Annotated in this window: 183 protein-coding genes, 5 tRNA genes, 3 rRNA genes and 1 riboswitch (1 of these 192 only partly in view); of the genes, 102 read left to right on the forward strand and 89 right to left on the reverse strand. The window is 61.0% G+C overall.

The genetic code is table 11. The features are described 5' to 3' along the window. The 4 genes from mutM to radC form a co-directional block, all read right to left on the reverse strand. Nucleotides 1-360 carry the beginning of a bifunctional DNA-formamidopyrimidine glycosylase/DNA-(apurinic or apyrimidinic site) lyase gene (mutM, locus tag B6S08_RS11185; RefSeq protein ID WP_094200901.1) on the reverse strand. The gene continues 453 nt to the left of window position 1, outside the view, so only the first 360 of its 813 coding nucleotides appear in the window; its start codon is at nucleotides 358-360; the stop codon falls past the left edge of the window. Between the two features lie 96 nt (nucleotides 361-456). Next, nucleotides 457-627, reverse strand: a complete 171-nt coding sequence (gene rpmG / locus B6S08_RS11190) for a 50S ribosomal protein L33 (protein ID WP_094200902.1) — start codon at nucleotides 625-627, stop codon at nucleotides 457-459. Nucleotides 628-638: 11 nt separating this feature from the next. Further along, nucleotides 639-875: a 50S ribosomal protein L28 gene (rpmB, locus tag B6S08_RS11195; RefSeq protein WP_014291125.1), complete on the reverse strand. Its 237-nt coding sequence runs from the start codon at nucleotides 873-875 to the stop codon at nucleotides 639-641. Between the two features lie 130 nt (nucleotides 876-1005). Beyond that, on the reverse strand, nucleotides 1006-1680 hold the full coding sequence (gene radC, locus B6S08_RS11200; protein WP_094200903.1) for a RadC family protein: 675 nt from the start codon (nucleotides 1678-1680) through the stop codon (nucleotides 1006-1008). A 108-nt stretch (nucleotides 1681-1788) separates the two neighbouring features. Here radC and coaBC point away from each other — a divergent pair, with 108 nt between their 5' ends. The 4 genes from coaBC to mscS are packed head-to-tail and all read left to right on the forward strand — an operon-like array spanning nucleotide 1789 to nucleotide 4953. Further along, nucleotides 1789-2997, forward strand: a complete 1209-nt coding sequence (coaBC, locus tag B6S08_RS11205; RefSeq protein WP_094200904.1) for a bifunctional phosphopantothenoylcysteine decarboxylase/phosphopantothenate--cysteine ligase CoaBC — start codon at nucleotides 1789-1791, stop codon at nucleotides 2995-2997. Beyond that, nucleotides 2981-3439 (forward strand): dUTP diphosphatase, encoded by a 459-nt coding sequence (gene dut / locus B6S08_RS11210; RefSeq protein WP_094201072.1) that lies wholly within the window; start codon nucleotides 2981-2983, stop codon nucleotides 3437-3439. The genes coaBC and dut overlap by 17 nt, the downstream gene beginning before the upstream one ends. A 16-nt stretch (nucleotides 3440-3455) precedes the next feature. Beyond that, nucleotides 3456-4055 carry a nucleoid occlusion factor SlmA gene (slmA, locus tag B6S08_RS11215; protein WP_094200905.1) on the forward strand — a complete coding sequence of 200 codons (600 nt, stop codon included), beginning with the start codon at nucleotides 3456-3458 and terminating at the stop codon, nucleotides 4053-4055. A 43-nt stretch (nucleotides 4056-4098) separates the two neighbouring features. After that, nucleotides 4099-4953, forward strand: a complete 855-nt coding sequence (gene mscS / locus B6S08_RS11220) for a small-conductance mechanosensitive channel MscS (protein ID WP_094200906.1) — start codon at nucleotides 4099-4101, stop codon at nucleotides 4951-4953. 64 nt (nucleotides 4954-5017) lie between these two features. Here mscS and pyrE read toward each other — a convergent pair whose 3' ends face one another. Both pyrE and rph read right to left on the reverse strand, forming a co-directional pair. Next, a complete protein-coding gene (pyrE, locus tag B6S08_RS11225; protein ID WP_094200907.1) occupies nucleotides 5018-5659 on the reverse strand; it encodes an orotate phosphoribosyltransferase in 642 nt (213 codons plus the stop codon). A gap of 47 nt (nucleotides 5660-5706) precedes the next feature. Next, nucleotides 5707-6429: a ribonuclease PH gene (rph, locus tag B6S08_RS11230; protein WP_094200908.1), complete on the reverse strand. Its 723-nt coding sequence runs from the start codon at nucleotides 6427-6429 to the stop codon at nucleotides 5707-5709. Between the two features lie 154 nt (nucleotides 6430-6583). Between rph and B6S08_RS11235 the strand changes: the two genes are divergently transcribed. After that, on the forward strand, nucleotides 6584-7447 hold the full coding sequence (locus B6S08_RS11235; protein ID WP_094200909.1) for a YicC/YloC family endoribonuclease: 864 nt from the start codon (nucleotides 6584-6586) through the stop codon (nucleotides 7445-7447). A gap of 60 nt (nucleotides 7448-7507) precedes the next feature. On the opposite strand, the gene B6S08_RS11240 is transcribed toward B6S08_RS11235, so the two are convergent. Continuing rightward, on the reverse strand, nucleotides 7508-8113 hold the full coding sequence (locus B6S08_RS11240) for a TetR/AcrR family transcriptional regulator (RefSeq protein ID WP_094200910.1): 606 nt from the start codon (nucleotides 8111-8113) through the stop codon (nucleotides 7508-7510). A 190-nt stretch (nucleotides 8114-8303) separates the two neighbouring features. Here B6S08_RS11240 and B6S08_RS11245 point away from each other — a divergent pair, with 190 nt between their 5' ends. Beyond that, nucleotides 8304-9002, forward strand: a complete 699-nt coding sequence (locus tag B6S08_RS11245) for a glutathione S-transferase family protein (protein ID WP_094200911.1) — start codon at nucleotides 8304-8306, stop codon at nucleotides 9000-9002. Nucleotides 9003-9128: 126 nt separating this feature from the next. Beyond that, nucleotides 9129-9917 carry a glycosyltransferase family 32 protein gene (locus B6S08_RS11250; RefSeq protein WP_094200912.1) on the forward strand — a complete coding sequence of 263 codons (789 nt, stop codon included), beginning with the start codon at nucleotides 9129-9131 and terminating at the stop codon, nucleotides 9915-9917. Between the two features lie 3 nt (nucleotides 9918-9920). On the opposite strand, the gene B6S08_RS11255 is transcribed toward B6S08_RS11250, so the two are convergent. After that, nucleotides 9921-10226: a DUF6482 family protein gene (locus B6S08_RS11255; RefSeq protein WP_094200913.1), complete on the reverse strand. Its 306-nt coding sequence runs from the start codon at nucleotides 10224-10226 to the stop codon at nucleotides 9921-9923. 320 nt (nucleotides 10227-10546) lie between these two features. Here B6S08_RS11255 and gmk point away from each other — a divergent pair, with 320 nt between their 5' ends. From gmk to B6S08_RS11285, 5 genes are all read left to right on the forward strand, one after another. Continuing rightward, nucleotides 10547-11176: a guanylate kinase gene (gene gmk / locus B6S08_RS11265; protein WP_094200915.1), complete on the forward strand. Its 630-nt coding sequence runs from the start codon at nucleotides 10547-10549 to the stop codon at nucleotides 11174-11176. Between the two features lie 49 nt (nucleotides 11177-11225). Next, a complete protein-coding gene (rpoZ, locus tag B6S08_RS11270) occupies nucleotides 11226-11501 on the forward strand; it encodes a DNA-directed RNA polymerase subunit omega (RefSeq protein ID WP_094200916.1) in 276 nt (91 codons plus the stop codon). 88 nt (nucleotides 11502-11589) lie between these two features. Then, complete coding sequence (spoT, locus tag B6S08_RS11275) at nucleotides 11590-13698, forward strand: bifunctional GTP diphosphokinase/guanosine-3',5'-bis pyrophosphate 3'-pyrophosphohydrolase (protein WP_094200917.1); 2109 nt, start codon at nucleotides 11590-11592, stop codon at nucleotides 13696-13698. Between the two features lie 122 nt (nucleotides 13699-13820). Next, nucleotides 13821-14861 (forward strand): alpha/beta fold hydrolase, encoded by a 1041-nt coding sequence (locus tag B6S08_RS11280; RefSeq protein ID WP_094200918.1) that lies wholly within the window; start codon nucleotides 13821-13823, stop codon nucleotides 14859-14861. 17 nt (nucleotides 14862-14878) lie between these two features. After that, on the forward strand, nucleotides 14879-15673 hold the full coding sequence (locus B6S08_RS11285; RefSeq protein WP_094200919.1) for a Cof-type HAD-IIB family hydrolase: 795 nt from the start codon (nucleotides 14879-14881) through the stop codon (nucleotides 15671-15673). A 155-nt stretch (nucleotides 15674-15828) separates the two neighbouring features. Here the strand turns inward: B6S08_RS11285 and B6S08_RS11290 are convergent, their stop codons facing one another. Next, a complete protein-coding gene (locus B6S08_RS11290; RefSeq protein WP_094200920.1) occupies nucleotides 15829-16281 on the reverse strand; it encodes an EVE domain-containing protein in 453 nt (150 codons plus the stop codon). A gap of 101 nt (nucleotides 16282-16382) precedes the next feature. Between B6S08_RS11290 and B6S08_RS18475 the strand changes: the two genes are divergently transcribed. The 3 genes from B6S08_RS18475 to murQ are packed head-to-tail and all read left to right on the forward strand — an operon-like array spanning nucleotide 16383 to nucleotide 18584. Beyond that, nucleotides 16383-16571, forward strand: a complete 189-nt coding sequence (locus B6S08_RS18475; RefSeq protein ID WP_094200921.1) for a hypothetical protein — start codon at nucleotides 16383-16385, stop codon at nucleotides 16569-16571. After that, a complete protein-coding gene (locus B6S08_RS11300; protein ID WP_094200922.1) occupies nucleotides 16565-17662 on the forward strand; it encodes an anhydro-N-acetylmuramic acid kinase in 1098 nt (365 codons plus the stop codon). The genes B6S08_RS18475 and B6S08_RS11300 overlap by 7 nt, the downstream gene beginning before the upstream one ends. A 10-nt stretch (nucleotides 17663-17672) precedes the next feature. Next, nucleotides 17673-18584 carry an N-acetylmuramic acid 6-phosphate etherase gene (gene murQ / locus B6S08_RS11305; RefSeq protein WP_094200923.1) on the forward strand — a complete coding sequence of 304 codons (912 nt, stop codon included), beginning with the start codon at nucleotides 17673-17675 and terminating at the stop codon, nucleotides 18582-18584. A gap of 9 nt (nucleotides 18585-18593) precedes the next feature. Here murQ and B6S08_RS11310 read toward each other — a convergent pair whose 3' ends face one another. Further along, complete coding sequence (locus B6S08_RS11310; RefSeq protein ID WP_094200924.1) at nucleotides 18594-18920, reverse strand: hypothetical protein; 327 nt, start codon at nucleotides 18918-18920, stop codon at nucleotides 18594-18596. Nucleotides 18921-19062: 142 nt separating this feature from the next. Between B6S08_RS11310 and B6S08_RS11315 the strand changes: the two genes are divergently transcribed. Together B6S08_RS11315 and trpB are read left to right on the forward strand one after the other, a co-directional pair. Further along, nucleotides 19063-19941 (forward strand): aldo/keto reductase, encoded by an 879-nt coding sequence (locus B6S08_RS11315; protein ID WP_094200925.1) that lies wholly within the window; start codon nucleotides 19063-19065, stop codon nucleotides 19939-19941. 128 nt (nucleotides 19942-20069) lie between these two features. Further along, nucleotides 20070-21269, forward strand: a complete 1200-nt coding sequence (gene trpB / locus B6S08_RS11320) for a tryptophan synthase subunit beta (RefSeq protein WP_211284222.1) — start codon at nucleotides 20070-20072, stop codon at nucleotides 21267-21269. Between the two features lie 45 nt (nucleotides 21270-21314). Here trpB and B6S08_RS11325 read toward each other — a convergent pair whose 3' ends face one another. Together B6S08_RS11325 and B6S08_RS11330 are read right to left on the reverse strand one after the other, a co-directional pair. After that, entirely contained in the window at nucleotides 21315-22616 is a 1302-nt protein-coding gene (locus B6S08_RS11325; RefSeq protein ID WP_094200926.1) for an MFS transporter, read from the reverse strand. A gap of 104 nt (nucleotides 22617-22720) precedes the next feature. Next, nucleotides 22721-23893: a BaiN/RdsA family NAD(P)/FAD-dependent oxidoreductase gene (locus B6S08_RS11330; RefSeq protein WP_094200927.1), complete on the reverse strand. Its 1173-nt coding sequence runs from the start codon at nucleotides 23891-23893 to the stop codon at nucleotides 22721-22723. Nucleotides 23894-23990: 97 nt separating this feature from the next. Here B6S08_RS11330 and B6S08_RS11335 point away from each other — a divergent pair, with 97 nt between their 5' ends. The 3 genes from B6S08_RS11335 to B6S08_RS11345 all read left to right on the forward strand — a co-directional run bounded on the left by B6S08_RS11335 (nucleotide 23991) and on the right by B6S08_RS11345 (nucleotide 26565). Then, nucleotides 23991-25175, forward strand: coding sequence for a methyltransferase (locus B6S08_RS11335; protein WP_094201074.1), 1185 nt, complete (start codon nucleotides 23991-23993; stop codon nucleotides 25173-25175). A gap of 30 nt (nucleotides 25176-25205) precedes the next feature. Then, complete coding sequence (locus tag B6S08_RS11340; RefSeq protein ID WP_094200928.1) at nucleotides 25206-25982, forward strand: ion transporter; 777 nt, start codon at nucleotides 25206-25208, stop codon at nucleotides 25980-25982. Between the two features lie 142 nt (nucleotides 25983-26124). Then, a complete protein-coding gene (locus B6S08_RS11345; protein WP_094200929.1) occupies nucleotides 26125-26565 on the forward strand; it encodes a universal stress protein in 441 nt (146 codons plus the stop codon). A 17-nt stretch (nucleotides 26566-26582) separates the two neighbouring features. On the opposite strand, the gene B6S08_RS11350 is transcribed toward B6S08_RS11345, so the two are convergent. Continuing rightward, nucleotides 26583-27491 carry a LysR family transcriptional regulator gene (locus B6S08_RS11350; protein WP_094200930.1) on the reverse strand — a complete coding sequence of 303 codons (909 nt, stop codon included), beginning with the start codon at nucleotides 27489-27491 and terminating at the stop codon, nucleotides 26583-26585. 466 nt (nucleotides 27492-27957) lie between these two features. On the opposite strand from B6S08_RS11350, the gene B6S08_RS11355 reads away from it, so the two are divergent. The 3 genes from B6S08_RS11355 (at nucleotide 27958) to acuI (ending at nucleotide 31201) form a co-directional block, all read left to right on the forward strand. Further along, nucleotides 27958-28824, forward strand: coding sequence for a carboxylate/amino acid/amine transporter (locus B6S08_RS11355; RefSeq protein WP_094200931.1), 867 nt, complete (start codon nucleotides 27958-27960; stop codon nucleotides 28822-28824). Between the two features lie 172 nt (nucleotides 28825-28996). Continuing rightward, nucleotides 28997-30073, forward strand: coding sequence for a heparan-alpha-glucosaminide N-acetyltransferase domain-containing protein (locus B6S08_RS11360; RefSeq protein ID WP_169716401.1), 1077 nt, complete (start codon nucleotides 28997-28999; stop codon nucleotides 30071-30073). 153 nt (nucleotides 30074-30226) lie between these two features. Continuing rightward, nucleotides 30227-31201: an acrylyl-CoA reductase (NADPH) gene (acuI, locus tag B6S08_RS11365; protein ID WP_094200933.1), complete on the forward strand. Its 975-nt coding sequence runs from the start codon at nucleotides 30227-30229 to the stop codon at nucleotides 31199-31201. 55 nt (nucleotides 31202-31256) lie between these two features. Here acuI and B6S08_RS11370 read toward each other — a convergent pair whose 3' ends face one another. After that, entirely contained in the window at nucleotides 31257-32672 is a 1416-nt protein-coding gene (locus B6S08_RS11370) for a sigma-54 interaction domain-containing protein (RefSeq protein WP_094200934.1), read from the reverse strand. A 206-nt stretch (nucleotides 32673-32878) separates the two neighbouring features. Here B6S08_RS11370 and speB point away from each other — a divergent pair, with 206 nt between their 5' ends. The 6 genes from speB to B6S08_RS11400 all read left to right on the forward strand — a co-directional run bounded on the left by speB (nucleotide 32879) and on the right by B6S08_RS11400 (nucleotide 41521). After that, complete coding sequence (gene speB / locus B6S08_RS11375; RefSeq protein ID WP_094200935.1) at nucleotides 32879-33838, forward strand: agmatinase; 960 nt, start codon at nucleotides 32879-32881, stop codon at nucleotides 33836-33838. Nucleotides 33839-33895: 57 nt separating this feature from the next. Then, nucleotides 33896-35281 (forward strand): YjiH family protein, encoded by a 1386-nt coding sequence (locus B6S08_RS11380; protein WP_094200936.1) that lies wholly within the window; start codon nucleotides 33896-33898, stop codon nucleotides 35279-35281. 11 nt (nucleotides 35282-35292) lie between these two features. Next, nucleotides 35293-36927, forward strand: a complete 1635-nt coding sequence (locus B6S08_RS11385) for a 5-guanidino-2-oxopentanoate decarboxylase (protein WP_094200937.1) — start codon at nucleotides 35293-35295, stop codon at nucleotides 36925-36927. Between the two features lie 27 nt (nucleotides 36928-36954). Continuing rightward, on the forward strand, nucleotides 36955-38403 hold the full coding sequence (locus tag B6S08_RS11390; protein ID WP_094200938.1) for an aldehyde dehydrogenase family protein: 1449 nt from the start codon (nucleotides 36955-36957) through the stop codon (nucleotides 38401-38403). A gap of 141 nt (nucleotides 38404-38544) precedes the next feature. Beyond that, nucleotides 38545-39543: a CobW family GTP-binding protein gene (locus B6S08_RS11395; RefSeq protein ID WP_094200939.1), complete on the forward strand. Its 999-nt coding sequence runs from the start codon at nucleotides 38545-38547 to the stop codon at nucleotides 39541-39543. Between the two features lie 58 nt (nucleotides 39544-39601). After that, nucleotides 39602-41521 carry a methyl-accepting chemotaxis protein gene (locus B6S08_RS11400; protein ID WP_094200940.1) on the forward strand — a complete coding sequence of 640 codons (1920 nt, stop codon included), beginning with the start codon at nucleotides 39602-39604 and terminating at the stop codon, nucleotides 41519-41521. Here the strand turns inward: B6S08_RS11400 and B6S08_RS11405 are convergent, their stop codons facing one another. The 3 genes from B6S08_RS11405 to prlC form a co-directional block, all read right to left on the reverse strand. Next, nucleotides 41522-42280, reverse strand: a complete 759-nt coding sequence (locus B6S08_RS11405) for a class I SAM-dependent methyltransferase (RefSeq protein WP_245849853.1) — start codon at nucleotides 42278-42280, stop codon at nucleotides 41522-41524. Then, a complete protein-coding gene (locus tag B6S08_RS11410) occupies nucleotides 42249-44648 on the reverse strand; it encodes a putative bifunctional diguanylate cyclase/phosphodiesterase (RefSeq protein ID WP_094200941.1) in 2400 nt (799 codons plus the stop codon). The genes B6S08_RS11405 and B6S08_RS11410 overlap by 32 nt, the downstream gene beginning before the upstream one ends. Before the next feature lie 113 nt (nucleotides 44649-44761). Further along, nucleotides 44762-46804 carry an oligopeptidase A gene (prlC, locus tag B6S08_RS11415; RefSeq protein ID WP_094200942.1) on the reverse strand — a complete coding sequence of 681 codons (2043 nt, stop codon included), beginning with the start codon at nucleotides 46802-46804 and terminating at the stop codon, nucleotides 44762-44764. Nucleotides 46805-47020: 216 nt separating this feature from the next. On the opposite strand from prlC, the gene gorA reads away from it, so the two are divergent. The 10 genes from gorA (at nucleotide 47021) to phaR (ending at nucleotide 57257) form a co-directional block, all read left to right on the forward strand. Beyond that, entirely contained in the window at nucleotides 47021-48373 is a 1353-nt protein-coding gene (gorA, locus tag B6S08_RS11420) for a glutathione-disulfide reductase (protein ID WP_094200943.1), read from the forward strand. Between the two features lie 126 nt (nucleotides 48374-48499). Further along, a complete protein-coding gene (locus B6S08_RS11425) occupies nucleotides 48500-48955 on the forward strand; it encodes an aminoacyl-tRNA deacylase (RefSeq protein ID WP_094200944.1) in 456 nt (151 codons plus the stop codon). 232 nt (nucleotides 48956-49187) lie between these two features. Continuing rightward, nucleotides 49188-49880 (forward strand): response regulator transcription factor, encoded by a 693-nt coding sequence (locus tag B6S08_RS11430; protein WP_094200945.1) that lies wholly within the window; start codon nucleotides 49188-49190, stop codon nucleotides 49878-49880. Then, the gene (locus tag B6S08_RS11435; protein WP_094200946.1) at nucleotides 49877-51226 is read left to right on the forward strand and encodes a sensor histidine kinase; all 1350 of its coding nucleotides are present in this window, start codon (nucleotides 49877-49879) and stop codon (nucleotides 51224-51226) included. Before B6S08_RS11430 ends, B6S08_RS11435 begins: the two co-directional genes overlap by 4 nt. Nucleotides 51227-51345: 119 nt before the next feature. Continuing rightward, a complete protein-coding gene (locus B6S08_RS11440; RefSeq protein ID WP_245849854.1) occupies nucleotides 51346-53298 on the forward strand; it encodes a TonB-dependent receptor domain-containing protein in 1953 nt (650 codons plus the stop codon). 52 nt (nucleotides 53299-53350) lie between these two features. Further along, nucleotides 53351-54493: a TroA family protein gene (locus tag B6S08_RS11445; RefSeq protein WP_094200947.1), complete on the forward strand. Its 1143-nt coding sequence runs from the start codon at nucleotides 53351-53353 to the stop codon at nucleotides 54491-54493. A 1-nt stretch (nucleotide 54494) separates the two neighbouring features. Next, nucleotides 54495-55571: a FecCD family ABC transporter permease gene (locus B6S08_RS11450; protein ID WP_094200948.1), complete on the forward strand. Its 1077-nt coding sequence runs from the start codon at nucleotides 54495-54497 to the stop codon at nucleotides 55569-55571. Further along, complete coding sequence (locus tag B6S08_RS11455) at nucleotides 55572-56366, forward strand: ABC transporter ATP-binding protein (protein ID WP_094200949.1); 795 nt, start codon at nucleotides 55572-55574, stop codon at nucleotides 56364-56366. It begins immediately after the preceding gene. Then, the gene (locus tag B6S08_RS11460; RefSeq protein WP_094200950.1) at nucleotides 56359-56637 is read left to right on the forward strand and encodes a DUF2218 domain-containing protein; all 279 of its coding nucleotides are present in this window, start codon (nucleotides 56359-56361) and stop codon (nucleotides 56635-56637) included. Before B6S08_RS11455 ends, B6S08_RS11460 begins: the two co-directional genes overlap by 8 nt. Before the next feature lie 95 nt (nucleotides 56638-56732). Beyond that, nucleotides 56733-57257: a polyhydroxyalkanoate synthesis repressor PhaR gene (gene phaR, locus B6S08_RS11465; RefSeq protein WP_094200951.1), complete on the forward strand. Its 525-nt coding sequence runs from the start codon at nucleotides 56733-56735 to the stop codon at nucleotides 57255-57257. A 170-nt stretch (nucleotides 57258-57427) separates the two neighbouring features. On the opposite strand, the gene B6S08_RS11470 is transcribed toward phaR, so the two are convergent. Both B6S08_RS11470 and phaP read right to left on the reverse strand, forming a co-directional pair. Continuing rightward, nucleotides 57428-57910 (reverse strand): FKBP-type peptidyl-prolyl cis-trans isomerase, encoded by a 483-nt coding sequence (locus B6S08_RS11470; protein ID WP_094200952.1) that lies wholly within the window; start codon nucleotides 57908-57910, stop codon nucleotides 57428-57430. 136 nt (nucleotides 57911-58046) lie between these two features. Next, nucleotides 58047-58688 (reverse strand): TIGR01841 family phasin, encoded by a 642-nt coding sequence (gene phaP / locus B6S08_RS11475; protein WP_094200953.1) that lies wholly within the window; start codon nucleotides 58686-58688, stop codon nucleotides 58047-58049. 688 nt (nucleotides 58689-59376) lie between these two features. On the opposite strand from phaP, the gene gcl reads away from it, so the two are divergent. The 4 genes from gcl to B6S08_RS11500 all read left to right on the forward strand — a co-directional run bounded on the left by gcl (nucleotide 59377) and on the right by B6S08_RS11500 (nucleotide 64415). Then, nucleotides 59377-61152, forward strand: coding sequence for a glyoxylate carboligase (gcl, locus tag B6S08_RS11485; protein WP_094200955.1), 1776 nt, complete (start codon nucleotides 59377-59379; stop codon nucleotides 61150-61152). A 68-nt stretch (nucleotides 61153-61220) separates the two neighbouring features. Continuing rightward, entirely contained in the window at nucleotides 61221-62003 is a 783-nt protein-coding gene (gene hyi, locus B6S08_RS11490; RefSeq protein WP_094200956.1) for a hydroxypyruvate isomerase, read from the forward strand. A 60-nt stretch (nucleotides 62004-62063) separates the two neighbouring features. Continuing rightward, nucleotides 62064-62960 (forward strand): 2-hydroxy-3-oxopropionate reductase, encoded by an 897-nt coding sequence (gene glxR / locus B6S08_RS11495; protein ID WP_281254934.1) that lies wholly within the window; start codon nucleotides 62064-62066, stop codon nucleotides 62958-62960. Between the two features lie 186 nt (nucleotides 62961-63146). Continuing rightward, nucleotides 63147-64415: a glycerate kinase type-2 family protein gene (locus tag B6S08_RS11500; protein WP_094200958.1), complete on the forward strand. Its 1269-nt coding sequence runs from the start codon at nucleotides 63147-63149 to the stop codon at nucleotides 64413-64415. 70 nt (nucleotides 64416-64485) lie between these two features. Here the strand turns inward: B6S08_RS11500 and B6S08_RS11505 are convergent, their stop codons facing one another. Both B6S08_RS11505 and B6S08_RS11510 read right to left on the reverse strand, forming a co-directional pair. Then, nucleotides 64486-65982, reverse strand: a complete 1497-nt coding sequence (locus B6S08_RS11505) for an aldehyde dehydrogenase (RefSeq protein ID WP_094200959.1) — start codon at nucleotides 65980-65982, stop codon at nucleotides 64486-64488. Next, nucleotides 65979-66737 (reverse strand): type 1 glutamine amidotransferase, encoded by a 759-nt coding sequence (locus tag B6S08_RS11510; protein WP_094200960.1) that lies wholly within the window; start codon nucleotides 66735-66737, stop codon nucleotides 65979-65981. The genes B6S08_RS11505 and B6S08_RS11510 overlap by 4 nt, the downstream gene beginning before the upstream one ends. 307 nt (nucleotides 66738-67044) lie before the next feature. Here B6S08_RS11510 and B6S08_RS11515 point away from each other — a divergent pair, with 307 nt between their 5' ends. The 11 genes from B6S08_RS11515 to B6S08_RS11565 all read left to right on the forward strand — a co-directional run bounded on the left by B6S08_RS11515 (nucleotide 67045) and on the right by B6S08_RS11565 (nucleotide 78992). Then, on the forward strand, nucleotides 67045-68265 hold the full coding sequence (locus B6S08_RS11515; protein WP_094200961.1) for a cytochrome P450: 1221 nt from the start codon (nucleotides 67045-67047) through the stop codon (nucleotides 68263-68265). Next, nucleotides 68262-69542, forward strand: coding sequence for an FAD-dependent oxidoreductase (locus B6S08_RS11520; protein ID WP_094200962.1), 1281 nt, complete (start codon nucleotides 68262-68264; stop codon nucleotides 69540-69542). Before B6S08_RS11515 ends, B6S08_RS11520 begins: the two co-directional genes overlap by 4 nt. Beyond that, nucleotides 69539-69979, forward strand: coding sequence for a flavodoxin domain-containing protein (locus B6S08_RS11525; protein ID WP_094200963.1), 441 nt, complete (start codon nucleotides 69539-69541; stop codon nucleotides 69977-69979). Before B6S08_RS11520 ends, B6S08_RS11525 begins: the two co-directional genes overlap by 4 nt. Nucleotides 69980-70029: 50 nt before the next feature. After that, nucleotides 70030-70788, forward strand: a complete 759-nt coding sequence (locus B6S08_RS11530) for a type 1 glutamine amidotransferase (RefSeq protein WP_211284223.1) — start codon at nucleotides 70030-70032, stop codon at nucleotides 70786-70788. A gap of 123 nt (nucleotides 70789-70911) precedes the next feature. Then, the gene (locus B6S08_RS11535) at nucleotides 70912-72288 is read left to right on the forward strand and encodes a glutamine synthetase family protein (RefSeq protein ID WP_094200964.1); all 1377 of its coding nucleotides are present in this window, start codon (nucleotides 70912-70914) and stop codon (nucleotides 72286-72288) included. Beyond that, the gene (locus B6S08_RS11540; protein WP_094200965.1) at nucleotides 72285-72995 is read left to right on the forward strand and encodes a substrate-binding periplasmic protein; all 711 of its coding nucleotides are present in this window, start codon (nucleotides 72285-72287) and stop codon (nucleotides 72993-72995) included. Before B6S08_RS11535 ends, B6S08_RS11540 begins: the two co-directional genes overlap by 4 nt. Nucleotides 72996-73172: 177 nt before the next feature. Continuing rightward, nucleotides 73173-73916, forward strand: coding sequence for a FadR/GntR family transcriptional regulator (locus B6S08_RS11545; RefSeq protein WP_094200966.1), 744 nt, complete (start codon nucleotides 73173-73175; stop codon nucleotides 73914-73916). A 212-nt stretch (nucleotides 73917-74128) separates the two neighbouring features. After that, nucleotides 74129-74881, forward strand: coding sequence for a cache domain-containing protein (locus B6S08_RS11550; RefSeq protein ID WP_094200967.1), 753 nt, complete (start codon nucleotides 74129-74131; stop codon nucleotides 74879-74881). 351 nt (nucleotides 74882-75232) lie between these two features. Then, nucleotides 75233-76426 carry an MFS transporter gene (locus tag B6S08_RS11555; protein ID WP_094200968.1) on the forward strand — a complete coding sequence of 398 codons (1194 nt, stop codon included), beginning with the start codon at nucleotides 75233-75235 and terminating at the stop codon, nucleotides 76424-76426. A gap of 162 nt (nucleotides 76427-76588) precedes the next feature. Then, entirely contained in the window at nucleotides 76589-77701 is a 1113-nt protein-coding gene (locus tag B6S08_RS11560) for a carboxynorspermidine decarboxylase (protein WP_245849855.1), read from the forward strand. A 52-nt stretch (nucleotides 77702-77753) separates the two neighbouring features. Continuing rightward, a complete protein-coding gene (locus B6S08_RS11565) occupies nucleotides 77754-78992 on the forward strand; it encodes a saccharopine dehydrogenase family protein (protein ID WP_094200969.1) in 1239 nt (412 codons plus the stop codon). Nucleotides 78993-79183: 191 nt separating this feature from the next. Here B6S08_RS11565 and B6S08_RS11570 read toward each other — a convergent pair whose 3' ends face one another. From B6S08_RS11570 to B6S08_RS11595, 6 genes are all read right to left on the reverse strand, one after another. Next, nucleotides 79184-80014, reverse strand: a complete 831-nt coding sequence (locus B6S08_RS11570; RefSeq protein WP_094200970.1) for an IclR family transcriptional regulator — start codon at nucleotides 80012-80014, stop codon at nucleotides 79184-79186. Nucleotides 80015-80369: 355 nt separating this feature from the next. After that, nucleotides 80370-81812, reverse strand: a complete 1443-nt coding sequence (locus B6S08_RS11575; protein ID WP_094201079.1) for a YfcC family protein — start codon at nucleotides 81810-81812, stop codon at nucleotides 80370-80372. Nucleotides 81813-82599: 787 nt separating this feature from the next. Then, a tRNA-Pro gene (locus B6S08_RS11580) sits at nucleotides 82600-82676 on the reverse strand. 33 nt (nucleotides 82677-82709) lie between these two features. Further along, nucleotides 82710-82795 (reverse strand) — tRNA-Leu (locus B6S08_RS11585). Between the two features lie 32 nt (nucleotides 82796-82827). Beyond that, nucleotides 82828-82903: transfer RNA gene (locus B6S08_RS11590), tRNA-His, on the reverse strand. 29 nt (nucleotides 82904-82932) lie between these two features. After that, a tRNA-Arg gene (locus B6S08_RS11595) sits at nucleotides 82933-83009 on the reverse strand. Nucleotides 83010-83233: 224 nt separating this feature from the next. On the opposite strand from B6S08_RS11595, the gene B6S08_RS11600 reads away from it, so the two are divergent. From B6S08_RS11600 to B6S08_RS11640, 9 genes are all read left to right on the forward strand, one after another. Beyond that, nucleotides 83234-83800 carry a TetR/AcrR family transcriptional regulator gene (locus B6S08_RS11600; RefSeq protein ID WP_094200971.1) on the forward strand — a complete coding sequence of 189 codons (567 nt, stop codon included), beginning with the start codon at nucleotides 83234-83236 and terminating at the stop codon, nucleotides 83798-83800. 25 nt (nucleotides 83801-83825) lie between these two features. Beyond that, nucleotides 83826-84947 carry an efflux RND transporter periplasmic adaptor subunit gene (locus tag B6S08_RS11605; protein ID WP_094200972.1) on the forward strand — a complete coding sequence of 374 codons (1122 nt, stop codon included), beginning with the start codon at nucleotides 83826-83828 and terminating at the stop codon, nucleotides 84945-84947. A 12-nt stretch (nucleotides 84948-84959) separates the two neighbouring features. After that, nucleotides 84960-88037, forward strand: coding sequence for a multidrug efflux RND transporter permease subunit (locus B6S08_RS11610; RefSeq protein WP_094200973.1), 3078 nt, complete (start codon nucleotides 84960-84962; stop codon nucleotides 88035-88037). A 92-nt stretch (nucleotides 88038-88129) separates the two neighbouring features. Further along, a complete protein-coding gene (locus B6S08_RS11615) occupies nucleotides 88130-88321 on the forward strand; it encodes a hypothetical protein (RefSeq protein WP_094200974.1) in 192 nt (63 codons plus the stop codon). 104 nt (nucleotides 88322-88425) lie between these two features. Then, entirely contained in the window at nucleotides 88426-89334 is a 909-nt protein-coding gene (locus B6S08_RS11620; protein WP_094200975.1) for a DMT family transporter, read from the forward strand. 79 nt (nucleotides 89335-89413) lie between these two features. After that, nucleotides 89414-91204 (forward strand): aminopeptidase P family protein, encoded by a 1791-nt coding sequence (locus B6S08_RS11625; protein WP_094200976.1) that lies wholly within the window; start codon nucleotides 89414-89416, stop codon nucleotides 91202-91204. A gap of 217 nt (nucleotides 91205-91421) precedes the next feature. Beyond that, nucleotides 91422-92771 carry a CDP-diacylglycerol--serine O-phosphatidyltransferase gene (gene pssA, locus B6S08_RS11630; protein WP_094200977.1) on the forward strand — a complete coding sequence of 450 codons (1350 nt, stop codon included), beginning with the start codon at nucleotides 91422-91424 and terminating at the stop codon, nucleotides 92769-92771. 129 nt (nucleotides 92772-92900) lie between these two features. Further along, a complete protein-coding gene (recG, locus tag B6S08_RS11635) occupies nucleotides 92901-94973 on the forward strand; it encodes an ATP-dependent DNA helicase RecG (protein ID WP_094200978.1) in 2073 nt (690 codons plus the stop codon). Nucleotides 94974-95058: 85 nt separating this feature from the next. Next, the gene (locus B6S08_RS11640; protein WP_094200979.1) at nucleotides 95059-97098 is read left to right on the forward strand and encodes an AsmA family protein; all 2040 of its coding nucleotides are present in this window, start codon (nucleotides 95059-95061) and stop codon (nucleotides 97096-97098) included. Between the two features lie 3 nt (nucleotides 97099-97101). Here the strand turns inward: B6S08_RS11640 and B6S08_RS11645 are convergent, their stop codons facing one another. Beyond that, nucleotides 97102-98040, reverse strand: coding sequence for a LysR family transcriptional regulator (locus B6S08_RS11645; protein ID WP_094200980.1), 939 nt, complete (start codon nucleotides 98038-98040; stop codon nucleotides 97102-97104). Between the two features lie 153 nt (nucleotides 98041-98193). Between B6S08_RS11645 and cuyA the strand changes: the two genes are divergently transcribed. From cuyA to B6S08_RS11685, 8 genes are all read left to right on the forward strand, one after another. After that, nucleotides 98194-99204: a D-cysteate sulfo-lyase gene (cuyA, locus tag B6S08_RS11650; protein ID WP_094200981.1), complete on the forward strand. Its 1011-nt coding sequence runs from the start codon at nucleotides 98194-98196 to the stop codon at nucleotides 99202-99204. 87 nt (nucleotides 99205-99291) lie between these two features. Continuing rightward, entirely contained in the window at nucleotides 99292-100605 is a 1314-nt protein-coding gene (gene hisD, locus B6S08_RS11655; protein WP_094200982.1) for a histidinol dehydrogenase, read from the forward strand. 41 nt (nucleotides 100606-100646) lie between these two features. Next, entirely contained in the window at nucleotides 100647-101867 is a 1221-nt protein-coding gene (locus tag B6S08_RS11660) for a DegT/DnrJ/EryC1/StrS family aminotransferase (RefSeq protein ID WP_094200983.1), read from the forward strand. 63 nt (nucleotides 101868-101930) lie between these two features. Further along, a complete protein-coding gene (locus tag B6S08_RS11665) occupies nucleotides 101931-102920 on the forward strand; it encodes a TRAP transporter substrate-binding protein (protein WP_094201080.1) in 990 nt (329 codons plus the stop codon). Nucleotides 102921-103024: 104 nt separating this feature from the next. Then, the gene (locus B6S08_RS11670) at nucleotides 103025-103612 is read left to right on the forward strand and encodes a TRAP transporter small permease (RefSeq protein WP_094200984.1); all 588 of its coding nucleotides are present in this window, start codon (nucleotides 103025-103027) and stop codon (nucleotides 103610-103612) included. A 25-nt stretch (nucleotides 103613-103637) separates the two neighbouring features. After that, nucleotides 103638-104918 carry a TRAP transporter large permease gene (locus B6S08_RS11675; RefSeq protein WP_094200985.1) on the forward strand — a complete coding sequence of 427 codons (1281 nt, stop codon included), beginning with the start codon at nucleotides 103638-103640 and terminating at the stop codon, nucleotides 104916-104918. A 32-nt stretch (nucleotides 104919-104950) separates the two neighbouring features. After that, nucleotides 104951-105652, forward strand: coding sequence for a cysteate racemase (gene cuyB / locus B6S08_RS11680; protein ID WP_094200986.1), 702 nt, complete (start codon nucleotides 104951-104953; stop codon nucleotides 105650-105652). 310 nt (nucleotides 105653-105962) lie between these two features. Beyond that, a complete protein-coding gene (locus B6S08_RS11685; protein ID WP_094200987.1) occupies nucleotides 105963-107225 on the forward strand; it encodes a dicarboxylate/amino acid:cation symporter in 1263 nt (420 codons plus the stop codon). Between the two features lie 124 nt (nucleotides 107226-107349). On the opposite strand, the gene B6S08_RS11690 is transcribed toward B6S08_RS11685, so the two are convergent. The 7 genes from B6S08_RS11690 to typA all read right to left on the reverse strand — a co-directional run bounded on the left by B6S08_RS11690 (nucleotide 107350) and on the right by typA (nucleotide 114021). Further along, nucleotides 107350-108240: a bifunctional GNAT family N-acetyltransferase/hotdog fold thioesterase gene (locus tag B6S08_RS11690; RefSeq protein WP_094200988.1), complete on the reverse strand. Its 891-nt coding sequence runs from the start codon at nucleotides 108238-108240 to the stop codon at nucleotides 107350-107352. 131 nt (nucleotides 108241-108371) lie between these two features. Continuing rightward, nucleotides 108372-108809 carry a D-aminoacyl-tRNA deacylase gene (gene dtd / locus B6S08_RS11695; RefSeq protein WP_094200989.1) on the reverse strand — a complete coding sequence of 146 codons (438 nt, stop codon included), beginning with the start codon at nucleotides 108807-108809 and terminating at the stop codon, nucleotides 108372-108374. Next, nucleotides 108806-109765 (reverse strand): prolyl aminopeptidase, encoded by a 960-nt coding sequence (gene pip / locus B6S08_RS11700; RefSeq protein ID WP_094200990.1) that lies wholly within the window; start codon nucleotides 109763-109765, stop codon nucleotides 108806-108808. The genes dtd and pip overlap by 4 nt, the downstream gene beginning before the upstream one ends. Then, nucleotides 109765-110661 carry a virulence factor BrkB family protein gene (locus B6S08_RS11705; RefSeq protein ID WP_094200991.1) on the reverse strand — a complete coding sequence of 299 codons (897 nt, stop codon included), beginning with the start codon at nucleotides 110659-110661 and terminating at the stop codon, nucleotides 109765-109767. Before B6S08_RS11705 ends, pip begins: the two co-directional genes overlap by 1 nt. Before the next feature lie 149 nt (nucleotides 110662-110810). Then, entirely contained in the window at nucleotides 110811-111389 is a 579-nt protein-coding gene (locus B6S08_RS11710) for a YceI family protein (protein WP_094200992.1), read from the reverse strand. A 24-nt stretch (nucleotides 111390-111413) separates the two neighbouring features. Beyond that, on the reverse strand, nucleotides 111414-111935 hold the full coding sequence (locus tag B6S08_RS11715) for a cytochrome b (protein WP_245849856.1): 522 nt from the start codon (nucleotides 111933-111935) through the stop codon (nucleotides 111414-111416). A gap of 250 nt (nucleotides 111936-112185) precedes the next feature. Beyond that, the gene (gene typA / locus B6S08_RS11720) at nucleotides 112186-114021 is read right to left on the reverse strand and encodes a translational GTPase TypA (RefSeq protein WP_094200993.1); all 1836 of its coding nucleotides are present in this window, start codon (nucleotides 114019-114021) and stop codon (nucleotides 112186-112188) included. A gap of 527 nt (nucleotides 114022-114548) precedes the next feature. On the opposite strand from typA, the gene glnA reads away from it, so the two are divergent. After that, the gene (gene glnA / locus B6S08_RS11725) at nucleotides 114549-115958 is read left to right on the forward strand and encodes a glutamate--ammonia ligase (RefSeq protein WP_094200994.1); all 1410 of its coding nucleotides are present in this window, start codon (nucleotides 114549-114551) and stop codon (nucleotides 115956-115958) included. A 168-nt stretch (nucleotides 115959-116126) separates the two neighbouring features. On the opposite strand, the gene B6S08_RS11730 is transcribed toward glnA, so the two are convergent. The 3 genes from B6S08_RS11730 to slyA are packed head-to-tail and all read right to left on the reverse strand — an operon-like array spanning nucleotide 116127 to nucleotide 118649. Continuing rightward, nucleotides 116127-117140, reverse strand: coding sequence for a DUF2955 domain-containing protein (locus B6S08_RS11730; protein ID WP_094200995.1), 1014 nt, complete (start codon nucleotides 117138-117140; stop codon nucleotides 116127-116129). A 13-nt stretch (nucleotides 117141-117153) separates the two neighbouring features. Further along, nucleotides 117154-118206 (reverse strand): HlyD family secretion protein, encoded by a 1053-nt coding sequence (locus tag B6S08_RS11735; protein ID WP_245849857.1) that lies wholly within the window; start codon nucleotides 118204-118206, stop codon nucleotides 117154-117156. Then, on the reverse strand, nucleotides 118203-118649 hold the full coding sequence (gene slyA / locus B6S08_RS11740) for a transcriptional regulator SlyA (RefSeq protein WP_094200996.1): 447 nt from the start codon (nucleotides 118647-118649) through the stop codon (nucleotides 118203-118205). Before slyA ends, B6S08_RS11735 begins: the two co-directional genes overlap by 4 nt. Nucleotides 118650-118868: 219 nt before the next feature. On the opposite strand from slyA, the gene glnL reads away from it, so the two are divergent. The 3 genes from glnL to add are packed head-to-tail and all read left to right on the forward strand — an operon-like array spanning nucleotide 118869 to nucleotide 122402. Beyond that, the gene (gene glnL, locus B6S08_RS11745) at nucleotides 118869-119918 is read left to right on the forward strand and encodes a nitrogen regulation protein NR(II) (RefSeq protein ID WP_094200997.1); all 1050 of its coding nucleotides are present in this window, start codon (nucleotides 118869-118871) and stop codon (nucleotides 119916-119918) included. Nucleotides 119919-119927: 9 nt separating this feature from the next. Next, on the forward strand, nucleotides 119928-121364 hold the full coding sequence (glnG, locus tag B6S08_RS11750) for a nitrogen regulation protein NR(I) (protein ID WP_094200998.1): 1437 nt from the start codon (nucleotides 119928-119930) through the stop codon (nucleotides 121362-121364). A 33-nt stretch (nucleotides 121365-121397) separates the two neighbouring features. Further along, nucleotides 121398-122402, forward strand: a complete 1005-nt coding sequence (add, locus tag B6S08_RS11755) for an adenosine deaminase (protein WP_094200999.1) — start codon at nucleotides 121398-121400, stop codon at nucleotides 122400-122402. A gap of 54 nt (nucleotides 122403-122456) precedes the next feature. Here the strand turns inward: add and B6S08_RS11760 are convergent, their stop codons facing one another. The 3 genes from B6S08_RS11760 to B6S08_RS11770 are packed head-to-tail and all read right to left on the reverse strand — an operon-like array spanning nucleotide 122457 to nucleotide 125979. Then, on the reverse strand, nucleotides 122457-123164 hold the full coding sequence (locus tag B6S08_RS11760) for a sulfite exporter TauE/SafE family protein (RefSeq protein ID WP_094201000.1): 708 nt from the start codon (nucleotides 123162-123164) through the stop codon (nucleotides 122457-122459). Then, nucleotides 123161-124570 (reverse strand): amidohydrolase family protein, encoded by a 1410-nt coding sequence (locus tag B6S08_RS11765; RefSeq protein ID WP_094201001.1) that lies wholly within the window; start codon nucleotides 124568-124570, stop codon nucleotides 123161-123163. The genes B6S08_RS11760 and B6S08_RS11765 overlap by 4 nt, the downstream gene beginning before the upstream one ends. Nucleotides 124571-124620: 50 nt before the next feature. Further along, complete coding sequence (locus tag B6S08_RS11770; RefSeq protein WP_094201002.1) at nucleotides 124621-125979, reverse strand: uracil-xanthine permease family protein; 1359 nt, start codon at nucleotides 125977-125979, stop codon at nucleotides 124621-124623. Nucleotides 125980-126275: 296 nt separating this feature from the next. Between B6S08_RS11770 and B6S08_RS11775 the strand changes: the two genes are divergently transcribed. Next, nucleotides 126276-127307 (forward strand): LacI family DNA-binding transcriptional regulator, encoded by a 1032-nt coding sequence (locus B6S08_RS11775; RefSeq protein WP_094201003.1) that lies wholly within the window; start codon nucleotides 126276-126278, stop codon nucleotides 127305-127307. A gap of 24 nt (nucleotides 127308-127331) precedes the next feature. On the opposite strand, the gene hemN is transcribed toward B6S08_RS11775, so the two are convergent. The 5 genes from hemN to B6S08_RS11800 are packed head-to-tail and all read right to left on the reverse strand — an operon-like array spanning nucleotide 127332 to nucleotide 131042. Continuing rightward, nucleotides 127332-128699: an oxygen-independent coproporphyrinogen III oxidase gene (gene hemN, locus B6S08_RS11780; RefSeq protein WP_094201004.1), complete on the reverse strand. Its 1368-nt coding sequence runs from the start codon at nucleotides 128697-128699 to the stop codon at nucleotides 127332-127334. 14 nt (nucleotides 128700-128713) lie between these two features. Next, on the reverse strand, nucleotides 128714-129172 hold the full coding sequence (locus tag B6S08_RS11785; protein WP_094201005.1) for a DUF2489 domain-containing protein: 459 nt from the start codon (nucleotides 129170-129172) through the stop codon (nucleotides 128714-128716). Continuing rightward, a complete protein-coding gene (yihI, locus tag B6S08_RS11790) occupies nucleotides 129169-129723 on the reverse strand; it encodes a Der GTPase-activating protein YihI (RefSeq protein ID WP_094201006.1) in 555 nt (184 codons plus the stop codon). Before yihI ends, B6S08_RS11785 begins: the two co-directional genes overlap by 4 nt. Beyond that, on the reverse strand, nucleotides 129720-130379 hold the full coding sequence (locus B6S08_RS11795) for a class I SAM-dependent methyltransferase (protein ID WP_094201007.1): 660 nt from the start codon (nucleotides 130377-130379) through the stop codon (nucleotides 129720-129722). Before B6S08_RS11795 ends, yihI begins: the two co-directional genes overlap by 4 nt. A 45-nt stretch (nucleotides 130380-130424) precedes the next feature. Then, complete coding sequence (locus tag B6S08_RS11800) at nucleotides 130425-131042, reverse strand: c-type cytochrome (RefSeq protein WP_094201008.1); 618 nt, start codon at nucleotides 131040-131042, stop codon at nucleotides 130425-130427. Nucleotides 131043-131184: 142 nt separating this feature from the next. On the opposite strand from B6S08_RS11800, the gene yihA reads away from it, so the two are divergent. Both yihA and rsuA read left to right on the forward strand, forming a co-directional pair. Then, entirely contained in the window at nucleotides 131185-131823 is a 639-nt protein-coding gene (yihA, locus tag B6S08_RS11805; protein WP_094201009.1) for a ribosome biogenesis GTP-binding protein YihA/YsxC, read from the forward strand. Further along, nucleotides 131823-132512, forward strand: coding sequence for a 16S rRNA pseudouridine(516) synthase RsuA (rsuA, locus tag B6S08_RS11810; RefSeq protein WP_094201010.1), 690 nt, complete (start codon nucleotides 131823-131825; stop codon nucleotides 132510-132512). Before yihA ends, rsuA begins: the two co-directional genes overlap by 1 nt. A gap of 88 nt (nucleotides 132513-132600) precedes the next feature. On the opposite strand, the gene B6S08_RS11815 is transcribed toward rsuA, so the two are convergent. Together B6S08_RS11815 and B6S08_RS11820 are read right to left on the reverse strand one after the other, a co-directional pair. Continuing rightward, nucleotides 132601-135432, reverse strand: coding sequence for a PAS domain-containing protein (locus B6S08_RS11815; RefSeq protein WP_094201011.1), 2832 nt, complete (start codon nucleotides 135430-135432; stop codon nucleotides 132601-132603). Next, nucleotides 135429-137222, reverse strand: a complete 1794-nt coding sequence (locus tag B6S08_RS11820; RefSeq protein WP_206063501.1) for a sensor histidine kinase — start codon at nucleotides 137220-137222, stop codon at nucleotides 135429-135431. Before B6S08_RS11820 ends, B6S08_RS11815 begins: the two co-directional genes overlap by 4 nt. A gap of 131 nt (nucleotides 137223-137353) precedes the next feature. Between B6S08_RS11820 and B6S08_RS11825 the strand changes: the two genes are divergently transcribed. Genes B6S08_RS11825 through B6S08_RS11835 form a run of 3 tightly spaced genes read left to right on the forward strand, consistent with a single transcriptional unit; the run spans nucleotide 137354 to nucleotide 140612 of the window. Continuing rightward, a complete protein-coding gene (locus tag B6S08_RS11825) occupies nucleotides 137354-139000 on the forward strand; it encodes a diguanylate cyclase (protein ID WP_094201012.1) in 1647 nt (548 codons plus the stop codon). A gap of 9 nt (nucleotides 139001-139009) precedes the next feature. After that, nucleotides 139010-140191: a response regulator gene (locus B6S08_RS11830; RefSeq protein ID WP_094201013.1), complete on the forward strand. Its 1182-nt coding sequence runs from the start codon at nucleotides 139010-139012 to the stop codon at nucleotides 140189-140191. Between the two features lie 25 nt (nucleotides 140192-140216). After that, nucleotides 140217-140612 (forward strand): response regulator, encoded by a 396-nt coding sequence (locus B6S08_RS11835; protein ID WP_094201014.1) that lies wholly within the window; start codon nucleotides 140217-140219, stop codon nucleotides 140610-140612. 44 nt (nucleotides 140613-140656) lie between these two features. Here B6S08_RS11835 and mnhG read toward each other — a convergent pair whose 3' ends face one another. The 9 genes from mnhG to polA all read right to left on the reverse strand — a co-directional run bounded on the left by mnhG (nucleotide 140657) and on the right by polA (nucleotide 150525). Further along, nucleotides 140657-141031, reverse strand: a complete 375-nt coding sequence (gene mnhG, locus B6S08_RS11840; RefSeq protein WP_206063502.1) for a monovalent cation/H(+) antiporter subunit G — start codon at nucleotides 141029-141031, stop codon at nucleotides 140657-140659. Continuing rightward, entirely contained in the window at nucleotides 141021-141296 is a 276-nt protein-coding gene (locus tag B6S08_RS11845; RefSeq protein WP_094201015.1) for an MrpF/PhaF family protein, read from the reverse strand. Before B6S08_RS11845 ends, mnhG begins: the two co-directional genes overlap by 11 nt. Nucleotides 141297-141300: 4 nt before the next feature. Beyond that, nucleotides 141301-141774, reverse strand: a complete 474-nt coding sequence (locus tag B6S08_RS11850) for a Na+/H+ antiporter subunit E (RefSeq protein WP_094201016.1) — start codon at nucleotides 141772-141774, stop codon at nucleotides 141301-141303. Further along, nucleotides 141771-143273, reverse strand: coding sequence for a Na+/H+ antiporter subunit D (locus B6S08_RS11855; RefSeq protein WP_094201017.1), 1503 nt, complete (start codon nucleotides 143271-143273; stop codon nucleotides 141771-141773). The genes B6S08_RS11850 and B6S08_RS11855 overlap by 4 nt, the downstream gene beginning before the upstream one ends. Beyond that, nucleotides 143270-143617, reverse strand: a complete 348-nt coding sequence (locus tag B6S08_RS11860; RefSeq protein WP_094201018.1) for a Na+/H+ antiporter subunit C — start codon at nucleotides 143615-143617, stop codon at nucleotides 143270-143272. Before B6S08_RS11860 ends, B6S08_RS11855 begins: the two co-directional genes overlap by 4 nt. Then, entirely contained in the window at nucleotides 143618-144049 is a 432-nt protein-coding gene (locus tag B6S08_RS11865; RefSeq protein WP_094201019.1) for a Na+/H+ antiporter subunit B, read from the reverse strand. It lies immediately after the preceding gene. After that, entirely contained in the window at nucleotides 144046-146343 is a 2298-nt protein-coding gene (locus tag B6S08_RS11870; protein WP_094201020.1) for a putative monovalent cation/H+ antiporter subunit A, read from the reverse strand. Before B6S08_RS11870 ends, B6S08_RS11865 begins: the two co-directional genes overlap by 4 nt. A gap of 200 nt (nucleotides 146344-146543) precedes the next feature. Then, nucleotides 146544-147350 carry a bifunctional hydroxymethylpyrimidine kinase/phosphomethylpyrimidine kinase gene (gene thiD, locus B6S08_RS11875; protein ID WP_094201021.1) on the reverse strand — a complete coding sequence of 269 codons (807 nt, stop codon included), beginning with the start codon at nucleotides 147348-147350 and terminating at the stop codon, nucleotides 146544-146546. A 35-nt stretch (nucleotides 147351-147385) separates the two neighbouring features. Further along, a riboswitch (TPP riboswitch) is annotated at nucleotides 147386-147485 on the reverse strand. A gap of 304 nt (nucleotides 147486-147789) precedes the next feature. Continuing rightward, on the reverse strand, nucleotides 147790-150525 hold the full coding sequence (polA, locus tag B6S08_RS11880; protein WP_094201085.1) for a DNA polymerase I: 2736 nt from the start codon (nucleotides 150523-150525) through the stop codon (nucleotides 147790-147792). Between the two features lie 314 nt (nucleotides 150526-150839). Here polA and elbB point away from each other — a divergent pair, with 314 nt between their 5' ends. Then, nucleotides 150840-151487 carry an isoprenoid biosynthesis glyoxalase ElbB gene (elbB, locus tag B6S08_RS11885; protein ID WP_094201022.1) on the forward strand — a complete coding sequence of 216 codons (648 nt, stop codon included), beginning with the start codon at nucleotides 150840-150842 and terminating at the stop codon, nucleotides 151485-151487. 277 nt (nucleotides 151488-151764) lie between these two features. Beyond that, a complete protein-coding gene (locus tag B6S08_RS18480) occupies nucleotides 151765-152346 on the forward strand; it encodes a hypothetical protein (RefSeq protein ID WP_094201024.1) in 582 nt (193 codons plus the stop codon). Between the two features lie 76 nt (nucleotides 152347-152422). Here the strand turns inward: B6S08_RS18480 and B6S08_RS11900 are convergent, their stop codons facing one another. The 3 genes from B6S08_RS11900 to B6S08_RS11910 all read right to left on the reverse strand — a co-directional run bounded on the left by B6S08_RS11900 (nucleotide 152423) and on the right by B6S08_RS11910 (nucleotide 154923). Then, the gene (locus B6S08_RS11900) at nucleotides 152423-153082 is read right to left on the reverse strand and encodes a 7-cyano-7-deazaguanine/7-aminomethyl-7-deazaguanine transporter (RefSeq protein WP_094201025.1); all 660 of its coding nucleotides are present in this window, start codon (nucleotides 153080-153082) and stop codon (nucleotides 152423-152425) included. A 111-nt stretch (nucleotides 153083-153193) separates the two neighbouring features. Next, the gene (locus B6S08_RS11905; RefSeq protein ID WP_245849858.1) at nucleotides 153194-153487 is read right to left on the reverse strand and encodes a DUF3630 family protein; all 294 of its coding nucleotides are present in this window, start codon (nucleotides 153485-153487) and stop codon (nucleotides 153194-153196) included. A 2-nt stretch (nucleotides 153488-153489) separates the two neighbouring features. Then, the gene (locus B6S08_RS11910) at nucleotides 153490-154923 is read right to left on the reverse strand and encodes a protein adenylyltransferase SelO (protein ID WP_094201027.1); all 1434 of its coding nucleotides are present in this window, start codon (nucleotides 154921-154923) and stop codon (nucleotides 153490-153492) included. Between the two features lie 119 nt (nucleotides 154924-155042). Between B6S08_RS11910 and B6S08_RS11915 the strand changes: the two genes are divergently transcribed. After that, a complete protein-coding gene (locus B6S08_RS11915) occupies nucleotides 155043-155342 on the forward strand; it encodes a c-type cytochrome (protein WP_094201028.1) in 300 nt (99 codons plus the stop codon). A 43-nt stretch (nucleotides 155343-155385) separates the two neighbouring features. On the opposite strand, the gene recQ is transcribed toward B6S08_RS11915, so the two are convergent. Next, nucleotides 155386-157212: a DNA helicase RecQ gene (gene recQ, locus B6S08_RS11920; protein WP_094201029.1), complete on the reverse strand. Its 1827-nt coding sequence runs from the start codon at nucleotides 157210-157212 to the stop codon at nucleotides 155386-155388. 150 nt (nucleotides 157213-157362) lie between these two features. Here recQ and rarD point away from each other — a divergent pair, with 150 nt between their 5' ends. The 3 genes from rarD (at nucleotide 157363) to B6S08_RS11935 (ending at nucleotide 159800) form a co-directional block, all read left to right on the forward strand. Then, on the forward strand, nucleotides 157363-158265 hold the full coding sequence (rarD, locus tag B6S08_RS11925) for an EamA family transporter RarD (RefSeq protein WP_094201030.1): 903 nt from the start codon (nucleotides 157363-157365) through the stop codon (nucleotides 158263-158265). 58 nt (nucleotides 158266-158323) lie between these two features. Then, nucleotides 158324-159112, forward strand: a complete 789-nt coding sequence (locus B6S08_RS11930) for an AraC family transcriptional regulator (protein WP_094201031.1) — start codon at nucleotides 158324-158326, stop codon at nucleotides 159110-159112. Nucleotides 159113-159173: 61 nt separating this feature from the next. Then, the gene (locus B6S08_RS11935; RefSeq protein ID WP_094201032.1) at nucleotides 159174-159800 is read left to right on the forward strand and encodes a LysE family translocator; all 627 of its coding nucleotides are present in this window, start codon (nucleotides 159174-159176) and stop codon (nucleotides 159798-159800) included. 19 nt (nucleotides 159801-159819) lie between these two features. Here B6S08_RS11935 and uvrD read toward each other — a convergent pair whose 3' ends face one another. The 3 genes from uvrD to B6S08_RS11950 all read right to left on the reverse strand — a co-directional run bounded on the left by uvrD (nucleotide 159820) and on the right by B6S08_RS11950 (nucleotide 163691). Further along, nucleotides 159820-161988 (reverse strand): DNA helicase II, encoded by a 2169-nt coding sequence (gene uvrD, locus B6S08_RS11940; protein WP_094201033.1) that lies wholly within the window; start codon nucleotides 161986-161988, stop codon nucleotides 159820-159822. Nucleotides 161989-162023: 35 nt separating this feature from the next. Continuing rightward, complete coding sequence (locus B6S08_RS11945) at nucleotides 162024-162731, reverse strand: HAD-IA family hydrolase (protein WP_094201034.1); 708 nt, start codon at nucleotides 162729-162731, stop codon at nucleotides 162024-162026. A 75-nt stretch (nucleotides 162732-162806) separates the two neighbouring features. Continuing rightward, nucleotides 162807-163691 (reverse strand): LysR family transcriptional regulator, encoded by an 885-nt coding sequence (locus B6S08_RS11950; protein WP_094201035.1) that lies wholly within the window; start codon nucleotides 163689-163691, stop codon nucleotides 162807-162809. 171 nt (nucleotides 163692-163862) lie between these two features. Here B6S08_RS11950 and B6S08_RS11955 point away from each other — a divergent pair, with 171 nt between their 5' ends. The 8 genes from B6S08_RS11955 to B6S08_RS11990 all read left to right on the forward strand — a co-directional run bounded on the left by B6S08_RS11955 (nucleotide 163863) and on the right by B6S08_RS11990 (nucleotide 170702). After that, nucleotides 163863-164588, forward strand: a complete 726-nt coding sequence (locus B6S08_RS11955) for a succinate dehydrogenase/fumarate reductase iron-sulfur subunit (protein ID WP_094201036.1) — start codon at nucleotides 163863-163865, stop codon at nucleotides 164586-164588. Continuing rightward, entirely contained in the window at nucleotides 164585-164923 is a 339-nt protein-coding gene (locus B6S08_RS11960) for a hypothetical protein (RefSeq protein ID WP_094201037.1), read from the forward strand. The genes B6S08_RS11955 and B6S08_RS11960 overlap by 4 nt, the downstream gene beginning before the upstream one ends. Next, nucleotides 164920-165258, forward strand: a complete 339-nt coding sequence (locus B6S08_RS11965; protein ID WP_094201038.1) for a succinate dehydrogenase/fumarate reductase transmembrane subunit — start codon at nucleotides 164920-164922, stop codon at nucleotides 165256-165258. Before B6S08_RS11960 ends, B6S08_RS11965 begins: the two co-directional genes overlap by 4 nt. Nucleotides 165259-165313: 55 nt before the next feature. Then, nucleotides 165314-167059, forward strand: coding sequence for an L-aspartate oxidase (locus B6S08_RS11970; protein WP_094201039.1), 1746 nt, complete (start codon nucleotides 165314-165316; stop codon nucleotides 167057-167059). Continuing rightward, the gene (locus B6S08_RS11975) at nucleotides 167059-167997 is read left to right on the forward strand and encodes a fumarate hydratase (protein WP_094201086.1); all 939 of its coding nucleotides are present in this window, start codon (nucleotides 167059-167061) and stop codon (nucleotides 167995-167997) included. The genes B6S08_RS11970 and B6S08_RS11975 overlap by 1 nt, the downstream gene beginning before the upstream one ends. Beyond that, nucleotides 167997-168731 (forward strand): fumarate hydratase C-terminal domain-containing protein, encoded by a 735-nt coding sequence (locus tag B6S08_RS11980; protein WP_094201040.1) that lies wholly within the window; start codon nucleotides 167997-167999, stop codon nucleotides 168729-168731. Before B6S08_RS11975 ends, B6S08_RS11980 begins: the two co-directional genes overlap by 1 nt. Next, nucleotides 168728-170218 (forward strand): CoA-acylating methylmalonate-semialdehyde dehydrogenase, encoded by a 1491-nt coding sequence (locus B6S08_RS11985; RefSeq protein WP_094201041.1) that lies wholly within the window; start codon nucleotides 168728-168730, stop codon nucleotides 170216-170218. Before B6S08_RS11980 ends, B6S08_RS11985 begins: the two co-directional genes overlap by 4 nt. Nucleotides 170219-170375: 157 nt before the next feature. Then, nucleotides 170376-170702 carry an NIPSNAP family protein gene (locus B6S08_RS11990; protein WP_094201042.1) on the forward strand — a complete coding sequence of 109 codons (327 nt, stop codon included), beginning with the start codon at nucleotides 170376-170378 and terminating at the stop codon, nucleotides 170700-170702. 224 nt (nucleotides 170703-170926) lie between these two features. On the opposite strand, the gene B6S08_RS11995 is transcribed toward B6S08_RS11990, so the two are convergent. From B6S08_RS11995 to lptM, 9 genes are all read right to left on the reverse strand, one after another. Further along, nucleotides 170927-171700, reverse strand: coding sequence for a TSUP family transporter (locus B6S08_RS11995; protein ID WP_169716402.1), 774 nt, complete (start codon nucleotides 171698-171700; stop codon nucleotides 170927-170929). A gap of 85 nt (nucleotides 171701-171785) precedes the next feature. Beyond that, complete coding sequence (locus B6S08_RS12000; protein WP_094201044.1) at nucleotides 171786-173306, reverse strand: tripartite tricarboxylate transporter permease; 1521 nt, start codon at nucleotides 173304-173306, stop codon at nucleotides 171786-171788. Continuing rightward, on the reverse strand, nucleotides 173303-173797 hold the full coding sequence (locus B6S08_RS12005; protein WP_094201045.1) for a tripartite tricarboxylate transporter TctB family protein: 495 nt from the start codon (nucleotides 173795-173797) through the stop codon (nucleotides 173303-173305). The genes B6S08_RS12000 and B6S08_RS12005 overlap by 4 nt, the downstream gene beginning before the upstream one ends. Before the next feature lie 63 nt (nucleotides 173798-173860). Next, complete coding sequence (locus tag B6S08_RS12010) at nucleotides 173861-174847, reverse strand: Bug family tripartite tricarboxylate transporter substrate binding protein (RefSeq protein ID WP_094201046.1); 987 nt, start codon at nucleotides 174845-174847, stop codon at nucleotides 173861-173863. A 195-nt stretch (nucleotides 174848-175042) separates the two neighbouring features. Continuing rightward, complete coding sequence (gene xerC / locus B6S08_RS12015; protein WP_094201047.1) at nucleotides 175043-175960, reverse strand: tyrosine recombinase XerC; 918 nt, start codon at nucleotides 175958-175960, stop codon at nucleotides 175043-175045. After that, nucleotides 175947-176630 (reverse strand): DUF484 family protein, encoded by a 684-nt coding sequence (locus tag B6S08_RS12020; RefSeq protein ID WP_094201048.1) that lies wholly within the window; start codon nucleotides 176628-176630, stop codon nucleotides 175947-175949. Before B6S08_RS12020 ends, xerC begins: the two co-directional genes overlap by 14 nt. Continuing rightward, a complete protein-coding gene (dapF, locus tag B6S08_RS12025) occupies nucleotides 176627-177460 on the reverse strand; it encodes a diaminopimelate epimerase (RefSeq protein ID WP_094201049.1) in 834 nt (277 codons plus the stop codon). The genes B6S08_RS12020 and dapF overlap by 4 nt, the downstream gene beginning before the upstream one ends. A 3-nt stretch (nucleotides 177461-177463) precedes the next feature. Beyond that, complete coding sequence (gene lysA / locus B6S08_RS12030) at nucleotides 177464-178720, reverse strand: diaminopimelate decarboxylase (protein WP_094201050.1); 1257 nt, start codon at nucleotides 178718-178720, stop codon at nucleotides 177464-177466. A gap of 11 nt (nucleotides 178721-178731) precedes the next feature. Then, nucleotides 178732-178854: an LPS translocon maturation chaperone LptM gene (gene lptM, locus B6S08_RS18265; RefSeq protein WP_141202192.1), complete on the reverse strand. Its 123-nt coding sequence runs from the start codon at nucleotides 178852-178854 to the stop codon at nucleotides 178732-178734. 72 nt (nucleotides 178855-178926) lie between these two features. Here lptM and cyaY point away from each other — a divergent pair, with 72 nt between their 5' ends. Beyond that, nucleotides 178927-179238 carry an iron donor protein CyaY gene (gene cyaY / locus B6S08_RS12035; RefSeq protein WP_094201051.1) on the forward strand — a complete coding sequence of 104 codons (312 nt, stop codon included), beginning with the start codon at nucleotides 178927-178929 and terminating at the stop codon, nucleotides 179236-179238. 4 nt (nucleotides 179239-179242) lie between these two features. On the opposite strand, the gene B6S08_RS12040 is transcribed toward cyaY, so the two are convergent. Beyond that, nucleotides 179243-181786 (reverse strand): class I adenylate cyclase, encoded by a 2544-nt coding sequence (locus B6S08_RS12040; RefSeq protein ID WP_094201052.1) that lies wholly within the window; start codon nucleotides 181784-181786, stop codon nucleotides 179243-179245. A 197-nt stretch (nucleotides 181787-181983) separates the two neighbouring features. Here B6S08_RS12040 and hemC point away from each other — a divergent pair, with 197 nt between their 5' ends. Genes hemC through B6S08_RS12060 form a run of 4 tightly spaced genes read left to right on the forward strand, consistent with a single transcriptional unit; the run spans nucleotide 181984 to nucleotide 185952 of the window. Beyond that, nucleotides 181984-182913, forward strand: a complete 930-nt coding sequence (gene hemC, locus B6S08_RS12045) for a hydroxymethylbilane synthase (RefSeq protein ID WP_094201053.1) — start codon at nucleotides 181984-181986, stop codon at nucleotides 182911-182913. Continuing rightward, entirely contained in the window at nucleotides 182910-183659 is a 750-nt protein-coding gene (locus B6S08_RS12050; RefSeq protein ID WP_094201054.1) for a uroporphyrinogen-III synthase, read from the forward strand. Before hemC ends, B6S08_RS12050 begins: the two co-directional genes overlap by 4 nt. Next, complete coding sequence (locus B6S08_RS12055; RefSeq protein ID WP_094201055.1) at nucleotides 183652-184764, forward strand: uroporphyrinogen-III C-methyltransferase; 1113 nt, start codon at nucleotides 183652-183654, stop codon at nucleotides 184762-184764. Before B6S08_RS12050 ends, B6S08_RS12055 begins: the two co-directional genes overlap by 8 nt. Nucleotides 184765-184773: 9 nt before the next feature. Beyond that, entirely contained in the window at nucleotides 184774-185952 is a 1179-nt protein-coding gene (locus B6S08_RS12060) for a heme biosynthesis HemY N-terminal domain-containing protein (protein ID WP_094201056.1), read from the forward strand. Nucleotides 185953-186031: 79 nt separating this feature from the next. On the opposite strand, the gene B6S08_RS12065 is transcribed toward B6S08_RS12060, so the two are convergent. The 7 genes from B6S08_RS12065 to ilvG all read right to left on the reverse strand — a co-directional run bounded on the left by B6S08_RS12065 (nucleotide 186032) and on the right by ilvG (nucleotide 194244). Beyond that, on the reverse strand, nucleotides 186032-186901 hold the full coding sequence (locus tag B6S08_RS12065; protein WP_094201057.1) for an NAD(P)-dependent oxidoreductase: 870 nt from the start codon (nucleotides 186899-186901) through the stop codon (nucleotides 186032-186034). Between the two features lie 2 nt (nucleotides 186902-186903). Continuing rightward, nucleotides 186904-187740: an urea transporter gene (locus tag B6S08_RS12070; RefSeq protein ID WP_094201058.1), complete on the reverse strand. Its 837-nt coding sequence runs from the start codon at nucleotides 187738-187740 to the stop codon at nucleotides 186904-186906. 187 nt (nucleotides 187741-187927) lie between these two features. Beyond that, nucleotides 187928-189484, reverse strand: coding sequence for a threonine ammonia-lyase, biosynthetic (gene ilvA, locus B6S08_RS12075; RefSeq protein WP_094201059.1), 1557 nt, complete (start codon nucleotides 189482-189484; stop codon nucleotides 187928-187930). Nucleotides 189485-189487: 3 nt separating this feature from the next. Then, entirely contained in the window at nucleotides 189488-191338 is a 1851-nt protein-coding gene (gene ilvD, locus B6S08_RS12080) for a dihydroxy-acid dehydratase (RefSeq protein ID WP_094201060.1), read from the reverse strand. Nucleotides 191339-191402: 64 nt separating this feature from the next. Continuing rightward, on the reverse strand, nucleotides 191403-192326 hold the full coding sequence (locus B6S08_RS12085) for a branched-chain amino acid transaminase (protein WP_094201061.1): 924 nt from the start codon (nucleotides 192324-192326) through the stop codon (nucleotides 191403-191405). Between the two features lie 11 nt (nucleotides 192327-192337). After that, complete coding sequence (ilvM, locus tag B6S08_RS12090) at nucleotides 192338-192598, reverse strand: acetolactate synthase 2 small subunit (RefSeq protein WP_094201062.1); 261 nt, start codon at nucleotides 192596-192598, stop codon at nucleotides 192338-192340. Next, a complete protein-coding gene (ilvG, locus tag B6S08_RS12095) occupies nucleotides 192595-194244 on the reverse strand; it encodes an acetolactate synthase 2 catalytic subunit (protein ID WP_094201063.1) in 1650 nt (549 codons plus the stop codon). Before ilvG ends, ilvM begins: the two co-directional genes overlap by 4 nt. A gap of 377 nt (nucleotides 194245-194621) precedes the next feature. On the opposite strand from ilvG, the gene B6S08_RS12100 reads away from it, so the two are divergent. Both B6S08_RS12100 and B6S08_RS12105 read left to right on the forward strand, forming a co-directional pair. Continuing rightward, on the forward strand, nucleotides 194622-196133 hold the full coding sequence (locus tag B6S08_RS12100) for a YifB family Mg chelatase-like AAA ATPase (protein ID WP_094201064.1): 1512 nt from the start codon (nucleotides 194622-194624) through the stop codon (nucleotides 196131-196133). 29 nt (nucleotides 196134-196162) lie between these two features. Further along, nucleotides 196163-196465: a hypothetical protein gene (locus B6S08_RS12105; protein ID WP_094201065.1), complete on the forward strand. Its 303-nt coding sequence runs from the start codon at nucleotides 196163-196165 to the stop codon at nucleotides 196463-196465. Between the two features lie 20 nt (nucleotides 196466-196485). On the opposite strand, the gene B6S08_RS12110 is transcribed toward B6S08_RS12105, so the two are convergent. The 8 genes from B6S08_RS12110 to B6S08_RS12145 form a co-directional block, all read right to left on the reverse strand. Continuing rightward, nucleotides 196486-197088: a thiol:disulfide interchange protein DsbA/DsbL gene (locus B6S08_RS12110; RefSeq protein WP_094201066.1), complete on the reverse strand. Its 603-nt coding sequence runs from the start codon at nucleotides 197086-197088 to the stop codon at nucleotides 196486-196488. Between the two features lie 43 nt (nucleotides 197089-197131). Continuing rightward, complete coding sequence (locus B6S08_RS12115) at nucleotides 197132-198100, reverse strand: serine/threonine protein kinase (protein WP_094201067.1); 969 nt, start codon at nucleotides 198098-198100, stop codon at nucleotides 197132-197134. Nucleotides 198101-198161: 61 nt separating this feature from the next. Further along, nucleotides 198162-199583 carry a cytochrome c oxidase accessory protein CcoG gene (gene ccoG / locus B6S08_RS12120; protein WP_094201068.1) on the reverse strand — a complete coding sequence of 474 codons (1422 nt, stop codon included), beginning with the start codon at nucleotides 199581-199583 and terminating at the stop codon, nucleotides 198162-198164. A 130-nt stretch (nucleotides 199584-199713) separates the two neighbouring features. Then, complete coding sequence (gene cueR / locus B6S08_RS12125) at nucleotides 199714-200127, reverse strand: Cu(I)-responsive transcriptional regulator (RefSeq protein ID WP_094201069.1); 414 nt, start codon at nucleotides 200125-200127, stop codon at nucleotides 199714-199716. A gap of 123 nt (nucleotides 200128-200250) precedes the next feature. After that, nucleotides 200251-200365 (reverse strand): 5S ribosomal RNA (rrf, locus tag B6S08_RS12130). Nucleotides 200366-200372: 7 nt separating this feature from the next. Then, nucleotides 200373-200448, reverse strand: a tRNA-Thr gene (locus tag B6S08_RS12135). Nucleotides 200449-200458: 10 nt separating this feature from the next. Next, nucleotides 200459-200573: ribosomal RNA gene (gene rrf / locus B6S08_RS12140) — 5S ribosomal RNA — on the reverse strand. An 83-nt stretch (nucleotides 200574-200656) separates the two neighbouring features. Next, nucleotides 200657-200761, reverse strand: a 23S ribosomal RNA gene (locus B6S08_RS12145); the annotation flags it as partial.

Here is a 200761-nt window from a genome sequence, read left to right on the forward strand (position 1 = left end):
GGGCTCGCGGGTCCACAGCAGACAGCCAAAGCGGCGCGGGTCATTCAGCCGCAGCAGCTTGCCGTTGGCAAATTCTATGTCCACATGATCGTGCTTGCCGGCCGGGGTGCCGTGAGGCAACACCCGCAGGTTGCCGGACATGCCCAGATGCAAAATGGCGGTGCCCCAGTCGGTTTCCAGCAACAGATATTTGGCCCGACGGCGTATGCCGGTCACGGTCAGCCCGGTAAGCTCCTGAATGTCTGCCGGCACCGGCCAGCGCAAGCTGGCATTGCGTACCACTACCCGCATCACCGACTCCCCAAGCAGGTGCGGGGTAATGCCCAGACGACTGACTTCCACTTCCGGCAATTCCGGCATTCGCACTCTCCTTCACTCCACGGCGGCGGCAGTATAGCCCGGACACCAGGCATAAAAAAACCCGGCCAAAGCCGGGTTTTTTGAGAGGGCAAAACCTTACTTGATTTTGCCTTCTTTGTAGATCACATGCTGACGAACAACGGGATCAAACTTTTTGATTTCCATTTTTTCAGGCATGTTGCGCTTGTTCTTGGTAGTGGTGTAGAAGTGACCAGTACCGGCGCTGGAGTTCAGGCGGATCTTCTCGCGAATACCTTTAGAAGCCATGTGTTATCTCCTTAGACCTTTTCGCCACGGGCACGCAGGTCAGCCAGGACACTGTCGATACCTTTCTTGTCGATAATACGCATACCTTTGGTGGTAATGCGCAGTTTTACAAAACGCTTTTCGCTCTCAACCCAGAAACGGTGAGTTTGCAGGTTGGGCAGGAAGCGACGCTTGGTGGCGTTGTTCGCGTGAGAGCGGTTGTTACCAACAGCTGGCCGCTTACCAGTTACTTGGCATACTTTAGACATGTCAGTCTTCTCCAAAACTTACTTTTGCTCGAGCAATGATACCCCGTTGGCCGTCAGTCGGGGCAAAATAAGGCGGCAATTTATACAGCAAATTCAGCTCGAGATCAACAATAAGCCAAACGCCCGGCGTTCAAAGCCAGCCACGCTCGGCAAAAGATACGGTTTCGCCGTCGCCGATGACCAGATGGTCCAGCACGCGAATATCCAGCAACCCCAGGGCGGCCTGTATACGCTCGGTGATCATGCGATCCGCCCGGCTGGGCTCGGCCACTCCGGATGGATGATTATGCACCAAAATCACCGCGGCGGCACCCTGCTTGAGCGCCAGGGCGACGATTTCTCGCGGATACACCGCCGCCGCATCCAGGGTGCCAAAAAACAGCTCGTGAAATTCAATGACCCTGTGCTGGTTATCGAGCAGCAGCAAGGCAAAGACTTCCCGAGGCTGGTCCCGCAATCGCAACTGCAGAAACTCCCGTGTCAGATCCGGGCTGGTGAGGGCATGCTCCCGCTTTAACCGCTCATCCAGAAAGCGACGCATCAGTTCCATGCTGGCCTTTAATTGCACGTATTTGGCCAGACCCAGGCCGGGCCCTTCACAAAACTGACGCGCCTCCGCCTGCATCAGGCCGCGCAATGAGCCAAACTGCGCAAGCAGGGTGCGAGCCAGGGTGACCGCGTCCATGCCCTTGGCACCGGTGCGCAGAAAAATGGCCAGCAGCTCCGCGTCCGTCAGGCTGCCCGCGCCCCGACTCAGCAATTTCTCCCGCGGGCGCTCGTCTGCGGGCCAGTCCTTGATGCTCATTCCCATGCCTCCTTGCTCCAGCACAATTGAGTCTGGAAGGTTAAGCCTAGCCCACAGCGGGAAACGATTGTGATAATCTTGCCGGCTCTTAACCAGGAGACCACCGCCATGTCTGTTGCAGGAAAACGCATTGTCATCGGCATCACCGGCGGCATTGCCGCCTACAAGGTGCCCGAGCTGGTACGCCGGCTCAAGGAGCGCGGCGCCGAGGTACGCGTGATCATGACCGCCTCCGCCCAGGAATTCATTACCCCGCTGACCCTGCAAGCGGTATCGGGCGAGCCGGTGTCCAACGCCCTGCTCGATCCAGCGGCCGAGGCCGGCATGGGCCATATTGAACTGGCCAAATGGGCCGATCTGCTGCTGATCGCCCCCGCCAGCGCCAACACCCTGGCTCGGCTTACGGCGGGCATGGCCGACGATCTGCTCACCACGGTGGCGCTGGCCACGGCGGCACCGCTGGCGGTGGCCCCGGCCATGAACCAGCAGATGTATCGCCACCCGGCCACGCAGACCAACCTGGCCACCCTCAAAGCCCGTGGCGCTCATGTCTGGGGCCCGGCCCAGGGAGAGCAGGCCTGTGGCGACGTGGGCCCGGGCCGCATGCTGGAAGCCATGGCGCTGGTGGCCGAGGTGGAACGGCACTTTGCCCCGAAGGCGCGGCCCCTGACCGGGCTGAAACTGATGCTCACCGCCGGCCCCACCCGGGAAGCCCTGGATCCGGTGCGTTATATCTCCAACCACAGCTCGGGCAAGATGGGCTTTGCCCTGGCCACCGCGGCACGAGCGTTGGGAGCCGAAGTGACCCTGGTGAGCGGTCCGGTCACGCTCGCCACTCCCACCGGGGTGCGGCGGGTAAATGTGGAAAGTGCGCAAGACATGCATGACGCCGTCATGGCCGGCATTGGCGAACAGCACATCTTTATCGCCTGCGCCGCCGTGGCCGACTATGCACCAAAAGTGGTGGCATCGCACAAGATCAAGAAGACTCAAGCCGATAATATGGTGGTGGAGCTGACCAAAAATCCGGATATCGTGGCCTCGGTCGCCTCACTGCAACACAAACCCTTTACCGTGGGGTTTGCCGCCGAAACACGGGATGTGGAAAAATACGCCCTCGACAAACTCAAGCGTAAAAACCTCGACATGATCGCCGCCAACGACGTTTCCGGCAGTGATCGTGGCTTTAACAGCGACCAAAATGCCCTGAGCGTGTTCTGGCCCGGCGGCCAACACCATTTACCCCTGGCCGGCAAAGCCGAGCTGGCCGAACAGTTACTGACATTGATTGCGAAGCGATATCATGACCTCCATTGAGCTGAAAATTCTCGACCCCAGGGTCGGCACCGACTTTCCCCTGCCCGCCTACGCCACCCCCGGCTCCGCCGGCCTGGATTTGCGCGCCTGCCTGGATGAGCCCTTGACCCTGGCCCCGGGTGAAACGCAATTGCTGCCCACCGGCCTGGCCATTCACATTAAGGACCCCGGGCTGTGCGCCACCATACTGCCCCGCTCCGGTCTGGGTCATAAGCACGGCATTGTGCTGGGTAACCTGGTGGGGTTGATCGACTCTGACTATCAGGGCCAGCTGATGGTATCCTGCTGGAACCGTAGCAACGACAGCTTCACCATTGCGCCGGGCGAACGCATTGCCCAGCTGGTGATTCTGCCGGTGGTACAAGCCCAGTTCACACTGGTTGACGATTTTGATCAAAGCGAGCGGGGAGAAGGCGGATTCGGCTCTTCCGGTCGCCACTAACCAACCGGACACCTTCATGGCCAACAATAACCAGAACAGGAAAAACCGCAGGGAGCAGATCCTGCAGGCGCTGGCCCACATGCTGGAAACCAGCCCGGGGCAGCGCATTACCACCGCCAAGCTGGCCGCGGCGGTGGGCGTGTCGGAAGCCGCCCTTTACCGGCACTTTCCCAGCAAGGCACGCATGTTTGAGGGATTGATCGACTTTATTGAGGAAACCCTGTTTTCCCGCATCAATCTCATACTGCAGGACGAAAAGGACAGCAGCCTGCGGCTGCGCTACATACTGCAGCTGGTGCTGGGGTTTTGCGAGCGCAATCCTGGCATTACCCGCTTGCTCAACGGCGACGCCCTGCAGGGCGAGCACGAGCGGTTGCTGGCCCGCATCAACCAGCTGTTTGACCGACTGGAAACCCAGCTCAAGCAGATTATGCGCGAACGCCGCCTGTACGAAGGCGACGGTTATGCCGAAAACGAAACCGTGCTGGCCAACCTGTTGCTGGCCTATGTGGAAGGCCGTATCAATCAGTATGTGCGCAGTCAGTTCAAGCTCAGGCCCACACACAATTTCGACAGCCACTGGCAGTTGCTGCACCGGCAGCTGGCGGCGGTGTAAGCCCGCCCCGCTTTTACTTCAATAACGACAGAGGCACGAGAAAATGGAAACAGAATTGCTCAACACCCAGTTTCTGCAGGAAGCCCAGAGCTGGATAGCCAACAACCAGGAGCTGATCATTCGCTACACGGTGAACATGGCCGCCGCCCTGCTCACCCTGGTGATCGGTTTTGTCGCCGTGGGCATGCTCACCGGTGGCCTGAACCGAGTGCTCAAGGCGCGCAAGGTCGACAGCACCATTTCCGACTTTGTTACCAGCCTGCTCAAATACGGCCTGCTGGCCTTTGTGATCATCGCCTCGCTCAGCCGGGTAGGGGTGCAGACCGCGTCCTTCGTGGCCGTGGTGGGTGCCGCCGGTCTGGCCATCGGCCTGGCACTGCAGGGGTCGCTGTCCAACTTTGCCGCCGGCGTGCTGCTGATTGGCTTTCGCTTCTTCAAGGCCGGTGACTACATCGAGGCGGGCGGCACCGCCGGCACCGTGCAATCGGTGCAGATTTTCACCACCATTTTGATGACCCCCGATAACCGCATGATAGTGGTGCCCAATTCCAAGATCCTCAACGACAGCATCGTCAACTATTCCAAGGAGAGCACCCGCCGCCTCGACCTGGTGATTGGCGTGGCCTATAACGCCGATCTCAAACTCACCCGCGACGTACTGACCCGCATTCTCGATGAAGAGCCCCGGGTACTGAAAGACCCCGCCTACCGCATTGCGGTCAGCAATCTGGGCGCCTCCTCCGTCGACTTTATCGTGCGCCCCTGGGTAAAGGCGGAAGACTACTGGAACCTGAAGTTCGATCTGCTGGAAAAAATCAAGAACGAACTGGACGCCAACAACATCGGCATTCCCTTTCCGCAGATGGATGTGCACCTGTTCCGGCAAGAAAAGGCCTGAACGCCGCATTTACCTACAAAAAAGCCGCTTTTCAGCGGCTTTTTTATTAATTTAGATGACTTCGTCAGATACCGTATTGCTCACGGTAGGCCCGCACCCGTTCCAGATGCTCGGCCATCTCCGGCTGCTCGCTCAGGTACTCGATCAGATCGCCAAGGGTAATGATGGCGGTCACCTCGGCGTTGTAATCCCGCTCCACTTCCTGAATGGCGGACAGCTCGCCCTTGCCCTTTTCCTGCCGGTCCAGTGCAATCAGCACGCCGGCGAGCTCGGCGCCGTTGGCCTGAATGATGTCCATGGACTCACGAATGGCGGTACCGGCGGTGATCACGTCGTCCACCAGCATGATGCGGCCGGCCAGCGGGCTGCCCACCAGGTTGCCGCCTTCGCCGTGCTCCTTGGCTTCCTTACGGTTAAAGCAGTAGGGTACGTCCTGATCGTGTACTTCCGCCAGCTGTACCGCGGTGGCGCTGGCAATGGGAATGCCCTTGTAGGCCGGGCCAAACAACACGTCGTACTGCACACCCGCATCCACCAGGGCGGCGGCGTAAAAACGGCCCAGACGGGCCAGGTCGCGGCCACTGTTAAACAGGCCGGCGTTAAAGAAATAGGGGCTTTTGCGCCCGGATTTCAGGGTGAATTCGCCAAACTTCAACACCTGTTTGGCCATGGCAAATTCAATAAACTCACGCTGGTAGGCTTTCATGCTGCTCTCCGCAATGTCATTCAATAAGTTAAGGGCATTTGCCGCGATCAGCCGGCAATCACTCGGCGCTGATGCTCAACCAGCTCGTTGACCGCCTTGCGCGCCAGCGCCAGCATGGCCAGCAGCTCGTCGTGGCTGAAGGGCGCGGCTTCCGCGGTACCCTGTACTTCAATCATGTTGCCTTCGGCGGTCATTACCACGTTCATGTCGGTTTCCGCCTTTGAGTCTTCGGTGTACTCCAGATCGGCCACCGCCTGACCATCCACCATGCCCACGGAAATGGCCGCCACCAGGGTCTTGAGCGGATTGTGCACTATCATGCCCTCGGCCTGCATCCAGTTCAGGGCATGAGCCAGGGCCACGCAGGCGCCGGTAATGGCGGCGGTACGGGTGCCGCCGTCGGCCTGAATGACATCACAGTCCACGGTAATGGTGTATTCACCCAGCTTTTCCAGATCCATGGCGGCACGCAGCGAGCGCCCGATCAGCCGCTGAATTTCCATGGTGCGACCGCCCTGCTTGCCTCGGGCCGCTTCCCGGGCCATGCGGCTGTGGGTGGAACGCGGCAGCATGCCGTATTCCGCGGTAACCCAACCCTGGCCCTGACCACGCAGAAAACGCGGTACGCCTTTTTCCACCGAGGCGGTGCACAGCACCTTGGTATGGCCAAACTCCACCAGCACGGAGCCTTCCGCATGACGGGTATAGTTCGGGGTAATGGTCACGGGGCGAATTTCGTCCGCCGCCCGGCCTGAAGCTCGTTCGGTCATGGTGTTCTCCTGTAGGTCAAAGTGGCGCTGCCCGGCGGGCAAACCGGGGCATTATAAAGAAAGCGCCGGCCCAATGCATGCCGCCCAACATTGGCGACCGGGCCCGGCTGTGTCACACTTTGTGATTACCTTTATGACACAAAATGGAAACCGCATGATCCACAGCATGACCGCCTTTGCCCGGCAGGAATTCAAACAGGACTGGGGCACCGCCGTATGGGAACTGCGCTCGGTCAACCAGCGCTACCTGGAAACCTATACTCGGCTGCCCGAGCAGTTCCGCGGTCTGGAGCCCATGGTGCGGGAAAAACTGCGCGCCCGGTTGCAGCGAGGCAAGGTGGAATGTGCCCTGCGCTTTGAAAGCAATCAGGCCAGTCAGGGCGAGCTGCACATCAACAAGGCGCTGGCCGAGCAGCTGATTGAAGGCGCCACCTGGGTGATGGAAAAGGCCGGTCAGGGCACCCTGAACCCGGTGGACATTCTGCGCTGGCCCGGGGTGATGGAAGCCCAGGCCCAGGACATGGACGCCATCGGCCAGGCGCTGCTGAAAGGCCTGGACGACGTCATCAACGATTTCCTCGCCGCCCGCGCCAGTGAAGGCGACAAGCTCAAGGCCCTGATCGAGCAGCGCCTCACCGGCATTGAACAGGAAGTGGCGAAGGTCAGCGCCAACATGCCCGCCATCATGGAATGGCAGCGCCAGCGCCTGCGGGACCGCTTTGAAGAAGCCAAAATTGAACTGGACGCCCAGCGGCTGGAGCAGGAAATGGTACTGCTGGCCCAAAAGGTAGACGTGGCCGAAGAACTGGACCGGCTCACCGCTCACATTGCCGAAACCCGCAAGATCCTGAAAAAGGGCGGCCCCTGCGGTCGGCGCCTGGACTTTATGATGCAGGAGTTCAACCGCGAGTCGAACACGCTGGGATCAAAGTCCATCAACGCCGACATCACCGCCAGCGCAGTAGAGCTGAAGGTGCTGATTGAGCAGATGCGCGAGCAGATTCAGAATATTGAGTAATACGAACCGGCCTCGAATAACTCTCAAGCCTCTGTAAACAGGGGCTTTTTTGTTTTTTACTCAGCCCTTGCTGCCGCTTGGCGCTGGCTTCAGGTTGGCAAACACATCGTCTATCAGCGCCCGTATGAGCTCATCCCCTTCGTTGGCCCTGGCATAGGCGCGCAGCCCCATCAGCTGCACCTGCAGGTAACACGCCATGCGCTCCGGGCTTTTTGCGGCGTCAACCTCACCTTCTTCCTGGGCCTGTCTCAGCACGCCGGCAAAGGCCGCTTCCACCTCTTTAAGCAACCGTCTGGCCAGTGCCAGCAAATCTGCATGATCCGAGGTCAGTTCGGCGATGGTCTTGACCAGCATACACATGCCGTTGGGCGCCGTTTCTCGACATTCAATCACCACCTCGGTGACAAAGCTTCGTAACCCTTCAAGGGGGGATGAGGCCCTTTCAACACAGGCCGCCAGACGGGAGCGGCTGGACCGGGCGTAATGGGTCAGCGCTTCCTGAAACAGGCCTTCCTTGCTGCCAAAGCTCGCATAAATGCTGCCCGGGCGCATGTCGATGGCCGCCTGGATGGTACGCATGGAGGTGGCATGAAACCCCCTGGCCCAGAACAGCTCGGTTGCCTGCCGAATGGCCTGCGCACGGTCGTATTTTGCTTGACTTACCATGACTCCCCCTTTTGAACACATGTTCAATGTTATCCCGTTACCACGCCCTAATCCAACCGCCATCACGCAAGTTCGCCCCAACGCTAAAACAAGGCGCCTGAACATCCGTTCAGATTTCACTTGAACGATTGTTCATATCGCGCTTGAATGAGTGTTCAAGCAGTCATCCTCCAACCATAAGGACGAAATCATGATCACCTTTTATTTTCATCACACTCCCAATCCGATGAAGGTTGCCCTGTTTCTGGAAGAGACCGGCCTACCCTACCAACTGGCTCCGGTAGATACCCTCAAGGGCGAGCAACACACACCCGCCTACCGCGCCATCAATCCCAACGGCAAGACACCGGCGATCGTGGATGACGGGCAGCGGGTGTTTGATTCCAATGCCATTCTGCTTTATCTGTCGGAAAAAAGCGGCCAGCTGGGCGCCGCCCCGGCATTGCGGGGGGAGTTACTCTCCTGGCTGATGTTCATCGCCACCGGACTGGGACCCTATTCAGGACAGTCGGTGCATTTTCGTCACGCCGCCCCGGAAAAACTGCCCTATGCCATTAATCGTTACCTGCGCGAGGCACAGCGCCACTACGAAGTGCTGAATACTCACCTGGAAGGGCGCGACTACATAGTGGGTGACGACTTCACCATCGCCGACATCGCCGCCTGGGGCTGGATCGACAAGGCCAGTGTGGTATTGGGTGAAGATGGCCTGGCTCCCTACACCAATCTGCAACGCTGGTTCAGCGCCATCGATGCCCGCCCGGCGGTGGCCAGGGCTCGTCAGCTGGCCAAACAGGCCAACTTCAAGACCGAGTTGGACGAGACCGCCCGCCGAGCCCTGTATCCACAGAATTACGCGCAGGCCGAACACGAGCAACAAGCGAAGTGACGAACGAACGGTAACCCCTTTCGATCAATGAATCTGGTCGTGAGCCGACATTGGAGGTCGGCTCACGATTCAGGCATGCTAAAATGACCGGATTGTTTACGCCACTAACAATCACATGAGGTTTCCGTGAAGGCGCATATAGTCCTTGCCAACCGGTTGATCAGGCTTGTCGCCAACCTTACCAAGGTGCTGAGCTATGGTTTTCACTACGTTTTTCCCAACAAGCGCTTTACCCTGCCGGCGCGTTCCGCGCCATTGATAAAGGGGCCAGGCAGGCCCATTCCGCGCATCATCTGGCAGACCAATTACACCGACAAGGCCACCCTGCCGGTATACCTGAACTACCTGTTTAACCGCATCATGTCACCCACCTTTGAGTATCGCTTCATGATCACCGAAGCCCGGGCCGAGTTTATTCAGGCCCACTACTCGCCGGAGATTTTTGCGGCCTATTCTCGGCTGCAGATCGGCGCCGCCCAGGCGGACTTCTGGCGATTGCTGGTGTTGCACAAATACGGTGGCGTTTACCTGGATATCGACGCCCACGCGGTGTGGCCGCTGGGGTATACCATTCGCTCGCATCACGACGAGCTCTATATCATTCGCAAGAACAACGAGCTGACCAACTACTTTATCGCCAGCAAGCCCGACAACCCCAACCTGGCGGCCCTGATCGATCGCGTGCTCACCAATATTCGGGAAAACACCATCACTGGCGTATACGACATGACCGGGCCAGGGGTATTCAACCAGGTGCTGGACTACCGGCAAGTGCCCACCACCTGGTATCGCCACACCTGCAGCCAGGGCAGCTTTACCAACGAGTACTTTCAGTACATCGACAAGCCCCAGGGGAAGTGGACCAAGGAACAGCACAAGGTTGACGTGGTACGCCGGGACACACCCGATGGCTGAAGTTCAGCCCTCGGCCTGCCAGCCAGGCCAGCTCAGCTCCAGCTCCATGGGCGGGGCCGCCGGCGCCTGCCCCACCATTTCCTGATAGGCCGACACCTGCACCAACACGCAGCGCACCACCATCAGCGATGCCAGCCGCTGCCGAACCTGTTCAATACAGCGAAAGGACAACACTCGCCCCGCGTCACCCAGCGGGTGTCGTTCACCATCTATCTCCGCTTCCACCGTGTACAGGCTCATGTCGTGGGAGTGAATAAAAAGGGTATCAACGGGTACCGACTGCCGCAGCAGGGTCTCGACTTGCCACATGGTTCCGCTCCTTTATTTCAACTTTTTTAAGGCCGAACATGCAGACCGGTACCGACCAGAAATGCTTGCGTCACCGCACAATCACCAAAAATAACTCGGAAATTACGAAGTTTCCGGCAGGAAAAAACTGATAGAGCCGAAGCGAGCTGCTGATCATAATGAAATCTGCGTGGAGGGCACTTCCGCAGCAAGCTATAGTTACTTTTTGACTGGCCGTCGCATTTGCAACGGCCATTTTTTTATTTCCGGCTTTCTGGTAGGATTGGCCGCCCCTGATCCCGGCTGGCGGCTCGGGACGTATCACGAACGGGCAGAACACTATGGCGCACATCGGTACCCTATTCATTATTTCCTCTCCCAGTGGCGCGGGCAAATCCAGCCTGATCCAGGCCCTGCTTGACCGCCCCAGCACCGATGGCCGGTTGCAGGTTTCCGTGTCGCATACCACCCGCAGCGCCCGTCCGGGCGAAGAGCACGGCGTGCATTATCACTTCGTCGACAAACCCGAGTTCAAGGCCCTGATTAACCGGGGGGCCTTTTACGAATGGGCCGAAGTGTTCGGCAACTATTACGGCACCTCCCGAGAGTGGATTGATCAACAGCTGGCCCAGGGGATCGACATTCTGCTCGATATCGACTGGCAGGGTGCCCGCCAGATTCGGGAGCAATCTCCCAGCGCCAAGTCCATCTTTATTCTGCCGCCCAGCCGGGAAGAGCTGGAACGCCGGCTCAATGCCCGCCAGCAGGACAGCGCCGAAGTCATACAGGGACGCATGGCCAAGGCGGTGTCGGAAATGTCCCACTACGACGAGTACGATTATCTGCTGGTCAACGACACCTTTGAGCATGCGCTCAACCAGCTCAGCGCCATTATCGAGGCCGAGCGCGCCAATACCGCCAAACAGGCGGTCCGCTACCAGGACTTGCTTTCCCGGCTACTGGCGGAATAAGCTAATATCCATTAGAATTTTGCACCTTTTTTAGTCATTGGAGTCTGTTATGGCCCGCGTTACCGTTGAAGATGCCGTAGAACAGGTTGGCAACCGTTTTGATCTGGTGCTGGTTGCAGCCCGCCGCGCCCGCCAGCTGGCTACCCAGGGCAAAGATGCCCTGGTAGAAGAAGAGAACGACAAGCCCACCGTTATCGCCCTGCGCGAAATCGAAGAAGGCCTGGTCAACCATGCCGTAATGGATGCCCAGGATCGTCAGGAACAGCAGGAGCTGGAAGCCGCCGAACTGGCCGCCGTGGCCGCCATTACCGAAGGTCGCGGCTGATCCTTCTCGGCCCTGGCCGACGGGGCCCGCCTGGCGGGCCCACTGCTTTTTATCGCGTGTTAACGGCATTCTCTGTCGGGGTATTTCCTTGTATCTGTTCGAACCGCTGAAAGAACTCGCTGTCACCTATCTGCCCCCGGAGCAGATGGCGCAACTCAAGGCCGCCTACATCGTCGCCCGCGATGCCCATCAGGGGCAAACCCGCTCCAGCGGCGAACCCTACATTACCCACCCCGTTGCCGTTGCCCGCATTCTGTGCGAGATGCGCCTGGATCAGGAAACCCTGATGGCGGCGCTGCTGCACGACACCATTGAAGACACCCCGGTGACCCGGGAGATGCTCGACGAGCAGTTTGGCAGTGCCGTGGCCGAGCTGGTGGAAGGGGTCTCCAAACTCGACAAGCTCAAGTTCCGCAACCGCAAGGAAGCCCAGACCGAAAACTTCCGCAAGATGGTGCTGGCCATGACCCAGGATATTCGGGTCATTCTGATCAAGCTGGCCGACCGCACCCACAACATGCGCACCCTGGGGGCGCTGCGCCCGGACAAGCGCCGGCGCATCGCCCGGGAAACCCTGGAAATCTACGCCCCCATCGCCAATCGCCTGGGCATTCACAGCATCAAGAACGAGCTGGAAGAGCTGGGATTGGAAGCCCTCTATCCCATGCGTACCCGGGTACTGCGGGAGTCGGTGCGCCGGGCCCGAGGCAATCGCCGCGAGATCATCGAGTCGATTCTGGCCGAGATTCAGGGACGACTGGACGACGCCCACATCGAGGCCCAGGTCAAGGGCCGGGAAAAGAACCTGTTCTCCATCTACAACAAGATGGTGAAAAAAGAGCTGCAGTTCCACGAGGTAATGGACATCTATGCCTTTCGCGTGATCGTGAAGGACATCGACACCTGCTACCGCGTGCTGGGGCAGATGCATACCCTGTTCAAGCCCCGCCCGGGCCGGTTCAAGGACTATATCGCCATTCCCAAGACCAACGGCTATCAGTCGCTGCACACCTCCCTGGTGGGCCCCCACGGGGTGCCGGTGGAGGTGCAGATCCGCACCGAATACATGGATCAGATGGCCGACAAGGGTGTGGCCGCGCACTGGGCCTACAAACAGGACGGCGAAGCCTCAGGCACCACCGCCCAGGTGCGGGCCCAGCGCTGGATGCAGAGCCTGCTGGAGCTGCAGCAGAGTGCCGGCTCGTCCTTTGAGTTTATCGAAGGGGTCAAAACCGACCTGTTCCCCGACGAAATCTACGTGTTCACTCCGGAAGGCCGCATACTGGAGCTGCCCACCGGCGCCACCGCCGTCGATTTCGCCTATGCCGTGCACACCGACATCGGCCACGCCTGCGTCGGCGCCCGGGTGGATCGCCAGCCCTATCCGCTGAGCCAGCCGCTGCACTCGGGCCAGACCGTGGAAATCATTACCGCCCCCAGCGCCCGCCCCAACGCCGCCTGGCTCAACTTTGTGGTTACCTCGCGAGCACGCACCAAGATTCGGCAGTTCCTCAAGAACCTGCGCACCGAGGAGTCGGTCATGCTGGGCCGGCGCCTGCTCAATCACGCCCTGGGAGCCAAGAACCTGGAAGACATTCCAGTAGAACGGGTCGAACAGGTGCTGAAAGACACCAAACACGGCTCCATTCATAACCTCCTGGCCGACATTGGCCTGGGCAACGCCATGAGCGTGGTGGTGGCCCGCCGGCTGCTGGACGACACTCCGAGAGAGCGTCAGAAGACGGTGAAGAAAATGCCCATTCGCGGCGCCGACGACATGTTGCTCAACTTTGCCAACTGCTGCCGGCCCATTCCCGGAGATCCCATCGTGGCCCACATCAGCCCGGGCCGGGGCCTGGTGGTACACCTGGAGTCGTGCAAGAACATTCGCGGCTATGGCAAGGAGCCCGACAAGTACCTGGCGGTACAGTGGGACATGGAGCAGGACTTCGACTACGAATTCAAAACCGAAATCGCCATCGAAATCGTCAACCACCAGGGCGCCCTGGCGGAGCTGGCCAATGTGATTGCCGCGACCGGTGCCAACATTCACAGCATTGCCACCGAAGAAAAAGACGGCCGGGTGTATGTGGTCGACCTGCTGATCACCACTCGCAGCCGCATTCACCTGGCCAACATCATGCGCAAGATTCGTGTCACCCCCAATGTGCTCAAGGTGTATCGCCAGCGTAAATGATCTGATGAAGGGTAAGGAGTGAGGGGTGAGGAGAAACGGCCCCCTCACACCTCACTCCTCACACGAAGTCTTTCACGCTACACTGGGGCTATGCCGTCATTCATAACCGATCGGAGCCCTCCATGCTCTCCCGCCTGCTGCTGCTGGGGATCTGCCTTGCCATGAACACCGCCATTGCCCAAACGCCGCGCCTGACCACCGAAGCCGAGCTGAGCATGCTGGGTCTGAGTGGCCTGCAGCAATACTGGCAGACCCACGCCACCGAAGGCCGCTTCACCGGCCATCATGACCTCTCCCTGCCCTGGGCCGCCCTGCGCGATTCGGAACACGGCAGCACCCTGGTGCTGATCAACGGCCGCACCGAGTCCTACCTCAAATACCAGGAACTGGCACGGGATCTGTTTGAAAACGGCTATAACGTCTACCTCTATGATCACCGGGGTCAGGGCCTGGCACCTCGGCTCACCGACGATCCACTGATGGGTCATGTGGCCGACTTTGACGATTATGTGCAGGATCTGGAGCTGTTCATGCGGCAGGTGGTGTTGCCCGCGGGCCCACAGCCGGTGTATCTGCTGGCCCACTCCATGGGGGGTACCATAGCGGCGCTGTGGCTGAGCAAAACCAGTGTGCAGGTGCAGGCGGCGGCGCTGTCTTCTCCCATGATGGGCATTTATCTCGGTCCCCTGCCCCGCTGGCTGGCCGACGGCTTGGTCTCGGTGCTGGGTACCGGCTGCCGCTGGCTCGGCCGCGATGTCTGCTATGCCCCCGGTCAGGGTGGCTATGAGGAAACGCCCTTTGCCGACAATGAGCTTACCCACAGCGAAGTACGCTACCAACTGTTTCGCGAGCTGTACCGGGACCGCCCTGAGCTGCAACTGGGCGGGGTCAGTCTGCAATGGCTGGAGGAGAGCCTGGCCGCCGGTGACCGCACCATCGCCCGCGCCCGCCAGATAACCACCCCGCTGCTGGTGCTGCAATCCAGCCAAGACGTGGTGGTGAGCAACGAGGCCCAGGACGCCTTTTGCCAAGCCCTGCGCCACTGTGACGGCGGTGGTCCCAAACGCATCAAGGGTGCCGCCCACGAGCTCTTTCTTGAGCAGGACAAATACCGCAACCGCGCACTAAAGGCGGTGCTGGCTTTTTTTGAACAACACCCCTGAACCACGGAAAACCAGCCATGTATGACGTGATCGTCTCCGATTTGGACGGCACCTTGCTCAACAGCCAGCACCGCATTTCCGACTACACTCGCGAGGTGCTGCACGAACTGACCCGTCGGGGCGTGGAGTTTATTGTGGCCACCGGCCGCCATCATGTGGACGTGCGCGCCATTCGCGATCAACTGGGGCTGAACGTGAGCCTGATCACCAGCAATGGTGCCCGCATTCACGACGCCCAGGACCGGCTGCTTCACAGCCGTGCCATTCCGCCGCACATGGTCGAGGATCTGTTGTTTCGCTTTCGCCTGCCGGGGGTGCACCTCAACCTGTATCAGGGCGATCACTGGCTGGTGGAAGAGCCCCTGCCCGCCCTGCTCGACTTCTGCCCCGACAGCCCCTTTCGCTATCGTGTGACCGACCTCGGGCAACTGTCCATTGAGGGCGTGGACAAGGTGTTTTACGCCGGCAGCCACGACCAGCTGATCGAGGTGGAAGACATGCTGCTGGCTCACTTCGGCGACAAACTCAATATCACCTTTTCATTGCCCATCTGCCTGGAAGTCATGCATGGCGCGGTCAACAAGGGATCGGCCATGGCGTCACTGGCCGAACGAAGCAAGACGCCGATGGAGCGGGTGATCGCCTTTGGCGATGGTATGAACGACTATGAAATGCTGCGCCGGGCCGGCACCGGCGTGGTGATGGCCAACGCCCACACTCGGTTGCAGGATGCCCTGCCTCACCATGCTCGCACCCACAGCGCCGACGAAGACGGCGTGGCCCGCTACCTGGCCCGGGTGTTTGAGCTGTAGTCCGATTAACTCGCCGGCTGGGAAGCCATGCAAGGATGCAGCAGCAGGGTTACCTGTAGGTTGCGAATTAGCGTAGCGAATTCCAACACACAGCCAGCTGCGGAATGTTGTGAATTCGCATCGCTCATCGCCAACCTACGTCACTGCTGCCGGGCTCACACCCCCGTCATGCCCAGAATGGCCTGCCGCTCGGCATCGGTAACCGGCATCACCGACAGCCGGTTGCCCTTTTTCACCAGCGGCATGTTGGCCAGGGCCGGATTGGCCTTGAGCGCGGCCAGGGGCAGCAACGGCAGCCTGCGCTCAAAGGTGAGTTCCACCGCATACCAGCGCGGCTTTGCCGGGTCGGACTTGGGATCGAAATAGGGGCTGTCCGGGTCAAAGGCAAAGGGGTCGGGAACGCCGGCGCGCACCACCCGCGCCAGCCCGGCGATACCGACCCGGCTGCAGCTGGAATGATAGATAAACACCTCGTCCTCTTCCTTGACCTCATCCCGCAGGAAATTACGCGCCTGATAGTTGCGAACCCCTTCCCACAGGGTGTTGGCGCGGGCCAGATCGTCGATGGAAAAGGTATCGGGTTCGGTTTTGAACAGCCAGCAGGCCATGATGCTTCCTCATCTTTTGTTGCGCCGCCCGCTGGCGGCCGGGATTGCCCTGTGGCAACCTTGAATGGTCGCCATACTGACCCTACCCGGAGAAATTCGCAATGCGTAACCCCCTGTGGCTACTTCCCGTTCTGCTGTTGGCTGGCTGCGGCGGCACACCGCCACCGCCGGCGGCGCCAGAACCCGAGCCCGAAGTACAGGCCGAGCCGGAACCCGCGCCCCAGCCCTATGAAAACGGTGTTATCAGCGTACCGATAAGTCCGCTGCAGGAGCTGCCGCCGGAATGGTAATGGAGCATTATATCGGCATCATGTCCGGCACCAGCCTGGACGGCATCGACGCCGTTCTGGTGGCCACCGACGGTCGCCGCATTGAACTCAAAGGCGCCGTCAGCGCACCCATTGATGCGTTGCTGCGGGAGCGGCTGCTGGCGCTGGCGGTTGGCGGTACCGTGACCGCCCGGGAGTGGGGCGAGCTCGACGTGGCCCTGGGCCAGGCCTATGCCGAGGTGACGCTGCAACTGCTGGCCGACACCGGCCTGCGGGCCGCCGAGGTAAGCGCCATTGGCTGCCACGGCCAGACGGTGTGGCACCAGCCCGACGCCGAGCTGCCGTTTTCACTGCAACTGGGGGACGGCAACCGCATCGCCGGCCTGACCGGCATCACCACGATCACCGATTTTCGCCGCAAGGACATGGCCCTGGGCGGCCAGGGTGCGCCCCTGGTGCCCGCCTTTCATCAGCGGGTGCTGGGCCATGCCGAGCGGCTGCGCATCGTGGTCAATATCGGCGGCATCGCCAATATCAGCGTGCTGGCCCCGGGCCGGCCGGTGCAGGGCTACGACGTGGGCCCGGGCAACATGCTGATGGATGCCTGGTGCCGGCGCCATACCGGCGCTCCTTATGACAAGAATGCGGCCCTGGCCCGCCAGGGTATGGTGCTGCCGGCACTGCTGGCGCGCCTGATGGCCGAACCCTGGCTGGCGCTGCCGCCACCCAAGAGCACCGGCCGGGAGCTGTTTAACGACGCCTGGCTCGATGCACGGCTTGATGGCGACGAAGCCGTGGCCGATGTACAGGCGACGCTAACCGAGTTTACCGCCGCCGCCATTGCGCAGCAGGTGCGCCACTTTTCCGACGGCGAGCTGCTGGTGTGTGGTGGTGGCGGCCATAACCCGCTACTGATGGAACGGCTGGCCGCGCTGCTGCCCGGCTGGCGGGTCGCCACCACAACAATAGCCGGGGTCGACATGGACGCCATGGAGGCCATGGCCTTTGCCTGGCTTGCGCACCAGACCCTGCACCGGCTGCCCGGCAACCTGCCTGAGGCCACCGGCGCAAGCCGCCCGGCGGTGCTGGGCGCCCTTCATTTTCCCGACTGACGAGACATTCATGAACAACCCGCTGATCCAGGATCTGGCACGGCTGGCCTCGGAAGGCCGCAACCCGGATACCCTCAACATAGACACCCTGAGCGCACTGGACATCGTTACGCTTATCAACCGGCAGGACAAGGGCGTGCCCGAGGCGGTAGCCAGGGTGCTGCCCGCCATTGCCGCCGCCGTGGACATGATAGAAACCGCCCTGCGCGCGGGGGGCCGGCTGATCTATACCGGTGCCGGCACCAGCGGCCGGCTGGGGGTGCTGGATGCATCGGAATGCCCGCCCACCTTCAGCGTGCCCCACGGCCTGGTGCTGGGGCTGATCGCCGGGGGTGAAGCAGCCATGTTCCGGGCGCAGGAAGGCGCGGAAGACAACGAGCGGCAGGGCGAGCAGGATCTGCGCGATATTCAACTCACCGACAAGGATGTGGTGGTGGGTATTGCCGCCTCCGGCCGCACCCCTTATGTCATTGGCGGTCTGCGCTACGCCCGCCGCCTGGGGGCCGGCACCGCGGCGCTGGCCTGCAATGCCGGCTCTGCCATCGGCCGGGAGGCGGCCATTGCCATCGAGCCCGAGGTAGGCCCCGAGGTGATCACCGGCTCTACCCGGCTCAAGGCCGGCACCGCCCAGAAGCTAGTGCTCAATATGCTCAGCACCGCCGCCATGATTCGCCTGGGCAAGGTATATCAGAACCTAATGGTGGATTTGCACGCCAGCAATCAAAAGCTGGAAGCGCGTGCCATTCGCATTGTGATGCAAGCCACCGGCGAGAATGAAAACACCGCCGCCGAGGCCCTGGCGGCGGCAGATAATGAAGTGAAACTGGCGATCCTGATGCTGCTGACCGGTCTGGGCAAGACCGAAGCCAAGGAGCGGCTGACCCGAGGCCAGGGTGTGCTGCGCCGGGCCCTGGCGGACTAACGACGCGACTCAGCGCTCGTCCTGCTCGTCTTCCCGGGCCAGGCGGGCGCGCAGTTTTTCTTCCCGCTTGCGGTACCAGTGGGCCTTGAACGCCGTCCACCAGTCGGCCGACAGCTCACCGCCATAGGCCTCGAGCAGGGCGATGACCCTGTCCAGGGTAAGCACGGCGGCATCGTAGTCAATGTCCAGCCAGTGCTTGCGCACCACCACCTTGGCTACCCCCGGCTCGGCATCGAACACTTCCGCCAGCTTTTCAATCTGCAGCTGGTTCATGTGATCCAGCCGAAGATGACGCCGCACCAGGGTTCTGTCATCGACTTTTGAATCTGCGGTCATGAAGCGGCTCCTTTTGCCCGAAAAAGTAGGTCAGTCCGAGTTAAGAGCAAAGCGGGCCCAAAGGCAAGCCGCCCGGTTGCAAAGCGGGCCCGGCTGTTTCACCATATCGTGGAAACCGTTTTCAAATTCCCAAGAGGCAAGCATGGATACTACCGTCACCCTCAAGGCCACCGCCGGCCTGCCCGCCGTTACCCTGCCAACCATCGGTCAGGGCACCTGGTATATGGGCGAAGGACTCAATCCCCGCCAGGCGGAGGTAAAAGCCCTGCAACAGGGACTGGATTTGGGACTCACACTAATCGACACCGCCGAAATGTACGGTGACGGTGGTGCCGAAGAAGTCGTGGGAGAAGCGCTGAAGGGCCGCCGCGACCAGGCCTTTCTGGTATCCAAGGTGTATCCCTGGAATGCCGGTCGCCGCAGCGCCATTGCCGCCTGCGAGGCCAGCCTTCGGCGCCTGGGCACCGATCACCTCGACCTTTACCTGTTGCACTGGCCCGGCAGCATTCCGCTGGAAGAAACCCTGGAAGCCTTTGAAAGGCTGCAGGCCGACGGCAAGATCAAGCGTTTTGGCGTGTCCAACTGCGATCTGGGCGAAATGCAGGAGCTGGCGTATACCGACGGCGGTGATCAATGCACGGTCAACCAGGTGCTCTACCACCTGGGCTCCCGGGGCATTGAGCATTCCCTGCTGCCCTGGCAGCGGGAGCGAGGCCTGCCCACCATGGCCTACTGCCCCCTGGCTCAGGGCGGCCGGCTGCGGCGGGAGCTGTTCGGCCACCCCGAGCTGCGTGCCATTGCCGCGGATCTGAACGTCACCGTGGCTCAGTTGCTGTTGGCCTGGGCTACTCGCCCGGTGAACGGAAAGCGCGATGTCATTGCCATCCCCAAGGCGGTGCAGCCCGAGCATGTGCGGCAAAACGCCGAGGCCCTCACGCTTGATCTCGGTGACGACGTGCTGGCCCGCCTCGATGCCGCCTTTCCGGCCCCTCAGCGCAAGACTCCACTGGATATCGTCTGATTTACCTCGCCCCGGCCAGCACCGGGGCGTTTTTTTCATGTCTTCTCACCAACTTGTGGCTAATGGCTTCCCCTCTTAACCGCTGTTATGCTGCCTTTCTTTTCCCCTTGACCGCATAAGGAAGCAGTGTGGACTACCAGCAAAACATGCCCGACGCCGAGGGCTATTTCGGCGACTTTGGCGGCTCCGAAATTCCGCCCGCACTCAAGCAGGCCATGGACGACATCACGCGGGCCTATCAGGAAATTTGCCAGCGCGAGGACTTTCGGCAGGAGCTGCAGCGGCTGCTGACCCATTTCGTGGGCCGACCCAGCCCGGTATATCACTGTGAACGCCTGAGCCAGCAACTGGGCGGCGCGCAAATCTACCTGAAACGGGAAGACCTCAACCATACCGGCGCCCACAAGATCAATCACTGCCTGGGCGAGGCCCTGCTGGCCCGCTTTATGGGCAAGAAGAAGGTGATCGCCGAAACCGGCGCCGGCCAGCACGGTGTGGCCCTGGCCACCGCCTGCGCCCTGGTGGGCATTCCCTGTGAAATTCATATGGGGCAGGTCGACATTGAAAAAGAGCATCCCAATGTGATGCGCATGAAGATCCTCGGCTGCACCCTGGTACCCGTGACCCGGGGCACCGCTACCCTGAAGGACGCCGTCGACAGCGCCTTTGAGGAATACCTGAAAAACCCCACCGACTACATTTACGCCATCGGCTCTGTGGTAGGTCCCCATCCCTTCCCCATGATGGTGCGGGATTTTCAGAAGGTGATCGGCCAGGAAGCCCGGGAGCAAATGCAGGACATGACCGGCGAACTGCCGGATGTGATCCTGGCCTGTGTGGGCGGCGGCTCCAATGCCATGGGACTGTTTGACGCCTTTCTTAACGACGAGTCGGTACGCATCATGGGGGTGGAGCCCGGCGGCAAGGGGCTCGATACCCCGGATCACGCCGCCACCATGACCCTGGGCACGCCCGGCGTCATTCACGGCTTTCGCTGCCATGTACTGCAGGACGCCAGCGGCGAGCCGCTGCCGGTGCACTCCATCGCTTCGGGCCTGGATTACCCTGGGGTGGGTCCCCAGCACAGCTACCTGAAGGAAATGGGCCGGGTGGAATACACCAGCATCACCGATCAGGAATGCCTGGACGCCTTTATGACCCTGTCCCGCACCGAGGGCATTATTCCGGCACTGGAAAGCGCCCACGCCGTGGCCCAGGCCATCAAGCTGGCACCCACGCTCAGCCAGGACAAGGTCATTCTGGTCAACCTGAGCGGCCGGGGCGACAAGGATCTGGACTTCGTCTGCCGCAAGCTGGGACTGAATTAAGCCTGCCGGGCCGGTCGGTCCACCCTTCGCTGGCCTGGCCCGTGTTCACCCCGGCCAACGCGTGTGCAAATCGTCGATAACATAGGGATGCACATGGCATGGGGGACCACCGGCCAGGTGGGGGTGCCCGGCGGCGAGATCATCATGGCAGTGATAGAGTCCGCCGGCATCCACCGCCGGCCACAGGCGAGCGGCCGCCAATACCGCCGCCAGGGCAATCGCGGCCAGCAATACCAGGGTGGGCAAAAGCCCCAGCGCACTGCCCAGCCAGCCGGCCAAGGGGTAGGCCAGCAGCCAGCAGGCATGCGACAGGGAAAACTGGGCGGCAAACACCGCCGGCCTGTCTTCGGCGTGGGCCGAACGCGCCAGCAACCGTCCCGACGGGGTCTGCACCAGGGCATAACCGATACCCAGCAGCCACCACGGTAACAGCAGCCACATCAGACTTTGCATACCGGTGGCCGCCAACAGCCCCGCCACCAGACACAGTCCACCAGACAGCATCAGGGTCCGTTCCTGCCATCGTTTCAGCAACAACGGCAATGCCAGCGCCGCCATCATGGAGCCCGCCCCAAAGCAGGCCAGGGCCAGCGCGGTATGCCGCTCCGACAAGCCCAGCCGGGCCTGAACCATCACCACCGTATTCACGATAACCATGGCCCCGGCACAGGCTACCGCCAGGTTCAAGGCCAGCAGTCCCCTGAGCCGGGGAGTGGCCAGATACACACGCAGGCCGCGTGTCACTTGCTGGTAAAAGCTTCCCTGGCCGTTGGCTCGCGGCACCGGCAGTGTGGTCGCCAGCAACAGCAAGGCCGAGGCCACAAAACCGGCCATGGTACCAATAAACAGGCCATGCCAGCTCATCAGGGACAGCAGCGCCACCGCCAGTGCCGGACTGAGCAGGGTCTCCAGATCATAAGCCAGGCGCGACAGGGACAAGGCCTTGGTGTATTGCTCCTCATCCTTGAGCACTTCGGGAATGGTGGCCTGATACAGCGGGGTAAAACAGGCCGAGGCCGACTGCAGCAGAAAAACCAGCACATAGACCTGCCATACCTGGGTGACGAAGGGCAGGCCCAGTGCCGTGGCTGCCCTGAGCAGATCCAGGGTCACCAGCAGGGGGCGGCGGGGCAACCGTGCCGTAATGACGGCAGCGACCGGAGAAATCAACACGTAGGCCACCATCTTGATGCCAAAGATGGAGCCCAGCACGGCGCCCGCCTGGTTACCCGCCAGCTCAAATGCCAGCAGGCTCAGGGCCACGGTGGCCAGCCCGGTGCCCAGCAGGGCAATCACCTGGGCGGTGAACAGTTTTCGGTAGGTTCGGTTGGCCAGTATGCCGAGCATGACGCCCTCCTGCCGTTAAAGGCACTTGCTGGTGGTCCCGTTCACCGCCCGTCATGCCTGCCCGATGCCGGCAGGCATCATGCCCGAATAATGATGGTGACCGCTTACACCACCTGACCGGCGACCCAACCGGAGCTCCAGGCCCACTGAAAATTGTAGCCTCCCAGCCAGCCGGTCACGTCCATCACCTCGCCAATAAAATAGAGGTGAGGCACCTTTTTCGCCGCCATGGTCTTGGACGACAACTCGTCGGTGTCGACCCCGCCCAGGGTCACCTCGGCGGTGCGGTAACCCTCGGTGCCGCCCGGCTGCAGCGGCCAGGCGGCCAGGGTGTGCTCCACCGCCGCCAGCTCTTTGGGAGTGTATTGCTTAAGCGGCTTGCTGTTGAGATCTCCCCGGGTCAGCAGGGCCTCGATCAGCCGTCTGGGCAGGTGCCGCGCCAGCCAGGTTTTCAGCTCCTGATTCGGGCTCTCTGCCACCGCCCCGGCCAAACTGCCGGCGGGCAGCAGCTCAAAGCACACCCGCTCACCGGGCTGCCAATAAGAAGAAATTTGCAGCACCGCCGGGCCGGATACGCCCCTGTGGGTAAACAGCAGGTTCTCGGCAAAGCGAGTGCCGTCTTCACTTTCCACCACCACCGGCAGGCTGACGCCGGACAGGCTTTCCAGGGTCTGTTTGTCTTCCGGTTGCAGGGTAAAGGGCACCAGGCCGGCCCGAGTGGGCAACACCTTGAGACCAAACTGTTCCGCCAACCGGTACCCCAGGGGCGAGGCGCCTATTTTGGGCATGGACAGGCCGCCGGTGGCCACCACCAGCGACTGACAGCTGTACTGTTCGCCGGCAGTAGCCACGCCAAAGCCCTCACCAAGGCGCTCCACATTCAGCACCTCGGACCGCAGCCGTATGGTCACGCCGGCAGACTCACACTCCGCCACCAGCAGATCGACGATGTTCTGCGCCGAATCGTCGCAGAACAGTTGTCCCAGGGTCTTTTCGTGGTAAGCAATGCGATGCTTGTCGACCAGGGCGATAAAGTCCCACTGGGTGTAGCGGGCCAGGGCCGACTTCACAAAATGCGGGTTGGCGCACAGGTAGGCGCCGGGCTCCACATGGTAGTTGGTGAAATTGCAGCGTCCCCCCCCCGACATCAGGATTTTGCGGCCGATGCGCTTGCCGTGATCCAGCACCAGCACGCGGCGCCCTCGCTTGCCGGCCTCGGCGGCACACATCAGACCGGCGGCGCCGGCACCGATCACTATCACATCCCAGGCCTGCATGGCATTTCCTCGAACAAAGCAAAAAAGAAGGGCATTCTACTCGTCGCACCGCCGCCCGGCTATGCCGGCCCCCTTGGCTGTGAGTATAATTGCCACCATGAGCGAACTCGCCGACCAGTTTCATTCCCTGAGCACCCTGCTGCAACGCCATCACGGCGACTGGCAGCGGCTGCCCTTTGCCTGCCGCACCCTGCCCTGGCCGGAACTGGCGCCGGTGCTGAGCACGCTGTCGGAAGACGATCTCGACGCCCTGGAAGCCGAACCGGCCGCGGCTCATGGCCTGCTGGCTCCCTATCGTTCGGAGGTGGCGGCGGTGCACGACTGGCCCATCCCCACCCTGAAAAGGGCCAGTGATTACGCCACGCCCCGCTGGAGCAGCGGCATTCCCGGCCGAAAATGGGCGCAGATCAGCGACTTTGCCGCCAATATTCACGGCCATCACCCCATTCTCGAATGGTGTGCCGGCAAGGGCCACCTGGGCCGGCTGCTGGCCCTACAGCAGCAACAGGCGGTGACCAGCCTGGAGTGGAGCGCGGATCTGTGCCGACAGGGGAAAGCCCTGGCCGAGCGGTTGCAGATCGAGCATCACTTTTACTGCGCCGACGCCCTGGCTCCCGAGGCCGCCGGGCTGTTTCGCCGGGAGCAACAGGCGGTGGCACTGCATGCCTGCGGCGAATTGCACCTGCGCTTTCTGCAGCACGGCGTGAGGGCTGGCACGCGGTCACTGACGTTGTCGCCCTGCTGCTATCACCTGATCACCGGGCAGCACTACCAGCCATTGTCGACGGCGGGCCGTCGGGCCGGGCTGAGCTTAAGCCGCCACGATCTGCGCCTGCCCCTGCAGCAGCAAGTGACCGGTGGCGAACGGGTTCGTCGGCTGCGCCAGATCGAACTGACCTGGCGACTGGCCTTTGACGAGCTGCAACGGACTCTCACCGGCAACGATGCCTACCTGCCCCTGCCCACCTTTCCCAAGCAGTTACTGAGTGGTGACTTTGCCGCGTTCGCCCGCTGGGCCTGTGAGCGCAAGGGGCTGGCCGTGCCCGCACAGATTGACGACGCGCACTGGCTCGCCCTGGCCGACGAGCGCCGCCTGCTGGTCAAGCGCATCGAGCTGGTGCGCCACCTCTACCGTCATCCGCTGGAGCTGTGGCTGCTGCTGGATCGGGCCCTGTTTCTTGAAGAGCAGGGCTACCGGGTCACCCTGGGCACCTTTACCGACATGGCCAACACGCCCCGTCGTTACCTGCTGCAGGCCCACAAACCCACAGCCGCGCCCTGAAACGAACGTCAACCACGGACAGGAGACTTCATGAAAACACCGGTACGCTTTGTTCCCCCTACCGCCTTTGAATTGTTGATGATGGTGCTGTCCATCGTGTCACTGGTGGCCGTGGTACTGCACCAGTTCGGCCCTTTTAATGCCAACGAAAAGGAGCTGCTGCTCTACCTCGACACCGGTATCTGCGTGATCCTGCTCAGCCACTTTTTTTATGGGCTGGCCAGGGCACCCAGCAAGAAACGCTTCCTCAAGGTGCACTGGATTGACTTTATCGCCTCCATTCCGGCCATTGACGTGTTGCGCTACGGCCGAATTTTTCAGGTGCTGCGGGTGCTGCGCATGCTGCGGGTCGCCAATCAGGTTATTCGCCACCTGCTGAAACACAGTGGCAGCACCATGATGGCCTCCATGCTGCTGGTGCTGGTGGTGGTGATCAGCGGCAGTGCCATCGCCATTCTGATGACCGAAGCCGGCCACCCCGACTCCAACATCGAAACCGCCGAAGACGCCATCTGGTGGGCCCTGGTGACCATTTCCACCGTGGGTTATGGCGATCACTATCCGGTGACCACCGCCGGCCGCATTATCTCCTCGGTGGTCATCTTTGCCGGGGTAACCCTGTTTGCCGGTGTGTCGGGCCTGGTGGCCTCGGCGGTGCTCAGCCCCAAAACCGAGGAGCAACAGGAGGCGGTGGAAACCGAAGGGCAGGAGCTGAACCAACAGCTGGGCGCCCTGCGCACCGAAATCGCGTCATTGCGGGAAGAAATACACACCCTCAGGGATGCCATCGGCCAGCGGCGCTCCTGAATCCCTCGGCCACGGATATAGACTTTATGGTACTTGTGCCGGGGCGGCGGTCTGGCCTATGCTGGCGGTGTTGCAAAACTTTCGTGCAGCTCACGGTTTGTTTACTAACGGATTGATAGGGTTGAAAAAAAGGAGATTTGTAATGACAGAGCCGTATCAGTACAAACACATTTTGGCGGCGGTCGACATGACCGAGAAAAACCGCAAGGTGATCGCCAAGGCGGTAGACAGGGCCCGGGCCAACAACGCCAAACTGTCAGTCATTCATGTGGACGTGGATCTCAAGGATCTCTATACCGAGATGATCGACATCGACATCGACAACATTCAGGACCAGGTGGTGGCCGACGCCAAGCAACGGCTGGAAGACTACCTGGCCGATATTGACTATCCCATCGAGAAAAAACTGGTGATCTGCGGCGATTTGACGCTCAAGGTCAACGAGGCGGTTGAGCAACATGGCGTCGACCTGCTGATCTGCGGCCATGAGCAAAGCTTCTGGAGCCTGCTTACCTCTTCTGCCCGCCAGCTGATGAATACCGTGCCCTGCGATCTGCTGGTGGTACCCCTGCCCAAGGGTTGATGTTGCCGGGTGGCCGGTTACTGGCCACCCGCGTCCCGCAGCAGTTGCCTGAACCATACCAGTGCCGGGTCAAATTCGGTCAGCGGATGCTGGGCCAGCACATAGGTGCTGTGCAGCGGTTCGCTCAGGGTATGCGACTGCAACGGATAATGAATACAGAGGTCACGGCCGATCATTTCCGGCACCACCGCCAGGTAACGGCCGGTGGCCAGCAATCTGGGCAGGGCTTCAAAGCTCGGCACCCAGACGCCAATGTGCCGCACCAGCCCCTTTTCACTCAGCCAGCCATCCACCAGGGTCTGATTATGGCCCCAGTTGGAGGTGGACACATGGCTCCACTCCACCAGCTGCGACGGCTCGATCACTTCGGGCAGCCGGCTGTCTTTAGCCGACAGGCACACCATGGGGTTGTGAAACCAGGTGTCGGTAAGCAGCCGCTCCGACAAGTGATCGGCCCCTGCAAAACTCACCACCAGATCCAGCTCGGCCCGGGCCAGGGCATCTTCATAGTCGGAGTTGACCAGCTCACTGACCGCCAACCGACAGCCCGGTGCCCGAGTGTGCAGCAGCTCAACCAGTTGTGGCACCACGCCGTGTTCGATGGAGGACGGCACCGCCAGCCGAAAGGTACGCTGCGAGCGGGATGGCTCAAACCCCGCCGACTGGCGCACACCCTGCTCCAGCAGGGCCAGGGCCTGGCGCACCGGTGTGGCCAGGGCCTGGGCCCGCTGGGTGGGCCGCATTTCCTTGCGGGTCATGACAAACAGCGGATCGTCCAGGGTCTGGCGCAACCGCCCCAGCGCATGGCTGACCGTGGACTGGGACAGGTTCAGCCGTTCCGCCGCGCGAGTGACGTTGCGGCACTGCATCAGCACGTCAAACACCCTGAGCAGATTCAGATCCAGCCGTTGAAACAGATTATCCATCGATATTCACCATGCACCCATGACCACAATTCATTTTTAGCATAAGCGATTCAACCATAGAATGCCGGCCATCGAGTTTAACGTCGGCGTGGTGATGAAACGTCTCTGACGGTCCGGTCAAACACGGTTTCGGGCATGGTGGCATCATGGGGGGTACTGCCTGTCTCGGGTCGCGCAAGCGGCACGACAAACGAACCGTTGACGATCGGGCAATCCAGTTTGCCACGCTGACAACCTTTTCGGGTTTTATTGCATCGACAATATGCCCAACCCGTTCTGCGTGTGGTGTTGAACCACTTTTGTTTGGGGACGTCATTCTCTCCTTTATGACAAACCTGCTATTGGTCCCGGGCCGGCGCATTGCGCCGGCTTTTTTTATGGCCGGCTTTTTCCGGCAGCGGCTGGATCGCCCCGTGGGTTTACGCCATTATGGCGCTCTTTCGCGACCCATGAACATGATTCCACCATGCCTTATCTGGTTTTTGTCACCCTGCTCTGGGCCTTTTCCTTCAGCCTTATCGGCGTTTACCTGGCCGGTGCCGTCGACAGCTACTTTTCGGTGTTGAGCCGAGTGGCCCTGGCCGCCCTGCTGTTTGCCCCCTTTTTACGCTGGCACCAGCCACCCCGGCTGGCACTGGGGCTGATGGCCTGCGGCGCCCTGCAGCTGGGGGTGATGTACCTGTTTTATTATCAGTCGTTCCTGCTGCTGACGGTGCCGGAAGTGCTGATCTTCACCGTGCTCACCCCCGTGTATGTCACCCTGATCTACGATCTGCTGCACCGGCGTTTTCGCCCCGGCTACCTGTTTACCGCCGCCCTGGCGGTGTTGGGTGCCCTGGTGATTCGCTTTGACGGCCTCACCGATGACTACCTGCTTGGCTTTGCGGTGGTGCAGGGCGCCAACCTCTGCTTTGCCCTTGGTCAGGTCGGCTATAAGGTGCTGCTGGAACGCTACCCCGCCGACGAGCCCCAGCACAAACGCTTTGGCTACTTCTATCTGGGCGCGCTGCTGGTGGTGGTGCCGGCCTGGCTGCTGCTTGGCGGCGGCCGGTATCCGGCCACCACGCTGCAATGGAGCGTACTGCTGTGGCTGGGGTTGGGAGCGTCCGGGCTGGGCTATTTTCTGTGGAACAAGGGCGCAACCCGGGTCAACGCCGGCGCCCTGGCGATCATGAACAACGCACTGGTACCCGCCGGCCTGCTGGTCAATTTGCTGATCTGGAACCGGGACGCCGATCTGCCCCGGCTGGCGCTGGGCGGCGCCATCATACTGGCCTCATTGTGGCTCAACGAGGGCTGGTTCAGCACCTCAAAAGTCTCACGCAAAGGATAATAATTCTCTTTTTCAATTGAAACCTTTCCCGCCATTGTTCAATATGGCTCCATTCAGAGCCACCACTGCAAACGGCAGGCCGCCAAAGTGAGTGGATTCGTGACTCAATGGATCAGCGGGGAAGGCGAACATGAACTTCGAGCGAACATCATTACCAACGCAGGCAGCGAGAATGGCAAGCCTGGACCTGGCCCGTGGGCTGGCGGTGCTTTTTATGATCCTGATTCATGTGCTGGACTTCTACGGTCGGCCCGAGGTAAGAGACACACCGTTGGGCAGGGTCGTCCAGTTTCTCGGCAGCCCGCCGGCCGCACCCATTTTTGTTTTTATCATGGGTATTTTTATTGTCTGGTCAGGGCGCCAAAGCCTGGCGTCCGGGCTGGCTCGGGCGGCCTGGCTGTTTGCCCTTGGCTACCTGCTGAACCTGGCGCGGGGCGCGCTTCCCATGTGGCTGTCATTACAAATGGGACTGGTGACCGATGAGCAGCTGGGTGGCTACACGCCGCTGAGTGAATTACTGATTGTCGATATTCTGCAGTTCGCAGGCCTGGCACTGGCTATTTGTGTGGTACTGAAACATTACCTTGCGGATCCCAGGTGCTGGATGGCCGCCGGCGTACTGGTCATCTGCGCCTCTCCCGCGCTCTGGGACATTTCCAGCGACTGGCCGGTGCTGAACGAAGGGCTGCAACTACTCTGGGGAAACAAGGAGCAGGGAGCCATGTTCCCGCTGTTCCCCTGGCTGGCGTTTCCCCTTTTTGGCATGGCATTTGGCCACTGGCTCAGGCAGAGCGATAACCATCACCGCTTCTTTCGTCGCACACTGTGGGCCGGCCTGCTGTGTATGGCTGCGGGAACGGCCCTGCTCCTCGTCGACAGGGACCTCCATTACGGCTACTACCTGAGAAGCGGCCCGGGCGGCATGCTCTGGCTAACCGGCTTTGTAATGGCCTGGCTCTGGCTGTGCCATTGGCTCGCCGAAAAAGTCGGTTCGCGCCCGGGTCTCGGGCTGCTGCTGTTCTGGAGCAGGAACGTAACATCCATCTATGTACTGCAGTGGCTGGTGATCGGCTGGGGACTCATGCTGGTCGGCTCCCGGCAACTCGATTTCACCGATACCCTGGTGGCGATGGTCGTCGTGCTGCTGCTGTCGGATTCGGCAACCCGGGCCTGGCTGAGGCTGCGCAGACGCCCACGCCATGCTCGGGTTATGAAGCCCGCGGCCGATGCCTCAGCCGAACAAAACTGACGGCGGGATCATGCCCCGTGCCGGCATCACGATTTGGCGCGGCACGACGGCGCCGGGTCACAAAATCAACATTTCCCCGGCGCCGGGCCATGGCTTTTGCCCATAGTCTCCATACACTGAAAAACATAATAAAAAACGTGCAAGGAGAGCGATATGTTCAAGGCCATCTTACTGGAAGAATCCGGCAAGCAGACTCATGCCAGCCTGCAACGCCTCAACGAACAACAGCTGACCACCGGCGATGTCAAGGTGAAGGTGGACTACTCCACCCTCAACTACAAGGACGCCCTGGCCATTACCGGCAAGGGCAAAATCGTGCGCAGCTGGCCCATGGTGCCCGGCATCGATTTCGCCGGCACCGTGCTGTCATCGGATCATCCGGACTACCGCATTGGCGACGACGTGCTGCTCACCGGCTGGGGGGTTGGCGAGCAAACCTGGGGCGGCCTGGCGGAAAAGGCCAGCGTCAAGGGTGACTGGCTGATTCCGCTGCCGGCGGAAATGAGCGCCAAGCGGGCCATGGCCATCGGCACCGCCGGCTTCACCGCCATGCTGGCGGTAATGGCACTGGAACAGGCCGGCGTAAAGCCGGGCCAGGGACCGGTGCTGGTCACCGGCGCCACCGGTGGCGTGGGCTCCATCGCGGTACGGTTGCTGGCCAAGGCCGGTTACGAGGTACACGCCTCCACCGGCCGGCCCGAGCACAGCGACTGGCTGAAAAGCCTGGGCGCCCACGAGATCATCGATCGTATCAAGCTGGATCAGGAGCCGGCGGCACTCGAGTCTCAACACTGGGCCGGCGCCATCGACGCCGTGGGCGGCCGTACCCTGGCCCGCATTCTGAGCCAGACTCGCATGTACGGTGCCGTGGCTGCCTGCGGCCTGACCGGTGGGGTGGCCCTTCACACCACCGTCATGCCCTTTATTTTGCGTGGGGTGCAGCTGCTCGGCATCAATTCGGTGCATATTCCCAAAGAGCGGCGCATTGAGGCCTGGCAACGGCTGCACCAGAGCCTGCCGATGAACTACGAGAATGAGGTCAGGGAGCTGACCCTGGAGCAGACCATAGAGGCCGCCCACGACATGGTCGCCGGCAAACCGGTGGGCCGAGTGGTGATTCAACCCTGACCGGCCATCGCCGGCTCCCCGATGGCGCCGGCGAAGTCATCTTTATGTTTATCGGCTATTCGGCCCCTCGGCTACGAATACGCAAACCGTGCTTGCGCAATTTACGGACCACACTGGGCTGGCTGATCCTCAACCGCTCGGCCAGCGCGTAGGTGCTGGGCAACTGCTCACACAATGCGGCCAGAATGCACCGTTCATGGTGTTCCATAGCCTCTTTCAGGCTCTGGCCCGGCACCAGACACTCGCTTTCCTGATCAGTTGACCGTTCGGGCGACGGCGCATCCGGGCTGATATGGGCCTCGGCCTCATTGGCACCAATCTGATCACCACTGGCGGACAGCCAGGACCGCTCCACCCAGTTTTCCAGCTCACGCACGTTGCCGGGCCAGTCACCGCTCATCAGCTTTGGCCAGACACCGGGGTGCAGCACCTTTCGACTGCCGTAGCGTCGGTTTAGCCGCGCCAGCTGCAGCTCGACCAGGCCCGGAATATCTTCCCGCCGCTCGCGCAGCGGCGGTATGGTCACGGGTATCACATTGAGCCGGTAATAAAGATCCAGGCGAAATGAGCCTTCCTCCACCTGTCGGGCCAGGTCCCGGTTGGTGGCCACGACCAGGCGAAAATCCACCCTCTTGGGACGGGTATCACCCAGGCGGGTGATACTGCCATCCTGAATCACCTTGAGCAGCTTGGTCTGCATGGCCAGGGGCAATTCACCTATTTCATCAAGGAACAGGGTGCCTCCCTGGGCCTGTTCCAGAATGCCGGCCTTGCCCTGTCGAGCCGCACCGCTGAAGGCTCCGGGCTGATAACCGAACATTTCCGACTCGAACAGCGACTCGGGAATGGCGGCACAGTTGACGTCGATAAAGGGGCCATGGCTGCGCTGACTCCAGCGATGCAACTGGCGGGCAAAGGCGGTCTTGCCCACTCCGGATTCGCCCAGCATCAGCACGGTGGCATCGGTCGAGGCCACTCGCTTGAGCAACATCACCACTTCCCGCAGCAGGCTGCTGCGGACTTCCAGCTCATCCAGCTCCAGATCCTCCCCCAGCGAGGGGCCGTTCCCTCTTTTCAGGTGGTCGCTGAAGCGCTGTTGCAGCAGGGCATATTCATCCTGCAGCAGTTGCAGATCGGTAAGATCCCGGGAGCGGCTGACGATACGGGTCAGCCTGCCGTTCAGAAAAACCGGGTAGGCCTCGGCGATCACTCGGCGCCCGGTCGCGGTATGTTGCATCATCTGGGCCGGCCGGCCGGTGCGAATCACTTCCAGACTGACCGACGGCGACAAGACGCCTCGTCGTTCCAGCTCCTGTACCGTGCTGGCGCACAATTCGTCCGGACTCAGGCCATAGACGGCGGCGCTGCCCGGACTGACCTGAAGGATGCGACCGTCCGCATCAACCAGAAACAGGTGATCGTAAGCGGTGGCGAGAATGGTGTCGATCACCAGGGTGTCTATGTCCGACATGGCTTTCCTTGCTCAACCATTGATACATAAATGAATCATCAATTCTTTTATGTATCACACACGCTTCACGATCGATACATATTTGCATCACAAAAACAAAAAGAGCTTATAAATCATATAAATAAAAACTGGCATAATTACTGCCTTGTAATGGCAAGGACCATTATCCCCACCAGCCAGCCTGGTGGGAGCAGCAGGAGATAGCCATGAGCAAGACCCCGTCAACCTTTAACCAGCCCCTGGGTGGCAATGAAATGCCCCGTTTTGGCGGCCCCGCCACCATGATGCGCCTGCCCGCCCAGGACTCGGCGGCCGGCCTGGATGCCGCCTTTATCGGCGTGCCCTTTGATATTGGCACCTCGAACCGCCCGGGGGCCCGGCTGGCGCCCAGACAGATTCGCGACGAGTCACGCATGCTGCGCCCCTATAACATGGCAACCCGCGCCGCTCCCTTTGACAGCCTGCAAGTGGCGGACATCGGTGATGTGCCGATCAACACCTTCAACCTGCACAAGAGCATGGCCATTATCGAATCCTTCTATGACCAGGTGCTTGAACAGGGATGCCGGCCGCTGACGCTGGGCGGGGATCACACCATAGCCCTGCCCATTTTGCGGGCCATGCGCAAAAAGCACGGCCCGGTTGGCCTGATCCATGTGGATGCCCACGCCGATATCAATGAACACATGTTCGGTGAGGAGATCGCCCACGGCACCCCCTTTCGGCGGGCGGTGGAGGAAGGCCTGCTCGATTGCAACCGCGTGGTGCAAATTGGCCTGCGGGGAACCGGCTATGCGGCAGATGACTTTGACTGGAGCCGGGAGCAGGGCTTTCGGGTCGTTCCCGCCGAGGAATGCTGGAACACCTCCCTGGTGTCACTGATGGAAGAAGTGCGCGCCAAGATTGGCGGCGGGCCCGTTTATATCAGCTTTGATATCGACGGCATCGACCCTGCCTATGCCCCGGGCACCGGCACGGTGGAAATCGCCGGCCTGACCGTGCCTCAGGCGTTGGAGATCATTCGTGGTGCCTGGGGGCTGGACATCGTCGGCGGCGATCTGGTGGAGGTGTCTCCTCCCTATGATCCCAGCGGCAATACCGCCCTGCTGGCGGCCAACCTGCTGTATGAAATGCTGTGCGTGTTGCCGGGTGTGCAACGGCGGTAAATGAATATTGCCGCCGGCCCGGGCGGCAATCACGAATGAACAAAGGAGTGTTACCCTATGTCTTCTCTGGATACCGCAACCGAGCGCACCGCTGCCAAAGGCGATCAATTGAGTCGAGATGGACTACTAAAGTTCCTGCTGCCTTCACTGCTGGGAATGAGCATGTTTCTGGTGCCCATTTACCTGGAGGACCAGGTCACCATCGGCCTGGGGCTGATGGCCGACTGGCTCAAGGGCCTGGCCGGTGATGCCCTACCGGCCATGGCGGTGACCATACTGTGCCTGTCGGTGGTGCTGACCACCCTGGTCAAGGTCACCAAACCCGGCTGGGCGCAAAAAGGGGTCTGGCGCGAGATTTTCAACGTGGGCCATGCCTGGTTTGCCATGCGCGTGCTGGGTGCCCTGTTTGGCCTGATGACCCTGTTCCAGTTCGGCCCGGAATTTATCTGGAACCGCAATACCGGTGGCGTGGTGCTGCTGGATCTGGTGCCCGTGCTGCTGACCTTTTTCTTCTGTGCCGCCGTGCTGCTGCCCTTTCTGGTGGATTTTGGCCTGATGGAATTTATCGGGGCCCTGGTGAGCAAACCGTTCCGCTTTATCTTTCGCCTGCCGGGACGCAGCGCCATCGATGCCACCGCCTCCTGGCTGGGGTCGGGCACGGTGGGCGTGCTGATCACGGCACAGCAGTATGAACAGGGCTTTTATAACCGGCGGGAAGCGGCGGTGATCGCCACCAACTTCTCGGTGGCCTCCATTGCCTTCAGCCTGCTGATCACCACCTTTGTGGGGCTGAATCACATGTTTATTCAGTTCTACCTGACGGTAGTGGTCGCCGGGCTGATCGCCGCCATCATAGTGCCCCGCCTGCCGCCCCTTTCCCGCAAACCCGACACCTATTATGAGCCGGTGGGCTGCCGCATTGCCGAGGCCGCGCCCAGCGACAAGGGTGTGCTGCGCTATAGCCTGGAGCTGGCGGTGGCACGGGCCGCCCAGGCACCCGGTGCCGGCAAGCTGGCCATGAGTGCCCTGATCAACGTGGTGGATATCTTCCTGGCGCTGCTGCCCCTGGTGGTGGCCATCGGCACCATCTCCCTGGTACTGGCCGAATATACCCAGCTGTTCGTCTGGCTGTCCTACCCCATGATCCCCTTGCTTGAGTTGCTGCGCCTGCCCGAGGCCGCCGCCGCCGCCCCGGCAACCCTGGTCGGTTTTGCCGACATGTTCCTGCCGGCGGTGCTGGCCAAGGGCATTGAAAGCGAACTGACCCGGTTTGTGGTCGCCTGTCTGTCGCTGACCCAGCTGGTATACATGTCGGAAGTGGGCGCCCTGCTGCTGAAGTCCAGAATACCGCTCAACCTGTGGGAGCTGTTGGTGATTTTCCTGCTGCGCACCCTGATCACCCTGCCCATCATCGCCCTGATGGCCCATGTCTTTTTCTTTTGAGGTGACCCCCTATGACCGTAACCAGTACAACGACTGAAACAAGCTGTGCCGAGCTGCTGGTACGCCTGCTGCGCGATACTTATGGCGTGGATACCCTTTTCGGCATTCCCGGGGTGCATACCATAGAGCTGTATCGTGGCCTTGAAGGCAGCGGACTGCGCCATGTCACGCCCCGGCACGAGCAGGGGGCGGGATTTATGGCCGATGGCTATGCCCGCAGCACCGGCCAGCCCGGTGTGTGCTTTATCATCACCGGCCCGGGCATGACCAACATCGCCACCGCCATGGGTCAGGCCCTGGCCGATTCAATTCCCATGCTGGTGATCTCCAGCGTCAGCCGGCTGGACACCCTGGGCATGGGCCAGGGCCGGCTGCACGAGCTGCCGTCCCAGCAACAGCTGATGGCCGGCGTCGCGCGCTTCAGCCACACCCTGCTTGATGCCAGTACGCTGCCGGAGGTACTGGCCCGGGCCTTTGCCCTGTTTCGGGGGGCCCGCCCCGGACCGGTGCACATCGAAATTCCCATCGATTTGCTGGCCGCCCGAGTCAAGGTGCCCACCCCCTCGGCGCCCCCGGTCCTGTACCGGCCCGCCCCGGATCCGCAAGGCCTGGCCACGGCGGCAGCCTGGCTGAAAGAAGCCCAACGACCGCTGTTGTTGCTGGGTGGCGGCTGCATCGATGCGCCGGAAGCGGCCCGTGAGCTGGTGGAACGACTCGATGCCCCCACCGTAACCACCATTAATGCCAAGGGCCTGCTGGGCCGGGATCATCCCCTTGATCTCGGTGCCAATGCCGCCTTGCCGGCGGTGCGGGCCCTGGCCCGGGACGCCGATGTGATCCTGGCAGTGGGCACCGAGCTGGGTGAAACCGACTACGACGTGGTGTTTGATGACGGCTTTCAACTGGACGGAAAACTGATCCGCATCGATATCGATCCCGAGCAACTGGTGCGTAACCAGCGCCTGGCCCTGGGGCTGGTGGCCGATGCCGGCCGTAGCCTGGAACTGTTGCTTGAACTGGTTCCCGAGCCCCTGAGCCGAAATGGTGCCGAACGGACTCAAACTACCCGCCAGGCTCTGGCACTGCCCGAGGATGCCGCCTTTGCTCCCTTCGTGCCCCTGTTCAATACCCTGCGCGAGGCCGTGCCCGACGCCATCCTGGTGGGGGATTCCACCGCCACCGTTTATGCCGGCAACCACCTGGTCTCCCAACCGGCCACCCGGCGCTTCTTCAATGCCTCAACCGGCTATGGCACCCTGGGATATGGCCTGCCGGCTGCCCTGGGCGCGGCCCTGGCCAGGCCCGAGCTGCCGGTAGTGGCCCTGGTGGGTGATGGCGGCATCATGTTTACCCTGAGCGAGCTGGCCACGGCGGTGGAAGAAAAGCTGCCGGTGGTGATCCTGCTGTGGCACAACCATGGTTATGAAGAAATCCGCCGCTATATGGACAACCACGGCGTCAGCCGGGTCGGAGTGGACATTCAGCCGCCGGACTTTCAACAGCTGGCGAACGGCTTCGGCTGCCGGGCCTGCCGAGTGACCGACCCGGCCGAGCTTGCTCAGGCCCTGGCGGACAGGCCCACCGATGGCCCGCAGTTGATCGAAGTGGATGCCGCCGCCTGGCACCGCAACATTATTGCCCGCTGAGCCAGCGGCGCGTTTAAGGAGCCGGTAATGCAACGATTGGTGCAACAGTTTATCGATAATCAGTGGCGACCGAGCCGAGGGGGCCGTTACCTGCCCGTGGTCAACCCCTGCACGGAAGAGGTGATCGCCGAAGTCACCTGTGGTCATCCGGACGACGTTGATGCGGCAGTGGCGGCAGCCCGCCGCGCCCTGCCCGGCTGGCAACAGACCACAGGCGCAGAGCGGGCAGTTTATCTGGATGGCATGGCCGAGGGCCTGAGCCGACGGCGTGAAGATCTGGCCAGGCTGTCTGCCGTCAACAACGGTAAAATCCTGGCGGAAGCCCAGCTGGATCTGGACGATGCCATTGCCTGTTACCGTTATTATGCGGACCAGGCGCGCGCCCTGGACGAGCGTCAGGGCCAGCCGGTGTCCCTCGATATGGAAGGGGTGCAGGCGCACAGCTACCTGGATCCGGTGGGCGTGGTGGGGCTGATTACGCCCTGGAACTTTCCGCTGGTCACCAGTGCCTGGAAGCTGGCACCGGCGTTGGCAGCAGGCTGCACCCTGGTGTTCAAGCCGTCCGAAGTGACCCCGCTGCCCGAGCGGGAACTGGCCGACATCGTCCTGGAGGTGGGCCTGCCCGCCGGCGTGTTCAATCTGGTATTTGGCGACGGCGAAGGGGTGGGCTCGTCCATGTCGTCCCACCGGAGCATCGACAAGATCTCCTTTACCGGCAGCAACCGGGTGGGAGAGGCCATCATGGCCGCCGCCGCCCCGGGTAGCCGAGGCGTGTCCCTGGAGCTGGGTGGCAAATCGCCGATACTGGTGCTGGAAGATGCGGATGTGAATGAGGCCGCCGACTATGTCATGGCCGGCATCTACTTCAATGCCGGACAGATCTGCTCGGCCACCTCCCGGCTACTGGTGCACGAACCCCTCGCCGATGACCTGTATCAAGCATTGGGGCAGCGCATCGACGCCCTGCGCCTGGGCAACCCCCTGGCCGAGGACACCGACATGGGTCCCCTGACCAGTGCCCGCCAGCGCGACACCGTCCTCGGCTATCTAACCCAGGCCGATCAGGAAGGGCTGCAGGCCGTACGGGACGGGCGCCAGCGGGCCCTGCCGCAGCAGGGTTATTTCCTGGCTCCCAGCCTGTACCGGGACGTTCCCGTCACCAGCCGGCTGTGGCGAGAAGAAATCTTTGGCCCCGTGCTCTGCGGTCGCAGCTTTGCCACCGAGGAACAGGCCGTCGCCCTGGCAAACGACAGCGAGTTCGGCCTGGCCGCGACCCTGGTCGGCAAGGACGCAGCGCGGGTCCGGCGGCTCGGCAGGCGACTGCAGGCCGGCACCATCTGGTACAACAGCCCTCAGCTGGTGCTGCCCGAGACCAGTTGGGGCGGCTTTAAACGCAGCGGTATCGGCCGGGAGCTGGGTCCCTGGGGCCTGAATGCCTACCTTGAGGTCAAGCATCTCATCGGCCCTGCCGCATAGGGCCAAGACCATCCAGCGCACTCACCACATCAGAGAGCCCGCCAGGGCTCTTTTTTGTAACAGTGAGACGCAAAGGGCAAGGTACCCGACCTCGGCAAAAAGTGTTATAAAATAACAAATGTCCTTACCTTCCTGCGCCTGATGAACACCGCCATTCCCACTCACCTTGTTATGGGTTTTCTCGGCACCGGCAAAACCACCCTGCTGCGCCACCTGCTGGCCCACAAGCCGGAACACGAACGCTGGGCCATTCTGGTCAACGAGTTTGGCGAAGTGGGCATAGACGGCGCGCTGCTGAGTGAGCAGGGCGCCCTGGTCAAGGAAATTCCCGGTGGTTGCCTGTGCTGTGTGGCCGGGTTGCCGTTTCAGATTGGCCTGAACGCCCTGCTGCACAAGGCCCAACCGGACCGGCTGCTGATTGAGCCCACCGGCCTGGGTCATCCCAGCCGAGTCATGGACATTCTCACCAATGAGCATTACCGCAACGTGCTCAGCCTGGGCGCCGCCTTTTGCCTGATAGATCCACGCCAGTGGCAAGATTCCCGATACCGCGAGCACGAAACCTATCGGGATCAGCTGGCCCTGGCCGACGTGGTGGTAGCCAACAAGACCGATATGTGCAGCGAGGCCGAGCTGAGCCGACTGCGTCACGATATCGCTCAAGGGCCCGAGCCGAAACAGGTCCTGGTGGAAACCGAGCAGGGACGGCTGGATCTCAACTGGCTGACTCACCCCCACGCCCCCGAGCGCCGTGCCGCCCATCCCCAGGCCCATGCCGGCAAGGCCGAGCGTCCCATGTTGGCGGCCCACGAACCGCCCCTCAGCCCGGCGCGGCCCTGGCGCCGCTACGGCAATCACGGTGACGATCATTTCTCCGTGGGCTGGCGCTTTCTCGACGAAGTGGTGTTCGATCTCGATGCCCTGCGTGCCTTCTGCGAGGCGCAAAACCTGGCCCGGCTCAAGGCGGTGGTGCGCACGGCGGACGGCTGGTGGGCCTTCAACCAGACCGACAGACTCAGTGTGTACCGCCTGGCGCCCCAAAAAGAGAGTCGTATAGAACTCATTGATGCCAGCCCGCTGGCGGCGGCGCCCCTGCATGAACAACTGATGAAAACGGTGATTTCGCTGCCATCTTCATAAAACTGTCACCGCAGTGTCTTAATCTGCCCACCTTTGAAATTGGCCAGGGTTGGGCTTCATGCGAATATCTCGGTTTTCCTTATTGTCATCACTGGGGCTGATGCTGCTGGCGATAGCGCTGGCGTTTGCCTTTCTCGCCGGGGATCGCCAGCTCAGGCAGGGAGAACAGGCCCGGGCCGAGCTGGAGCAGCTGCGCCGGAATGCCAATATCGAACTCTATCGCACCGTGTTCGCCTACCTTGCCGACGGCGACGCCAGCAAACTGACCCTGGCCGAGCAGCGGCTGGACGCCATGGCCGGCACCCTGGCCGATGAACCGGGTGGCGAGCCGGCCCTGCAGGCGGTGCAACGCCTGCAGCAACAGCTGCTCCACGATTTTCGCGAGGCCGGCAAGCTCTCGGGCAACAGCCAGCAGCTGCTGCAACACGCCGAGCAGGAAATGACCGACCAACTGCGCGCCCTGGCCCGCTACGCCGATACCGAGCACAGCCTGGCGGCCCGTTACCAGGCCCTGGTGGCGGAAATGCTGGCCTCGCTGCCGCGCCTTATCCACCTGCGCAGCGGCTACATGGCCGGCGGGGACGACAACCTCAGGCAAAGCCTCGACTTTCAGCTGTCGGAGCTGAACAAGCTCGCCGGCCAACTGCAGGCCCTGCCCCTGCTTGGCATCTATCACACTCCCGAAGTGGACGAATTCGCCCTGCGCAAACCCAAGCCGGTTGAAGTGGGCGACGCGCCCAGGCGGGAGCTGCAAAGCCTGCTGCGCCGTTATCCCAAGGAGCTCGACAACACCCAGCAGGGACTGGCGCAACGTGCCCATGCCGTCACCACCCTGAGCGCCAGCCTGGCCGGCATTGAGCAGCAGCTCGACGCCCTGGTGGCGGCCCGCGAGGCCGAACGCCAACAGGCCTATCATCACTCCACCCTGGTGTTGCTGGCCCTGTGTGCGGCCCTGCTGTTGTTTGCCCTGCTCGGTTACCTGTTCCAGCGCCGGCTGGTGGTGGGTCGGCTCGATCAGTTGCGCAACGCCTTTCGCCAGCTGCTGCAGGACGGCCAGCTGGCCGCCTTGCCGGTGACCCACCCCCACAGTGAGCTGGGCCAGATCGCCACCAGTTTCAACGGCCTGCTGGCGCGACTGCAACGTCAGCAGCAGGAGCGGGCCGAGCAATTGCAGCAGGTGTCGGCGGCACTGGAAGGCATGATTGAGGAAGTGCAGGACATTCAGCAGCACACCCAGAGCAACGACGGCGCCCTGCAGGGCAGCCTGGCCATGGCGGAAGACCTGAACCGGCTGACCGAGCGAATGCGCCAGGCCAGCGACGACATTGCCCACACCGCCCGTGACAACCTTGAGGCCATGGACGTCAGCCGCAGGCAGGTCGAGCAGCTGGCCCACAGCGCCGGTGACAGCCGCCAGGCGGCGCTGTCCGGCCGCGAGGCGCTGGCCAGCCTGGGCCGGTCGGTGGACGATGCCGCCGCCATTATCGGCGTGATCCGCCAGATTGCCGAACAGACCAACCTGCTGGCCCTCAATGCCGCCATTGAAGCGGCCCGGGCCGGCGAGCACGGTCGGGGCTTTGCGGTGGTGGCCGACGAGGTGCGCAAGCTGTCGGGCAATACGCAAGGGTCACTGGAAGAAATCGCCAACATCATGGATCGGCTGCGACTGTCAAACGACGAGCTGGGCGGCATCATGGATCGCATGCTGCAGGCGGCGGAAGATCAGCACAGCCAGGCCCAGACCCTGCTGGAAGTGACCGAGCAGGTCAGCGAAACCTCCCGGGCCACCACCTCGGTGGCCGAGCAGGGTGCCGGCCACGCCGACAGCCAGGCCGCCGAGCTGGGCCGCTTCATGACACTGATGGACGAACTCAAGACGCGCTCGGCCCGAGTGTCTGATCGGGCCGGCCAGGTCACCGGCCACATTCGTCACCAGGCCGGCACCATTACTCGCTTGCTGGGACCGGAAGCGGGCTGATTACAGCGCCTGCTTCACATAAAGATCAAAGCGGTTGTTTTTGCTGGCGATCTGCGCCGAGGGGGGAGTGTCGTTGAGAAACCCGGCGTAGTCGGGCCGCTTCACCACGACCCGGGCCCGGGCCAGCGCCAGTGCCGGGGCCAGCAGGGCATCGGCGTCTTCGTCCGCCCCCACCAGGGAATGAAACACCCGCATCTCCTTTTTCACCAGCGCCGCCTTTTTCTTGTGGGGAAACATGGGGTCGAGGTAGACCACGTCCGGCTGCCCGGCGATATCGCCCAGGCTGTGGCCAAAGGGCAACAGCCGCAGCCGTTCACTCACCCAGGGGCCAATTTCACCATCGGCGGCAGCCCGGCGCAGGCCGTCGGCCAGCAAGGCGTGCACCACAGGGTGGCGTTCGCACAGGGTCACGGTGCAGCCCAGCGAGGCCAGCACAAAGGCGTCCCGGCCGAGGCCGGCGGTACCGTCCACCACGCTGGGGTTATGGCCGTGCTTGAGCCCCACCGCCTTGGCGATGGTCTGGCCCCGGCCGCCGCCAAACTTGCGCCGGTGCGCCGCCGCCCCGGCCACAAAGTCAACATACACCGCCCCCAGCCTGGGCTCGTCCCGCTTGTGCAGCTCCAGCCGGCCCTCGGTGAACACCAGGGCAAAGGGGGCGGGGGCGGTCACGCCGTGCAGGCGATGGCGCAGGCCGTCGGCCTCGGCGGCCAGGGAGTGGTCCTGCAGCTCAATCTGCAGTGGATACAGTGTGTCCGGCATAGGACTCCAGAAATACCAGCAGTTCACGAAGGGGCATGGGTTTGGCGATCAGATAGCCCTGCAGAAAATGGCAGGGCTGAGTCGACAGGTAGGTGGCCTGGGCCGGTGTTTCCATGCCTTCGATCACCACCTTCATGCCAAGGTCGCCGATAATGCGCAAAATGCCTTCCAGCAGCAAGCCATCTTTTTGATTGCCGGGCAGGTGATCGATAAAGCTTTTGTCGATTTTCACCAGATCGATGGGAAAGGCACGCAAATAGTTGAGCGCCGAAAAGCCGGTGCCAAAGTCGTCGATGGCAATACGACAGCCGGCCCGCCGCAGGGCCGAGATACGCTCCAGGTGGTGTTCGTTACCCTGCATAAACAGCGACTCGGTGATTTCGAAAATCAGGTGGCGGGGCGAGAGCTGATGCCGTTCGATGATCGCCAGCCATTCCTCCCCCGCCAGCCCCAGGCTCTGGAACTCCAGGCTGGAGCGGTTGATGGCCATCTGCAACGGATACCCGGCCTGGTGCAGGCGCCGCAGATCGGTGCAGGCCCGGTTCAGCACCCAGTCTCCCAGGGCCTGCACCAGGCCGCTTTCCTCGGCCACCGGCACAAACTCCACCGGCGAAATGGCGCCCAGCTCCTCGTGTTGCCAGCGCACCAGCGCCTCCAGCTTGGTAACCCGCCCCGACTGGGTGTCCACTATGGGCTGGTAATGCAGCCGCAGGCCGCCCTGGTGAATGGCATCCATCAAATCGTGCTGCAACCGCATGCGCCGGCTCTGGGCCCGGTTGAGCTGGTCGTCATACAGCGCCAGGGCTTCCTTCTTCTGCTTGGCACCAAACAGCGCCTGTTCGGCGTGTTGCAACAGGCTTTCGGCGTCTTCCTCCCCTACCCCGGGCCAGAGCGCCCCCCCCAGCGTGGCATCCACATAAAGCTGCTGCTCCGCCAGGGGCAACGGTCGGGCCAGGGCGCTCAGCAGGTGGCGGCCAAAAATGCGCGCCTGGCGGTGGTGCACTATACCCGGCACCAGCAGGGCGAACTCGTCACTGCCGATACGGGCCAGAAAGTCGCCGCTGCGCAGCCGACCCCGCAGCCGCGAGGCCACCTCCTGCAACACCTGATCCCCCACCTTGTGGTTCATGGCATTGTTGAACAGGCGAAAGTTGTTGATGTCGAGGATCAACAACGCAAAGGACTCGCTCAGCCGGCAGTGCCGGGCCAGCCGCTGCTGAAAGCTGGCACGGTTGGCCAGGCCGGTGAGGCTGTCCTTGACCTCCGGCGGCGCTCCCTGTTCGGTGGCATCGGGCTGGCCCATGTCGCTGAACACCGCCACGTAACGCAGTGCACCGCCGGGGCCGCGCAACGAGCCGATACGCAACCGCTCCGGATATACCTGACCGCTCTTGCGCCGGTTCCACACCTCACCGCGCCAAAAACCGCGATCGTTCAGGGCCTGGTTCATGCGCCGGTAGAACTCCCGGCTGTGCAGCCCGGAACGCAGCAACGAGGGGTAGCTGCCCCGCACCTCTTCTTCTCGAAAACCGGTGACCCGCTCAAAGGCCGGGCTGACATCCAGAATACGGCTGTTGCCGTCGCAGATCATCACCCCCTCGGGCTGCTCCGGGGCGGGAATAAAACGCACGTTCAGCCCTTCACGAAAGGGCGCCCGCGGGCGCAGGCTGGCCAGCGCCGCCATCAGGCACATCGGCTCACCACGCTGGTTGCGCACCAGGGTCAGCTGCACTTCGCCCAGCAGCAGGCGACCGTCGGGATGGCGGTAATGCTTCTCCACCACCGCCATGCCCAGGGCCGGCTCGTCGGCCAGCCGCCGATACAGGCGCAGGGTCTCGGGCCAGTCGCCGCCCAGGCTGAACTCGCGCAGGGAGCGACCCGCCATCTGGCCGTCAAGGCCGGCAATGCGCCGCACCGCCGCATTGCTCCATTCCACCACGCCATCCAGGGTCAGCCGTACCAGCGGCAACGGCAGCCGTTCAAACAGTGCCAACCGGGAAATCGCCTGCTGGGCCCTGTCGTGATGGGTGAAAACGGTGGCAAAAAAACCGAGCAAGGCACTGCGCGACAAGCGCACCCGGCGCTGACGCCGAAACAGCAACAAGGCGTGACCCGGGTAAAGATCGGCCAGCGACAACAACTGACCGGAAGCCATGCCCAGGGCGGCACATTGACGGCGGGTAAGGCGACGTTGGGGGCGAGCATCCAGTCCCGACAGGGGGCTGTCCGGCACCGGCATGCCGGCGGCCAGCAGCGGCTGCCAGCGAGTGCCCCGGCGCCGGCAGAGCATGGCGCCATCCGCCAGGCGCTGCTCCACCAGCTGACTCAGGCACCAGAGGTTGAACCAGGATAGAACCCCGTTTTCCATTAAGCGTGTCTCATTAACCAATACCCGCCCATTGTGCCTGCAACCGGGCCCGGCCTCTACCCTGACTCATGGATCAAAAAAGGTGGCCTGGGCCACCTTGTTTTGGAGTGGACTCAAGCGGAAATGCCCGAGTGACGCAGCAGGGCGTCGATGTTTGGCTCCCGGCCTCGAAACTGCCTGAACAGCTCCATCGGCTCTTTTGAGCCCCCCTGTTCCAGAATGGCATGCAGAAAGTCGCGCCCGGTTTTTGCCGAGAACACCCCTTCTTCCTCAAACCGGGAGAAGGCATCGCTCGACAGCACCTCGGCCCACTTGTAACTGTAGTAGCCCGCCGCATAGCCACCGGCGAAAATATGGGAGAAACCGTGCTGAAAGCGGTTGAAGGCCGGCGGCGTCAGCACCGCCACCTGGCTGCGCACCTCATCCAGCACCTGCTGTACCCGGCCCGGCTCGGCGCATTTGTCATCCATATGCAGACGGAAGTCGAACAGGGCGAACTCCAGCTGGCGCAGCATCATCAGCGCCGAATGGTAGTTGCGCGCCGCCAGCATGCGCTCCAGCAGATCCGCCGGCAGTGGCTCATGGGTTTCATAATGGCCGGAAATAAACGCCAGCGCCTCGGGCTGCCAGCACCAGTTTTCCAGGAACTGGCTGGGCAACTCCACCGCGTCCCAGGCCACGCCATTGATGCCGGCCACCCCGGCCACGTCCACCTTGGTCAGCATATGGTGAATGCCATGGCCAAATTCGTGGAACAGGGTCAGCACCTCGTTGTGGGTAAAGAGTGCGGGCTTGTCGCCCACCGGGCCGTTGAAGTTGCAGGTGAGGTAGGCCACCGGCTTTTGCAGGCTGCCGTCTTCCCGGTAGCGACGGCCAATGCAGTCGTCCATCCAGGCACCGCCACGCTTGTTGGCGCGGGCATAGAGATCCAGGTAAAAGCTGCCGCGCAGCTCGCCGGTTTCATCAAAGATGTCGAAGAAGCGCACGTCCGGATGCCAGACTTCCACACCGAAACGCTCCACCACCTTGATGCCGAACAGCCGCTTGACGGTCTCGAACAGTCCGTGAATGACCCGGTTCTCGGGAAAATAGGGCCGCAGCTCCTCGTCGGAGATGGTGTATTTATGCTGCTTGAGTTTTTCGCCGTAGTAGCTCAGATCCCAGGCATTGAGCTCGCTCACGCCAAACTGCGCCTCGGCGAAGTCCTTGAGCTCGGCCAGCTCGGTCTGTCCCTGTGGGTGGCTGCGGCTGGCCAGTTGCTCGAGAAATTCCAGCACCTGCTGCTCGCTTTCCGCCATCTTGGTGGCCAGCGACACCTGGGCGTAATTGTCAAAGCCCAGCAGGGTGGCCAGCTCCTGTTTCAGGGCCAGGGTTTCCTCGATCACTCTGGTGTTATCAAACTCGCCGGCATTGGGACCCTGATCGGAAGCCCGGGTGGTAAAGGCGTAATACATTTCCTCGCGCAGCTCGGCGTCGTCGGCATACATCATCACCGGTAGGTAGGACGGAATGTCGAGGGTGAACACCCAGCCGTCCAGCTCGCGGGCTTTGGCCTGGGCCTCGGCGGCGGCCAGGGCCGATTCCGGCAGGCCGGCCAGCCGGGCCTGGTCGGTGATGTGCTTGTGCCAGGCCTGGGTGGCGTCGAGCACCCGGTTGGCAAAGGTGGAAGACAGCTCCGACAGCCGCGCCTGAATTTCACCAAAGCGGCGCTTCTGCTCGGTTTCAAGGGCGATGCCCGACAGCCGAAAATCACGCAGGGTGTTGGCCACTTCCTTTTGCTGGGCCAGGCTCAGCTTCTTGAAACTGTCCCGGTCGGCCAGGCTTTGATAGGCCTCGAACAGTCCCTGATGCTGACCCATCCAGGTGTGGTATTCCGACAGCAGCGGCAGGCAGGACTCATAGGCCTGGCGCAGCTCCTCGCTGTTGAGCACGCTGTTGAGATGACTGACCGGCGACCAGATGCGGCTGAGGTGATCGTTCACTTCTTCCAGCGGCGCCACCAGGTTGTCCCAGGTGAACTGCTCGTGACGGGCCAGCACGGTTTCCACCCGCTTTTTGCAATCCGCAATGGCATGCTCCACGGCCGGTCTTACGTGCTCCGGCTTGATTTGGCTGAACGGCGGCAGGCCGTCCATGATGAGAAGCGGATTCGTCATGGTCCTTTACCTCTTGTTGTTTGGCCGTCGCGCTGCATTCGGCAGCCGAGGGAATACTCCCTAACATGGTGATAATGGCAAGAATGTTCAAGCCTTTAGTGCCCTCACTCGGCTCACGGCCGGCGAACTGGCGATTTGTTGAGCACCCCAGCCGGCACGACTTGAGGTACAATCGGCCGACGGCTTTGAATGAACCTTCATCCACGGAGCAAACTTATGGCACAGCATTTCGACTATATCGCCATCGGCGGCGGCAGCGGCGGCATCGCCTCCGCCAACCGGGCGGCCATGTACGGAAAGAAAGTGGCCCTGATCGAGGCCAAAGATCTGGGTGGCACCTGCGTCAACGTGGGCTGTGTGCCCAAGAAGGTAATGTGGCACGGCGCCCAGGTGGCCGAAGCCATCAAGCTTTATGCCGCCGACTACGGTTTCGATGTGGAGCTAAAAGGTCATGACTGGAGCACCCTGGTGGAGAGCCGCCAGGCCTACATTGGCCGTATTCACCAGTCTTACGACCGAGTGCTGGGCAATAACAAGGTCACGGTAATCAAAGGCTTTGCCCGCTTCCAGGACGCGCATACCGTGGAAGTGAATGGAGAACAATATACCGCCGACCATATTCTGATCGCCACCGGCGGCGAGCCCATTATTCCGAACATTCCCGGCGCCGAGCACGGTATCGACTCCAATGGCTTCTTTGAGCTGACCGCGCAACCGAAGCGGGTGGCCGTGGTGGGCGCCGGCTACATTGCCGTGGAGCTGGCCGGGGTACTGCATTCACTTGGCAGCGAAACCCACCTGCTGGTGCGCAAGCACGCGCCGCTGCGCAACTTCGATCCGCTGCTGACCGATACCCTGGTGGAAGTGATGGCCGCCGATGGCCCCACCCTGCACACCCATTCCGTGCCCCAGAGCGTGGAAAAGCACGCCGACGGCAGCCTGACCCTGACCCTGGAAAACGGCGAATCACTCACCGTGGACTGCCTGATCTGGGCCATCGGCCGCCGCCCGCTGACCGACAAGCTCAACCTGGACAGCGCCGGTGTCGAGCTGGATGCCAAGGGCCACATCAAGGTCGATGAATATCAGAACACCTCGGCCAAGGGCGTGTATGCCGTGGGCGACAATATCGGATACGTGGAGCTGACCCCGGTCGCGGTCAAGGCCGGCCGCCAGTTGTCCGAGCGGCTGTTCAACAACAAGCCCGAGGCGAAGATGGACTACGATCTGGTGCCCACCGTGGTGTTCAGCCATCCGCCCATCGGCACCATGGGCCTGACCGAGCCGGAAGCCCGCGAGCGCTTCGGCGACGATCAGGTCAAGGTCTACACCTCTTCCTTTACCGCCATGTACACCGCCGTGACTCAACACCGCCAGCCCTGCAAAATGAAGCTGGTGTGTGCCGGCGACAACGAAAAGGTGGTGGGTATTCACGGCATCGGCTTTGGCATGGACGAGATCCTGCAAGGCTTTGCGGTGGCGGTGAAGATGGGCGCCACCAAGGCCGACTTCGACGCCTGCGTGGCCATACACCCCACCGGGGCGGAAGAATTCGTCACAATGAGATAAGCAACTGATATAAATAACAAAAGGCCGGATTAACACTCGGCCTTTTTCGTTTCTGGCCGCCGTGCGCCTTCCGCTCATGGCCTATACTTCAAACGACGTTCGGTAGCTGTCGAGGAGGACCAAACCATGCCGGCTCAACGATTGCAGCAATACCTTGACCAGCAGGAAGTCAAATACCGGGTCATTAGTCACTCGCCGGCGTTTACCGCTCAGGAAGTGGCGGAAACCGCCCATATACCGGGCAGGATGATGGCCAAGGTCGTGATCATGACGCTGGATGGCCGAATGGCAATGGTGGTGGTGCCCGCCCCCAAGATAATCCATCCCGACAGCCTGGCCCGTTCCCTGTCGGTGCAGGAAGCAACCTTGCTGCATGAAAACCACTTTCGGGAACAGTTTCCCGACTGTGAAGTGGGTGCCCTGCCTCCCTTCGGTAACCTGTATGACATGCCGGTGTATCTAGACACCGAGCTCGCCCGGCAGGAAGAGATCGTCTTCAGTGCCGGCAGTTACCGTGAGCTGTTTAGCCTGCCGATGAAAGACTACCTGAGACTGGTTCAGCCTCAGGAAATAACCCACTAGTCGGGGCCAGTAATGCCACTGCCTCTTATTGTCCTGGCCTGAATGACCGGCTGGGCGACCCCGACGGCGGCCGAGAATGTGCCACCCGGCTGCGGCAACCATACTGCATTGTTCGGCCGGGGCCTGCCCCGGCTTTTTTATGCCCGGCCTTAGGCGGCGGTTTATTTCCTGACAACAAGTAAATATCATATTGAAACTCATTCTCACCCAATGGATTCAACGAGAACACGTCATGGAACACGCCGCCCGCATTCTTGTGATTGAAGACGACCGCGCCCTTAACGATCAACTGGCCGAGCTGTTGCAGGGTCATGGCTATCAGGTCAGCCAGTGTTTTGATGGCGAGCAGGGACTACTGGCCGCCCTGGATCCGTCCGTTGAGCTGATCCTGCTCGACGTGCTGCTGCCGGTGAGGGACGGGTTTTCCCTGCTCAAGCTGCTGCGCCAGAGCCTGCACACTCCGGTGATCATGCTCACCGCCTGCGGCGCGGAAGAAGAACGTATTCAGGGCTTCAGCCAGGGTGCCGACGACTACCTGGCCAAGCCCTTCAGCTTTACCGAACTGGTGCTGCGCATTGAGGCCCTGCTGCGCCGCGCCCGCGGCCGCATGACTCCTTCGGCCGATCTGACGCAACTGACCCACGACGAGCTGTGGCTGGATCGTCGCCGGCAGCAGGCCGGATTTCGCCAGGTCTCGCTGGATCTGACTCCCATACAGTTCAAACTGCTCTGGACCCTGGTGCAAAACCGGGGGGAGGTGCTGAGCAAACCGTTTCTGTATCAGCAGGTGTTGGAGCGGGAATTCAGCCGCTATGACCGCAGCCTGGACATGCACCTGAGTCGAGTACGGCGCAAGCTGGACGAGGCCGGCATGGGTGGCGCCTGCCTGCAAACGGTGCACGGCACCGGATATCTGTTTAAATGAACCGCCGGCTATTGTGGAAACTGTGCGCCACCATCGCCGTGGGCACGGTGGCGCTGTTCTCGCTGCTCAACTATCTGATGGAACACACCGAGACCAGCATGAGCCACATCGATCGGAAGCACCGCCAGACCTTGCTGGACTACGGCGCCGAGGCAGAGCGACTGTACAATGCCGGCGACGAAGCGGCCCTGGCGCGCTGGCTGGCGGAACTGCAACGCCGGGAGCAAACCTGGGCGGCGGTGCTCCATTCCCACCTGGAGCCGGTAGCCAACAGCGTGATCAACCAGCGCTTTCAGGACGGTTTTCGCCTGGGCCGCAGCGTGGACTGGATGATCCATCTCTACTTTACCGAAAACCCCATCATGGAAGTCACCTTTGCCAGTGGTCATACCCATTTCCTGATCCAGCTGCCTCAACGCATGCGCCCGGGAGGGTATCAGCCCCACACTCGCGTGCTGCTGCAACTGGCGCTGCCGCTGCTGCTGCTGGTGCTGCTGAGCCTGGTGCTTTATCGCCATCTGATGCAGCCCCTGCGCCAGCTGGAAAAGGCCACCCGCCGCTTCAGCGAAGGCGAGCACAGGGTGCGAGTGCGGGCTTCGCTGGGCAAACGCAATGACGAGCTGGCGCGGCTGGCCGAGACCTTTGATCATATGGCCGCACGTACCGAGGGGCTGATCCAGTCCCAACGCCACCTGATTGCCGATCTGTCCCACGAGTTGCGCACGCCCCTCACCCGCATTGAAATGGCGGTAGACCGCGCCGAGCAGACCGCCGACGTCACCACGGTGCTGACCCGGATTCGCCGCGACGGCGCCCTGATGCGGCAGTTGGCGGAAGACACCCTGACCCTGGCCTGGCTTGAAAACGAGCGACCCAGGCTGAACGGCGACGACTTTGACCTGACCGACCTGCTCGACAGCCTGCTGGACGATGCCCGTTTTGAGTTTCCACACCATCGCATTCGAGCGAGCCTGCCCGATGACGCTCCCCTGGCCAACAGCAGCCAACGTGCCCTGGGCCAGGCCATTGAAAACGTGCTGCGCAACGCCCTTGACCACACCCCGCCGGGTCGCGAGGTGGCCATCACCCTGACCAACCTGGACTCGGGCTATTGCCTGACCATTGACGACCAGGGGCCGGGCGTACCTGACGAGCACCTCGATCGTATTTTTCAGCCTTTCTTTCGCCTGGACGCCGCCCGCCGCAGCGAAACCAGCAGCTTTGGCCTGGGGCTGGCGCTGGCCCGGCGGCAGCTGGAGGCGGCCGGCGGCCGAATCACCGCGAGCAACCGCCTTGAGGGCGGCCTGCGAATGTGCATTCTGCTGCCGCAGCAGGGACCCGAATAAGGCGACCACCTTCAACAAAATGTAACGGTTGTAAAATCGGTTCACTTTGCCGACTTATCGAACAAGAATACGCCTGCTAGTTTATATGATAATAATTCTTGTTTAATGAGGTAGACACAGTGCGTAGCAGCCACCCCATACCCGGCCGGCCCAGCCTGCTGGCTCTTGCCATTGCGAGCATTATTTCCGCTCCCCTGGCCGCTGAAGAAATAACCCAGCTCGACTCCGTGGTCGTAACCGACTCCCGCCTTGATCACAACGTCAGCGTGGTGGAGGCAAAGGAACTGGAGCGTCGTCAGGCCAATGATCTGGAAGACGTGTTTCGCCAGCAACCCGAGGTGACCGTGGGTGGCTCGGTCGGCTTTGCGCAGAAGCTGTATACCCGTGGCATTGAAGACACCAAGCAAAACGTCAGCATCGACGGTGCGGTGCAGGGTGGTCAGGCATTCCACCATAACGGCCGTATCTCCATCGAGCCCGAGCTGCTCAAGCGGGTGGAGGTGGAAGCCGGTGCCGGCAAGGCCACCTCCGGCGCCGGCGCCCTGGGCGGTGCATTGCGCTTTGAGACCAAGGATCCCATCGATCTGCTGCGCGAGGGTCAGGACTTTGGTGCCCTGGTCAAGGCCGGCTACTTCAGCAATGGCGACGGCTACAAGACATCCACCACCCTCTATGGCCGAATGACCGATGACTGGAGCGCCATGGCGTCCTTTATTCACAAGGATCACGACGTTCTGGAGAACGGTAACGGCGACGACATTGCCGGCTCCAATAGCCGTCAGCAGGTGGGCTTTGCCAAGGTCGTGGGCCACCTCACCGACACCCAGACCCTGCGCCTGAGTTATGAGCGCCGCACCGAGGAGGGCACGCCGGCAATGCGCCCGCAATGGGTTCAGCGCGCACCCAGAAACGACTTCCGCCCCATGGAACTGGAAAGACAGACCATTACCCTGAACCATGAGTGGAACCCCGCCGATGAACTGGTGGATATTGAAACCACCCTTTACCACACCCAGTCCGATCTGAAGGTGGAGGAAGGCACCGGTCACTTCTTCGGGGATACCCAAAGTACCGGCCTGGATCTGCGTAATACCAGCCGCTTCGCCCGCAACGAGCTGACCTACGGCGTCGACTATCGCCGGGATACGTCCAGTTCCGGCCCTGATGACAACAAAACGGAGAACGAAGATAAAGGCGATGTGCTGGGCCTCTATGTGCAGGACGAGTTCAAGATTACCAATGCCCTCACCCTGAGCGCCGGCCTGCGCTATGACCGCTATGAAGTCACCGATGATGCCCAGCAGGAATTCAAGGATGACGGCTTCAGCCCCAACGTGGGCCTGAACTACGAGGTGATTGAGGATCTGGATCTGTTTGCCGGCTATGCCGAGGCATTCCGTGGCGTGCAGGTGCGAGAGAGCTTTCGGCTGCACCCCAGCTGGGGCGCAGACAACGATCCCAACCTGAAACCGGAGAAGGCCAGCAATACCGAAGTGGGCTTTGATTACCACCCCGGCCCCTTCTACTTTACCGGCAAGGTATATCGCTCACGTATCAAGGACGTGATCGATGATGTCGCCAAAACCTATACCAACGCAGGCGTGCTTGAATCCGAAGGCTATTTGCTGAGCGCAGGTACTCAATGGAACAGGCTGCATGCCGGCCTGAGCTTCCATCACAACGACGCCCATCTGGGTGACCTTGACCTCAATGGTTATGATCACAATAGCCTGGGCAACTCCATTGGCGATACCTGGGTGGCCAGCCTGGATTACGCCGTTAACGACGCCATCACCATTGGGTGGAGCGGCCAGTTTGTAGAGGGCCTTGACGATCTGAAAACCAGCGCGGGCAACGTTAGCAAACCCGGCTATGCGGTGCATGACGTCTATGTCGAATGGCTGCCGCTGGGCCAGGACACCCTGACCCTGAACCTGACCGTGCAGAACCTGTTCGACAAGCAATACCGGGATCACGCCAGTGTGGCTGACTTCACCTCTTTTGGTTGGATGGTCGTCGGCCCTTATGAGGCCGGACGTGATATTCGCGTCAGTGCCAGCTACAAGTTCTGATGATTCAGGGGGCTTCGGCCCCCTTTTGCGTTTACAAGAACGAGAAAGAGCAATGATTACACTTCTTATTCAAAATAACACTTTCCTGCGCCGCACCGTCGGCGCCTTATTGTTTCTGCTGTTCGCCCTACCGGCCTCGGCCGAGACCGTGACCGATATGGCCGGGCGCGAGGTCGAGCTACCCGAGCAAGTGACCGGCATCATTTTGGGGGAAGGCCGCTTTCTGCCGGCCCTGGCCATTCTCGAAGGGCAACGGCTTACCGACAGACTGGCGGGTATCATGCCCGACTTTGAACTGGCGGATCCGGCCGGTTATCGCCAGTATGCCGAGGCCTTTCCCAAGCTGAAAACCGTGCCCCGCCTTGGGCGCAGTACCGCTGACAGTTTCAGCATTGAACAAGCCCTGGGCCTGGGTGCCAACCTGGCGGTGTTCGGCATCGAAGGCCACGGCCCTTCTGCCCGAGACGAATCGCTGGTCGGCCGGCTGGAACGGGCCGGTGTGACCGTGTTGTTTATCGACTTTCGCCAGGATCCCCTGAGCCACACCCTGCAAAGCATGACGCTGCTGGGCCGAGCCCTCGACCGTGACGCCGAAGCCAACGCCTTTATCGACTTTTACCGGCAGGAACTGGATCGCGTGCAGGCCGGACTGAACACCCTGAACCCCGAGGATGTGCCCAGCGTATTTCTGCACAGCCGGGTGGGCCTGCAGGACGCCTGCTGCGAAACCATGACCAACGGCATGCTGGGCCGCTTTCTGACCCTGCTGAACGCCGACAACATCGCCACCGAGCGGGTGCCCGGAGTATCCGGCATCTACAACCTGGAATACCTGCTGCTGGAGCAGCCGGATATCTACATTGCCACCGCCGTGGGATCGACCGATACCCTTGAAAGCCACCCGGGCATTATCGCCCTGGGGGCCGGCGTGGCGCCGGCGCAGGCCGAGGCCAGCCTGCGCCATGCCCTGAGCCATGCCGGGCTGGCCCAGTTGCAGGCGGTGCAGCAACACCGCGCCTTTGCCATCTGGCATCACTTTTACAATTCGCCCCTCAATGTGGTGGCGGTGCAGGCCTTTGCCCGCTGGCTTTATCCGGATACCTTTGCCGAGCTGGATCCGCAACACACCCTGACCACGTTGTATCAGCGTTTTCAGCCGGTGCCCCTGAACGGCACCTACTGGATCGGAGGCTGATATGAACGACACCGTACTGGACGCCGGCAAGGCAACCGCCGCATCGGGACTGGCCCAGGCCTACCGCCGCTTTATCTGGCGCCGGCTGACCCTGCTGCTGGGGCTGGCCGTGGCACTGGCGATGTCGTTTGTCTGGGACATCGCCACCGGTCCGGCGCCCCTGGGGCCCATGGCGGTACTGAACGGCCTGCTGCACCCCGACAGCCTGGACGCCGGCACCCGGGTCATTATTCACGAGGTGCGCCTGCCCTACGCCCTGATGGCGCTGGTGGTGGGGGCCAGCCTGGGGCTGGCCGGCGCCGAGATGCAGACCGCACTGAACAACCCCCTGGCCAGCCCTTACACCCTGGGAGTAGGCGCCGCCGCCACCCTGGGTGCCGCCGTGGCCATCGTGTTCAAGCTCAGCCTGCCCGGACTGGGCGCGGCCCTGACCCTGCCGCTGATGGCCTTTGTGTTTGCCGCCGGCGCCGCCCTGCTGATTTTGCTGCTGTCGCGCCGCTTTGGTGCCGGCGTGCATACCGTGGTGCTGTTTGGCATTGCGCTGCTGTTTGGCTTTAACGCCCTGGTGGGGCTGCTGCAGTTTGTGGCCGACTTTGATGCCCTGCAGCAAATCGTGTTCTGGACCATGGGCAGCCTGGCCCGGGCCGAGCTGCAGCAGGTGGCCGTGGTGGCCCTGGTGCTGACCTTTTGCCTGCCGTTTTCCCTGCGTCAGGCCTGGGCCATGACCACGCTGCGCAGCGGCGAGGAGCAGGCCCGCAGCCTGGGCATTCGCGTGGAGCGGCTGCGGTTGCTGGTGCTGCTGCGGGTCAGCCTGCTCACCGCCACCGCCATGGCCTTTGTCGGCGAAATCGGCTTTATCGGCCTGGTCGGCCCCCATATCGCCCGCCTGCTGCTGGGAGAAGATCATCGCCTGCTGCTGCCCGGCAGCGCCCTGGCCGGCGCCCTGCTGCTGTCATTGGCCTCCATTGCCAGCAAGACCCTGGTGCCGGGCATTCTGCTGCCGGTGGGCATGGTGACCGCCCTGGTGGGTATTCCGTTGTTTATCGCCCTTATCATTGGCCGCGGACGGGAGCAATAAATGACACTGCACATTGAGAACCTCAGGGTCGGCTACGCCCGCCGCCCGGTGCTGAACGGCCTGAGTCCACGGCCGGTCGCCCCGGGCACCCTGGTGGGGGTGATCGGCCGTAATGGCGCCGGCAAGTCAACCCTGCTGAAGACCATTGCCGGACTGCTGCCGAGCGATGGCCGAGTGCTGTTCAACGGGGCGCCGCTGGACTTCCGCCGCCGTGCCCGCACGCTGGGCTATCTGCCCCAGAGCCTGCCTCAAGCCAGCTCGTTGCTCGCCTACGAGACCGTGTTCAGCGCCTGCCGGGCGGTGCACGGTGGTCTGGACAAGGCGCAGCTGGAGCAGAACATGGAGCGAGTATTTGACCGGCTGGGGATTCGCGAGCTGGCCCTGCGCCGGCTGGATCAACTCTCCGGCGGCCAGCGCCAGATGATTGGCCTGGCCCAGGTGCTGGTTCGCCAACCCGAGATGCTGCTGCTGGACGAGCCCACCAGCGCCCTGGATCTGCACTGGCAGCTGAACGTGCTGCAATGCGTGCAGCAGTTCAGCCGCGAGCGGGGCACGCTGTCGCTGGTGGCCATTCACGACATCAACCTGGCGCTGCGTTTTTGCGACCAGCTCTGGGTACTGGGCGACGGCCGGCTGCTGGCGGAGGGGCCGGCCCGGGAAGTGCTGACCCCGGCGGTGCTGCGCGCCGCCTACGGCGTGGAAGGCCGAGTGGAAACCTGCTCCCGCGGCCTGCCCATCGTGCTGTGCGACCAGGCGCTACCTCATTCAACTCATCAAGGAGAACACCATGGCTGATTGTTCAGCAGTTATCGACACCCCCAACGGGCTGGGTTACCTCAAGAAACTCTGCATTCACTTCGCACAAAAGGTGGAGGCCGAGTGGCAGGGGCAGCAGGGTCATGTGCAGTTTGCCATGGGCCGCTGCGAGCTGAACGCCACCGACACCCAACTGGCGGTGTGCTGCACGGCGGACAATGAGGCCGATCTGGCAGCCGTGGCCGAGACGGTCAGGTCCCACTTCGATCGTTTTGCGGTGCGGGATGGGCTGACGCTGACCTGGCTGTAATCGTCCCGGCGGGGCCGCCCGGCCCCGCCGTTAAATTGAGCGACCTGCACGATTGGGATACACTGGCGGTTAATCTTTTTCAGGGCCAGTGTCGCATGTCAAAATCCCAGGACAGTCTTCGCACCATCAAAAAATACCCCAACCGCCGCCTGTACGACAGCCACACCAGCAGTCACGTGACCCTGGCTGACATTCGCCGGCTGGTGCAGGAAGAAGAGCCCTTTCAGGTGGTGGACGCCAAAACCGGCGAGGACATTACCCGCAGCATTCTGCTGCAGATCATTCAGGAAGCGGAAAGCGGTGGCGACCCCATTTTCTCCAGTGACATGCTGAAAAACATCATTCGCTTTTACGGCCCCTTTCAGGGGGTGCTGGGCAGCTATCTGGATGAAAGCATTCAGTCGATGATAGAGGTACAGACCCAGGCCGGCATGCAGTCCACCAAGGCATGGACCGATTTCATGCAGGGTCAGGTACCCATGATGCAGGAAATGATGCGCCAGTATGTGGAACAGTCCCGCCAGCTCTACCTCAACACCCAGAACATGTTTGGCCTGTTCGGTGGCCTCGGTGGCGGCCCGGAGCAAAACGACAAGGACAAAAAAGACGGCGAGGAGTAACTCCCCGCCGTCCTGGAAAGCACGCCGATCAGGTAGGTTGGAATTAGCCCCGCGAATTCCAACATTCCACAGCCGCCTTCGTGTTGCGATTCGCTTCGCTCATCAGCAACCGACAAACTTGCATGGCGTTAGTGGAGCACGGGCGAGCCGCCCGCGCTCCATAAACCAGCTCAGTGCTGATGACCGCCTTCGCCGTGGGCGTGGCCGTGCTCCAGCTCTTCCTCGGTGGCGGCACGTACCGATACCACGTCCAGATCAAAAGTCAGGGTGCGGCCGGCCAGCAGGTGGTTGAGATCCACGTCGGCCATAAAACGACCCACCTTGACCACCACCACCTGGCGCGGGCCATTCTCGGTATGCACCATGGCCACCATGCCCGGCTCCCAGCGCTTGGCACCCTGCAGATGGCGCACGGAAATACGCTGGATCAGGCTTTCGTCCCGCTCACCATAGGCATCGGCCGGCGCCAGGGTCACGCTGAAGCTGTCGCCTTCGCTCTTGCCGTCCAGCGCCTTTTCCAGCCCTTCCAGCATGTTGTTGTGACCGTGCAGGTAGGCCAGGGGGGCCTTGCCTTCGTTGGTGTCCATCACCTCGCCCTGCTCGTCTTTCAGGGTGTAGTTGAACTGCACCACGGTATCGTTTGCGATTTGCATTGGTTGTCCTGTTCGTCGTGTCTAGAAACCCAGTCATCATACCAGATGCGATACGCAGGCTCACAAACACAAAAAGACGGCGGGGTTTCCCCCTGCCGTCCAAGCGAGATAACAGCTCTGTTTATTGGTATTAGTCTCAGTTTGCCTTGGCAGCGGCAGCACGGCTGTTTTTAGCGGTGGAGCCGTTGTTGGCGGCAGCGGCGGTCACGGCGCTGATGCCCTTTTCGGTAGCTTCGGCTACCTGACGGGCGGCCTTTTCGGACTGCTCGGCGGCCTGCTTGATCACCTTGTCGGCGATCTCGGCGGCGTCTTTGGCGGCCTTCTGGGCGCCTTCACGGGCCTCATTGGCCTGGCTCACCGCCTGCTTGATGGCGCTCACGGCAGATTCGGAGCCGGCCGGGGCGTGGGCGGCGAACTGCTCAACCCACTCGTCAACCTGCTTGCTGCCGGCGGCCCACTGCTGCTCGCCGTAGTTACCGAGCTGCTGCTGGGCGTCGGCCAGCAGGGAGAAGACTTCGCGGTTGAAGTCCAGCTGGCGCTCCAGCAGGGCGCTGGGACCGAATACGGTGTGGTTCAGCTCGGCCAGGCTCTTGGCATCGCGCACGGCCAGCAGCTTGCCGGCGTAGTCGAACTGGGCGGTGCTGAGCTCGGTCAGCGCCTTCAGCTGCAGCTGACCCAGCTTTTCCGCACCGGCCAGCAGGCTGGTACCGAGGCCCTGGACCAGGGCCAGGTTGTCCTGTTGTGCTTTCTGCAGTTTGGCAATATCAAACCATGACATAGTTGGCGTCTCCTGATGAATGGGTATGGGGCCCGTGGCCCGGCACGCCAGCAAACCCCTTTACCTCTGAACCGGATTTGGCGCGCAGGATTATTATTGCACCGCACAAAAAACTTTTTCAAGGAATATTTTGTGCGCCGCAAAAAATTCATATCACCTTCATCATTCCCCTCTTCAAGCCCATGAGTTCTGACCTTGTGACCATTCGGGTCCGCCGACGGCACCTGGTCATTGCGGTGCAATATGCCGGCCGCTTTGTTTTGATTAAATGAACACAATATCACTACTAGTTTGTACTATACTTGCCACACAGTAAGCCTTGTTAAGCATTTGTAGGTTTCAAGCGATGCCGGATCGTCTTCCTTATAAAGAAGGAAAGCGATTCCAAAAAAAGAAACAAAAACCGACATGTCGACATCCGCCTCATAAAAATCGATCTGATACCATTAAAAACAACATCTTGTGATCTTTCCTGACCAATGCATCACGATTACCCCACCAGCCATCATTTCCACATTATAAAAATCATTTCCAAAACTTGTTGATCGTCACATTTTTTTTCGTATCATCAGAGTATGGGTTGCGTAGATGTTAAGGGTCCTCACCAGGCCGGTCTGCGCACCACTGCATTACTTATGACGTACAACAACACGGTGCCGAGAGCACCTCAGATGAATGGATACACATCATGGCTAAAATGAAAGCAATCGAAGCGGCCGCTAAAATCCTGGAGCTGGAAGGTGTCACCAAAGCCTTTGGCGTTCCCGGCGCCGCCATCAACCCCTTCTACGCCGCGCTCAAGGGTCTCGGCTCCATCAGCCACGTACTGGCCCGCCACGTTGAAGGCGCGTCTCACATGGCCGAAGGCTACACCCGTGCCAACCCGGGCAACATTGGTGTGTGTATCGGTACTTCCGGCCCTGCCGGCACCGACATGATCACCGGCCTGTATTCCGCTTCCGCCGACTCCATTCCGATTCTGTGCATCACCGGCCAGGCGCCGCGTGCCCGTATGCACAAGGAAGACTTCCAGGCCGTAGACATCGAGTCCATCGCCAAGCCGGTTGCCAAGTGGGCCACCACCGTACTGGAGCCGGGCCAGGTTCCCGGTGTGTTCCAACAGGCCTTCCACATCATGCGCTCCGGTCGTCCCGGCCCCGTGCTGATCGACCTGCCGTTCGACGTGCAAATGGCCGAGATCGAGTTCGATCCGGAAGCCTACCAGCCGATGACTCCCTACAAGCCGGCCGCGACCCGCATTCAGGTTGAAAAGGCCCTGACCATGCTGAACGCCGCCGACAAGCCGCTGCTGGTTTCCGGTGGTGGTGTTATCAACGCCGACGCTGCTGCCCTGCTGACCGAGTTCGCCGAAGTGCTGAACGTGCCGGTTATCCCGACCCTGATGGGCTGGGGCACCATTCCCGACGACCACGGCCTGATGGCGGGTATGTGCGGTCTGCAGACCTCTCACCGCTACGGTAACGCCAACCTGCTGGCTTCCGACTTCGTACTGGGTGTAGGTAACCGTTGGGCCAACCGTCACACCGGTTCCGTAGAGGTTTACACCAAGGGTCGTAAGTTCGTTCACGTTGACATCGAACCCACTCAGATCGGTCGTGTATTCGGTCCGGACCTGGGCATCGTGTCCGACGCCAAAGCCGCTCTGGAACTGTTCGTTGAAGTCGCCAAAGAGTGGAAAGCGGCCGGTAAACTGAAAGACCGTGGCGCCTGGGTTGCCGAGTGTCAGGAGCGCAAGCGCACCCTGCAGCGCAAGACCCACTTCGACAACACTCCGGTTAAGCCGCAGCGTGTATACGAAGAAATGAACAAGGCCTTCGGCCGCGACACCACCTACGTGTCCACTATCGGTCTGTCCCAGATCGCTGCCGCCCAGTTCCTGCACGTGTACAAAGAGCGTAACTGGATCAACTGTGGTCAGGCTGGCCCTCTGGGTTGGACCATTCCGGCCGCCCTGGGCGTATGTGCCGCCGAGCCGGGCCGCAACGTGGTTGCCCTGTCCGGTGACTACGACTTCCAGTTCATGATCGAGGAGCTGGCCGTAGGTGCCCAGTTCAAACTGCCCTACATTCACGTGCTGGTGAACAACTCCTACCTGGGCCTGATCCGTCAGTCTCAGCGCGGCTTCGACATGGACTACTGCGTACAGCTGTCCTTTGAAAACATCAACGCGCCGGAGCTGGGCGAGTACGGTGTTGACCACAAGGCCGTGGTTGAAGGCCTGGGCTGTAAAGCTATCCGCGTATTCAAGCCGGAAGACATTGCTCCCGCCTTTGAAGAAGCCAAGAAGCTGATGGCCGAGCACTCCGTACCGGTAGTGGTTGAAGTGATTCTGGAGCGCGTCACCAACATCTCCATGGGTGTTGAAATCGACGCCGTCAACGAGTTCGAAGAGCTGGCCGAAAAGGGTGAAGACGCCCCCACCGCCATCTCTCTGCTGGACTGATTGATGACAGCGATGGGGCTCACGGGCCCCATCCTGACTTTGCCCCCAACTGAACAAAGGACATCGCAATGCCGAAATTAGCTGCCAACCTGTCGATGCTGTTTACCGAAGTCGACTTCCTGGATCGTTTCGACGCCGCCGCCAAGGCCGGCTTCAAGGGTGTTGAATACCTGTTTCCCTATGATTTCGCCGCCGGCGACATCAAGGCAAGGCTTGAGGCCAACGGCCTGACCCAGGTACTGTTCAACCTGCCCGCCGGTGACTGGAACGGTGGCGAGCGCGGTATCGCCTGTCACCCGGATCGGGTTGAAGAATTCAAGGCCGGCGTCGACAAGGCCATCGAATACGCCAAGGTACTGGGCAACACCCAGGTGAACTGTCTGGCCGGTATTCAGCCTGCCGGTGTGGCTTACGAAGAAGCGGAAGCGACCTTCGTGGCCAACCTCAAGTACGCCGCCGACAAACTGAAGGATGCCGGCATCAAGCTGATCGCCGAGGCCATCAACACCCGCGACATTCCCGGCTTCTTCCTGAACAACACTCAGCAGGCGCTGGATATCATCGAGAAGGTGGGCTCCGACAATCTGGCCTTCCAGTATGACATCTACCACATGCAGATCATGGAAGGGGACATCATCCCGACCATGGAGAAGAACCTGAGCATTATCAACCACATTCAGCTGGCTGATAACCCGGGTCGTCACGAGCCGGGCACCGGCGAACTGAACTACCACAACATCTTCGCCTTCCTGGACAAGGTGGGCTACGACGGCTGGATCGGTGCCGAGTACAAGCCGGCCACCACCACCGAAGCCGGCCTGGGCTGGCTCAAGACCCACGGCGTGGTCTGAGGTTTTTCACTCAATTCGGTTTTCCACGAGGCCGGTACGCCGGCGTCTTCAGACAAAAGGATAACGAACATGAAAATTGGTTTTATTGGCACCGGTATCATGGGCAAGCCCATGGCTCAGAACCTGCAAAAAGCCGGTCACACCCTGTACTTCTCCGAGCACTACAACAAAGCCCCGGAAGAACTGCTGGGTGACAACGGTATCGCCCTGGCCAACCCCAAGGCCGTGGCCGAAGCCGCCGACGTGATCATCACCATGGTACCCAACACCCCGCAGGTTGAGGCCGTACTGTTCGGTGAAAACGGCGCGGCCCTGGGCCTGTCTGCCGGCAAGGTAGTGGTGGACATGTCTTCCATCTCTCCCATCGCCACCAAGGAAATCGCCAAGCGTGTTAACGAAACCGGTGCCGACTTCCTGGATGCCCCGGTCTCCGGCGGTGAAGTAGGCGCCATCAATGCCACCCTGACCATCATGGTAGGCGGTGAACAGGCCGTGTTTGACAAGATCAAGCCGCTGTTCGACATCATGGGCAAGAACATCACCCTGGTAGGCGGTAACGGTGACGGCCAGACCACCAAGGTGGCCAACCAGATCATCGTGGCCCTGAACATTGAAGCCGTTGCCGAAGCCCTGGTGTTTGCCTCCAAGGCAGGCGCCGATCCGGCCAAGGTACGTGAAGCCCTGATGGGTGGCTTCGCCTCTTCCAAGATCCTGGAAGTGCACGGTGAGCGCATGGTAAAAGGCACCTTCGATCCGGGCTTCCGTATCGCCCTGCACCAGAAGGATCTGAACCTGGCCCTGAGCGGTGCCCGCGAGCTGGGCGTTTCCCTGCCCAACACCGCCGGCGCACAGGAGCTGTTCAACACCTGTAACGCCCTGGGCGGTGCCGGCTGGGATCACTCCGGCATGGTCAAGGCGCTGGAGCACCTGGCCAACCACAACATTCGGGGCGAGTAAGTCCTGAACCGAACGGCGGCGTTGAGGCTTCAGCCGCCGTTCGGGACACCTCGGGGCGAACGTCGGTGAAAAGATGACTTTCACTCAGGGGGCTTTGTGTTAGACACTGGTCGCCGGTCGTTCTGCCCCACCCCGTTTTGAATCAACAACAGCACCAAGACAGCCGTTTTTTCAGGAGTATTTGCAATGGATATCCAACCCAAGGAGTTGTTACAGCAGTTATTCGACAGCGCCGTGGCCGCCGCCCTGCCCAAGGGTAACTTGGCCGAATACCTGCCCAAGGATACTCGTCAAAAAGCCGTTGTTATCGGTGCCGGCAAGGCCGCCGCCTCCATGGCCGCCGAGCTGGACGCCATCTGGGAAGGGGAACTGTCCGGCGTGGTGGTCACCCGCTACGACCACGGCGCCCCCTGTGAGCGCATTGAGGTGATTGAAGCCGCCCACCCGGTGCCGGATGATGCCGGTGAGCGCGTGGGCCGCCGCATTCTCGAGCTGGTGCAAGGCCTGGGTGAAGACGATCTGGTGATCTGCCTGTTGTCCGGCGGTGGTTCTTCCCTCCTGAGCCTGCCGGCCCCGGGCCTGACCCTGTCCGACAAGCAGGCCATCAACAAGGCCCTGCTCAAGTCCGGCGCCGCCATTGATGAAATGAACTGCGTGCGCAAGCACCTGTCCGGCATCAAGGGTGGCCGCCTGGCCGCCGCCGCCTATCCGGCCCGCCTGATTGCCCTGGGTATCTCCGACGTGCCCGGCGACGAAGCCACCGTGATCGCGTCCGGTCCGACCGTGGCGGATCCAACCACCTCCGCCCAGGCCCTGGCCATTCTCGACAGCTACGGCATCGAAGTGGGTGCCCACGTGCGTGCCTGGCTGGAAAGCCCCGAGTCCGAAACCGTCAAGCCCGGTGACGAGCGCCTGAGCAAGGCCGAGTTCCACATGATCGCCACCCCTCAGGATGCCCTGGACGCCGCCGCCCACCTGGCCCGCTCCAAGGGCCTGGCGCCGCTGGTGCTGGGTGACTGCATTGAGGGTGAGTCCCGGGAAGTGGCCAAGGTACACGCCGCCATCGCCAAGCAGATCCTCAAGTGCGGCCAGCCCGTACAGGCGCCCTGCGTGATCCTGTCCGGCGGTGAAACCACGGTCACCATCAAGGGCAACGGCCGGGGCGGCCGCAACAGCGAATTCATGCTCAGCCTGTTCAACGAGCTCAAGGGTCAGGCCGGCGTGTATGCCCTGGCCGCCGACACCGACGGCATTGACGGCGTGGAAGACAACGCCGGCGCCCTGATCACTCCCGAGCTGTTCGCACGAGCGGAAGCCGCCGGCCTGAAAGCCGAAGACTACCTGGCCAACAACGACAGCTACGGTTTCTTCTCCCAGCTGGAAGCCCTGGTGGAAACCGGTCCGACCCGCACCAACGTCAATGACTTCCGTGCCATTCTGGTGCTGCCGAAATAACCGAAAGCGACCGCCATTATAATAAAAGCACCCAAGGGTGCTTTTATTATGCTCATTGAACTGCCGGTGTTTACAGCTTGATCCAGGTAGCCTTCAGCTCGGTGTACTTGTCAAAGGCGTGCAGGGATTTGTCTCGGCCATTACCCGACTGCTTGAAGCCCCCAAAAGGTGCCGTCATGTCGCCGCCATCGTACTGGTTGATCCAGACGCTACCGGCCCGCAAGGCCTTGCCGGCCAGGTGCGCTTTGGACAAGTCCCGGGTCCATACCGCGGCCGCCAGGCCATAAATGGTGTCATTGGCGATGGCAATGGCGTCCTCAAAACTTTCAAAGGTCATCACCGACAACACAGGGCCAAATATTTCCTCCCGGGCAATACGCATGTCACTGGTGACCTGATCAAACAGGGTGGGTTCAACAAAGAAACCGCCGCTTTCCTGTCGCACCTGCCGGCCCCCCACCACCAGCCTGGCGCCTTCTTCCTGGGCAGAGCGAATGTAACCCAGCACCGTCTCGGTTTGTGCCTGATCCACCAGGGCGCCGACCCGGGTTTCCAGTTCCAGAGGATGTCCGGGCTGCCAGTATTCCCGCAGGGCGCTCGCCACTTTCTCAACAAACACATCCTTGATGGGGGCCTCCACCAGCAGACGGGAGCCGGCGGTGCAGACTTCTCCCTGGTTGAACGCGATGGCCGCCGCCGCCGAGCGGGCCGCTTCATCCAGATCCGGCGCATCGGCAAAGACGATGTTCGGGCTCTTGCCTCCCGCCTCCAGCCAGACCCGTTTCATGTTCGACTCGCCCGCATAGATCATCAGCTGTTTGGCAATCCGGCTGGAGCCGGTAAAGACCAGGGTATCCACGTCCATATGCAGGGCCAGAGCCTTGCCCACTGTGTGGCCGTAACCGGGCAGCACATTCAGCACCCCGGCGGGCAAGCCCGCTTCCAGGGCCAGGGCCGCCAGGCGAATGGCTGTGAGCGGGGATTTTTCCGATGGTTTGAGGATCACCGAGTTGCCGGTCGCCAGGGCCGGGCCCAGCTTCCAGCAGGCCATCATCATCGGGAAGTTCCAGGGCACAATGGCCGCCACCACGCCCACTGGCTCACGGGTGACCAGTCCCAGTTCGTCATGCGCGGTGGCAGCCACTTCATCGTAGATTTTGTCGATAGCCTCGGCAGACCAGCGAATGGCCCGCTCGGTGGCCGGCACATCCACCGCAAGGGAATCCCTGATGGGCTTGCCCATATCCAGGGTTTCCAGCAGCGCCAGCTCCTCGGCATGTTCGGCGATCAAATCGGCAAAGCGCAGCATCACCGCTTTGCGCCGGGTCGGCGCCAGCCGCGACCATATGCCCGACTCAAAGGTCTGCCGGGCACTGCTGGCTGCCAGCTCGGCATCCTCCTGCTCACAGCTCGCCACCCGCGCCAGCAAGCGCTGATCGATGGGGCTGATACAGTCAAAGGTCTGACCCTGCAGCGCCTCCCGGTACTCGCCATTGATAAAGCAGCGACCCTCTATGCATAGCTGCCGGGCTCGTGTTTCCCAATCCGTTATGGTGTTCTGGCTCATTTTGCTTCCCTTGTATCTGCCTGTTGCTTCACTGATAGCTGCGCATTACCCCGCTCTGTCACGACACAGGGCTCGCCCAGCGAGTGTAAAAAGTCCTGCAGCATCCGTTTTAAATTGGCCCGGTTTTCCGGCTGCCGCAGCTCGATTTCCCGGCGCAGTCGTTCGGGCAGATCCCCCACCTCTTGCAGGAAGCTGCGCCCTTCCTCAGTCTGGCGCCAGCTTGCCGTCCAGGTATCGAACATGGCTGGCGTAATTTCCGGATGGAACTGGACGCCCATGACCCGCTCCTGGCGAAACACCTGCTGGGCCAGCTCGGTACGCCCCAGCAGCGCGGCCGTGGGCGGCGCCGTGAAGGCATCGAAATGGAAATTTAGCCAAGGCCCCGCATGAACCCAATCATCGGTCGGCGTCTCGATATGGCACCAGCCAATTTCCGGTGTGTGGTTGCGCGCCACCCCGCCCCCCAGCACCCGGGCCAGCAACTGGCTGCCAAAGCAGATCCCCAGTACGGGGACGCCCCTGTCGATCACCTGCCGCAGCCAGGTGATTTCTTTTTGCAACCAGGGCAGGCTGTCGTCATAAGCCGCATCAATACTGCCCATCACAAACAGCAGCTCCAGGGTCTCCGGATCCGGCAATGCTCCCTCGATACAGACCACATCCAGGGTGATGCCCAGCTCCAGCAAGGCGTCCGGCAGGCTGCCGACAAGATCCGTCTTCGCATGAATCAGCGCAACGGCACGGCGAATAGTCATGGCAATCATCCTTATCAACCAAAATCATTCTAAACCATATCTTAAGTCGTCGAGTTTTCCAATCATCCCGATCAATGCACGTCTTTATTCCGTTATCACCCCGGTAATAAATACCCGGATAAACCACAAAAACGATCGTTATCACTAAAATCGCGCTTGAAAAATATAAAACCATATTTTAACTTTATTGTCACTTGGGCCGCGCCATGCACCGCCCTGTCATACCCATGATTTGTGACGATGGGTCACAAACGAACACGGCACGCCTGAACGGAAGATCAAGGCCGCATATATACGGAGGTAGTCCATGCTTTCCTGTCCCCAGAGCACCCTCGAGAATATCCCTTACCTGGATGTCGCCGATCCCGCCTTTTCCATGCGCTCGCCCGAAGTGATCGCGGCCAGGGAAAAAAGCTGGTGCGCCCGCACCCCCTACGGCATTGCCGTGTTGCGCTACGATGAGGTTAACCACCTGCTGCGCGACCAGCGCCTGCGTCAGGGCAGCTACGCCTGGCCGGCCCACAACAAGGCCACCGGCAGTTTTTCCGACTGGTGGATGCGTATGCTGTTGAGCCGTGAAGGCGCCGACCATTCCCGTCTGCGCCGTCTCGCCAATCCGGCGTTTGCGCCCAAGCTGGTTAAAAAACTGACGCCGGTTTTTCAGGAAATCGCCAGCGAGCTGATCGATGAGTTTATCGAGAATGAGCAGTGCGACTTTGTCAGCCAGTTTGCCGAGCCCTATGCGACCCAGGTGATCTGCACCCTGCTGGGCCTGCCCCGCTCCGAGTGGAAGGCGCTCGCCACCCTGGCCAGCGACATGGGCCTGGCCCTGGGAGTGACCTTCAAGCAGGATGAAGCCGTGATCAATGCGGCCACCGACAAGCTGTTCCAGTATGCCGAGCAGGCCGTCGCCAATCTGAAGCAGCAGGGACTGGGCGACGACTTCCTCAGCAACCTGATCCGGGCCAACCAGGAAAATGAAGAAGCCCTGAGCAATACCGAGCTGTACGACATGATAGTGCTGGCCATTTTCGGCGGCATCGATACCACCCGTAACCAGCTCTCCCTGGCCATGGACCTGTTTATCCAACACCCGGAGCAATGGAAATTGCTGGGCAAGCAGCCGGAGCTGGCTCGGGCCGCGGTGGAAGAAGTCATGCGGGTTCGCCCCACCGTCACCTGGGTCACCCGTGAAGCACTGGAAGACTTCACCTTTCAGGGGCTGGACATCAAAAAAGGCACCACGGTTCATCTGTTCAGCCAGTCGGCCGGCACGGATCCCAGGGCCATGTCCAACCCGGAATTCGATATTACCGCCAAGCGGTGCCCGCACTTTGGCTTTGGCGCCGGGGCCCACCACTGTATCGGCCACTTTATTGCCCGCGGTGATATGACCGAGGCCCTGGCCCTGCTGGCCCAGCGACTGCACCAGCCCCATTACAACGGGGAGGCGGCCTGGCTGCCCGACAGCGGCAACACAGGCGCCATCTCCATGCCCATTGCCTTTGCGCCCATGGAGCTCCCATGAAGACGCCGACCATCGCCATTGTAGGCAGCGGTCCGTCCGGCTGCTACCTCGCCCAGGCCCTGCGCAAGGCGTGGCCGCTGGCGGAGATCACCCTGCTGGACCGCATGCCGGTTCCCTATGGCCTGGTGCGCTACGGAGTGGCGCCCGACCATCCTGGAACCAAGAACGTCATTCGCCAGTTCGAGCGGCTGTTCGAACGGGACAACATAGGCTTTGCCGGCAATATCGAGATCGGCCGGGATATCTCCCTGGATACCCTGCGTGACACCTTTGACATAGTGGCGCTGGCCACCGGCCTGCACGGCGATCGCCCGCTGGATATTCCGGGCGCCGAGCAGGCCCGAATTTACGGAGCAGGCCGCCTGACCCGGCTGCTGAACGATCACCCTGATGAGCAGGATTTCCACCCGCAACTGGGTAAATCCACGGTGATCGTCGGCAATGGCAACGTGGCCATCGATGTGCTGCGCCTGCTGGCCAAGTCTGCCGAGGAGTTCGACAATTCGGAAATTACCGACGAGGTGCTGAGCCGCCTGCAGGCTACCCCGCTCAGACAAATACATATCGTCGGCCGCTCACCGGCCCCACAGGCCAAGTTCGATACCGTGATGCTGCGCGAGCTGGCCGGTTTGTGCCGGGTCAGCTACAGGGTTCACGATTTACCACCTGCCGATAACGATGACGACAAGGCCGTGGCCGCCAAGCTGGACGCCCTGCGCGACCTGCAGGCCAGGGAGCAGGCCGAGCTCGAGATCCATTTTCACTTTGGCTGGCAGCCCGAGTCTCTGACCGCCACCGAGGGACAACAGTGTTTCCACTTCACCCGAGCCGGGCGTGAAACGCAGAAACTGGAGCTCACCACCGACAGTGTGATCACCGCCATCGGCTTCACCCAGCGACCGGACAGCGCCTTTTGCAAACAGGGCCTGAGCCATGCCGGGGCAGATCCCGAGGCCGGCCATCTGGCCCCGGGGCTCTATTGCACCGGCTGGTTCAAGCGGGGCCCCAGGGGCACCATTCCGGAAAACCGGGCCGATGCCAAGACGGTGGCCGGTCTGATACTGGCCCAGACCGACCTCATGACCACAGGCAAGCCCGGCTTTGCCGCCATGCCTGAGTCCGTGATAGCCCAGTCTGTTGATTATGCCGGCTGGAAACGCATCGACGCGGCGGAAGTGACCACGGCACCCGCCGGAAGAATACGCAAAAAAATTAGGGACACCGCCGAAATGCTGCGGATTGTGAATGATATCCATCAGGGAGAGCCTCAATCATGAAAATCATAACCTTGTTTGGTACCGAAACCGGTAATGCGGAGATGGTAGCCGACGATATTGTCGAGGCGCTGTCTTCCGACTTTGACGCCAGCGCCCAGGACATGGCCGACTTCGATATCGGCGAGACCCGGGAGGGCGATATCCTGCTGCTGGTCTGTTCGACCTATGGCGACGGCGAGCTGCCCAACTCCGCACAGCCTCTGTACGAGCAACTGACCAACAACCAGCCGAATCTGAGCCATCTGCGCTTTGCCACCTTTGGCCTGGGTGACAGCTTCTATGCCACCTTCAACCAGGGCAGTCAGATCATGGCGGATCAGTTCCTTGCCTTGGGCGCCCGGGAAATGGCCGAGCGGGGCCGGCACGATGCCTCCAGCGGCGAGCTGCCCGGTGATGTAGCCCTGGCTTGGCTCAAGACGGTGGTCAGCGCCTTTTAAGCGCTGCGCTTTGAGTGACCTTGATGTCAAATGAGTGAACAGGAATGTCCATGGAAAACATCACTCCCCGCACCCTGCGTTTGTGCGTGATTGAAAATGGCCTGGTACCGGCAGAGCTGCGAAACCGCTTTGCCAGTTATCCGGCCATGATTAAACACTGGCTGTCTCCTTCCCTGCCGGAAGCCGTATTCAGCCAGGTGTCCCCGGTGAGTGGAGAGCCTCTGCCGGATCCCGCCACCTTTGACGGCTACATACTGACCGGCTCCAAACACAGCTGCTATGAGGGCACCCTCTGGATGGAAGACCTGAAACGCTTCCTGCAGCAACTACGCGAGCAGCGCCGCCCGGTGTTTGGAATCTGCTTTGGTCACCAGATCATGGCGGATGCCTACGGGGGCCGCACCCGCCGGGCCGAGCAGGGATGGGGCGTGGGCGCCCAGCCCTACCAGTATGCCGACTCGGTACCTGCCGCCGGTGCCGCCTTTGTATTTCACCAAGATCAGGTGGTGGATCTGCCGCCAGGGGCCGAGGTGCTGGGGGGCTCATCCCACTGCCGTCAAGGTGTGCTGGGCTATCCGTTTCCGGCACTCTCGGTGCAGTATCACCCCGAGTTCCCCCCCAGCTATGTGGAAGCGCTTGCCCGCCGCTACTCGGGCAATCTGCTACCCCGGAAGGTGGCCGATACCGCCCTGAGCAGCCTGGAGCGAATAGGGGTCGACAACACCCAGATCGCCGCCTGGGTCGCGAGCTTTTTTCGAGAACACGGGGCGCCTGCCGTGATTGAGTCGCAGCAAGAAAACCGGGCTTAACCTTATTTTTACATTGAAAACTATAAAACCATATTTTATATTTAATTTTATCCTGAAACGGCGACCACCGGATCAGAGACTGCACCCATTGCATAGCGCCACAGCGCGACAAGGAGAGTTAAAATGACCGCATTAGATCTGCACAAAGAGCACAACACCTGCTCCGCCCAGGCCCAGGAGCTGGCGGTCCGGGTAAAGGATTCCGGCGTTGAATACCTCTACTATCAGGTAGTAACCCTGTCGGGCCGGATTATCGCCAAGGTGGTGCCGGCCAAGCACCTGCTGCGCAACCTGGAAAAAGGCATTCAGTTCCACCGCACCGCCATCGTGGATCTGCAGACCACCCGGGAAGGGGTGCTGCTCGGCGGTGGCGCTCAGGCGGCCGAGTTTACCGCCATGCCGGACATGGACACCTTCAATGTGCTGCCCTGGGACACCTCCGTCGGCGCCTTCTTCTGCCGCCTCTACGAGCCGGAGCACATTCCCGAAATTGGCGGTCAGGTACTGGCCACAGACGCCCGCAGCCTGCTGATTGACACCCACAAGGCTTTCCTGGATGAAACCGGTCTGCAACTGAAAACCGGCTGCGAGCCCGAAATGTCCTGGCTGGGCGACAAGCTGGAAGTGCATGTTCGCCCCGGCGCCAGCCCCGCCTATCACATGGGCAACCTGGAGCTGATGCGCCCCATCTACAAAAAGGTCATGGAATATGCCACCGCCATGGGCCTGGACATGATTGAAGGCGATTACGAGGACCCGGGCCAGCTGGAGCTGAACTGGATGTTTGATCGCTGTGATCTGACCGCCGACCGACTGATGACCTACCGCATGATCTGCCGTCAGGTGGCCAGCGAGTTTGGCGTTCGTGCCAGCTTTATGCCCAAACCCACCACCGGCAGCATGGGCAACGGTTGCCATCACAACTTCAGCCTGTGGCGAGGTGATCACAACGTGCTGGCCGAGACTGGCCGCCGGGATCTGCACCTGACCGACATCGGCAAGCATGCCCTGGGCGGCATTCTGGCCCACGCTCCCGGTTCCATGATCATGATGGCCTCTACCGTCAACTCCTACAAACGCTACTGGGATGCGGGCCTGTTTGCGCCCAACTGTGTCAACTGGGGCATGGACAACAAAACCTGTACCGTGCGCCTGTCTGCCAATGGGCGGCTGGAATACAAAATTCCCGACGCCAGCGTTAACCCCTATCTCTCTCATACCCTGCTGCTGGTCGCCATGCAGGACGGGTTGCGCAACCATACCGATCCGGGGGCGCCGGACAACAGCGACAGCATTCCCGCCAAGCCAGATCGGTCCCGTGTTCTGCCCAAAACCCTGGGCGATGCCATTCACTGCTTTGACCAGGATGAAGTCATTCGAAGTGCGCTGCCGAACGAAATGGCCAGCCTGTACCGGGATCTCAAGGCCGATGAATGGGCCCGCTTCTGCGCCGTGGTCACCGACTGGGAGAAAAAAATGTATATGGAGTACCTGCCATGAGCCTTGCCGTACAGCGAGACACCACCCTCAGAGTCATCTGTGCCGACCTGCCCGCTCCGCCCCTGTTCTGGAAGGACGAAAACGGCTACCGACACGGCTATGAAACCGACGTGGCCCGGCTGCTGGCCAGCAAACTGGGACTGGAGACCGAGCTGGTGTATCAGAACTGGGCCGAATTCTACCCGGCGCTGGACGCCAATCAGGGCGACATTCTGCTATGCGGTCAGGGGATCTCCGACTACCGCAAGTCCCTGGCGGACTTTACCCAGCCCTATGCGGTGTTTGACGAGGCGGTGATGATACTGCGCGGCGATCAGGTCAGAACCCCGGCCGATCTGGTGGGCAAACGGGTGGGCGCCATCGCCAACAGCCTGAACATGGCGCTGGCCGAAAGCTTTACCGATTGCATCACTGTGCCCTTCGCCGGTGACTCGGACGATGTGATGGGAGACATGGTCAAGGCCCTGCGCGCCGGGAAGATTGACGCCTTTGTGGATGATGACGTCGCCCTGGTGCCGCTGGCAGAAGAAGCCGATCTGGCCATTGCCTTTACCGCTCCCACCCAGAATGAATGGGGCATTGCCATCAAAAAAGGCCAGCCGGCCTGGCTGGCGCGGGTGAACCAGGCACTGTCGGAGGTCAAGGCCAGCGGCGAGCTGAAGCAACTCTGGCAAAAGTGGATGCCCACGCTGCGCTATCCATTCTAACTCTCCCTCCCCAGGCGGCATGCCAAATCCGGCATGCCGCTCCCTCTACAGAATGCCCTGCTAAACCACTAATACTCTGATAATATACTCCCTGGCACGACCCACGCATTGTCTCCACACTGGCCGTATGACGGCTCTGCTGTACCGTTAATGAGTCTACACAAGGTTGAAACCAACATGAACGATACACTCGCCCTACACTCGGGTTCCTTTATTCGGATTCGCCAGGAAGGCCGGACCGAAGAAGTGGTCCGCCGTTTGATGGAAGCGATTGATCTCGGTCTGTTTGCAGAAGGCCAACAACTGCCCAGTGAAACCGAGCTGGCCACCCAGTTTGGGGTGGCCACCGTGACCCTACGTGAAGCCCTGGCCCACCTGCGCCAGCAGGGCGCGATAGAAACCCGCCGGGGCCGGAATGGCGGCAGCTTTGTGCGGTATGCGGAAGAACAGCCTGCAGCAGCATTATTGAAACGCCTGCAGGAGCTCAGCACCCTGGAGCTCAGGGATCTGAGCGATGAGCACACCGCCATCTCCGGCATGGCCGCCAGACTGGCCGCCAAGCGGGCGGCACCGGAGCACCATCAGCAGCTGGCGCATTATATTCAGGCACTCAGCAAGGCCAGTTCACGGCGCGAGCGCCGCCGGGCAGATGCCCGCTTCCACATCGAGGTCGCCGTCGCCTCCCAGTCGGTCCGGCTCACTCATGCCGAGATACGATTGCAGGCCGAGCTGGGTGAGCTGCTCTGGTTACCGCAAGCCCTCACTCCCGACATCATCCGCAGTGAACATGAAGCCATTCATGAAGCCATTGTCAGCGGCGACAGCAACCTGGCCGGCGCCCTGGCCGAGGCCCATGTTTCCCGTGGCATCAAAAAACTGATCAACCTCAAGCTGGAGCTGGTGTCCAAGCAGGGTGAGTAACCGAAAACGACACAACTGACACAGTCCATGCGCCAGTGAGGGAGGGCGGCAGAATAGGTTTAAAAACCGAAATCAAACTACCAACACAATTAACACCATGTTAACTTTCTATCTATTGCAGGAATTACCCATTCCTACTGAAGAGGCAAATTTGAGCCCTCGCTCAATTTGCCTGAGGGTTAGTCAGCGAATAATGACAAAAAGGCAATATCATGGATGAAGCCAGACTCGACCAGTGTGTCACCCGGATCAACACCGCCATTGCTAGTATTTTCAGACAAATAGACACGATTCACCAGGCAGTAACCCACCTGCTGCAGCCACTCAGCCATCAGGGCATTCAGCCCAAATCCTCCGATCTATCCACACTAAAGTCTCTGGTATCAAGTCAACTGACTCAGGGGCAGGCCTGTATTCAGGGTAATGGCGTGGTGTTTGCGCCCAACGTCTTCGCCGACAGGGAAATGTGCTGCGAGTGGTGGCACAAGAGTACCGGCGACCGGTTGGCACCCTTGCCGCTCAACTTTAACCAAAACAGCGAAAACTATTATAATTACTTGAAGATGCAATGGTTTTCAAAACCAAGAGAAACAGCAGAAAGTGCCGTGGTCGGCCCCTATGTGGACCTGTACGGCCAGGACATGTACATACTGACTTTTTCCAGGCCCATTCATATAGACGGTGAATTTGTCGGTATTGCCGGCGCGGACATTGCTCTGCACAAACTGGAGAATATTCTGATAGCCGGATTGATGCAGATGACAGGCGAAGCCCTGATCATCACCCGAGAGGGAAGAGTGGTGGCCGCCAATACCGCCAACTGGTGCGCCGGTGACATGGCCAAGCCATTGCTTGCCCGTGATAATCCCCGCCACCAGATCATCGAACTGAAAGAAACACTCTCCCACTGGTCCTTGATCACCGCCCATAACCACAGCCGGACTGCAGCAGCGGTCCACGCCTGAAACGAGCGGGCAATACCATACAACCGGACAGTGTGAGCGCCTATCAAACCACCGTTCGGTTGCTGCCCAGTTCAAGGCAAGCCTCACTTTCTTGAGTACCCAACTGGCATACAGCCAAGAAAAGTAATTCTCCCTCAATAAAAACATATAAGATCATATGAAATACTAATGTTGCTGTGCTAGCCTTTTAACGGCTGCTCCACCGTGCCTCCGCAAGACTGTTATCAGCAGGCTCGCTGTATGCTCAGGAGGAGTAGGCCGCTAATACCTGAAATTTTATGCAGTTTTTAATCATGGATAACGATTAAGCGGTTATTACCATGCCGCAATCCATCGGAGGGATTTAATAATATGAAGCAGATACGTGATTTCATGCCGGAAAGCTGGATTTTGGTGCTTTCCTCCTTTGCCGCCGCCTACGGCGTGGGCCTGCTGGCCTTGCTCGCCCTGCCCTTTTTGATCAGCGCCGTGATCAATGACCTTGGCCTTAACGAAGCCCAAGCCGGATTACTCCTTTCGGCTGAATTTGTCTTTACCATGCTGGCCTCGCTGATCGTCGCACCCCTGATGGGACGCGCCCCTCGCCGGACCCTGACGCTGATCGGCGCCCTGATTGCCATCAGTGCCAATGTGGCATCGGCTTCCGTTCCGCAAGTAGAGCTGCTGGCGATACTTCGTTGCGTCACCGGCATAGGCACCGGCCTGGCGTTTGCCTGTGGCAATGCCTGTGTGTCCAGCGCCAGGGATCCCGACAAGGTGGCTGGTTATATGAACGTCTTCTTTGTCGGCCTGATGATCATTGTCATGCTGGCCTTCGCCAGCGCCATGGCCAGTTACGGCTTGGCCGGTCTGTATTATGCGATGGCCATAACCATGGCAATCATGCTCCTGCCAATATTCCTTATGAAGCAACAGGCCGACACATCCCATCACGTACACCACCAGGCCGCTCCCGACAGCAAGCTGCTCTCAGGCGTGGCCATTAGCATGATGTTGGCCATGTTTCTATTCGCCGCCCGCGATACCATGGGCTGGGCCTTTGTTGAGCAGGTTGGCATTCGGGTTGGCTATGATGGCGAAACCCTGGGCATGTTGTTCTCGTTCCAGTCTTTTATCGGCCTCATCGGCCCCCTGATGGCTGCCATCATCGGCAAAAGGTTTGGCATGAGTACGCCTGTGATTATCGGCGTGCTGGCCTGCGGAGGGGTAAGCCTGGGCTATGTACTGGGGGAACACTCCAAAACCATGTATACCGTTGCGGTCATGATGATCTCCTTTACCTACTTTTATGCACTTGCCTACCTGACCGCCCTCGCCGCCTCCCTCGACAAGCAAGGACGAGTCGTTGCCGCTTGCGGTAGTTTCCTGACTTTGGGCATCGCCTTGGGCCCGGCTATATCGGGAGCCTTGATCTCTATGGGCGGTTACTCGCTTGCAGGCTGGGGCATTGCAGCCGTATCTCTGGCGACCCTGATTGCGCTGATGATCCCCCTGTCCATCGCCAAGGAGCGAAACCGGGCCATGGCGGCCGCTTCGATGGCTTAACGCGCCGATAAAAACACGACTAAGACCGGCCATTCGCGCCGGTCTTTTTTTCATGCCGGCTTGACTGGCTCGTCACACTTTTTGCTCGAAGCATGACCACCTTTCCTCTATAATCACGCGCTTTAAAATTCCCTAAGCGGGTGGTGTTCACAGCCTGGAGGTATGACCCTAGTGATCAAGACGCCTTACTATCTCATCGACAAGAGCAAGCTGCTGCGCAACATGGAGAGAATCGCCTATGTTCGCGAGCACTCCGGCGCCAAGGCGCTGCTGGCCCTGAAATGCTTTGCCACCTGGTCGGTATTTGACCTGATGAGCCAGTACATGGACGGCACCACCTCTTCCTCCCTCAACGAAGTGAAGCTCGGCAAACAGAAATTCGGCGGCGAAACCCATGCCTACAGCGTGGCCTATGGCGACGACGAAATTGAAGAAGTGCTGGCTCACTCCGACAAGGTAATCTTCAACACCATCGGCCAGCTTGAGCGTTTTGAACAAGCCTCCGCCAGCCACGTGCGCGGTCTGCGCCTGAACCCGGGGGTGTCCAGCTCCGAGTTTCTGATCGCCGACCCGTCCCGTCCCTTCAGCCGTCTGGGTGAGTGGGACGCCGCCAAGGTGGAAGCGGTGATGGACAAAATCTCCGGCTTCATGATTCACAACAACTGCGAAAACAGCGACTTTGACCTGTTTGATCGCATGCTGGGTGAGATTGAAGACAAATTCGGCGGCCTGCTGAGCCGGCCGCAAATCACCTGGGTAAGCCTGGGCGGCGGCATTCACTTCACCGGTGAAGACTACCCGGTAGACCGCTTCTGTGCCCGGCTCAAGGCCTTTTCAGAGCGCTTTGGCGTGCAGGTGTATCTGGAGCCCGGCGAGGCCTCCATCACCATGAGTACCTCGCTGGAAGTGACCGTGCTCGACACCCTGTTCAACGGCAAGCAACTGGCCATAGTGGACAGCTCCATTGAAGCCCATATGCTCGACCTGCTGATCTACCGGGAGACCGCCAAGATGGCGCCCAACGACGGCGAACATCGGTACATGGTGTGCGGCAAGTCCTGTCTGGCCGGCGACATATTCGGCGAATTCAACTTCGACCGGCCGCTGCAGGTAGGGGATCGGCTATCCTTTATCGATGCCGCCGGCTACACCATGGTGAAGAAGAACTGGTTCAACGGCGTGCAGATGCCCGCCATCGCCGTGCGTGAACTCGACGGCAGCGTAAACCTGGTCAGGGGATTTACCTTTGACGACTTTGTAGACAGCCTCTCCTGAGGCATGGAGTAAACCACAACGCAGCCTTTCAAGGAGGCTCCAGAGGAAAAAAATGAAGAAAAACGTTCTGATTATTGGTGCCGGTGGTGTCGCCCAGGTTGTTGCCCACAAATGTGCGCAACATAACGATGTTCTGGGTAACATTCACATCGCCTCGCGCACTGTCGAGAAATGTCAGCAAATCGTCGACAGCGTACGGGAAAAGGGCAGCCTCAAGGTTGCCGGTGAATTGCAAGCCCATGCCCTGGATGCGCTCGATATAGAAGCCACCAAGGCGTTGATTGACAAAACACAGTCGCAACTGGTGATCAATGTCGGATCGGCTTTCATCAATATGTCGGTGCTGCAGGCCTGTATCGAGACCGGCGCCGCCTACCTCGACACCGCCATTCACGAAGATCCCACCAAGATCTGCGAAAATCCGCCCTGGTATGCCAACTATGAGTGGAAGCGCAAGGCCATCTGCGAAGAGAAAGGCATTACCGCCATTCTGGGTGCCGGCTTTGACCCAGGTGTGGTCAACGCCTACGCCGCGGTGGCGGTGAACGAATACTTCGACAGCGTCGACTCCATCGACATCATCGACATCAACGCCGGCAGCCACGGTCGTTACTTTGCCACCAACTTCGATCCGGAAATCAACTTCCGCGAGTTCACCGGCCGCGTCTGGTCCTGGCAGAACAACGAGTGGGTGCAGAACCAAATGTTCGAGCACAAGCGCACCGACGACCTGCCGGTAGTGGGCATGCAGACCAGCTACATGACCGGCCACGACGAAGTGCACTCCCTGTCCCAGAACCTGGGCGTGCCCAATGTGCGCTTCTGGATGGGCTTTGGCGAGCATTACATCAATGTGTTCACCGTGCTCAAGAATCTGGGCCTGCTGTCCGAGCAGCCGGTGAAAACCGCCGAAGGCCTGGAAGTGGTACCGCTCAAGGTGGTCAAGGCCGTGCTGCCCGATCCGTCTTCCCTGGCCCCGGACTACACCGGCAAGACCTGCATCGGTGACCAGGTGAAGGGCAAGAAGGACGGCAAGGACAAGGAAGTGTTCATCTATAACGTGGCCGACCACGCCGACGCCTATGCCGAAGTGGGCAGCCAGGGCATTTCCTACACCGCCGGGGTGCCGCCGGTGGCCGCCGCCCTGCTGATCGCCAGCGGTGAATGGGACGTGAAGAAAATGGCCAACATCGAAGAGCTGGATCCCAAGCCATTCATCAACCTGCTCAATGAAATGGGTCTGCCGACCCGCATCAAGGACGAGCAGGGCGACCGCCCGCTGAGCTTCTGAGCTTAGTTCGCGAATGCAAAAGGCCAGTCGCAAGACTGGCCTTTTTTGTGTGCAGCGCGAAGCAACAGCGGGATTGACTGTATTCAGTCAATCAGTAGTAGGTTGCGAATGAACACAGCGAATTCCAACACGAAGCCGGCTGCGAAATGTTGTAAATTCGCTGCGCCCATCGCCAATCTACAGGCTTCAGCTTATGGCTTGCGACTGGTGCTGGGCGCCTTGCCGCCGATGGCCTGAGTCACTTTTCGGGCGGCGTCCATTACCAAGGCGCTGAGCTGGGGAATGCGTTCCCATTTCACTCGTACCGCCGGGCCGGAAATGGAAATGGCGGCCACCGCTTCACCGTGTTCGTTATAGATGTTGGCGGCAATGCAGCGCAGGCCTTCAAACTGCTCTTCGTCATCGAGGGAATAGCCCTGCTGGGCGATTTTGTGCAGCTCCAGCTCGAACTGGCTGGGATGAATAATGGTGTGCTCGGTATAGGCCTTCATGCCGTTCTTGCGCACCAGCTCCAACGCTTCTTTCATCGGCAGCGCCGACAACAGCGCCTTGCCCACGCCGGCGGCATGCACCGGCGAACGGCTGCCCAAAGACACCACCATGCGCATGGTCTGGGGCGACTCCACCTGGCCCACATACACCACACTGCCCTGCTCCAGGATCGCCAGGTTGGAAGTTTCGCCGGTTTCCGCCACCAGCCGTTTCATGTGCGGCCGCGCCTGAGCGATAAAGTCGCGCTTTTTGAGGTAGGCATTGCCAATGGAGAAGGCGTGCACGCCGATGCTCCACAACCCCTGGCTTTCATCCAGATCCACAAAGTCATGGCTGCGCAGGCTGTTGAGCAGGCGGTGGGCGGTGGACGGCGCCAGTCCCAGGCTGCCGGCCACGTCGGTGAGCGACATGCCCATGTCGGAGGCGGCCAGCCGCTCCAGCAGTAGCAGTGCCCGGGACAGGGACTGCACCTGGGTGGCGCCGGCCGGCTTGGTGGTTTTTGCTTTTGGCTGTTTTATTGGCTCGACCATGGAAAACCTGAGCAACACGAAAATCAAAGAATGTTATTGTATTGTTTATCGCCGATTAAGTCCCGCCCAATCCGGCGAGCCTGGCAATTACCTTCACCTGGGTGCAACGGCTGACACCTCACCGAACGAGCACCGGTTATATCGCTTAAAGGCGTTGATGCACCATGCTACGTGGCGCTATCCCGGCTTGGTTCCCTCTCCCTGACAGCGGGAACCAAGCCGGGCGAATGGCGCCGCGCTCGCATACCGGCAACCTGCTTATTTAAGATGCCTTTCGGGCAGAGTTGCCCTATCGCATAGAAAAGGGGCCTTCCAAAGGAGGCCCCACATGATACTTGAACACCCCGTCAGGGGATCAGCCTGTCCACTGAGTGAACTGGGCGAAGATCAGGAAGCCCATGGAGATGGCCACCCAGGTACCGAACAAAGGCAGGAAAAACTTGACCCATTTGTTCCAGCTGACACCCGCCAGTGCCAGCGTAGCCATAAAGTAACCCGAGGTCGGATACAGAATGTTACCGATGCCATCGCCCAGCTGGTATGCCAGCACGGCGGTTTGACGGGTCACGCCAACCAGATCAGCCAGCGGCGCCATGATCGGCATGGTTACCAGCGCCTGGCCACTGCCCGACGGTACCACAAAGTTGAAGCCCAACTGAGAAAGGTACATACCGATGGCAGAAAAGATCGGCGGGAACTCGCCAACCAGGTTGCCAAGACCGAATACCAGGGTATCCATGATCTGGCCTTCTTCCAGCACCACGGCAACGGCACGGGCAATACCGCAGATCATGGCACCCACCAGGACGTCGCGGAAACCTTCGTTAAAGCCATCGCAAATGTCCGAAGTCTTCAGGCCCGCAATCATGCCAACCACTACGCCCATGATGATAAACAGCCCCGCCATTTCCATCATGAACCAGCCCTGGGTCATCACGCCCCATACCAGGGTGGCAAAGAAACCAAAGGCCGCAAGCGACGCCCACTTCTGACGGGAAGTGGCGGTCAGGGCACCTTCATCGTCGGCATGCTGATAGTGCTTGCGCTTCTCCAGCTCCTTGGCATCGCCTTCCATCAGGCTCAGGGCAGGATTGTTTTTTACCTTCAGGGCGTAACGGGTGACATAGAAAATGCCGGGCACCAGGATGGCGGCAAATACCAGCGCACGCAGTCCCATGCCTGAATACACAGGCAAATCAGCCAGCTGCTGGCCCAGGCCGGTGTTGATGGGATTGAGCACACCAGAGGTAAAACCGGCAGTGGTGGCGCACAGCGCCACGGCGGCGGCGGTGACGGAGTCAAAGCGCAACGCCAGCATCAGGGGCAGAATAACGGGCACATACACCAACGCCAGCTCCTGAGTACCTATCAGGGTCGCGATCACGGCAAAGGTGGTCATCAGGACGGGAATGATCACTATGGTGTTATGAGCGAACCGACGGGTCAGCTTGTCTACCCCAATCTCGATAATGCCGGTACGGCGCAGCACCATGAACATGCCACCGATGATAAAGGTGAAGAACACCACAGTACCCGCATCCATCAGTCCTTTGGGAATGGCGAGCATAAAATCCACGGGGCCGACCGGGGTGGACTCAACCACCTGGTAGGAGTTGGGGTCAATGGTGGTTCGGCCATTGGGACCGGGTACCCGGTCGTATTGCCCGGCGGGAACAATATAGGTCAGCACCGCGGCAATGGCGCTGAATATAAACAAGATGACATAAATATGAGGCATCTCGAAAGACTTTTTCTTTTTACCTGCGTCGGTAGAAGAAAGTTCATTGGCTTTAGACATGAGACTCATGACCTCTCCCTTTTTACAACAACTGATTAAATCCATTTACGCTGGCTAGCGTGTTTCCAAGGTCGCGGTGTCATTTCAACATCAAGAGTCGTATGGCTAATCCTTGCGAACCTCCCAACCATTATTAACCATTCATTAACCGGCAAGCAACTAGTTTTAAAAACCAATTCCACATTGCGGAAATCTTTATTTAAAGAAAAAAGCAGAATCACTAACAAATGAACGCAAGTTACTGTAATCATCTGTTTTATATTGGTTTTTTATCGAAAATAACAAGGAATAAATTGTGAGCATTATTGTTTTTATTTTGGCGCACTAACTAACTCAATTAATTAGACAATATAGATAAAACCTGACCTCAAAAATAAACAGCAAAAAAAACATAATATAAACAACTTGTACAATTCGCCCGCACCATAAAGCTTCATATAAAAACAAAAAGAATTCGAATGAATACATCTTATTGATTCCCCTGCGCCGGTCCTTTCCATTTCATTAAACGGATGGACCGTAAAGGTGCGTGCGATTGCCGGCACGCGTCAGGTAATAAAGGCAATGACACAGGGTAAAAACACAGACTGGTGAACACCTCAAAAAGGCACGGTAACCCCATGATGAATCGCCGGGCACAAAAAAACCGACGCTGTGGTCGGTTTACTTGGGATCGCCCTTGCGGTGTTGCAGTATTCGAGTCGACGCCCCAAACGGACGGCACGAGTGCGGACCGGGCGGCGCTGAATTGCAGGCATAAAAAAACCGACACTAGGTCGGTTAATTCTGGTCGGCGTTGCAGGATTCGAACCTGCGACCCTCTGGTCCCAAACCAGATGCGCTACCAGGCTGCGCTAAACGCCGAAACTGTTCTCTTGCGAAACTGTTTGAAAGCAGTGGTGCGAAGGGGGGGACTTGAACCCCCACGTCCGAAGGACACTAACACCTGAAGCTAGCGCGTCTACCAATTCCGCCACCCTCGCATGTTTACTGCTTTCAGGCCTTGGCCTGAAACTGGGGTGACCGACGGGGCTCGAACCCGCGACAACCGGAATCACAATCCGGGACTCTACCAACTGAGCTACGGTCACCATAATCAAATTGTTGTCCAACTACCGAATGGCGCGCCCGACAGGATTCGAACCTGTGACCTCTGCCTCCGGAGGGCAGCGCTCTATCCAGCTGAGCTACGGGCGCTCTATATTTGGACGCTGCGAATACTAAGGTCAGCCCCCGCCCTTGTCCAGCACTTTTTTGTCTTTACCGGCCATCTGCCGGTTTTGTCGGCAGAATGGCGTTTTTTTTAACTAAAGTGAAGAAAGGGCCACACTGCGGCGATTGACTTGAAGTGACGATGGCCTAGAATCAGCAGTCGAATGAACGTTCATTCATTTATGGTTCAGACTTCAGACAGAGAACAGATGACAAACAAGCGCGAGCGCATTCTCAATGCGGCGGAACACCTGATCGCCAACCTCGGCTTTCAGGGCATGTCGATGCAGCTGGTCGCCCGGGAAGCCGGTGTGGCCACCGGCACCATTTATCGCTATTTCAGGGACAAGGAAAGCCTGCTGCGCTGTGTGCATGAAGAGCGAATGCAGGAGGTGTCTGTGGCCCTGCTGCAGGGCGTCAACACGCAGGACCCCAGCCTGGCGCAGTTTCGCCTGCTGTGGCAGAACTGCCTGCATTACCTGCTGAGCAACCCCGACTGTCTGTTGTACCGCGTGCAGTACGAAGCCTCTCCCCTGTTCAGCAGAGAAGAGGAAGAACGCATGGATGAACGCTATTTCAAACCGGTGTTCGAGTTTTTCGAACGCGGCCGGGACATCGGCCTGTTTCGGGATCTGCCATCAGACCTGCTGGGATTCCTGGCGCTGGAAAATCTGATGCTGTTAACCCAGAGGCACGCCCGGGGCTGTATTCAGATGAACGAGGCCGTCTTTGACGAGCTGATGGATGCAGCCTGGAACGCCATTTTAAAACGCTAACAACCACGTCGCGGGAGTGACTTCGATGAAAAAATGGACCCTGTCCATGCTGCTGCTGGTGATCCTGATCTTCGGCAGCGTCATTGGTTTTAACCTGTTCAAGCAAAAAATGATGGCCCAGTATTTCGCCAATCAGCCGGTGCCCAGCTTTCCGGTCACCGTGACCGAGATCACTCCGGTAGACTGGACACCACGCATCGCCGCCATCGGTTTTATCGAGCCGATTCAGGGCATCAATGTCAGCAACGAGTCTGCTGGCATCGTGCGTGCCATTCACTTTGAGTCGGGCCAGCAGGTCAAGGCCGGTGAGGTGCTGGTGGAGCTCGACGCCGACGTGGAAAAAGCCAACCTGCGCAGCTCCGAAGGCCGGCTGCCGGCGGTTCGTGCCAACCTCACGCGCATGCGTCAGCTATTCCAGCGCGGCTCCGTCTCCCAGGGTCAGCTCGATGACGCCGAAGCCAGCTACCGGGAACTGCAAGGCCAAATCGACTCCCTTCAGGCCACCATTGAACGGCGCACCATTCGCGCGCCCTTTGACGGTGTCATGGGTATTCGCAACGCCTTTCTCGGCCAGTATCTGAACGCCGGCACCGACATTGCCCGGCTGGAAGACATCAGCCAGTTCCGCATTCGCTTTACCATTCCCCAGACCCGCATCGCCGACATTCGCGTGGGCCAGGCTCTGAACATTCTGGTAGACGCCTATCCGGACACGCCGTTTGAAGGCGAGATCACCGCCATTGAGCCGCAGATCAACCCGGAATCGGGCGTGGTGCAGGTGCAGGCCAGCATTCCCAATCAGGGCGGCAAACTGCGCTCGGGCATGTTCGCCAAGCTGGACGTGCAGCTGCCGGTGAAAGCCGACCAGATCCTGGTGCCCCAGCAGGCCATCAATTTCACCCTTTACGGCCAGACCGTGTATGTGGTGAAAGAAGAACAGGCCGACGACGGCGAGACCGTGCGGGTAGCGCAACAGCGGGTAATTGAAGTGGCCGAGCGGGAAGCCGATTTCGCCCGGGTGGTGAAGGGCCTGGAAGCAGGTGAAACCATCGTCACGTCCGGCCAGGTACGCCTGTCCAACGGCAGCCGGGTCAACCCGGTGGAAAGCGACGCCCTCGACACTCCAGAATCGGCCCCCCTGCTGTAAGCGGAGACTTTCATGCGTTTTACCGATATCTTCATAAAACGGCCGGTGCTGGCCGTTTCGATCAGCCTGCTGATCGTGCTGCTGGGGCTGCAGGCCCTGCAGAAAATGCAGGTACGCGAATACCCGGAAATGACCAATACCGTGGTCACCGTCAGTACCAGCTATTACGGCGCCAGCGCCGACCTGATTCAGGGCTTTATTACCCAGCCGCTGGAGCAGGCCATTGCCCAAGCCGACAATATCGACTTTATGACCTCGTCGAGCAGCAACGGCAGCTCCAGCATCACGGTGCAGATGAAGCTGAACACCGACCCCAACGCGGCCCTGTCGGACATTCTGGCCCGGGTCAACTCGGTGCGCTCCCAGCTGCCCCGGGAGGCGGAGGATCCCAGCCTGGAGATGACCACGGGGGCCTCTACCTCCATCATGTATATCGCCTTCAGCAGTGAGCAACTGAACTCGCCCCAGATCAACGACTACCTGGAGCGGGTAGTGCGGCCCCAGTTCTACTCGGTGGACGGGGTAGCCAAGCTCAACCTGTTTGGCGGCGCCAAGTTTGCCCTGCGCATCTGGCTGGATCCGCTGCGGCTGGCGGCCCAGCAACTGACCGCCGCCGAGGTGCTGTCGGTGCTGCAGTCCAACAACTACCAGGCCGCCGCCGGCCAGTCCACCGGCTATTACATGCTCTACAACAGCGATATCAATACCCAGATTGAAACCGCCGAAGAGCTGGAGTCCCTGGTGGTGGCCACCCGCAATGACGCCGTGGTGCGCCTGCGCGACGTGGCCAAGGTGTCGCTGGAAAAGAGCCACGATGTGGTACGTGCCCTGGCCGACGGCCAGTCGGCGGTGATCATCGGGGTTGACCCCACGCCGTCCGCCAACCCGCTGAATGTGGCCGAGAACGTGCGCAACATGCTGCCGGATCTCGAGCGCAACATGCCCGACACCATCAAGATGGAACTGTTGTATGACGCCACCGACGCCATCAACGAGTCCATTCACGAGGTGGTGAAAACCATTCTGGAAGCGTCCCTTATCGTGGTGGTGGTGATCACCCTGTTCCTGGGCTCGCTGCGCGCCGTGCTGATCCCCATTATCACCATTCCGCTGTCGTTGATCGGGGTGGCGATCCTGATGAGCATGTTCGGCTTCAGCATCAACCTGATGACGCTGCTGGCCATGGTGCTGGCCATCGGCCTGGTGGTGGACGACGCCATCGTGGTGGTGGAAAACGTCGACCGGCACATCAAGGCCGGCGAATCGCCCTACCGGGCCGCCATTCTCGGCACCCGGGAAATCGCGGTACCGGTGATCACCATGACCATCACCCTGGCGGCGGTATACGCTCCCATCGCCCTGATGGGCGGCATTACCGGCTCCCTGTTCAAGGAATTCGCCCTGACCCTGGCCGGCGCCGTGTTTATTTCCGGCGTGGTGGCGCTGACCCTGTCACCCATGATGTGCTCCAAGCTGCTCAAGCCCCATGTCAATCCCAACCGCTTTGAGCAGGGCGTGGAGAACACCCTGGAGCGACTGACCGACGGCTACAGCCGCATGCTGGACGCGGTGCTAGCCAAGCGCCCCGTGGTGATCGCTTTTGCCCTGCTGGTGTTCGGCTCCATGCCGGTGCTGTTCAGCTTCATTCCCAGCGAGCTGGCGCCGAGTGAAGACAAAGGGGCCTTCCTGATGATGGCCAAGGCCCCCAACACCGCCAACCTCGATTACATCGAGAACAACATGCGCAAGGCGGTGGAAGTGCTCAACAAGGACGACGCCCTGTCCACCTCGCTGACCATTGCCGGCGTACCCAGCGCCAACCAGGGTCTGGCGGTAGCGGTGCTCAAACCCTGGAGTCAGCGGGATGCGCAAAAAGCGGTGATCGAGCGGCTGACGCCGCCGTTGCAGGGCATTCCGGCGGTGGCCATCAGCGCCTTTGAATTTCCCGAACTGCCCGGCGCGTCCAGTGGCCTGCCGGTGCAATATGTGCTGACCACCCCCAACAACTTTGAAAGCCTGTATGAAGTGGCCGCCGAGGTGCTTCAAACGGTCAGCCAGAGCCCGCTGTTTGTGTACAGCGAGCTGGATCTGGCCTTTGACTCCGGCACCATGAAAATTCAGGTCAACCGGGACAAGGCCGGCGCCTATGGCGTGACCATGCAGGACATCGCCATCACCCTGTCCACCATGATGAGCGACGCCTACGTCAACCGGGTGGATCTGGACGGCCGCAGCTACGAGGTTATTCCTCAGGTGGCCCGGGCCGACCGGCTCAACCCGGATTCCATTCGCGACTACTATGTGCGCGCCCACAATGGCGACATGGTGCCCCTGGCCAACCTGGTGTCGATCACCATGGAGGCCCAGCCCCGCTCCCTGCCCCATTACAACCAGCTGAACTCGGCCACCATAGGTGCCGTGCTTACGCCGGGCGTGTCCATGGGCGATGCCATCGGGTTTCTGGAGCAAAGCGTCACCGCCGAGCTGCCCAACGGCTATAACCACGACTACCTGGGTGCCGCCCGCCAGTTCGTGACCGAGGGTAACGCCCTGTACATGACCTTCCTGCTGGCGCTGTTCATCATTTTCCTGGTACTGGCGTCCCAGTTTGAAAGTGTGCGCGATCCGCTGGTGATCATGGTATCGGTGCCCCTGGCCATTTCCGGCGCCCTGGTGGCCCTGGCCTGGGGCCTGGCAACCATGAACATCTACACCCAGGTGGGCCTGATCACCCTGGTGGGCATCATCACCAAGCACGGCATTCTGATGTGTGAAGTGGCCAAGGAAGAGCAGCTGCACCGAGGCCGGGATCGCACCGAAGCCATTCGCGTGGCGGCCCGCATTCGTCTGCGCGCCATTCTGATGACCACCGCCGCCATGGTGGCCGGCCTGATTCCGCTGCTGTTTGCGGCGGGTGCCGGAGCCTTCTCGCGCTTTGGCATGGGCATCGTAATCGTGTCCGGCCTGAGCATAGGTACCCTGTTTACCCTGTTCGTACTGCCGGTGATCTACACCTTCCTGGCCTCACGCCACCGTCCGCTGCCGGAGTTTGACGAAACCCAGGCACCCAAGGCGCTGGCCGGCCACTAAGCCAACTGTAATCCGCAAAAGGGCTGCATCACGCAGCCCTTTTTGTTTATGGGCCATGCTGTAAGGGCAATGCCGCCAACAGGGAGAAAAGAATGACGCTTTGGATATTGCTGGCGCTGGGTATTGGCCTGGTGCTGGTGCTCGGCCAGAACCGGGCCCAAAACGAACTGGAAAACCGGGTGGAACAACTGCAGGCCGAACAGCGCCGGCTGCTGGAACGCATTACCACCCTGGAGAAGCTGGTGCTGGAAAAGGAAAAACGCCGCCCCTTTGAAGAGCTGTGACCGTCTCCCTTGCACCGTTCCAGTCATGAGAAGCTGTGATCAGGCCCCTTGCTCCGCTCAAACCGGCTGCCTACACTGCCTGTCTCATTGCGCGGGACGATCCTATGAAGAATCAGAAAAAAGCCTACCTGTTCGGGCTGGGAGCGGTGGCCTGCTGGTCTACCGTGGCCAGTGCCTTTAAACTTTCGCTCGATTATTTTGATCCGGCCCAGCTGTTGCTGGTGGCGACGAGCAGCTCCTTGCTGCTACTGCTCGGCCTGCTGGCACGCCAGGGCAAGCTGCACCTGCTGGGGCGCACCCTGAAACAGCGCCCCGGCTACTACGCCCTGCTGGGGCTGATTAACCCGGCGCTCTACTACCTGGTGCTGTTTCAGGCCTACGACCTGCTGCCGGCCCAGCAGGCCCAGACCCTCAATTATACCTGGGCCATCACCCTCACCCTGCTGGCGGTGCCCTTTCTGGGCCAGACCATTCGCCGCCAGGACTGGGTAGCCATCGTGCTCGGCTACCTGGGCGCCATGGTGATCGCCACCAAGGGCAATTTGCTCAGCCTGAATTTCGAAAGCCCGCTGGGTGTAGCCCTGGCGCTGGGCTCCACCCTGCTGTGGGCCGGCTACTGGATCCTCAACACCCGCAACCAGGCCGATCCCCTGGTGACCCTTACCTTAAGCTTTTTGCTGGGGCTGCCGGTGATCGTGCTGGCCACCGCCTGGCTGTCGGACTTCGCCCTCACCGCCTGGCAGGGCTGGGTAGGCGCCATCTATGTGGGTCTGTTTGAGATGGGCTTTGCCTTTGTGATGTGGCTGCTGGCCCTGCGCCACGCCGAAAACACCGCCCGCATTTCCAACCTGATTTTTATCTCGCCCTTTGCCTCTCTGGTGCTGCTGCGGCTGCTGGTGGGCGAGCAAATCTACCCCGCCACTCTGGTGGGCCTGGTGATGATAGTGACCGCCCTGCTGATCCAGCAATGGCGCCCCCGGGGGCGGTTTGCCAAGCCCTCAAGCGCGGAGTAGAGTGAGCGAAACGCGGCGAAAGCACGCTCACGCCGGCCGGTGCCATTCCACATTTAAAAGACCTTGTTAAGGAATCAACATGACCCACGCCCAACGCCTTGCGAATGTTCGTGACGACATGCGGCTGCAGCAACTGGACGCCTTTATCGTGCCCCACGACGACGAGCATCTGGGTGAATACATTCCTCCCTATGCCGAACGCCTGGCCTGGCTCACCGGCTTTACCGGCTCTGCCGGCGCCGCCGTGGTGCTGACCGGCAAGGCGGCGGTATTTGTGGATGGCCGCTATACCGTGCAGGTACGCCACCAGTGCGACGCCGGCCTGTTCGAATACCGCCATTTAATCCAGGAGCCGGTGCTCGACTATGTGCTGAGCGAGCTGGCCGCCGGTTCCCGGGTGGGCTTTGATCCGCGCCTGCACAGCCGGGGCTGGTTTGATGCCGCCAACAAGAAACTGGCCGCCCGCGACCTGAAGCTGGTGCCGGTCGGCGTCAACCCCATCGACAAGCACTGGCACGACAGGCCCGAACCCGATATTCAGCCCGCCCTGCTGCTGAGCCAGGACTATAGCGGCCAGCACAGCGAGGCCAAGCGCAACCGTATTGCCGAACGGCTGGCCGCCAACAACATAGATGCCCAGTTACTGACCCAGGCCGAGCCCATCAACTGGCTGCTCAATATTCGCGGTCGCGATATTCCCTGCCTGCCGGCGGTGCTGAGCTTTGCCCTGCTGCACAACGACGGCGCCGTGCAGCTGTTTGCCGAGCCCGCCAAGTTCAACGGCCTGGATCTCGCCGGCCACAGTGGCCATAACGTCACCCTGGCCCCCATCTGCGAGCTGGAAAGCGCCCTGTGTGCACTGGGCCAGCAGGGCGCCCGGGTACAACTCGACCCCGCCACCGCCAACGCCTGGAGCAGCCTGGTGCTGGAGCAGGCCGGCGCCGAGCTGGTGTTTGCCGACGACCCCTGCATGCTGCCCAAGGCCTGCAAAAACCCGGTGGAAGTGCAGGGCAGCCGTGCCGCCCACCTGCGTGACGGCGCCGCCGTGTGCCGCTTTCTGGCATGGCTCGATCGCCGCCTCGCCGAGCCTCACCCGGAGCGGGAAGACGAAGGCACCCTGGCCGACCGGCTGCAGGCGCTGCGGGCGCAAGCCCCCGAGTTTGTAGAAGCCAGCTTCAGCACCATCTCGGCGCTGGGCCCCAACGCCGCCATGTGCCACTACCATCATGGCAACGGCACCCCACGCACACTGGGGCAGGACGCCATCTACCTGGTGGACTCCGGCGGCCAGTATCTGGACGGCACCACCGACATTACCCGCACCGTGGCGGTGGGCGAACCCAATGATGAAATGCGCAAACTGTTCACCCTGGTGCTGCGCGGCCATATCGATCTGGCCTGTGCCCGTTTTCCCGCCGGCACCGGCGGCCTGCAGCTGGACGCCCTGGCGCGCATGCCGCTGTGGCAACAAGGCTACAACTTCGATCACGGCACCGGCCACGGCGTGGGCCACTACCTCAGCGTACACGAAGGCCCCCAGCGCATTTCCCCCAAGGGCAGCACGGTGCCCCTGACCACCGGCATGATCGTCTCCAACGAGCCCGGCTATTACCGGGAAAACGCCTTTGGCATTCGTTGTGAGAACCTGGAAGTGGTGCAACCCGCCGAGACCGACGGTGATATTCCGGTATTTGAATTTGAGCACCTCACCCAGGTGCCCTTTGATCGCCGCCTGATCGACACCGCCTGGCTGGAAGCCCGACACATTGACTGGCTCAACGACTATCACGCCGGGGTATGGGAAAAGATCAGCCCGCAGCTGACCGGCGGCGACCTCACCTGGCTGGAGCGGGCGACCCGGCCGCTCTGAGAAACAGGGGAGCAGGGATGGTAGGTTGGAATGAGCGCAGCGAATTCCAACAATTCACAGCCGGCTGCGTGTTGTGGTTCGCTTCGCTCATCACAACCTACTCCTAATTCCCGGTTCCTGCTCTAATTTGCTGCCCTTTGCCCTAATTCGGTAAACTGCACCGAATCTTGCCGTTTAAGTATGGTCTTACGCGGCAACGCCATTAATCAGGTTCATTATGCAACTAGCCAATTATTACCGAAGCCTGCTGCAGCGCCTGCCGGCCCTGTCGGTGGATGCCGACAAGGTGCGCGCGCTGCACTCCGCCGCCGCCTTTCGAGAGCGGCTGCTGACGCTTATCGCCACAGCACAAACCCGCATCTGCCTGGTGGCACTCTATCTGCAGGACGACGACGCCGGCCGGGAAATTCTCACCGCCCTGCACCAGGCCAAGCAGGCCAATCCGACGCTGGACGTACGCCTTTACGTCGACTTTCACCGGGCCCAGCGCGGGCTTATCGGTCATGCCGGGCAGGGCGGCAACCACCTGATGTATCAGGAATTCGCCGAACGCTACGAACATCCCATCGCCATTCACGGGGTGCCGGTCAAGGGCCGGGAGCTGCTCGGCGTGCTGCACCTCAAGGGCTTTGTGTTTGACGACACCCTGCTCTATTCCGGCGCCAGCATCAACGACATTTACCTGCATCAGAACGGCCGCTACCGCTTTGATCGCTACCACGAAATCACCGACGCCGGCCTCGCCGACGCCATGCTGGATTATGTTGACCGGCTGTTTGCCCACAACCCGGCGGTGCCGGCCCTGAACCAGCCCGAGATCCCCACCGCGCGCCGGCTGCGCCAGCCCATTCGCCAGTTTCGTCATCGGCTGCGCCGGGGCCAGTATCAGTTCGAGCACCAGCCCCGCCAGCCCGGCGAGGTGGCGGTCACCCCGCTGGCCGGACTGGGCAAGCGCGGCAACAAGCTCAACCGGGCCATTCGCACCATGGTGCGGGGCACCAAAGAGAAGTTGTTTGTCTGCACCCCCTACTTCAACCTGCCCAAGTCCCTGGCCCGGGACATTCGCAGCCAGCTCAAAAAGGGCCGGGAAGTCACCCTGGTGATTGGTGACAAGACCGCCAACGACTTTTATATTCCGCCCGACGAGCCCTTTCGCACCATAGGCGGGTTACCCTACCTGTATGAAGCCAACCTGCGCCGCTTTGCCCGATCCAACCAAACTTTTATCTACCAGGGCAAACTCCACATCATGCTCTGGCGGCACGACCACAACTCCTATCACCTCAAGGGACTGTTTGTGGATGACGACCTGGCCATGATCACCGGCAACAACCTCAACCCCCGCGCCTGGGGGCTGGATCTGGAAAACGGCCTGCTGCTGCAGGATCCGGAGCACCGTCTGCGGGCCACCTTTGAGCAAGAAAAGGCCAACATTCTGCAACACTGCCGGCGGCTGACCCATTTCACCGAAATCGAGCAGCTCGGCGACTATCCTGAGCCGGTGCAGCGGCTGCTCAAGCGGGTGCAGCGCACCCAGGCCAATGTGCTGCTGAAACGCCTGCTCTGAATGACAGTGAGGGGTAAGCAGAAGGCAAGGAAACTGCCGCCACTGCGCTAACCCTGCTTTCGGCTTCGCGCTTCCAGCTTTCGGCGCTTGTTGCTATTCTTCTGTACATATTTACAGTGCAGGGCCGCCATGAATCTGGACAAAATGCCCCTCAGCCTGCTCAAGGGCGTGGGTGACAAAATGCAGGAAAAACTGCACCGGCTGGGGCTGGAAACGGTGCAGGATCTGCTGTTTCACCTGCCGTTGCGCTACGAAGACCGCACCCAAATCTGCCCGGTAGCCGAGCTGCGGCCGGGCATGCATGTGTCCGTGGTGGGCGAGGTGGTCGACAGCCACATCAGTTACGGCCGCAAGCGCATGCTGCTGTGCCGGCTGCGGGACGACAGCGGCACCCTCACTCTGCGCTTTTTCAACTTCGCCGCCGCCCAGAAAAACAGCCTCACCGCCGGCACCCGGCTGCGCGCCTTTGGGGAAATTCGCCCCGGTCATCACGGCCTGGAGATCATTCACCCCGAATACACCCTGCTGCAGGGCGACAACCCGATCAGCGTGGAAACCAGCCTGACGCCGGTTTACGGCACCACGGAAGGGCTGCGCCAGATAAGCCTGCGTCAGCTCACCGATCAGGCCCTTGCTTGGCTTGAGCAACAGCCGCTGACCGAGCTGCTGCCCGCCGGCCTTTATCGCCAGCAAATGCCCCTCAACGACGCCGTGCGCCTGCTGCACCGGCCGCCTCCGGACGTGGCGCAGGATCAACTCGAGCACGGGCAGCATCCGGCCCAGCAGCGACTGGTGATGGAAGAGCTGCTGGCCCACAACCTGTCGGTACTGCAGGTGCGCGAGCAGGGTCAGGCCCACCGGGCCCGGACCCTGCCTGCCGCCGAAGCCCTGGTGCACGACTTTCTGGCCCGGCTGCCGTTTTCCCCCACCGGTGCCCAGCAGCGGGTAGTGGCGGAAATCGGCGCCGACCTGCACAAACACGTGCCCATGATGCGGCTGGTGCAGGGCGACGTGGGCTCGGGCAAAACCCTGGTGGCGGCGCTAGCGGCCCTGCAGGTGATCGGAAATCAGGGCCAGGTGGCGCTGATGGCCCCCACCGAGCTGCTGGCGGAGCAGCACGCCGCCAACTTTGCCGCCTGGCTGGAGCCGTTGGGCATTAACGTGGGCTGGCTGGCGGGCAAGGTCAAGGGCAAGGCCCGCACCGAACAGCTGGAGCGGCTGGCCAGTGGCGAACTGGCGATGATAGTGGGTACCCACGCGCTGTTTCAGGAGCAGGTGCAGTTCAATGCCCTGGAGCTGGTGATCATCGACGAACAGCACCGCTTTGGCGTGCACCAGCGCCTGGCCCTGCGGGAAAAAGGCAGCCAGGGTGAGTACTATCCGCACCAGCTGATCATGACCGCCACCCCCATTCCCCGCACCCTGGCCATGACCGCCTATGCCGATCTCGACACCTCGGTCATCGACGAACTGCCCCCGGGGCGCACCCCGGTCACCACGGTCGCCATTCCCGATACTCGGCGCGACGAAGTGATCGAGCGGGTGCGGCAAGTGTGCCGTGAAGAGGGCCGCCAGGCCTACTGGGTGTGCACCCTGATTGACGAGTCGGACGTGCTGGAGTGCCAGGCGGCGGAAGACACCGCCGCCGCCCTTTCAGAACGGCTGAAAGAGCTTAAGGTGGGGCTGGTGCACGGCCGCATGAAGGCGACGGAAAAGCAGGCGGTAATGGCCGACTTCAAGGACGGCAGGCTGGACCTGCTGGTGGCCACCACCGTGATTGAGGTGGGGGTGGATGTACCCAACGCCTCGCTGATGATCATCGAAAACCCCGAACGCCTGGGCCTGGCCCAGTTGCACCAGCTGCGCGGCCGGGTGGGCCGGGGTGCCACCGCTTCTCACTGCGTGCTGCTCTATCACGCCCCCCTGTCGAAAACCGCCACCCAGCGGCTGGGGGTGCTGCGCGACACCAACGACGGCTTTATCATCGCCCAGAAGGATCTGGAAATTCGTGGCCCGGGCGAGCTGCTGGGCACCCGCCAGACCGGCCTGGCGGATCTGAAAATCGCCGATCTGGTGCGGGATCAGGCCCTGTTGCCGGAAGTGCAGCGGCTGGCCCGCTATCTCGCCGACCGCTACCCCGACTGTGTCGACCCGCTGATCCGCCGCTGGCTCGGTACCCGGGATCACTACGGCAAGGTGTAATTCTCCTCACACCTCCTCCTCACCGGTTTCCGGCGAAGTCCTGCCTATGTATGATACAAACAGCGGATTTTAAAGGGTTAAATTCATGAAAAAACTGGCCAGAAGAGGTTTGACGGGGCTGCTGGTGCTGTTGCTCGGCGGCTGGTTGCTGCTGAATTTGCTGGACGTGAACCGGCTGAAAAAACCGGTACTGACCTGGCTGAATGAAAATACCGAGCTGGGACTCAGCGTGGGCAGGCTGGAGTTCAACCCTCTCTCCCCCTACAAGCTGCTGGCGGAAGACGTACGCCTGGGTGACTGGTTCAGCGCCCGGCAAATCTATCTCGAGCTGGCGCAGCTGGCCCCCCTGGCGGGGCGTACCGAGGTGGCCATTCTCGATATCATCGACGGCAGGATCAACCTGCTCCAGGCCCAGGCTCCTGCCCTACCCGCCAACCTGGCCGATATTCATATTGCCGAGCTCAATACCCGCAACCTCGCCCTGACCGGCCAGGACTGGGAGGCCGGCGGCATCGAGCTTCATATCAACGACTGGCAGCCCCGGCGGCAAGGCCAGTGGCAATGGTGGGCCGACGCCGGCCTGAGCGCTCGCGTACGCCAGCTGTCTCATTCGGCCCTAGAGCTGTCGCGACTGGATATCAGCGGTCATTTGCGCCAGGGTCGGCTGGAGCTGGACGATGTGCGCGGCCGGCTGGCCGGTGGCCTGGTCAGCGGCAGTCTGATTCTGGATCCCGCCGAGCGCGAGCTGCGCCTGGAACGCCCGCAATTCAGCCAGGTCAAACTGCAACTGCATGACGCCCTCACTCTGCCCGAGGGCTGGCGCCTGCTGCTGAGCCGGGCCCGGCTCGACGACGTCAGCCTGACCACGGCTTCGCTCACCGTTAACGGCATGCGCGGCGAGCTGCGGGATCTGGAGTGGAGCGGCCGGGGCCTGCCCGAAGGCCGGGGCGACTGGCAGGCGGATGAAGCTACCCTCGACTGGCTGCGCCTGGACAACCACCGGCTGTATTGGTTGGGTGACGCCGACCGCCAGGGCGTCACCCTGAGCGGCCGGGCCTGGGAGGGCAGCATTGAGGCCGAGCTGGGCTGGTACCCGAAACAGGGCCGGCTGGATATCGACGAACTGCAACTGGCCGGCAACAAGCTGGTATGGCAGCCGGACATGGCCTGGCCCCTGCCCGACGTGCGTATTCACAAGCTCAACCTGAGCCGCACCGAGTTGCTGTCGCTGGACGATGAACTGCCGCTGTCGCTGTTTGATGGGGAGCTGTTTGTCACCGATCTGGCCTGGTCGGCAGGACTGTGGCGTCCGCTCAGCCAGCAGGCCCGGCTGGAAGGCCGCGTGGGCGAACTGGCCTGGAACAGCCTGATCGCGCACGCTGCCCACTTCAGTGCCCGCCTCACCGACGAACAGTGGCTGCTCGACCAGCTCAGCGGCGACTGGCTGGACGGCAACATCACCCTCAACGGCAGCCTGGGGCTCTATCCGCCTCACCGCACTCAGGTTACGCTTGCCGGTAAAGACTGGCAGCTGCGTCACCTCAGCAACTGGCTGCAGGCCGACCGGGGCTTTGCCGGCGATCTCGACGTCGGCGCCAGCCTCAGTGGCGAACCCGGTAATCCCGCCAGCTGGCAAGGTGAACTGGCGCTTGCTGGAGAGGATGTGTTTGTGGAGCAACTGGGGCTGGATCCCTGGCTGCGCAACCGCCTGGGTGAAGACTACGCCCGGCCCAAACAGGTAGACAGCGCCCTGGCGGCGCTGGACCTGGCCCAGCACGACGGTTTCCTCTACCGGCTGGATCTGCACGGCCCCGTCACCGACGGCCGCTGGCAGCTCAATGGCAGTGCGCTGCAGAGCGTGCGCCACCTGCTGGCCCTGAGGGGCAACGTGAGCGCCGCCGGCGAGTTCAATCTCGACCTGGGCGCCATTAACGACGCCGGGTGCCGGGAGCTGGCCATTGCCCTTGGTGGCGACTGGCACTCACCCCGGCTGCGGCTGCACCAGCCGGCAATGGACACCCCCTGCCGCCCCTGGTATTCGGGACCGGTGCCCTACCCCGCCGCCGGCCTGCCCGGCAGCCTGATCGAGGCGGTACGGGCACTGCCGGTGGAATCACGGGAATAACCCTCAGGACACGGACCGCACAACCGTATACTGCTCGGTGTAACTCAGGTTGTAGAGCTCCAGCAAATACTGCCAGAACATATCGACCTCGGGTTTGACCGTATGCCGAAAGCGATACAGCAGGATTTTCAAATCCACGGTGTTGAAGCCGTCGTTCAGCACGGTGAGCTGGCCCTGGGCCAGCTCATTCTGGATCAACCCCGATGGCAACCAGGCCACCCCATACCCCTGCAATGCCATGGCCTTCAGCCCTTCCGCCAGGGCATTTTCACACACGATGGCATACTGAAAATCCGGCGGCAGCTTGCTCAGGCAGCACTCCTTTACCAGGCCCCCCAGATAGGAATCGTCCGGATAGGCCAGCAATTTGAGCGGGGTTTTGCCGTTGGCCGAAAAGAGCGGAGTGCCTTCCGGCGTCAGCGCAGACACCGGCACCAGGCGATCCGTCCCGACCTGCATACAGGTGGTGTCATTGCGGGACAGCTGCCCCAGATCGCCGGCCGAGGAGAAGCTGAGCAGAAAGTCCCCCATGCCGGCCATAAAGGATTCGGTGAGATCGTGCAGGTTGCCGGTGCTGAGCTTGACCAGGGTATTGCCCACCAGCGGCTCCAGGGTACGAATCCAGTGCGGGAAAAAGGACACCGCCGGCGAGTGCTGAGCAAAAAACACCAGGCTTTTCTGCGTTTCCTGTCCCTGCAGCCGCTTGCGCACTCGGTAGGTGTCGTGAATCATGCGCTTGGCCTCTTCCACAAACGACAGCCCGCTACTGGTCAGGGTGGTGGGGTGCTTTTCCCTGTCCACCAGTGCCACCCCCAGCCAGTTTTCCAGTGAGCGAATACGCCGGCTGAATGCGGGCTGGGTCACAAAACGGGCTTCGGCGGCCTTGGAAAAACTGCCGTGTTCATTCAGCGCCACAAAATCCTTTAGCCATTTTAATTCCATTAAAACAGATCCTTACAGTTCTCTTGTGTCCCTATGCCCAAAAGTAATCGCGGGCAGAGCCTAGAAGGCATTGGTCGTGCAGCGGCGATTATTCCACCATGCGGTTGTTAATCAATTGTATTGCGCATGTTCAAAACGAAGAGGAATGTAAAAATGCATCTAGCTCGTTATCCCCGTCTGCACTTTGCTCATCTGGCCACGCCGCTGGAGCCGATGCATCAACTGACCAAACTGCTGGATGGTCCGAACCTGTGGATCAAACGTGATGATTGTACCGGCCTCGCCGGCGGTGGCAACAAGACCCGCAAGCTGGAATTTCTGATGGCCGATGCCCTCGAGCAGGGTGCCGACACCATCATCACTCAGGGTGCCACCCAGTCCAACCACGCCCGCCAGACCGTGGCCATCGCCACCAAGCTGGGCCTGGAATGCCACATTCTGCTGGAAGATCGTACCGGTGCCGAAGACGCCGATTACAACTACAACGGCAACGTCATGCTGGATCAGCTGTTTGGTGGCCTGCTGCGTAAATACCCTGGTGGTACCGACATGAACGCCGCCATGGCGGAACTGGCCGCCGAGCTGAAGGCCGCCGGTAAAAAGCCCTATATCGTGCCCGGTGGTGGCTCCAACGAGATTGGCGCCCTGGGTTATGTGAACTGTGCCCTGGAACTGCTGGGCCAGGCCAATGATGCCGGCCTGCGCATCGATCACCTGGTGCACGCCACCGGCTCTGCCGGTACCCAGGCCGGCCTGGTGACCGGCCTGTCCGGCAGCAACAGCGGCATTCCGGTGCTGGGCATCGGCGTGCGGGTAGCCCGCGAGCAGCAAGAGGCCAATGTGTTCCGTCTGGCCGAGCGCACCGCCGAGAAGCTGGGCATTCCCGGTGCCGTCAAGCGTGAAGACGTGGTCGCCAACTGCGACTACGTGGGCGAAGGCTACGGCATTCCCGCCCCCAGCACCCTGGAAGCCATTCAGTTGTTTGCCCGCCACGAAGGCATTCTGCTGGACCCGGTGTATTCCGGTAAGGGTGCCGCCGGCCTGATCGACCTGATCCGCAAGGGCCACTTCAAGAAAGGCGAAAACGTGGTGTTCCTGCACACCGGCGGCGCCCAGGCGCTGTTCGGCTACCGGGACGCCTTTGATTTTCCCAAGTACTACTGATTGAACCGGGCGGCCCGGCGCGGCCGCTCACCCCAACGGAATTTGTTATCAGCCAGTTGGCGCGTCTCAGTTTACAGGTGAAATACCATGGAATATCTCAAAAGAGCGGCGGCGGAAAACGAAGTCGCGCAGGAAGATGAACGCATTCAGGCGGTGGTCAAGGACATGCTGGCCAATATAAAGCGCAACGGTGAGACCGCCGTGCGTGAATACGCCAGACAGTTTGATAACTGGCAGGGTGACTTCGTTCTGTCCGAGCAGAAAAAGATAGCCCTGATCGAACAGGTTCCCCCCCAGGTCAAAGCAGATATCGACTTTGCCCATCGCCAGATCAAGCGCTTTGCCGAGGCCCAGCGCGACAGCCTGACCTCCTTTGAAATCGAAACCGAAGAAGGCGTCCGTCTGGGGCAGCAAATACTGCCGGTGCAGTGTGCCGGCTGTTATGTGCCGGGTGGCCGCTATGCTCATGCCGCTTCGGCGCTGATGAGCGTGGCCACCGCCAAGGCCGCCGGGGTGCCCTTTATCGTGGCCTGTTCACCGCCCCGAGGCGACAGCATCAACCCGGCGGTCGCCTATGCCATGCACGTGGCCGGTGCCGACGTGATCCTGGAAATGGGCGGCGTGCACGCCATCGCCACCATGGCCTACGGCCTGTTTACCGACAAGCCCGCCGACATTCTGGTGGGTCCGGGCAATGCCTACGTGGCCGAAGCCAAGCGCATGCTGTTTGGTGAAGTGGGCATCGACGTGTTTGCCGGTCCGACCGAGTCGGCCATCATCGCCGACGGCAATGCCGATCCCATGACCATTGCCGTGGATCTGGTATCCCAGGCCGAGCATGGCCCCAACTCGCCGGTATGGCTGTTTACCGACAGTCGCGAGCTGGGCGAAAAGGTGCTGGAGATCATGCCCCACGTGATTGCCGACATGCCCAATGCCGATGTGTGCGAGGCGGCCTGGCGCGATCACGGCGTGGTCATGCTCGGTGACAGCCGGGAAGAAGTGGCCCGCATCAGCGACGAATGGGCCTGTGAGCACCTGCAGGTGCTGGCGGACGATCTGGAGTGGTGGAAGGCCAACCTCAACAACTACGGCTCCCTGTTCCTGGGCGAAGGCAGCACGGTATCTCACGGTGACAAGTGCTCCGGCACCAACCACATTCTGCCCACCAAGAAGGCGGCCCGTTACAGCGGCGGCCTGAATGTGCAGAAGTTCATGAAGGTGTTGACCTACCAGGAGCTGAGCGAAGAAGCCAACCTGGTGTTCAGCGCCGCCGGCTCCCGCATCTCCCGCACCGAAGGCATGGAAGGCCACGCCCGCGCCTGCGACTGGCGCCTGCGCAAGTACTTCCCCGATACCGAGTGGGACTTCCACGTTTACGATCAGAAGCGTTATTGCTGAGTCAGACGGGCAGGCGTACCCCGCCTGCCCCGGGAGAAGTTATGATCACCTTCAATAAATCCTTCACCCAGCAGGAGCCCATTCCCGACGCGGGAATCGAGCAGGCCATCGCGGTCATGCGCAGCGGCCGCCTGCATCGCTACAACTCCGCCGCCGGCGAGCCGACGGAGACCGAGTTGCTGGAGCAGGAATTCGCCGACTATCAGGGCAGCCGTTACTGCCTGGCCTGCGCCTCGGGCGGTTATGCCCTGCACGTGGCCATGCGCGCCGCCGGCCTGCAGCCGGGCGACCGGGTGCTGTGCAACGCCTTTACCCTGGCGCCGGTACCGGGTGCCATTCACAACGCCGGCGGTGTGCCGGTGTTCGTGGAAACCAACGATGATTTCACCATCGACCTGGACGACCTTGAGCTCAAGGCCGCCACCGCCGACGCCCGTTATCTGCTGCTGTCCCATATGCGCGGCCACCTGGTCGACATGGAACGGCTGATGGCTATCTGCAATCGCCACGACATTCTGGTGATCGAAGACTGTGCCCACACCATGGGCGCCAGCTGGAAGGGCAAAAAGAGCGGCACCTTTGGTCGGGTCGCCTGTTTCAGCACCCAGACCTACAAGCACATGAACTCCGGCGAAGGCGGCTTTCTGACCACGGACGACGACGAGATCATGGCCCGCGCCATCATCCACTCCGGTTCCTACATGCTCTATGAACGCCACCCGGCGGCACCGCCCCGGGAAGCCTTTGAGCACATTCGCTTTGAAACCCCCAACTACAGCGGCCGCATGGACAACCTGCGCGCCGCCATATTACGCCCGCAGCTGGCGGCGCTGGATGAACAGTGTCGGCGCTGGAATGACCTGTACCGGGTCACGGAAGCAGGCCTTAAGCAGGTTTGCGGCCTTCGCCTGCCAAAGCGCCCGGCGGCGGAATATTTTGTCGGCAGCTCGATTCAGTTTTCCCTGCCCGGCCAGAGTGAGGCCACCATTCGCCATTTCCTCGCATGCTGTGACGCACGCGGTGTGCCGCTGAAATGGTTTGGTGACGCCGATCCCAAGGGCTATACCAGCCGCTTCGACAGCTGGCGCTACCTGGGCGAGCCGCCCTCGCTGCCGCAAACCGAGCAAGTGTTGTCGACCATGTGCGACATGCGCCTGCCCCTGACCTTTGACGAGGCCGATTGCCGGCTGATTGTGCAGATTATCGCCGAGGTCTGCGAAACGCTCTTTGCGCCTGACGACACCGGCGCACAACGGCCCTGAACACGTTCCTGATGCATGGAAGTCACCCCCAAAAAATACAGTGAGGTAATGAATATGTTCTCCATGAAAAAAGTCGCCAAATACCTGACCCTTTCCCTGGCCTGTGCGGCCACCGCCATGCCCATGCTGGCCAACGCCAAAACCATGCGCCTGGGCATGGGTGACCCCATCGACTCGGATCAGGGCGCCTACGCCAGCCGCTTCAAGGACCTGGTCGAGTATTACTCCGACGGTGACATCAAGGTCACCCTCTACCCCAATGGCGCCATCGGTTCGGAAACCGAGATGGTGCAGAACGCTCGCCTCGGCTCCCTCGACATGGCCCTGATCGGCATCGGCAACGTTACCCCCTTCTCCAAGGAACTGGGCATGCTGACCATGCCCTATGTCATTACCAGCAGCTCGGACGCGGTCAAGATCACCACAGGACAGCTGGGCGATCACTGGAACCAGCTCGCCCAGAAGCAGGTAGGGGTCAATATCCTGGGCTGGACCTACTCCAACTTCCGTCACCTGACCAACTCCAAACGACCGGTCAAGAACTTGGAAGATCTGCAGGGGCTAAAGATTCGCGTGCCGCAAAACCCCATCATGCTGGCCACCTGGAAGGCCTGGGGCGCCAACCCCATCGCCATGGCCTGGACCGAAACCTTTACCGCCCTGCAACAACAGGTCGTCGACGGTCAGGACAACCCCTATATCGTCAACAACACCATGAAGTTCTACGAGGTGCAGGACTACGTGACCGAGGTGCACCATCAGTACTCACTGCAGCCCCTGGTGATCGGCAAGCGCACCTTTGACAAGCTGAGCGACGAAGACAAGAACATTCTGACCCGCGCCGGCCTTGAGGCTCAGCAGCATGGCCTGATCTTTCAGATTTCCGAGGCGGAAAAGGCCAAGCAGCACATGATCGACAACGGGGTGGAAGTGGCCAGCCTGGAAGACGAAGCCCAGTGGATTGAACTGGCCAAGACCAAGGTATGGCCCGAGTTCTACGACACCATTGGCGGCAAGGAAAAGTTTGACGCCGTGCTGGAGCAGCTCAAGTAACCCTGCTGCCCGATGTAAGCGAGCGGGTTCGCATGCGGACCCGCCACTATTCCACAGGGCGGCAGGCCAAGCCTTCACACCGCCCTCTTTGCCGGAGCCTTGCTATGCGTAAGCTGATGCTGCAGTTGGACAAGCTGGAAAATTATCTTTGTCAGCTTCTGCTCTGCCTGTTTGTGGTGCTGCTGTTTGTACAGGTGATTCTGCGGGTGGCCTTCAACTACGGAATTCCCTGGAGTGAAGAGCTGGCACGCTTTTCCTTTGTCTGGTTCGTGTTTCTGGGGGCGTCCTATGCCGCCCGATTGTCGGCCCATAACCGGGTCACCTTTCACCTGAGAATGATGCCTTCGGGAATGCGCAAGGGCGTTGAGCTTGTCGGTGACCTGTTCTGGATCGCCTTCAACACCCTGATGACCATCAAGAGCATTGAGGTTATCGAGTCGATGATGGAGTTTACCTTCTACTCGCCGGCACTCGACTGGTCCATGGCCTACCTGTATCTGATCTTTCCCGTCTCATTCACCCTGACTTCGCTGCGCATCATTCAGGTCAACTACCTGAAGCTGACCGGGGTCACCTTTGACGATGTGGATGAACCCAAACTGGAGCAGGACCCCACCCCGGCCCCAAACAACAACGGCACATCCGGCCCTCACCCGGAACAGGCCCATAAAGGCAGCAAGACCCTGGCCTGACGGGCCAGCGTGCGAGGATTAAACAATGACAGCTCCCATTATCCTGTTTGGCATGTTTTTCTTACTGCTGCTTATCGGGGCACCGATAGTGGTGGCACTGGGGGCATCGGCCCTGAGTGTCTACCTGGCGGCAGGTGATGACTTCGTGTCCCTGGTGCAGACCGCCTGGAATGCCGTGGACTCCTTTCCGATCATGGCCCTGCCCGCCTTTATTCTGTCGGGCGCGCTGATGCAGAGCGCCGGCATTTCCCGCCGGCTGGTACATATTGCCGAGCTGATGGCCGGTCCCATGGCCGGCGGCCTGGGCTTTTCCGCCATTCTGGCCAGCATGTTCTTTGGCGCCATCTCCGGCTCCGGCCCGGCCACCACCGCCGCCGTGGGCATGCTGATGATTCCCGCCATGGTGGACCGGGGCTACGGCCGCAGCTACTCCGCCGCCCTGACCGCCTCATCCGGCGGCCTGGGCGTGGTGATTCCGCCTTCCATTCCCATGGTGATCTACGGCGTCACCGCCAGTGAGTCCATCACCAAGCTGTTTCTGGCCGGCATATTCCCGGGCATCATGCTGGCCGGTGGCCTGATGATCGCCAACTACGCCATCAGCAAAAAGAAAGGCTACACCGGCAGCCCCGAGCGCCAGCCCGGTGAACTGAAAAAGGCCTGCCGTGAAGGCATCTGGGCCATTATGGCGCCCGTGGTGATCCTCGGCGGCATCTATTCCGGCCTGTTCACCCCCACCGAGGCGGCCGTGGTGTCGGTGTTCTACACCCTGTTTGTGGGCATTTTCATTCACAAGGAACTGAAGCTGGATGGCTTCAAGGAATCGCTGAACTCCACCACCTGGCTGACCGGACGTGTGCTGATCATCATGTTCACCGCCACCGCCTTTGGCCGCATTCTGGTGGAGAACGACATTCCGGGCATGATTGCCGAGTCCCTGCTGGATCTGACCGGCAGCCTGCCGCTGATCTGGCTTATCGTCATCGCCTTTTTGATCTTTATCGGCATGTTCCTGGAGACCCTGGCCACCATCATGATCGTAACGCCGGTCCTGCTGCCGGTCATGGTCAGCCTGGGCGTGGATCCCATTCACTTCGGCGTGGTGCTGGTGTGCTGCTGTGAAATCGGCTTTTCCACCCCGCCCCTGGGCGAAAACATGTTTATCGGCTCCAGCATTGCCAAGGTCTCCATCGAGGAGATTTCGGTCAAGGCGCTGCCCTTTGTCCTGGTGGAAATTCTGGTGGTGCTGCTGCTCGCCTTCTTCCCCGATCTGACCCTGTGGCTGCCCAACCTGTTCGGCTATTAACCCCTGACCCTATTTTTAATGGATTGAAATACATGGAAAAAGAAAAGTCTGTCGGCGTGATTGGCGGCATGGGCCCGGAAGCCACCGTGGATCTGATGCGGCGGGTCATTGAACTGACCCCCGCCGGGGACGATGCCGATCATATTCATCTGCTGGTCGACAACAACCCCAAGGTGCCGTCCCGTATCAAGGCGCTGATTGAGGGCACCGGCGAAAGCCCGGGCCCCTTTATGGCGGACATGGCCAGGGGGCTGGAGCGAGCCGGTGTGGATTTTCTGGTGATCCCCTGCAATACCGCGCACATGTACCACGCCGAAGTGGCCGAGGCGGTGCGCATTCCGGTGGTCAACATGCTGGATGTGACGGTGCGCCACGTGCTGGAACGCCATCCCGCCATCAAGAAGGTGGGCTTGCTGGCGTCTACCGCGGTGGAAATGACACGGCTTTACCACGACAAATTTGCACAAAAGGGCGTACGGGTGTTGTTTCCCGAAGCGGGGCAACAGCAGGACGTGATGACCCTGATTCGGGAAGTAAAGGCCAAAAGCCATGACTTCGACTCCCTGGCCCGCTATAACGAGGCCGCCCTGGCGCTGAAGGCAAGGGGGGCGGAGTGCCTGATCCTGGCCTGTACCGAGCTGTCGGTGATCGCCGGCAAACTGGTCTCCGATCTGCCGGTATACGATGCATCCCAGCTGCTCGCCGAGCACATAGTACAAAGCGTAAAGGGGTAAACTCCACACCCCGTCGTTGCACCGGGGCGCGGCACACATCCGGTGCAGCGGCCCTCTTTGAAACCAAGCTTAGTGTCGGCTCGTCACCATCCGGGTATGCCCTGGGTCACCAATAACGAACCCAACACAAAAACTTCATTATAAAACAGGAGGTTAAATACATTTCATCGCTCCTTGGGACCGATCTTAAACCTGGCAAAGAAGTTGCTAGAACTGGTACAGGATATTACCCGAATTCACCCGAACGACAGGCATATTCGAGCCGTCTCGGTATGCTTGCGCTGAACAATCATTGAAAAGGAGTTCAATCATGAATACGGCAACGGCCCAGCCACATGCTCGTCATGTCGGCAAATGGAAACGGCTGCAAATTTGGCAGAAGGTATTAATTGGCCTGCTGCTGGGCGCGGCAACCGGCTTTGTGCTGGGGGAACACGCCGCAGTGCTGCACCCCGTCGGCAAGGCCTTTATCGCCGCCATCAAAATGCTGGTGGTGCCGCTGATTTTTGTTTCCCTGGTATGTGGCGTTACCGCCATTCGGGATGTCACCCGCATGGGCCGCATCGGCATCAAGACCTTTGCCACCTATATCGTGACCACCGCCATTGCCATTCCCATCGGCCTGATCCTGGCGGTGTGGCTGAAACCCGGTGTTGGCATGGATCTGGGCGGAGCCGCGGGCATGGAGGCCAAGGCGGCACCGAGCATCGTCGACACCCTGCTGGGCATTATTCCCAGCAACCCCTTTGCCGCCTTTGCCACGGGCAACGTATTGCAGATCATCTTGTTTGCGATTTTCCTCGGCATCGCCATCAACCTGGCGGGTGAAAAGGCGGATCCGGTAAGAAAGGTATTCGACGCCTTTGCCGACGTCATGTACAAGCTGACCGATCTGGTGATCGCCTTTGCGCCCTATGGGGTATTTGCGCTGATTGCCACCACCACCGGACAGTACGGCCTGGACGTGCTGCTGCCCCTGGGCAAGGTCATTCTGGGGGTCTACCTTGGCTGCTTGCTTCATGCCCTGGTGACCCTGGGAGGCGGACTGGCACTGCTTGCCCGTCTTAACCCGGTTCCGTTCTTCAAGGGCATCTTTGAAGCCCAGCTGGTGGCCTTCAGCACCACCACCGCCGCCGGCACCCTGCCGGTGACCATGGCCTGTGCCCGGGAAAACCTGGGGGTTTCAAAGGATGTGTCCAGCTTCGTACTGCCGGTAGGCACCACCATCAACCTGGACGGTACCGCCCTCTATCAGGCCCTGACCGCGGTCTTTATCGCCCAGGCCTATGGCATTGATCTGGGCATGGCCGAGTACGGTATGATATTGCTGACCGCCATACTAGCCTCTATTGGCACCGCATCCGTACCCGGTGGTGGCCTGATCGTGCTGTCACTGGTGCTGACCTCGGTCGGCCTGCCACTGGAAGGGATTGCCCTGGTTGCCGGTATCGACCGCATTCTGGACATGGCGCGCACCACCATCAATGTGACCGGGGATGCCGCGGTATCGGTACTGATTGCCCACAGCGAGGGCGAGCTGGACCGGGATATCTACTACCGAAAGGCGGTGTAATCAATGACCTGCTCGCGCCGGGACACAGGCCGCTCGCGGCCCAAACGGCGCGACACTCCCGATAGCGGCCTCGAAGTCCGGGCGCCATATTGCGGTGAACCCGGGCTCGGGCCTTGCCCGTCCTTTAATGGGAAAGGATCACATAGCGTCCGGTAAACAGGGCGGCGCGGGTGTCGCCGCTGTAGAGGGTGATGGACAGCTCCACCTTGACCCGCTCGCCCCGGGCCAGGGGCTGCAATTGCTCCCGCAGCCGACCCTGCACCTCGGCGGTGGGCTCGCTCCAGACCGGCGTCAGGTACTTGATGTCGCCGCTGCTCTGCACAATGTCACCGCTCAGGCCGTATTCCTGCATTTGCAGCCAGATAAGCCCCCAGCCGGTGAGCACGCACTGGCTGTAGATGCTGCCGGCAAACATGGACTCGTGCAGGTTGAGGTTGGCGGTCAGATTGGCCTGGGTACGAAACTTGCTGCCGGTGTACTGAATGATTTTCACGCCCATCTTTTCGCTGATGGGAATGCGTCTGTGCCATTGCCGCTGCAGCTCGTCGCACAGCTCGGGCCGGTGACTGATGCGATGCATGGGAGTCAGCGCCTTGATCATCTGCCGGTGGGGAATCTTGCCAAAGCTGATGGGGCCCTCGCCCACCACGGTAAAGCCGCAGTGGGTATAAAAGGCCACCGCTTCTTCCCGGGCATTCATCACCAGCCGGCGTACCCCTTCCTGCCGAGCCACCTGTTCCAGGGCCTGCACCATGCGGGTGCCCAGGCGCTGGTCACGGCAATCGGGGATCACCGCCATAAAGCGGATCTGGGCTTCATCGCCGCTGACATAGAGGCGCCCCACCGCCACCAGTCGGCCGCTGTCGTCCACCATCATGCGATGATGGGCATATTCGTCGAACTCGTCGCGTTCCGAGCCCTTGGGTTGCTGCCAGGGTTTGCGCAACAGCTGCCAACGCAGCTGATAGTAGGCTTCCAGTTCCGCTTCCGTCTGCGGGGTGACCACACGATACATGGTCTGCTCCTGTTAGGGTTATCTATGACTATCCTGCCGCCCGCGGCGACAGAGTGCAATGGAAAGGCATATCGGCGGCTGGCGTATTTCTCGCCCCCGCCCTGGTGAATAACGACTCAAATGGTCGTTGGCTAAACCTGCAGCCAGAAGGTGACGGGGCCGTCGTTGGTCAGGCTAACCTGCATGTCGGCGGCAAAACGGCCGGCCTCGGTGGCCACGCCCTGATCCCGGGCTGCCATCACGAAATAATCGTACCAGCGCTCGGCGTCGGCCGGTGCCGCACCGCGGGAAAAGCTGGGCCGCAGGCCACTGTTGGTATCGGCGGCCAGGGTAAACTGAGACACCACCAGCAGGCTACCGCCGGCCTGGCGCAGATTGAGGTTCATTTTACCATTTTCATCGGAAAACACGCGATAGCCGAGCACCTTGGCCAGCAGCTTGTCGGCTTTGGCCTGATCGTCTTCCCGCTCCACCCCCAGCAGCACCAGCAGGCCGGGGCCAATGGCGCCCACCTGCTCACCACTGATGGTGACCCTTGCCTCGGTCACCCGCTGTATCAGGGCTATCATGTCTTGTTGAGCTCCTTCGCCATATGATCGGTCGCCTTGACCAGGCCGTCCATAATACCCGGTTCAAAGGCCGAATGTCCGGCGCCGGGCACAATTTGCAGGCGCAGTTCGGGCCAGTGATCGGCCAGGGCAAGGGCGGCGGCGGGCTTGCAGATGGCATCATAACGGCCGTGCACCAGAATGGCGGGCAGCGAACGCACTCGTTCAATGGCCTTGATGATATGATTTTCCTCTATAAAGCAGTTATTTAAAAAGTAGTGACACTCCAGCCGGGCCAGCGCCAGGGCACTGTGGGCCTCGCCGTAATGGCTGTCGGCATCGTTTCTCGGCAACAGGGTGGAGATGCGCCCCTCCCAAATGGCCCAGGCCCGGGCGGCATTGAGCCGGGCCAGCTCATTGTCGCTGGTCAGCAACCGGTAATAGCGGTTGAGCAGATCTTCGGCGTCGCCGTCCAGGGGCGCCAGAAACTCCCGGTAATAGTCGGGAAACAGCTGGGCGGCACCGCCCTCGGGCTGATAGAGCCAGTCCAGATCCTGCTGCCGCCCCAGAAACAGGCCGCGCAGCACCAGCCCCAGTACTCGCTCGGAATGCGCAATGGCATAGCACAGTGCCAGGGTGGATCCCCAGGAGCCGCCAAACACCAGCCAGCGGTCAATGCCCAGAGTGGTGCGAATGTGCTCCATGTCGGCGATCAGCGCCTGCGTGCTGTTGTCGGTCAGCTCGGCATGGGGGGTCGACTGGCCGGTACCGCGCTGGTCGAACAGTATGATGCGGTAACACTCCGGATCGAAAAAACGCCGATGCTCGGGGCTGATGCCGGCCCCCGGCCCGCCATGCACCAGCACCACCGGAATACCCAGCGGATTGCCGCTCTCTTCCACATAAATTCGATGCAGGTCGGACACCTGCAACCACTGCTGCCGGTTGGCGGCAATCGCCGGATAAAGGGTGCGCATCAGGCCGGGTCCTCGTCGTCGTTGTCGTCTTCAAAGCTTAGCCCGTGGCTGTGCTCATAATCCCCCAGGCTGGCGGTGATTTCGGCGCCGAACAGGGCGATCATCCAACTCAGATAGACCCATACAAACAGGATGGGTACGGTCGCCAGGGCGCCGTAAATGGCCTGGTAGGACGGAAACTGGGTGATGTAAAAGGCAAAGCCGCGCTTGGCGATTTCAAACAGCACCGCCGCCACCAGGCCGCCGACAATGGCGTGGCCGAAGCGCACCCGCTTGTTGGGCACCACCATGTAAAACACCACGAACATCAGGGTAGACAGCAGAAACGGCAGCAGGCTCAGCAGCACGGCGCCCACGCCAAAGAAGCTGTCGCCCTGGAAAATGCGCATCGAGGTGACGTAGGAGGTTATCGCCAGGCTGGCCCCGGCCAGAATCGGCCCCAGGGTGAGGATCATCCAGTAGGTGGAAAACGCCACCGACCATCGCCGCTTCTGACTGACCCGCCAGATATGGTTGAAGTTCTCGTCGATGGCCGAGATCAGCATCATGGCGGTCACCGCCAGCGCCGCCACGCCGATGGCGGTGGTTTTTGAAGCGTTGTCGATAAAGCCCTGAATGTTCTTCTGCACCACGTCCCCCGCCGCCGGCACAAAGTTGCTGAACACAAAGTTCTGAATGGTATCGCGCAGCTCGGCAAACATGGGAAAGGCCGACATCATGGCAAACACCACCGCCAGCATGGGCACCAGCGACAACAGGCTGATGTAGGTAAGATAGCCGGCGGTTACCTTGAGCCGGTCCTGTTGCACGCGTTTCAGCACAAAGCGGCCAAAGTCCGCTCCATGGTCGCGCAAAAAGCGCAAACGGTGTCCGATGCGGGCGACAATCTGGGTCATGGCACATCCTGTGTAACGGCAAGTGAATGGTTATTGTGGCAAATTTCACGCCCAGGGGGCCAGCGCGACCACTCGCAAAAAGGACTCAAACAAAAAAGCCGCCCGAGCCTGAGCCCGGGCGGCATATTCACGGGACAGACATCTGCGTCTTACTGACGCACGCCTTCCAGGTGCATTTCCAGATACACGGTGGCCGAGGCCGGGCCCAGATCGTAGTCGATGCCGAAATCGGCCAGCTTCAACTCCAGCTCGCCTTCAAAGCCGCGACGGAAACCGCCCCAGGGGTCCTCACCGGCGCCTACCTGCTCGATTTCAAACTCTACCGGTTTGGTCACACCGTGCAGGGTGAGATCACCTTTCACGACATATTCTCCCTCGTCGTCGTCTTTGGTGACGCTGGTGCTCTTGAAGCTGGCTTCGGGAAATTTGCTCACGTCCAGAAAGTCGTCGCTGCGCAGGTGGCGGTCGCGCTCGCCGTGATTGGTGTCGACGCTGGCGGTATTCACGGTCACCTGCACGCTGTTATTGGCGGCATTGTCCTCGTCAAAGGCAAAGCTGCCCTTGAAGTCGTTGAAGCGGCCCACGATCCAGCTGTAACCCAGGTGATTGATTTTAAAGTTAACCGAGGCGTGCATGCCGTCGGTGTCGACGGTGTAATTTTCCACGGCGGCAAAGGCCGGTGACGCGGACACGGCCATCAGGGCGGCGGCAATCATGGTTTTTTTCATTTCATCTCTCCTTGGTGGACAAAATCAGAGCATGCGTTTAAGGGTGTCATCCTTATCAAGCCAGTGGTGCTTGAGGGCGGCCAGGGCGTGTAGCGCCACCAGCCCGATCAGCGACCAGGCACAAATTTCGTGTATCAGTCCGGCCACATCTTCCTGGTTGTCAAAGGCGGTAAACAGGGCCGGAATGTCGAACCAGCCAAAAAAGGACGCGGGTCTGTTGTCGGCGGTGGCGATCAGGTAGCCACTGACAAAAAGCCCGAACAGCAAACCATACAGCAGCCAGTGCATCAGGTGCGCCAGCCGGCGCTCCCAGGGCTGATGGCTGGCCAGCGGTTCCGGCTGAGTAAACAACCAGCGCCCCAGCAGGCGAATCACCACCAGGCCGGCCAGCAAAAAGCCCACGCTCTTGTGCCAGTAGGGCAACACCTGATAGAGCGGATCATAATAGCCCAGGCTGCGCATCCACAGTCCCACGCCAAACAGGCCGAATACCAGCAGGACGGTACTCCAGTGAAACAGGCGCATCGTGATTGAATATTTCTGCATAATACGGCTCTCCCGCAGCCGCTTGAAAAAGCAGCGCTTGCAACTGTGCATGATTATCAGTTTCAAGTCTAATGCCTTTGCCGGTAAATCAAAGCAACCTTTACTGGCCTAATAATTCAAATAATTTGAATGTGAGGGGGAGTGAGAGGTGAGAGGTGAGAGGTGAGAGGTGAGCCATTGTCCGTCTTGCCTGCCACGCGATCGAAAAAGGGGCGCCGAGGCGCCCCTTTTATACTGCGGGTGAAGACGATCAGGCGCGGCTGGCGCGCTTGCGATCGTTTTCGGCCAGCAGCTTCTTGCGAATACGAATGTGGTTGGGGGTCACTTCCACCAGCTCGTCGTCGTCAATGAACTCCAGCGCGCGCTCCAGGGTCATTTTGATCGGCGGCACCAGGGTCAGCGCCTCATCGGTGCCGGCGGCACGAATGTTGGTCAGCTGCTTGCCCTTGAGGCAGTTTACGGTCAGGTCGTTGGAGCGGCTGTGAATGCCGATCACCATGCCTTCATACACCTCGGTGGCGTGCTCGATAAACAGGCGGCCACGCTCCTGCAGGTTGAACAGGGCGTAGGCCAGGGCCTTGCCCTTGCCGTTTGAGATCAGCACGCCGTTGTTGCGCTGGCCAATGTTGCCACCCTTGTGCGGACCGTAGTGGTCAAAGGTGTGGTACATCAGGCCGGAGCCGGAAGTCAGGGTCATGAACTCGGTCTGGAAGCCGATCAGGCCACGGGCCGGAATGATGAAGTCGATGCGCACGCGGCCCTTGCCGTCCGGCACCATGTCGGTCATCTCGGCCTTGCGCTCACCCAGTTTCTCCATGATGGAGCCCTGGCAGTCTTCTTCCACGTCCACGGTCAAGGTTTCGAACGGTTCCATCAGCTGGCCGTCTTCTTCCTTCAGAATAACTTCCGGACGAGACACCGCCAGTTCAAAGCCTTCCCGACGCATGTTCTCGATCAGAATGCCCAGGTGCAGCTCACCCCGGCCGGATACGCGGAATTTGTCGGGATCACCGGTTTCTTCCACCCGCAGGGCCACGTTGTGTACCAGCTCCTGCTGCAGACGCTCGAGAATGTTGCGCGAGGTCACGAACTTGCCGTCGAGGCCGGCAAAGGGAGAGGTGTTGACCTGGAAGGTCATGGTCACGGTGGGCTCGTCTACCGACAACGGCGGCAGCGCTTCCACGGCACCGGCGGCACAGACGGTGTCGGAAATCTTCAGCTCGCCCAGGCCGGTAATGGCCACGATGTCGCCGGCGCTGGCTTCGGTCACGTCATGACGCTGCAGGCCCAGGTAACCCATCACCTGGCCCACCTTGCCGTTGCGGGTCTTGCCGTCGGCGCCGATCACGGTCACCTGCTGGTTGACCTTGACGGTGCCGCGCTTGATGCGGCCCACGCCGATAACACCCACGTAGGAGGAGTAGTCGAGCTGGGAGATCTGCATCTGCAGGGAACCTTCCGGATCCGCGTCGGGTACCGGTACCTGATCCACTATGGTCTGGAACAGGGTGGTCATGTCTTCGGTGCGCTCATCGGCGTCGAGCGAAGCCCAGCCGTTCAGGCCGGAAGCATATACCACCTGAAAGTCGAGCTGGTCGTCGGTAGCACCCAGGTTGTCGAACAGGTCAAACACCTGATCCATCACCCAGTCGGGACGGGCGCCGGGCTTGTCCACCTTGTTGATGATCACGATGGGCTTGAGGCCTTGGGCAAAGGCTTTCTGGGTCACGAAGCGGGTCTGAGGCATGGGGCCTTCCTGGGCGTCCACCAGCAGCAGCACCGAGTCAACCATGGACATGACCCGCTCTACTTCACCGCCGAAGTCGGCGTGTCCGGGAGTGTCCACGATGTTGATGCGGTATTCCTGGCCCTCGGGAGAGGTCCAGCGAATGGCGGTGTTCTTGGCCAGAATGGTAATGCCGCGCTCACGCTCGATATCGTTGGAGTCCATGACGCGCTCTTCGGCTTCACCGCGGCTTTCCAGGGTACCGGACTGCTGCAGCAGCTTGTCTACCAGGGTGGTTTTACCGTGGTCGACGTGCGCGATGATGGCAATGTTTCTCAAGTTGTTGATTTCAGATGACATTAATTTCTTTCACTCGCATAGTATCGAGGCGGGCACACGCCGGCGCTGCCGCTCTCAGGGGGTGTCCGTCGCGACGAGTGCAGCGGAACCAAATAAAAAGGGCTGCAAATTGTACACGCTTTAGCCGCTTCAATATATTAATTTATTGTGTTGGCTGCCCGCGCCCCGCCACAGCGGCGGAATCGACGCCACCCCGGCGTTCGGGCCGACGCCCTCCCAGGGTCAATGAAAAAGACTCGCACCGATCCTCATGCTCACCTTGAGTGCTATCATGGGCCCGGGCCGCTGCCGGCCGTGCGGAATGGACAGCAAATGCACCGGAATAACGCATCTCTTCAAACTCGCACCAAAAGGATCCAGACATGCACTAAACTGGTGCATGGCAATGGCAGCCGGTTTTCATGCTTGTCGGTAATATGCCAACATAACAAGCACTTACCAACATGGCACGGTTTTAGCTTAGTAAACGGCAACTGATGAATTTGTTCATCAGACCCTAGGATGCTTATTTTTGGAGGTCGAAATCCATGTCAATCGAAACCGTAATGGACATGATCAAGGAACACGATGTCAAATTCATCGATCTGCGCTTTACCGATATCAAAGGCAAGGAGCAGCATGTCACCCTGCCCGTAAACCAGATCAACGATGACTTCTTTGAAGAAGGCAAAATGTTCGACGGCTCTTCCATGACCGCGTGGAAAACCATTCACGAGTCCGACATGGTACTGATGCCCGATCCGTCCACCGCCGTGATGGATCCCTTTACCGAAGACGCCACCCTGAACATTCGTTGTGACGTGCTCGAGCCCGCCACCATGCAGGGCTACGACCGCGACCCGCGCTCCATCGCCCGTCGCGCCGAAGAATACCTGGTGTCCACCGGCATTGCCGACACCGTACTGATCGGTCCCGAGCCGGAATTCTTCATGTTTGACGACGTGCGCTTCCACACCGACATGTCCGGCAGCTTCTTCAAGATCGACGACACCGAGGCCAAGTGGAACTCTGGTCGCGACTACGAGGAAGGCAACAAGGGCCACCGTCCTGGCGTGAAGGGCGGCTACTTCCCGGTAGCTCCGGTTGACTCTTCCCACGACATTCGCTCCGCCATGTGTCTGATCATGGAAGAGATGGGCCTGGTGGTTGAAGCTCACCACCACGAAGTAGCCACCGCCGGTCAGAACGAAATTGCTTGCAAATTCAACACTCTGACCAAGAAGGCCGACGAAATTCAGATCTACAAGTATGTGGTTCACAACGTCGCCCACGCCTTCAACAAGACCGCCACCTTTATGCCCAAGCCGCTGGTAGGTGACAATGGTTCCGGCATGCACGTGCACCAGTCTCTGGGCAAGAACGGTGAAAACCTGTTCTCCGGCGACCTGTACGGCGGCCTGTCCGAAATGGCGCTGTACTACATCGGTGGTATCATCAAGCACGCCCGTGCCCTGAACGCCATCACCAACCCGGCCACCAACTCCTACCGTCGTCTGGTGCCCGGCTTTGAAGCCCCGGTCATGCTGGCCTACTCCGCCCGTAACCGCTCCGCCTCCATTCGGATTCCGCTGGTCGGTTCCCCCAAGGCCCGCCGCATCGAGACCCGCTTCCCGGATCCGGCCGCCAACCCCTACCTGTGCTTTGCGGCCCTGCTGATGGCCGGCCTGGACGGCATTCAGAACAAGATCCACCCGGGCGATGCCATGGACAAGGATCTGTACGACCTGCCGGCCGAAGAAGCCGCCGAGATCCCGACCGTGGCCGTGTCTCTGGACGACGCCCTGAACAACCTGGACCAGGATCGCGAGTTCCTGACCCGTGGTGGCGTGTTCTCCGACGAGTTCATTGATGCCTACATCAAGCAGAAGCGCACCGAGACCGAGACCATCAACATGGCGGTTCACCCGCTGGAGTTTGATCTCTACTACTCCGTATAAGCGTGACGCGATAAGCTGAGTGTCAAAAGGCCCGGGAAACCGGGCCTTTTTTGTTGCTCGCTCCCACGCTCTGCGTAGGAACGAGATAATAGTGAGGTGACAGGGGTGAGGAGTGAGGAGTGAGGAGAATCCACAACTCATCCCTCACCCCTCACCCCTCACCAACGATTACAACACCTGATGGCGAGTAGACGGAAACAGGTTGAGCAGCTTGTGCACCAAATAGACGCAGCACAGGGTGATCAGAATGGCCACCGTCATCGAGCTCATGCGGTAAAGGGCGCTGAACACCAGATCATGCTGGGGCGACACATACTGCCCAAACAGAATGCCCACCGTGGTCAAGCCGGCAAAGCCCACACCGGGCATGGGCTCTCGAGCATGCAGCCGGGCAAACACCATGGTGCAAATCCAGAACGCCAGTCCCAGCAGCAGCAGATTGTGGTAGTAGTCATACAGCACCAACTGAAACAGCAACCCCGCCGAGCACCCCAGCAGGGTGCCGATGCAACGGGCTCGCCCCGATACCACGGCGCCGGCGAAGCTCATGGGAAACAGCACCAGCACGGTGGCCACCTGGGCCGACAGCGAGTCCACCAGATCCAGGGTCTGAAACACCACAAAACTGAGGGTGGCCACGATGGCTCCCAGCAGGGTCTGATGGCGCAGCACGTTATCGCTTTTCTGCGGCAGCGCCCGGGCCACGGGAGGTTCCCGGTTGGGCAGCAGGGCATAGAGCAACGCGGCCACCGCCACCGACAGGCAGGAAGCCACTATGTTGCTGGCGGCCATGTCGGCCAGGTGATACTGGGGGTAACTGGCAAAGTGCAGCATGATGCTGAGGCTGACGCAGCCACTGGCACCAAACAGCATCAGTGGCCCTTTGGCCATCAGGTTGAACCGCCACAGAAACAACAGAAACACCACCATCACATACGCCGGTGGCCAGTGCCCGAGCAGCCCCGGCAGCAGCATGACCTCCAGCGAGGTCAGCACCGACGAGCCGATAAACTGCACCATGACAAAGCGGTTCAGCACCGGCACCATGCCCAGCAGCAGCATAGGGTAAACGGTAAAAAACACCCCCATCTGCCAGTCCATCACCTTGGCGGTGAGCATGCCGATGGTGCTGCCAATAGCGATGCGCAGACAGCCCCTGAGCTTGTCGTCGGTAAAGGTCATGGCCGCATACCCATCAGTAGAGATAGCGGAACTGACTCACCAGCCACAGCTGGATCCAGCCCAGGCCGTGCAGCCAGCTGCCCGCCTCGGGAAACAACTGCACCGTGGCCCGGGCGCCGGTGGCCAGCGGCGGCACCGGCTCATCCAGGGCGATGTGCACCCGCAACCGCTGGGCGTCCCGCACCCAGCGATCGGAGTTTTCCGGCTGCACCAGCAGGCCGTCGGCTGACTGCTGCCCCTGGCGTACCCCGCTGTCGATGCTGCTGACATGGCCGTCGAAAATGTGGCCCGGCAGGGCATCGAACACCACCCCCACTTCGGTGCCGGTGGTGACATGACGCAGGCTCTTCTCCCGCAGATCGGCAATCACCGTCAGTTCGTTGGAAATCAGTGCCAGCAACGGCTGGCCGGCCTGGGCCTGCACCCCTTCCTGCAACTGCAGGTTGCCGACACGGCCGGCGATTTCCGCCCTCACTCGTGTACGCTCCAGCGCCAGCCGGGCCTGTTCATGGGCATTGCTGGCCTGCTCATGGGTCAGCTCCACCGCAGCCTGGGCCTGCCGCGCCTCGTGCAGCCTGGCCTCGGCCGCCTGCAGCGCGCTTTGCGCCTGCTCGGCCTGGTTGCGGGCCTGCTCCGCCTGCTGCACCGACATATGGCCGAGGCGGTGCAATCGCTCCAGCCGGACGGCCTCTCGGGCCAGCTCTTCGGCCCGCAACCGCGCTTGTTCAATCTCCGCCTGCACCGCTTCCATTACCGCTCGCTGACGGGCACTGTCGGCGGCGGCCAGCTGCTGCTGTAACTCGGCCCGGGCCAAAGCCAGGCGGTAGTCGGTGTCATCCAGCGCAAACAGCAGCTCCCCCGTCGCCACCTGCTGGTTGTTGCTGACCGCGACTTCCGTGACCTGCCCCGCCACACGAGGACCCACCGACAGCACCGGCCGGTGCGCCTGGGCCTGGGGCGTCATGGGGGCGTAATTGTCGATCAGCACGAAATACACCAGCAGCACCCCAAAGGTGATCAGGGCAATGCGTACCCAGCGATTGAAACTTTGCTCTGCGGTCATCATTTGCCCTCTTTTTCTCCCAGCTGCTCGCTCAGTTTCTGCAGGTTGCCGCCAATGTGGTTCACCATGCGCTCAAACTCGGCCAACTCGGCATCGCTCAGGCCTTCCAGCACCTGACGACGAGTATGGTCCAGCACCACCTCCATTTCCGACAACAATGGCTGGATCGCCGGGGTCAGGTACACCGTCTTGCCACGGCGGTCATTGGCACAGGGCCGGCGCTCCACCAGCCCCAGCTGTTCCAGCCCGTCCAGGGTGCGCACCAGGGACGGGCTTTCCACCCCTACCCGGCGCGCCAGCTGATGCTGCTGAATGCCCTCTTCCCGCTGCAGATGGGTCAGGGTGATCCAGCGACTCTGGGTCAGCCCCAGGGGCTTGAGCCGTTCATCGTTGATCAGCCGCCACTGCCGCACCAGATTGGCCAGCGCCATGCCCAGTGTTCTCATCTCAACCTCCAAATTAGTTAGCTAGCTAATTATATTCACGCTACCGATATTTGCCAAGATATTGCCACCGGGCGGGCAAGGTTCTTGCAACGGTACTCATCAAGGCCCAGATGTTTTCATCAAACCGCCGCAAGTTGCACCATGATGTAGCAATTCGCTGGTCATGGGTTACACTGTTTGCACCACACTGGTGCAAACCTTGATGTTGAGGACGTGAGCGTGAAAAACCGGATCAGCATTCAGACCATTATCGACAGCCAGCTCACGGCGGTGCTGGTGGTAGACGGCGACCTGGTGGTGCAATTTGCCAACACCGCCGCCGAACAACTGCTCACCCTGAGCAAGCGCCGGCTGCAGGACGCCCGGCTGGATAAGGTGGTGGAAGACATTTCCCTCGACATGCGCCGCATTCAGCGCTGCATCGAGCTGGAGCAGGGGTTTACCAACAGCGAGGTACAGGTGATCATCGACGGCCTGCCCCGCTGGGTCGACGTAAGCGTCACCGCCTTTACCTGGGAGCGGCAGACCCTGGCCCTGATGGAACTGAGGCTGGTCGACCAGCAAAAGAAAATCAGCCAGGAGCTGCAGCAGCGAGCCCAGCAGCAGGCGGCCCGGGAGCTGGTGCGCGGCCTGGCCCACGAGATCAAGAATCCCCTCGGCGGCCTGCGGGGCGCGGCCCAGCTACTGGAGCGGGAGCTGGAAAAGGAAGAGCTCAAGGAATTCACCCACCTCATCATTGCCCAGGCAGACCGGCTGCGTAACCTGGTGGATCGACTGCTCGGTCCTCAACGCCCGGGCCAGCGCGAGGTGATCAACCTGCACTCGGTGCTGGAGCAGGTACGCCGCCTGGTGAGCATGGACATTCCTCCCGGCATTACCCTGACACGGGACTACGATCCCAGCATTCCGGACCTGGAAATGGATTCGGAACAGTTGCAACAGGCCTTTCTCAACATGGTGCGCAATGCCGTGGAGGCCCTGGGCGATCACGGCCACATCACCATTCGCACCCGCACCGCCTTTCAGGTGATGCTGCAGGGCAAGCGCTACCGGCTGGCCGCCGAGGTGCGCATTATCGACGACGGTCCGGGCATTCCCGCCCTCCTGCACGATACCCTGTTCTACCCCATGGTCACCGGCAAGGAAGGCGGTACCGGACTGGGACTGTCCATCGCCCAGGAGCTGATCCATCAGCATCAGGGCCGCATTGAGTGCCAGAGCCGGCCGGGCCTGACCGAATTCATTATTTATCTGCCGCTACGACGATAGGAGCACTTTATGGCTGAACTGATTTGGGTCGTCGACGACGACAGCTCCATTCGCTGGGTACTGGAGCGGGCCCTGGCCCAGGCCGGGTTTCGCTGCCGCAGTTTTGAAGACGGTGAAAGTGTACTGGATGCCCTGACCGGGGTGCAGCCCGCCGTGGTGATCTCCGATATTCGCATGGGAGGCATGGACGGGCTCACCCTGCTCGGCGCCATTCACAAACGCGCCCCCGACCTGCCGGTGATCATCATGACCGCCCACTCGGATCTCGATAGCGCGGTCAATGCCTACCAGCGCGGTGCCTTTGAATACCTGCCCAAGCCCTTTGACATAGACGACGCCGTCGCCCTGGTGCAGCGGGCCGTGGCCTTTGTAAAGGAAAGCCGGCGCAAGGCACCGGGGGCGCAGCCGGAGGCGGTGCGCACCCCGGAGATCATCGGCGAAGCGCCGGCCATGCAGGAAGTATTCCGCGCCATCGGCAGACTGGCCCGCTCCTCCATTTCGGTGCTGATCAACGGCCAGAGCGGGACTGGCAAGGAGCTGGTGGCTCATGCCCTGCACAAACACAGCCCTCGTGCCGAACAGCCCTTTATCGCCCTCAACATGGCAGCCATTCCCAAGGATCTGATCGAGTCGGAGCTATTCGGCCATGAAAAGGGCGCCTTTACCGGCGCCAATAACGTGCGCCGGGGCCGCTTTGAGCAGGCCGACGGCGGCACCCTGTTTCTGGACGAAATCGGCGACATGCCCCTGGACATTCAGACCCGGCTGCTGCGCGTACTGGCCGATGGCCAGTTCTACCGGGTGGGCGGACACCAGCCCATTCGCGTAGATGTGCGCATCATTGCCGCCACCCACCAGGATCTGGAAAAAAAGGTCACCAGTGGCGACTTTCGTGAGGATCTGTTCCACCGCCTCAACGTGATTCGCGTGCACATGCCGGCACTGCGAGAGCGGCGGGAAGACATTCCCAAACTGGCCCGCCATTTTCTGGGGCTGGCCGCCCGGGAGCTGGGCGTGGACGCCAAGACCCTACATACCGACACCCAGACGCTGTTGCAGCAATTGCCCTGGCCCGGCAACGTGCGCCAGCTGGAAAACGTGTGCCGCTGGCTCACCGTCATGGCCTCGGGCCAGGAAGTGCTGGTCTCGGATCTGCCCCCCGAGCTGCTGAAACGGGAGCCCGATCCGGAGCCGGTCGGCGCCGGAGGCCAGCCCCAGGACTGGCGCCAGGCGCTGAAGCGCTGGGCCAGCGACGAACTGGCCCGGGGCCGCAAGGATCTGCTGGCCGAGGCCCTGCCCGAATTCGAACGCATTCTGCTCGACTGCGCGCTGACCCAGAGCCAGGGCCACAAGCAGGAGGCCGCCCGCCTGCTGGGCTGGGGTCGCAATACCCTGACCCGTAAACTGAAGGAATTGCAACCGGAAGAATCGGCCACCAGGGAGTAGAATGGAAGCACCACCACCCCATGCGGAGCCGTGATGATAGATTCCAGCCTGCCCCTGCTCGACCTGCACCGTCACCTGGACGGCAACATTCGCCCGGCCACCATACTGGAACTGGGCCGGGCCTTTGATCTGGCCCTGCCTGCCGACACCCTGGATGGCCTGCTGCACCATGTGCAAGTACAGGGCAACACGCCGGATTTGCTGGCCTTTCTCGCCAAACTCGACTGGGGGGTCAGGGTGCTGGGCAATTATGACGCCTGCCGGCGGGTGGCCTATGAGAACGTGGAGGATCTGAGCAACGCCGGCATTGATTACGCCGAGCTGCGCTTCAGCCCCGGCTATATGGCCATGAATCATCACCTGGACCCGGAAGGCGTGGTGGAAGCAGTGATCGACGGCGTGACCGCCGGCAGCCGGGACTTCGACGTGCCGGTGAAGCTTATCGGCATCATGAGCCGCACCTTTGGGCCGGACGCCTGCGCGCGTGAACTGGCCGCCTGCCTGGCCCATGCCGGCAAACTGGTGGCCATGGATCTGGCCGGGGACGAGGCCGGCTTTCCCGGCGAGCTGTTCAACGACCATTTCAAGCGGGTGCGTGACGCCGGCCTGCGCGTCACCGTACACGCCGGCGAGGCCGCCGGCAGCGCCAGCGTCTGGCAGGCGGTGCATGAGCTGGGCGCCGAGCGCATCGGCCACGGCGTGCGGGCGGTGGAAGACGAGGCGCTGCTGGATTACCTCGCCGCCCAGGGCATCGGCATCGAGTCCTGCCTGACCTCCAACCTGCAGACCAGCACGGTGGCCGATCTCGCACGCCACCCCATCCACCGCTTTCTGGAAAAAGGCATCAGGGTCTGCCTCAACACCGACGATCCGGCGGTGGAAGGCATAGAGCTGCGCCACGAGTACACGGACGCCGCGGTGCGCGCCGGCCTGACGGCACAACAGGCTCGCCAGTGCCAGGAAAACGCCCTTCACATGGCCTTTCTCGATCCAAATGAAAAGGCCGCCCTGCTGGCGGCCAGCGCAGAGCGGGAATAAAAAAGGGCCGCCAATGCGGCCCAACTTCATCTGCCTGATTTGCGCCAGCCCGTATTATTGAAACAGCACCAGGGTGCCGGAAACAAAGGCGAACAGCAGCACGAAGCGACGCAAAAAGCGCGCATCCAGCCGCCGGTGCACCAGCTGGCTCAGCACCAGGCCCACCGCCAGCGCCGGCAGCAGGCTGGTGACCGGTTGCAACAGCTCGGGCTGCAGCCGACCATTCAGGGCCAGCACCAGCAACGACACCAGCTCACCGATCAAAAAACAGGTCGCCACCGAGGCGCGCAGGGTCGCCACCGGCATGTGCTGGTACACCAGCGCCAGGGGCGGACCGCCGATGCCGGTGGCGGTTTCGGTAATGCCGGTGATCACCCCGGTGGACACATAGGCCCGGCGGTTGGGCGAAAAGGCCGGCGCCAGCCAGCTCGCCAGCACCGCCGCTATGGTCGACACCCCGATCAGCAGGTTGAGCTGATTAAGGGGCAGCACCACCAGCACCCAAAGGCCGCCAAAGGTGCCCGCCACCCGGCCCAGGGTGATCCACTTGGTGCCCAACAAATCGATAGCGCCGCGCTCACGCCAGGCGATCAGGGCGTTGAGCGGCAACATCAGCACCAGCAGGCTGACCGGTAACAGGGCCGGGGCCAGCAGCCCCAGCACCGGCGCGACGATCAGCGCAAACCCCATGCCGGTGGCACCCTGTACAAAGGCGCCGGCGGCCACCGCCAGGGCGCTCCACAACCAGACGTCGCCGGTCACGCGTGACGCTCCCCGCCCCGCTCGGCCAGCCAGTCGCGGCGGTGGGCGTCGGTGTAGGGATGGATCTTCTGGATCGGCGCACCGGACACCACCGCCTTGGCCAGCTCGTTGACCTCGGCCATCAGGGCCCGGGCGTCCCAGTCCAGGGGCCAGCCCTGCCACAGCCGCAGCCGGCCGGCGACGAACACCCCCTGGATCTGATCCCGGTTCGCCAGCCGCACCAGCTCCCAGCTCAGATCCCAGGACGGCAGCAGTTCGGGCACTTCCAGGTCGACCAGCAAAAAGTCCGCCGCCTTGCCAGGGGCGATTTCACCGGTGTTCAGTCCCAGCACGCTGGCGCCGCCGCGGGTGCCCTGATCCAGCCAGGGCCAGCCGCCACCGCAGGACGAATCGCCCACCGCCATGCCGAAAGCGAAACGCTGGGCCGCCTCGGCGTAATCCAGCAGGCGGAAACCGTCGCTGCGGGTGCCGTCGGTACCCAGAGCCACGCGGATGCCCAGGCTGTGCATCAGCTGGGCCTGGGCCACGGCGTTGCCCTTCCAGGCGCTGGCCACCGGGTTGTAGCTGACGGCGCTGTCGGTGTCCCGCAGCATCATCAGCTCGTCCGGGGTCAGCAGGGTGGCGTGGGCCAGCAACGCCTGGGGCCCCAGGGCTCCGGCCCTGTACAGCTGCTCCAGCGGTCGCAGGCCCCGCTGCTCCAGGGAACGTTCCACCGCCACCAGGTGCTCGTTGACATGGGTCTGGAAGACGATGCCCGCCTCGGCGCACAGGGACGACACCCGGTGCAGCATGGCGTCGGTGGCGATCTCCGGAATCGGTACCGCCAGCGACGGCGTCACCAGGGGATTGGACTGCCAGTCGGCGATATGCCGCTCGGCCTGGGCCAGAATGGGCCCGGCTTCCAGCACCTGGTCGCCACGCTTGTCGTTGCACACCCGGCCCAGCACGCAGCGCAGCCCCACTTCCGTGGTGGCGCGGGCGATGGCGTCCAGCCCCTCGCTGGCCCGGGTGCCGGCATCACAGACGGTGGTGAAACCGCCGCGCAGGGCCTCCAGCGAGGCCAGTTTGGCGGTCAGGTACAGTATGTCCGGGGTGAGGCCGGATTCCATAGGAACCCATACCCGACGGAAGATTTCCGACGGCTCGCCAAACACCAGCGCCTTGCCGAAGGCCTGGGTCAGGTGGTGATGGCTGTCGACGAAGCCGGGCATGACCAGTTTGCCCGGTAGGGCCACCACCGCCACCTCGGGATGAGCGGCGCGCAGTGTCTCGAGCGGGCCCACATCCCCGAATCGTTCGCCGTCGAGCAGCACGGCGTGATCCCGTACCGGCCCGTCGGCCAGCATCAGCCAGTCGGGCGCCAGCAGGCAGGGTTGCTCGAACTGACGATAATTGAGTTGCGTCATCTTAATCTTCCTTTCTTGCGGGGGCAGGCCGTCCGCCTGCCCGAATACATTCAGTGGCCTTGCAGGCGAGGCGCTTCTTCACCCTCGGCGGCCGGCGCCGCCTGCTTGCTCTTGTACTGGAACAGGGCATTCATCAGGGCGGCGGTAATGGCACCCATGGCCACGCCGTTGCCCAGCAGGGAGGCCAGGCCGGACGGGAACTGGCTGTACACGCCGGGCACCAGAATGGGGAACAGGCCCACAGTCAGGGCCACCGACACCACATACATGTTGCCGTGCTGGCGCAGGTCGACCCGGCGCAGCATGTCGATACCCATGGTGCCGACGATGGCGAACACCACCATGCCGGTGCCGCCGATCACGGCTTCGGGCACGGCGTGGATCACCCGTGCCAGCGGCGCCAACAGGGCGAACAGGGTCAGCAACAGGCCGGACATCAGGGTGACATAGCGGGAACGAATACCGGTGGCGCGCACCACGCCGATGTTTTCGCCGCTGGTGATGATGAGTGAGGTGCCGAACAAACCGCCGAGCAGGGACACGGCGGCGTCGCCGCGAATGGTTCTGGCCACGTCCACCTGAGGATCCAGTTTCTTGTCGACCACTTCGCCGATGGCCAGGGTCTGGCCGGTGGCTTCCACCATGGAGATGATGCAGAAGATCATCAGGGGCAGGGAGGCCACCAGGTCAAACTTGGGCATGCCAAAGGGCAGCAGGGTCGGCAGGCTGAACAGGGGGAACAACGACAGATGCTCAAAATGGAAGGCGCCAAACAACACCGCCATCAGGGTACCGCCCAGCAGGCCCAGCAGGATCGCCAACTGGTTCATCATGCCCTTGAGCACCCGGGCGAAGAGCACGGTGAAGCCGATAGTGGCGAAGGCCAGCATCAGATTCAATGGATCCGCGTAGTTCTCGGAGCCCGTCTTGCCAACGATCAGGAAGCCCGAGATCTTGACCAGGTTGATGGCCACCAGCAGCAGCATGGTGCCCACCACCACAGAGGGGAACAGCCTGAGGAAGCGGCGGAACACCGGCAACACCAGGAAATAGAACAGGGCCGTCAGTATCACCGCCCCGGTGGCGGTGGCCACATCGGTCTGTTGGGCGATCAGAATGAACAGCACTATGGGCGCGCCGCCGGGCAGCATGATGAACGGCAGCCGGGCGCCGAAGCCGCGCCAGCCGATGGACTGTAGCAGGGTGCCCAGGCCGCAGATGATGAAGGTGGCGCTGAGCAGATTGATGGTCAGATCCGGCGAGAAATCCAGCGCCGTGGCCATCAGAAAAACCGAGGCGATGGGCGACGCCGCCATCACCAATACATGCTGCAACCCGAACGCCAGCAAGGTTCTCAGGGGCAGCTTTTCGTCAACGGGTTCGATGACATCCTTGTGAGCTTGAGACATGGTGGACTCTCCATATAAAACCGAGCCGTCACGGGGGGAACCGGCACCTTTCTGCCAGACCAAATCGATTTGGGACGGCGATAAAAATAACCGCAGCCTACTACTGCCGCGGCAGTCACAACAACTGGTCAAACTAAACGATTCGGGCCAAACCTGGACCCCAAATCGATTTGGTTAAGGTATGCAAAGTTTCACCGGCTGTCAATACGTCAAAAACGGCCACCGCAATCGGTTTGGTCCCCCTGCCGGCGCAGGGGTATACTCGAGCCCAACCGCGATCAGCCCGCAGAGAGTCCATGAGTTCCGTCAAACCCGGTGCCCAGCGCCGCCTGACCATCGCCGATGTCGCCGCCGCCGCCGGCGTGTCCCGCACCACCGTCTCCCACGCCCTCAACGACAGAGGCCAGGTGGATCCCCAGACCCGAGCACGGGTCAAGCAGATCGCTAACGAGCTGGGCTACAGTCCCAACCTGCGGGCCCAGCGGCTGCGCACCGGGCGCACCAATTCCATCGCCCTGCTCTCCTCCATGCCCTTTGCCGTGGCAGGGGGCCCCTCACGTCTGGGGTTCATGATGGAAATCGCCGCCACGGCGGCGGAGGCGGCGCTGAAACAGGGACTGGCGCTGGTGCTGGTGCCGCCGCTGGCGGAAGCCCGCAACCTGCTGGGCGAGCTGGACGTGGACGGCGCCATCATCATAGAGCCGGTGGCCGAGGATCCCCAGGTGACCCAGTTGCAGCGCCGGGGCATCCAGGTGGTGTCCATCGGCCGCCAGCCCGACACCGAGCCGACGGTGCCCTATGTGGACATGCAGGCCGAGCGTACCGGCCGCATGCTGCTCGAACACCTGCGGGAGCGGGGCGCGCGCCACATCGCCCTGCTGATCGGCCAGCAGCGCCGTCACTCCTATGTGGATGTGGAGCAGGCCTATCTGGATTTCATCTGGCGGCACCAACTGCCCTGCTCCATCATCCGGGCGGAAGAAATGGGCGGGGAAGACGCCGGCGCCGAAGCCTGCCGCCGGCTGCTAGCCGAGCAGCCGGGCGTGGACGCCATCTGTGCGCCGGTCGACGCCTTCGCGGTGGGGGTGGTACGGGCCCTGCAGGAAGCCGGACGGCGGGTGCCGGAAGACGTGCGGGTGGTCACCCGTTATGACGGTCTGCGGGCCCAGAAATGCGAGCCGCCGCTGACGGCGGTCAACCTGCACCTGGCCGAGGTGGCGGATCAGGCCATTTCCCTGCTGCTGGCGCAGATAGGCGGCAAGGCGACGGCGGACATAGTGAAATGCCCGCCGCCGGAGCTGATCGTCCGTCGCTCCTCGGCGGACTGAGCCGAAACAGCGCCGGGACTAAGGTCAGATCACGCGGGAATATTGCTGCCGGTGCGCCTGCCGGCGCAGGTGCAGGTCAAAGCACATGCAGATGTTGCGGATCAGCAGCCGCCCCTTGAGGGTTACCTCAAGGCGGTCCGCCTTCCGTAGCACCAGGCCATCGTCTACAAAGGGTTGCAGCAGCGCGAAGTCCTCGGCGAAGTAGTCGTTGAACGCGATGCCGTATTGCGCTTCAAGGGGCGCAAACTCCAATTCAAAATTGCAGATAAGCCGCTTGATCAGATCCCGGCGCAGGCAATCATCTTCGTTCAGGGCATAGCCCACGCTTTGACCATGGCCCAGTGCGTCGATCTGGGCGTAATACTGCTTCAGCTCCTTGTGATTCTGGGAATAGGCATCGCCGATCATGCTGATGGCAGATACCCCAAGTCCCAGCAGGTCACATTCCCCCTGCGTGGTGTAGCCCTGAAAGTTACGGTGCAGCTCGCCGTGGCGCTGAGCCACCGCCAGGCGGTCGTCGGGCAGGGCAAAGTGATCCATGCCGATAAACTGGTAGCCCCGGCCGGTGAGGTAGCGAATGCAGTCCTGCAGCATGGCAAGTTTCATGGCCGGGGCCGGCATGTCGACCTCTTTCAACTTGCGTTGGGCCGCGAAGCGACTGGGCAGATGAGCATAGTTAAACACCGACAGCCGCGCCGGCTTCATCCCCACCACCTGCTCCAGGGTATGCAGAAAGCTCTCCCGAGTTTGCAGCGGCAGGCCGTAGATCAGGTCCAGATTGGTAGAAGAAAAACCCAGCTCGGCGGCCCTGGCCACCAGGGCACGAATAAAGCCGTTATCCTGCTCCCGGTTAACGGCCCTTTGCACCTCCTGGTTGAAGTCCTGCACTCCCAGGCTGATGCGGTTAAAACCTTCCGAGCTGAGCACGTCGAGCAGTGACAGCTCAATACGACGGGGGTCTATCTCTATGCTGAACTCGCCCTCACCGGCAAAGTGAAAATGCCGGCGCAACAGGCCGTTCAGGCGTTGTATCTGAGTAGCGGTAAGAAAGGTGGGCGTGCCGCCGCCCCAGTGCATCTGAGTGACGGTGCGGCCGGCAAAGCGCGGCGCCATGGCTTGAATTTCCCGCTCCAGGTAGTCCAGGTAGATATCGGCCTTGCCCTGATGACGGGTGATCACCTTGTTGCAGCCACAGTAATAGCAAAGCTTGTGGCAGAACGGAATGTGCACGTAGAGCGACAGCGGGCGCTGCGAGTAACGCTCGGCGGCAGCATCGAACTCGCTCATGCCGAAGTCGGTGGTGAACTCGAGGGCGGTGGGATACGAGGTATACCGCGGCCCCGAGTAATTGTATTTTTCGATGAGCGCCTGATCCCACTCAATCGCTGACATTGTCTCCTCCCCGGTCAGCGACCGGGCAGTTCCAGACTCACCAGGCGCTCGACCTCGATTTTAATGGTGGCTTCCAGTTCGCCTTCATGACCGGCCCGCTCCAGATCCAGCCGCATACGCTCGTTGCGTTTGAGCTGCTTGCGGGCCTCGTGGGTCGGCATCTCCCTGACCTTGTCGTACAGATCGTACAGGCCTGGGTATTCGACGGCGAAGTCCCTGGGCTGATCAAACTGCAGGGCATTAAGCAGGTTGGTCAGGCGAATGGCGCCTTCCGACAGGTTGCACTGATCGTCACGCACCGCCATGGCAATGGTGCGCACGCTGTCGAGAATGCGATCGTTGCGTTTGGCTATGGCCTGGCGCCGGTGTTGTGTCTGCTGGCGCAGCTTCGCCAGCAGAATGCCCGCATACACGGCCAGACCCACTATGATGACGCCGCCCACCAGGGCGGCGATCAACCAGGGGGAGATCATGACTTGTCTTCCTCGTCGCGGTATTGAGCAGGATCAAGCTCGGCATCCATAAAACGATCCCAGAGGTCGTCGCCGGGCTCGGCGTCGTCTTCATCCTCGTCGTCGAGCAGGCCGAGTTGCTCCAGCAGTTGCTGATGACGGGCCAGGGTGCGGTCAAGCCAGACCTTGTCGTCTTTGCTCAGCTTGTCGCCCGCTTCCACCCTGTCCAGCAGGGTGTTGAGGCGATCGTCGTTTTCAAGCGCGTCCAGCTCCTGCTCCGGAGTGAGCTTGCGGACCTTGACCGGTGCCACGGCCTTGGCGGCGGCCACGGTGTCGCGAGTGGCGTCTTCCTGCACCAGGGCCACGGGCTTGCGTGAGCCCAGGCGCGGGTCTTTCGGCGCCTTTGATGCCTTGCCGCCCTGGTTGTCGCCACCCACATTGTGGCGCGAACCCGGGGTCAGGCCCTTGCGTCTGGCCTTGCGCTTGCGTTCCCTGCCCTGTTCGGCGGTTTCCCGATTTTCCTTGCGGGCACCGATACGGCCCGGGGTGCGGGCCTTCTTGATACGTGTCATAACGACTCCGGTTTGTGCAGAAGAATGACATCGGCACCGATAAATTCGATGCCGAGCCCGTCCCGTTGTGCCAGCCACGCAAAGGTATCGCGGCTGAAGAAGCACACATGGGTCGGGTCCTGTTTGTAATGCCAGGTGGCAAAGGCCGCCTGATCCCGGGCCAGCTTGGTCATCAGCCCCAGCCAGCCGCCGGGCCTGAGCATGGCCAGCAAGCGCCGCCACTCATTCCCGGGTGAATAAAAATGCTCTATCGCCTCGGTACAGGTTACAAAATCATACTGTCGCTGCAACCGCTGGGCATGATTCGCATAGTAAGGGTCATAGGTGGTCACGGCAAAGCCCGCCTCGTTCAGCATGGCGGCCAGCGCCGGCCCGGGCCCGCAGCCAAAGTCCAGCCCTTCACTGCCCGGCGCCAGCCGCGCCATCAGCGGCGTGGCCAACCGGCTCAGAAACCGCCGGTAGCCCGCATCCTGAGTGTCGTTCTGGTGCAGATCGTACTCGGCCTTTTCCGCGTCATGGCTCAGCCGCTGGCCCGGCTCCACAAAAATCAACCGGCAGCGCGCACACTTGTGGTAGCGGCGGTGATCCTGATGAAACAGGGCATGGTCGGGCGAGTCGCAGAGAGGACAACAAAAGGCAGGCAAAGGCAGGGACATCAACAAACCGGGTTAGGCGGGGGGCAGGCCACCCCCCGAGAGCTATCAGTGCAGGCCGGCCACATACTGGGACAGCACGGCAATATCGTCGTCGGTCAGCTTGGCGGCAACGTCGCGCATCATGCGGTTGGGATCGTTCTCCCGCTCACCGCTGCGGAACATTTCCAGCTGGGCCTTGATGTAGGCCGGGTGCTGACCGGACAGGCTGGGGAACTTGGCGGATTCAAGGCCTTCACCCCGGGGGCCGTGACAGGCGATGCAGGCGGTCACGCCGCGCTCGATGTCACCACCCTGATACAGGGCCGCGCCGCGCTCGATAACGTCTTCGGAAACCGGCACCGGAGTAATGGCCTGGCTGGCGTAGTAGGCGGCCAGGTCAGCCATGTCCTGTTCGGCCAGCGGCAGGGCCATGCCGCCCATGATGGCGTTGGCACGGCCGGTGCCGCCGGTGGCGGCGGCCTTGAATTCGGCCAGCTGCTTTTCAATGTAGGAAGCGTGCTGACCGGCAATCTTGGGATACATGTCGGTCGGGCTGTTGCCGTCGTTGCCGTGACAGGCAGCACAGGCGGCGGACTTGGCCTTACCGGCTTCGACATCGCCCTGGGCCTGTGCGGTACCGGCCACTCCGAGCATTAAGGCTAGCGTGAAAACAATTTTTTTCATGACGTTCCGACTTCTCGTTGTTAGAGCTTCCAGATCACATACCAGCGAGGGCATGTTACAATGCGATTTAAAAAACCGCACTATTCTACACAATTTTGCCAGAAAGTAATCAGGGCGGCTTCATAACCTCGGGGAATTCACATTGAACAACAACAAGATAAACTTCAACGCCGCCCACTTTATTACCAGCGCGCCCAACATACGACAGATGCCCGCCGACACCGGCGTTGAGATCGCCTTTGCCGGCCGCTCCAATGCCGGAAAATCCTCGGCTCTGAACACGATTACCCAGCAGAAATCCCTGGCCCGCACCAGTAAGACCCCGGGCCGCACTCAGCTGATCAACGTGTTCGAACTGAGTGAGGGCAAGCGCCTGATCGACCTGCCCGGCTACGGCTACGCCAAAGTACCGGAAGAAATGAAGCTGAAGTGGCAAGAGGCGCTGTCGGAATACCTGCAACAACGCGACAGCCTCAAGGGGCTGGTGGTGCTGATGGACATTCGCCATCCGCTGAAAGACATCGATCAGCAACTGCTGCAATGGGCCAGCGACTGCGAACTGCCGGTGCTGGCATTGCTGACCAAATGCGACAAGCTCAAGTCCGGCGCCCGCAAGGCCGAGGTACTCAGGGTGCGTGAAGCCGTGGCCATCTTCGGTGGCAGCATTCGAGTCGAGGCATTCAGCTCGCTCAAGGGCCTGGGCGTGGATCAGGCCAAGGAAGTGCTGACCGAATGGCTGCTGCAGGACGACACCCTCAACGCCGGTGACGAGCCCGCCTGATGCGCCTGGATCGCTTCTTGTGTGAGGCCTCCGGGCTGACCCGCTCCCTGGCCAAAAAGGCCCTGTCCCGGGGCGAGGTCACCGTCAATGACCAGGTGGTCAAAAAAGGCGATATCAAGATCGGTGACCAGCGCGTGTGTCTGGCGGGACGCCTACTGAGTCTGCAGCCGCCGCGCTATATAATGCTGCACAAGCCCCAGGGCTATATCAGCGCCACTCAGGACGAGGTGCACCCCTGCGTGCTGCAGCTGTTGCCCCCGGAACTGGCCGCCGGCCTGCAATGCGCCGGCCGGCTCGATGTGGACACCACCGGCCTGCTGCTGCTCACCGACGACGGCCAGTGGTCGCATCGGCTGCGCTCACCCAAACGGGCCTGTCACAAGACCTACCGGGTGGGTCTGGCCGAACCGCTGGCGGATGGCACCGCAGACCGCTTTGCCGAGGGTGTGATGCTCCACGGCGAGCCCAAGGCCACCCTGCCCGCCACCCTGGAAGTGATCACCCCGACTCAGGTGCTGCTCACCATTCAGGAAGGCAAATACCATCAGGTGAAACGCATGTTTGCCGCCGTTGGCAACCGGGTAACCGCCCTGCACCGGCTGCAAATCGGTGATATCGTGCTGGATGCTGCGTTGGCCGAAGGGGAATGGCGCCACCTTACCCCCAAGGAAGTTGCCTCGATTGGGTAAGGTGTGAAGCCAATTTGCAGACGCCGCTTTCGCCGGCGCAAACCTGGCAGCCGCACGCACAGCCCCCCGCACCCATTTTCACCCCCCCCTAACCGGCTTCGGGAATATTCAGCCAGAAGCAGGCACCTTGCCCCGGCGTGGAGTCAAAACCCACGCCGCCGCCCATGCGCTCCATCAGCTCGCGGGTGATCGCCAGGCCCAGGCCGGTGCCGCCTTTCCTGCGGGTGTCGGAACTGTCTGCCTGGGCAAACTTCTCAAAGATACGCGAGCGAAACTCCTGGGGCACCCCTTCCCCTCGATCCCGCACCAGTACGCGCCAGCAGCCCTGGCCGGCGGGCTCGGTATCAATGTCGACCCGGCCGTGGTCGGGAGAAAACTTGACCGCGTTCGACAACAGGTTGGCCAGCGCCTGCAGCAGCCGGTCCCGATCCACCAGTACCTGAACCCGTGCCGGTGTTTCCCCCAACACCAGTGTCACCCCTCTGTCCTCACCCAGGGGGCGATGGCATTCCACCGCCTCGTGCAACAGATCGGCCAGATCGTGGGGGCGCACATCAAAGTGCATCTTGCCCGCCACCAGCTTCTCCATATCGAGCAGGTCGTTAATCAGCAGGTGCAGCCGCCGGCCATTGTTGTGGGCCACCTCCACCAACCGGAACACCTGCTCGGGCAGGGGCCCCAGGGCCCCTCGAGTCAGCAGACCGAGGGAGCCGGTGATGGAGGTGAGTGGCGTGCGCAGTTCGTGGCTGACGGTGGACACGAACTCCTTTTGCATGCGCTCCACCTTTTTCAGCTCGGTAATATCCTCGATCAGGGTCCATATCAGCGGTTGCCCTCCCGCGTCCCGAATCAGCATGCCCTGCTGACGAACCGGAAACCGGGCTCCATCCCGGCGCAGCAGCTCCTTTTCAAAGGCCCCGTAGCGGCCATCCCGCGCCAGGGCCTCTCCGGCCTGTTCATCGGCTTGTGCATACTTTGCCGGGGTGAGTGAAGACAGGCCGAGGTTCAACAGCTCGGCCTTGCCATAACCGGTGGCGCCCAGCAGCGCCCGGTTTACATCGAGAAAGCGGCCGGTACGCGCATCGCTCAGGGCAATGCCGATGGAGGACAACTCAAACAACCCCCGCAACCGCTGCTCACTGGCGGTCAGCGCCAGCTCCGCCTGTTTTTCATGCTCAATGTCGGTCAGGTAGCCATGCCAGATGGTACTGCCATCATCCAGCCGTTCGGGACGAGCCCGCCCCTCCACCCAGTGGCTGCTGCCGTCTCCCTGCAACACTCGATACTGCACATGCCAGTCGGACAATTCACGCTCGGAGCGGACAATGGACTCGGCCACCGAGTCGAGATCTTGTGCATGAATGCGCTCAAACACGGCGCCGGCATCTTCCCGCACCGCCTGTGGCGGCAGCCGGTAGAGTTGTTCCATACCGGCACTGCTGTAGGGAAAGGCGCTGTGGCCATCGGGCCAGCGGCGAAACTGATAAATCACCCCGGGCAGCTGCTCGGCCAGCTTGTCAAAGCGGTCCTGCTGGCGCTGGCGGCTGAGCATGTCGCTCAGCCAGTGGGCCATCAGCGCCAGAAACATGCGATCGGTATCGTCAAAGGGCTGTGCCCTGGGGGTGGCGGAAGAAAAGTTGAGGGTACCGAATAGTTCGCCATTCACTTCCAGACGCGTGGCGATATAGGCCTCCAGCCCCATGTTCCGATAGCACACCGCGCTGGCATACGCCGACTGGCCCATGTGGTCAATGGCCAGTACGCCCTGCTGCTCCAGCATCAGCCGGCAATAGGTCTGCACCAGCTCAAAGCGCAGTCCGGGCTCAACTCCGGCACCTTTCGGAGCCGATACCCAGCGCACCATGTACACATCGCCGATCACCTCGCTGGCGATGGCCAGATCCAGCTGCAGAAATTCCCGTCCCAGCGCCAGCGCCTGGGTGATGCGCTCATCGACGCTGCCCTGCAGCTTGAAGGCCATACGGTTGAGCACCGCCAGCGCCTTGTTGCGCCGCTCCAGCTGGATCATGGCTTCGCGTTCGGCACTGATGTCGATATGGGTGCCGTAAATAATGCCCGGCCGGCCATCGTCGCCACAGCTCAGCAGCCGCCCCCGACTGTGCACCCAGACCCAACGGCCGTTTTTGTGACGCATTCTGACCCGGCACTCGTACACCGACTCCAGCCCCTTGATATGGCGCTCAAGCTGAGAGCTGGCCAGCTCCAGATCGTCCGGATGCACCCGCTCACGCCAGGTTTCTATGGTGAGCTGGCCCAGCTCGTCCAGCCGGTGGCCCAGCATTTCGGCCCAGCGTTCGTTAAACCGGCATTGACCGCTTTGCAGATCGCATTGCCAGGTGCCGATATTGGCCCCTTCAATGATCAGCTGGGCCCGATACTCACTTTCGGCCAGGCTTTGACGCAGGGCCTCCAGCCGCTGCCGGCCGATCTGCTCTTCCACACAGTCGGCCAGGGTACGCAGCAACGTGGCGTCCCTGTCGTCAAAACGCCGAGGCCGACTGTCTATTACGCACAGGGTGCCCAGGTGATAGCCATCGGCACTACGCAGCGGCGCCCCGGCGTAAAAGCGAATATGAGGCGCCTCGGTAACCAGGGGGTTGTCAAAGAAACGCTCGTCTTCCAGGGCATCTTCCACCACCAGAATACGGTCGTTGAGAATGGCATGGCCACAGAAGGAAATGTCCCTGGCGGTTTCGCAGGCATCCAGGCCCTGGGCCGACTTGAACCATTGCCGTTCGCTGTCCACCAGCGACACCAGCGCGATATCCACCTGAAAGCTGTGCTGCGCCACCTGGGTCAGCCGGTCAAAACGGCTCTCGGCGCCGGTGTCCAGCAAACGGGTACGCTGCAGGGCCCGCAGCCGCTGCAGCTCGTTGTCGGGCAGAGGGGGCATTTTCATGGGCGACCTCCTTCGGCTTGCTGAACATGGGGCATGACCGGCAACTCCAGCCACAGGTGGGCGCCCCGGTCATTATAGAAGCCAATGCGCCCGTCCATCAGCTCCACCAACTCCTTGCAGATGGCCAGCCCCAGGCCGGTGCCCTGGGTGGTGCGCATGGTGCCGTTTTCCGCCTGGGCAAAACGGTCAAACAGGTGTTCGGCAAAGGCATCGGGGATGCCCTCGCCCTGATCACTCACGGTCAGCCGCAGCCAGTCCGGCTCGGGCTGCTCTACCGAGACTCGCACCAGGCCACCGGAGGGGGAAAACTTGATGGCGTTGCTGATCAGGTTGTCCAGCAGCTGGCGCACCCGCAACGGATCCAGCACCGTCGGCAGGGGCGCACCCAGATCGTTGCGCAAGCCGACCTCATAGGCTTCGGCCATGGGGGCATTGCCGGCGATGGCCTCGTCGATCAGGGTATTCAGGCAGCAGGGCTCGGGGGCCAGCTCCAGCTTGCCGGCGTTCAGTTTGCTGAAGTCGAGCAGATCGTTAATCAGGTGCTGCAGTCGTTCGCCATTGCGCCAGGCCAGCCCGACCAGCTCGCCGGCCTTTTCCGGCAACTCACCGGCCACGCCGGAACTCACCAGCCGCAGGGCACCATTGATGGAGGTCAGCGGGGTGCGCAACTCATGGCTCACCACCGCCACAAAGTCGTCTTTGACCTCACTCAGCGCCTTGCGCTCGGCGGTCAGCCGGTTAAAGGCCCGGGCCAGGCGGGCCAGCTCGGGCACACCGGTTTCCGGCAAGGGCCGATCGCTTCCGGCCTCGGCGGCCATGCCGCGAATGCGCTGGGTCATGGTAGCCAGCGGCTGCAACGCACTCCAGGCCAGCCAGAACGACACCAACGCCAGGCCGGTGCCGATCAGCAGGCTGATGCCGGCAAAACGCATAAAGAAATCCCGGGCCGGCGCCACCACCCGCTCATGGGGCAGGGCGCGCACAAACATCCAGCCCAGCTGTTGCAAATGCGTGGTGGCATAGACCCAGCGTTTTTCACCGTCCCCCTTTACCACACCAAGGTGGGCGCCGGACAGCACGGCGTCGACCAGGGCATCCTCTCCCGGCGGCGGCAAGGGTTGCAGCTCCCGGGACAGATCCCGGCCGTTATACACATACAACTGGTTTTCGGTATCGAGAATTTTGAAGCTGACTCCTTCCCGCAAGGCTTCCCGCAGCCGCTGCTCGGGCAGAATGGAGGTGGTTGCCAGGTTGATCACGCCCCCCAGCATGCCCAGCAAGTCACCGTCATCCGACAGAATCGGACTCAGAAACGAGATCAACGGCGCACCCGTGGTGCGGCCGATAATGGGAGAGCTGATCACCGACTCTCGCGTGCGGATCAGGGTACGAAAGTGAGGGCGGTCGGCGTAGTTGGTGCCCAGGCGGCCGGGCACCAGGGTGGTTTCGGTAATGGCGGTGGCGTTGGCGTCAAACACCAGCACGCCATCGGGAAACAGCTGGCGCAGCATGGGCTGGCGTTGCAACCGCGCCTGCAGTTCGGCGGTGGAATGCAGATGCACGCCGTTCGTCAGCTGGGGCGTCACCATTTCCAGCGAGTGACGACGCAGCGCCAGCACTCGTTCCACCTGCTCGGCGGCACGCAAGGTTGCATTGTACTGACGCTGACTGTATAGCTGTTCAAAGTCATCCACCAGCGAATGATAGGCGGTAGTCAGTACGCCGAGGACGGTCAGCATGGCGCCGGTCAGCATAATCAGCGCAATGCGTCCCTTGAGAGACAGCTTCATTCAACCCGTTCCTTGTTGCAATGAGGGGGCGCCGGAAAAACCGGTCCCGCATGAAACTCTATCAGCATATACTAATCACAACCACGCAGACGGAATGGATTGGTATTTGATTAACGCCAAAGGAATCAACCATGACTGACACCGGCCCCCTGGAACAGCACCTGGCCCGCCTCAGCGCCCGTTTCACCGAGCGCACCACCGAGCAGCTGACCGAGCAACTGGAGGCGCTGCGCGCATGGCGGCCCGGAATTCCTCATCAGTCCTTGCAGGACGCACTGATCCAACTACTGCACCGGCTCGCCGGTTCGGCCGGCACCTTTGGCCAGGCCGAACTCGGGCGGCAGGCGGCCGGGCTGGAGCAACGCCTGAAAACGGAGCACACCGACCCCGCCCAGGCCGGCCTGATGATCAGCGAACTGACCGTCGAGCTGGAGCAGCTATTACAGCTGCTGGGCAAGCCTCTGCCGCCCGCGGCCGTGACCGCCACTTCCCCCAGCCTGCCGCTGGCCGACGGCACCAGTGAATTGCTGGTGCTGGGTGCCGACCTGGCTGAACTGGCCGCCGCCCTGAAGCAATACGGCTTCGCCACTCGGCATGAGCAACAGCTCGACACCCTGCCCGCCTCCTGCTGGCACGAACACGGCATCATCATCACCCGCAGCCAGCACCTGCAGGAGGTGTCGGAGTGGAACCGATACAGGGCCAGCCGGGCCGGCAAGACACCCGCCCCCCTGCTGTGCGCCGGCGCCGAGCAGGATTTTTCCACCCGTTACCGCCTGGCGGAGCTGGGCGTGGATGGCCTGTTCCCCCTGCCCGTGGACGTCCCGGCCCTGGCCGAACGCATTGAACAGCTGAACCGGGAACATCAGCAGCATGATCAGGCCAGGGTATTGCTGATGGACGATGACGAAGAGCTGGCCGAACACTACCGTTTGGTGCTGACCGAGGCCGGCATGGAAGTCAGGGTGCTCAACCGACCCTACAACATGATGAGTACCCTGGCCGAGTTTCACCCCGATATTCTGCTGATGGACATACACATGCCACCCTATTCGGGCACCACCCTGGCGCGCATGATTCGCTTTGAGCCTCAATGGCTGAGCCTGCCGATCATTTATCTGTCATCGGAGCAGGACCGGGAGCGACAGCTCAGCGCCCTGGCCCAGGGCGCCGATGAATTCATCACCAAGCCCATTTCCGACTCGCTGCTAATCCGCACCGTGAGCATTCTCTGTCACCGGGCCCGGCAGCTGTCCCGGCTGCTGGCCCGGGACGGGCTCACCGGCTTGCTCAACCACTCGCACAGCAAACAGGCGCTGAGCCAGGAGCACGCTCGAGTTCAGCGCATGGGCCACCACACCATGGTGGCCATGCTCGACCTGGATCACTTCAAAAAGGTCAACGACAATCATGGCCACGCCACCGGCGACCGGGTAATCAACACCCTGGCCCACCTGCTGCAACGGCGGCTACGCAAAACCGACAGCCTGGGGCGCTATGGCGGTGAGGAGTTCGTAGCGGTTCTGCCCGAATGTGATGCCCAGCAGGCTCGCACCCTGTTCGAGCAAATTTGCCACGACTTTGCCGCCCTGAAATTTCGAGGACAAGAGCAGGAATTCGGCGTTACCGTCAGTGTGGGCCTGGCCTGCCTGAATGACTTTACCACCGCCGAGGAAGCACTGAGCGCGGCGGATCAGGCCCTGTATGAACGAAAGAGACTCGGCCGAAACGGTGTCACCGACTATGCTGTAATCAGTGCTCACAAGCCCAGGGTGTAGGTACCACGCGTGAATGTACTGCTGCTTGAAGACGATTACCTGATTGCCGATCTGGTGGAAACCGTGATGCTCGGCCTGTCGGCCAAGGCCAGGGTCAGGCATTGCGCCAGCCTGGCAGACGCCAAGGCGGCCTGGCAGAAATTACCGGCGAGCCTGGTACTGTGCGACTGGCACCTGCCCGACGGCTGCGGCCTGGAGCTGATCAAGCTGATCCGCAAGACCGACAAGCACACGCCGGTGATAGTTATCAGTGCCAGTGCCGACAGGGACAGTGTCAGGGTGGCCCTGCATCACGGCATTAACGACTTCATCGCCAAGCCCTTTGATCTGCCCATGCTGCAAAAGCGGCTGCAGGCCGTAATCGCCGACGCCAGTGCCCGTGCAAAATCCATCGACGACAACACCGACCTCTCCGAAACATCCGACGTCCCTTCGGTGGAGGAATGGCTGGAGCAGGCGCTCAGTGAGAAACTGCAATTGCCTGGTGCCCTGGACAACGACAAGGTGCTGCCACTGCTCAGTCGCATCGACGAGCTGAGCACCGCCGAACTCACCACCACCTGGAAGAACGAAACCGCCCTGGTTACCCGGCTGCTGAAACTGGCCAACAGCGCCTCGCTGCGCCGCAGCGGCAAGCCGGTCTCGCGTCTGGATGAAGCCATCATCACCCTGGGCATCTCCCAGTCGCTGAACTGTGCCCTGGCCATGAGCCTCGACATTTCCGGTGCCTTGACCCACGCCGAGTTCAGTGAGCAGGCACAGCAGCATCAGGCCATCGCCGAGCAGGTGGCCGCCATCGCCCGTAACATGGCCCTGAGCGTGGACACAGACGGCGCCAGCTGCCACACTGCCGGCCTGCTCAGCCGCTGTGGCGAGCTGGCGGTACTGCGCACCCTGCAGCAATACCTGGACCAGGGAGGTACGCTGAATGCCGGCCAGGCGGAGACCTTGCTGCAGCAATGGGGCCCCCGCTATGGCAACCGGCTCAAGATTCAGTGGGGGCTGCCCCTGCCGTTGAGGGAACTGATTGGCGCCGTACACATGGCACCCGCTCACGCCACCCGCAAGGCCCCCACCATCATGCATCTGGCCGGTCTGTGTGTGGCCTCAAAGCTGTACGGTACCGACACCGAACGGCTGCTGCAGCGTGTTGGGCTGGATCCGGAAAAATGGCTGAACCAGCCCGACTGACCCCCACCAAGCCCAAGGAAAGGATATGCCACAACACCAGGAACCCCGCCGCGTTCTTTACGTGGAAGACGACGACGACATTCGTGAAATCGCCCGGCTGGCGCTGGAAGTCGTGGGAGAATTTGAAGTGATGCTGTGCGCCTCGGGGGAAGACGCCCTCGCCGGAGCCGCGGCCTTCAACCCCGATATCATACTGCTGGATGTGATGATGCCGGGCATGGACGGCCCTTCAACCCTCACCGCCCTTCGCCGGCAGCCGGCCCTGGAGAAAATTCCGGTGGCCTTTATGACCGCCAAGATCCAGCCGCGAGAAATTGCCGCCTACAAGGCCATGGGTGCCGTTGAGGTGATCGCCAAACCCTTTGACCCCATGACCCTGTCCGAGCAGATTCGCACTATCTGGCACACGGCCAGGGCATAGGCCATCAACGGCATTGCAGCGCGGGAGCTTGCCCGCGCTCTCTATCAGTCATCCCGCTTGCGGGCGGAGCTGCCGAGCTGGTGGGTCTTGAGATCGTAACGCTCCTTGATCACGTCCTTGACCGTGCCTTCCCACAGCCGAATGCCCACAAAATAGCCGGCCCGGGCCAGTACATGAGCCGCCACCGGTGCCGTCATGATCACGAACACCACCACCGCCAGCGCCCTTACCACGACACTGACCTCGGGAAAATACACCGCAAAACCGCAGGCCAGCAGCCCGGCTCCCAGGGCACCGGCCTTGCTGGTGGCGTGCATACGGGTCAGCAGATCGGGCATGCGAATAATGCCGATGCCGGCCAGCAACATCAGGAAAGAGCCCAGCAGCAGAAACAGGCTGGTAATCATCTCAGTCATCATCGCGCTGGCCTCCCCGCTCCAGGTAGCGGGCAAAGCCCACCGCCGCCATAAAGGAGGTGAGCGCCAGCACGATCACCACATCTATCAGTGCCGGTGTGTCGTAGGCAATGCTGTACACCAGAATAAATCCGATGGTCAGCGAGGCGATCACCTCGAGCGCCACCACCCGATCCGGCAAGGTGGGGCCGATCAGCAACCGCACCGTGGCCAGCACCAGGCCCAGGCTGAGAAAGACAAACGACAGGGTCAGGGCAAGTTCAAACATGGGCTCATCCCAGCAAATCGATAACACGGGCCTCAAGGGCCTTGAATTCCGCCAGCTGGCGGGACTCGTCTTCCAGGTACATCAGGTGCACATAGAGCACCTTGCGATCACTCGACACGTCCAGGGTCAGGGAGCCCGGGGTGGCGGTGATCAGGTTGGCCAGAATGGTAATGCCGCCTTCGTCCTTTAAGTCCAGTGGAATGGCGATCACCCCCGGCCGCATCAGGTGCGTCGGGGTCAACACGTCGTAGGCCACACGGGCATTGGACTTGATCAAGTCCCAGATAAAGAACAGCACGAAATTGACGATACGCGGCGCCTTGCCCAGGTAACGGGCAAAGGTGGGCTTGTCTCGACCCACATAGGCCAGCACCAGGTAACTGAGCAGAATACCGATCACCAGATTGCTGATGGTATAGGTGCCCGACAACACCACCCAGGCCATGGCCAGCAACATGTTCCATCCAAAGGCTTTCATTGGCTTCCTCCCAGCACCGCTTCAATATAGCCCGCCGGCGACAGCAGCTGCTCCGCCGTGGCCATGGCCAGCTGCACAAACCACTCGGCGCCAAAGCCGATGGTCAGGGTGATCAGCGCCAGCACCACGATGGGCCCGTACAGCACATACAGGTGCGGATCCTGCTGCCCGCGCAGTGGCTTGGCCTCGTCGGGCAGTCCCTTCCAGAAGGCCTCGGCCCAGATTTTGACCATGGAATACAGGGTCAGCAGGCCCACGATCAGCGCCATGGCCACCATCAGCCAGTGGCCTTCAAGCACACCCGCCTTGATCACCGTGAACTTGGCAAAAAAGCCCGACAGCGGCGGCAGTCCCGCCAGCGACATGGCCGGAACCATAAACAGAGCCGCCAGCCAGGGCGCCGAGCGGTACAGGCCCCCCAGCCGGGACAGATCATAACTGCCGTGATAGCGGTACATGACCCCGCTCACCAGGAACAGGTTGGTCTTCACGATAATATGATGAAAGATGTAAAACACGCCGCCGGCCACCGCCAGCGGCGTGAACAGCGCCAGCCCCACCAGCATATAGCCTATCTGGCTGATGATGTGAAAGGAGAGAATGCGCCGTACCTCGAACTGAGCCGCCGCCCCCAGTACCCCGGTAACCATGGTGAAAATGCCCATGGCCATCAGCACGGTGCCGTGGGTAAAGTCGGTGTCCTGCACGAAGATCAGGCTGAACACTCGGTACAGGGCATAGACCCCCACCTTGGTGAGCAGGCCGGCAAACACCGCCGAGATCGCCACCGGCGGGGTGTGGTAGGACGCCGGCAGCCAGAAAAACAGCGGAAAGGCCGCCGCCTTGATGCCAAAGGCCACCAGGAACAACATGGCGATCACCGTCACCAGGCCGGACTGCTCGGGACCGTTCAGCTTCACCGCCAGATCCGCCATGTTCAAGGTGCCGGCATAGCCGTAGAGCAGGCCCACGGCGGTCAGGAACATGGCCGAGGAGATCAGGTTGAGGGTGACATACTTGATGGCCCCCTCCATCTGTGCCCGCTCGCCGCCCAGTATCATCAGGCCAAAGGAGGCGATCAGCAGGATCTCGAACCACACATAGAGGTTGAAGATATCGCCGGTAAGAAAGGCCCCGGTCACTCCCGCCAGCATCAGGTGCAGCAGCGGGTAATAGCCAAAGGCCTCGTGGCTGCGGGTCATGGTGGCCAGGGAATAGACCGCCACCGCCAGCCCGATCACCCCGGTCACCACCACCATGATGGCGCTGAGCAAGTCCGCCACCAGGGTGATGCCGTAAGGCGCGGGCCAGCTGCCCATATAGGCCACCTGAATGCCGTCGTGCTGCACCTTGTGCAGCAGCACCAGGGATGCCACCAGCAGGCCGGCCCCCGACAGCACGGAAATCCAGCGCTGTACCAGCCGCCAACGCCAGCAGGTCAGGCACAGGGCCCCGGCCAGCATGGGAATAAGAATGGGTATAATAACTTCTGCTTTCACGAATCCGTGCTCTTCATCTCGTTGACATCGTCGGCGCCAATCACTTCATAGGCCCGGTGAATCAGTACCACGGCAAAGGCCAGCACCCCGAAGCTGATCACGATGGCGGTGAGGATCAACGCCTGGGGTAGCGGGTCGGCAATGGCGCCCACCGGCTGGTACAGGCCTTCCGGAATCAGCGGCGGGGCTCCCCGCACCAGGCCGCCGCTGGTGAAGATCAGCAGGTTGGCGGCGTTGGACAGAATAATCAGCCCGATCACCAGTTTGACCACGCTGCGCCGCAGCATCATAAACAGGGCGGTGGCGTACAGGCCGCCCACCACAAAGGCAAACAGGTTTTCCATTTATTCCTCCACCTTTGCCAGGGACAGCATGATGGTAGTGACCACGCCGACCACCACCAGAAACACGCCGATATCAAAAAACAGCGGTGTACTCAGCTTGAGCTCACCCAACCCCGGCACATATAGCGACCACCACTGGCTGGACAGAAACGGCTGGCCGTTGAACACCATGCCCACGGTGCCGCTGACCAGGGCCAGCAACAGGCCGCAGCCCATCAGCAGCTGGCTTTCCACCCCCATCAGCTTGCGGGTGCTGCCGGCATCAAAGGCAAACAGGTGCAGGGCAAAGGCCCCGGACGCCACCAGCCCGGCGATGAAACCGCCACCGGGCTCATTGTGGCCACGCAGCAGCAAAAACACCGAAAACAGGAACAGCAACGGCACCAGAAAACGGGTGGCGGTCTGCAGAATCAGCGACGAACCGGAGATCATCGGTAGTCCTCCCAGCGAAAGCGGATCATGGCGTTAACGCCGATGGCGGCCAGGGCCAGTACGAAAATTTCCCCCAGGGTATCCAGCGCCCGGTAATCCACCAGGATAACGTTGACGATATTGCGACCGTGGGCCACCTCATAGCTGTTGGCCACCAGGTAGTCACTGATGCCCTCACCCAGGGAAGACTGGTTCACGGTCAGTACCATCATGGTCACCAGCACGCCAAAGACCCCGGCCACGGCGGCGTCGCGCCAGCGGGTACGGACGCTGGACAGATCCTGAAAGCCGGGCAGGCGGAACAACACCAGCACCAGCAGGATCACCGTCAGGGTCTCCACCAGCACCTGGGTGATGGCCAGATCCGGCGCGCTGAAGAACACGTAGATCAGTGCCATGGCAAAGCCCAGCACGCCCACCGCCGCCACCGACCCCAGCCGCAGATGGGTGGCACTGGCATACACCACGGCCACCAGCATCAGCAGACTGATCACTACCTCATACAGACGCACGCCCTCGAACGACAGTGAATACACAAAGGCGTCGTGAGCCCAGAAGGCATACACCAGCAAGCCGATGGCGGTGATCAGTATGGTCAGAATGTAGTTGGTCATGTAGCCGTTCTGCAGCCATTGCGTCTGCCAGCGGGCCAGCCGCACCAGGCCGTCCATCATGTTTTCATAGCCCCGCTCGGGACCATAAGACAGCGGATAAATGACCTTGCCCAGGGGCTGGTACACGCGGTCCCAGCCACGGTAGAGCAGGCCACCGGCCACCAGGGCGGCGGCGCTGAACAACAGCGGCAGGTTGATGCCATGCCACAGCGCCAGATCCAGATCGGCGGCTTGAGTGCCGCTGATGGCGGTGACCGCCGCCGCCAGCAGTGGCTCTGCCAGTCCGGGCACCAGCCCCAGCACCAGACTCAGGGTTGCCAGTACGCTGAACCCCAGGCGCAGGGCCAGCGGTGCCTCGTGGGGCGCCTTGGGAGTGGGCTTGAGGGCGCCAAAGAAGGGCTTGATCGCCACCAGGGCACTGGCAGCCACGATGCAAACCGCGGTGATCAGCGACAGCAGGGTCAGCAGCAGTGACAGCGACGCTGCCCCCAGCGCCGCCTCGAACATCAGCTCCTTGGCGATAAAGCCAAACAGCGGCGGAATGCCCGCCAGCGACAGCGCCGCCAGCCACAGAAACCACGCCGTTTGCGGCATGTGGGCACGCAGGCCGCCCAGCTCGCGCACGTCCTTGGTGCCGGTGGCGTGATCCAGGGTGCCGGCGGCCATAAACAGGGCGCCCTTGTACAGGGCGTGGGCCAGCAAAAACACCATGGCCGCCTTCAGCGCCACCGGGGTACCGATGCCGATCAACATGGTCAGGGTGCCCAGGGCCATCACGGTGGAAAAGGCCAGAATGCGCTTGAGATCCGTGCTGCACACCGACATCACCGCCCCCACCGTCATGGTCACGGCACCAAACAGCGACAGTGCCAGCAGCCAGGCGTCGCTGCCCGCCATCACCGGCTGCAGCCGGGCCATCAGAAAGACCCCAGCCTTGACCATGGTGGCCGAGTGCAGGTAGGCGCTCACCGGGGTGGGCGCGGCCATGGCATTGGGCAGCCAGAAATGGAACGGGGTCTGGGCCGACTTGGTAAAACACCCCGCCAGCACCAGCACCATCATCGGCAGGAACAACCCGTGCTGCTGCAGCGCCGCCCCTTGCGCCAGCACCTCGCGCAGTTCAAAGCTGCCGGCCATCCAGCCCAGCATAATCAGCCCGGTCATCAGCGCCAGGCCACCACCCATGGTGACAAACAGCCCCTGCAGCGCCGCCTTGCGGGCTTTTTCCTGCTCGTGGTTAAAGCCGATCAGCAGGTAGGAGGTAATGCTGGTCAGCTCCCAGAATACAAACAGGCCGATAAGGTTGCTGCACAGCACCACCCCCAGCATGGCACTCATAAAGGCCAGCAGGTACATCATCAACTTGTGCCTGTCCGGGTTGCCTTCCAGGTAACGACCGGCGTAAATCAGAATAAAGGTACCAATGCCGGTGATCAGCAGGGCGAACATCAGGCTCAGGCCATCCAGCAGAAAGCTGAGGCTGACGTTCAGGCTGGGAATCCAGTCGTAATAAAAGTGCACCACCTCGCCCCCGGTCACCCGGGGCCAGAAGCTCGCAAAATAGCCAAACAGGGCGGCCGGCAGGGCGGCCAGGCACCAGCCGATGTGCTTGCCCAGTAAAGGGCTCAAACGCGGCACCAGGGCGGCCAGAATAAAACCTGCCAGAACGGCAACAAGCATACGCAAGGCTCCTTACAAAGCCCCTGGAAGGGCATCAGGATCGGCGAAAAATAAAGGAGAGACTCTGTAGAGCAGACTATAGCAGTGAAGTAATTGGATTAACTATCAGTAAGTTAATCAATTTTTTATTGGTTATTAGCGCTGAAATACTACAAGCCGCCCCGGCCCGGCGCAAGGGGACCGGGGCGATAATGCCGGGGTCAGCGGGCAAAAAAGTGCTCTACCGGTCCCCGACCCTGGCCGATTTTGAGGCGAGCACCGGCCTCGATGGCGCGCTCGATATAGTGCTTGGCCGAGGCCACCGCCAGCTCCAGCTCCAGGCCCTGGGCCAGGTAGGACGCCAGGGCACCGGACAGGGTGCAGCCGGTGCCATGGGTGTTGGTGGTGATCACCCTGGGAGTGTCAAAGCAGCGCATGCCATCGCCATGCAACAGCCAGTCGGGGCTGCGCGGCTCCTGCTGCAAAAAGCCGCCCTTGAGCAGCACCGCCCGGCATTTCAGCTCCTTCAGGGCCGCGAGCAGCGGCTCGACCTCGCGCAGCGAGGCCGGTACCTGGCGATCGGTCAGGCAGGCCGCTTCCGGCAGGTTGGGGGTGATCACGTCCGCCAGGGGCAACAGCCGCTGCTTCAGGCTTTGCACCGCCTCCGGGGCCAGCAGCATGTCGCCGTTGGCGCTAACCATCACCGGATCCACCACCAGATGCCGGGGCCGGTATTGTTCCAGGGCATCGGCCACGGTGTTGATGGTGTCGGCGTCGCCCAGCATGCCCACCTTGACCGCCGCCACCGGCAAATCGCCGAACACGGCATCGAGCTGGGCGCGAATAATGTCCTGAGGAATGGGGTGCACCGCAGACACGCCACGGGTGTTTTGGGCGGTAATGGCGGTGAGCACCGAACAGGCATAGCCACCGGTGGCGGAAATGGCCTTGATGTCGGCCTGAACACCGGCACCGCCGCCGCTGTCGGAGCCGGCAATGGAGAGAATAATGGCTTTGCTGCTGTGCATGTCCTTATGGTCCTCGTGAGGCGGGGAACCTCATCGGACATCTGCCGCCGGTTCCCTACGCCAGTATCAACTGGATCAGGTTCAACGGGTTCGGCGCCTTGCCGTCTCAGCCTTGCGGCTCCCCGACCAATGGTCCGATGATAACCAGCCCTTCCCCCAAATGCCAGCGGAGGCCCTGAACGGTTTTCGGCAGCAAAACTGTAACCTTTTTACAAAAAATTAATTTTGTATACAAGTTACAGGGAATTCTGAAACAGGCAAAAAAAACGCCTTCAGCAGTCATGCTGAAGGCGGCCTGAGCAGTCACGTATCGAATGCACAAATGAAAGTCAGACAGGGATGTCCCTGCCTCTGTACCTGAAGCTACTTTACTCTCGAACCGAGGCCGAGAAAAGCCCCAATCCGTAATTTTATTTCATTTCTGTTTTTTTACACCAGATCAGTGAGCCTGATCCCAGTTGTCTCCCACCCCGGCTTCCACCAGCAGGGGCACATCCAGGGTGGCCGCCTGCTGCATCAGTGCACAGATGTTCTCCCGGTAGGCGTCCACCTTGTCTTCACGAATTTCAAACACCAGTTCATCGTGCACCTGCATCAGCATGCGCACTTCGCCCTCGGGCAACCTGGTCAGCCAGTCACTCACCCGCACCATGGCCTTCTTGATAATGTCGGCGGCGGTACCCTGCATGGGCGCATTGATGGCCGCCCGTTCGGCGCCCTTGCGCCGAGCGCCGTTTTTGGACTTGATCTCAGGCAGGTAGAGCCGGCGGCCGAACAGGGTGGATACATAGCCACGCTCGCTGGCCTGCTCCCGCGTGTCTTCCATGTAGCGCAGCACGCCCGGATAGCGCTCGAAGTAGATGTTCATATAGTCCTGAGCCTCGTTACGGCCAATGCCCAGCTGACGCGCCAGGCCAAAGGCGCTCATGCCGTAGATCAGGCCAAAGTTGATGGCCTTGGCCCGGCGACGCTGCTCGGTGCTGACCTCATCCACCGGCACGCCAAATACCTCGGCGGCGGTGGCACGGTGAATGTCCTGGCCATGGGCAAAGGCATCGAGCAACCCCTTGTCCTGAGACAGGTGCGCCATGATGCGCAGCTCAATCTGGGAGTAGTCCGCCGCCACCAGCTTGTAGCCGGGCTCGGCCACAAAGGCCTGACGAATGCGGCGACCTTCGGTGGTGCGAATGGGAATGTTCTGCAGGTTGGGATCCGACGACGACAACCGCCCGGTGGCGGTGTTGGCCTGATGATAGGAGGTATGAATGCGGCCGCTGTGCTCGTTGACCATTTGCGGCAGCTTGTCGGTATAGGTGGACTTGAGCTTGCTCAGGGCCCGGTATTCCATCAGCAGTTTGGGCAGGGGGTAATCCAGCGCCAGCTCCTGCAGCACTTCCTCGGCGGTGGACGGCGCGCCCTTGGGGGTTTTCTTGATCACCGGCAGTTCCAGCTTGGTGAACAGGATCTCACCCAGCTGCTTGGTGGAGCTCAGGTTGAAGGGCTCGCCGGCAAGCTCATGGGCTTCCAGCTCCAGCTCCTTGAGTCGTTTGGCGATCTCGTCGCTCTGGGTGGCCAGCAGCTTGCCGTCGATGCGCACGCCGGTGTATTCCATGCTGGCCAGAATCGGCACCAGGGGCAGCTCGATGTCGTTGAATACGCTTTGCAGGTCGGGCTCGGCGGCCAGTTTTTCCGCCAGGTGGTGGTGCAGCCGCAGAGTAATGTCGGCGTCTTCCGCCGCATAGGGGCCGGCCTGCTCCAGGGGGATCTGGTTAAAGGTCAGCTGCTTGGCACCCTTGCCGGCGATAGATTCAAACGACGTGGTGGTGTGATTGAGAAAGAACGCCGCCATGCTGTCCATGTCGTGCCGGGTCTGCACCGAATTCAGCGCGTAGGACTCCAGCATGGTGTCGAGCAGGGCGCCTTTCAGCTCTATGCCGTGGTTTTTCAGCACGTTAATGTCGTACTTGAGGTTTTGCCCCAGCTTGATGCGGCTGTCGTCTTCCAGCAGCGGCTTGAGCGCCCCCAGCACGGCCTCTTCACTGAGTTGTTCGGGCGCATCCAGGTAGTCGTGGCCAAACGGCACATAGGCGGCCTGGCCCGCTTCCACCGCGAATGACACGCCGACCACTCGGGCATCCCGGTAATTGAGGCTGGTGGTTTCGGTATCAAAGGCGAACAGCGGCGCGGCCTTGAGCCGGGCGATCCATTCGTCCAGTTGCGCCTGCTCGGTGATCGTCTGATAGTCGGTTGCCAGCGCCGGGGCAGCCGGTGCCTGTTCCTGCTCGTCGCCGGAATCCAGCTCGGCCAGCAGGTTGCGGAATTCAAATTCCTGATACAGGGCGCGCAGGGCCTCTACATTCGGCTCCGCCTGTTGCAGCTCGGCCGGGCCCACCTGCAGCGCCACATCGGTCTTGATGGTGGCCAGGGTGTAGGACAGCCGCACCTGTTCCTCATGCTCGGCAAACTTGGCGGCAAAGGACTTGGATCCGCGAAAGCCCAGCTCGGCGATTTTGTCGGTATGGGCGGCAATGTCGTCGATGGAGCCCAGCCCCTGCAGCAGCGCCAGCGCGGTCTTCTCGCCCACGCCGGGCATGCCGGGAATGTTGTCGACCTTGTCCCCCACCAGCGCCAGCAGATCGATGATCAACTCCGGCGGCACGCCGAACTTTTCCACCACGCCGTCCCGATCGAGAAAGCTGTTTTTCATGGTGTCCATCAGCAGCACATGATTCGACACCAGCTGGGCCATGTCCTTGTCGCCGGTGCTGATCACCACGTCCAGCTGCTGCTCGGTGGCCTGCCGGGCCAGGGTGCCGATGACGTCGTCTGCCTCTACCCCTTCCTCGATCAGCAACGGCAGCCCCATGGCGCGAATAATGTCGTGAATGGGCTTAATCTGTTCGCGCAGATCGTCGGGCATGGACGGCCGCTGGGCCTTGTATTCCGGATAGATGTCATCACGAAAGGTCTTGCCCTTGGCATCGAACACCACCGCCACACGAGACTCGGGAAACTGTTTGTGCAGGCTGCGCAGCATGTTGGTGACCACACGAATGGCACCGGTGGGGCGACCATCGCTGGTGCGCAGATCCGCCTGCTGAGAGGCGAAATAGGCACGATAGAGGTAGGAAGATCCATCGACCAGGATCAGGGGTTTGGCAGGAATGGCAACCATGGCGTCTTTCTCGTTGATACGTTGGCCGCTAGCATGCCACAGCGGGCCGCCGGACTCCACGCCGGCGCCGGATCCTGCCTGTGGATAACTCTGTGGAGGCAGGATCCGAAACAGATCCGAAAAATAAAAACAAAACCTTTAGGATCAAAAGCTTACATTTTGATCTCACGGCTTGATAAGGGATCGGAGAATGTGGAAAATCGACAGACAAGGCAATGTGCACAATTATTAACCGGATTAATGCTAGCACAGTTTTGCCCGGTCAAGGCGACCTGAATCACAAAGTCCGACTCGTTCAACCAAAGGAGAGCGAAATGAAAAAAGTTGCCGTAATTCTGAGCGGCTGTGGCGTATACGACGGCGCGGAAATTCACGAGGCCGTGCTGTGCCTGCTGCACCTGGCCCGCAACGGTGCCCGCTACCAGTGCTTTGCCCCGGATCAACCCCAGCACCATGTGATCGATCACCGCACCGGCGAGGAAATCGGCGAGCGGCGCAACGTGCTGACCGAAGCCGCCCGCATCGCCCGGGGCGACATTCAGCCCCTGAGCGAGCTGAACGCCGACGACTTTGACGCCCTGCTGCTGCCCGGCGGCTTTGGCGCCGCCAAAAACCTGTGCAATTTCGCCTTTGAGGGCGACGCCTGTGACGTCAACCACGAAGTGCTGGCCGCCTGCCGGGCCTTTGCCAAGGCCCGCAAGCCCGCCGGCTATTGCTGCATTGCCCCCGTGCTGATGCCCCGGGTCTACCCGGCCGGGGTCAAGGGCACCATAGGCACAGACGCCGCCGTGGCCGAGGCCTTTGCCGCCATGGGCGGCGAGCACATCGGCTGCGCCGTGACCGACGTGGTGGAAGACGCGCATTATCAAGTGATTTCCACTCCCGCCTATATGCTGGCCCAAAGCATTACCGAGGCCGACACCGGCATTGGCAAACTGGTCAAGCGACTACTGGAAATGTAAATTCAACGAAGCATGACTGAGCGCAGCAGCTCAAACACGGATAAAAAAAGGGCCGGCATTAAGCCGGCCTAAAAACTCTGGAAGCAATGTGAGCAATGTCGTGCCTTCGCAAGCTGCCTGTGCCCTACGTCTGAATGGGAGGCTGTGTTCGGAAAGCAAGGTAACGATAATCGTTATCATTTGTTCTTGCAACCCCTTTTTATCCCTTTCGAGCATTTTTTGCTCCCTGCCTTTGCCGCCCCCTTGGCTACACTGAGAAAAAACTGCGGAGTACACCATGAACAAGCACTGGTTATGGGCCGGACTGTTGTTGCCGGGCCTGCTGCTGGCCGATGATGCCGAAATTCGGCGGGCCATAGAGGAAGGCACCCGTGCCTACGAGGCCGGGGAATGGTCTCAGGCCGCTTCCCAATTCGATTATGCCGCTACCCTGGTACGCCAGCTGCAGGCCGGCCAGCTGGGTGAACTGTTTCCCGCCCCCCTGCCCGGCTGGCAGGCGGAAGACGCCGATACCCAGGCCGCCTCAGCAACGCTCTTTGGCGGTGGCATTCACGCCTCGCGCCAGTACCACAAGGACAATGCCCGGCTGGAAATGACCATCGCCAAGAATTCCCCCCTGCTGCAGACCATGGCCATGCTGTTTACCAATCCCAGCATGGCCACCATGAGCGGCTACAAGGTGCGCCGCATCAATGGCCAGAGCGCCATGGTCAAGGAGGAAGGAGACAGCAAGGAACTGATGATGCTGGTGGCCAACACCACCCTGGTGCAGCTGAGCGGCCGCGGCAGCGAGCTGGCCATGGCGGATCTGGAGGCCTACGCCGGTGCGCTGGACGTGAACGCCCTGTCGGCGCTGTGACAGTTTGTGAGGAGTGAGGGGTGAGGCGTGAACTCCAATGAGACAACACCTCTCTCTTCTCTCCTCACCCCTCACCTCAGTTACTGGTTTGCAGGGCGGCCTGTTCGTCGCCCAGCACCTTGCGGCTCAGGTACTTGAGCAGCAGGCCGTAGGCGGGCACGAACAGGCCCAGGCTGAACACCAGCTTGAAACCGTAGTCCACCCAGGCGATTTCCACCCAGTGCTCGGCCATAAAGGGATCCGGCGAGCGCCAGAACGCCAGGCTGAAAAACGCCAGGGTATCGATAAGGTTGCCGAAAATGGTGGAGCAGGTGGGCGCCACCCACCAGGCGCGCACCTGACGCAGCCGGTTGAACACCGACACATCCATGATCTGCCCCAGCACATAGGCCATAAAGCTGGCCAGGGCGATGCGGGCCACGAACAGGTTGAACTCCGCCAGTGCCCCCAGGCCCTGATAGCTTGCCTCAAAAAACAGCACCGACAGCACATAGGAGCTGGCCAGGGCCGGCAACATCACCGCGAAAATAATGCGCCGGGCCAGCCCGGCGCCAAAGATACGCACCGTCAGATCCGTGGCCAGATAAATAAAGGGAAAACTGAGCGCGCCCCAGGTGGTATGAAAACCAAACAGGGTAAAGGGCAGCTGCACCAGGTAGTTGCTGGCGGCGATCACCGCGATATGAAACAGCGACAGCCGAATCAGCGCGGTGCGATATTGAGAGGCAGAAATCATCCGATACCTTTTTGATTAATGGGGTCAGGGAACCCATTCCGGACAGAACACACGACAAGCGGTTTATTTATTCACCAACCGGAATGCGAAGTGCGGCATTCTAGTCGTTTTTTAATCATTTGTCTTTATTTGAAGTGAATTTCCGGCTTGCGTCCGGTTCCACTGCTCGGTCAGCCAGGCGACCGTGGCCTCATCCTGCCCACCCAGGGGCTGCAGCCAGGCGCAGTCGGCGTAATGCTGAAAACACACCAACAACCGGCTGCCTTCAAAGTCCACCAGCCACTGGTGGTAGTCGGCGCCGGCTTCCCGCTCCAGCACGGTCAGCTCCAGCTCCTGAGCCAGCTCGGCGGCCCAGTCGGGAAAGGTGTCGATGGTCAGGGGGAATTCACTTTTTAATGGCGTCATGGTCATGAACTACAGGAAACACAAAGGGATGCCGCCCACTCGGGGGCCGGCTCGGCATAATCATTAAACTCGGGCTGCTCGTCAAAGGGCCGTGCCAGCAGCCGCAGCAGGGTATCGGCCTCGGCCATGTCGCCCTGCTCGGCCCGCTCTATCGCGCGCTGTGCCAGATGGTTACGCAGCACATACTTGGGGTTGATGGCGTCCATCCGTGCCCGGCGCTCGGCCTGAGTACCGCCTTCAAGGGCCAGCCGGGCCCGGTAGCGGGCAAACCAGTCATGCCAGGCCTCGGGCTTCGCCAGCAGGGCGATAAGGCTTGCCGGCGGCTCGCCTTCGGCTTCAAGCAGGGCCAGCCTGCGAAACCAGCAGCTGTAATCCACCCGGTGCTCGGCCATCAGGCCGAACATGTCGCGGAACAGCGCCGGATCGCCTTCATGCCACTGCTCAAGGCCCAGTTTTTGCCGCATCAGCTCGGAATAGGCGGTCAGCAGCCGGTGTTCGTATTGCCCCAGCGACGCTTGCAGCACGTCCAGCTCGATATGTCCCGACAGCGCCTGGGCCAGCCGTTGCAGGTTCCACAACCCTACCGCCGGCTGCTGATCGTAGGCGTAACGGCCGGCAGGGTCGGAATGATTGCAGATATGACCGGGATCATAGGCATCGAGAAAACCGTAAGGGCCATAATCCAGGGTCAGGCCCAGCATCGACATGTTATCGGTGTTCATCACTCCGTGGCAAAAACCGACCGCCTGCCACTGGGCAATCAGCTCGGCGGTGCGGGTAACCACCCGGTCAAACAGGGCGCCATAGTCCTGGGGCTGCTGTTTCAGCTCCGGCCACTGGGTGTCTATCAGGTAGTCCAGCAGGGCGGGAATGTGCTCGGGCTGGCCGCTGTAATAGAAATATTCAAAGTGGCCAAAGCGCAGGTGGCTGAGGGCGGCCCGCAGCAGGGCGGCGCCGGGCTCGACCTGCTCCCGGTAAACCGGTTCGTCACTGCCCACCAGGCACAGCGCGCGCGTGGTGGGAATATGCAGATGGTACAGGGCTTCCGAGGCCAGGTATTCCCTCAGCGACGAGCGCAACACGGCACGACCGTCGCCAAAGCGCGAATAGGGGGTCTTGCCGGCGCCCTTGAGGTGCAGATCCCAACGGGTGCCGCCCGGGGTCACTACCTCCCCCAGCAGCAGGGCACGACCATCCCCCAGCCGCGGGCTGAAGCCGCCGAACTGATGACCGGCATAGACCTGGGCAAAGGGCGTCATTTCCGGCGGCAACCGCTGACCGCTGGTAATGTCCAGCCACTGACGCTCCTCGAGTGAAATGCCCAGTTCGCCGGCAAGGTCATGATTGATGAGCAATAACCGGGGAGAATGAAGCGGGGTCGGCGCTACCGGTGTTCCAGCCCATGTGAAACTTGCATACTGATTATCTAATTGCACATTATCACCCTGAAGCCCGCCTATGGGTTTCCTTTTTAACCACAGCTTAACTTATACTGCAACGGCTCAACAGCTGAGCCAGGAAGCAATTCGAGATTCGATAATAACGGAGTTTAATAATGAAAAAACTGATGACAGCCGCCGCCGTTATGGCCATGTTCGCTGCTCCTGCCTTTGCCGCCGGCGACGCCGAAGCGGGCAAGGCCAAGTCTGCCGTGTGTGCCGCCTGCCACGGCGCCGACGGTATTTCCACCATGGACATCTACCCCAACCTGGCCGGTCAGAAGGCTGCCTACCTCGTCAGTCAGCTGAAGGCCTTCAAGGCCGGCGAGCGCAACAACCCCATCATGGCCCCCATGGCCATGCCCCTGTCCGATCAGGACATGGAAGACCTGGCCGCCTACTACGCCGGCCTGTAAGGTTACAGGGTCCGCCACGGCGGGCCTTTATTTTTTCGTACCTTCAGCCTTCACGGCGCAGCAGCGCCAGAAACGCCTCGCCAAAGCGCTCCAGCTTGCGTACCCCGACGCCGTTGATGCCCAGCAGTTCCGCCTCGGTTTTGGGCCGGTAACGGGCCAGCTCGGTCAGGGTGGCGTCGTTAAACACCACGTAGGGCGGCACATCCGCCTCTTCCGCCAGCTGCTTGCGCAGTTGCCGCAATGCCTTGAACAGGGTTCTGTCTTCGGCCCGGGTCAGGCCGCTTTCCGCCTTGTCCTTTTGCTTCACCCGCGCCAGCCTGGGCTCCGCCAGCTCCAGGGCCACCTCGCCGCGCAGCACCGGGCGGGCCGCCTCGGTCAGCTGCAACACCATGTTGCGGGTAATGTTCTGGGTCAGCAGGCCGGAGTGGATCAGCTGGCGCAATACGCTTACCCAGTGCTCCTGGCTCTTGTCTCTGCCGATGCCGTAGGTGGACAGCTTGTCATGGCCATGTTCGCGCACCCGCTGGGTGTCGGCGCCGCGCAGCACCTCCACCACATAGAGCACGCCAAAGCGCTGGCCGGTGCGGTAGACGCAGGACAGCGCCTTTTGTGCGTCTTCGGTGCCGTCGTAGCGCCTGGGGGGGTCCAGGCAGATATCACAGTTGCCACAGGGCTCGCGCTGGTATTCGCCAAAGTAGTTGAGCAGCACCTGGCGGCGGCAGGTCAGCGACTCGGCAAAGGCCGCCATCACGTTCAGCTTGTACAGCTCCACCTGCAACTGCTGCTCGTTGTCGCTGTTTTCCAGCAGGCGCCGCACTCGGCCCACGTCGCCCGGATCGTAGAGCAGCAGGGCTTCAGAGGGCAGGCCGTCGCGCCCGCCCCGGCCGGTTTCCTGATAGTAGGACTCGATATTCTTGGGAATGTCGTAGTGCACCACATAGCGCACGTTGGGCTTGTCGATGCCCATGCCGAAGGCCACCGTGGCCACCACGATATCGAGATCGTCACGAATAAAGCGCTCCTGCACCGACTGGCGCAGCTCCAGGGGCAGACCGGCATGATAGCTGGCGGCCTTGTGGCCCCGGGCCAGCAGTCGCTCGGCCACCTCTTCCACCCGTTTGCGGCTGGAGCAATAGACGATGCCGCACTGGCCGTTTTGTTCGGCCACATAGCGCACCAGTTGATCCAGCCCCTTGAATTTTTCCACCAGGGTGTAGCGTATGTTGGGTCGATCAAAACTGGCGATGTGGATCAGTGGCTCGGTGAGATTGAGCCGGCTCAGCATGTCGTGGCGGGTGGCTTCGTCGGCGGTGGCGGTGAGCGCGATCACCGGTGTGTGGGGAAACCACTGCTTGAGCCGGCCCAGCTCGGCGTATTCCGGGCGAAAGTCGTGGCCCCACTGGGAGATGCAGTGGGCCTCGTCGATGGCGAACATGGCCAGATTCAGTTCGCCCAGGCGCTCCATGAATTCGTGCTGCAACAGCCGCTCCGGCGACACATAGAGCAGCTTGATCTCACCCCGACGCAGGGCGGTAAAGTGGCGCAACATGGTTTCGCGGCTGAGTGAGCTGTTGATGTAGGCCGCCGCCACGCCGTTGGCCACCAGGGTGTCGACCTGATCCTTCATCAGCGAGATCAGCGGCGACACCACCACCGTTAGCCCCGGCCGCAGCAGGGCCGGAATCTGGTAACACAGCGATTTACCGCCACCGGTAGGCATGATCACCATGGCATCGCGCCCGGCTACCGCCGCTTCCACGATGTCCAGCTGGCCGTCGCGAAAGTCCTGATAACCGAACACCTGCTGCAGCACGCCGTGGGGCGTGTCGGGAATGGGAACGGAAGCGGTGTCTTCGGTGTCGGGATTCATCACGGTCGGCCGGGCAAAAATGAACGAGCATTGTAAGGCAGGGGGCTGAAACAATAAACCGCAGGCCGGCGGCGAAAAGTTTCAACCGTTACTGGATGCGAGCCGGGCACCGGCAGTACACTGCGCTTTTCCCCGCCGATGATAATAAACATGGAACAGGATCAATCCACCCGTGGCGCCCTGCTCGCCCTGTGCGCCTATTTGCTGTGGGGCCTGGCCCCGGTCTATTTCAAGCAATTGCTCGAGGTGCCGGCACCGGAAATTCTGGCGCACCGGGTGGTGTGGTCCTGCCTGCTGCTGCTGGGGCTGATCACCGCCCTGGGCTACTGGACTCGTGTGCGGGCCCTGTTGCGCCGGCCGGCGTTGCTGCTGTTGCTGCTGATCTCGTCCTTGGTGATCGGCACCAACTGGCTGGTGTTTATCTGGGCGGTGAACAACAATCATATTCTCGACGCCAGCCTGGGCTATTACATCAATCCGCTGCTTAATATCGTGCTGGGCATGGTGTTCCTGAAGGAGCGCTACCGGCCGCTGCAGTGGCTGGCGGTAGGGCTGGCCGCCCTGGGCGTGCTGGTGCAGCTGCTGGTGTTTGGCCGCCTGCCCTGGGTGGCGCTGGTGCTGGCATTGTCGTTCGGCACCTATGGGCTTATTCGCAAACAGGTGCCGGTAGACCCCTTTACCGGCCTGCTGCTGGAAACCTCGGTGTTGCTGGTGCCCGCCCTGTTGTGGCTGTGGGGACTGCAGTCCGCCACCGGCGATCTAACCGCCAACCCCGCCGGCCTGAACCTGCTGCTGCTGGCCGCCGGCCTGGTCACCACGGTGCCGCTGTTGCTGTTCGCCGGTGCCGCCAGCCGGCTGCGGCTCTCGACCCTGGGCTTTTTTCAGTATCTGGCCCCCAGCCTGGCACTGCTGCTGGGCGTGCTGGTCTATGGCGAAGCCTTTACCCTCGACAAGGCCATTACCTTTGCCCTGATCTGGACCGCGCTGGTGATCTATAGCCTGGACGGCATTCGCCAGCGACGGCGGTTGAAACAGGCAAGAAGCGGGGCCTGACCCTGCCCGGCGCAATCTTTTACAAAACCCGGCAGCGTCAATCGGCTAAAATCGGCCCATGAGCAGCGTTAGATACTGGAAAACCAAGGGCCTGAACGGCCTGGAACTTTGCCTGGCGAATCATGCCGGCTTTCGCTATGGCCACCACATTCACCTGGACTATCACCTGGGCCTGGTGGAAAGCGGTGCCCAGAAGTTCATTCACCGAGGCAGCTCGGCGCCGCTGGTGCCGGGTCAGCTGTCACTGATCAATCCGGATGTGGCCCATGACGGCGACTGCTTTGACGAGACGGGGTTTCGCGTGCGCGTCTTTTCCCTGTCGCCCGAGCTGGTGTCCGATTTGGCCGATGAGCTGGAGCAACCCCTGCCCTTTTTTACTCAGCCCCTGCGGCACCAGCCTCACCTCTATCAACACGCCCTGGCCCTGCACCGACAGCTGGAACTGCCCGAGCCGTCCGCCCTGCATGCCGAAAGCAGCCTGCTGGCACTGCTGGCCGATTGTTTTTCGTTACAGGATGCACCACCCCTGGCCCGGCCCCTGCTGGCCCGCATCAGGGAGCGCATGCTGGCCGGGCTGGATCAACCCCATTCGCTGGACGAACTGGCTGCCGAGCTGGGCCTGTCGCGCTTTCAGTTTCTGCGCCAGTTCAAGGCCGGCCTGGGCATGACGCCCCACGCCTATCTCAAGCGATTGCGGCTGGAGGCCGCCAAGAAACGGCTGGCCGCCGGTCATCCCGTGCTCGACACCGCACTGGCGGTGGGCTTTTTTGACCAGTCGCATTTTCATCGCGCCTTTGTTCACGCCTATCACATCACACCGGCCCGCTTTCGCGCACAGATGCAATAACTTACAAGCCGGTAAAACGCCCGCCTTTTACACTGTGCATCCACCACAGGCGGAGCCCCTCATGAACGTTTCACTGCTGATTACCATAGGCGTTATTCACCTCATCGCGCTGGCGAGCCCGGGCCCGGATATTGCCCTGATGCTGCGCTTTTCGGCCCGGCGACGAGCCGCCCTGAGCGCGGCGCTGGGCATTGCCACCGGCATTCTGGTGCACAGCATACTGAGCCTCACCGGCATCAGCCTGCTCATTCAGGCACACCCGTTGCTGTTTACCCTGGTGCGGCTGGCGGGTGCCATTTATCTGGGATGGATGGGTTGGGGCGCCTTGCGGGCGGCCTTCAGGCCGGCCAGTGAACTCAAGGCCGCCAATGGTGGGGCGTCCGGAAACGGCTTCTGGACCGGGCTGAATACCAACCTGCTCAACCCCAAGGCCCTGGTGTTTTTTATTGGCCTGCTCGCCGCACTGGTGGGGCCCGACGTCAACTGGCTGACCCGTACCGCCCTGGTGGTGGAGCTGTTCGCATTGAGCCTTGCCTGGTTTGTGCTGCTGGCCTGGTGGCTGTCTTCGCCGCGGATACAACTCAGGCTGCAGGCCTGGAGCCGCCCGATTAACGGCCTGTGCGGCCTGTTGTTCTGCTCGGTGGCCGGCTCCATTCTGTGGCTGCTGGTTGGCTCACCATCCATCTGATGGCCTCAGCCTATCGCCATTAAAGGGCTTCCAGCCGGGCGTAGGCGGTCACCAGCCACTTGGCGCCGCCGTCGTCGAAGTTGACCTGTACTCGGCTCTGGGCTCCGGCGCCCTCGAAGTTGAGCACTATGCCTTCGCCAAACTTGGGATGCAGTACTCGCTGGCCCAGACGAAAACCGGTCTGGTTAAAGGTCTCCTGCACCCGGTCCTGGCTGAAGCGGCCATTGGGAATGGTGCGGGTCACCTTGGCCTTGAGCCGAATTTCCTCCAGGCAGTCGGCGGGCAGCTCCTTGATAAAGCGGCTGGGACGGTGGAACATTTCCCGGCCATAGAGGCGACGGCTCTCGGCATGGCTGATATAGAGCTTTGCCATGGCCCGGGTCATGCCCACATAGGCCAGCCGGCGTTCTTCCTCCAGCCGGCTGCTTTCTTCCGCCGACAGCTGGCTGGGGAACATGCCCTCTTCCACCCCCACCATAAACACCAGCGGAAATTCCAAGCCCTTGGCGGAGTGCAGCGTCATCAACTGCACGGCGTCGTCAAACTGATCCGCCTGGCCCTCGCCCGCCTCCAGTGCGGCATGGGACAAAAATGCCGACAGCGGTGACATATCCTCTTCTTCCGACGGGCTGAACTGCCGAGTGGCGGTGACCAGCTCCTCAAGGTTTTCCACCCGGGACTGGGCCTTCTCGCCTTTTTCCGCCTGATACATGGCCTTGAGGCCCGACAGCTCGATCACGCGGTCGGTCTGCACATGCAGCGGCAGTTCCCGAGTGTCGTCTTCCAGCTGGTTGATCAGATTGATAAAGCGGCTCACCGCCGCCGCGGCTCTGCCGGTAAGCACCTTTTCTTCCACCAGCGCCCAGGCCGCCCGCCACAGGGTCACTTCCCGATCCCGCGCCGCCTCACGGATTAGCCCAAGCGTGCGCTCGCCAATGCCTCGAGTGGGGGTGTTGACGATACGCTCAAACGAGGCCTCGTCGCCTCTGTTGTTAATCAGCCGCAGGTAACCGAGGGCATCCTTGATCTCCTGACGTTCAAAAAAGCGCAGGCCACCGTAGATGCGGTAGGGAATGCGCTCCTGAATCAGTGCCTCTTCCAGTACCCGGGACTGGGCATTGTTGCGATAGAGAATGGCGCTTTCACTCAGAGCTCCGTCCTGATTACGCCATTGCTTGATGCGCTCCACCACAAAGCGGGCCTCATCCACTTCGTTAAAGGCGCTGTATACGGCAATGGGCTCACCCTCGGTGCCTTCGGTCCACAGCTCCTTGCCCATGCGCTCGGCATTGTTGGCAATCAGCCGGTTGGCGGCTTTGAGAATGGTGCCGGTGGAGCGGTAGTTCTGCTCCAGGCGCACGGTCTCGGCACCGGGAAAGTCCTGCAGAAAGCGGGAAATGTTTTCCACCCGGGCGCCGCGCCAGCCGTAAATGGACTGATCGTCGTCGCCCACTATCATGACGCGGGAGCTGTCACCGGCGAGCATGCGCAGCCAGGCATACTGAATGCTGTTGGTGTCCTGGAATTCGTCCACCAGAATATGCTGAAAGCGTTGCTGGTAGTGCGCCAGAATGTGCGGCTTGTACAACCACAGCTCATGGGCCCGCAGCAGCAGCTCGGCGAAGTCCACCAGCCCGGCGCGGTCGCAGGTGTCCTGATAGACCTGATAGATCTGGCGGTAGGTCTTTTGCAGGGGATCGTTGAGCACCTGAATGTCGCCCGGGCGCAGGCCCTCGTCCTTGCGGCCGTTGATATAGCCGGCCACCTGACGGGGCGGCCACTGCTTTTCATCCAGGTTCATGCTCTTGAGAATACGCTTGAGCAGGCGCAGCTGATCGTCGGAGTCGAGGATCTGAAAGTCCTGGGGCAGGTTGGCGTCCAGATGATGGGCCCGCAGCAGCCGGTGCGCCAGGCCGTGAAAGGTGCCCAGCCAGAGGCCGAACAGGCGGCCACCGAGCAGTTGCTCCACCCGGCTGCGCATTTCGGCGGCGGCCTTGTTGGTAAAGGTCACCGCCAGTATGCCCGAGGCCGGCACCTGCTCCACCTGCATCAACCAGGCAATGCGATGCACCAGCACCCGGGTCTTGCCACTGCCGGCACCGGCCAGCACCAGCATGTTCTGGGAAGGGGCGGCCACCGCCTCTCTTTGCTTGTCGTTCATGCCGTCAAGCAGGCTGGATACATCCATCACAACTCCTGGGAATATTTACAGTACGCTGGCGATTATAACAGCTCGAGCAGCTGCTCCAACCGCGTCAGGGCAACCTGGGGCAAGCATTGCAGATCCGCTTCGGTACGGCCGTTGTCGTTAAGCCACACCGCCTGGCAGCCGCTATGCACGGCACCGGCCACGTCGGTGCGAATATGATCGCCAATATGCAAAATCTCGGCGTGATTCACCCCGGCCTGCTCTGCCAGCCGGTCAAACAGATCCGGCGCCGGCTTCATGCGGCCGTCGGGGCCGGCCTTGAGCACAATCTCGAAATAGGGCGCCAGCTCGGTGTGCTCCAGGGGCATATTGCCGTTGGTGATCACCGCCAGCCGGTACTTTTCCTTGAGCGTGGTCAGCACGTTATGGGTGGTCTCGGGCACTTTGATTTTGCCGCGCTCGGCCAGAAAGCCCTGATAAAAGGTCTCGGCCAACTGCTCCGCTTTATCTTCCGCTACTCCCTGCTGACGCAGGCCCTCGACCAGCACGCGCCGACGGCAGGCGCTGACGTCGTGAGCCAGCTCTGGCTGCTCGGCAATCAGCCGGCGCTTGATCGCCGCCAGGTTGTCCGCCCCCAGCAGGGTGGACTCGGGGTAATCGTCACGCAGCGCCTGCAGCAGCCAGTTTTCGGCTGCCGTCATCACCGGCACGTTGTCGTAGAGGGTGTCGTCCAGATCAAAGCTGAGCACCTTTACGGGTGCCATTCGTTTGTAAAAGCGCATGAGTTTGTTCCATTTGCGGTAAGCATGCAGGGATTGTACTCAAGAAGGCAAGTAAAATCCCTGGCTCTGCAGTACCTATACCCGCCTCCCTCCCCGTATCGTCTGGGCCAGCTCCGAGATCAGCTCCTTGGTCAGGTGCGCCTTGCTGCTGTCCTCTTTTTCGATCAGCCCCAGTACCCGGTGCGGCGCCTTGTTGGTAAAGGGAATGCGCTTCAGGGGCAAAGTGCCTGGATACTGAATGCTGGACTGGGGAATGATGGACACGCCCAGGCCGTGATAGACCATGGCGGAAATGGCCTCCAGGGTATTCAGCTCCATAATGTCGTTCACCACGATTCCCAGATTTTTCAGGTGCTCCTCGATCAACTGGCCGACAAATTCATTTTTGTTGAAACGAATAAAGGGATGGGTCTGTAGCAGCACTTCGGGGGGATCATTGGGTGAGTCGATGGGCGCAATAACAATCAGCGGCTCTGCACCAAAGGGGGTCCATTTCAGCCCCGGACGCTCCGAGGACGTCTCGCTGATAATGGCGGCATCAATCGCGCCTCTGTCCACTTGGGCGATCAGGGAGTTGGACTGGCCGCTGGAGACGGAAATATGCAGCTGGGGCAATGACTGACGCAGGCTGGCCAGGGCCGTTGGCAGCACCCCGGTCAGCATGGTGGGCACCGAGCCCAGAGACAGCTGTCCGGACAGCTTGTCGATAATGGCCGAGGTTTCCATCAGCTGCTCATAATGCCTGACCAGTTCCCTGGCCTTGGGCACCAGGGCCATGCCCACGGCGTTCAGCACCGGTGGCCGCCGGGTGCGGTCAAACAGCGATATTTTCAGTTCTTCCTCCAGCGCCTTCATCTGCATGCTCACGGCGGCCTGGGTAATAAACACCGCCTCCGCCGCTTCCACAAAGGAGCCTTTGTCGGCAATGGCGACGAGGGTTTTCAGGTGGCGAATCGACATGTCTGCGGCCTCGGTTGAAGTGGGATCGCCCCTCAGGGCATTTCTTAAGACAATATTAAGTTGTTGTTAAATTTATATCGTTATCATAAGAAAGGCTAGTTAAATATGATGACCTCAGTGAAGTGACAGCCATTGATCCCGCAGTCATTTTTCCGACGAGGAACTGAGAGTATGGAAACCAAGCACGAGAAAATAAGCGTATCTATCTGGCGCGGTCAGGAAGACGGTGCATTCGAAGCCTTTGAAGTTCCCTTTGTGGAAGATCAAACCATCCTGGATCTGCTGACCCATGTTCAGCGCTCCGTGGACAGCTCTCTGTCCTACCGTTTTGCCTGCCGGGTCGGCATGTGCGGCTCCTGCGCCATGCAGGTGAACGGCAAGCCGCGCTGGACCTGCCGGACCCTGGTTCGCAATGTGGTACAAAACGGGCAATTGACCCTCAAACCCCTGGCCAATCTGCCGATCGTCAAGGATCTGGTGGTGGACATGGAGCCATTTTTCAAAAAATGGCAGTCGGCCAAGGGCCGGTTCGAGCCCGCCCCCGCTCCCGTTGAGCACTTTGTGCCCATCAAGCCCGACGACAAGCAGCGGCAAAAAGCGGACGATGCCATTGAATGCATCAACTGTGGTTGCTGCTATTCCGCCTGTGACGTGGTGGAGTCCAATCCTGCCTACCTAGGTCCGGCGGCCCTGAACCGGGCCTGGTCACTGATCAACGATGCCAAGGATTACGCCAACCCGGAACGTCTGATCGCGGTCAGTAGCGATGGCGGCTGTCAGAATTGCCATACCAATTCCCAGTGTGTGGCGCGCTGCCCCCTGGGGCTGAACCCAACGCGCTCCATTGCCGGTCTGAAGAAGGCAGTCTCCCTGGCCACGCTGAAGGGGGAAATATGAATAAAAGAACCGAATTCAAGCTGTGGCTGGCGCATCGCCTGAGCGGCATGCTGCTGGGGCTGTTCGTGGTCATTCATATTACCGGCATGATTATCGCGATTCAGGGAGGCCTGTCCGCCTCCGAGATACTGCAGCGAACCAGCGGAAACTATTTACTCGGCCTGTTTTATGCCCTGTTTACCCTGGCGGCGGCCACCCATTCCGTTATCGGTCTGCGCACCGTGGCCAGGGAAGTCATGGGTTGGCAGGGAACAGGTGCCAACCTGGCGCTGGCCGTCTTTTTCCTGATGCTCTGTATCACGGGTATTTCTGCGGTAGGAGGCCTGGTGCTATGAAAAAGAACCGAGACAAAAAAGAGTACTGGGCGTCCTTTGTCCAGCGCTGGTCGGGCGTGGCCCTGGCCCTCTTTCTTCCCTTTCACTTTATGGTGCTGAGCCTGATCTTGCAGGGCCCGGAAGTACTGGACGGCTTTCTTTACTGGGCGGATGCGCCCCTCGTCAAGTTTGCCGAGGCCGGTCTGGTGGGCCTGCTGGCCATTCACCTGCTGGGGGGTGTCCGGCTGTTGATTATCGAGTTCTTTGCCTGGAAAGAATGGCAGGGCTACCTGATATCCGCTGCCGCCACCGGTGCCGCCGCAACAGGTTGTTTATTTCTTCTGAGGGCACTCTGAGTATTTGGCCTTAAAACATTCGATGGTGTCCTTTGCAGGATAACGAGGGGAATTTATGAATATTGAAACCAAACAGACCGATATTCTTATTCTGGGCTCTGGTGGCGCCGGCCTGTTTGCCGCACTGCATTCCTACAGAAGCAACCCGGAACTGAAGATCACCGTGGCCGTCAAGGGCCTGCTGGGCAAATGCGGCTGCACCCGCATGGTACAGGGGGGCTATAACGTAGCCCTGAATCCGGGGGATTCGGTAGAGCGCCATTTTATGGATACCATTCACGGCGGCTACTGGATTCCCAACCAGGAGCTGGCCTGGAAACTGGTAGAAACAGCCCCCGGCCGCGTGCTGGAGCTGGAAAACGAGATCGGCTGTTTCTTTGATCGGGTGGAAGACGGCTCCCTGCACGGCAAGGCGTTCGCGGGCCAGACCTTTGATCGCACTATTCACAAGGGGGATCTGACCGGTATCGAGATCATCAACCGGCTGTCCGAGCAGGTCTGGGCCCGTCCCATCGACCGGCTCGAGGATCACAGGGCCATCGAGATTATCAAATCCGAGGACGGCGAGCGGATTGCCGGCATTCTGATGGTCAACCTGCGCACCGGCAAGCCGCTGTTTGTGCAGGCCAAGGCGGTCATGCTGGGCACCGGTGGCGGCCCGACCATGTATCGCTATCACACCCCTTCCGGCGAAAAATCCTGCGACGGCCTGGCCATGGCGCTGCGAGCCGGGCTGAATCTGCGCGACATGGAAATGGTGCAATTCCACCCCACCGGCCTGCTGGCAGGAGAAGGTACCCGGCTGACCGGCACAGTGCTGGAAGAAGGGCTGCGCGGGGCCGGCGGACACCTGCTCAATGGCAAGGGTGAGCGCTTTATGCACTCCTATGACGAGCGTGGCGAGCGCGCCACCCGCGACGTGGTCTCCCGCTCCATTTATCGCGAGATGCGCAAGGGCAACACCACCAAGAGCGGCGGTGTGCATATCAGCATGGGCCACCTGGGTCCGGACAATGTACGCGAGAAGTTCAAGGGTATGGTCAGCCGCTGCCAGGACGTGGGCGCAGATCTCGCCGGCGGTCTGGTGGAGGTGGTGCCCACCGCCCACTACATGATGGGGGGCGTTGAGGTCAACGTGAACTGCGAAACCACCCTGCCGGGGCTCTACTGCGCCGGTGAGGATGCCGGCGGCGTCCATGGCGGTAACCGCCTTGGCGGCAACGGAGTGGCCAACTCCACCGTATTTGGCGGCATTGCCGGTGATGTGATGGCTGACTGGGTAGAACGCGAGGGTCGCTTTGCCGAGCCGGATCAGGCGAGCATGGCCCGAGCCATGGACTTTATCGAGACCCCCTTCCGCAACCAGCCGGGGGATCTCAATGACCTTCGTTACCGGCTGCTCGACAAGATGTGGGATGACGCCGGCATTATCCGCAATGCCGAAGGGCTGGAGCGTGCCTACAAGGATGTGCTGGCCATTCGTGAAGAGCTGCTGCAACTGGGTATTCCCGAGCGGGCCAAGGCCTATAACCAGACCTGGCACGACTGGCTGAACCTGCATTCCCAGATCAGCGTCAGCCTCACCATTATCAAGTCGGCGCAGCTTCGCAAAAATTCCCGGGGCGCGCATTTCCGGGATGATTACCCCGACAAGGGCGATCTGGAGACCTCGACCTATATCCGGTCGAGCCAGCATGGCAATGAGATAGCAGTGACAGAAGTTCCGGTGGAGTTCACTCGGGTCAAACCCGGGCAGACCCTGATTATGGAAGAGCAAGAAGCGAAAATGGGAGTCGCATGATGAGCGCAAAACGGATACCCCAGCAACTGGTACTGGAAACGGCAACGGCACTGATGGCACGGGCGGCAATCGACATTCCCCCCGATTACAAGCAGGCCCTGCAGCAGGCGGCCAGCCAGGAAACCGAAAACCTGTCCTGCTTTGTGATCAAGACCATGCTGGAAAACTACGACGTGGCCGAAAAAGACCGCCGACCCATGTGTGCCGACACCGGCCTGCCGCGGTTTTATGTCAAGGCGGGGAACGAGGCCATGGTGGAAGGGGGCTTTGTGGCCCTGGAACACGCCGTGCGTGAGGCGGTGGTCAGGGGCACCCAGGAGATCCCGCTGCGCCCGAACCGCGTGCATCCGTTAACCCGCAAGGACAACAACAACAACCTGGGCATCCATGCTCCGGAAATCGAATATACCTTTGAGCCGGGCGGAGACTGGATTGACCTGATCACCGTGCATAAAGGCGGCCTGTTCGGTACCGATTACCGTATGTTGTTTCCGGGCGACGGTATCGACGGTATCAAGCGGTTCTTTCTCGACACCATGGCGTCGTTCGGACGCCGGGGCCTGGCCTGTCAGCCCGCCATCATAGGGGTGGGCCTGGGCGGCAACAAGGACACCTGTATGCGTATTGGCAAAGAAGCCGCCTGTCTGCGGGTGGTGGGTGATGTCAACCCGGATCCGGAGGTCGCCAGACTAGAACAGGAGCTGAAAGAGCTGGGCAACAGCATTGGCATGGGGCCCATGGGCTTCAAGGGCAACACCCTGGTGGTCGACTGCCATGTTGAGGTGGCCTACACCCACACCGGGGGCATGCCAATGAGCATTCATTCCTTCTGTCACTCCTCCCGCCGGGCCGCGGCGCGTATTTACAGCGATGGCCGGGTGGAATTCAGGGACGATCCCCAGTGGTTCACCGACTTTTATCGCAGGGAGGGTATCTGATGAGCCAGATGAGAGTGGTCAAACTGCAAGTACCGGTATCCCAGGAAGATGTCGACAAGCTGGAGCAGGGGGATGTGGTTTACCTGACTGGTACCCTCTATACCGCCCGGGAAGGGGTGTACAAAAAAGTTCTGGAAAGTGGGGATGAGCTGCCGGTCGACATTCGCGCTATATCCAATGTCAACTTTCACTGTTCGCCGGCCGCCAGCCCCAATACCGAAGGAGGCTACGATGTGGGCGCGGTGACCGCCACCGCCAGCTTCCGCTTTGGCAAGTGGATGAAGGACTGGTTCGACACCTCCGGCGCCAAGATCATTATCGGCAAGGGCGGCATGCCGGAAGAAGCCTACCGCGAGGTGTTTATGCCTTATGGAGCCCGCTACCTGTCCACGGTGGGATACGGCGCCGGCGCCCTGCTGGGGCGTGGCATCAAACGGGTAAAGGATGTGCACTGGCTGGAAGAAAACGGCATCGCCCAGGCCATGTGGATCTTTGAAGTGGAAGAAATCGGCCCCTTTATTGTTGATAACGACCGGGAAGGCAACAGCCTGTTCGTCAACCATGAGCGCGCCGTCAACGCCAAACTGGAAAAGCTGTATGAGGGGCTCAAACCCCCCGCCCTGAAACGTTACGGTGAAACCACCAGCCGCGCCGATGAAGTGATCGGCGAGCCGGACAATACCCCCATTCAAATTGTCAATGTAATGCCATATCAAGGGAGTGATAAAAAATGAACCAGTTAGGACACCATATTAATGGCGAAACCGTCACCGGTCGCGGTGACCGTCACAGCGCGGTATTCAACCCCGCCACCGGCCTGCAGACTGCCCAGCTGACCCTGGCCACGGGCGCGGAAGTGGAGGACGCCATTCAGGCCGCCACCCGGGCCCTACCTTCCTGGTCGGCCACCCCGGCGGTACGCCGGGCCCGTATCATGATGAAGTTTCTGCAACTGCTGAACGACAACATCGATGAACTGGCTTTGCTGATCTCCAGGGAACACGGCAAGGTGCTGGACGATGCCAGGGGGGAAGTTACCCGGGGCATTGAGGTGGTGGAATTCGCCTGCGGCATTCCACACCTGCTAAAAGGCGAATATAGCGAAAACGTGGGCACCCGGGTCGACAGCTGGTCCGTCCGCCAGCCGGTGGGCGTCTGTGCCGGCATTTCCCCGTTCAATTTTCCGGTCATGGTACCGCTGTGGATGTTCCCCATCGCCATCGCCTGCGGCAACACCTTCATCATGAAGCCGTCGGAAAAGGACCCCACCAGCACCCTCCGCCTGGCCGAGCTGTTTGCGGAAGCGGGGCTGCCCGCGGGCGTGTTCAACGTGGTCAACGGTGACAAAGAAGCGGTGGATACGCTACTGACCCATCCGGGGATCAGCGCGGTCAGCTTTGTGGGCTCCACCCCCATTGCCCGCTATGTACAAAGGGTCGGCATCGAACACGGCAAGCGGGTGCAGGCGCTGGGCGGAGCCAAAAACCACGCCATCATCATGCCGGATGCCGATCTGGACTCAACGGTCAATGCGCTGATGGGCGCGGCCTATGGCTCGGCCGGCGAGCGCTGCATGGCTATATCGGTGGCCGTGGCGGTCGGTGACATTGCCGACCCTCTGATGGCCGCCCTGAAGGAACGGTTGGAAGAGTTACGGGTGTTGCCCGGCACTCATCCCGACGCCGAGATGGGGCCACTAGTCACCCGGGAACATCTGGACACAGTGCTCAGCTTTGTGGACAGCGGCCTGAAAGAAGGCGCCAAGCTAGTCGTCGATGGTCGCCGGACCGATCATCCGGATCACGGAGACGGCTTTTTTATGGGCGGTTGCCTGTTTGACCATGTCACCCCCGACATGCGCATTTACCAGCAGGAGATCTTCGGGCCCGTGCTCTCCGTGGTGCGGGTGGATGATTATGAGCAGGCACTGGAGCTTATCAACCGCCATGAATACGGCAATGGCACCGCCATTTTTACCCGCGAAGGACATGCCGCCCGCGAGTTTGCCGCCCGCGTTCAGGCTGGCATGGTGGGCATTAACGTGCCCATCCCCGTGCCTATGGCCTTCCACAGCTTTGGCGGCTGGAAAGGCTCCCTTTTTGGCGACCATCATATGCACGGCATGGAAGGCGTGCGCTTCTTCACCAAGCTAAAGACCATTACTTCCCGCTGGCAGGAAAACAACACCCAGTCTCAGTTTTCCATGCCGACCATGAAGTAACCGGCCTGAGTCAGGGCCACGCAAAACGTAAATAAACCCGGGTGCCCGGTTCCCTGACCGGACGCCATGACTGACGGCTTGCTAACGCCTGAGAAAAGCTTCCCTGCTCCGCAGCAGGCGGCAATAAATATCCAACATTACACGAGTGGAGAAAGTCATGTTTATCGATGAGCGTATTTATACCCTGAAAAACGGCAAACTGGGGGAGTTCCTCAAGCTGTATGAGGAGCTGGGAAAAGACGTTCAGGTCCGGATTCTTGGCAATATGATCGGCTATTTCCATACCGATATCGGCCCCCTGAATCAGGTTGTGCATATGTGGGGATATGAATCCCTGGATGACAGGTGGCAACGACGCAAGGAGCTACAGGCCAGTGAGGAGTGGCTGAAGTATGCCCTGCAGATGCGCCCGCTGGTGCAGAGCATTGAAAACAAGATACTGATCCCCGAGCCCTGGAGCCCCATCGGCGGTAACCAGAACTGACTATAATTCCTTATCTTTTTTGCAGCAGGATGTGCTCCCATCCTGCTGTTTTTTTGCCTACCACTTTATGCCGGCGCTCGGCTCATACCGAACGGACTCAACATTTGTTCAAACTGTCAAAGTCAGGATCTGCCCGCATAAAGATACCGGGTCAAGCCCGGTATGGCGGTATTTTACATGCGACTGGCTGTTAGACATTGATCACTTCTTTAGTGGGGTTGGTATCAGAACCCCGCCAGCAGCAAACGCCCTGCCAGCACTACTCCAAAGAACAGCAAAAACAGCCAGATCACCTTCTGAAACAGCTCCGCATTCATGCTGCCGGTTAACCGATTGCCCACCAGGGTGGCCAGCGCGGCCAGTGGCAAAAACAGCAGGTAAAATCCGACAAGACGGGGCGTGATCAGGCCGGCAGACACGTACCCCACCGGGATCAGCACACCACTCAGAATATAAAAGCCGCTGATGGTACTTTTGAACTGGCTCTGGCTCCAGCCACGCAGACCCCCGTAAATGGTAAAGACGATGCCCCGCAGGGCATAGGCCGAGCCCAGCATACCGGCCAGACCGCCAAAGAAATAGCTCCAGCCATCTCCCTTCAGCTGGAAACCGGGATTCGGCAACAGCTTCCAGCAGGCCATGGAGATAAGCAGTATGCCCAGCAACCCCTTCACCACCTGCTCATTGCCCAGGCTCAGCAGCAACACACCCAAGGGCACTCCCAGCAGGGCCGCAATGGTGGTTCGCTTCAGGGAGCCGGCCTGCAGGTAATGCCGGTCTTTCCACAGCGCCATAAAGGAAATGGTGGTGGACAGACCGATCAGCAGGGGTACTGCCTCCCGCAGCTCGATAAACAGGGTCAGCAGCGGCACCGCCACCAGACCATCGCCAAACCCGATGGCAGCCCGCAATAGCAGGGCCACAAACAGGATTAAAGCGATATAGCCCAGATAACTCACGTTCATCGCAAGGCCTAGGGATGAAAGCACATAGTCCATTATCGATTCTCCTTGAAGACATTGATAAAAAAATGGCTGCCAACACGGGTTGACAGCCATTGTTCAGCCGAACAAATAAAACCAACTATTGAAGAGATGAGGCTACGGTCGTTCCTCCTTTTTTCTTACTCTTTCCACAAAAGTGGCTTTTGACAAGAAAGAATACGGTCAGCGCGGTCAGGGACCAGAATACCCAGGTGATCACTCCACGGAACAAAATACCGAAGTCACCGTTGGACATCAGCATGGATTGTCGGAAATTGTCCTCAAGCAGCGGGCTGAGAATAAAGGCAATCAGAAAAGGCGCCGAGGGCACATCCAGCCGCAGAAAGAGATAACCCAGCAGGCCCAGAACAAACATCACCACAATATCAAACATGGAGTTGTTCACCGCATAGGCGCCATAAACACAGAGCACCAGCACCGCCGGCATAAGTATGGACTTAGGTACGTCCGCCACAAATCTGAAAATGCGAATGGAGAATCCGCCGATAAAAAACAGGAAGAAAGAACTTAACAGCAGCCCCATAAAGAGGGCATACACCAAGCTGCCATTGGTCTCAAAAAGCATGGGGCCGGGCTGAATGCCGTGGATCATAAAGGCGCCGATAATAATAGCGGTGATCACATCACCGGGAATGCCCAGCGCCAACAAGGGAATAAGGGTAGAGCCGCACACCCCGTTATTGCCCGCTTCCGCCGCGGCTACCCCTTCTATTTCCCCCTTGCCAAAGTTCTGCTTGTTGCAGGACTTGCGTTTGGCCTCACTGTAGGACAGAAAGGCGGCAGGGGCGGCGCCGATACCCGGAATGGCCCCGAGCACCACACCGATAAAACTGCCCCGGCAGATGGAGCGAAAACAGCGCTTGTATTCCTGCAGGGACACCAAGTTGCTGCCCAGCTGGCGCACCTTGCCGTTGTCATCGGACGGGTTCAGGGCAAAGGCAATAATCTCCGGCAGGGCAAACAGGCCGATAAGCACCACAATAAAGTTGAGCCCGCTCATCAGATCCACACTGCCCATGGTGAAGCGATCAGTGCCGTACACCAGATCCAGGCCAACGGTGGCCAGCAGCAGCCCCAGCGCGGCAGAGAACAGCCCCTTCATCAGGTGTTCACCGGAAATACCGGCAATGATCATTAGGGAGAACACCATCAGGGTGAAATATTCAGGCGGGCCAAAGCTCATAGCGAACGACGCCAGCCAGCCGGCAAACATAATCAGGGACAGGTTAGAAATGATGTCGGCGGTACAGGACGCATACAGCGCCATGCCCAGCGCCTTGCCCGCCTGGCCCTTGTCGGCCATGGGGTAGCCGTCCAGAATGGTGGCACTGGACGCCGGCGTACCCGGTGTCTTGATCAGAATGGCCGGTATGGAGCCTCCAAAGACGCCTCCCTTGTAAACCCCCAGCAACAGCAGGATGCCCACCACGGGCTCAAGGGCAAAGGTAAAGGGCAGGGTCAGCGCCACCGCCATGGTGGCGGACATGCCGGGAATGGCCCCACAGATAACCCCCACGGCCACCCCCACCGCCAGAGCCAGAATACTGCTCCACTGGGCAACCATGGAAAAAGCATCAAGCATTGTATCAAGCATACTCATGGCAACCTCATCATTTCACTTTGGGGAATACTGATACCGGCCACATGATAAAAGAATGCGTACAGAGTAATGGGCAGGAGAATACCGACGAGCACGGCGGAAATACGATACTGGGTTTTGCAGATCACGACGGAAAGCAGAATATAGGCAATACTGGACCCCCATACCATGCCCAGATCAGGGAGCAGAAGGTAATAACCGGTAAAAAACAAAACAAGGAGCAGCAGATACCACTCCTTTTTACAGGCCAGCAGGCCATTATTTCCGGATGATTCCGCCTTCTGTTTTTTTGACAGTGAGGAGGCCATCATGGCAAGGCCAATCAGCAACATCATCCATGAGATAACATTGGGCCAGAACGCAGGGTCTAGCACCAGCAACCTGACATTAGCCGGCGACACCACCGACGCCGGCACAATATAATAAATCAGCATCAGGGACAGGAGTAATACTCCAGCTCCGATGGAGAAGTCTCTGTTTTTAAAAACCATGAAGTAAACCTCATGAATATTAAAAGGTGATGCGCACCCTGAAGGTGCGCAAAATATGGCTTATTAATTAATTTGCATATTTAGCTTGACCACCAGCTCCCTGAAGGCGAGATACTGACCGTTAATAAAAGTTTCCGACTCCTCCGGCCCCATATTCACCACAATAGAGCCCAGTTTTTCCATGCTTTCTACAAAGGTGGGATTATGCGTGGCGGTATGCATCCACTTTACCCAAGCTGCAGCCACTTCGGGTTCTAATGATTTGGGGCCGGCAATACCAGTCCAGCCAAGCAATGTCTCCAGTTCGGGGTGCTCCAGCTCCGCCGCCGTGGGGGCATCTATGCCCGGCAATCTTTCCTTGGTGGTGACCAGCAGGGGATTAACCTGGCCGTTCCTGATAAAACCGGCCACCGCCGCCGAGCTTTCACACAAGAAGGTGGCGGTGCCGTTCAATACCGCCGTCGCCGCTTCACCGCCTCCCCTCATGGGCAGGTGCACCGTGCTTTCTAGAGGCTTATCTACCCCAAAGGCATTCATCACCATGGCGCCGGCCAGATGCTGCAACGAGCCAACCCCCGAGGAGCTGTAACTGACGCTACCCGGTTCGGCATGCACCTTGTCTACCAGCTGGTGAATGCTTTCTATACCACTCTCTTTGCTGGTAATGCACACCACCGGATTGATTTCGTAAACCCCCACCATTTTGAAGTCGTCCAGCTGGTAAGGCAAAGTCTGCTTCATAGCGGGGTTGACCGTGTGGGAGCCCACCCGGGCGGCCACCATGGTATAGCCGTCCCCCCGGCTGTGAGCGACAAAGGCCGAGCCAGCGGCGCCCCCCGCCCCAGTGCGGTTTACCAGCACCAAGGGTTTCGACACCTCATCCGCCATCGCCTGGGCTAGGGCACGTGCCGAAATGTCCGTGACCCCACCGGTACCATAGGGGATCACCAGAGAAATGGGGCGACTGGGGTATTCTGCATAAGCAGGGCCAGCCAGAGCGATACCGGCGCCTAACAGCAGAGAGGTTTTGAGCAGGTTACTTATAGCCATGTTTAATCCCTTAAGCTAAGTCGGTCCAATCTTTAAAAAGGCTTCACCTATGGTTAGAGGCGCTACGCACCACAAGGGTACAACCACCAAAAACCACACGACAACAAAAAGGTAACATAACAAAAACAAACTAAAATTGATTTTTTATTGACTAGTACTTAAGCAAGAATTAAGAACATTTAATCGCAAAAAGGGTTATTCACCCTTTTTACGTTTGGCCCTGGGGTGAGCCTGATCGTAGGCGTTGGCCAGGTGCTGAAAGTCGAGGTGGGTGTAGATTTGGGTGGTGGCCAGATCGGCGTGGCCCAGCAGCTCCTGCACCGCGCGCAGGTCGCCGCTGGACTCCAGCATATGGGTGGCGAAAGAGTGGCGTAGCTTGTGGGGGTGCACATGGCTGGACAGCGCCTGCTGCTGGCCCCGTTTGGCCAGGCGCAGTTGTACGCTGCGGTGGGTAATGCGCCGGCGCTGCTTGCTGACGAACAATGCCGGTTCGTCGGGGCCGGCCAGCTCGGGGCGCACGCTCAGCCACTTTTGCAGCCAGTCCAGTGCCATGCGCCCCACCGGTAGCACACGCTCCTTGTTGCCCTTGCCGGTCACCCTGACCTGGCGCTCGGCAAACTGCACATCCCCCAGGTTGAGCGCCACCAGTTCGGCCAGACGCAGGCCGGAGGAATACATCAGCTCCATGATGGCCCTGTCCCGTACCGCCAGGGGGTCGGATTCATCCAGATTCATCAGCTGATGCAGCTCGTCCACGTCCAGGTTTTTGGGCAACGGCCGGCCCTGCTTGGGCGCGCTTACCCCCTTGGCGGGATTGGCGTCAAGCCGGCCAGTGAGCACCAGCCAGTCGCAAAAGCTGCGCAGGGCGCTGAGCCGGGCGGCGATGGAACGGGGTGACAGCCCCTGCTTGTGCATGCGGGTGGCCAGGCCCCGGGCATGGGCCACCGAGAGATGTTGCCAGTCGGTCAGGTGAAGATCGGTCAGCTGTTCGCTCATGGCGCCCAGATGCCGGCGGTAGTTGTCCAGGGTATGCGGGCTGAGCTGGCGCTCCACCCGCAGGTAATCGAGAAAATCGGTTACCTTACCGGCCAATGCCGGTTCAGGCGTGGCCATCGGCCACCATGCGCGGCAGCAGCAGGGCGAGAAAGCCGGCGAGCTGGCGAATGATCAGGGTGTCCATGCCCGAGCGATAATGGCTGCTGTCGGCGCTGCCAAAGGCCAGCAGGCCCATTTCCCCCTGCAGGCCAATGCGGATCAGGGCGCAGGAATTGATCAGGGTGTCGCCAAACAGCCGCTGCTTTTCTTCCCGACCGAGCCGGCCCAGGTAGACATCCTGGCCCGCCATGCGTTCCCGATACAGTTTTTCCAGCTGCTCGCCGGCCTGGGCCTGAGGCAGGCTGCACCAACGGGCGTCCGGCACCAGCCGTACCGCCGTGACTCTGAGCCGCTCCCGCAGGGCATGGGCAATGCGCTGCTCCAGCTCTGCCGGCGTGCGGCAGTCAAACAGCCGGGGATACATGTCGAGGTAGACGCGAAAAATGCGCTCGTTCTCGCCGGCCACCGTCATCAGCTGAGTAATTTCTTCCTCCAGCTGATGAATGCGCAGCCGCTGACGCTCCATGCGGGCTTCCACCAGCGACACGCTGCCGCGCTGCTCGTGGGGCAGACGCAAGTTATCGAGCAACCCGGGATGACGGGCAAAAAAGTCCGGCTGGGACGCCAGGTACTCGGCGACGTGGCTTTCATCCAGGCCGGCGTCGGCCAGGGCGCATTTCTCGGTCATAGGTTGATCTGTCCGTCAAATACATGGGTGGCCGGGCCGGTCATGAATACCGGTTTGCCCGGGCCCTGCCAGGCAATGGTCAGGGTGCCGCCCGGCAGTTGCACGCGAACCCGCTCTGCCAGCTTGCCCCAGCTCATGCCCATCACCGCCGCCGCACAGGCGCCGGTGCCACAGGCCAGGGTTTCGCCGGCACCGCGCTCATGTACCCTGAGTTTGATTTCACGGGCGTTGATTATCTGCATAAAGCCGACGTTGACCCGGGCCGGGAAACGCTCATGGGTTTCCAGCTCGGGCCCCAGGGTGCCCACCAGAGGTGTGTTGATGTCATCCACCTCCACCACACAGTGGGGGTTGCCCATGGACACGGCACCGCACAGCACGGTCTGATCCTGAGCACGCACCAGGTAGGTTTTTTCCGCCTTCTGGGCCTTGAACGGAATATTGGCCGGCTCGAACTCGGGCACGCCCATGTTCACGGTAACCTGGTTGTCTTTCTCCAACTGCAGCACGATATTGCCCTTTTGCGTGCTGACGGCAATGCGATCCTTGTTGGTCAGGCCCTTGAGCCGCACAAAGCGGGCAAAGCAACGGGCCCCGTTGCCGCACTGCTCCACCTCGGAGCCGTCGGCATTAAAGATGCGGTAGTGAAAGTCGAGCTCGGGATCATAGGGCGGCTCCACCAGCAGTAGCTGATCAAAGCCCACGCCAAAATTGCGATCCGCCAGCTGGCGAATCACTTCGGGGTTGAAAAAGACCTTCTGGGTGACACCGTCCACCACCATAAAGTCGTTGCCCAGCCCCTGCATCTTGGAGAAATGAAGCGTGCTCATGACTCAGGCCTCGGGCAGCAAGTGTTCGTCCCGCCACAGATCCGCCAGTTCTTCCCGCTCGCGCACCACAAAGGCCTGCTCACCATCCACCATGACTTCGGCGGCGCGGGGGCGGCTATTGTAGTTGGACGCCATGACAAAGCCGTAGGCTCCGGCGGAGCGGACCGCCAGCAGATCGCCTTCGGTAATGGCCAGCTCGCGATCCTTGCCGATAAAGTCGCCGGTTTCGCAGATGGGACCCACGATGTCATACACGGCGGTGTCGCGCTCAAGCGTCTTGTCTACCGGAATAATGGCCTGCCAGGCGCTGTACAGGGCCGGACGAATGAGATCGTTCATGGCGGCATCAACAATGGCAAAGTTCTTGGCCTCGCCGGGCTTGAGGTGCTCCACCCGGGTCAGCAGCACGCCGGCGTTGGCGGCAATGGCCCGGCCCGGCTCAAACACCAGGGTCAGGTTGCGGCCCTGCAGGCGCTTTTTCAGCTCCTCGGCATAGTGGCTCGGCTCCGGCGGGGTTTCGTTGTCGTAACGCACGCCCAGGCCGCCGCCCACGTCCAGATGCTGAATGTGAATGCCGTCTTCGGCGAGGCCGTCAATCAGCGCCAGCAGCTTGTCCACCGCTTCCAGGAAGGGGGACAGCTCGGTAAGCTGGGAGCCGATATGGCAGTCCACGCCGTGAATTTCCAGGCTGCCCATGGCGGCGGCCTGGCGGTAGATGCTACGCGCCTGCTCGATGGGAATGCCGAACTTGTTTTCCTTCAGGCCGGTGGAGATATAGGGGTGGGTGCCGGCGTCGATGTCCGGGTTCACGCGAATGGATACCGGCGCCTTGACGCCCATGGCACCCGCCACCCGGTTGATGCGCTCAAGCTCCGCCACCGACTCCACGTTAAAGCAGAAGATGTGCTGCTCCAGGGCAAAGCGAATTTCATCGTCACGCTTGCCCACGCCCGAGAACACCACCTTTTTCGGATCGCCGCCGGCGGCGATCACGCGGCGCAGCTCGCCAACGGACACGATGTCAAACCCCGAGCCCAGCCGCGCCAGCACATTGAGCACCGCCAGGTTGGAGTTGGCCTTGACCGCATAGCACACCAGGTGGTCCACCTCGCCCGCCGCCTGATCAAAGGCGTTCCAGTGACGCTCCAGGGTGGCACGGGAATAGACATACAGCGGGGTGCCGTGTTGCTCGGCCAAACGGGAGAGATCGCAGGCTTCGCCATAAAGGCGGCCATCATCCTGATAATTGAAATAATCCAAGGTTGTTTCCTTTACGACTGCTCAACCTGAGAGGGTTGCTGCTCGGGTTCGGGCAGGGTCAGCGGGCCCTTGAGGCCGCATGCCGACAGGCTCAGAACCAGCGCAACCAGTGCGGTCAGCTTGATTTTGTTCATCGTATGACTGTGAATATGGTTCAGGGCTCTTATAATCGCATTCACATTCTCAAAAGCAATAGGAAGCGGGCAATGAACGACAGCGAATTCCACGCTCTGGCAGACGCCATTTATGAGCATATTGAGGCACGTATCGACGAAAGCGGTGAAGACATCGAATGTGAAACCGTGGGCGGCGTAATGAACCTGACCTTTGAGAACGGGGTAAAGTTTGTGATCAACCGCCAGGAGCCGCTGCACCAGATCTGGCTGGCCACTCGGGAAAACGGTCATCACTTTGCGCTGCAGGGTGACCAGTGGATCGACAACCGTCAGGGCCACGAGCTGCTGAGCTGGCTCAGCCTGCAGGCCAAACGCCAGGGCGGCGTCGAGCTGCCGCTGTAATTCCTCAGGCCGGCCCGGCCCGCAGCGGATCCCGGTCGTCCTTGCTGGTGCGGTAGGTCAGTACCCGCTGCTCACCGTCTTCACGCACAATTTCGTAATACTGGGGCAGGTTGAAGTGGCTGAAATGGCTTCGTCCTTCCCCCTGCTCCTGGTTAGCGGTATAGAAACGGTTGATGCTCTGCACCAGCTCGTCCTTGCTGCCGGCAATCTGGTGGTACACCTCGGTGCGATTGGCTTCATCCAGAATATACAGGTTGTAGCCCTCACCGCTGTTCTCAAAGAAAAACTGCATCAACCCCTCGCTGGCATAAGCATCCACCACCTCGGGTACCGGCGGCCGCTGATGCTGATCCAGCCGCAGTGCATAACCCCGGCGAGCCGTTGCGTCCCGCGCAGCGGCACCGAGGGGCGAGGGCTCCCGCATGGCACCATTACGTTCCGCCTCCATGCGTTTGACACTCACCCCGCGCCGCTCAAAGAAAATGCCGAACTGCTCCGGCCCCAGCATCAGCCGCTTGAGCCTGTGCCCTTGTGCCGGCTCCAGCCGCAGCCCGATGCATTCCTTGACCAGTTGCTCAAAGCGGGTGCGCAGCAGGCTGCGAAAATGCCGGCTATAGCAAAATACGTCCACCTTGTCGGGCGGGCTGGCCCCCTGGTGCATCTTGCCCAGCATGGCGGTGAGGGCATCGACCACAGCGGTCTCTCCTTCAAAATGCAGGGTGCGAATCTCGTCCCAGGAGTTGCGATAGATGATGTCTACCGAGCCCACCAGGTTTTCTCGCTGGCGACCGAAACTGAAGGGATCACTGGTATCGGCACCAAACTCGATGGGCCTGTCCCGGCGAAGGGCGGTGGGATCCTGCTCCAGGTTGAGGAAGATGCCGAGGTGGCGCACCTCGCAGGGCCGGCTCAGGGCCAGGTTGGTGGGCGCCGGCAGCCTTACCGGAAACACGCGGGCCAGATCCCGGCTGAATTCCTGCAGGTGCTGCAGATCCAGATCCGTGCTTTGGTTAAACAGGTGCCACTGGGTCTGTTCGGTCAGCAGGCCGTTGAAATGCGCCCAGGCCACCAGCCGGCTGGCGTAGTCGCTGTGTTCCAGCGGGCTGCGCCCCAGAATCTCTACCGGTGACAGCCCGTATTTGTAAAGGTACCAGCCGGCCTGGTTGGCCCGCCCCTTGGGAACCTGCACCAGGCTGATGTCCGGCTCGCTCAGATTCGGCGCAATGCGCAGGTTAATCAGCTGCACCTTGCCCGGCAGGTTTTCAAAGGCGGCATAGAGTTTGCGCGACAGAATGCCAATGTCTTCCGGGTTAATGGACTCACTGATGTTGTTGCGCCGGGCGAACTGGATCAGGCTGCGGTAGCTTTGCATCAGGGCTTCGAGCAACTCGCCGTAGGCGGCCCTGACCTCCTCCACCTTCCAGTTGTTTCTGTCGTCCAGCTTGGCCAGTTTTTCCGCCGGCCAGTCCCAGAGGGCGATCAACCGGTCCATGGTGCGGCGGCGCCAGGCAAAGGCCTCGTCGTGCTCCTGTCCCGGCTCCAGGGCCTCCGAAACCTTGAGATAAAAGCAGCGGCGTACCAGATCCAGGCGCTTTTCGTCGCCGATGGACTTGAGGTAGTCGGTCACCTTTTCCAGCATCAGCACATAGTGATCCTGGGTTTCATCCAGCGATTCGGCGGTCTGAAACACCGCCTTGTGCTGACGACACAGCAACTGGGTATCGGGATATTCGTGGGAATAGGCTTCCATCAGCACGGTTTTAAGCACCGCCTTGTAGGGCGAGTCGATGCTCTTGTAGAGCTGCCACAGGGCCGAACCGAAGTATTCTTCCGCCGGTATGCGGGCAAAGCCGCCCAGATCGAGCCAGTCGTCGTGATTGAGGGTGCCGTTGGCGAACTGCTCGGCCACAAAGCGATCGTACTCGGGCCCCAGCTTGCCGGGGGCGAACAGCCACACCAGCCGCTTGCCGGCGATGCGCAGGTGGCTGCGGTAGAACTCGTCCAGCAGCAGCAGGTGCTGGGCGCTGCCGCAGCTTTCCCCTTCCACCCACTGCTGGTTGTCGGTACGGAATTTATTATCGGGAATCAAAAAGAAGTTGAGTTCCACCCGACGCTGTTCGGCCCATTTGGAAATCAGCAGGCACTTTTGCTGCAGCAACGCCACCCGCTCGGCGGTCATGGCGTGGGAATGACACACCCAGATATCCAGGTCGGAGCGGCGGCCCTGGCCGATGGAGGAGGTGCTGCCCATGGAATAGAGCCCGAGGATTTCGTGGCGGTCCTGGGCCAGGCCCTGGTGGCCGTTGGCCGCCCGGCACAGCTCGTCGATAAATTCGCGCTGGCAGGGATTGGGAGCAAAACGGCAGATGCCCGCCGGCACGTCACCGGGCACATAACCCGGCAGCAGGGGGTGGTGGTAGTGCAGCAATACCGGTAACAGCTGAAACACCTGCTGGCCGTAACGGTTCATGACCGCCAGGGCACGTTGCTGCTTCTGCTGGTTGAATTGCTCACACCGCTCGACGAGCCGATGAAAATTAGCGTGCAATGAGTTCAGGCCTTCGTTGGACCGACACAAACCCGCAACGGGTCAAAAGTGTGATCATGGTAACAATTAGCCAGTAAATGAACAATATCCCGTAATCACTCGGTAACGGGATGTCACTCGCGCGGCGCTCTTTGCCTGAAATAGCCGCACGAGAGTGATAACATCGAACCCAGTACCCGGTAAACAACGAGAGTTTTATGGCCAATCGCATTATTCGTATCGCCACCCGCAAAAGCCTGCTGGCCCTGTGGCAGGCCCATTACGTCAAGGATCGCCTGGAGGCCCTGCACCATGACGTGACCGTGGAGCTGGTGCCCATGACCACCCAGGGCGACGTGCTGCTCGACACCCCGCTGTCCAAAATCGGCGGCAAGGGGTTGTTTATCAAGGAGCTGGAGCAGGCCATGCTCGACGGTCGCGCCGACATCGCCGTGCATTCCATGAAGGATGTGCCGGTGGAGTTCCCCGAGGGCCTGGGACTGACGGTGATCTGCGAGCGCGAAGACCCGCGTGATGCCTTTGTTTCCAACCACTACAAAACCCTGGCCGAGCTGCCCGCCGGCGCCGTGGTGGGCACCGCCAGCCTGCGCCGAGAATGCCAGATCCGCGCCCGTTACCCCGAGCTGCAAGTCAAAACCCTGCGTGGCAACGTGCAGACCCGGCTGCGCAAACTGGATGACGGCGAATACGACGCCATTATTCTGGCCGCCGCCGGCCTCAAGCGCCTGGAGCTGGATGAGCGCATCGCCGGCCTGCTGAGCCCGGAAGACAGCCTGCCCGCCAACGGCCAGGGCGCCGTGGGCATTGAATGCCGGCTCGACGACGCCGAGCTGCTGGAACTGCTGGCTCCGCTGAATGACCGCGACACTCGGCTGCGGGTGGAAGCGGAGCGGGCCATGAACCACGGCCTGCAGGGGGGCTGCCAGGTACCTATTGGCTCCTACGCCCTGCTCGAAGGCGACCAGATCTGGCTGCGCGGCCTGGTCGGCCGCCCCGATGGCAGCGAAGTGCTTTACGATGAAATTCGCGGCCCGGCGGATCAGGGCCAGGCCCTGGGTGCCGAACTGGCCAAGCGGCTGCTGGCCGCCGGCGCCGACAAGATTCTGGCCGAGGTGTATTCCTCGTGATTCCGCTGGTGGTCCGCCCCGAGCCACAAAACCGCAGCCTGTGCGAGGTGCTGCACCGGGCCGGCCACCAGCCGGTGGCGTCTCCCCTGTTGCACTTTGCCCCCGGCGCCGAACTGGACCGGGTCACGGCGCTGTTGGGTGAGCTCGGCAGCCGGGATTATGTGATAGCGGTCAGCGCACAGGCGGTAAATTTCGCCGATAATGCCTTGAAAACTCAAGGACAATCCTGGCCGGCTGCCACCTATGTGGCGGTGGGCGAGGCCACCGGTCAGGCCTTTGCTGCGGCAGGCCTGACCGATGTGCTGGTGCCGGACGACCCTCGCTCCGAGGGCATGATCGCCCTGCCCCAGCTGCGATCGCCCGCCGGGCGGCGGGTGCTGATACTGCGCGGCGACGGCGGCCGGGACATGATGGCCCCTACCCTTGCTGCACGGGGCGCACAGGTGGCGTATTGCGAAGTCTACCGGCGCTGTTATCGTGACGATGCCGGTAGCGAGCTGGTGAAAGAGTGGCAGCACCGGGGTGTGGACAGTATTATCATCACCAGTGGCGGCCTGCTGCAGCACCTGTTTCGGCTCGCCGCCCACAGCGCAAGGGACTGGCTGCTAAGCCGTTTATTGATTGTACCCAGCATTCGCGTGGTCGAGCAGGCGAAGGCCCTGGGGTTTACTCACATCATCAATGCGAAAGGCGCATCCAACCCGGCGTTGCTCAACGCCCTGGATGAGAGGAAAAGGAATGACTGACAAGAATCAAGACAAGCGGGACGACAAGCTGGTTGCCGGCGCCTCTAATCAGGCAGACACCCCGGCTCCCGAAACCCCGGCCGCCGAGCAGGCCAGCTCCCCCGAGCCGGCACAGGAAAAGCAGCCTTCCTCCGGCAAGGGGCTGGCCACGGTCGCCATTGTGCTGGCGGTGATCCTGACCGGCGGCCTGTACTGGCACGGTCATCAGCAGGGCGTGGCCCAGGCCGGCCAGCTTGCCAGCCTGGAAGCGCGCCTGGCGCAGCAGCAGTCCACCATTGACAGCCTCAAGAGCGAACAGGGCGCGACCCTCGGCAAACTGGAAAGCGCCCAGAACAGCGTGACCGAACAGGTGGAAGGCCTGTCGCGCAAGGTGCTGGATCTCGACAGCAAGCGCCCCAACGACTGGATGCTGGCGGAAGCCGAATACCTGGTGCGCATGGCCGGCCGCAAGCTGTGGCTGGAGCATGACGCCGTGTCTGCCGCCATGATGCTGGCCAACGCCGACGAGCGCCTGGCCGCCCTCAACGATCCCACCCTGGTGCCCATTCGCAAGGCCCTGGCCGATGACATTGCCAGCATCAAGTCGGTGAAAAAGGTCGATCGCGAAGGCCTGGTGATTAAGCTCAACAGCATCAATGATCAGGTCGACAAGCTCAAACTGGCCGGCGTGATCATGGCCCGGGCCGAGGAACCCGACCTCGCCCTGTCCGAGTCGGTCAGCGACTGGAAAGACAACCTGAAAAAGAGCTGGGCCAGCTTTACCGACGACTTCGTCACCGTGCGCCGTCGCGACGGCAACGTCGAGGCCCTGCTTTCCCCCCAGCAACACTGGTACCTGAGCGAAAACCTCAAGGGCAAGCTGCTGCAGGGCCAGCTGGCGGTCTACCGCGAGCAGCAGGAGATCTTCGACAGCTCCCTGGCCCAGTCAAAGCAGTGGTTGCAGGACTACTTTGCCGACGACAGCGTGCGCCAGTTTATGCTGGAGCAAATCGAACAGCTTGAAGGCCAGCAGATCAGCGTGGACTACCCGGAGCAGTTTGCCGCCCAGGAACACCTGCAACAGCTGCTGGATGACCGGCTGCAACGCCTGCTCACCGGCCTGTAAGGGGGACTCATGATACGACTCGCGATTATCGTCGCCATTCTGGCCGTCGGCCTGATAGTGGGCCCGGAGTTCATGGGTCGCCAGGGCTATGTACTGGTGGCCGCCGGCAACTACACCATTGAAACCACGGTTACCGTATTCCTGGTAGGCGCGGTGTTGTTCTACCTGCTGCTGCTGTTCGTGGAATGGCTGCTGGGCCGCATTTTTGGCCTCAGCCATCGTACCCGCGGCTGGTTTATCGGCCGTCGCCGACGCAAGGCCCTGAACTACACCCAGAGCGGTATGCAGGCGCTGGTGGCGGAAGACTACGCTACCGCCGAGAAAATGCTGCTCAAGGGCACCAAGGGCAACGAACTGGCACTGCTCAACTACCTCAATGCCGCCAGCGCCGCCCAGGCCCAGGGCAACGAGGAAAAACGCGACGACTACCTGCGTCAGGCCCAGGAGCAGCACCCTGCCGCCAGCCTGGCGGTGGGCATTACCCAGGCCCGGCTGCAATATCAGCAAGGGCAGTTTGACCAGGCCCTGGCCGGTGTGCGAGAGCTGGAAGCCACCTATGGCCATCAGCCGGCCCTGCTCAAGCTGCAAAAGGACGTGTATCTGGCCACCGGCCAGTGGCAGGCCCTGCACGGTATTCTCGACAGCCTGGCCGGCAAGAACCTGATCGGCGCCGATGAAAAGGACGCCCTGCAGCAGCAGTGCTGGCTGGGGCGCTTTGATCAGGCCGCCCATGACGAAGGCAGTGATGGCCTGATCAAGGTCTGGCAGGCCCTGCCGCGCAAGGACAAATACAACGCCGAGCTGTTGCTGCCGTTGTGTGACCGGCTGATCGGCCTCAAGGCCCACAAGGAAGCCCAGCAACTGCTGCTGGAAGGCCTCGACAAGAAAACCGATGCGGGCCTGCTGTTGTGTGCCACCCGGCTGCAGCTGAGCGACTACCACCCGTTGCTCGCCGCACTGGAGAAAAAGGCCAGGAAGGAAAGCCTGCCCGAGCTGCATTCGGCCCTGGGCCGGCTGTATCTGAAAGACGGCCAGGACGAGCAGGCCGAGCAGCAGCTGCAACAGGCGGTGGCCCAAAAGCCCGACGCTCAGGACTACGTGCTGCTGGCCCAGCTGGCGGAAAAGCGCAAGGACCTGACCCGGGCCAACGACTACTACAAACACAGCCTGGCGCTGGAAACGGCCTGAGCCGTTGCCTTAAACACAAAAAGAGGAGCCTTGGCTCCTCTTTTTTGATCGTGCTTACAGGGCCGACTGTGGATTCGCCTCAGGCGTCCTTGTACAGCTTGATCAGGGTGGCCGGGTCCCGCTCAAGGTAGCCCTTGCTGCCGTGCTGACGCATCAGCTGGGCGGCCAGCCCCGACATGGGCGTGGCGCTGCCGGCACGCTGGCTTTGGGCCACAGCCATGTCCAGATCCTTGAGCAGGGTGCGCACATGCCATTTGGGATCCGGATTTACCTCTTCCGCCATCAGCGGACCGGTGATCTGCATGGGCTTGGAGTCGGCAAAACCGCCGGCCAGAGCGGTGGGAATTTGCTCCGCATCCACACCGCAGGCCTTGGCCAGGGCCATCATTTCCGCCAGCACCATGAGGTTGCAACCCACGATCATCTGGTTGCACACCTTGGTGACCTGACCGGCACCCACTCCCCCCATGCGGGTCATCCGCTGGGACAACGGCGCCAGCACCGGGCGAATGCGCTCGATATCGGCAGTCTCACCCCCACACATAATGGCCAGGGTGCCCGCCTCGGCACCGGCCACACCACCGGACACCGGCGAGTCGACCCAGCCCATGCCACAGGCATCTTTCAGCCGGACGGCATAGTCACGGGTGGCATCGGGATCGGAGCTGGAAAAATCCACCAGCAGCTGACCGGCGCGGCCGTGCTCGGCCACACCGCCCGGGCCAAAAACCACGCTTTCCACCACGGCGGTATTGGCCAGGCACAGCAGCACCAGATCCACCTTTTCGGTCAGCTCGCCAATGTTGCCCGCCACGTGTGCGCCGGCGGCGGCCACCTCGGCCAGTTTGTTGGCACTACGGTTCCACACGGTGACATCAAAACCGGCGGCCAGCAGTCGCTCGGTCATCGGTTTTCCCATCAGCCCAATGCCGATAAATCCCAGTTTCATACTTACTCCCTGTTGGTCGTGTGTGCCGGCCGGTGATAACACAAGCCCTTCTGCATTGCCAGGCACAGCCAGCAGGCCAGCACAAAGGGCATGGTCAGCATGGGCAGGCCCAGCTTGAGCATCACCGCGGTCATCAGCCCGGCCAGGGCCGGGGCCAGCAATATCCAGATCTGCCGGCTGCCATGCCAGAACATGGCGATGGCCGCCAGTACGCCGTTATAGCCGGTCAGGCCAAAGTTGATGTAATCCGGGTTCACCAGCAACAGCAGGGCCGCACCGCTCGACACCATGGCACCCACAAAAGCCCAGCCCAGCATGCCGATGCCGGCCAGCAGCAAGGCGGCACAGATCAGTACCGCCGGCACCGTATCCGGCAGAAAGATCACCTGCCCGATGGCCGACAACGAGAAGTTATAGCCCTGAGGCACCTCGTCGGCGACCCGCTGGCCCATAAAATACAGCCAGGGCAGCACCACCAGGTTAAACGGCAGCGTATACCAGGGAATGGCGGCCTGCCGGCGCAGCCGGTAGTAGATCCAGGCCGAAAGCCCACCGCCCAGTGCCGACATCAGCAGCCAGAACGGCGTGTGCTCGGCAAACAGGCCAAAGGCCAGCCCCACCAGGGCGGCGTTAAAACCGAACAGGCCATCGCGCCAGGCCTCGGGCTCCCACTTGCAGGCCAGCGCCAGCAACGTGGCGGCCAGGGTGGCCAGCACCATGGTGGCAGCCATCCAGGGCGACACCCAGACCACGCCCGCCACGATCAGGGCACCGGCAAGACGGTTGTTCAAAAAATATATCTGGCCAATGGCAGCCAGCAGGGAAGACAACAGCGCCACGAAAGACACTCCTGTACCAAAAGAAAAGAACAAAGAGAACGGCGCGATTAAAACAGCCGAACGAAAAATGGTCAACACATTATTGTGAACAGTGTTGTATTAAGGTTAACAGAGGATTCAATGCAGGCTTTGGGAATTAAAAATGCCGGGGCAGGCCCGGCATTGAGTAGGATGGATGCAAGCCCGTTCAGTGAGCCAGAAAAAAGCGGTAAGCGGGATCCTGAGTCACGTCGTACCAGGTGTAGCCCAGCTCCGCCAGATGACTTTCAAACGAGGCCAAATCGCTGTCGGGCAGCTCAAAGGCACAGAGCACTCGGCCGTATTCGGCACCGTGGTTACGGTAGTGAAACAGGCTGATGTTCCAGTGGGTCCCAAGCGTGCGCAAAAAGCGCATCAGGGCACCGGGCTGCTCCGGAAACTGAAAGCCGTACAGACGCTCCTGCAACGGCTTGGGCGGCCGGCCGCCCACCATGTAGCGCACATGGGATTTGGCCAGATCGTTGTCGGTCATGTTGGCCACCGGATAACCGGCCTGCTCCAGCTCCGCCATGATCTGCGCCAGCTCCCGATCGCCGTCGGACAGCCGCACCGACACCAGCAGCGCCGCCTTGTCTTCCGCCGAATAGCGGTAGTTGAACTCGGTCACCATGCGGTTGCCGAGCACCTCGCAAAACTGCAGAAAGGCGCCCTTACGCTCGGGAATGGTTACCGCCAGCACCCCTTCCCGCTTTTCACCCAGTTCACACCGCTCGGATACATAGCGCAGGGAGTGAAAGTTGACATTGGCGCCGCTCAGCACCGCCGCCATGCGGGCGTGGGCATAGTCCCCGGCCTGGCTGTATTTCTTGAGGCCGGCCAGCGACAGCGCCCCCGAGGGCTCGGCAATGGCCCGCGTATCCTCAAAAATGTCCTTGAGCGCGGCGCAGATCTCGTCGGAAGTCACGGTGATCACGCCGTCAAGGAACTCCCGGCACAGACGAAAGGTCTCGCTGCCCATGCGCTTTACCGCCACGCCGTCGGCAAACATGCTGACCCGGTCCAGGGTAACGACTTCCCCGGCATTGAGCGCCGCCTTGAGGCAGGCGGAGCCCTCGGCTTCCACTCCGATCACCTTGACCTGGGGCAGCAACTGCTTGATGTAAACCGCCACGCCGGCGGCCAGGCCGCCGCCGCCCACGGGCACAAATACATGGGTCAGTCGAGTGTCCTGCTCCAGCAGCTCGCGTCCCACCGTGCCCTGACCGGCGATCACGTCCTCGTCATCAAAGGGCGGAATCAGGGTCATGCCTTTTTCCTGCGCCAGCTCCAGGCAACGGGCATAGGCTTCGTCGAAATTGTTGCCGTGCAGCACCACCTGGCCGCCAAAGCGGCGCACCGACTCCACCTTGATATCGGGGGTGACGGTGGGCATGACGATGATGGCGTCAATGCCCAGTTTGGCCGCCGACAGTGCCACCCCTTGAGCATGGTTGCCCGCCGAGGCGGCGATCACGCCGCGCTGCTGCTGCTCGGTAGTCAGCTGGGCAATCTTGTTGTAGGCACCACGCAGCTTGAAAGAATGCACCGGCTGCATGTCTTCCCGCTTGAGGGACACCGGGTGCCCCAGCCGCTCGGAAATTTTCTTGAGCGGTGACAGCGGCGTGACCCGGGCCGCCTCATACACCGGCGACAGCAGAATATGACGCAGATACTCGGAGGCCGAACGGGGCGTGCCTTTTTCTTCCTTCAATGCCGGCTGTGCCATGCTTCAGCCCCCCAGCTTGCTGCGGTCGCGCACCGCGCCCTTGTCGGCGCTGGTGGCCAGTGAGGCGTAGGCGCGCAGGGCAAAGGACACTTCCCGCTCGCGGTCAACCGGGCGCCAGGCCTGTTCGCCCTTGGCGTCCATGGCTTCACGGCGGGCCGCCAGCTCCTGTTCGGACACCGCCAGCTCGATTTTGCGGGCCGGAATGTCGATGTCGATGATGTCACCGGTCTGCACCAGGCCGATGGTGCCGCCGTTGGCCGCCTCGGGCGAAACGTGGCCGATGGACAGGCCGGAGGTGCCGCCGGAGAAGCGACCGTCGGTGATCAGGGCGCACTTGGTGCCCAGGCCCATGGATTTGAGATAGGTGGTGGGATAGAGCATTTCCTGCATGCCCGGGCCGCCCTTGGGACCTTCGTAGCGGATCACCACCACTTCACCGGCCTTGACCTCGCCGCCGAGAATGCCAGCCACGGCGGTGTCCTGGCTTTCAAACACGCGGGCCGGGCCACGGAAGGTGAGGTTGTCGTCGGCCACGCCGGCGGTTTTGACGATGCAGCCGTCAATGGCCAGGTTGCCGGCCAGCACGGCCAGGCCGCCTTCCAGGCTGTAGGCATTGTCGATGCTGCGAATGCAGCCTTCGGCACGGTCATCATCCAGGGTGTCCCAGCGGCAGTCCTGGCTGAACGCCCGGGTGGTGCGAATGCCCGCTGGACCGGCGCGGAACATGGTTTTCACCGCGTCGTCGTCGGTGACCATGATGTCGTATTTGCCCAGCTGCTCGGCCAGGGTCATGCCCAGCACGGTGTTCACCTCGGTATTGAGCAGGCCGGCCCGGGCCAGCTCGGCCAGAATGCCCATGACGCCACCGGCGCGGTGCACGTCTTCCATGTGGTACTTCTGAGTGGACGGGGCCACCTTGCACAGCTGGGGTACCTTGCGCGACAGCGCATCGATGTCGTCCATGGTGAAGTCCACTTCCGCTTCCTGAGCGGCGGCCAGCAGGTGCAGCACGGTATTGGTGGAGCCGCCCATGGCGATATCCAGCACCATGGCATTTTCAAAGGCGGACTTGGTGGCAATGTTGCGGGGCAACACGCCGGCGTCTTCACCTTCGTAGTAGCGCTTGGTCAGCTCGACAATGCGATGGCCGGCGGTCTTGAACAGCTGCTCGCGATCGGCGTGGGTAGCCAGCAGGGAACCGTTGCCGGGCTGGGACAGACCCAGAGCTTCGGTCAGGCAGTTCATGGAGTTGGCGGTAAACATGCCGGAGCAGGAACCACAGGTGGGGCAGGCACTGCGCTCAACCTGTTCGCTCTGGGCGTCGGACACGGTGGGATCGGCGCCCTGGATCATGGCGTCCACCAGGTCCAGCTTGATCAGCTGATCGGACAGCTTGGTCTTGCCCGCTTCCATGGGGCCGCCGGACACGAAGATCACCGGAATATTGACCCGCAGGGCGGCCATCAGCATGCCGGGAGTGATCTTGTCACAGTTGGAGATGCACACCATGGCATCGGCGCAGTGGGCGTTGACCATGTACTCCACCGAGTCGGCAATCAGCTCCCGGCTGGGCAGGGAATAAAGCATGCCGCCATGGCCCATGGCGATACCGTCATCCACCGCAATGGTGTTGAATTCCTTGGCCACACCGCCAGCCGCCTCGATCTCGCGGGCCACCAGCTGGCCCATGTCCTTGAGGTGCACATGGCCGGGCACGAACTGGGTGAAGGAGTTCACCACGGCGATAATCGGCTTGCCGAAATCGTCTTCGGTCATGCCGGTGGCGCGCCACAGGGCGCGGGCACCGGCCATGTTGCGGCCGTGAGTGGTGGTGGCTGAACGATACCTTGGCATTCCTTTTACTCCTGATTTTGCTTGAGAACGGCGGGGCTTGGCGCCCCATCTCCATTGATTTGAATTAGTCGTTGACCGGGGTGAGCCAGCCCCACTTGTCCTGGGTGCTGCCGTCAAACAGGCCAAAAAAGGCCTGCTGCAGCTCTTTGGTGATCGGGCCGCGTTTACCCTCTCCCAGGGTGATGCCGTCCACGCTGCGCACCGGGGTCACTTCGGCGGCGGTACCGGTCATGAACATTTCATCGGCCAGATAGAGGGCCTCCCGGGCAATGGCTTCTTCCCGCACTTCGTACCCGGCTTCCCGCGCCAGGGTCATCAGGGTATCACGGGTAATGCCCGGCAGTATGCAGGCGGTGACCGGCGGTGTGTAGAGCACACCGTTCTTGATAAGAAAGAGGTTTTCCCCGGCGCCCTCGCTGAGGTGACCGTGCACGTCGAGGGAAATGCCCTCGCTGTAACCGTGGCGCTTGGCCTCACCGGAAATCAGCTGGGACGACAGATAGTTACCCCCCGCCTTGGCGCCGGTGGGCATGGTATTGGGCGCCAGCCGGTTCCATGACGTGACGCAGACATCCACGCCATTTTCCAGCCCTTCCTCGCCCAGATAGGCGCCCCAGGGAATGGCGGCGATAATCACCTCGCAGGGCACGTCCTTGGGCGCGTTCAGGCCCATGCCCACGTTGCCCACAAACACCAGCGGGCGCAGGTAGGCGCTGTCGAGTTTGTTGTCTGCCACCGCCGCCCGGCAGGCATCCATCAGCTCCGCCTTGGTATAGGGAATGGTCATGCGGTAAATCTTGGCCGAGTCAAACAGCCGCTGCACGTGCTCTTCCAGCCGGAACACCACGGATCCCTGGGGAGTGTTGTAGGCGCGAATGCCTTCAAACACCGAGGAGCCGTAATGCAGGGCATGAGTCATCACGTGCACCTGGGCCTTTTCCCAGGGCACCATTTTCCCGTTGAACCAGATGTAATTGGCGGTAGACATTGTTGTTTTCCTTAGGCCGATTGTTTCAGCGGTTGCTCCATGAGATGCGTTTCAACGCGGGTCACGTTCATCAGCTTTTCCAGCTGGCGACTCAGCAGCTGTATGGGACGCTCACTGCTGACAGTAACCCTGATGCTCAGGCTTTGACAATCGGCGGCGGTGGACATTTCCATGTCGTCCACGCGAAAGCCGCGGTGACGGGTCATGCGCAGCACCCGCTCAAGCACTTCCGGGCGAAACTGGGCTTCTATCTGCAAATTGTGCTGGTTCATGCTTTGCTCTCCATCATCTGATCGTTGGCAACGCCCGGCGGCACCAGGGGCCAGACGTTTTCTTCCTCTGAAATACGCACGTGCAGCAGGTAGGCGGTGTCGGCCTGCAACATGCGCGCGATGGCGGGCTGCACCTGCTCCTTGCGGGTAATGGTTTCGCCCGGAATGCCAAAGGCGGCGGCCATGGCCACGAAGTCCGGGTTGTCGGTCAAAATGGTTTCGCTGAAGCGGCCATCAAAGAACAGCTCCTGCCACTGGCGCACCATGCCCAGGCGCTGGTTGTCGAGCAGCACCATTTTCACCGGCAGCTGGGCGCGCTTGAGGGTGCCCAACTCCTGCACGTTCATCATGAAAGAGCCGTCGCCGGACACCAGTACCGACTCGTGCTCGGGGCGAGCCAGTTTGGCACCAATGGCGGCGGGCAAGCCAAAGCCCATGGTGCCCAGGCCGGCGCTGCTCAAATGATTACGCGGGCTGGTAAAACGCATGTGCTGGGCCACCCACATTTGGTGTTGGCCCACGTCACAGCTGATCATGGCGGTGTCGTCCAGCGCCTCGCTCAGTTGTTTGAGCATCAGCGGCGCATAGATGGCCTCGCCCGGGTGATCGTAGCGCCACTGATGCTCGGCCTTGAGCGCCTTGCATTGGTCACGCCAGGCATCAATGGCCAGATGCTCACCGGTGAGCCGGGGCAGCACCTGCTGCAGTTCGGCATCAATGCCCACATGGGCCTGACGCACCTTGCCAAATTCGGCGGCGTCCTTGTCGAGGTGAATCACTTTGGCATTCACCGCAAAGGCATCCAGCTTGCCGGTCACTCGGTCGTCAAAACGGGCACCCACTACCATCAGAAGATCACTCTGCTGAACGGCCAGGTTGGCGGCTTTTGTGCCATGCATGCCCAGCATGCCCAAAAACAGTTCATGGTCCGGGTTCAGCGTGCCGATGCCCTTCAGCGTGGTCACGGCGGGAATGCCGCTGCGCTCGGCAAAAGCACGTAATTCTGCCTCGGCATTGGCCATGCCCACGCCCCCTCCCACGTAGAGAATTGGCTGACGGGCCTCGGCCAGCATGGCCCTGGCCTTGGCCAGGGCGGCCTCGTCAAGGGCGTTGGGGGCCGTGGTGCAGGGCACGGTGGCGCGAGGCTCCACCAATGCCACCTGCACGTTCTTGGGCACGTCGATCAGTACCGGGCCGGGCCGACCGGAGCGGGCCACTTCAAAGGCTTCGGCGATGATGTCGCCAAGATTTTCCACATTCTCTACCAGATAGGAGTGCTTGGTGCAGGAAAGCGACATGCCCAGTACGTCTACTTCCTGAAAAGCGTCGGTGCCGATGGCGGCCATGGGCACCTGGCCGGTGATGGCCACCACCGGAATGGAGTCAAGCATGGCATCGGCCAGACCGGTGATCAGGTTGGTGGCGCCGGGGCCGGAGGTGGCCATGCACACGCCGACCTGACCACTGGCTCTGGCATAGCCCACCGCGCCCAGGGCGGCAGCCTGCTCATGGCGGCACAGCAGGTGCTCCACGCCGCCGTCGTAGAGGGCGTCGTAGAGCGGCATGATGGCACCGCCGGGGTAGCCGAAGATCTGGGTTACCCCTTGTTGTTTCAGTGTCTGGACAATGTACTGTGCGCCATTCATGTGATTATCTGTCCCTGTATTGCTGCCAAAGTTTTTATAAAAAAAAACCCCCGAGTGACTCGGGGGTTTGTGTGTTGTCGTTGACTGGTTTTACCTTTCGTCAGACCACAGTGCCCCGAGCGGAGATTTAATAATCACCACTAGGACCACAATAATGTTCACGAAACGAACGATGGAATGCATAAAACCAACCAAAAATAATTGCTCTCTACCGGGAACTCCGGCGCGGCTGGCCTATAGAACTAGCACAGTGTTCTACACTACTCAAGACTTTATTGAACGGGTATCACTAAAAAACCCGATCACAGACCACTCCCAACCAGTTAAAAAAACTAAGAAACATCAATTAATAAAAATAAAACTTCAAGGAATGACCTATGTCTCTTGCCATTGTGTTTGCCCGAGCCAGTCTGGGCGTGACCGCCCCCCTGGTCACGGTGGAGGCCCATCTCGCCAATGGTTTGCCGGCATTCAACATAGTGGGATTGCCGGAAACCACGGTCAAGGAAGCACGGGACCGAGTGCGCAGCGCCCTGATCAATGCCGGGTTTGAATTTCCGGCGCGGCGCATCACCATCAATCTGGCGCCGGCGGATCTGCCCAAGGACGGCGGTCGTTTTGACCTGCCCATCGCCATGGCCATTCTCGCTGCTTCGGCGCAGATACCGGCATCTTCCCTTGATGGGCTGGAATTTCTCGGCGAGTTAGCCCTCACCGGCGAGCTGCGCGGCATCAAGGGAGCCTTGCCGGCGGTGCTGGCCGCCCGCGACAGCGATCGCCGGCTCATCATTCCCGCCGCCAACGGTGCCGAGGCCGGCCTGATCAGTCCCTGCCCGGCGCTGCTGGCCTCCCACCTGCTGGCCATTACCGCCTGGCTGCGCGAGCAAGGCGAACTGCTCCATCCCGAACACAGGCCCGGCACCGAGCCTGCCGTTAGCGCTTGCCTGAGCGAGGTCATCGGCCAGGAAACCGGCAAGCGGGCTCTGGAGATCGCCGCCGCCGGCGAGCACAACCTGTTGTTTCTTGGTCCCCCAGGCACCGGCAAAAGCATGCTGGCCAGCCGCCTGCCCGGCTTGCTGCCGCCCATGACCGAGCAGGAAGCGCTGGAGGCGGCGGCCATTCGCTCCATCAGCGGCCAGCCACTCGACGCCGAGCACTGGCGGCAACGGGCCTTTCGCCAGCCTCACCATTCTTCCTCGGCGGCGGCCCTGGTGGGCGGTGGCAGCCATCCCAAGCCGGGAGAAATCTCCCTGGCCCATCACGGCGTACTGTTTCTTGACGAGCTGACCGAATTTGAACGCCGAGTGCTGGATGCCCTGCGCGAGCCCCTCGAAACCGGCACCATTAATATTTCCCGGGCCGCCCACAGCGTGTGTTTTCCCGCCCGCTTTCAGCTGATCGGCGCCATGAATCCCAGCCCTTGTGGCCATTATCAGGACGGCCTGACCCGCAGTTCACCGGAGCAGATTTTGCGTTACCTCGGCAAAATCTCCGGCCCCTTTGCGGATAGGTTTGATCTGTCGGTGGAAGTGCCGCAACTGCCGCCCGGGGAGCTGAGTCGGCCACGGCAAAAACCGGAAGGAACAGCCGAGGTGCGGGCCAGGGTGCTGGCGGCACGACAGCGTCAGCTGAGCAGGGCCGGCAAGAGCAACGCTCACTTGAGTGCCGCCGAGATGGAACGACTGTGCCCGCTGAGCAGGGATGACGCCGCCTTTCTGGAGCAGGCGCTGCACCACATGAAGCTGTCTATACGAGCCTGGCATAAACTTATTCGAGTGGCCCGCACCATCGCCGATCTGGCCGGTGAGCGGCATATTGGGCGGCCGCATCTGACCGAGGCCCTGAGTTATCGGGCCATGGATCGCCTGCTGGTCCGATTGCGGGAGTAAGTCGGAGCCTCATCATCAAGGAGAAGCCGATGAAAAGTGCGAGGGAGTTTGCCGAATGGCTGCGTGACTGTTTTGGCAAGGAAAGCGGCGGGGTCTACCTGACTCGGGAGGACATTACCAGCCTGTCTGGCCGGCAGCACTTCAATCAGCAATTCGTGTCGGACATACACCATGAACTGACCCAGCTGGGCATGGGATTTGTCACCGATATGCATCGGGAGCGGTTTTATCTGTTTCACCTGCCCAAGGTGCACTGGAAGGAGCTGGGCGACGGTTTTGACGAAACCAATATTCACCGCATGGCGGCCAAACAGGCTCCCCAGAAAGAATAAAGGGGAGCCTGTTCTTGGTGTTAGTCGGCCGCCAGCAGGTATTCCACCACGCGATAGAAGCGGTCTTCCGAACCAATTTCACCCATGTTCAGTTCATACTTGCCACGCACGATCACCGTGGGGGTGCCGCGCACATTGAACTGCTCGGTAAGCCTGTCGTATTTGGCAATCATGCCGTTCAGGGCAAAGCTGTTGATCACACCATCAAACTCCTTGCCATCCACGCCATTGGCAACAAAGACATCCTTTACCTCTTCAATGGAGCCGGGCATTTTTTTCTGGCGGTGAATACGGTCAAACATCACCGGAGTCAGTTTGTCTTCCACCTTCAGCAGCACGGCCGCACCATAGGCGCGCTGCAGCACCGGGCCCAGCTCACGGCCAAGAAAGCTCACCGGCACCTTGTTGATTTCGGCATCGGGCAGTCGCTCGGCCAGGTTGTCCATCAGCGGCTCAAAGCTGTAGCAGTGAGGGCAAACATAGGAGAAGAATTCGGTCACTTCCGGCTTGCTGCTGGGTACTTCACTGACCACGGTGTACTCCACCCCTTCCCGAAACTCGGGGGCGGCCTGGGCCAGGGGAGCGAGCAACAGGGTCACAAGGGCAAACATCAGCTTTTTCATAGGGTAAATCCCGTTCGTTTTAAGGCTGACCCAAATTAAGGAATCAGCTCCAAGAGGTCAAGGACAACGGCGGTGCCGAAAGGCTCTGAAGTTGTTCGGTCAGGGCTCCCAGTTGCCGCTGCCAGTAATCCTCGGTGTTGAACCAGGGAAAGGCCACCGGAAAGGCTGGATCGCTCCAGCGCGCCGCCAGCCAGGCCATGTAGTTGATCATGCGTGAAGCACGCAACGGTTCGATCAGTGCCAGCTCGGCGCTGTTGAATTCGCGCACATTCTCATAGCCGGCCAGCAGGGTATCGAGCTGCATCAGCTGCTCGCTGCGATCGCCGCTCAGCATCATCCACAGATCCTGCACCGCCGGACCTTTTCGGCAGTCGTCGAAGTCCAGCAGCCAGGGGCCCTGGTGCCACAACAGGTTACCGCCGTGGCAGTCGCCGTGAATACCGATAAGCCCGCCGGGGCGATAGCCTTCGATCACCCCCTGGGTCAGCTCATCCAGCACCGCAAAGAAACGCGGCCGCAAGGCCGCAGGAATGGCCGCCTGCTGCTCCAGCACGCGACGAGAGTGAACCAGCTCCGTCTTCGGCGTCATCTGTGGCCGCTGATCCAGGCTCAGGGTTTCACCCACGCCATGAAGCCGGGCCAGTTGCTCACCCAGGGCCTCCAACTGCTCCAGGTTGTCCGGCTCAAAGGCCCGGGCCGGTACCGAACGCCAGACCGAAAACAGCAAGCCATTGAGTTCAAACAAACGCACATCGTCACGTTGCAGCGGCTCGGCCACTCGCACTCCCTGCTCGGCGGCGGCGGTGACAAAGTCCAGCTCCTGCTCAATCTGCGCCCGAGACCAGCGTTCAGGGCGATAAAACTTGGCCACCAGGGTACCGTCGCTTTCCGACTGAAAGCGATAAACCCGATTCTCGTAGCTGTTCAGGGCCATCAGGCCGCGGTCCACGTATATGCCAACACTGGCCAGCGCCTCGTCGATCACGTCCGGGGTCAGTTGGTAGTAATCCATATGTCTCCACTAAAAAAGCCGCAGGGTCGCTGCGGCTCACTCTAACACGCTTTCTTGCCTGTCAGCGCAGGGCGCTGAAGAACTTGCTCTCGGTGCTGACCGACGACTTGCTGTCTTGGGCATCGGCCCCCTGGCGACGCATTACAAAGGTAATGTCGCGCACCGGGGAAGACAGCAGGTAAGGATCCGCCGACAGGCTGACCGGCAGGCTAAGCACCTCACCGCCGTCAATGCTGACTTCGGACGGGCCTATCCATTCAACTTCATCCATTCCCTTCACACTCAGCTGGTAGGTGGCCGGCTCCAGGGTCTTGTTGAGCAACTTAAGGGTATAGGTGTTTTCCACCAGTCCTTCGGTGGTTTCCCGGTAAAGCTGGTTGCGATCCCGTATTACCTCCAGTCCCATGGGCATGATACGGGTGGCCATATAGGCAAATACTCCCAGCATGATCACCATGATGATGCCGTAACCAATCAACTTGGGTCGCGCCACATGGGTCTCTCTGTGCTTCAGTTGGTGCTCCGTGGTGTAGCTAATGAGCCCCGGCTCATAACCCATGCGCGCCATGGTTTGATCACAAGCGTCGATACAGGCACCGCAGTTGATGCACTCGTATTGAAGGCCATCACGAATATCGATGCCCGCCGGACACACCTGCACGCACATGTCGCAATCGATGCAATCGCCCAGGCCCAGTTCTTTCGGATCCTTTTTGCGTGGCCGCGGCCCCCGCTGCTCACCCCGTTCGACGTCATAGCTGACGGTATAGGTGTCCTTGTCGAACATGGCCGACTGGAAGCGGGAATAAGGGCACATGTGGGTGCACATTATGGTGCGCATAAAGCCGGCGTTACCATAGGTGCAAAAGGCGAAGAACAGCACCCAAAACCCCGTCCAGAAACCGGTAGAGAAGGTGGCCAGGCCCACAGCCAGCTCGGTAGCCGGCACAAAGTAGGCGATAAAGGTAAAGCCGGTGAGCAGTGAAACCGCCAGCCAGCCGGTGTGCTTGGCCGCCTTGCGCCAGATCTTGTTGGCGTTCCAGGGCGACTTGTCGAGCTGACGGCGCTTGTTGGCACTGCCCTCGAACTTTTCCTCAAACCAGATAAAGATAAAGGTCCACACCGTTTGCGGACACAGATAACCGCACCAGACCCGCCCTAAAAAGGTGGTGATGAAAAACAGGCCAAAGGCCGCCACCATAAACAATAAGGCCAACAGGGTCAGATCCTGGGGCCAGATGGTGGTACCGAACACATGAAAGCGCTGGTGCTCTACATCCAGCAAAATGGCCTGGCGGCCACTCCATTGCAGCCAGGGTCCCACCAGGAACACCAGCATCAGTACCCACCCCATGATCTTGCGCAATCGCTGCCATTTTCCGCTCTGGGCTCGAACATAAATATGGCCGTCGTCGGTGGGCCGGTGGGAACGCGTCTTGGGCGTGACGTTTTTTACGTCAATTCTGTTGTTGTTATCGGTCATTGCTGCTCACATCTTCGCTTTGATTGCTGCCTGAATCTGCCTACAAGACATAACCCCTTGTTAACATGCAGATAAGATACGACTTATGGTGCATTTTGCGCCATAAGCGGGAATAAAAGCGTGATACTGATCACTCTTTCACCGAGGCGGAAAGGTGGCCGCCGGCCAGAGCATCCATGATAGGGCACTCCCGTTTGCCATCTCCATGACATTGATCAGCCAAACGTTGTAAACCTTGCAGCATGGCCTGCAAATGGGCGATGCGTTGCTCAATGTCCGTGATTCGGGCCAAGGTCAACGCCTTGACCTCGGCGCTGGTGCGGCATGCATTTTCACTCAACGCCAGCAGCTCACGGCATTCATCCAGGCTAAAGCCCGCGTCCCGCGCATTCTTCACAAAACGAATGCGTCTGAGCGAATGGTCATCATACTCGCGATAGCCGTTTTCTCCCCGATGTGGGGCAGGAATAAGGCCAATGGCCTCGTAATAGCGAAGGGTCTTGGCAGACAGGCCGGTAAGCCTGGCAACCTTGCTGATGTTCATGTCCGACTCCGTAGGCATGAGAAGACATCGCTACCATAACCTTTCCCCCAAGGGGAAGGTCAAGCCGGCATCGGCCAAAACAAAAAAGCCCGACACTTGAGTGTCGGGCTTTCGGAAGAGAGTGTTTGACTGTGACCTACTTTCACATGGCAGCTGCCACACTATCATCGGCGCGGTTGCGTTTCACTTCTGAGTTCGGCAAGGGATCAGGTGGGGCCACAACGCTATGGCAGTCAAACAAATTTTGGTGCTGATACCCAGAATCGAACTGGGGACCTCACCCTTACCAAGGGTGCGCTCTACCATCTGAGCTATATCAGCGGAATTGGGTGCCTGGCAGTGACCTACTTTCACATGGCAGCTGCCACACTATCATCGGCGCGGGTGCGTTTCACTACTGAGTTCGGCATGGAGTCAGGTGGTTCCACAACGCTATGGCCGCCAGGCATAAAAACATAATTCGGAAAAAGCGTTTTGATGAAGAAGTCGTAGTCTCGACCTGCAAGGTCTCACACTTCTTGGGTGTTGTATGGTTAAGCCGCACGGGTCATTAGTACAGGTTAGCTGCACGCCTCACAGCGCTTCCACACCCTGCCTATCAACGTCCTGGTCTCGGACGGCCCTTTAGAGGTAT

It is taken from the genome of Oceanimonas doudoroffii (assembly GCF_002242685.1).
Taxonomy (GTDB): Bacteria; Pseudomonadota; Gammaproteobacteria; order Enterobacterales; family Aeromonadaceae; genus Oceanimonas; species Oceanimonas doudoroffii.

Excerpts from the sequence above, each read along its gene's own strand:
- B6S08_RS11640 (WP_094200979.1), top strand. The coding sequence starts at position 95,059 with ATGAAAAAACTGGCCAGAAGAGGTTTGACGGGGCTGCTGGTGCTGTTG.
- B6S08_RS11605 (WP_094200972.1), top strand. The coding sequence starts at position 83,826 with ATGAAAAAATGGACCCTGTCCATGCTGCTGCTGGTGATCCTGATCTTC.
- B6S08_RS11675 (WP_094200985.1), top strand. The coding sequence starts at position 103,638 with ATGACAGCTCCCATTATCCTGTTTGGCATGTTTTTCTTACTGCTGCTT.
- B6S08_RS11460 (WP_094200950.1), top strand. The coding sequence starts at position 56,359 with ATGGCTGATTGTTCAGCAGTTATCGACACCCCCAACGGGCTGGGTTAC.
- coaBC (WP_094200904.1), top strand. The coding sequence starts at position 1,789 with ATGTCTGTTGCAGGAAAACGCATTGTCATCGGCATCACCGGCGGCATT.
- B6S08_RS12065 (WP_094201057.1), bottom strand. The coding sequence starts at position 186,901 with ATGAAACTGGGATTTATCGGCATTGGGCTGATGGGAAAACCGATGACC.
- phaP (WP_094200953.1), bottom strand. The coding sequence starts at position 58,688 with ATGTCATGGTTTGATATTGCCAAACTGCAGAAAGCACAACAGGACAAC.
- B6S08_RS12085 (WP_094201061.1), bottom strand. The coding sequence starts at position 192,326 with ATGTCTACCGCCAATTACATCTGGTTCAACGGGAAAATGGTGCCCTGG.
- prlC (WP_094200942.1), bottom strand. The coding sequence starts at position 46,804 with ATGACGAATCCGCTTCTCATCATGGACGGCCTGCCGCCGTTCAGCCAA.
- B6S08_RS11975 (WP_094201086.1), top strand. The coding sequence starts at position 167,059 with ATGAGCGCAAAACGGATACCCCAGCAACTGGTACTGGAAACGGCAACG.
- B6S08_RS11380 (WP_094200936.1), top strand. The coding sequence starts at position 33,896 with ATGTCTTCTCTGGATACCGCAACCGAGCGCACCGCTGCCAAAGGCGAT.
- dtd (WP_094200989.1), bottom strand. The coding sequence starts at position 108,809 with ATGATAGCCCTGATACAGCGGGTGACCGAGGCAAGGGTCACCATCAGT.
- cyaY (WP_094201051.1), top strand. The coding sequence starts at position 178,927 with ATGAACGACAGCGAATTCCACGCTCTGGCAGACGCCATTTATGAGCAT.
- B6S08_RS11785 (WP_094201005.1), bottom strand. The coding sequence starts at position 129,172 with ATGATCTCCCCCTGGTTGATCGCCGCCCTGGTGGGCGGCGTCATCATA.
- B6S08_RS11450 (WP_094200948.1), top strand. The coding sequence starts at position 54,495 with ATGAACGACACCGTACTGGACGCCGGCAAGGCAACCGCCGCATCGGGA.
- lptM (WP_141202192.1), bottom strand. The coding sequence starts at position 178,854 with ATGAACAAAATCAAGCTGACCGCACTGGTTGCGCTGGTTCTGAGCCTG.
- B6S08_RS11390 (WP_094200938.1), top strand. The coding sequence starts at position 36,955 with ATGCAACGATTGGTGCAACAGTTTATCGATAATCAGTGGCGACCGAGC.
- B6S08_RS11545 (WP_094200966.1), top strand. The coding sequence starts at position 73,173 with ATGAACGATACACTCGCCCTACACTCGGGTTCCTTTATTCGGATTCGC.
- B6S08_RS11525 (WP_094200963.1), top strand. The coding sequence starts at position 69,539 with ATGAAAATCATAACCTTGTTTGGTACCGAAACCGGTAATGCGGAGATG.
- B6S08_RS11400 (WP_094200940.1), top strand. The coding sequence starts at position 39,602 with ATGCGAATATCTCGGTTTTCCTTATTGTCATCACTGGGGCTGATGCTG.
- B6S08_RS11825 (WP_094201012.1), top strand. The coding sequence starts at position 137,354 with ATGACTGACACCGGCCCCCTGGAACAGCACCTGGCCCGCCTCAGCGCC.
- B6S08_RS11620 (WP_094200975.1), top strand. The coding sequence starts at position 88,426 with ATGAAGAATCAGAAAAAAGCCTACCTGTTCGGGCTGGGAGCGGTGGCC.
- gorA (WP_094200943.1), top strand. The coding sequence starts at position 47,021 with ATGGCACAGCATTTCGACTATATCGCCATCGGCGGCGGCAGCGGCGGC.
- B6S08_RS11795 (WP_094201007.1), bottom strand. The coding sequence starts at position 130,379 with ATGTCCCTGCCTTTGCCTGCCTTTTGTTGTCCTCTCTGCGACTCGCCC.
- rsuA (WP_094201010.1), top strand. The coding sequence starts at position 131,823 with ATGCGCCTGGATCGCTTCTTGTGTGAGGCCTCCGGGCTGACCCGCTCC.
- uvrD (WP_094201033.1), bottom strand. The coding sequence starts at position 161,988 with ATGGATGTATCCAGCCTGCTTGACGGCATGAACGACAAGCAAAGAGAG.
- B6S08_RS11950 (WP_094201035.1), bottom strand. The coding sequence starts at position 163,691 with ATGTCGATTCGCCACCTGAAAACCCTCGTCGCCATTGCCGACAAAGGC.
- B6S08_RS11705 (WP_094200991.1), bottom strand. The coding sequence starts at position 110,661 with ATGACCCAGATTGTCGCCCGCATCGGACACCGTTTGCGCTTTTTGCGC.
- B6S08_RS11900 (WP_094201025.1), bottom strand. The coding sequence starts at position 153,082 with ATGATTTCTGCCTCTCAATATCGCACCGCGCTGATTCGGCTGTCGCTG.
- thiD (WP_094201021.1), bottom strand. The coding sequence starts at position 147,350 with ATGCACAGCAGCAAAGCCATTATTCTCTCCATTGCCGGCTCCGACAGC.
- B6S08_RS11455 (WP_094200949.1), top strand. The coding sequence starts at position 55,572 with ATGACACTGCACATTGAGAACCTCAGGGTCGGCTACGCCCGCCGCCCG.
- B6S08_RS11945 (WP_094201034.1), bottom strand. The coding sequence starts at position 162,731 with ATGCGCTTTTACAAACGAATGGCACCCGTAAAGGTGCTCAGCTTTGAT.
- B6S08_RS11625 (WP_094200976.1), top strand. The coding sequence starts at position 89,414 with ATGACCCACGCCCAACGCCTTGCGAATGTTCGTGACGACATGCGGCTG.
- recQ (WP_094201029.1), bottom strand. The coding sequence starts at position 157,212 with ATGAATCCCGACACCGAAGACACCGCTTCCGTTCCCATTCCCGACACG.
- B6S08_RS11405 (WP_245849853.1), bottom strand. The coding sequence starts at position 42,280 with ATGCCGGACACACTGTATCCACTGCAGATTGAGCTGCAGGACCACTCC.
- B6S08_RS11385 (WP_094200937.1), top strand. The coding sequence starts at position 35,293 with ATGACCGTAACCAGTACAACGACTGAAACAAGCTGTGCCGAGCTGCTG.
- B6S08_RS11555 (WP_094200968.1), top strand. The coding sequence starts at position 75,233 with ATGAAGCAGATACGTGATTTCATGCCGGAAAGCTGGATTTTGGTGCTT.
- hisD (WP_094200982.1), top strand. The coding sequence starts at position 99,292 with ATGGAATATCTCAAAAGAGCGGCGGCGGAAAACGAAGTCGCGCAGGAA.
- B6S08_RS11430 (WP_094200945.1), top strand. The coding sequence starts at position 49,188 with ATGGAACACGCCGCCCGCATTCTTGTGATTGAAGACGACCGCGCCCTT.
- B6S08_RS18480 (WP_094201024.1), top strand. The coding sequence starts at position 151,765 with ATGAACAAGCACTGGTTATGGGCCGGACTGTTGTTGCCGGGCCTGCTG.
- B6S08_RS11565 (WP_094200969.1), top strand. The coding sequence starts at position 77,754 with ATGAAGAAAAACGTTCTGATTATTGGTGCCGGTGGTGTCGCCCAGGTT.
- add (WP_094200999.1), top strand. The coding sequence starts at position 121,398 with ATGATAGATTCCAGCCTGCCCCTGCTCGACCTGCACCGTCACCTGGAC.
- B6S08_RS11510 (WP_094200960.1), bottom strand. The coding sequence starts at position 66,737 with ATGACTATTCGCCGTGCCGTTGCGCTGATTCATGCGAAGACGGATCTT.
- B6S08_RS11425 (WP_094200944.1), top strand. The coding sequence starts at position 48,500 with ATGCCGGCTCAACGATTGCAGCAATACCTTGACCAGCAGGAAGTCAAA.
- rpoZ (WP_094200916.1), top strand. The coding sequence starts at position 11,226 with ATGGCCCGCGTTACCGTTGAAGATGCCGTAGAACAGGTTGGCAACCGT.
- mnhG (WP_206063502.1), bottom strand. The coding sequence starts at position 141,031 with ATGATGACTGAGATGATTACCAGCCTGTTTCTGCTGCTGGGCTCTTTC.
- ccoG (WP_094201068.1), bottom strand. The coding sequence starts at position 199,583 with ATGACCGATAACAACAACAGAATTGACGTAAAAAACGTCACGCCCAAG.
- cuyB (WP_094200986.1), top strand. The coding sequence starts at position 104,951 with ATGGAAAAAGAAAAGTCTGTCGGCGTGATTGGCGGCATGGGCCCGGAA.
- speB (WP_094200935.1), top strand. The coding sequence starts at position 32,879 with ATGAGCAAGACCCCGTCAACCTTTAACCAGCCCCTGGGTGGCAATGAA.
- B6S08_RS11985 (WP_094201041.1), top strand. The coding sequence starts at position 168,728 with ATGAACCAGTTAGGACACCATATTAATGGCGAAACCGTCACCGGTCGC.
- elbB (WP_094201022.1), top strand. The coding sequence starts at position 150,840 with ATGAAAAAAGTTGCCGTAATTCTGAGCGGCTGTGGCGTATACGACGGC.
- B6S08_RS11980 (WP_094201040.1), top strand. The coding sequence starts at position 167,997 with ATGAGCCAGATGAGAGTGGTCAAACTGCAAGTACCGGTATCCCAGGAA.
- B6S08_RS11340 (WP_094200928.1), top strand. The coding sequence starts at position 25,206 with ATGAAAACACCGGTACGCTTTGTTCCCCCTACCGCCTTTGAATTGTTG.
- B6S08_RS11410 (WP_094200941.1), bottom strand. The coding sequence starts at position 44,648 with ATGGAAAACGGGGTTCTATCCTGGTTCAACCTCTGGTGCCTGAGTCAG.
- rph (WP_094200908.1), bottom strand. The coding sequence starts at position 6,429 with ATGACCGAACGAGCTTCAGGCCGGGCGGCGGACGAAATTCGCCCCGTG.
- B6S08_RS11360 (WP_169716401.1), top strand. The coding sequence starts at position 28,997 with ATGGCAAGCCTGGACCTGGCCCGTGGGCTGGCGGTGCTTTTTATGATC.
- pip (WP_094200990.1), bottom strand. The coding sequence starts at position 109,765 with ATGCGCACCCTTTATCCGGCGATTGCCGCCAACCGGCAGCAGTGGTTG.
- B6S08_RS11345 (WP_094200929.1), top strand. The coding sequence starts at position 26,125 with ATGACAGAGCCGTATCAGTACAAACACATTTTGGCGGCGGTCGACATG.
- B6S08_RS11505 (WP_094200959.1), bottom strand. The coding sequence starts at position 65,982 with ATGAGCCAGAACACCATAACGGATTGGGAAACACGAGCCCGGCAGCTA.
- xerC (WP_094201047.1), bottom strand. The coding sequence starts at position 175,960 with ATGGCCACGCCTGAACCGGCATTGGCCGGTAAGGTAACCGATTTTCTC.
- B6S08_RS11930 (WP_094201031.1), top strand. The coding sequence starts at position 158,324 with ATGAGCAGCGTTAGATACTGGAAAACCAAGGGCCTGAACGGCCTGGAA.
- B6S08_RS11905 (WP_245849858.1), bottom strand. The coding sequence starts at position 153,487 with ATGACGCCATTAAAAAGTGAATTCCCCCTGACCATCGACACCTTTCCC.
- gcl (WP_094200955.1), top strand. The coding sequence starts at position 59,377 with ATGGCTAAAATGAAAGCAATCGAAGCGGCCGCTAAAATCCTGGAGCTG.
- B6S08_RS11560 (WP_245849855.1), top strand. The coding sequence starts at position 76,589 with ATGACCCTAGTGATCAAGACGCCTTACTATCTCATCGACAAGAGCAAG.
- B6S08_RS11540 (WP_094200965.1), top strand. The coding sequence starts at position 72,285 with ATGAGCCTTGCCGTACAGCGAGACACCACCCTCAGAGTCATCTGTGCC.
- B6S08_RS11690 (WP_094200988.1), bottom strand. The coding sequence starts at position 108,240 with ATGTATCGTGTGGTCACCCCGCAGACGGAAGCGGAACTGGAAGCCTAC.
- B6S08_RS18475 (WP_094200921.1), top strand. The coding sequence starts at position 16,383 with ATGCGTAACCCCCTGTGGCTACTTCCCGTTCTGCTGTTGGCTGGCTGC.
- slmA (WP_094200905.1), top strand. The coding sequence starts at position 3,456 with ATGGCCAACAATAACCAGAACAGGAAAAACCGCAGGGAGCAGATCCTG.
- glnA (WP_094200994.1), top strand. The coding sequence starts at position 114,549 with ATGTCAATCGAAACCGTAATGGACATGATCAAGGAACACGATGTCAAA.
- B6S08_RS11815 (WP_094201011.1), bottom strand. The coding sequence starts at position 135,432 with ATGAAAATGCCCCCTCTGCCCGACAACGAGCTGCAGCGGCTGCGGGCC.
- B6S08_RS12105 (WP_094201065.1), top strand. The coding sequence starts at position 196,163 with ATGAAAAGTGCGAGGGAGTTTGCCGAATGGCTGCGTGACTGTTTTGGC.
- cueR (WP_094201069.1), bottom strand. The coding sequence starts at position 200,127 with ATGAACATCAGCAAGGTTGCCAGGCTTACCGGCCTGTCTGCCAAGACC.
- typA (WP_094200993.1), bottom strand. The coding sequence starts at position 114,021 with ATGTCATCTGAAATCAACAACTTGAGAAACATTGCCATCATCGCGCAC.
- B6S08_RS12005 (WP_094201045.1), bottom strand. The coding sequence starts at position 173,797 with ATGGTTTTTAAAAACAGAGACTTCTCCATCGGAGCTGGAGTATTACTC.
- radC (WP_094200903.1), bottom strand. The coding sequence starts at position 1,680 with ATGAGCATCAAGGACTGGCCCGCAGACGAGCGCCCGCGGGAGAAATTG.
- pssA (WP_094200977.1), top strand. The coding sequence starts at position 91,422 with ATGCAACTAGCCAATTATTACCGAAGCCTGCTGCAGCGCCTGCCGGCC.
- B6S08_RS11300 (WP_094200922.1), top strand. The coding sequence starts at position 16,565 with ATGGTAATGGAGCATTATATCGGCATCATGTCCGGCACCAGCCTGGAC.
- B6S08_RS12000 (WP_094201044.1), bottom strand. The coding sequence starts at position 173,306 with ATGAGTATGCTTGATACAATGCTTGATGCTTTTTCCATGGTTGCCCAG.
- B6S08_RS11445 (WP_094200947.1), top strand. The coding sequence starts at position 53,351 with ATGATTACACTTCTTATTCAAAATAACACTTTCCTGCGCCGCACCGTC.
- B6S08_RS11775 (WP_094201003.1), top strand. The coding sequence starts at position 126,276 with ATGAGTTCCGTCAAACCCGGTGCCCAGCGCCGCCTGACCATCGCCGAT.
- hemN (WP_094201004.1), bottom strand. The coding sequence starts at position 128,699 with ATGTCAGCGATTGAGTGGGATCAGGCGCTCATCGAAAAATACAATTAC.
- B6S08_RS11280 (WP_094200918.1), top strand. The coding sequence starts at position 13,821 with ATGCTCTCCCGCCTGCTGCTGCTGGGGATCTGCCTTGCCATGAACACC.
- gmk (WP_094200915.1), top strand. The coding sequence starts at position 10,547 with ATGGCGCACATCGGTACCCTATTCATTATTTCCTCTCCCAGTGGCGCG.
- B6S08_RS11960 (WP_094201037.1), top strand. The coding sequence starts at position 164,585 with ATGAATAAAAGAACCGAATTCAAGCTGTGGCTGGCGCATCGCCTGAGC.
- B6S08_RS11290 (WP_094200920.1), bottom strand. The coding sequence starts at position 16,281 with ATGGCCTGCTGGCTGTTCAAAACCGAACCCGATACCTTTTCCATCGAC.
- B6S08_RS11470 (WP_094200952.1), bottom strand. The coding sequence starts at position 57,910 with ATGCAAATCGCAAACGATACCGTGGTGCAGTTCAACTACACCCTGAAA.
- B6S08_RS11770 (WP_094201002.1), bottom strand. The coding sequence starts at position 125,979 with ATGTCTCAAGCTCACAAGGATGTCATCGAACCCGTTGACGAAAAGCTG.
- B6S08_RS11325 (WP_094200926.1), bottom strand. The coding sequence starts at position 22,616 with ATGCTCGGCATACTGGCCAACCGAACCTACCGAAAACTGTTCACCGCC.
- B6S08_RS12100 (WP_094201064.1), top strand. The coding sequence starts at position 194,622 with ATGTCTCTTGCCATTGTGTTTGCCCGAGCCAGTCTGGGCGTGACCGCC.
- B6S08_RS11245 (WP_094200911.1), top strand. The coding sequence starts at position 8,304 with ATGATCACCTTTTATTTTCATCACACTCCCAATCCGATGAAGGTTGCC.
- B6S08_RS11550 (WP_094200967.1), top strand. The coding sequence starts at position 74,129 with ATGGATGAAGCCAGACTCGACCAGTGTGTCACCCGGATCAACACCGCC.
- B6S08_RS11310 (WP_094200924.1), bottom strand. The coding sequence starts at position 18,920 with ATGACCGCAGATTCAAAAGTCGATGACAGAACCCTGGTGCGGCGTCAT.
- ilvM (WP_094201062.1), bottom strand. The coding sequence starts at position 192,598 with ATGAACCAGCACAATTTGCAGATAGAAGCCCAGTTTCGCCCGGAAGTG.
- B6S08_RS11435 (WP_094200946.1), top strand. The coding sequence starts at position 49,877 with ATGAACCGCCGGCTATTGTGGAAACTGTGCGCCACCATCGCCGTGGGC.
- B6S08_RS11610 (WP_094200973.1), top strand. The coding sequence starts at position 84,960 with ATGCGTTTTACCGATATCTTCATAAAACGGCCGGTGCTGGCCGTTTCG.
- glnG (WP_094200998.1), top strand. The coding sequence starts at position 119,928 with ATGGCTGAACTGATTTGGGTCGTCGACGACGACAGCTCCATTCGCTGG.
- ilvD (WP_094201060.1), bottom strand. The coding sequence starts at position 191,338 with ATGCCAAGGTATCGTTCAGCCACCACCACTCACGGCCGCAACATGGCC.
- phaR (WP_094200951.1), top strand. The coding sequence starts at position 56,733 with ATGTCAAAATCCCAGGACAGTCTTCGCACCATCAAAAAATACCCCAAC.
- rarD (WP_094201030.1), top strand. The coding sequence starts at position 157,363 with ATGGAACAGGATCAATCCACCCGTGGCGCCCTGCTCGCCCTGTGCGCC.
- B6S08_RS11570 (WP_094200970.1), bottom strand. The coding sequence starts at position 80,014 with ATGGTCGAGCCAATAAAACAGCCAAAAGCAAAAACCACCAAGCCGGCC.
- B6S08_RS11995 (WP_169716402.1), bottom strand. The coding sequence starts at position 171,700 with ATGGACTATGTGCTTTCATCCCTAGGCCTTGCGATGAACGTGAGTTAT.
- B6S08_RS11330 (WP_094200927.1), bottom strand. The coding sequence starts at position 23,893 with ATGCAGGCCTGGGATGTGATAGTGATCGGTGCCGGCGCCGCCGGTCTG.
- B6S08_RS11955 (WP_094201036.1), top strand. The coding sequence starts at position 163,863 with ATGGAAACCAAGCACGAGAAAATAAGCGTATCTATCTGGCGCGGTCAG.
- hyi (WP_094200956.1), top strand. The coding sequence starts at position 61,221 with ATGCCGAAATTAGCTGCCAACCTGTCGATGCTGTTTACCGAAGTCGAC.
- B6S08_RS11865 (WP_094201019.1), bottom strand. The coding sequence starts at position 144,049 with ATGATCTCCGGTTCGTCGCTGATTCTGCAGACCGCCACCCGTTTTCTG.
- B6S08_RS12055 (WP_094201055.1), top strand. The coding sequence starts at position 183,652 with ATGACTGACAAGAATCAAGACAAGCGGGACGACAAGCTGGTTGCCGGC.
- polA (WP_094201085.1), bottom strand. The coding sequence starts at position 150,525 with ATGGTTGCCATTCCTGCCAAACCCCTGATCCTGGTCGATGGATCTTCC.
- B6S08_RS11255 (WP_094200913.1), bottom strand. The coding sequence starts at position 10,226 with ATGTGGCAAGTCGAGACCCTGCTGCGGCAGTCGGTACCCGTTGATACC.
- B6S08_RS11285 (WP_094200919.1), top strand. The coding sequence starts at position 14,879 with ATGTATGACGTGATCGTCTCCGATTTGGACGGCACCTTGCTCAACAGC.
- B6S08_RS11765 (WP_094201001.1), bottom strand. The coding sequence starts at position 124,570 with ATGACGCAACTCAATTATCGTCAGTTCGAGCAACCCTGCCTGCTGGCG.
- B6S08_RS11315 (WP_094200925.1), top strand. The coding sequence starts at position 19,063 with ATGGATACTACCGTCACCCTCAAGGCCACCGCCGGCCTGCCCGCCGTT.
- ilvA (WP_094201059.1), bottom strand. The coding sequence starts at position 189,484 with ATGGCACAGCCGGCATTGAAGGAAGAAAAAGGCACGCCCCGTTCGGCC.
- B6S08_RS11235 (WP_094200909.1), top strand. The coding sequence starts at position 6,584 with ATGATCCACAGCATGACCGCCTTTGCCCGGCAGGAATTCAAACAGGAC.
- B6S08_RS12115 (WP_094201067.1), bottom strand. The coding sequence starts at position 198,100 with ATGGATTACTACCAACTGACCCCGGACGTGATCGACGAGGCGCTGGCC.
- B6S08_RS11575 (WP_094201079.1), bottom strand. The coding sequence starts at position 81,812 with ATGTCTAAAGCCAATGAACTTTCTTCTACCGACGCAGGTAAAAAGAAA.
- B6S08_RS11820 (WP_206063501.1), bottom strand. The coding sequence starts at position 137,222 with ATGAAGCTGTCTCTCAAGGGACGCATTGCGCTGATTATGCTGACCGGC.
- B6S08_RS11645 (WP_094200980.1), bottom strand. The coding sequence starts at position 98,040 with ATGGAATTAAAATGGCTAAAGGATTTTGTGGCGCTGAATGAACACGGC.
- recG (WP_094200978.1), top strand. The coding sequence starts at position 92,901 with ATGAATCTGGACAAAATGCCCCTCAGCCTGCTCAAGGGCGTGGGTGAC.
- B6S08_RS12020 (WP_094201048.1), bottom strand. The coding sequence starts at position 176,630 with ATGACCGAGAAATGCGCCCTGGCCGACGCCGGCCTGGATGAAAGCCAC.
- slyA (WP_094200996.1), bottom strand. The coding sequence starts at position 118,649 with ATGAGAACACTGGGCATGGCGCTGGCCAATCTGGTGCGGCAGTGGCGG.
- B6S08_RS11730 (WP_094200995.1), bottom strand. The coding sequence starts at position 117,140 with ATGACCTTTACCGACGACAAGCTCAGGGGCTGTCTGCGCATCGCTATT.
- B6S08_RS11615 (WP_094200974.1), top strand. The coding sequence starts at position 88,130 with ATGACGCTTTGGATATTGCTGGCGCTGGGTATTGGCCTGGTGCTGGTG.
- B6S08_RS11660 (WP_094200983.1), top strand. The coding sequence starts at position 100,647 with ATGATCACCTTCAATAAATCCTTCACCCAGCAGGAGCCCATTCCCGAC.
- B6S08_RS11870 (WP_094201020.1), bottom strand. The coding sequence starts at position 146,343 with ATGCTTGTTGCCGTTCTGGCAGGTTTTATTCTGGCCGCCCTGGTGCCG.
- B6S08_RS11715 (WP_245849856.1), bottom strand. The coding sequence starts at position 111,935 with ATGCAGAAATATTCAATCACGATGCGCCTGTTTCACTGGAGTACCGTC.
- B6S08_RS11915 (WP_094201028.1), top strand. The coding sequence starts at position 155,043 with ATGAAAAAACTGATGACAGCCGCCGCCGTTATGGCCATGTTCGCTGCT.
- B6S08_RS11600 (WP_094200971.1), top strand. The coding sequence starts at position 83,234 with ATGACAAACAAGCGCGAGCGCATTCTCAATGCGGCGGAACACCTGATC.
- B6S08_RS11240 (WP_094200910.1), bottom strand. The coding sequence starts at position 8,113 with ATGGTAAGTCAAGCAAAATACGACCGTGCGCAGGCCATTCGGCAGGCA.
- B6S08_RS12110 (WP_094201066.1), bottom strand. The coding sequence starts at position 197,088 with ATGAAAAAGCTGATGTTTGCCCTTGTGACCCTGTTGCTCGCTCCCCTG.
- rpmB (WP_014291125.1), bottom strand. The coding sequence starts at position 875 with ATGTCTAAAGTATGCCAAGTAACTGGTAAGCGGCCAGCTGTTGGTAAC.
- B6S08_RS11970 (WP_094201039.1), top strand. The coding sequence starts at position 165,314 with ATGAATATTGAAACCAAACAGACCGATATTCTTATTCTGGGCTCTGGT.
- mscS (WP_094200906.1), top strand. The coding sequence starts at position 4,099 with ATGGAAACAGAATTGCTCAACACCCAGTTTCTGCAGGAAGCCCAGAGC.
- B6S08_RS11835 (WP_094201014.1), top strand. The coding sequence starts at position 140,217 with ATGCCACAACACCAGGAACCCCGCCGCGTTCTTTACGTGGAAGACGAC.
- B6S08_RS11990 (WP_094201042.1), top strand. The coding sequence starts at position 170,376 with ATGTTTATCGATGAGCGTATTTATACCCTGAAAAACGGCAAACTGGGG.
- B6S08_RS11370 (WP_094200934.1), bottom strand. The coding sequence starts at position 32,672 with ATGTCGGACATAGACACCCTGGTGATCGACACCATTCTCGCCACCGCT.
- B6S08_RS11670 (WP_094200984.1), top strand. The coding sequence starts at position 103,025 with ATGCGTAAGCTGATGCTGCAGTTGGACAAGCTGGAAAATTATCTTTGT.
- B6S08_RS11335 (WP_094201074.1), top strand. The coding sequence starts at position 23,991 with ATGAGCGAACTCGCCGACCAGTTTCATTCCCTGAGCACCCTGCTGCAA.
- yihI (WP_094201006.1), bottom strand. The coding sequence starts at position 129,723 with ATGACACGTATCAAGAAGGCCCGCACCCCGGGCCGTATCGGTGCCCGC.
- B6S08_RS12060 (WP_094201056.1), top strand. The coding sequence starts at position 184,774 with ATGATACGACTCGCGATTATCGTCGCCATTCTGGCCGTCGGCCTGATA.
- B6S08_RS11965 (WP_094201038.1), top strand. The coding sequence starts at position 164,920 with ATGAAAAAGAACCGAGACAAAAAAGAGTACTGGGCGTCCTTTGTCCAG.
- murQ (WP_094200923.1), top strand. The coding sequence starts at position 17,673 with ATGAACAACCCGCTGATCCAGGATCTGGCACGGCTGGCCTCGGAAGGC.
- B6S08_RS11935 (WP_094201032.1), top strand. The coding sequence starts at position 159,174 with ATGAACGTTTCACTGCTGATTACCATAGGCGTTATTCACCTCATCGCG.
- rpmG (WP_094200902.1), bottom strand. The coding sequence starts at position 627 with ATGGCTTCTAAAGGTATTCGCGAGAAGATCCGCCTGAACTCCAGCGCC.
- B6S08_RS12010 (WP_094201046.1), bottom strand. The coding sequence starts at position 174,847 with ATGGCTATAAGTAACCTGCTCAAAACCTCTCTGCTGTTAGGCGCCGGT.
- B6S08_RS11735 (WP_245849857.1), bottom strand. The coding sequence starts at position 118,206 with ATGATGACCGCAGAGCAAAGTTTCAATCGCTGGGTACGCATTGCCCTG.
- B6S08_RS11515 (WP_094200961.1), top strand. The coding sequence starts at position 67,045 with ATGCTTTCCTGTCCCCAGAGCACCCTCGAGAATATCCCTTACCTGGAT.
- B6S08_RS11800 (WP_094201008.1), bottom strand. The coding sequence starts at position 131,042 with ATGAAAAAAATTGTTTTCACGCTAGCCTTAATGCTCGGAGTGGCCGGT.
- B6S08_RS11665 (WP_094201080.1), top strand. The coding sequence starts at position 101,931 with ATGAAAAAAGTCGCCAAATACCTGACCCTTTCCCTGGCCTGTGCGGCC.
- B6S08_RS11530 (WP_211284223.1), top strand. The coding sequence starts at position 70,030 with ATGGAAAACATCACTCCCCGCACCCTGCGTTTGTGCGTGATTGAAAAT.
- ilvG (WP_094201063.1), bottom strand. The coding sequence starts at position 194,244 with ATGAATGGCGCACAGTACATTGTCCAGACACTGAAACAACAAGGGGTA.
- pyrE (WP_094200907.1), bottom strand. The coding sequence starts at position 5,659 with ATGAAAGCCTACCAGCGTGAGTTTATTGAATTTGCCATGGCCAAACAG.
- B6S08_RS11520 (WP_094200962.1), top strand. The coding sequence starts at position 68,262 with ATGAAGACGCCGACCATCGCCATTGTAGGCAGCGGTCCGTCCGGCTGC.
- B6S08_RS11850 (WP_094201016.1), bottom strand. The coding sequence starts at position 141,774 with ATGAAAGCCTTTGGATGGAACATGTTGCTGGCCATGGCCTGGGTGGTG.
- dapF (WP_094201049.1), bottom strand. The coding sequence starts at position 177,460 with ATGAGCACGCTTCATTTCTCCAAGATGCAGGGGCTGGGCAACGACTTT.
- B6S08_RS11500 (WP_094200958.1), top strand. The coding sequence starts at position 63,147 with ATGGATATCCAACCCAAGGAGTTGTTACAGCAGTTATTCGACAGCGCC.
- acuI (WP_094200933.1), top strand. The coding sequence starts at position 30,227 with ATGTTCAAGGCCATCTTACTGGAAGAATCCGGCAAGCAGACTCATGCC.
- B6S08_RS11535 (WP_094200964.1), top strand. The coding sequence starts at position 70,912 with ATGACCGCATTAGATCTGCACAAAGAGCACAACACCTGCTCCGCCCAG.
- B6S08_RS11710 (WP_094200992.1), bottom strand. The coding sequence starts at position 111,389 with ATGAAAAAAACCATGATTGCCGCCGCCCTGATGGCCGTGTCCGCGTCA.
- hemC (WP_094201053.1), top strand. The coding sequence starts at position 181,984 with ATGGCCAATCGCATTATTCGTATCGCCACCCGCAAAAGCCTGCTGGCC.
- cuyA (WP_094200981.1), top strand. The coding sequence starts at position 98,194 with ATGCATCTAGCTCGTTATCCCCGTCTGCACTTTGCTCATCTGGCCACG.
- B6S08_RS11355 (WP_094200931.1), top strand. The coding sequence starts at position 27,958 with ATGCCTTATCTGGTTTTTGTCACCCTGCTCTGGGCCTTTTCCTTCAGC.
- B6S08_RS11685 (WP_094200987.1), top strand. The coding sequence starts at position 105,963 with ATGAATACGGCAACGGCCCAGCCACATGCTCGTCATGTCGGCAAATGG.
- B6S08_RS11395 (WP_094200939.1), top strand. The coding sequence starts at position 38,545 with ATGAACACCGCCATTCCCACTCACCTTGTTATGGGTTTTCTCGGCACC.
- B6S08_RS11845 (WP_094201015.1), bottom strand. The coding sequence starts at position 141,296 with ATGTTTGAACTTGCCCTGACCCTGTCGTTTGTCTTTCTCAGCCTGGGC.
- B6S08_RS11860 (WP_094201018.1), bottom strand. The coding sequence starts at position 143,617 with ATGGAAAACCTGTTTGCCTTTGTGGTGGGCGGCCTGTACGCCACCGCC.
- B6S08_RS11350 (WP_094200930.1), bottom strand. The coding sequence starts at position 27,491 with ATGGATAATCTGTTTCAACGGCTGGATCTGAATCTGCTCAGGGTGTTT.